At 73.0% G+C, this 229,205-nt stretch carries 202 protein-coding genes, 2 pseudogenes and 1 riboswitch (1 of these 205 cut by a window edge); of the genes and pseudogenes, 108 read left to right on the top strand and 96 right to left on the bottom strand.

Annotated features, from left to right (window positions below; genetic code table 11):
- Together DC008_RS28420 and DC008_RS28415 are read right to left on the bottom strand one after the other, a co-directional pair.
- Positions 1–158, bottom strand: partial view of an MFS transporter gene (locus tag DC008_RS28420; protein ID WP_108710905.1) — the start only. It extends 2,221 nt beyond the left edge of the window; the window shows 158 of its 2,379 coding nt (coding positions 1–158); it begins with the start codon at positions 156–158; its stop codon lies beyond the left edge, outside the window.
- 163 nt (positions 159–321) lie between these two features.
- Positions 322–765: an SRPBCC family protein gene (locus DC008_RS28415; protein ID WP_108709395.1), complete on the bottom strand. Its 444-nt coding sequence runs from the start codon at positions 763–765 to the stop codon at positions 322–324.
- Between the two features lie 191 nt (positions 766–956).
- Between DC008_RS28415 and DC008_RS28410 the strand changes: the two genes are divergently transcribed.
- The 4 genes from DC008_RS28410 to DC008_RS28395 all read left to right on the top strand — a co-directional run bounded on the left by DC008_RS28410 (position 957) and on the right by DC008_RS28395 (position 4,751).
- Positions 957–1,991, top strand: a complete 1,035-nt coding sequence (locus DC008_RS28410) for an Rv2578c family radical SAM protein (RefSeq protein WP_108709394.1) — start codon at positions 957–959, stop codon at positions 1,989–1,991.
- A 148-nt stretch (positions 1,992–2,139) separates the two neighbouring features.
- Positions 2,140–3,720 (top strand): alpha/beta hydrolase, encoded by a 1,581-nt coding sequence (locus tag DC008_RS28405; RefSeq protein WP_108709393.1) that lies wholly within the window; start codon positions 2,140–2,142, stop codon positions 3,718–3,720.
- Positions 3,721–3,774: 54 nt separating this feature from the next.
- Positions 3,775–4,173 (top strand): RidA family protein, encoded by a 399-nt coding sequence (locus DC008_RS28400; RefSeq protein WP_108710904.1) that lies wholly within the window; start codon positions 3,775–3,777, stop codon positions 4,171–4,173.
- 41 nt (positions 4,174–4,214) lie between these two features.
- The gene (locus DC008_RS28395; protein ID WP_108710903.1) at positions 4,215–4,751 is read left to right on the top strand and encodes a GNAT family N-acetyltransferase; all 537 of its coding nucleotides are present in this window, start codon (positions 4,215–4,217) and stop codon (positions 4,749–4,751) included.
- Positions 4,752–4,763: 12 nt separating this feature from the next.
- Here DC008_RS28395 and DC008_RS28390 read toward each other — a convergent pair whose 3' ends face one another.
- Entirely contained in the window at positions 4,764–5,339 is a 576-nt protein-coding gene (locus DC008_RS28390; protein WP_108709392.1) for an adenylosuccinate lyase, read from the bottom strand.
- Positions 5,340–5,693: 354 nt separating this feature from the next.
- Here DC008_RS28390 and DC008_RS28385 point away from each other — a divergent pair, with 354 nt between their 5' ends.
- The 9 genes from DC008_RS28385 to pssA all read left to right on the top strand — a co-directional run bounded on the left by DC008_RS28385 (position 5,694) and on the right by pssA (position 16,635).
- Positions 5,694–7,499, top strand: a complete 1,806-nt coding sequence (locus DC008_RS28385) for a 3-hydroxyacyl-CoA dehydrogenase family protein (protein ID WP_108709391.1) — start codon at positions 5,694–5,696, stop codon at positions 7,497–7,499.
- Between the two features lie 136 nt (positions 7,500–7,635).
- Positions 7,636–8,445, top strand: coding sequence for a TetR family transcriptional regulator (locus DC008_RS28380; protein ID WP_199835338.1), 810 nt, complete (start codon positions 7,636–7,638; stop codon positions 8,443–8,445).
- Positions 8,446–8,884: 439 nt separating this feature from the next.
- Positions 8,885–10,228: a crotonyl-CoA carboxylase/reductase gene (ccrA, locus tag DC008_RS28375; protein WP_108709390.1), complete on the top strand. Its 1,344-nt coding sequence runs from the start codon at positions 8,885–8,887 to the stop codon at positions 10,226–10,228.
- Positions 10,229–10,238: 10 nt separating this feature from the next.
- The gene (locus DC008_RS28370) at positions 10,239–12,281 is read left to right on the top strand and encodes a protein meaA (protein WP_108709389.1); all 2,043 of its coding nucleotides are present in this window, start codon (positions 10,239–10,241) and stop codon (positions 12,279–12,281) included.
- A complete protein-coding gene (locus DC008_RS28365; protein ID WP_108709388.1) occupies positions 12,278–13,237 on the top strand; it encodes an HpcH/HpaI aldolase/citrate lyase family protein in 960 nt (319 codons plus the stop codon). The genes DC008_RS28370 and DC008_RS28365 overlap by 4 nt, the downstream gene beginning before the upstream one ends.
- A gap of 5 nt (positions 13,238–13,242) precedes the next feature.
- Positions 13,243–13,755, top strand: coding sequence for a MaoC family dehydratase (locus tag DC008_RS28360; protein WP_108709387.1), 513 nt, complete (start codon positions 13,243–13,245; stop codon positions 13,753–13,755).
- A 3-nt stretch (positions 13,756–13,758) separates the two neighbouring features.
- The gene (locus DC008_RS28355; RefSeq protein ID WP_108709386.1) at positions 13,759–14,964 is read left to right on the top strand and encodes an acyl-CoA dehydrogenase family protein; all 1,206 of its coding nucleotides are present in this window, start codon (positions 13,759–13,761) and stop codon (positions 14,962–14,964) included.
- A gap of 170 nt (positions 14,965–15,134) precedes the next feature.
- Positions 15,135–15,791, top strand: coding sequence for a phosphatidylserine decarboxylase (locus tag DC008_RS28350; RefSeq protein WP_048579466.1), 657 nt, complete (start codon positions 15,135–15,137; stop codon positions 15,789–15,791).
- 22 nt (positions 15,792–15,813) lie between these two features.
- Positions 15,814–16,635 (top strand): CDP-diacylglycerol--serine O-phosphatidyltransferase, encoded by an 822-nt coding sequence (gene pssA, locus DC008_RS28345; protein WP_108709385.1) that lies wholly within the window; start codon positions 15,814–15,816, stop codon positions 16,633–16,635.
- 79 nt (positions 16,636–16,714) lie between these two features.
- Here the strand turns inward: pssA and DC008_RS28340 are convergent, their stop codons facing one another.
- Positions 16,715–17,833 (bottom strand): glycerate kinase, encoded by a 1,119-nt coding sequence (locus DC008_RS28340; protein WP_108709384.1) that lies wholly within the window; start codon positions 17,831–17,833, stop codon positions 16,715–16,717.
- A 182-nt stretch (positions 17,834–18,015) separates the two neighbouring features.
- On the opposite strand from DC008_RS28340, the gene DC008_RS28335 reads away from it, so the two are divergent.
- The gene (locus tag DC008_RS28335) at positions 18,016–19,137 is read left to right on the top strand and encodes an ADP-ribosylglycohydrolase family protein (RefSeq protein WP_108709383.1); all 1,122 of its coding nucleotides are present in this window, start codon (positions 18,016–18,018) and stop codon (positions 19,135–19,137) included.
- Positions 19,134–19,637: an NUDIX domain-containing protein gene (locus tag DC008_RS28330; RefSeq protein WP_108709382.1), complete on the top strand. Its 504-nt coding sequence runs from the start codon at positions 19,134–19,136 to the stop codon at positions 19,635–19,637. The genes DC008_RS28335 and DC008_RS28330 overlap by 4 nt, the downstream gene beginning before the upstream one ends.
- An 8-nt stretch (positions 19,638–19,645) precedes the next feature.
- Here DC008_RS28330 and DC008_RS28325 read toward each other — a convergent pair whose 3' ends face one another.
- Positions 19,646–19,846 (bottom strand): type II toxin-antitoxin system VapB family antitoxin, encoded by a 201-nt coding sequence (locus DC008_RS28325; protein ID WP_062667056.1) that lies wholly within the window; start codon positions 19,844–19,846, stop codon positions 19,646–19,648.
- 92 nt (positions 19,847–19,938) lie between these two features.
- Here DC008_RS28325 and DC008_RS28320 point away from each other — a divergent pair, with 92 nt between their 5' ends.
- Positions 19,939–20,670 carry an SIR2 family NAD-dependent protein deacylase gene (locus DC008_RS28320; protein ID WP_108709381.1) on the top strand — a complete coding sequence of 244 codons (732 nt, stop codon included), beginning with the start codon at positions 19,939–19,941 and terminating at the stop codon, positions 20,668–20,670.
- A 7-nt stretch (positions 20,671–20,677) separates the two neighbouring features.
- On the opposite strand, the gene DC008_RS28315 is transcribed toward DC008_RS28320, so the two are convergent.
- The 8 genes from DC008_RS28315 to DC008_RS28280 all read right to left on the bottom strand — a co-directional run bounded on the left by DC008_RS28315 (position 20,678) and on the right by DC008_RS28280 (position 28,724).
- Entirely contained in the window at positions 20,678–21,160 is a 483-nt protein-coding gene (locus DC008_RS28315) for a methylated-DNA--[protein]-cysteine S-methyltransferase (RefSeq protein ID WP_108709380.1), read from the bottom strand.
- 9 nt (positions 21,161–21,169) lie between these two features.
- A complete protein-coding gene (locus DC008_RS28310) occupies positions 21,170–22,639 on the bottom strand; it encodes a DNA-3-methyladenine glycosylase 2 (protein WP_108709379.1) in 1,470 nt (489 codons plus the stop codon).
- An 83-nt stretch (positions 22,640–22,722) separates the two neighbouring features.
- Positions 22,723–23,172 (bottom strand): hypothetical protein, encoded by a 450-nt coding sequence (locus DC008_RS28305; RefSeq protein ID WP_108710902.1) that lies wholly within the window; start codon positions 23,170–23,172, stop codon positions 22,723–22,725.
- 62 nt (positions 23,173–23,234) lie between these two features.
- The gene (locus tag DC008_RS28300; protein ID WP_108709378.1) at positions 23,235–23,747 is read right to left on the bottom strand and encodes an O-acetyl-ADP-ribose deacetylase; all 513 of its coding nucleotides are present in this window, start codon (positions 23,745–23,747) and stop codon (positions 23,235–23,237) included.
- Between the two features lie 118 nt (positions 23,748–23,865).
- Entirely contained in the window at positions 23,866–25,278 is a 1,413-nt protein-coding gene (locus DC008_RS28295) for a phytoene desaturase family protein (protein WP_108710901.1), read from the bottom strand.
- Between the two features lie 103 nt (positions 25,279–25,381).
- On the bottom strand, positions 25,382–26,239 hold the full coding sequence (locus tag DC008_RS28290) for an inositol monophosphatase family protein (protein ID WP_108709377.1): 858 nt from the start codon (positions 26,237–26,239) through the stop codon (positions 25,382–25,384).
- A gap of 99 nt (positions 26,240–26,338) precedes the next feature.
- A complete protein-coding gene (locus tag DC008_RS28285) occupies positions 26,339–28,162 on the bottom strand; it encodes a gamma-glutamyltransferase family protein (RefSeq protein WP_108710900.1) in 1,824 nt (607 codons plus the stop codon).
- 163 nt (positions 28,163–28,325) lie between these two features.
- A complete protein-coding gene (locus DC008_RS28280; RefSeq protein ID WP_208646019.1) occupies positions 28,326–28,724 on the bottom strand; it encodes a (2Fe-2S) ferredoxin domain-containing protein in 399 nt (132 codons plus the stop codon).
- A gap of 59 nt (positions 28,725–28,783) precedes the next feature.
- Positions 28,784–28,962, bottom strand: a riboswitch (cobalamin riboswitch).
- Positions 28,963–29,103: 141 nt separating this feature from the next.
- Here DC008_RS28280 and DC008_RS28275 point away from each other — a divergent pair.
- From DC008_RS28275 to meaB, 3 genes are read left to right on the top strand one after another with little or no spacing between them, the layout of a single operon-like run.
- A complete protein-coding gene (locus DC008_RS28275) occupies positions 29,104–30,906 on the top strand; it encodes a methylmalonyl-CoA mutase family protein (RefSeq protein WP_108709375.1) in 1,803 nt (600 codons plus the stop codon).
- Positions 30,906–33,080, top strand: coding sequence for a methylmalonyl-CoA mutase (scpA, locus tag DC008_RS28270; protein WP_108709374.1), 2,175 nt, complete (start codon positions 30,906–30,908; stop codon positions 33,078–33,080). Before DC008_RS28275 ends, scpA begins: the two co-directional genes overlap by 1 nt.
- Complete coding sequence (meaB, locus tag DC008_RS28265) at positions 33,077–34,099, top strand: methylmalonyl Co-A mutase-associated GTPase MeaB (protein WP_108709373.1); 1,023 nt, start codon at positions 33,077–33,079, stop codon at positions 34,097–34,099. Before scpA ends, meaB begins: the two co-directional genes overlap by 4 nt.
- On the opposite strand, the gene DC008_RS28260 is transcribed toward meaB, so the two are convergent.
- On the bottom strand, positions 34,060–34,767 hold the full coding sequence (locus DC008_RS28260; RefSeq protein ID WP_425276555.1) for a response regulator: 708 nt from the start codon (positions 34,765–34,767) through the stop codon (positions 34,060–34,062). The genes meaB and DC008_RS28260 overlap by 40 nt on opposite strands.
- Complete coding sequence (locus DC008_RS28255) at positions 34,764–35,867, bottom strand: sensor histidine kinase (RefSeq protein WP_108709372.1); 1,104 nt, start codon at positions 35,865–35,867, stop codon at positions 34,764–34,766. The genes DC008_RS28260 and DC008_RS28255 overlap by 4 nt, the downstream gene beginning before the upstream one ends.
- 168 nt (positions 35,868–36,035) lie before the next feature.
- Between DC008_RS28255 and DC008_RS28250 the strand changes: the two genes are divergently transcribed.
- Complete coding sequence (locus DC008_RS28250; protein ID WP_108710898.1) at positions 36,036–37,043, top strand: carboxymuconolactone decarboxylase family protein; 1,008 nt, start codon at positions 36,036–36,038, stop codon at positions 37,041–37,043.
- A 150-nt stretch (positions 37,044–37,193) separates the two neighbouring features.
- On the top strand, positions 37,194–37,862 hold the full coding sequence (locus DC008_RS28245; protein ID WP_055619390.1) for a hypothetical protein: 669 nt from the start codon (positions 37,194–37,196) through the stop codon (positions 37,860–37,862).
- Between the two features lie 22 nt (positions 37,863–37,884).
- Here the strand turns inward: DC008_RS28245 and DC008_RS28240 are convergent, their stop codons facing one another.
- From DC008_RS28240 to DC008_RS28200, 9 genes are all read right to left on the bottom strand, one after another.
- The gene (locus tag DC008_RS28240) at positions 37,885–39,432 is read right to left on the bottom strand and encodes an NCS1 family nucleobase:cation symporter-1 (RefSeq protein ID WP_108709371.1); all 1,548 of its coding nucleotides are present in this window, start codon (positions 39,430–39,432) and stop codon (positions 37,885–37,887) included.
- Positions 39,433–39,766: 334 nt separating this feature from the next.
- Positions 39,767–40,789, bottom strand: a complete 1,023-nt coding sequence (locus DC008_RS28235) for a TIGR03842 family LLM class F420-dependent oxidoreductase (protein WP_108709370.1) — start codon at positions 40,787–40,789, stop codon at positions 39,767–39,769.
- An 11-nt stretch (positions 40,790–40,800) separates the two neighbouring features.
- Positions 40,801–42,204: a dihydropyrimidinase gene (hydA, locus tag DC008_RS28230; protein ID WP_108709369.1), complete on the bottom strand. Its 1,404-nt coding sequence runs from the start codon at positions 42,202–42,204 to the stop codon at positions 40,801–40,803.
- A gap of 34 nt (positions 42,205–42,238) precedes the next feature.
- Entirely contained in the window at positions 42,239–43,081 is an 843-nt protein-coding gene (locus DC008_RS28225) for a nitrilase-related carbon-nitrogen hydrolase (RefSeq protein ID WP_062667024.1), read from the bottom strand.
- Positions 43,082–43,236: 155 nt separating this feature from the next.
- On the bottom strand, positions 43,237–44,811 hold the full coding sequence (locus tag DC008_RS28220; RefSeq protein WP_108709368.1) for a PucR family transcriptional regulator: 1,575 nt from the start codon (positions 44,809–44,811) through the stop codon (positions 43,237–43,239).
- Positions 44,812–44,849: 38 nt separating this feature from the next.
- Positions 44,850–46,133 carry an aspartate aminotransferase family protein gene (locus tag DC008_RS28215; RefSeq protein WP_108709367.1) on the bottom strand — a complete coding sequence of 428 codons (1,284 nt, stop codon included), beginning with the start codon at positions 46,131–46,133 and terminating at the stop codon, positions 44,850–44,852.
- On the bottom strand, positions 46,130–46,972 hold the full coding sequence (locus tag DC008_RS28210; protein WP_108709366.1) for a nitrilase-related carbon-nitrogen hydrolase: 843 nt from the start codon (positions 46,970–46,972) through the stop codon (positions 46,130–46,132). The genes DC008_RS28215 and DC008_RS28210 overlap by 4 nt, the downstream gene beginning before the upstream one ends.
- Before the next feature lie 192 nt (positions 46,973–47,164).
- Positions 47,165–48,481, bottom strand: coding sequence for a hypothetical protein (locus DC008_RS28205; protein ID WP_208646017.1), 1,317 nt, complete (start codon positions 48,479–48,481; stop codon positions 47,165–47,167).
- A gap of 127 nt (positions 48,482–48,608) precedes the next feature.
- Positions 48,609–48,881 carry a helix-turn-helix domain-containing protein gene (locus DC008_RS28200; protein ID WP_108710896.1) on the bottom strand — a complete coding sequence of 91 codons (273 nt, stop codon included), beginning with the start codon at positions 48,879–48,881 and terminating at the stop codon, positions 48,609–48,611.
- Between the two features lie 74 nt (positions 48,882–48,955).
- Here DC008_RS28200 and map point away from each other — a divergent pair, with 74 nt between their 5' ends.
- A complete protein-coding gene (gene map / locus DC008_RS28195; RefSeq protein WP_108709365.1) occupies positions 48,956–49,723 on the top strand; it encodes a type I methionyl aminopeptidase in 768 nt (255 codons plus the stop codon).
- Positions 49,724–49,899: 176 nt separating this feature from the next.
- The gene (locus DC008_RS28190; RefSeq protein ID WP_108709364.1) at positions 49,900–52,455 is read left to right on the top strand and encodes an ATP-dependent Clp protease ATP-binding subunit; all 2,556 of its coding nucleotides are present in this window, start codon (positions 49,900–49,902) and stop codon (positions 52,453–52,455) included.
- Between the two features lie 33 nt (positions 52,456–52,488).
- On the opposite strand, the gene ggt is transcribed toward DC008_RS28190, so the two are convergent.
- The gene (ggt, locus tag DC008_RS28185; RefSeq protein ID WP_108709363.1) at positions 52,489–54,291 is read right to left on the bottom strand and encodes a gamma-glutamyltransferase; all 1,803 of its coding nucleotides are present in this window, start codon (positions 54,289–54,291) and stop codon (positions 52,489–52,491) included.
- 142 nt (positions 54,292–54,433) lie between these two features.
- On the opposite strand from ggt, the gene DC008_RS28180 reads away from it, so the two are divergent.
- The gene (locus DC008_RS28180; RefSeq protein WP_181890263.1) at positions 54,434–55,192 is read left to right on the top strand and encodes a hypothetical protein; all 759 of its coding nucleotides are present in this window, start codon (positions 54,434–54,436) and stop codon (positions 55,190–55,192) included.
- 116 nt (positions 55,193–55,308) lie between these two features.
- Positions 55,309–56,877 (top strand): CocE/NonD family hydrolase, encoded by a 1,569-nt coding sequence (locus DC008_RS28175; protein WP_108709361.1) that lies wholly within the window; start codon positions 55,309–55,311, stop codon positions 56,875–56,877.
- Between the two features lie 423 nt (positions 56,878–57,300).
- On the opposite strand, the gene DC008_RS28170 is transcribed toward DC008_RS28175, so the two are convergent.
- Positions 57,301–57,708 (bottom strand): DUF6278 family protein, encoded by a 408-nt coding sequence (locus tag DC008_RS28170; RefSeq protein ID WP_055619402.1) that lies wholly within the window; start codon positions 57,706–57,708, stop codon positions 57,301–57,303.
- 234 nt (positions 57,709–57,942) lie between these two features.
- Between DC008_RS28170 and DC008_RS28165 the strand changes: the two genes are divergently transcribed.
- Positions 57,943–59,706, top strand: coding sequence for an SGNH/GDSL hydrolase family protein (locus tag DC008_RS28165; RefSeq protein ID WP_244221431.1), 1,764 nt, complete (start codon positions 57,943–57,945; stop codon positions 59,704–59,706).
- Between the two features lie 58 nt (positions 59,707–59,764).
- On the opposite strand, the gene DC008_RS28160 is transcribed toward DC008_RS28165, so the two are convergent.
- From DC008_RS28160 to pcaDC, 3 genes are all read right to left on the bottom strand, one after another.
- On the bottom strand, positions 59,765–60,544 hold the full coding sequence (locus DC008_RS28160) for an exodeoxyribonuclease III (RefSeq protein ID WP_108709360.1): 780 nt from the start codon (positions 60,542–60,544) through the stop codon (positions 59,765–59,767).
- A gap of 69 nt (positions 60,545–60,613) precedes the next feature.
- A complete protein-coding gene (locus DC008_RS28155; protein ID WP_108709359.1) occupies positions 60,614–61,249 on the bottom strand; it encodes an MBL fold metallo-hydrolase in 636 nt (211 codons plus the stop codon).
- A gap of 33 nt (positions 61,250–61,282) precedes the next feature.
- Complete coding sequence (pcaDC, locus tag DC008_RS28150; protein ID WP_108709358.1) at positions 61,283–62,587, bottom strand: bifunctional 3-oxoadipate enol-lactonase/4-carboxymuconolactone decarboxylase PcaDC; 1,305 nt, start codon at positions 62,585–62,587, stop codon at positions 61,283–61,285.
- Between the two features lie 135 nt (positions 62,588–62,722).
- Between pcaDC and DC008_RS28145 the strand changes: the two genes are divergently transcribed.
- The gene (locus tag DC008_RS28145; protein ID WP_108709357.1) at positions 62,723–64,408 is read left to right on the top strand and encodes a ribonuclease J; all 1,686 of its coding nucleotides are present in this window, start codon (positions 62,723–62,725) and stop codon (positions 64,406–64,408) included.
- Between the two features lie 57 nt (positions 64,409–64,465).
- On the opposite strand, the gene DC008_RS28140 is transcribed toward DC008_RS28145, so the two are convergent.
- The 6 genes from DC008_RS28140 to DC008_RS28120 all read right to left on the bottom strand — a co-directional run bounded on the left by DC008_RS28140 (position 64,466) and on the right by DC008_RS28120 (position 69,072).
- Positions 64,466–65,869, bottom strand: coding sequence for a DEAD/DEAH box helicase (locus tag DC008_RS28140; protein WP_108709356.1), 1,404 nt, complete (start codon positions 65,867–65,869; stop codon positions 64,466–64,468).
- 184 nt (positions 65,870–66,053) lie between these two features.
- Positions 66,054–66,542: a GNAT family N-acetyltransferase gene (locus tag DC008_RS28135; RefSeq protein ID WP_164492390.1), complete on the bottom strand. Its 489-nt coding sequence runs from the start codon at positions 66,540–66,542 to the stop codon at positions 66,054–66,056.
- Between the two features lie 423 nt (positions 66,543–66,965).
- Positions 66,966–67,544, bottom strand: a complete 579-nt coding sequence (locus DC008_RS28130; RefSeq protein ID WP_108709354.1) for a DUF1360 domain-containing protein — start codon at positions 67,542–67,544, stop codon at positions 66,966–66,968.
- Between the two features lie 37 nt (positions 67,545–67,581).
- Positions 67,582–67,749, bottom strand: a complete 168-nt coding sequence (locus DC008_RS35530; protein WP_164492389.1) for a hypothetical protein — start codon at positions 67,747–67,749, stop codon at positions 67,582–67,584.
- A gap of 109 nt (positions 67,750–67,858) precedes the next feature.
- Positions 67,859–67,996 carry a hypothetical protein gene (locus DC008_RS36495; protein WP_425276554.1) on the bottom strand — a complete coding sequence of 46 codons (138 nt, stop codon included), beginning with the start codon at positions 67,994–67,996 and terminating at the stop codon, positions 67,859–67,861.
- Positions 67,997–68,154: 158 nt separating this feature from the next.
- Positions 68,155–69,072, bottom strand: coding sequence for a universal stress protein (locus DC008_RS28120; RefSeq protein ID WP_108710894.1), 918 nt, complete (start codon positions 69,070–69,072; stop codon positions 68,155–68,157).
- A 275-nt stretch (positions 69,073–69,347) separates the two neighbouring features.
- Here DC008_RS28120 and ppdK point away from each other — a divergent pair, with 275 nt between their 5' ends.
- Together ppdK and DC008_RS28110 are read left to right on the top strand one after the other, a co-directional pair.
- Positions 69,348–72,047 (top strand): pyruvate, phosphate dikinase, encoded by a 2,700-nt coding sequence (ppdK, locus tag DC008_RS28115; RefSeq protein WP_108709353.1) that lies wholly within the window; start codon positions 69,348–69,350, stop codon positions 72,045–72,047.
- 217 nt (positions 72,048–72,264) lie between these two features.
- A complete protein-coding gene (locus DC008_RS28110) occupies positions 72,265–72,714 on the top strand; it encodes a CBS domain-containing protein (protein WP_341867303.1) in 450 nt (149 codons plus the stop codon).
- Here the strand turns inward: DC008_RS28110 and DC008_RS28105 are convergent.
- The 5 genes from DC008_RS28105 to DC008_RS28085 all read right to left on the bottom strand — a co-directional run bounded on the left by DC008_RS28105 (position 72,686) and on the right by DC008_RS28085 (position 80,355).
- The gene (locus DC008_RS28105; protein ID WP_108709352.1) at positions 72,686–74,797 is read right to left on the bottom strand and encodes an SWIM zinc finger family protein; all 2,112 of its coding nucleotides are present in this window, start codon (positions 74,795–74,797) and stop codon (positions 72,686–72,688) included. The genes DC008_RS28110 and DC008_RS28105 overlap by 29 nt on opposite strands.
- Positions 74,794–77,610: a DEAD/DEAH box helicase gene (locus tag DC008_RS28100; protein ID WP_108709351.1), complete on the bottom strand. Its 2,817-nt coding sequence runs from the start codon at positions 77,608–77,610 to the stop codon at positions 74,794–74,796. The genes DC008_RS28105 and DC008_RS28100 overlap by 4 nt, the downstream gene beginning before the upstream one ends.
- Positions 77,611–77,722: 112 nt before the next feature.
- The gene (locus tag DC008_RS28095) at positions 77,723–78,304 is read right to left on the bottom strand and encodes a sugar kinase (RefSeq protein ID WP_108709350.1); all 582 of its coding nucleotides are present in this window, start codon (positions 78,302–78,304) and stop codon (positions 77,723–77,725) included.
- On the bottom strand, positions 78,301–79,449 hold the full coding sequence (locus tag DC008_RS28090) for an ROK family glucokinase (RefSeq protein ID WP_055619448.1): 1,149 nt from the start codon (positions 79,447–79,449) through the stop codon (positions 78,301–78,303). Before DC008_RS28090 ends, DC008_RS28095 begins: the two co-directional genes overlap by 4 nt.
- A gap of 168 nt (positions 79,450–79,617) precedes the next feature.
- A complete protein-coding gene (locus tag DC008_RS28085) occupies positions 79,618–80,355 on the bottom strand; it encodes a GntR family transcriptional regulator (protein ID WP_208646133.1) in 738 nt (245 codons plus the stop codon).
- Positions 80,356–80,484: 129 nt separating this feature from the next.
- Here DC008_RS28085 and DC008_RS28080 point away from each other — a divergent pair, with 129 nt between their 5' ends.
- On the top strand, positions 80,485–81,507 hold the full coding sequence (locus tag DC008_RS28080) for a Gfo/Idh/MocA family protein (RefSeq protein WP_108709348.1): 1,023 nt from the start codon (positions 80,485–80,487) through the stop codon (positions 81,505–81,507).
- A gap of 9 nt (positions 81,508–81,516) precedes the next feature.
- Here DC008_RS28080 and DC008_RS28075 read toward each other — a convergent pair whose 3' ends face one another.
- Both DC008_RS28075 and DC008_RS28070 read right to left on the bottom strand, forming a co-directional pair.
- Positions 81,517–82,197, bottom strand: a complete 681-nt coding sequence (locus DC008_RS28075) for a response regulator transcription factor (RefSeq protein ID WP_108709347.1) — start codon at positions 82,195–82,197, stop codon at positions 81,517–81,519.
- Between the two features lie 70 nt (positions 82,198–82,267).
- Positions 82,268–83,521, bottom strand: a complete 1,254-nt coding sequence (locus DC008_RS28070) for a sensor histidine kinase (protein ID WP_374207387.1) — start codon at positions 83,519–83,521, stop codon at positions 82,268–82,270.
- 168 nt (positions 83,522–83,689) lie between these two features.
- On the opposite strand from DC008_RS28070, the gene DC008_RS28065 reads away from it, so the two are divergent.
- Entirely contained in the window at positions 83,690–83,890 is a 201-nt protein-coding gene (locus DC008_RS28065) for a hypothetical protein (RefSeq protein WP_108709345.1), read from the top strand.
- 107 nt (positions 83,891–83,997) lie between these two features.
- Complete coding sequence (locus DC008_RS28060) at positions 83,998–84,384, top strand: guanyl-specific ribonuclease (protein WP_108709344.1); 387 nt, start codon at positions 83,998–84,000, stop codon at positions 84,382–84,384.
- A 271-nt stretch (positions 84,385–84,655) separates the two neighbouring features.
- On the opposite strand, the gene alc is transcribed toward DC008_RS28060, so the two are convergent.
- Complete coding sequence (gene alc / locus DC008_RS28055; RefSeq protein WP_108709343.1) at positions 84,656–85,771, bottom strand: allantoicase; 1,116 nt, start codon at positions 85,769–85,771, stop codon at positions 84,656–84,658.
- 5 nt (positions 85,772–85,776) lie between these two features.
- Positions 85,777–87,144, bottom strand: coding sequence for an allantoinase AllB (gene allB / locus DC008_RS28050; RefSeq protein WP_108709342.1), 1,368 nt, complete (start codon positions 87,142–87,144; stop codon positions 85,777–85,779).
- A gap of 257 nt (positions 87,145–87,401) precedes the next feature.
- Here allB and DC008_RS28045 point away from each other — a divergent pair, with 257 nt between their 5' ends.
- The 4 genes from DC008_RS28045 (at position 87,402) to DC008_RS28030 (ending at position 91,238) form a co-directional block, all read left to right on the top strand.
- The gene (locus DC008_RS28045) at positions 87,402–88,193 is read left to right on the top strand and encodes an IclR family transcriptional regulator (RefSeq protein ID WP_108709341.1); all 792 of its coding nucleotides are present in this window, start codon (positions 87,402–87,404) and stop codon (positions 88,191–88,193) included.
- Positions 88,194–88,396: 203 nt separating this feature from the next.
- Entirely contained in the window at positions 88,397–89,239 is an 843-nt protein-coding gene (locus DC008_RS28040) for a CPBP family intramembrane glutamic endopeptidase (RefSeq protein ID WP_108709340.1), read from the top strand.
- Complete coding sequence (locus tag DC008_RS28035) at positions 89,236–90,561, top strand: sensor histidine kinase (RefSeq protein ID WP_108709339.1); 1,326 nt, start codon at positions 89,236–89,238, stop codon at positions 90,559–90,561. Before DC008_RS28040 ends, DC008_RS28035 begins: the two co-directional genes overlap by 4 nt.
- Complete coding sequence (locus tag DC008_RS28030) at positions 90,558–91,238, top strand: response regulator (RefSeq protein WP_108709338.1); 681 nt, start codon at positions 90,558–90,560, stop codon at positions 91,236–91,238. The genes DC008_RS28035 and DC008_RS28030 overlap by 4 nt, the downstream gene beginning before the upstream one ends.
- Positions 91,239–91,574: 336 nt before the next feature.
- Here DC008_RS28030 and DC008_RS28025 read toward each other — a convergent pair whose 3' ends face one another.
- Positions 91,575–91,895, bottom strand: coding sequence for a DUF5955 family protein (locus DC008_RS28025; protein WP_108709337.1), 321 nt, complete (start codon positions 91,893–91,895; stop codon positions 91,575–91,577).
- A gap of 176 nt (positions 91,896–92,071) precedes the next feature.
- Here DC008_RS28025 and DC008_RS28020 point away from each other — a divergent pair, with 176 nt between their 5' ends.
- Together DC008_RS28020 and aceB are read left to right on the top strand one after the other, a co-directional pair.
- On the top strand, positions 92,072–92,674 hold the full coding sequence (locus DC008_RS28020) for a nucleotidyltransferase family protein (protein ID WP_108709336.1): 603 nt from the start codon (positions 92,072–92,074) through the stop codon (positions 92,672–92,674).
- Between the two features lie 208 nt (positions 92,675–92,882).
- Positions 92,883–94,505: a malate synthase A gene (gene aceB, locus DC008_RS28015; RefSeq protein WP_108709335.1), complete on the top strand. Its 1,623-nt coding sequence runs from the start codon at positions 92,883–92,885 to the stop codon at positions 94,503–94,505.
- Here the strand turns inward: aceB and DC008_RS28010 are convergent.
- The 5 genes from DC008_RS28010 to DC008_RS27990 all read right to left on the bottom strand — a co-directional run bounded on the left by DC008_RS28010 (position 94,495) and on the right by DC008_RS27990 (position 99,099).
- Positions 94,495–94,788, bottom strand: a complete 294-nt coding sequence (locus DC008_RS28010; protein WP_108709334.1) for an Rdx family protein — start codon at positions 94,786–94,788, stop codon at positions 94,495–94,497. The two genes, aceB and DC008_RS28010, sit on opposite strands and share 11 nt — an antisense overlap.
- On the bottom strand, positions 94,785–95,699 hold the full coding sequence (locus DC008_RS28005) for a HipA family kinase (protein ID WP_108709333.1): 915 nt from the start codon (positions 95,697–95,699) through the stop codon (positions 94,785–94,787). Before DC008_RS28005 ends, DC008_RS28010 begins: the two co-directional genes overlap by 4 nt.
- Positions 95,700–95,745: 46 nt before the next feature.
- Positions 95,746–97,041, bottom strand: a complete 1,296-nt coding sequence (locus DC008_RS28000) for a cation:proton antiporter (RefSeq protein ID WP_108709332.1) — start codon at positions 97,039–97,041, stop codon at positions 95,746–95,748.
- A 72-nt stretch (positions 97,042–97,113) separates the two neighbouring features.
- A complete protein-coding gene (locus DC008_RS27995; RefSeq protein WP_208646013.1) occupies positions 97,114–97,458 on the bottom strand; it encodes a hypothetical protein in 345 nt (114 codons plus the stop codon).
- A 123-nt stretch (positions 97,459–97,581) separates the two neighbouring features.
- Entirely contained in the window at positions 97,582–99,099 is a 1,518-nt protein-coding gene (locus DC008_RS27990; RefSeq protein ID WP_108709331.1) for an IucA/IucC family protein, read from the bottom strand.
- A 93-nt stretch (positions 99,100–99,192) separates the two neighbouring features.
- On the opposite strand from DC008_RS27990, the gene DC008_RS27985 reads away from it, so the two are divergent.
- Genes DC008_RS27985 through DC008_RS27975 form a run of 3 tightly spaced genes read left to right on the top strand, consistent with a single transcriptional unit; the run spans position 99,193 to position 102,810 of the window.
- Positions 99,193–100,698, top strand: a complete 1,506-nt coding sequence (locus DC008_RS27985) for an IucA/IucC family protein (protein WP_108709330.1) — start codon at positions 99,193–99,195, stop codon at positions 100,696–100,698.
- 43 nt (positions 100,699–100,741) lie between these two features.
- Positions 100,742–102,010 (top strand): VWA domain-containing protein, encoded by a 1,269-nt coding sequence (locus tag DC008_RS27980; RefSeq protein WP_108709329.1) that lies wholly within the window; start codon positions 100,742–100,744, stop codon positions 102,008–102,010.
- Positions 102,010–102,810, top strand: coding sequence for a hypothetical protein (locus DC008_RS27975; protein ID WP_108709328.1), 801 nt, complete (start codon positions 102,010–102,012; stop codon positions 102,808–102,810). The genes DC008_RS27980 and DC008_RS27975 overlap by 1 nt, the downstream gene beginning before the upstream one ends.
- Before the next feature lie 60 nt (positions 102,811–102,870).
- Here the strand turns inward: DC008_RS27975 and DC008_RS27970 are convergent, their stop codons facing one another.
- The gene (locus tag DC008_RS27970) at positions 102,871–103,497 is read right to left on the bottom strand and encodes a winged helix-turn-helix transcriptional regulator (protein WP_108709327.1); all 627 of its coding nucleotides are present in this window, start codon (positions 103,495–103,497) and stop codon (positions 102,871–102,873) included.
- Between the two features lie 87 nt (positions 103,498–103,584).
- Between DC008_RS27970 and DC008_RS27965 the strand changes: the two genes are divergently transcribed.
- The 7 genes from DC008_RS27965 to DC008_RS27935 all read left to right on the top strand — a co-directional run bounded on the left by DC008_RS27965 (position 103,585) and on the right by DC008_RS27935 (position 110,068).
- Positions 103,585–104,793, top strand: coding sequence for a pyridoxal phosphate-dependent aminotransferase (locus tag DC008_RS27965; RefSeq protein ID WP_108709326.1), 1,209 nt, complete (start codon positions 103,585–103,587; stop codon positions 104,791–104,793).
- Between the two features lie 94 nt (positions 104,794–104,887).
- Positions 104,888–107,194, top strand: coding sequence for a hypothetical protein (locus DC008_RS27960; protein ID WP_108709325.1), 2,307 nt, complete (start codon positions 104,888–104,890; stop codon positions 107,192–107,194).
- A gap of 13 nt (positions 107,195–107,207) precedes the next feature.
- Positions 107,208–107,609 (top strand): DUF5955 family protein, encoded by a 402-nt coding sequence (locus tag DC008_RS27955; RefSeq protein ID WP_055619472.1) that lies wholly within the window; start codon positions 107,208–107,210, stop codon positions 107,607–107,609.
- Positions 107,610–107,715: 106 nt separating this feature from the next.
- Complete coding sequence (locus DC008_RS27950) at positions 107,716–108,315, top strand: histidine phosphatase family protein (protein ID WP_108709324.1); 600 nt, start codon at positions 107,716–107,718, stop codon at positions 108,313–108,315.
- Positions 108,316–108,386: 71 nt separating this feature from the next.
- Entirely contained in the window at positions 108,387–109,025 is a 639-nt protein-coding gene (locus DC008_RS27945; protein ID WP_108709323.1) for a hypothetical protein, read from the top strand.
- Positions 109,026–109,075: 50 nt separating this feature from the next.
- Positions 109,076–109,498 carry an acyl-CoA thioesterase gene (locus DC008_RS27940; RefSeq protein WP_108709322.1) on the top strand — a complete coding sequence of 141 codons (423 nt, stop codon included), beginning with the start codon at positions 109,076–109,078 and terminating at the stop codon, positions 109,496–109,498.
- 117 nt (positions 109,499–109,615) lie between these two features.
- Entirely contained in the window at positions 109,616–110,068 is a 453-nt protein-coding gene (locus tag DC008_RS27935) for a spore-associated protein (protein WP_108709321.1), read from the top strand.
- Between the two features lie 75 nt (positions 110,069–110,143).
- On the opposite strand, the gene DC008_RS27930 is transcribed toward DC008_RS27935, so the two are convergent.
- The 7 genes from DC008_RS27930 to DC008_RS27900 form a co-directional block, all read right to left on the bottom strand.
- Positions 110,144–111,523: a nucleobase:cation symporter-2 family protein gene (locus tag DC008_RS27930; protein ID WP_108709320.1), complete on the bottom strand. Its 1,380-nt coding sequence runs from the start codon at positions 111,521–111,523 to the stop codon at positions 110,144–110,146.
- A 248-nt stretch (positions 111,524–111,771) separates the two neighbouring features.
- Entirely contained in the window at positions 111,772–113,151 is a 1,380-nt protein-coding gene (locus DC008_RS27925) for an 8-oxoguanine deaminase (RefSeq protein ID WP_108709319.1), read from the bottom strand.
- A 124-nt stretch (positions 113,152–113,275) separates the two neighbouring features.
- Positions 113,276–114,217 (bottom strand): factor-independent urate hydroxylase, encoded by a 942-nt coding sequence (pucL, locus tag DC008_RS27920; protein ID WP_108709318.1) that lies wholly within the window; start codon positions 114,215–114,217, stop codon positions 113,276–113,278.
- Between the two features lie 4 nt (positions 114,218–114,221).
- The gene (uraH, locus tag DC008_RS27915) at positions 114,222–114,614 is read right to left on the bottom strand and encodes a hydroxyisourate hydrolase (RefSeq protein WP_108709317.1); all 393 of its coding nucleotides are present in this window, start codon (positions 114,612–114,614) and stop codon (positions 114,222–114,224) included.
- Between the two features lie 15 nt (positions 114,615–114,629).
- The gene (uraD, locus tag DC008_RS27910) at positions 114,630–115,139 is read right to left on the bottom strand and encodes a 2-oxo-4-hydroxy-4-carboxy-5-ureidoimidazoline decarboxylase (RefSeq protein ID WP_108709316.1); all 510 of its coding nucleotides are present in this window, start codon (positions 115,137–115,139) and stop codon (positions 114,630–114,632) included.
- A gap of 124 nt (positions 115,140–115,263) precedes the next feature.
- Positions 115,264–115,632: a helix-turn-helix domain-containing protein gene (locus DC008_RS27905; RefSeq protein ID WP_108709315.1), complete on the bottom strand. Its 369-nt coding sequence runs from the start codon at positions 115,630–115,632 to the stop codon at positions 115,264–115,266.
- Entirely contained in the window at positions 115,629–115,880 is a 252-nt protein-coding gene (locus DC008_RS27900) for a hypothetical protein (protein ID WP_108710893.1), read from the bottom strand. The genes DC008_RS27905 and DC008_RS27900 overlap by 4 nt, the downstream gene beginning before the upstream one ends.
- 146 nt (positions 115,881–116,026) lie before the next feature.
- On the opposite strand from DC008_RS27900, the gene DC008_RS27895 reads away from it, so the two are divergent.
- The 3 genes from DC008_RS27895 (at position 116,027) to DC008_RS27885 (ending at position 118,559) form a co-directional block, all read left to right on the top strand.
- Positions 116,027–116,866: a TIM barrel protein gene (locus tag DC008_RS27895; protein ID WP_108709314.1), complete on the top strand. Its 840-nt coding sequence runs from the start codon at positions 116,027–116,029 to the stop codon at positions 116,864–116,866.
- A gap of 25 nt (positions 116,867–116,891) precedes the next feature.
- Positions 116,892–117,809, top strand: a complete 918-nt coding sequence (locus DC008_RS27890) for a 2-hydroxy-3-oxopropionate reductase (protein WP_108709313.1) — start codon at positions 116,892–116,894, stop codon at positions 117,807–117,809.
- Positions 117,810–118,316: 507 nt separating this feature from the next.
- Positions 118,317–118,559 carry a hypothetical protein gene (locus DC008_RS27885; protein WP_108709312.1) on the top strand — a complete coding sequence of 81 codons (243 nt, stop codon included), beginning with the start codon at positions 118,317–118,319 and terminating at the stop codon, positions 118,557–118,559.
- 265 nt (positions 118,560–118,824) lie between these two features.
- Here DC008_RS27885 and gcl read toward each other — a convergent pair whose 3' ends face one another.
- Positions 118,825–120,609 carry a glyoxylate carboligase gene (gene gcl / locus DC008_RS27880; protein WP_108709311.1) on the bottom strand — a complete coding sequence of 595 codons (1,785 nt, stop codon included), beginning with the start codon at positions 120,607–120,609 and terminating at the stop codon, positions 118,825–118,827.
- Positions 120,610–120,838: 229 nt separating this feature from the next.
- Between gcl and DC008_RS27875 the strand changes: the two genes are divergently transcribed.
- Both DC008_RS27875 and DC008_RS27870 read left to right on the top strand, forming a co-directional pair.
- Complete coding sequence (locus tag DC008_RS27875) at positions 120,839–121,516, top strand: hypothetical protein (protein ID WP_108710892.1); 678 nt, start codon at positions 120,839–120,841, stop codon at positions 121,514–121,516.
- A gap of 43 nt (positions 121,517–121,559) precedes the next feature.
- Positions 121,560–122,069, top strand: a complete 510-nt coding sequence (locus DC008_RS27870) for a GNAT family N-acetyltransferase (protein WP_108709310.1) — start codon at positions 121,560–121,562, stop codon at positions 122,067–122,069.
- A gap of 160 nt (positions 122,070–122,229) precedes the next feature.
- Here DC008_RS27870 and DC008_RS27865 read toward each other — a convergent pair whose 3' ends face one another.
- Together DC008_RS27865 and DC008_RS27860 are read right to left on the bottom strand one after the other, a co-directional pair.
- Complete coding sequence (locus DC008_RS27865) at positions 122,230–123,813, bottom strand: AMP-binding protein (protein WP_108709309.1); 1,584 nt, start codon at positions 123,811–123,813, stop codon at positions 122,230–122,232.
- Complete coding sequence (locus tag DC008_RS27860) at positions 123,810–125,480, bottom strand: AMP-binding protein (protein WP_108709308.1); 1,671 nt, start codon at positions 125,478–125,480, stop codon at positions 123,810–123,812. Before DC008_RS27860 ends, DC008_RS27865 begins: the two co-directional genes overlap by 4 nt.
- Before the next feature lie 129 nt (positions 125,481–125,609).
- Here DC008_RS27860 and DC008_RS27855 point away from each other — a divergent pair, with 129 nt between their 5' ends.
- The 11 genes from DC008_RS27855 to DC008_RS27805 all read left to right on the top strand — a co-directional run bounded on the left by DC008_RS27855 (position 125,610) and on the right by DC008_RS27805 (position 138,457).
- Positions 125,610–126,434 (top strand): response regulator transcription factor, encoded by an 825-nt coding sequence (locus DC008_RS27855; protein ID WP_374207367.1) that lies wholly within the window; start codon positions 125,610–125,612, stop codon positions 126,432–126,434.
- Positions 126,435–126,669: 235 nt separating this feature from the next.
- The gene (locus DC008_RS27850) at positions 126,670–129,504 is read left to right on the top strand and encodes a helix-turn-helix transcriptional regulator (protein ID WP_108709306.1); all 2,835 of its coding nucleotides are present in this window, start codon (positions 126,670–126,672) and stop codon (positions 129,502–129,504) included.
- A 354-nt stretch (positions 129,505–129,858) separates the two neighbouring features.
- The gene (locus DC008_RS27845) at positions 129,859–130,644 is read left to right on the top strand and encodes a S1 family peptidase (RefSeq protein ID WP_108709305.1); all 786 of its coding nucleotides are present in this window, start codon (positions 129,859–129,861) and stop codon (positions 130,642–130,644) included.
- 164 nt (positions 130,645–130,808) lie between these two features.
- Entirely contained in the window at positions 130,809–131,456 is a 648-nt protein-coding gene (locus tag DC008_RS27840) for a LysE family translocator (RefSeq protein ID WP_108709304.1), read from the top strand.
- A 573-nt stretch (positions 131,457–132,029) separates the two neighbouring features.
- Positions 132,030–133,169 (top strand): ATP-binding protein, encoded by a 1,140-nt coding sequence (locus tag DC008_RS27835; protein WP_164492388.1) that lies wholly within the window; start codon positions 132,030–132,032, stop codon positions 133,167–133,169.
- Positions 133,166–134,014: a roadblock/LC7 domain-containing protein gene (locus DC008_RS27830; protein WP_208646009.1), complete on the top strand. Its 849-nt coding sequence runs from the start codon at positions 133,166–133,168 to the stop codon at positions 134,012–134,014. The genes DC008_RS27835 and DC008_RS27830 overlap by 4 nt, the downstream gene beginning before the upstream one ends.
- On the top strand, positions 134,007–134,393 hold the full coding sequence (locus tag DC008_RS27825) for a DUF742 domain-containing protein (protein WP_055619498.1): 387 nt from the start codon (positions 134,007–134,009) through the stop codon (positions 134,391–134,393). The genes DC008_RS27830 and DC008_RS27825 overlap by 8 nt, the downstream gene beginning before the upstream one ends.
- A gap of 3 nt (positions 134,394–134,396) precedes the next feature.
- Entirely contained in the window at positions 134,397–134,957 is a 561-nt protein-coding gene (locus DC008_RS27820) for a GTP-binding protein (RefSeq protein ID WP_055619499.1), read from the top strand.
- Between the two features lie 9 nt (positions 134,958–134,966).
- On the top strand, positions 134,967–136,334 hold the full coding sequence (locus DC008_RS27815) for a cytochrome P450 family protein (protein ID WP_108709303.1): 1,368 nt from the start codon (positions 134,967–134,969) through the stop codon (positions 136,332–136,334).
- A 93-nt stretch (positions 136,335–136,427) separates the two neighbouring features.
- Positions 136,428–137,678 (top strand): cytochrome P450, encoded by a 1,251-nt coding sequence (locus DC008_RS27810; protein ID WP_244221429.1) that lies wholly within the window; start codon positions 136,428–136,430, stop codon positions 137,676–137,678.
- Positions 137,675–138,457 (top strand): enoyl-CoA hydratase/isomerase family protein, encoded by a 783-nt coding sequence (locus tag DC008_RS27805; protein WP_108709301.1) that lies wholly within the window; start codon positions 137,675–137,677, stop codon positions 138,455–138,457. The genes DC008_RS27810 and DC008_RS27805 overlap by 4 nt, the downstream gene beginning before the upstream one ends.
- 123 nt (positions 138,458–138,580) lie before the next feature.
- Here DC008_RS27805 and DC008_RS27800 read toward each other — a convergent pair whose 3' ends face one another.
- Positions 138,581–139,720 (bottom strand): winged helix DNA-binding domain-containing protein, encoded by a 1,140-nt coding sequence (locus tag DC008_RS27800; protein ID WP_244221428.1) that lies wholly within the window; start codon positions 139,718–139,720, stop codon positions 138,581–138,583.
- A 213-nt stretch (positions 139,721–139,933) separates the two neighbouring features.
- On the opposite strand from DC008_RS27800, the gene DC008_RS36095 reads away from it, so the two are divergent.
- Together DC008_RS36095 and DC008_RS27780 are read left to right on the top strand one after the other, a co-directional pair.
- Positions 139,934–141,262 (top strand): hypothetical protein, encoded by a 1,329-nt coding sequence (locus DC008_RS36095; protein ID WP_244221427.1) that lies wholly within the window; start codon positions 139,934–139,936, stop codon positions 141,260–141,262.
- Between the two features lie 354 nt (positions 141,263–141,616).
- Positions 141,617–141,844 (top strand): hypothetical protein, encoded by a 228-nt coding sequence (locus tag DC008_RS27780; protein WP_108709300.1) that lies wholly within the window; start codon positions 141,617–141,619, stop codon positions 141,842–141,844.
- Here DC008_RS27780 and DC008_RS27775 read toward each other — a convergent pair.
- Positions 141,816–144,284, bottom strand: coding sequence for a SpoIIE family protein phosphatase (locus DC008_RS27775; RefSeq protein ID WP_108709299.1), 2,469 nt, complete (start codon positions 144,282–144,284; stop codon positions 141,816–141,818). The genes DC008_RS27780 and DC008_RS27775 overlap by 29 nt on opposite strands.
- A gap of 206 nt (positions 144,285–144,490) precedes the next feature.
- Between DC008_RS27775 and DC008_RS27770 the strand changes: the two genes are divergently transcribed.
- The 6 genes from DC008_RS27770 to DC008_RS27745 all read left to right on the top strand — a co-directional run bounded on the left by DC008_RS27770 (position 144,491) and on the right by DC008_RS27745 (position 151,387).
- Positions 144,491–146,557: a SpoIIE family protein phosphatase gene (locus DC008_RS27770; protein ID WP_108709298.1), complete on the top strand. Its 2,067-nt coding sequence runs from the start codon at positions 144,491–144,493 to the stop codon at positions 146,555–146,557.
- A gap of 49 nt (positions 146,558–146,606) precedes the next feature.
- Complete coding sequence (locus DC008_RS27765; protein WP_108709297.1) at positions 146,607–147,365, top strand: IclR family transcriptional regulator; 759 nt, start codon at positions 146,607–146,609, stop codon at positions 147,363–147,365.
- 110 nt (positions 147,366–147,475) lie between these two features.
- Entirely contained in the window at positions 147,476–148,618 is a 1,143-nt protein-coding gene (locus tag DC008_RS27760; protein ID WP_208646006.1) for a PP2C family protein-serine/threonine phosphatase, read from the top strand.
- Between the two features lie 126 nt (positions 148,619–148,744).
- On the top strand, positions 148,745–149,521 hold the full coding sequence (locus DC008_RS27755) for a polysaccharide deacetylase family protein (protein WP_108709296.1): 777 nt from the start codon (positions 148,745–148,747) through the stop codon (positions 149,519–149,521).
- Positions 149,522–149,572: 51 nt separating this feature from the next.
- Positions 149,573–150,013, top strand: a complete 441-nt coding sequence (locus DC008_RS27750) for an SRPBCC family protein (protein ID WP_108709295.1) — start codon at positions 149,573–149,575, stop codon at positions 150,011–150,013.
- 66 nt (positions 150,014–150,079) lie between these two features.
- The gene (locus DC008_RS27745; RefSeq protein ID WP_235072288.1) at positions 150,080–151,387 is read left to right on the top strand and encodes a lanthionine synthetase LanC family protein; all 1,308 of its coding nucleotides are present in this window, start codon (positions 150,080–150,082) and stop codon (positions 151,385–151,387) included.
- Here the strand turns inward: DC008_RS27745 and DC008_RS27740 are convergent.
- The 5 genes from DC008_RS27740 to DC008_RS27720 form a co-directional block, all read right to left on the bottom strand.
- On the bottom strand, positions 151,336–152,490 hold the full coding sequence (locus DC008_RS27740; RefSeq protein ID WP_108709293.1) for an XdhC family protein: 1,155 nt from the start codon (positions 152,488–152,490) through the stop codon (positions 151,336–151,338). The two genes, DC008_RS27745 and DC008_RS27740, sit on opposite strands and share 52 nt — an antisense overlap.
- A 44-nt stretch (positions 152,491–152,534) precedes the next feature.
- On the bottom strand, positions 152,535–153,992 hold the full coding sequence (locus DC008_RS27735; RefSeq protein WP_108709292.1) for an NCS2 family permease: 1,458 nt from the start codon (positions 153,990–153,992) through the stop codon (positions 152,535–152,537).
- A 250-nt stretch (positions 153,993–154,242) separates the two neighbouring features.
- Entirely contained in the window at positions 154,243–156,630 is a 2,388-nt protein-coding gene (locus DC008_RS27730) for a xanthine dehydrogenase family protein molybdopterin-binding subunit (RefSeq protein WP_108709291.1), read from the bottom strand.
- 2 nt (positions 156,631–156,632) lie between these two features.
- A complete protein-coding gene (locus tag DC008_RS27725) occupies positions 156,633–157,202 on the bottom strand; it encodes a (2Fe-2S)-binding protein (protein WP_108709290.1) in 570 nt (189 codons plus the stop codon).
- Entirely contained in the window at positions 157,202–158,092 is an 891-nt protein-coding gene (locus tag DC008_RS27720) for an FAD binding domain-containing protein (protein ID WP_108709289.1), read from the bottom strand. The genes DC008_RS27725 and DC008_RS27720 overlap by 1 nt, the downstream gene beginning before the upstream one ends.
- Before the next feature lie 374 nt (positions 158,093–158,466).
- On the opposite strand from DC008_RS27720, the gene DC008_RS27715 reads away from it, so the two are divergent.
- Together DC008_RS27715 and DC008_RS27710 are read left to right on the top strand one after the other, a co-directional pair.
- Positions 158,467–160,131: a PucR family transcriptional regulator gene (locus DC008_RS27715; RefSeq protein WP_108709288.1), complete on the top strand. Its 1,665-nt coding sequence runs from the start codon at positions 158,467–158,469 to the stop codon at positions 160,129–160,131.
- Between the two features lie 154 nt (positions 160,132–160,285).
- Positions 160,286–161,065 carry a hypothetical protein gene (locus DC008_RS27710; RefSeq protein WP_108710887.1) on the top strand — a complete coding sequence of 260 codons (780 nt, stop codon included), beginning with the start codon at positions 160,286–160,288 and terminating at the stop codon, positions 161,063–161,065.
- A 283-nt stretch (positions 161,066–161,348) separates the two neighbouring features.
- On the opposite strand, the gene DC008_RS27705 is transcribed toward DC008_RS27710, so the two are convergent.
- On the bottom strand, positions 161,349–162,146 hold the full coding sequence (locus DC008_RS27705) for a GntR family transcriptional regulator (RefSeq protein WP_108709287.1): 798 nt from the start codon (positions 162,144–162,146) through the stop codon (positions 161,349–161,351).
- A gap of 154 nt (positions 162,147–162,300) precedes the next feature.
- Here DC008_RS27705 and DC008_RS27700 point away from each other — a divergent pair, with 154 nt between their 5' ends.
- Complete coding sequence (locus tag DC008_RS27700; RefSeq protein WP_108709286.1) at positions 162,301–163,146, top strand: (2Fe-2S)-binding protein; 846 nt, start codon at positions 162,301–162,303, stop codon at positions 163,144–163,146.
- Between the two features lie 295 nt (positions 163,147–163,441).
- Positions 163,442–164,479 (top strand): DUF2637 domain-containing protein, encoded by a 1,038-nt coding sequence (locus DC008_RS27695; protein ID WP_108709285.1) that lies wholly within the window; start codon positions 163,442–163,444, stop codon positions 164,477–164,479.
- A 75-nt stretch (positions 164,480–164,554) separates the two neighbouring features.
- Here the strand turns inward: DC008_RS27695 and DC008_RS27690 are convergent, their stop codons facing one another.
- Both DC008_RS27690 and DC008_RS35735 read right to left on the bottom strand, forming a co-directional pair.
- Complete coding sequence (locus DC008_RS27690; RefSeq protein ID WP_108709284.1) at positions 164,555–165,034, bottom strand: ATP-binding protein; 480 nt, start codon at positions 165,032–165,034, stop codon at positions 164,555–164,557.
- Positions 165,035–165,592: 558 nt separating this feature from the next.
- Positions 165,593–166,219: a hypothetical protein gene (locus DC008_RS35735; RefSeq protein WP_208646004.1), complete on the bottom strand. Its 627-nt coding sequence runs from the start codon at positions 166,217–166,219 to the stop codon at positions 165,593–165,595.
- Between the two features lie 229 nt (positions 166,220–166,448).
- On the opposite strand from DC008_RS35735, the gene DC008_RS27680 reads away from it, so the two are divergent.
- Positions 166,449–167,810: a helix-turn-helix domain-containing protein gene (locus tag DC008_RS27680; protein WP_108709283.1), complete on the top strand. Its 1,362-nt coding sequence runs from the start codon at positions 166,449–166,451 to the stop codon at positions 167,808–167,810.
- Here the strand turns inward: DC008_RS27680 and DC008_RS27675 are convergent, their stop codons facing one another.
- Complete coding sequence (locus DC008_RS27675) at positions 167,811–169,139, bottom strand: protein phosphatase 2C domain-containing protein (protein ID WP_108709282.1); 1,329 nt, start codon at positions 169,137–169,139, stop codon at positions 167,811–167,813. It lies immediately after the preceding gene.
- Between the two features lie 187 nt (positions 169,140–169,326).
- Here DC008_RS27675 and DC008_RS27670 point away from each other — a divergent pair, with 187 nt between their 5' ends.
- Positions 169,327–169,809, top strand: coding sequence for a DUF456 domain-containing protein (locus DC008_RS27670; RefSeq protein ID WP_108709281.1), 483 nt, complete (start codon positions 169,327–169,329; stop codon positions 169,807–169,809).
- Position 169,810: 1 nt separating this feature from the next.
- Here DC008_RS27670 and DC008_RS27665 read toward each other — a convergent pair whose 3' ends face one another.
- From DC008_RS27665 to DC008_RS27640, 6 genes are all read right to left on the bottom strand, one after another.
- Positions 169,811–170,305 (bottom strand): methylated-DNA--[protein]-cysteine S-methyltransferase, encoded by a 495-nt coding sequence (locus DC008_RS27665; RefSeq protein ID WP_208646001.1) that lies wholly within the window; start codon positions 170,303–170,305, stop codon positions 169,811–169,813.
- A gap of 20 nt (positions 170,306–170,325) precedes the next feature.
- Positions 170,326–171,732 (bottom strand): DNA-3-methyladenine glycosylase 2 family protein, encoded by a 1,407-nt coding sequence (locus DC008_RS27660; RefSeq protein WP_108709279.1) that lies wholly within the window; start codon positions 171,730–171,732, stop codon positions 170,326–170,328.
- 70 nt (positions 171,733–171,802) lie between these two features.
- Positions 171,803–172,912 (bottom strand): ribosome small subunit-dependent GTPase A, encoded by a 1,110-nt coding sequence (gene rsgA / locus DC008_RS27655; RefSeq protein WP_108709278.1) that lies wholly within the window; start codon positions 172,910–172,912, stop codon positions 171,803–171,805.
- A gap of 227 nt (positions 172,913–173,139) precedes the next feature.
- Positions 173,140–174,618, bottom strand: a complete 1,479-nt coding sequence (locus DC008_RS27650) for a cellulose binding domain-containing protein (protein ID WP_108709277.1) — start codon at positions 174,616–174,618, stop codon at positions 173,140–173,142.
- A 201-nt stretch (positions 174,619–174,819) separates the two neighbouring features.
- Positions 174,820–176,139: a radical SAM protein gene (locus DC008_RS27645; RefSeq protein WP_108709276.1), complete on the bottom strand. Its 1,320-nt coding sequence runs from the start codon at positions 176,137–176,139 to the stop codon at positions 174,820–174,822.
- Positions 176,140–176,252: 113 nt separating this feature from the next.
- Positions 176,253–177,263: a hydroxyacid dehydrogenase gene (locus tag DC008_RS27640; RefSeq protein WP_108709275.1), complete on the bottom strand. Its 1,011-nt coding sequence runs from the start codon at positions 177,261–177,263 to the stop codon at positions 176,253–176,255.
- Between the two features lie 121 nt (positions 177,264–177,384).
- Here DC008_RS27640 and DC008_RS27635 point away from each other — a divergent pair, with 121 nt between their 5' ends.
- The 4 genes and pseudogenes from DC008_RS27635 to DC008_RS27620 all read left to right on the top strand — a co-directional run bounded on the left by DC008_RS27635 (position 177,385) and on the right by DC008_RS27620 (position 183,682).
- The gene (locus DC008_RS27635; RefSeq protein WP_108710886.1) at positions 177,385–178,638 is read left to right on the top strand and encodes an FAD-binding protein; all 1,254 of its coding nucleotides are present in this window, start codon (positions 177,385–177,387) and stop codon (positions 178,636–178,638) included.
- Between the two features lie 125 nt (positions 178,639–178,763).
- Positions 178,764–179,987 (top strand): ROK family transcriptional regulator, encoded by a 1,224-nt coding sequence (locus DC008_RS27630; RefSeq protein ID WP_108709274.1) that lies wholly within the window; start codon positions 178,764–178,766, stop codon positions 179,985–179,987.
- A gap of 222 nt (positions 179,988–180,209) precedes the next feature.
- Positions 180,210–180,790, top strand: a pseudogene (locus tag DC008_RS27625) (carbohydrate ABC transporter permease).
- A 12-nt stretch (positions 180,791–180,802) separates the two neighbouring features.
- Positions 180,803–183,682 carry a glycoside hydrolase family 2 TIM barrel-domain containing protein gene (locus DC008_RS27620; protein WP_108709273.1) on the top strand — a complete coding sequence of 960 codons (2,880 nt, stop codon included), beginning with the start codon at positions 180,803–180,805 and terminating at the stop codon, positions 183,680–183,682.
- A gap of 21 nt (positions 183,683–183,703) precedes the next feature.
- On the opposite strand, the gene DC008_RS27615 is transcribed toward DC008_RS27620, so the two are convergent.
- Both DC008_RS27615 and DC008_RS27610 read right to left on the bottom strand, forming a co-directional pair.
- On the bottom strand, positions 183,704–186,019 hold the full coding sequence (locus DC008_RS27615) for an ABC transporter permease (protein ID WP_108709272.1): 2,316 nt from the start codon (positions 186,017–186,019) through the stop codon (positions 183,704–183,706).
- Positions 186,016–186,723 (bottom strand): ABC transporter ATP-binding protein, encoded by a 708-nt coding sequence (locus tag DC008_RS27610; RefSeq protein WP_108710885.1) that lies wholly within the window; start codon positions 186,721–186,723, stop codon positions 186,016–186,018. Before DC008_RS27610 ends, DC008_RS27615 begins: the two co-directional genes overlap by 4 nt.
- Before the next feature lie 139 nt (positions 186,724–186,862).
- On the opposite strand from DC008_RS27610, the gene DC008_RS27605 reads away from it, so the two are divergent.
- From DC008_RS27605 to DC008_RS27585, 5 genes are all read left to right on the top strand, one after another.
- Positions 186,863–187,714 (top strand): sensor histidine kinase, encoded by an 852-nt coding sequence (locus tag DC008_RS27605; protein WP_108709271.1) that lies wholly within the window; start codon positions 186,863–186,865, stop codon positions 187,712–187,714.
- A complete protein-coding gene (locus DC008_RS27600; protein WP_108709270.1) occupies positions 187,711–188,406 on the top strand; it encodes a response regulator in 696 nt (231 codons plus the stop codon). Before DC008_RS27605 ends, DC008_RS27600 begins: the two co-directional genes overlap by 4 nt.
- A gap of 69 nt (positions 188,407–188,475) precedes the next feature.
- Complete coding sequence (locus DC008_RS27595) at positions 188,476–189,078, top strand: TetR/AcrR family transcriptional regulator (protein WP_055623988.1); 603 nt, start codon at positions 188,476–188,478, stop codon at positions 189,076–189,078.
- Between the two features lie 256 nt (positions 189,079–189,334).
- Positions 189,335–190,720, top strand: coding sequence for a hypothetical protein (locus tag DC008_RS27590; RefSeq protein ID WP_244221426.1), 1,386 nt, complete (start codon positions 189,335–189,337; stop codon positions 190,718–190,720).
- 27 nt (positions 190,721–190,747) lie between these two features.
- Positions 190,748–191,476 (top strand): cupin domain-containing protein, encoded by a 729-nt coding sequence (locus DC008_RS27585; RefSeq protein WP_108709268.1) that lies wholly within the window; start codon positions 190,748–190,750, stop codon positions 191,474–191,476.
- On the opposite strand, the gene DC008_RS27580 is transcribed toward DC008_RS27585, so the two are convergent.
- The 3 genes from DC008_RS27580 to DC008_RS27570 form a co-directional block, all read right to left on the bottom strand.
- Positions 191,463–191,888, bottom strand: a complete 426-nt coding sequence (locus tag DC008_RS27580; protein ID WP_108709267.1) for an NUDIX hydrolase — start codon at positions 191,886–191,888, stop codon at positions 191,463–191,465. The two genes, DC008_RS27585 and DC008_RS27580, sit on opposite strands and share 14 nt — an antisense overlap.
- Before the next feature lie 73 nt (positions 191,889–191,961).
- On the bottom strand, positions 191,962–192,750 hold the full coding sequence (locus tag DC008_RS27575) for an isocitrate lyase/PEP mutase family protein (protein WP_108709266.1): 789 nt from the start codon (positions 192,748–192,750) through the stop codon (positions 191,962–191,964).
- 10 nt (positions 192,751–192,760) lie between these two features.
- Positions 192,761–194,494: a DUF2264 domain-containing protein gene (locus DC008_RS27570; RefSeq protein WP_108709265.1), complete on the bottom strand. Its 1,734-nt coding sequence runs from the start codon at positions 194,492–194,494 to the stop codon at positions 192,761–192,763.
- 149 nt (positions 194,495–194,643) lie between these two features.
- Here DC008_RS27570 and mmuM point away from each other — a divergent pair, with 149 nt between their 5' ends.
- Positions 194,644–195,567, top strand: a complete 924-nt coding sequence (mmuM, locus tag DC008_RS27565; protein ID WP_108709264.1) for a homocysteine S-methyltransferase — start codon at positions 194,644–194,646, stop codon at positions 195,565–195,567.
- A 318-nt stretch (positions 195,568–195,885) separates the two neighbouring features.
- Here mmuM and DC008_RS27560 read toward each other — a convergent pair whose 3' ends face one another.
- Positions 195,886–197,460, bottom strand: coding sequence for a carboxylesterase/lipase family protein (locus tag DC008_RS27560; RefSeq protein WP_108709263.1), 1,575 nt, complete (start codon positions 197,458–197,460; stop codon positions 195,886–195,888).
- A 284-nt stretch (positions 197,461–197,744) separates the two neighbouring features.
- Here DC008_RS27560 and DC008_RS27555 point away from each other — a divergent pair, with 284 nt between their 5' ends.
- The gene (locus tag DC008_RS27555) at positions 197,745–198,893 is read left to right on the top strand and encodes a ferritin-like domain-containing protein (RefSeq protein WP_108709262.1); all 1,149 of its coding nucleotides are present in this window, start codon (positions 197,745–197,747) and stop codon (positions 198,891–198,893) included.
- Positions 198,894–198,908: 15 nt separating this feature from the next.
- Here DC008_RS27555 and DC008_RS27550 read toward each other — a convergent pair whose 3' ends face one another.
- Entirely contained in the window at positions 198,909–199,556 is a 648-nt protein-coding gene (locus DC008_RS27550; protein ID WP_108709261.1) for a ThuA domain-containing protein, read from the bottom strand.
- A 106-nt stretch (positions 199,557–199,662) separates the two neighbouring features.
- On the opposite strand from DC008_RS27550, the gene DC008_RS27545 reads away from it, so the two are divergent.
- Both DC008_RS27545 and DC008_RS27540 read left to right on the top strand, forming a co-directional pair.
- Complete coding sequence (locus DC008_RS27545; RefSeq protein WP_108709260.1) at positions 199,663–200,295, top strand: VOC family protein; 633 nt, start codon at positions 199,663–199,665, stop codon at positions 200,293–200,295.
- Positions 200,296–200,355: 60 nt separating this feature from the next.
- Positions 200,356–200,754, top strand: coding sequence for a VOC family protein (locus DC008_RS27540; RefSeq protein ID WP_108709259.1), 399 nt, complete (start codon positions 200,356–200,358; stop codon positions 200,752–200,754).
- Here the strand turns inward: DC008_RS27540 and DC008_RS27535 are convergent.
- Entirely contained in the window at positions 200,740–201,423 is a 684-nt protein-coding gene (locus DC008_RS27535) for a helix-turn-helix domain-containing protein (RefSeq protein ID WP_108709258.1), read from the bottom strand. The genes DC008_RS27540 and DC008_RS27535 overlap by 15 nt on opposite strands.
- Positions 201,416–202,375, bottom strand: a complete 960-nt coding sequence (locus tag DC008_RS27530; protein WP_108709257.1) for an AraC family transcriptional regulator — start codon at positions 202,373–202,375, stop codon at positions 201,416–201,418. Before DC008_RS27530 ends, DC008_RS27535 begins: the two co-directional genes overlap by 8 nt.
- A gap of 80 nt (positions 202,376–202,455) precedes the next feature.
- On the opposite strand from DC008_RS27530, the gene DC008_RS27525 reads away from it, so the two are divergent.
- Positions 202,456–203,313, top strand: a complete 858-nt coding sequence (locus tag DC008_RS27525) for a Rossmann-fold NAD(P)-binding domain-containing protein (protein ID WP_108709256.1) — start codon at positions 202,456–202,458, stop codon at positions 203,311–203,313.
- Positions 203,314–203,324: 11 nt separating this feature from the next.
- Here DC008_RS27525 and DC008_RS27520 read toward each other — a convergent pair whose 3' ends face one another.
- Positions 203,325–204,470: a YihY/virulence factor BrkB family protein gene (locus DC008_RS27520; protein ID WP_108709255.1), complete on the bottom strand. Its 1,146-nt coding sequence runs from the start codon at positions 204,468–204,470 to the stop codon at positions 203,325–203,327.
- 113 nt (positions 204,471–204,583) lie between these two features.
- On the opposite strand from DC008_RS27520, the gene DC008_RS27515 reads away from it, so the two are divergent.
- From DC008_RS27515 to DC008_RS27450, 15 genes are all read left to right on the top strand, one after another.
- Complete coding sequence (locus tag DC008_RS27515; protein ID WP_108709254.1) at positions 204,584–206,218, top strand: acyl-CoA dehydrogenase family protein; 1,635 nt, start codon at positions 204,584–204,586, stop codon at positions 206,216–206,218.
- Positions 206,219–206,480: 262 nt separating this feature from the next.
- Positions 206,481–207,773, top strand: a complete 1,293-nt coding sequence (locus DC008_RS27510; protein WP_108709253.1) for a GAF domain-containing protein — start codon at positions 206,481–206,483, stop codon at positions 207,771–207,773.
- Positions 207,774–207,922: 149 nt separating this feature from the next.
- Positions 207,923–209,203: a hypothetical protein gene (locus DC008_RS27505; RefSeq protein WP_108709252.1), complete on the top strand. Its 1,281-nt coding sequence runs from the start codon at positions 207,923–207,925 to the stop codon at positions 209,201–209,203.
- Between the two features lie 72 nt (positions 209,204–209,275).
- The gene (locus DC008_RS27500) at positions 209,276–209,848 is read left to right on the top strand and encodes a GNAT family N-acetyltransferase (protein ID WP_108709251.1); all 573 of its coding nucleotides are present in this window, start codon (positions 209,276–209,278) and stop codon (positions 209,846–209,848) included.
- Positions 209,849–209,974: 126 nt separating this feature from the next.
- Positions 209,975–210,058, top strand: a complete 84-nt coding sequence (locus DC008_RS36490; protein ID WP_351391960.1) for a putative leader peptide — start codon at positions 209,975–209,977, stop codon at positions 210,056–210,058.
- Between the two features lie 130 nt (positions 210,059–210,188).
- Positions 210,189–211,889: a nitrite/sulfite reductase gene (locus DC008_RS27495; protein ID WP_108709250.1), complete on the top strand. Its 1,701-nt coding sequence runs from the start codon at positions 210,189–210,191 to the stop codon at positions 211,887–211,889.
- Positions 211,886–212,065, top strand: coding sequence for a hypothetical protein (locus DC008_RS27490; protein WP_055624009.1), 180 nt, complete (start codon positions 211,886–211,888; stop codon positions 212,063–212,065). Before DC008_RS27495 ends, DC008_RS27490 begins: the two co-directional genes overlap by 4 nt.
- Positions 212,062–212,769 (top strand): phosphoadenylyl-sulfate reductase, encoded by a 708-nt coding sequence (locus DC008_RS27485; RefSeq protein ID WP_108709249.1) that lies wholly within the window; start codon positions 212,062–212,064, stop codon positions 212,767–212,769. Before DC008_RS27490 ends, DC008_RS27485 begins: the two co-directional genes overlap by 4 nt.
- A 26-nt stretch (positions 212,770–212,795) precedes the next feature.
- Positions 212,796–213,332 (top strand): adenylyl-sulfate kinase, encoded by a 537-nt coding sequence (cysC, locus tag DC008_RS27480; RefSeq protein ID WP_235072260.1) that lies wholly within the window; start codon positions 212,796–212,798, stop codon positions 213,330–213,332.
- Positions 213,329–214,267: a sulfate adenylyltransferase subunit CysD gene (gene cysD / locus DC008_RS27475; RefSeq protein ID WP_108709247.1), complete on the top strand. Its 939-nt coding sequence runs from the start codon at positions 213,329–213,331 to the stop codon at positions 214,265–214,267. Before cysC ends, cysD begins: the two co-directional genes overlap by 4 nt.
- A gap of 2 nt (positions 214,268–214,269) precedes the next feature.
- Positions 214,270–215,604 (top strand): sulfate adenylyltransferase subunit 1, encoded by a 1,335-nt coding sequence (locus DC008_RS27470; RefSeq protein WP_108709246.1) that lies wholly within the window; start codon positions 214,270–214,272, stop codon positions 215,602–215,604.
- Position 215,605: 1 nt separating this feature from the next.
- Positions 215,606–216,718, top strand: a complete 1,113-nt coding sequence (locus DC008_RS27465) for an aliphatic sulfonate ABC transporter substrate-binding protein (RefSeq protein ID WP_425276553.1) — start codon at positions 215,606–215,608, stop codon at positions 216,716–216,718.
- Between the two features lie 84 nt (positions 216,719–216,802).
- Entirely contained in the window at positions 216,803–217,591 is a 789-nt protein-coding gene (locus DC008_RS27460) for an ABC transporter ATP-binding protein (RefSeq protein ID WP_108709245.1), read from the top strand.
- Positions 217,578–218,471 (top strand): ABC transporter permease, encoded by an 894-nt coding sequence (locus DC008_RS27455; RefSeq protein WP_108709244.1) that lies wholly within the window; start codon positions 217,578–217,580, stop codon positions 218,469–218,471. The genes DC008_RS27460 and DC008_RS27455 overlap by 14 nt, the downstream gene beginning before the upstream one ends.
- 6 nt (positions 218,472–218,477) lie before the next feature.
- Complete coding sequence (locus tag DC008_RS27450) at positions 218,478–219,218, top strand: sirohydrochlorin chelatase (protein ID WP_108709243.1); 741 nt, start codon at positions 218,478–218,480, stop codon at positions 219,216–219,218.
- Positions 219,219–219,224: 6 nt separating this feature from the next.
- Here the strand turns inward: DC008_RS27450 and DC008_RS27445 are convergent, their stop codons facing one another.
- From DC008_RS27445 to DC008_RS27435, 3 genes are read right to left on the bottom strand one after another with little or no spacing between them, the layout of a single operon-like run.
- On the bottom strand, positions 219,225–220,241 hold the full coding sequence (locus DC008_RS27445) for a ketopantoate reductase family protein (RefSeq protein ID WP_108710883.1): 1,017 nt from the start codon (positions 220,239–220,241) through the stop codon (positions 219,225–219,227).
- A gap of 2 nt (positions 220,242–220,243) precedes the next feature.
- Positions 220,244–220,615, bottom strand: a complete 372-nt coding sequence (locus DC008_RS27440; protein WP_108709242.1) for a nuclear transport factor 2 family protein — start codon at positions 220,613–220,615, stop codon at positions 220,244–220,246.
- Positions 220,608–221,156 carry a DUF1697 domain-containing protein gene (locus DC008_RS27435; RefSeq protein WP_108709241.1) on the bottom strand — a complete coding sequence of 183 codons (549 nt, stop codon included), beginning with the start codon at positions 221,154–221,156 and terminating at the stop codon, positions 220,608–220,610. Before DC008_RS27435 ends, DC008_RS27440 begins: the two co-directional genes overlap by 8 nt.
- A 346-nt stretch (positions 221,157–221,502) precedes the next feature.
- Here DC008_RS27435 and DC008_RS27430 point away from each other — a divergent pair, with 346 nt between their 5' ends.
- Complete coding sequence (locus DC008_RS27430; protein WP_108709240.1) at positions 221,503–223,770, top strand: MMPL family transporter; 2,268 nt, start codon at positions 221,503–221,505, stop codon at positions 223,768–223,770.
- Positions 223,771–223,837: 67 nt separating this feature from the next.
- Here the strand turns inward: DC008_RS27430 and mgt are convergent.
- From mgt to DC008_RS27405, 5 genes and pseudogenes are all read right to left on the bottom strand, one after another.
- A pseudogene (gene mgt / locus DC008_RS27425) lies at positions 223,838–225,077 on the bottom strand (macrolide-inactivating glycosyltransferase).
- Positions 225,078–225,114: 37 nt separating this feature from the next.
- On the bottom strand, positions 225,115–225,894 hold the full coding sequence (gene erm(V), locus DC008_RS27420; protein WP_108709239.1) for a 23S rRNA (adenine(2058)-N(6))-methyltransferase Erm(V): 780 nt from the start codon (positions 225,892–225,894) through the stop codon (positions 225,115–225,117).
- 268 nt (positions 225,895–226,162) lie between these two features.
- A complete protein-coding gene (locus DC008_RS27415) occupies positions 226,163–227,437 on the bottom strand; it encodes an ABC transporter substrate-binding protein (protein ID WP_108709238.1) in 1,275 nt (424 codons plus the stop codon).
- Positions 227,437–228,270, bottom strand: a complete 834-nt coding sequence (locus DC008_RS27410; RefSeq protein WP_108709237.1) for a carbohydrate ABC transporter permease — start codon at positions 228,268–228,270, stop codon at positions 227,437–227,439. The genes DC008_RS27415 and DC008_RS27410 overlap by 1 nt, the downstream gene beginning before the upstream one ends.
- A complete protein-coding gene (locus DC008_RS27405; RefSeq protein ID WP_108709236.1) occupies positions 228,267–229,202 on the bottom strand; it encodes a carbohydrate ABC transporter permease in 936 nt (311 codons plus the stop codon). Before DC008_RS27405 ends, DC008_RS27410 begins: the two co-directional genes overlap by 4 nt.
- Positions 229,203–229,205 lie beyond the last annotated feature (3 nt).

The raw sequence follows: 229,205 nt of genomic DNA, 5'->3' as shown, positions 1-229,205 counted from the left end.
ATCTGCTCCAGCGCGGCGAGCAGCAGCGCGAGCATGAGGGCGAGGAAGACCAACCGCACCCGGCGGGGCCCGAGTTCACCCGTGGGCCCGGGGCCGGCGGGACGGACGTCCGGGGGTGCGGCGACCGGCTCGTCCTGTACCAGAGTGCTCCCGCCCACGTACCCGCTCCCCTCGTCGCGCTGCCGCACCTTGTCCGCGTAGGCGAACAACTACGGGCAAGCGCGACGAGTTACGGAAGCAGGTCGGTCGTGGAACAGAACCACTCGAAACGGTGAGGGCGACAACGACCGCCGGGCTCCGGCGGGTTGAAGCACTCCGGTGCTACTTCTCCACCTCGGCGGCGAGGTTGGCGAGCAGCACGTCGTAGATCCGGCCGAGGCCCTTGGGTGCGAAGGTCCGCTCGAAGAAGCCGCCGATGCCGCCGGCGCCCTGCCAGGTGCTGGTGACGACGACCCGGGACCCGCCCTCGCCGGCCGGGGTGACCCGCCAGGTGGTGACCATGGAGGAGTTGCGGTCCTTCTCGACGAGCTCGCCGTCGGTGGGCTCGGTGACGTCCAGCAGGCAGTCGCGTACGCGCTTGCTGGTGGCCTGGAGCTTCCAGTGGACGACGGTGCCCTCGCCGTCGCCGCCCTCGCGGACCTCGTACTCGCTGAAGTGCTCGGGCAGCAGCTTCTGCCGGGTGCCGGTGTAGTCGGCGAGGGCGTCGAACACCTTCTCCGCGTCCGCCGCGACGACCCGCTCCGTAGTGGCCTCGACCTGCGCCATCGACTTCCTCCAGGACCTGAGTTCTCGGGGTTGGGGCAAGCCAACCACCCCGGTGGCACCCCGCCCAAATCGGGGTGCCGAACGGCTCACGGAACCGGTCGCGAGGCGATCGGAAACGAAGGCGGGCCAGGGGTGGCACGATCAAGGGAACATGTGTTCTATTCTGAGGGCAGTGCTACCGAGGAGGCACCATGCGCTGGGAGAACCTCGCCCTGGAGACGGACCACAGCAGGGCCGACACCGGTCTGTTCGGTGCGGACGCCGTCGTGACCCGCACCTTCGACACGCCCGAGTTCGCCGGGATCACGTTCCACGAGGTCCGGGCCCGCTCGATCGTGAACCGGGTGCCGGGCGCCTCACGCATGCCCTTCGAGTGGACGGTGAACCCGTACCGGGGCTGCTCGCACGCATGTGTGTACTGCTTCGCCCGCAAGACCCACAGCTATCTCGACCTGGACACGGGACTGGGCTTCGACTCCCAGATCGTGGTGAAGGTGAACGCGCCGGAGCTGCTGCGCCGGCAGCTCGCCTCCCGCCGCTGGCAGGGCGACCACATAGCGATGGGCACCAACGTCGACTGCTACCAGCGGGCCGAGGGCCGCTACCGCCTGATGCCGGGCATCCTGGCGGCCCTGCGCGACCACGCCAACCCCTACTCGATCCTGACCAAGGGGACGCTGATCCTGCGCGACCTGGATCTGCTGAAGCAGTCCGCCGAGGTCACGGACGTGGGCGTGTCCGTCTCCGTGGGCTTCGTCGACCGCGAGCTGTGGCGCACCGTCGAGCCGGGCACCCCCGCCCCCGAGCGGCGCCTGGACGTCGTACGGACCCTGACCGAGCACGGGCTCGGGTGCGGGGTGCTGATGGCCCCGGTCATCCCGTTCCTCGGCGACCAGCCCGCGCAGCTGCGGGCCACCGTGCGGGCGATCGCCGCCGCCGGCGCCACGTCCGTCACGCCGCTGGTGCTGCATCTGCGGCCCGGGGCGCGCGAGTGGTTCATGGCGTGGCTCGGCCGTGAGCACCCGCATCTGGTGCGCCGCTACGAGCGGCTGTACGCGGACGGCGCCTACGCGCCGAAGTGGTACCAGCGCCGGATCACCCGTCAGGTGCACGAGCTGGCCGAGGAGTACGGCATCGGGCCCGCCCGGCCGGAGATGCCCCGCCGGATCCGCGAGCCTCTCCCCGCCGAGCCGGAGCCCGGCCCCACTCAGCTGACGCTGCTCTAGAGACATCGGCGGCATCGGGGCGCATCCCGCGACCCGATCGGGTCGAATCCAGGCGGAACCCGTTCCTCCGGGCGTCCGTTCCGGGACGAATGCGGCACGGGCCGTGGCACGCGCGGCCCGCGCCCCTCCGTCCTGGGAGGACCACCCCATGGGAAAACGCGCAACCGTTCTATGCGGCGCCGCACTCGTCGTGGCAGGAACCCTGTCCGCCGTCCCCGCCGAGGCGAGCGCCCCGCCCGCCGCGACCGCCGCCGCGCCGCTCACCTGGAAGAAGTGCGGCACCGCCAAGTACCCGACGCTCCAGTGCGCCTCGCTGAAGGTGCCGCTCGACCACTCCGCCCCGAAGGGCCGCGAAATCACGCTGGCCCTCTCCCGCGTCCCGCACACCGCGAAGAAGTACCAGGGACCGCTGCTCGTCAACCCCGGCGGCCCCGGCGGCAGCGGACTCGCCCTGGCCGGCTTCGTCGCCTCGGCCCTGCCCAAGAAGGTGGCGGCGCAGTACGACGTCGTCGGCTTCGACCCGCGCGGCGTCGGCCGCAGCCGCCCGGCGCTCGACTGCCGGCCCACGCACTTCGCACCGGTGCGTCCGGACTCGGTGCCGAGCACACCCTGGGTCGAGCGGGCCAACCTGCTGCGCGCGAAGGAGTTCGCCCGCGCGTGCGCCGAGAAGCACGCCGACGTGCTGCCGTACATCGACACGGTCAGCGCCGCACGCGACCTGGACCTGATCCGCGCCGCCCTCGGCGCCCCGCGCATCAACTACTTCGGCTACTCCTACGGCACCTACCTCGGCGCCGTCTACGCCAAGCTCTTCCCGCAGCGGGTGCGGCGGGCGGTGCTGGACTCCGTCGTGGACCCCACCGGCGTCTGGTACGACGACAACCTCGCCCAGGACCTCGCCTTCGACGACCGGCACCGCGCCTTCCTGGCCTGGGTGGCCCGGCACGACAGGACATACCGGCTCGGCACGGACCCGGCACGCGTCGAGGAGCGCTGGTACGCGCTGCGGACGGCACTGGCCCGGACCCCGGCCGGCGGCGTGGTCGGCCCCGCCGAACTGGAGGACACCTTCCTGCCCGGCGGCTACTTCGACGGCTACTGGCCGCAGCTCGCCGAGGCGTTCGCGGCGTATGTGAACGACCGGGAGGACGGCCCGCTCACCAAGGCGTACGAGCGGTTCGGCGCCGCGGACGAGGCCGCGGGGAACGGCTACAGCGTCTACGCCGCCGTGCAGTGCCGGGACGCCGCCTGGCCGCGCGACTGGCACCGCTGGCGCGCGGACAACTGGGCCGCGCACACGAAGGCGCCCTTCATGACCTGGAACAACGCCTGGTACAACGCGCCGTGCGCGTTCTGGCCGCACAAGCCGCTCGCCCCCGTCGACGTCACCAACGACAAGGTGCCGCCCGTGCTGCTCTTCCAGGCGACCGGCGACGCGGCCACCCCGTACCAGGGGGCCGTCACCGTCCACCGGCGGCTGGCCGGCTCCCGTCTGGTCGTCGAGCGGGGCGGTGGCAACCACGCCGTCACCCTCGGCGGCAACACCTGCCTGGACCGGCACCTGGCGGCGTACCTGACCGACGGCACCCTCCCGCGCGGCTCCGGCGAGGCCGACGCGACCTGCGCCGCCTCCCCCGAGCCGAAGCCGACGCCCGCGAAATCGACGAAGGCCACCAAGGCGACGACCCGCGGCACCGACCTCCACGAACTGGTCGGCTTCCGGCCCTGACCCCCTGACGACCCGTCGGGGGCGCCCCGGGAGCCGTGGTCCACCATGGACCGCATGAGTGAGCTGACCCGGATCCCCGCCCCCGAAGGGGTCGCCCCCGCCGCCCAGTACAGCCATGTGGTGCTCGGCACCGGCCGTCTCGTCGCCGTCTCCGGCCAGCTCGCGCTGGACGAGGACGGCGCGCTCGTGGGCGCGGGCGACCCGGCGGCCCAGGCCCGTCAGGTCTTCGAGAATCTGGGGCGCTGTCTGACCGCGGCCGGCGCCACCTTCGACGACGTCGTGAAGCTCACCTGCTTCGTCACGGACATGGCGTACATGCCCGCCGTCCGCGCGGCCCGGGCCGAGCATCTGCCCGACGACCGGCTGCCCCCCGCGTCGGCGGTGCAGGTGGCCGCGCTGGTCCGGCCGGAGTTCCTGATGGAGGTCGAGGCGTTCGCTGTGCTGCCCGTCTGATGGGAGGCCCGGCGGATGGAGCGGTGCCTAGAGTGCCGGTCATGGACGATCACCGCCTGGCCATCCGCCCCATGACCCCCGCCGACTGCGACCGGGTCGCCGAGATCCGGGTCGGGGGCTGGCGCGCCGCCTACCGGGGGATCGTGCCGCAGTCCTACCTCGACGCCCTGGACGTGGCCGAGGACGCCGAGCGGCGGCGCGCGCATCTCGCGGGCGGCGACGGCACGGTGGTGAACCTGGTGGCGGAGGACGGCGGCCGGGTCGTCGGCTGGGGCTGTCACGGCCCCTACCGTGAGGACGACGGCAGCCGTACCGAGGACGCCGAGCTGTACGCGCTGTACGTGGATCCGGCCCGGATCGGCACCGGGGCCGGCCGCGCCCTGCTGGCGGAGTCGGTGCGCCGGTGCTCGCTCGCCGGGCACCGGCGCATGCTGCTGTGGGTGCTGCGGGACAACGTCCGGGCCCGGCGCTTCTACGCGCGGGCGGGCTTCGGGCCGGACGGCGCCGAGGAGCCCTTCGAGGTGGACGGGGTGCCGGTGCCCGAGGTGCGGTACGCCCGGGAGCTGACGGCCGGCTGAAGGGCCGGCCGCTCAGCGCCGGCTCGGGATGCGGGCCAGGGCCTGGACCGCCGCCTCCGCCAGGGCCGGATGGGCCAGCGCCTCGTTGAGGACCCGCCGGGCCCGGTCGTCGCCGAGCGTGCCCAGCCCCTCGACGCAGGCGAGGGCGACCCGGCGGTAGGGGTCGTGCGGGCGCAGCCGCCGCTCCAGGGTGGTGATCAGGGCCGGCACCGCCTCGGGGGCGCGCAGTTCGACCAGGAGACGGACCGGGTGCAGCGCGTAGGCGACCCGCAGTTCGTTGGTGGCGAGGGCGGCGGCCGCGCGGGCGGTGCGCGGGTCGCCGAGTCGGGCGAGGGCGTGGGCGGCGGAGGCGCAGCGCTGCGGGTCCCGGTGGTTGAGCAGCAGGACGAGGGACTCGAACGCCCGCCGGTCGCCCGCGAGTCCCAGCCGGAAGGCGGCCAACTCCCTGGCCCACAGCGGCTGTCCGGGCGCGGTCAGCACCTCCGCCAGTTCGTCGGGGTCGCCGGTGGCCACGAGGCGGTCGTACGCGGGTGTCGCTCCGGACTCCTGCCGTAAGCGCTCCGTGAGTGATCGCAACTCTTCGCTCATGGGAAGAGATTAGGCGCGCGGCCGGGGGCGCGGGACCTACATCACAAACCCGGGGGGTGGCGCGCTCGTTACCCGGGAGTTAAGCTCAGACGAGCGAGTTACCCACTCGCACCCCCTCGCGGCGGCCTGGTGACGCAGCCCTCGCGAGAGCAGTCGGTTCGGTGCCCCAGGTACCGCAGTACGACACGGCCACGGGACAGGGCCGGTCGGTCATCACCGCTCCTCGGACGTGTGCACGTCCGCAGCGACGGCCCCGGGCGTGTGCGCTCGCAGCCCGGCAACACCCGCACCTTCTCCGCGTCCGGCGCGTCCGGACGCGTTCCCAGTCGTCACCCTCATTCCTGGAGTCCCGCGATGGCCACTCCCCTGTCCGACACCTCACTGTCCCCGCTGAAGACCGTCGCCGTGGTCGGCCTCGGCACCATGGGCACCGGCATCATCGAAGTCCTCGCCAAGGCAGGCCGCGAGGTCGTCGGCATCGACGTCAGCGAGGCCGCGGCCGCCCAGGCCGTCGCCGCCCTGGAGTCCTCCACCGCCCGTGCCGTGGCACGCGGCCGGCTGACCGAGCAGGAGCGCGCGGACGCCCTCGCCCGTGTCCGCACCTGCACCGATCTGGGGGCCGCGGCCGACGCGGACCTGGTCATCGAGGTCGCTCCGGAGTCGTACGAGATCAAGCACCAGATCTTCCGGGAGCTGGACGGCATCGTCCGTCCCGAGACGATCCTCGCGACCGGCACCAACGCCCTGTCGGTGACCCGGCTGGCGGCCGACTCGGCCCGTCCCGAGCGCGTGCTCGGTCTGCACTTCTTCAACCCGGCACCGGCCATGAAGCTCGTCGAGGTCGTCTCCTCGGTGCTGACCGCGCCGACGGCCGTCACCGCGGTCACCAACCTCGCCCTGGACCTCGGCAAGGAGCCCGTCGCCGTCGGCGACCGGCCCGGATTCGTCGCCGACGGCCTGCTGTTCGGCTATCTCAACCAGGCCGCCGCGATGTACGAGGCCAAGTACGCCTCCCGAGAGGACATCGACGCCGCGATGCGGCTGGGCTGCGGGCTGCCCATGGGGCCGCTCGCCCTGCTCGACCTGATCGGCATCGACACCGCCCGCACGGTCCTGGACGCCATGTACGCCGAGTCCCGCGACCGGCTGCACGCACCCGCCCCGATCCTCAAGCAGCTCAGCGAGGCGGGCCTGTCGGGCCGTAAGTCGGGCCGCGGCTTCTACACCTACGAGGCTCCCGGCAGCGCCACCGTCGTGCGGGACGCGCTGACGCCGCTGGACGGCCCCGCCCTGACGCCCGGCCGGACCGTCCGCTCCGTCGGCGTCGCCGGCTCCGGCACCATGGCGTCCGGTATCGCCGAGGTCTTCGCCAAGGCCGGGTACGAGGTCGTCCTCGCCGCCCGCAGCGAGGAGAAGGCGCAGACCGCGAAGGCCCGGATCGGCAAGTCGCTGTCGCGGTCCGTGGACAAGGGCCGGATGACCGCCGAGGCCGCCGCGCAGACCCTGGACCGGATCACCGCGGCCGGCAGCTACGACGCGTTCGCCGACGTCGACCTGGCCGTGGAGGCCGTCGCCGAGGACCTGGACGTCAAGCGGCAGCTGTTCGCGGCGCTGGACAAGGTCTGCAAGCCGGGCGCGGTGCTCGCCACCACGACGTCCTCGCTGCCCGTCGTCGCGTGCGCCCGCGCCACCTCGCGTCCGCAGGACGTGATCGGCATGCACTTCTTCAACCCGGCCCCGGCCATGAAGCTGGTCGAGGTCGTCCGTACCGTCCTGACCGCCGACGACGTGCACGCCACCGTCCGCGAGGTCTGCACGAAGATCAGGAAGCACGCCGTGGACTGCGGCGACCGGGCCGGGTTCATCGTGAACGCCCTGCTGTTCCCGTACCTCAACAACGCGATCAAGATGGTGCAGGAGCACTACGCGTCGCTCGACGACATCGACGCCGCGATGAAGCTGGGCGGCGGCTACCCGATGGGCCCGTTCGAGCTGCTGGACGTCGTCGGGCTGGACGTCTCGCTGGCGATCGAGAAGGTCCTGCACCGCGAGTTCCGCGACCCGGGCCTCGCTCCGGCGCCCCTGCTGGAGCACCTGGTGGCCGCGGGCTGCCTCGGCCGCAAGACGGGCCGCGGCTTCCGCGAATATGCCCGGCGCTGACGGCATCGGCGACTGGTTCCGGAGCGAGAGGGACTGGGGCGGACTGCTCGACCCGGCCGGAGGACCCCCGCCCGCCCAGGGCGGGGGAAACCCCGTACACGCGCATCGAGCTGCGGACATGCAGTACGTTCGGGTCATGTCCCAGCCCGCCAGGTCCTCACGTACACCAGCTTCGCCCGACGCGCCGGAGAGCACCGCCGGCGGCCGAGCCGCCGCCCAACGGCTCAAGATGCGCCGCGAACTGGCGGCCGCGGCCATGGAGCTGTTCGCGACCAAGGGGTACGAGGCGACCACGGTCGACGAGATCGCGGCCGCGGCCGGCGTCGCCCGCCGCACCTTCTTCCGTCACTTCCGCTCCAAGGAAGAGGCGATCTTCCCGGACCACGACGACACCCTGGTCCGCGCCGAGGCGGTGCTCAACGCCGCCCCGCCGCACGAGCACCCGCTCGACACGGTGTGCCGGGGCATCAAGGAGGTCATGCGGATGTACGCGGCCCGGCCGGAGATCTCGGTCGCCCGCTACAAGCTGACCCGCGAGGTGCCCACCCTGCGCGAGGCGGAGATCGCCTCGGTCGCCCGCTACGAGCGTCTGTTCACCCGCTATCTCCTCGGCCACTTCGACGAGCACGCGCACGACGACGACGCCAACGACGACCCGCTGCTCGCGGAGGTCGCGGCGTCGGCGGTGGTCACCGCCCACAACCACGTGCTGCGGCGCTGGCTGCGGGCCGGCGGGCAGGGCGACGTCGAGGCGCAACTCGACCACGCCTTCGCGATCGTGCGCCGCACGTTCGGGACCGGGATCGGCGCGGGCCGCGAGAGCGCCCCGCGCACCACGACGGCCTCGGTGGCCTCCGACGGCGAGGTCCTGGTGACGGTGGCGCGGACGGACGCCCCGCTGGACGAGGTCATGCGCACCATCGAGCAGGCCCTCAAGGAGCGCTGAGACGCCCGTACGGGAGTGGGTTCGGCCACTCCCCCGCTGTGACGACGGCCACCCGCCCGGGTGGCCGTTTTGGCATGTCAGGGGCCCTTTTCTGGCGGCTTCCGAAGGCCGTTCGATCGATCATCGCTCATTTGTTACGTAAAGATTTCATCTGAGGGCAACTTCTGGCACGCAGTGCCTTGCCGGATGACACGCCGTGCCATACGTTGAAGAGGTCCGGGCGGCCGGCGTGCAGAGACCATGCGTACGCCGGCTGTCCCCGCAAGCCCCTCCCGGGGCCTGCGCGCCCGGCGCCTGCGTCACAGGCAACCTCCCGCGCCACCACGCGCTGCCGAACAGCACCACCGGCCGAACCGACGGCACCCCCGAAAAACCCTCAGCAGCAACGACGTAACCCTCAGCGCCCCTCCCTCAGGGCGCACACCGCCGGAGGCAACACGTGACCACGAAGGACATCCTGGCCGCGATCCAGTCGCCCGACTCCACGTCGGAGGACTTCGCCGCCCTCCCGCTCCCCGAGTCGTACCGCGCGATCACCGTGCACAAGGACGAGACGGAGATGTTCGCGGGCCTGCCGACCCGCGACAAGGACCCGCGCAAGTCGATCCACCTCGACGACGTGCCCCTGCCCGAGCTCGGCCCGGGCGAGGCCCTGGTGGCCGTCATGGCCTCGTCGGTCAACTACAACTCGGTGTGGACGTCGATCTTCGAGCCGCTGTCCACCTTCGGCTTCCTGGAGCGCTACGGCCGCACCAGCGAGCTGGCCAAGCGCCACGACCTGCCGTACCACATCATCGGCTCCGACCTCGCGGGCGTCGTCCTGCGCACCGGCCCGGGCGTCAACTCCTGGAAGCCCGGCGACGAGGTCGTCGCGCACTGCCTCTCCGTCGAGCTGGAGTCCAGCGACGGGCACAACGACACGATGCTCGACCCCGAGCAGCGCATCTGGGGCTTCGAGACGAACTTCGGCGGCCTCGCCGAGATCGCCCTCGTCAAGTCCAACCAGCTGATGCCCAAGCCGGGCCACCTCAGCTGGGAGGAGGCCGCGGCCCCGGGCCTGGTGAACTCCACCGCCTACCGCCAGCTGGTCTCCCGCAACGGTGCCGGCATGAAGCAGGGCGACAACGTCCTGATCTGGGGCGCGAGCGGCGGACTCGGCTCGTACGCCACCCAGTTCGCCCTCGCCGGCGGCGCCAACCCGATCTGTGTCGTCTCCTCGCCGCAGAAGGCCGACATCTGCCGCTCGATGGGCGCCGAGGCGATCATCGACCGCAACGCCGAGGACTACAAGTTCTGGAAGGACGAGAACACCCAGGACCCCAGGGAGTGGAAGCGCTTCGGCAAGCGCATCCGCGAGCTCACCGGCGGCGAGGACATCGACATCGTCTTCGAGCACCCCGGCCGCGAGACCTTCGGCGCCTCGGTCTTCGTCACCCGCAAGGGCGGCACCATCACCACCTGCGCCTCCACCTCGGGCTACATGCACCAGTACGACAACCGCTACCTGTGGATGTCCCTGAAGCGCATCATCGGCTCGCACTTCGCCAACTACCGCGAGGCCTGGGAGGCCAACCGGCTCATCGCGAAGGGCAAGATCCACCCGACCCTGTCCAAGGTGTACTCCCTGGAGGACACCGGCCAGGCCGCCTACGACGTGCACCGCAACCTCCACCAGGGCAAGGTCGGCGTGCTGTGCCTCGCCCCCGAGGAGGGCCTGGGCGTGCGCGACCAGGAGCTGCGCGCCAAGCACCTCGACTCCATCAACCGCTTCCGGAACATCTGAGGGCCGGGGGATGACAGAGCGTCAGGAAGACGAGCGTCAGAAGGACCGTCCGTGGCTCATGCGGACGTACGCCGGTCACTCGACGGCCGAGGCGTCCAACGAGCTGTACCGGCGCAACCTCGCCAAGGGGCAGACCGGTCTGTCGGTGGCGTTCGACCTGCCCACCCAGACCGGGTACGACTCCGACCACATCCTCGCCCGCGGCGAGGTCGGCCGGGTCGGGGTGCCGATCGCGCACCTCGGTGACATGCGCCGGCTGTTCCAGGACATCCCCCTGGAGCAGATGAACACCTCGATGACGATCAACGCCACCGCCATGTGGCTGCTGGCGCTCTACCAGGTCGTCGCCGAGGAGCAGGGCGCCGACATCACCAGGCTCCAGGGCACGACCCAGAACGACATCGTCAAGGAGTACCTGTCCCGGGGGACGCACGTCTTCCCGCCGGGGCCTTCGCTCCGCCTGACGACGGACATGATCGCGTACACGGTCTCCCACATCCCGAAGTGGAACCCGATCAACATCTGCAGCTACCACCTGCAGGAGGCGGGCGCCACACCGGTCCAGGAGATCGCGTACGCGATGTCCACCGCCATCGCCGTCCTCGACGCCGTGCGCGACTCGGGGCAGGTCCCCGAGGAGAAGTTCGGCGACGTCGTGGCCCGTATCTCCTTCTTCGTGAACGCGGGCGTCCGCTTCATCGAGGAGATGTGCAAGATGCGGGCGTTCGGCCGCATCTGGGACCGCATCACCCGCGAGCGGTACGGCATCGAGAACCCCAAGCAGCGCCGCTTCCGCTACGGCGTCCAGGTCAACTCCCTCGGCCTGACCGAGGCGCAGCCGGAGAACAACGTCCAGCGGATCGTGCTGGAGATGCTGGCCGTGACGCTGTCGAAGGACGCCCGCGCGCGTGCCGTGCAGCTGCCGGCCTGGAACGAGGCCCTGGGCCTGCCCCGCCCCTGGGACCAGCAGTGGTCGCTGCGCATCCAGCAGGTCCTCGCGCACGAGAGCGATCTGCTGGAGTACGAGGACATCTTCGAGGGCTCGCACGTCATCGAGGCGAAGGTCGCGGCGCTGGTCGAGGAGTCCTTCGCCGAGATCGAGCGGATCCAGGAGATGGGCGGCGCGATGGCGGCCGTCGAGTCCGGCTACCTCAAGTCGCAGCTCGTCGCCTCGCACGCGGAGCGCCGGGGCCGGATCGAGTCCGGCCGGGAGAAGATCGTCGGCGTCAACATCTTCGAGACGACCGAGCCCAACCCGCTGACCGCGGACCTGGACACCGCGATCCAGACGGTGGACCCGGCCGTCGAGGCACGGGTCATCGCCTCGCTCCAGCACTGGCGCGACACGCGGTACCAGCCGCCGTTCAACCACCCGCGCCCCTGCAAGGCGCTGGAGCGGCTGAAGGAGGCCGCGAAGGGCACCGACAACCTCATGGAGGCCACCCTGGAGTGCGCCCGCGCCGGTGTCACCACCGGCGAGTGGGCCGGGGCGCTGCGCGAGGTGTTCGGCGAGTTCCGCGCCCCGACCGGGGTGTCCTCGGCGCCGGTCGCGATCCCGGCCGAGGAGGGCTCGGCCCTGTCCCAGGTGCGCCGCAAGGTGGAGCTGACGGCGAAGGACATGGGCGTCGGCAAGCTGCGCTTCCTGGTCGGCAAGCCCGGCCTGGACGGGCACTCCAACGGCGCCGAGCAGATCGCCGTACGGGCCCGCGACGCCGGCTTCGAGGTGGTGTACCAGGGCATCCGGCTGACGCCGGAGCAGATCGTGGACGCGGCCCTCGCCGAGGACGTGCACGCGGTGGGCCTGTCGATCCTGTCCGGGTCGCACGCGCAGCTCGTGCCTGACGTCCTGGAACGCCTCCGTGTGGCCGGTGCCACAGATATACCCGTGATCGCCGGTGGCATCATCCCGAATGGTGACGCCGAGCAGCTGAAGGAAGCCGGAGTGGCCGCCGTCTTCACCCCGAAGGACTTCGACATCACCGGGATCATCGGCCGCATCGTCGACGAGATCCGGAAAGCGAACAAGCTCGACCCCCTGGAGGTCCCCGCATGACCGTCAACCGTCTGCGTCCCCGCCGCTCCTGTCTCGCGGTGCCGGGAAGCAACCCGCGCTTCCTGGAGAAGGCGCAGGGCCTCCCGGCGGACCAGGTCTTCCTCGACCTGGAGGACGCGTGCGCGCCGCTCGCCAAGCCCGAGGCGCGGCACACCATCGTCAAGTTCCTCAACGAGGGCGACTGGACGGGCAAGACGCGCGTCGTCCGCGTCAACGACTGGACGACGGAGTGGACGTACCGGGACGTCGTCACGGTCGTCGAGGGCGCCGGCCAGAACCTCGACTGCATCATGCTGCCGAAGGTGCAGACGGCCCAGCAGGTCGTCGCGCTGGACCTGCTGCTGACCCAGATCGAGAAGACGATGGGCTTCGAGGTCGGCAAGATCGGCATCGAGGCGCAGATCGAGAACGCCCAGGGCCTGAACAACGTCAACGAGATCGCCCAGGCCTCGCAGCGCCTGGAGACCATCATCTTCGGCCCGGCCGACTTCATGGCGTCCATCAACATGAAGTCGCTGGTCGTGGGCGAGCAGCCGCCCGGCTACCCGGCGGACGCCTACCACTACATCCTGATGAAGATCCTGATGGCCGCCCGTGCCAACGACCTCCAGGCGATCGACGGCCCCTACCTGCAGATCCGCAACGTCGAGGGCTACCGCGAGGTCGCGCAGCGCGCCGCCGCGCTCGGCTTCGACGGCAAGTGGGTGCTGCACCCGGGCCAGGTCGAGGCGTCCAACGAGATCTTCTCGCCGTCGCAGGAGGACTACGACCACGCCGAGCTGATCCTGGACGCGTACGACTACTACACGTCCGAGGCGGGCGGCAAGAAGGGCTCGGCGATGCTCGGCGACGAGATGATCGACGAGGCCAGCCGCAAGATGGCCCTGGTCATCGCGGGCAAGGGGCGCGCCGCCGGCATGAAGCGCACGTCGAAGTTCGAGATCCCGGAGGCCTGACCGTCATGCAGTTCGGACGCACCTACGAGGAGTTCGAGGTCGGGGCGACGTACAAGCACTGGCCGGGCAAGACGGTCACGGAGTACGACGACCACCTGTTCTGCCTCCTCACCATGAACCACCACCCGCTCCACATGGACACGAACTATGCGGAGAAGACGACGGACTTCGGCAAGAACGTCGTCGTCGGGAACTACATCTACTCGCTGCTGCTCGGCATGTCCGTGCCGGACATCTCCGGCAAGGCGATCGCCAACCTGGAGATCGAGTCGCTCAGGCACGTGGCGCCGACCTTCCACGGCGACACGATCTACGGCCAGACGACCGTGCTCGACAAGTGGCCGTCGAAGTCGAAGAACGACCGCGGCATCGTCTACGTGGAGACCAAGGGCTACAAGCAGGACGGCACGCTGGTGTGCGTCTTCCGCCGCAAGGTGATGGTGCCCACCGAGACGTACATCAAGGAGCGCGGCGGCGAGCAGCCGGGCCGCCCCGAGCTGAGGGAACAGGGGAAGTAAGCGATGGCCCGTCTCGCCCAGACCGCCGGTCTGACCGACATCCAGCAGGAGATCCTCTCCACCGTCCGCGACTTCGTGGACAAGGAGATCATCCCGGTCGCCACCGAGCTGGAGCACCGCGACGAGTACCCGCAGCAGATCGTCGACGGTCTGAAGGAACTCGGCCTCTTCGGCCTGATGATCCCCGAGGAGTACGGGGGTCTGGGCGAGTCGCTCCTGACCTACGCGCTGTGCGTGGAGGAGATCGCCCGCGGCTGGATGTCGGTGTCCGGCATCATCAACACGCACTTCATCGTGGCGTACATGCTGAAGCAGCACGGCACGCAGGAGCAGAAGGACCACTTCCTGCCCCGGATGGCGGCCGGCGACATCCGCGGGGCCTTCTCGATGTCGGAGCCGGCCCTCGGCTCGGATGTGTCCGCGATCACGTCGAAGGCGGTGAAGGACGGCGAGGAGTACGTCCTCAACGGCCAGAAGATGTGGCTGACGAACGGCGGAACGTCGTCTCTGGTGGCCGTTCTGGTCCGAAGTGACGAAGGACACCCCGAGGGCACCGCGCCCCATAAGTCGATGACCACCTTCCTCGTGGAGAAGGAGCCGGGCTTCGGTGAGGTCCGTCCGGGCCTGACCATCCCCGGCAAGATCGACAAGATGGGCTACAAGGGCGTCGACACGACCGAGCTCATCATGGACGGCCTGCGCATTCCGGCCGATCGGGTGCTCGGCGGCGTCACCGGCCGAGGTTTTTACCAAATGATGGACGGCGTCGAAGTCGGCCGCGTCAACGTGGCGGCGCGTGGCTGCGGCGTCGCTCAGCGTGCCTTCGAACTGGGCGTCCGGTACGCCCAGCAGCGTCACACTTTCGGCAAGCCGATCGCCCAGCACCAGGCCATTCAGTTCAAGCTGGCCGAGATGGCTACCAAGGTGGAGGCCGCGCATGCCATGATGGTGAACGCGGCACGCAAAAAGGACTCCGGTGAGCGAAACGACCTCGAAGCAGGGATGGCGAAGTACCTCGCCTCCGAATACTGCAAGGAGGTCGTGGAGGATGCCTTCCGGATCCACGGCGGCTACGGCTTCTCCAAGGAGTACGAGATCGAGCGCCTCTACCGTGAGGCTCCGATGCTGCTCATCGGTGAAGGTACCGCCGAGATCCAGAAAATGATCATCGGTCGCAGGCTGCTCGAAGAGTATCGGTTCCAAGGCTGAATGTCCGAGTTCGGGGTGTTTTCTTCGAGAAGAAGATCACACCCCGTACATACGCTTCAGCCGCCGACTCGGCTTCCTGGCTTGCCCAGTTGTGGGCCGCGACCGGTACGATCCCCGGAAAGCCGCCGTCCCCCGTTGAAGCGCGGCATCATCCGCTACGAAGGTCATCCATGCCCCACAGCCAAACCTCTGCACCACGCGACAGCCGGGCCGGCGTACGCCTCGCGCGCGGAGCATCGCCGTGGCTTCTCCCGACCGTCGCCACCGCAGCCCTCAGCCTGGCCCGCGCACGCCGCTCCGGCGTCGCCAAGGCCGTGGCCGTACCCGCCACCGCTCTGGCGGCGGGCATGCTGTGGTTCTTCCGCGACCCCGAGCGCGAGATCGCCCAGGGCCGGGTCATCTCCCCGGCCGACGGTGTGGTGCAGAGCATCATGCCGTGGAAGGACGGCCGCACCCGCGTCGCGATCTTCATGAGCCCGCTCAACGTCCACGTCAACCGCGCGCCGCTCTCCGGCACGGTGACGTCCGTCGAGCACATCCCCGGCGGGTTCGTGCCGGCGTTCAACAAGGAGAGCGAGAACAACGAGCGCGTAGTCTGGCACTTCGACACCGAACTCGGCGACATCGAGATGATTCAGATCGCCGGCGCCGTCGCACGTCGCATCGTCCCCTACATCCCGCAGGGCACGAAGGTCGAGCAGGGCGACCGCATCGGTCTGATCCGCTTCGGCTCCCGTGTCGACATCTACCTGCCGGAGGGCGTGGAGGTCGCGGTCGAGGTCGGGCAGAAGACCGTGGCTGGGGTGACTCGCATTGACCGTGATTGATCCAGAGACACAGCCGGGCTGGGTGCCGGGCGCGGACGAGGTCGACGAAGAAGAGGAGGAGATGCCGCTCTCCCTCCGCCTGTCGATAGCGGACACCCTCACCCTCGGCAACGCCACGTGCGGCTTCATGGCGGTGTACTTCACCACCACCGGCATCCTGATCCCGCACCTCACGGGCAGCGAGGAGAGCGGCATGGCGCGCCACAGCGCCGCCACCGCCGTCATCCTGATGCTGTGCGCGGCCGTGTTCGACCTGTTCGACGGCCTGGTCGCCAGGAAGCTCCGCTCGTCCCCGATGGGCGCCGAGCTGGACAACCTGTCCGACCTGATCAGCTTCGGTCTGGCCCCGGCGTACTTCGTCCTCGTCTACGGCATGGTCGCGAACGACGCGCACCAGAGAGTGGCCGCGGTCGGAGCGATCGTGGTGCTGCTGGCGGTGGTGCTGCGGCTTGCGCGGTTCTCGTGCGTGTCCGTCCCCAACGGCATGTTCCAGGGGATGCCCTCGCCGTTCGGCGCGCTGACCGTGGTCTCGATCGTGCTGCTCGAGCTGCCCTTCGTGGCGACGCTCCTGGCGATCCTGGGCACGGCCTGGCTGATGGTGAGCCGGGTGGAGTACCCGAAGCCGCGTGGCCGTCTCGCGATCGCGATGCTGTCGTGGATCGTGGTGTCCATGGGTCTGCTCGCCGCCTGGGCGTTCGACGCCCCGAGCGGTCAGCTGCTCCTCCAGACGGGCTGCGCGCTCCAGCTGGTGATGGGCGCGGTGATCCCGCTGTTCGCCACGGCCCGCCGGGTGAACAACTTCCGCGGCAACCGGCGTGAGGCGCGGGCGGCCCAGCTGCCGTAGCGCTCCGCGTGCTGTGACGGGAAGGGCCCCGGACCGATTCGGTCCGGGGCCCTTTCGTGCTTCCGGGGCGCTGGGCGGCTCAGACCAGGAAGTCCCGGCCGATGCGTTCCGCGACCCGCTCCAGGATCGGTCCGGCGTCCGCGATGCACACCGTCACGTCCGGCTCCTCGTCCGTCAGCGGGTACGCCCGCCGGATGCCGGCCCGGCCCAGGGCCTCGGGCGCGAGGGCGAGACGGCCGCACACCGCGACGACCTCCTTGCCGGCCGCGCGGGCCGCCGCCGCGACACCGGCCGGGGCCTTGCCGTGCAGGGTCTGCTCGTCGAGGGAGCCCTCCCCGGTGATCACCAGGTAGGCGCGTTCCACGGCCGGCGCGAAGCCCAAGACGTCGAGCATGACCTCGATGCCGGCCCGGAAGCGGGCGCCGAGCAGCAGGGCGCCGTACCCGATGCCGCCGGCGGCTCCGGCACCGGGCGCCGAGGCGTGTTCGGCGGCCCGGGGGCCGACGGCGGCCTCCAGGACCTTGGCGTAGTGCGCGAGGGCCGCGTCCAGCGTGGCCACGTCGTCCGGGGACGCCCCCTTCTGCGGGCCGTACACCGCCGGTGCGCCCTTCGGGCCGGTCAGCGGATTGTCGACGTCGCTGGCGAGGATCAGGTCGACCTCGGCCAGCCGGGGGTCGAGCCCGGACAGGTCGGCCGTGGCCAGGTCGGCGAGGCCGCCTCCGCCCGGCGCCACCGGCTCCCCGTCGGCGTCGAGCAGACGTGCGCCGAGCGCGGTGAGCATCCCGGCGCCGCCATCCGTGGTGGCGCTGCCGCCGACGCCGAAGACGATGGTGCGGGCCCCGGCGTCGAGGGCCGCGCGCAGCAGCTCGCCGGAGCCGTGGGTGGACGCCGTGAGCGGGGCGAGGACGCCCGCGGGGAGCCGCTGGAGGCCGCTGGCCTCGGCCATCTCCACGACCGCGGTGTCGCCGCGCAGCGCGAACGCCGCCGTCACCTCGTCGCCGAGCGGTCCGGCGACCCGCGCCTCACGCCGCTCGAAACCGGCCGCGACCGCGGCGTCGACGGTGCCGTCACCGCCGTCGGCGACCGGCAGGGCCTCGACCTGGACCGTCGGGACGGCCCGGCGCAGACCGGCTGTGACCCGCTCCGCGACCTCCACGGCCGTGAGCGACCCCTTGAACTTGTCCGCGGCGATGAGCACGCGCTGTGTCACCTGTATCCCCTTGCTCTCCGGGCCCCGCACAGGTCGGGGCCAGTCGCGCCGCTGCGACCTTAACCGGCGACACCCCGGACCGCCATGCCCCGCCGGAGCGTGGGCCGGGCCGGGACGGCTCCGGCGTGCCGGGCGCGTGGGCGGTCGCCTGAATCGGGTAGACCGGTCCTATGACCGCTGTGGACACGGAACCGGAGCTCGCCGACCGCATCCTCGGCGGCTGGCTGGGCCGGATCGCCGGCAACATGCTCGGCAAACCGGTCGAGCAGGGCGAGGTGTGGACGCGCGACCGGATCGACCGCTATCTGCGCAGGGCCGCGGCCCTGCCGCTCACCGACTATCTGCCGGAGCCGGCCGACGAGGAGGACGGGCGCTCGATGCGGCCCGAGTGGCGGCAGTGCGTGCGCGGCCGTATCCACGGCAGCTGCCGCGACGACGACGTCGACTACGCGATCCTCGGCCTCGACCTGCTGGAGCGGCACGGCTTCGGCTTCAGCACCGAGCAGGTCGGGGACCTGTGGCTGCTGCGCCTGCCGTTCCTGCAGACCTTCACGGCGGAGCGGGCGGCGTACCGCAATCTCGCGAACGGCCTGAAGCCGCCGCTCACCGCCACCTACGACAATCCGCACCAGGAGTGGATCGGCGCCCTCATCCGCGCCGACGTCTACGGCTGGACCTCGCCCGGCGTCCCCGCCCGCGCCGCCTCCCTGGCCCGCCGGGACGCGGTGCTCTCGCACACCGGGAACGGGGTGTACGGCGCGATGTGGGCGGCTGCGCTGATCTCGGCGGCGTTCACCGCGGCCACGGTCCGGGAGGCCGTCGACCGGGCGCTCGCGGTGATCCCGGCGAGCAGCCGGCTCGCCCGTACCGTGCGCCGGGTGGCGACGCTGCACGAGGCGCGGATGTCCTGGGAGGACACGCTCGCCACGGTGGCCGAGGAGACGGCGGGCCTCGGCTGGATCCACACCGTCCCGAACGCGGCCGTCCTCACGGCGGGGCTGCTGTACGGCGACGGCGACTTCACCCGCACCATCACGCTCACCGTGCGCGGCGGCCTGGACACCGACTCCAACGGGGCGACGGCCGGGTCGGTGGCGGGCGTGCTGGGCGGCGCGTCGGCGATCCCGGCGCAGTGGACGGAGCCGCTGGAGGACACGGTGCGCAGCGCGGTCTTCGGCTTCGACGGAGTGCGGATCAGCGAGCTGGCGGAGCGGACGCTGCGGCTGGCGGAGCTGGGTGCGCAGGCGGGCGCGGGTTCCACGATCGCCCAGCCGGTCACCCTTCCCGAATGACCTCGACGCCCCCGGCACAGGACTGCGCCACGTACATCGCGGGGCTCCCCCGTGTCCTCGCCGACGCCGCCGCTCTCTTCCGGGACGAAGAGGGCCGGGTGCTGCTCGTGGAGCCGAACTACCGCGAGGGCTGGGCGCTGCCCGGCGGCACGATCGAGTCGGACGCCGGTGAGACGCCCCGGCAGGGCGCGCGCCGCGAGCCCCTGGAGGAGATCGGGCTGGACCGCGAGCCGGGTCGGCTGCCGGCGGTGGACTGGGTGCAGGGGGCGGGCCGGCCGCCGCTGGTGGCATACCTGTACGACGGCGGGGTGCTCACCGCGGACGACCTGAAGGCGATCCGCCTCCAGGAGCAGGAGCTGCTGTCCTGGCGCCTGGTGCCCCGCGAGGAACTCGCCGATCATCTGCCGGGCGCTCCGGGCCGCCGCGTCCTGGCCGCGCTGGACGCCCTGGCGGACGGCACGGGGCCGGTGGAACTGGAGAACGGTCGCAAGGTGGCCTGACCCGGACGTCAGCCCTCGACGTCCCGGGGCCGGACGTCCACGTCGCGCAGGGCGTCGTCGCGCTCGGCGACCCGTGCCTCGGTGCGGTGCCCGCGCTGGACGTAGTCGCGCAGGACGAGTTCGACGGCGTCCTGGGGGCTGCCGACACCCGCGAGGACCATGGCCTCCACGACGAGTTCGGCATCGAGCGACACGGTGACCTTGGCCATGCTGGCACGCTAGCACCGGCAGCCGGGGCGTACAGGCGCTCGCTCGAATATCCATTCGCCGCGCTCCGGCCGCCCGTCCTACTCTCGGCGACATGACCAAGCCCCTCGTGGCCCTGCTCAGCGGCGCCGGCATCTCGACCGACTCCGGCATCCCGGACTACCGCGGGCCGAACGGCCTGTGGCGGCGCGACCCCGAGGCCGAGAAGCTCGTGACGTACGAGTACTACATGGCCGACCCGGACATCCGGCGGCGGTCGTGGCTGATGCGGCGGGAGACCGGCGCGCTGAACCCCGAGCCCAACGCGGCGCACCGGGCGGTGGCCGAGCTGGAGCGCTCGGGGGTGCCGGTGCGGGTGATCACGCAGAACGTGGACGGCCTGCATCAGCTCGCCGGGCTCCCGGCCCGCAAGGTCCTGGAGCTGCACGGCACCGCACGGCAGGTGGTGTGCACCAAGTGCCACGCCCGCTCCCCCATGGAGGACGTCCTGGCCCGCGTCGACGCCGGCGAGGACGACCCGCCGTGCCTGGAGTGCGGGGGCGTCCTCAAGTCCGCGACGGTGATGTTCGGCGAACGCCTCGACCCGGAGGTCCTCGGCCAGGCGGTCGCGATCACCAAGGCCTGCCAGATCTTCATCGCGGCCGGCTCCAGCCTCCAGGTCCAGCCGGCGGCGGGCCTGGCCGGCATCGCCGCGGACCACGGCGCCCGCCTGATCATCGTGAACGCGGAACCGACACCGTACGACGACCTGGCCGACGAGGTCGTACGGGAACCGATCGGAACGGCGTTGCCTGAGCTGCTCCGGAGGATCGAGAAGGACGACTGAGTGGGCGTCAGAACAGCGCGGCGCCGCTCTCGAAGGCCAACAGGCGTTGTTTGCGGGGGAGGCCGCCGCCGTAGCCGGTGAGGGAGCCGGTCGCGCCGATGACTCGGTGGCAGGGGACGACGATGCCGATCGGGTTCTTGCCGTTGGCCAGGCCGACCGCGCGGGACGCGCCCTTTTTGCCCAGGGCTTCGGCCAGTTGACCGTAGGTGCGGGTCTCGCCGTAGGGGATCGCGCGCAGGTGGTTCCAGACGGTGAGCTGGAAGGGGGTGCCCTTCAGGTGGAGGGGGATCGTGAACTGCCTGAGCTCGCCTGCGAAGTAGGACTCCAGCTCTTCTTCCGTCTGGGCGAAGGGGGTTGCGTCTCGGGGGCCGAAGGTTTCCTCGGCCGGGCGGTGGCGTTGGGCTGTCATGTAGAGGCCGCACAGGACGCCGTCCTCGGCGACGAGGGTGAGGGCGCCGTACGGGCTGTCGATGACGGTGTGCTGTCGCACCGGTTCTCCTTACGCGGGGAGGAAGTTGATGGGGTGGCTGTCCGTCGCCCACAGGTACTGGACGGCGTAGGCGCGCCAGGGGCGCCAGGCGGCGGCGCGGGCGGTGAGGGCCGCGGGTGTGGACGGCAGACCCAGTTCACGGGCGGCGCGGCGGACGCCGAGGTCGGTGGGGAGGAAGGCGTCGGGGTCGCCGAGCGCGCGCATCGCGATGACGTCGACCGTCCAGGGGCCGAAGCCCGGCAGGGAGAGCAGGGCCGCCCGGGTCTCGGGCCAGTCGCTGTCCGGGCCGAGGCGGAGGTCGCCGTCGGCGAGGCGGCGGACCAGGGTCGTGAAGGTCGTGCGGCGGCTGCGGGGCATCGCCAGTGACTCGGGGTCGGCGGACGCCAGGGCGGCGGGCTCCGGGAAGAGGTGGGTGAGACCGCCCTCGGGGTCGGTCACCGGATCGCCGTGCGCGGTGACCAGGCGGCCCGCGTGGGTGCGGGCGGCCGCCGTGGAGACCTGCTGCCCGAGCACCGCCCGTACGGCGAACTCGGCCTCGTCGACCGTGCGCGGCACCCGGCGGCCGGGGGCCTTGTCGACCAGGGGCGCCAGCACCGGGTCGGTGCGCAACTGGTCGTCGACGGCGACCGGATCGGCGTCCAGGTCGAGCATCCGCCGGCACCGGCTGGTCGCGACGGTGAGGTCGCGCAGGTCGCTGAGGGTGAGGCGGCAGGCGATGTGGTCGGGCCGCGGGGTCAGCGCCACGATGCCGTGGCCGTACGGCAGCCGGAGCGTGCGCCGGTACGCGCCGTCCCGCCACTCCTCCACGCCGGGCACGGCGGTCGCCGCGAGGTGCCCGAAGAGGTTGTCGGGGTTGAGGGGGGCGCGGAACGGCAGGCGCAGGGTGAGGGCTCCGGCGGTGCCGCCCTGGGACGACCGGGGTGCGCGGGCGCGCAGGTCGGTCGGGGCCAGGGCGAAGACCTCGCGGACGGTGTCGTTGAAGGTGCGGACCGAGGCGAAGCCGGCCGCGAAGGCGATGTCCGCCATGGACAGGGGCGTCGTCTCGATGAGGAGCCGCGCGGTCCGGGCGCGCTGGGCGCGGGCCAGGGCGAGCGGGCCGGCGCCGAGTTCGGCGAGGAGCTGGCGTTCGATCTGGCGGGTGCTGTAGCCGAGGCGCGCGGCGAGGCCGGGGACGCCCTCGCGGTCCACGACGCCGTCGGCGATGAGCCGCATGGCGCGGGCCACGAGGTCGGCGCGCTGGTTCCACTCGGGTGAGCCGGGGCTGGTGTCCGGGCGGCACCGCTTGCAGGCGCGGAACCCGGCCTGCTGGCAGGCGGCGGCGCTCGGCAGGAACCGCATGTTCGCGGGCCTGGGCGGCACCGCCGGGCAGCTGGGCCTGCAGTAGATCCCGGTCGTGACGACCGCCGTGAAGAACCACCCGTCGAAGCGGGCGTCCTTCGACTGCACGGCGCGCACGCAGCGCTCGACGTCGGTGTGCATCCCCTGGTTCATGGGTCCAGGATCGGGGACGGGGTGGGGGGCTGCTGGCGAGAATCCGACACGTAGGTCGGGGGTCCCTCCGCTCAGGTGCTCGGGCCGATGCCTCTCAGTTGTTCCATGGTGCCGCCGATCCGGGGGCGCAGCCGTTCCAGTACGGCGGGCTTGCCGCTGACCACCCAGCGGGTGCCGACCAGGTACGTGCCGCCGTAGACGGAGGCCGAGTCCAGCCAGGTCCGTTTCAGCTTCTCCTCGGGGAACGTCGTGACGAGGTAGTCGCCCTGCTTCGTCCGGCAGACGCCCTCGCGCAGCTCGTTCGCCTCGGTCCTGATCTTCACCTTGCACCCGGTCAGGCCGGCTATCACCTCGATCTTCGCGGGTGCCACCACGCCGGCCTCGGTGGCGGAGACCTTCGGCGGGCCGCTCGACGCGGCTGCCGAGCCCGAGTCGCCGCCACCGCAGGCGGTGGCCAGGAGCAGCGGGGCGAGGCCGGCGGCGAGCGCGGCCCTGCGGGTTCCGGTTCCTCGGTTCGTCATGTCCGACTGGTGTGCCTGGTGCGTCTCCACGAGGAGGGGTACGGATCAGCCCCGGGCGGTGTTCACGCCTCCAGCCGCCTGGCGAACACGTCGTACGCGGCCGCGTCGAACAGCACGAACCGCGCCTCCTCGACCTGGGTCTCCGCCGCCCTCACGGTCTCCACGGCGATCCGGGCGCCGTCGTCCATGGGCCAGCCGTAGATACCGGTGGAGATGGCGGGGAAGGCGACCGTCCGCGCGCCGAGTTCGTCGGCGACGCGCAGGGACTCGCGGTAGCAGGAGGCCAGCAGGTCCGAGAGGTCCTCGTCCCGCGACCAGACCGGGCCCACCGTGTGGATCACCCATCGGGCCGGCAGGTCGCCGGCCGTGGTGGCGACCGCCTGTCCGGTGGGCAAACCCTTGCCGTACCGGGAGGCCCGCAGCGCGCGGCACTCGGCGAGGATCGCGGGGCCGCCACGCCGGTGGATGGCACCGTCCACGCCGCCTCCGCCGAGCAGGGAGGAGTTCGCGGCGTTGACGATCGCGTCGGCCGTCTGCCGTGTGATGTCGCCCCGGACGAGTTCGATGGTGGTCATGGGCCCTTCCTAGCAGGACGGGCCGGTCGACGCAGGCGCGGGGCCCGTGGCTCAGGACTCAGGGCCCTGGGCTCAGGGCTCCTGGGCTCCTGGGCTCCTGGGCTCAGGGCTCCTGGGCTCAGGGCTCCTGGCGCAGGCGGCGCCAGACCGCCTTGGCCGCGTTGTGCCCCGCCATGCCGTGCACGCCCGGGCCGGGCGGGGTCGCGGACGAGCAGAGGTAGATGGCGGGGTGCGGGGTGCTGTACGGGAACAGCGAGAGCTTGGGGCGCAGCAGCAGGCGCAGACCGGTGGCGGCACCGGAGCCGACGTCGCCGCCGACGTAGTTGGCGTTGCGGGCGGCGAGTTCGGCCGGGCCCGCGGTGGCACGGGCGAGCACCCGGTCACGGAACCCCGGTGCGAAGCGCTCGAGTTGGCGTTCCAGGGCGTCCGTGAGGTCGCCCGTCCAGCCGTTGGGGACATGGCCGTAGGCCCAGAACACGTGCTTGCCCTCGGGGGCCCGGGTGGGGTCGACGACGCTGGGCTGCACGGTGATCATGAACGGCCGGTCGGGTGCGCGTCCCTCGCGCGACGCGGCCCGCAGCGCCGCCCCGATCTCCGCGCTGTCCGCGCCGATCTGCACGGTGCCGGCCCGCCGGGCCTCGGGCGCGGTCCAGGGCACGGGGCCGTCCAGCGCGTAGTCGATCTTGAAGACGCCGGAGCCGTACCGGTAGTTCTCGTAGTACCGGCCGAAGCCGGCGATCCGGGCGAGCGCGGTGGGCGAGGTGTCGAAGACGTACGCCCGCGCGGGCGGCAGGTCGTCGAGTCGCTTCACCTCGTAGTCGGTGTGGACGGTGCCGCCGAGGTCCTTCAGATAGGCGGTGAGGGCGTCGGAGATGGACTGGGAGCCGCCCCGGGCGACGGGCCAGCCGCGGGCGTGCGCGGCGAGGGCGAAGACCAGGCCGATCGCACCGGTCGCGAAGCCGCTCAGCGGGGCCATCACATGGGCGACCAGGCCGGAGAAGAGGGCCCGCGCGCGTTCGTCGCGGAAGCGGCGCATCAGCCAGGTCGACGGCGGCAGCCCGGTCAGCCCGAAGCGGGCGAGGGTCACCGGGTCGCGGGGCAGCGCGGTGAGCGGCAGCGACATGAAGTCCCGTGCCAGGGTGTCCCACTTGGACAGGAACGGGGCGACCAGCCTGCGGTACGCGCCCGCGTCGCGCGGCCCGAAGGACGCGGCCGTCTCGGCGACGGACCGGGACAGCACGGCGGCGGTGCCGTCGGCGAAGGGGTGGGCCATGGGCAGCCCGGCGTGCAGCCACTCGAGCCCGTAGCGGTCGAGCGGCATCGCCCGGAACGCGGGCGAGTTGATGCCGAGGGGGTGGGCGGCCGAGCAGGGGTCGTGCCGGAAGCCGGGCAGCGTCAGCTCCTCGGTGCGGGCCCCGCCGCCGACGGTGTCCCGTGCCTCGAACACGGCCACGGAGAAGCCCCTGCGGGCCAGCTCCACGGCAGCGGTCAGGCCGTTCGGTCCCGCACCCACCACGACTGCGTCGAGCATCGACGGCACGTTCGGACCCCTTCGTCAGGCGGCGGCCTAGAGGAATCAGGATAGGCCGGGGCCTTGTCGCCCCACCTCCGCTCCCCCGCGGCCGACTCTATTCCTACGCCGCTCGCCGCGCTCCGCCGGACAGGAGTCCCGCCACCCGCCGGGCCGTGGCGGCGTCGCGGGCCGCCGTGAACGGCAGGGCGTTGCCCCCGGTGATACGGAACGGCTCCCCCGTGCGCGTCAGGTGGGCGCCGCCCGCCTCCTCCACGAGCAGCAGTCCGGCAGCGTGGTCCCATGCGGCCTCCCATCCGAAGGCGGTGGCCTCCAACTCGCCCCGCGCGATGGCCAGGTACTCCAGACCCGCCGAGCCGCACGGGCGCGGGGCGACGCCGTCGGTCCACAGGCCGAGCAGGGCCCGCTTCTGCTCGTCGGTGGTGAAGTCCGGGTGGGAGGTGGCGACGCGCAGGTCGCTGCCGGGGTCCGGGGCTCCGGCGTGCAGCCGCTCGCCGTCGAGGAAGGCGCCCCGGCCCCGTACGGCGGTGGCCAGCTGGTCGAGGGCGGGTGCGTAGGTCCAGGAGGCGAGCACGACGCCGTGCCGGGCGAGGGCGACCAGGGTGCAGAAGCCCGTGTCGCCGTGCACGAACTGGCGGGTGCCGTCGACGGGGTCGACGATCCACACCGGGGCGTCGCCGCGGATCGCGTCGTACACGGACGGATTCGCGTGGACCGCCTCCTCGCCGACGACGACCGAGCCGGGCAGGAGGGCGCCGAGGGCCTCCGTGAGATACCGCTCGGCGAGCCGGTCGGCGTCGGTCACCAGGTCGTGCGGTCCGCTCTTGCGGTCGACCTCGTGGTCGGCGAGCCGGCGGAAGCGGGGCATGATCTCGGCGGCCGCCGCCTTGCGGACGGCGTCCTCCACGTCGGTGGCGTGCTGGGCGAGAAACTCTTCGATGGTTTCGTTTTCTTCGATCACCCGTCCATGGAAACACGTGCCACTGACAACGCCCGCCCGCCGGGTGACCTGCGGACGGACTCCCGGTGAACTCGCGTGGTCGCTGCCCCTCGGGGCCCCTCAGCGTCCGACGGCGTAGCCCTGCATGCCGCGCGGGTTCGCCGCGGCGGACAGCACCCCCGTTCCGGGGTCCCGGGCGACCGCGCACAGGCGGCCCTCCGACCAGGCGTCGCCGACCGTGACGTCGTGACCGCGCCGCCGCAGCCCGTCGATCACCGCGGGGGCGGTGCGGCCCTCCACGGTGACGCTCCCGGGCCGTGTCCCGCGCGGGTAGAAGGAGCCGGGGAAGCTGTCGTTGTGCCAGTTCGGGGCGTCGATCGCGCCCTGCAGGTCGAGGCCGCCGCGGACCTGCCCGCGCAGCGCGACCGCGAGGAAGAAGTGCAGCTGCCACTGGTCCTGCTGGTCCCCGCCGGGGGTGCCGAAGGCGAGGACGGGCACGCCGTCGCGCAGCGCGATGCTGGGGGTGAGCGTGGTGCGCGGGCGCCGGCCCGGGGTCAGGGAGTTCGGCAGTCCCTCCTCCAGCCAGGTCATCTGCAGGCGGGTGCCGAGCGGGAAGCCGAGTTCGGGCACGACGGGGTTGGACTGGAGCCAGCCGCCGCTGGGGGTGGCCGCGACCATGTTGCCCCACCGGTCGACGATGTCGAGGTGGCAGGTGTCGCCGCGGGTGAGCCCGTCCGCGGCGACCTCGGGCTCGGCCGGCACCGGCGCCACGGGCGACTTGGCGACCGTCGGCTCCCCGGCGCCCGGCGCGACGGAACCGGGCGCGGCGGCCTCCCCGCGCGCGTGGGCGCCCAGCCGGGGCACGCGCCCGCCGGGGCTGCCGGGCCGCAGCTCGAAGGAGGCGGCCTCGCCCACCAGCCGGCGGCGATCGGCGTTGTAGGCGTCGGACAGCAGGTCGTCGAGCGGCACCTCGGCGGCGTCGCCGTACCAGGCCTCCCGGTCTGCCATGGCCAGCTTGCAGCCCTCGACGAGCAGGTGGACGTAGCCGGCGGACCCGTACGGCGGCAGCTCGTCGGGGAGCAGGGCGAGCTGCTGGAGGAGCACCGGGCCCTGGCTCCAGGGCCCGGCCTTGCACAGGGTCCAGCCGTTCCATTCGTACGTCGCGGGGGCCTCGTAGGTCGCGGACCAGCCGGCGAGGTCGGCGGCGGTGAGGGTGCCGGTGTGGCGCTCGCCGCTGGTGTCGAGGGTGGGCCGCTGCGCCTGCCGGACGAGCGCCTCGGCGATGAACCCGGTACGCCACACCGCGCGCGCGGCCTCGATCTGCGCGACGCGGTCGCCGGCGCCGGAGATCTCCTCGAGCAGGCGCTTCCAGGTGGCGGCGAGGGCCGGGTTCCGGAAGAGGGCGCCGGGGCGCGGCGGCTCGCCGTCGGGCAGATACACCTCGGCGGAGGAGGTCCACTCCGTCTCGAACAGCTCGCGCACGGTCTCCACGGTCTCGCCGACCCGCTCCACGGGCGCGTGCCCGTGTTCGGCGTAGTGGACGGCGTACGCGAGGACGTCGGCGGGTGCCAGGGTGCCGTGGTCGCGCAGCAGCACCATCCAGGCGTCGAAGGCGCCGGGCACGGCGGCGGCCAGCGGTCCGGTGCCGGGGACGAGGTCCAGGCCGAGGCCGCGGTAGTGGGCGACGGTGGCGTCCGCGGGGGCGACGCCCTGGCCGCACAGCACCCGCACCTCGCCGCCCGCCGGGGCGAGGAGGATGGGCACCTCGCCGGCCGGGCCGTTCAGATGCGGTTCGACGACGTGCAGCACGAACGCGCCCGCCACGGCGGCGTCGTAGGCGTTGCCGCCTCGCTCCAGCACCGCCATCGCGGACTGCGAGGCGAGCCAGTGCGTGGAGGACACCATGCCGAAGGTGCCCTGGAGGGTGGGACGGGTGGTGAACATGGCGGGCGTCACCTCGCGGTCGGGGCCGGACGGGTCCGTCCGATCTTGCGTGACCGCCTGTTCGATGTTCAACCGTCCATGGGGGCACGGAGCGAGGGTGGCGTGAAGGTGTGGCGGTCGGGCACCCGTGGCGGGCACGCAGGGCGGGGCCACGGGCGGCCGGTCAGCCCTTCCCCGAGGCCCGCGACGAGGGCGGGGAAATGGTGTGAAAGGCCAGGATCTCCGGGCAGGGAGCAACTCCGGGCCCACCGGCCCGTACCCAGGCGATGACGTCCTCGGTGGCGTCGGGGTCGTTGACGAGGCCGAGCCACACCGGCCGGGCGCCCGCCGCGCGCGCCGCGGCGGAGGGCTGGACGACGACCACGTTGGCGTGGTCGCAGACGTCCAGGCAGTCCGAGACACGGACCGGGACGCTCTCCTGCAGCCGGGCGGCCTGACCCGCGTGGTCGACACCGGTCACCTTGGGGCTGCCGCAGCAGCAGTCCCGGCAGAGCACGACCCGGCAGGGCGTGGACGGAATCTGCCGATCCGGGAGCGACGGCTGGGGCGGGGAGACGGACATACACGCCTTGAGGGTCGGGGCTCGTACGCGGAGCCGGCCTGCGGAGGGCCTCCCCGCCCGGGGGCGTGGAGGTGCCGGCAGGTCTTCGGACTCGGGTTCGTCCCGGCGGGGCGCCTTCCCGGTCTCCCAGTGGCGTGCCTGCCCCGCCCGTCCCCCTCACCGCTGCGCGTCAGTTCCGGATTCGCACCGGATTCCCTGGCCCCGGAGAAGGGGCGCGACCAGCCCCACGAGGCTATCAAGTCAGGGCCCGGAGCCACTCGTTCAGCGTGCCCGCGCGGGCACCGCCGGGGTCCCGAGACCCAGGTCACAATCTGGAAGAGGGCAAGGTCACAGCCATGCCCCCTGCTGCTCCTTTGACCATCTGACCTAGCATCCGAGCATGACGGTCCTGCCTGACGACGGGCTCTCGCTGGCCGCCGAGTTCCCTGACGCAACCCATGAGCAGTGGCGACACCTGGTGGAAGGTGTGCTGCGCAAGGCGGGCAAGGACGTGTCGGGGACGGCTGCCGAGGACGCCCTGTCCACCCCACTCGAGGACGGGATGCGCTCCCGCCCGCTGTACACCGCGCGTGACGCCGCGCCCGACCCCGGCCTGCCCGGCTTCGCCCCCTATGTGCGGGGTGGTCGCCCCGAGGGCAACACCGCCGGCGGCTGGGACGTACGGCAGCGGCACACCACGGCCGCGGACGGCGTGGTGCTGGCGGACCTGGAGAACGGCGTCACCTCGCTCTGGCTGGTCCTCGGCGAGGCGGGCATCCCGGTGTCCTCCCTCGGCAGCGCCCTCGACGGCGTGTACCTCGACCTCGCCCCGGTCGTCCTGGACGCGGGCGCCGAGTCGGAGGCCGCCGCACAGGCGCTGCTCGCCCTGTACGAGGAGCGCGGCGTCGCCAAGGACGCGGCACGCGGCAACCTCGGCTTCGACCCGCTCGGCCACGAGGCCCGCACCGGTACGTCCCTGCCGTTCGCCCCGGCCGCCGCGCCGGCCCGGCGGTGCGCCGAGGAGTACCCGGGGCTCAGGGCCCTGACCGTGGACGCGCTGCCGTACCACGAGGCCGGCGGCTCGGCCGCGCAGGAGCTCGGCGCCGCGCTGGCCACCGGTGTGGCGTATCTGCGGGAGCTGACCGAGGCCGGGCTGACGGTCGAACAGGCCGCCGGCCAGTTGGAGTTCCGCTACGCGGCCACCGCCGACCAGTTCCTGACCATCGCCAAGCTGCGGGCGGCGCGCCGCCTGTGGGCACGGGTGACCGAGGTGTCCGGGGCGCCGAGCGCCCAGGTACAGCACGCCGTGACCTCGCCGGTGATGATGACCCGCCGCGACCCGTGGGTGAACATGCTGCGCACCACGGTCGCCACGCTCGCGGCCGGTGTCGGCGGCGCCGACTCGGTGACCGTGCTGCCCTTCGACCACGCGCTGGGCCTGCCCGACGCGTTCGCGCGGCGCATCGCCCGCAACACCTCGACCATCCTCATCGAGGAGTCCCACCTCGCCCGGGTCATCGACCCGGCGGGCGGCTCCTGGTACGTGGAGCGGCTCACGGACGAACTGGCCCACGCGGGCTGGGAGTTCTTCCAGCGGATCGAGCGGGCGGGCGGCCAGGCCGCCGCGCTGCGTTCGGGACAGCTGCGCGACGACCTCGCCGCCACCTGGGAGGCCCGCACCGGCAAGCTGGCCAAGCGGCGCGAACCGGTCACCGGGGTCAGCGAGTTCCCGCACCTCGGCGAGCAGCCGGTGGTGCGTGAGCCCGCGCCCGAGCCGCCGTCCGGCGGTCTGCCGCGGGTCCGGCGCGACGAGGCGTACGAGGCGCTGCGCGCCCGCTCCGACGCGCATCTGGCCGCGACCGGCGCCCGGCCGCGGATCTACCTGGCCGCGCTCGGCCCGGCCGCCGCCCACACCGCGCGTCTGACCTTCGCCTCGAACCTCTTCCAGGCCGGCGGCATCGAGCCGGTCACCGAGGGCACCTTCGAGGAGAGCGGCGCCACCGAGGCGTGCCTGTGCTCCAGCGACACCGTGTACGAGGAGCAGGCGGCCGAGGTCGCCGGGCGGCTGAAGGCAGCCGGTGCCGCGCATGTGTTCCTCGCCGGGCGGCCCGGGGACCACCCCGGGGTCGACGGCCATGTCTTCGCGGGCTGTGACGCCGTCGCCGTCCTGTCCGCCACCCTCGACCGCATGGGAGTGTCCTGATGGGAATCCCCGACTTCACCGGGATCGAACTGGGGACCCCGGCCGCGGCGGGCGGCTCCGACGAGTGGCGTACGGCCGTCAAGCAGGCCACCGGCGGCGACGAGCCGCTGTGGGAGACGCCCGAGGGCATCGCGGTCAAGCCGCTGTACACCGGGCGTGACCTGGAGGGCCTGGACTTCCTGGGCACCTACCCGGGCATGGCGCCGTATCTGCGCGGCCCGTACCCGACGATGTACGTCAACCAGCCGTGGACGATCCGCCAGTACGCGGGTTTCTCCACCGCCGAGGAGTCCAACGCGTTCTACCGGCGCAATCTGGCGGCCGGTCAGAAGGGCCTGTCGGTCGCCTTCGACCTGCCCACGCACCGCGGCTACGACAGCGACCACCCGCGGGTGACGGGTGACGTCGGCATGGCGGGCGTGGCCATCGACTCGATCTACGACATGCGGCAGCTGTTCGACGGCATCCCGCTGGACAAGATGACGGTGTCGATGACGATGAACGGCGCGGTGCTGCCGGTCCTCGCGCTGTACATCGTCGCCGCCGAGGAGCAGGGTGTACCGCCCGAGAAGCTGGCCGGGACCATTCAGAACGACATTCTGAAGGAGTTCATGGTCCGCAACACCTACATCTATCCGCCGAAGCCATCGATGCGGATCATCTCCGACATCTTCGCCTTCACCTCGCAGCGGATGCCCCGCTACAACTCGATCTCCATCTCCGGCTACCACATCCAGGAGGCCGGTGCGACGGCCGATCTGGAGCTGGCGTACACGCTCGCGGACGGTGTGGAGTACATCCGCGCGGGCCGCGAAGCCGGCCTGGACGTCGACGCGTTCGCGCCCCGGCTGTCGTTCTTCTGGGCGATCGGCATGAACTTCTTCATGGAGGTCGCCAAGCTGCGCGCGGCGCGCCTGCTGTGGGCGAAGCTGGTCAGGCAGTTCGACCCGAAGAACTCCAAGTCGCTGTCGCTGCGCACCCATTCGCAGACGTCGGGATGGTCGCTGACCGCGCAGGACGTGTTCAACAACGTCACGCGCACCTGTGTCGAGGCGATGGCGGCGACGCAGGGCCACACCCAGTCCCTGCACACCAACGCGCTCGACGAGGCGCTGGCCCTGCCGACCGACTTCTCGGCGCGTATCGCCCGCAACACCCAGCTGCTGCTCCAGCAGGAGTCGGGCACCACCCGGGTCATCGACCCGTGGGGCGGCAGCGCCTACGTGGAGAAGCTGACGTACGACCTCGCGCGCCGTGCCTGGCAGCATATCCAGGAGGTCGAGGCGGCCGGCGGCATGGCCAAGGCGATCGACGCCGGCATCCCGAAGCTGCGTATCGAGGAGGCCGCGGCCCGCACCCAGGCGCGTATCGACTCCGGGCGCCAGCCGGTGATCGGCGTCAACAAGTACCGGGTGGACAGCGACGAGCAGATCGACGTGCTGAAGGTCGACAACTCCTCGGTGCGCGCCCAGCAGATCGCCAAGCTGCGGCGGCTGCGCGAGGAGCGCGACGAGACGGCGTGCCGGGCCGCGCTGGACGCGCTGACCCGGGCGGCCGGCGGCGAGGGCAACCTGCTGGAGCTGGCGGTGAACGCCGCCCGCGCGAAGGCGACCGTCGGTGAGATCTCCGACGCCCTGGAGAAGGTGTACGGGCGGCACGCGAGCCAGATCCGTACGATCACGGGCGTGTACCGCAACGAAGCCGGGGAGTCGCCCGCCGTGGACCGCACCCGCACCCTCGTGTCCGACTTCGAGGAGGCCGAGGGCCGCCGTCCGCGCATCCTGGTCGCCAAGATGGGCCAGGACGGCCACGACCGCGGCCAGAAGGTCATCGCGACCGCGTTCGCCGACCTCGGTTTCGACGTCGACGTCGGCCCGCTGTTCCAGACGCCCGCCGAGGTGGCCCGGCAGGCCGTCGAGGCCGACGTGCACATCGTCGGGGTGTCGTCGCTGGCGGCGGGCCATCTCACGCTCGTGCCGGCGCTGAAGGAGGCGCTGGCCGAGGAGGGGCGCGAGGACATCATGATCGTGGTCGGCGGGGTCATCCCGCCGCAGGACGTGGCGACGCTCCTGGAGATGGGCGCGGCGGCGGTCTTCCCGCCCGGCACGGTCATCCCGGACGCGGCGTACGACCTGGTGCGGCGGCTGGCGGACGGACTCGGGCACGAGCTGTGATCGATGTCGACGCGTATGTGAAGGGCGTGCTCGACGGGAAGCGGGCGATCGTCGCGCGCGCCATCACCCTCGTCGAGTCGACGCGGCCCCAGCACCGGGTGCTGGCGCAGCGGTTGCTGACCGAGCTGCTGCCGCACAGCGGGCGGGCGCGGCGGATCGGGGTCAGCGGAGTACCGGGCGTCGGCAAGTCCACGTTCATCGACGCCTTCGGGACGATGCTCACGGGTCTCGGGCACCGGGTGGCGGTGCTGGCGGTCGACCCGTCGTCCAGCCGTACGGGCGGGTCGATCCTGGGCGACAAGACGCGGATGGAGCGGCTGGCGGTCGACCCGGCGGCCTTCATCCGCCCCTCCCCCACGGCCGGGACGCTGGGCGGGGTCGCCAAGGCCACCCGGGAGTCCATCGTCGTGATGGAGGCCGCGGGCTACGACGTGGTGCTGGTGGAGACGGTCGGCGTGGGCCAGTCGGAGACGGCCGTGGCCAACATGGTCGACTCCTTCCTGCTGCTGACGCTGGCCCGCACCGGCGACCAGCTCCAGGGCATCAAGAAGGGCGTGCTGGAGCTGGCCGACGTCCTCGCCGTCAACAAGGCGGACGGCCCCCACGAGCGGGACGCGAAGGCGGCGGCGCGCGAACTCGCGGGCGCCCTGCGCCTGATGCACGGCAAGGACGCCGTCTGGACGCCGCCCGTCCTGCACTGCAGCGGCCGTGAGTCGATCGGTCTGGACGCCGTCTGGGACCGTCTGGAGCAGCACCGGGCCCTCCTGGACTCCACGGGCCGGCTGGCCGCCAAGCGGCGCGACCAGCAGGTCGACTGGACCTGGACCATGGTCCGCGACGAACTCCTGGGCCGTCTGCACGCGGCCCCGGCGGTCCGCTCCCTGGCGCCCACGCTGGAACAGCAGGTCAGAGACGGCGAGTTGACGGCCACGCTGGCGGCGGAACGCATCCTGGCGGCCTTCGAGGGCGGCACGGAGCCTCACGGGGCGCCGCGTGCCGCGACGAGCCCCGACTCGTAGGCGAACACGACGAGTTGGGCGCGGTCGCGCGCGCCCAGCTTGGTCATGGCCCGGCTGATGTGGGTCTTCGCGGTGTACGGGCTGATGACCATGTGCGCGGCGATCTCCTCGTTGGTCAGTCCGCGTGCCGCCAGCGCCGTCACCTCGCGCTCGCGGCGGGTCAGCGACTCCAGCCCCGGTGGGGTGGCCCGGTCGGGCGGCCGGGACACGAACTCGCCGATGAGCGTGCGCGTCACCGACGGCGACAGCAGCGCCTCGCCGCGCGCCACGACGTCGATCGCCTGGAGCAGGTCGGCCGGTTCGGTGTCCTTCAGCAGGAAGCCGCTGGCCCCCGCGCGCAGCGCGTCGAAGACGTACGCGTCATGGCCGTAGTTGGTGAGGATGACGACCCGGACGGCGGCCAGCGCGGGGTCCTCGGCGATCCGGCGGGTGGCCTCGATGCCCGTCATCACCGGCATCTGCACATCGATGAGCGCGATGTCGGGCACCTCGGCGCGGACCAGTTCCAGTCCCTGCGCGCCGTCCGCGGCCTCGCCGACCACCTCGATGCCGTCCTCGGCGTCCAGCAGGGCCCGGAAGCCCGCCAGCATCAGCGCCTGGTCGTCGACGAGCGCCACCCGGATCGCACCGTGGGTCATCGCGTCGTGGGTCATAGCGTCGTGGGTCATCGCGTCTCCCCCAGCGGCAGCCGCGCCCGCACCGCGAATCCGCCCTCCGCGCGCGGGGCCGCCTCCAGCGTGCCCCCAAGAGCGGTGACGCGCTCGCGCATCCCGGTCAGACCGGTCCCGGGGGCGGGCGGACACGACGGATCGGCGGCACCGTCGTCCTCCACACGGACCGTCAACTGCCCGTCGCCGTGCTCGAGATGGACATCGACCTTCGCGGGACCGGCATGCCGTGCCGCGTTGGTCAGGGCCTCCTGGACGATGCGGTACGCCGCCCGGTCGACCGGCGCCGGCAGGGGCCGCTCCTCACCGGTCACGGTCAGCTCGACGGCGAGCTCGGCGGCCCGGGCCCGCTCCACGAGCAGCGCGGGCGAACCGGCGGGCTCGTCGGTGCGCAGCACCTCCAGCGTGGCCCGCAGTTCGCGCATGGCCTCGCCGCTCGCCTCCTGGATGGCGAGCAGGGCGGGCGGCACCTCCTCGCCGCGCTTGCGCGCCAGGTGCACGGCGACGCCCGCCTGGAGCTTGACGATCGAGATGCTGTGCGTGAGGGAGTCGTGCAACTCCCGTGCGATCCGGAGGCGTTCCTCACCGGCCCTGCGCAGCGCGGCCTCCTCCCGGGTGCGCTCGGCCTCCAGGGCCCGCTGTTCGGTCTGGCGCAGATACGCCTGCCAGTTGCGATCGGCGAGGCCCGTGACGAGCGCGCACACGAACCAGCCTGCCAGCAGCAGGGTCTCGCGGACGGGCGTGGAGCCGCCGGCGCCCACGGCCGCGTAGGTGCCGAGGAAGCCGGCGGCGGCCACCGCGGCCGTGCCCCGGTACCCGGCCCGCGACGCGGTGTGGACGGCGCCGACGACGGGCAGGGCGAGGGTGGCGGCGGCCCCGGCGAGCGCGACGGCGGCGAGCAGGCAGCCGGTGGTGACGGCGAGGACCGCGCGCGGGGCGGAGCGGTGCGCGGCGATGGCGAGTGAACCGGCCACGATCAGCGCCAGATCCACCACGGACGCCCGGTCGTCCGCGACGGCGGCGAGCACGGTGATCGCGCCGGCCACGACCGCGCCGGCCGCGTCGGCGAGCCGCTCGCGTGTGAGGCGTTCCCCGTCCATGCCCCGCACCCTAGACCGCGCCACCGACACCGTCGTCAGCCCTGTGGACGGCTCGGCGACTACTTCCGTGGCAGTAGTGCCGCGCGTGGGCCCGCCCGGCCGGAGCAGCCCGGAGTGCGTCCGCCGGTACGACGCCCGGCACACCCCCCGCGGCGCACGCTCTTCCCCATGACCACCGTCTTCCGGCACACCGAGCCCCTGCCTCCCCGGTCCGCCACCGGCACCGTCGCGGAGGCCTACGCGCAGATCCGCCATGACTTCGGCATCGCCGACCCGTCGACCTTCGTGGTCCTGTCCTCCGCCCCCGAACTGCTCACGTCCTCCTGGGCGTTGATGCGCGAGTCGCTGATCGCCGGCCCGGGCGGCCGTACCGGCAAGGAGCTGGTGGCGCTCGGGGTGTCGCTCGCCAACCGGTGCCCGTTCTGCGTGGACGCGCACACGGTCCTGCTGCACGCCACCGGCGACCACGTGCTCGCCGAGCGGCTGGCGCGCGGGGAGACACCCACGGACGAGACGCACGCCCGGCTGGTGGAGTGGGGGCGGCGCACACGGGAGCCGGGCGCACCCCTGGAGCCGTACCCCTTCCCGAGCGAGGACCTTCCCGGGTACCTGGGGACGGCGCTCAGCTTCCACTTCATCAACCGGATCGCCTCGGCCCTGCTCACCGAGAATCTCCTCCCGGGCGGCGCCCAGCGCTTCCGGGCGGTGCGCAGCGTGGTGGGCCGGAGCCTCGCGCGGACCGTCCGCCGTACGGCCCGGCCGGGCGGGTCCCTGATGCTGCTCGACCCGGTCGACGCGGGCGAGTCCCCCGCGTGGGCGGGCGGCACCCCGGTCGGTGTCGCGTACGCGGCGCTGCTGCGGGCCGCCATGCGGGGTGCGGCCCTGCTGGGCGCCGACGAGCACGTGGTGGTGGAGGCGGCCCTGCAGGACTGGGACGGCTCGCATCCGCCGCTGAGCGGGGAGGGCTTCCCGGACCGGCGCGAGCACCCCGGGGCGCGGCTCGCGCTGCTGGCCGCGCTGGCGCCGTACCGGATCACCGAGGAGGACGTCGCGGCGTGGCGTACCCGGGAGCACACCGACCACTGTCTGGTGCATCTGGTCGCCTACGGGGCCTTCGTCGCCGTGGACCGCATCGAAAGCTCCCTTTCCACGCGAATCACCCTGGAGACGCCGTAACTCGCCCAGGACACCCCGGGTTCGGGCTCCTTCCGTAATGGCGTCGGCACGGAGCGAGTTGACCCTTCCGCCTCACGGAGAGTCGTGTGACACTGGCGTCCCGTCCGCTGTGCGGACCCCCTCCGCACCGTCCCCCACGAAAAGCGACCCGTGCGATCACTGCCCTTGCCGCTCGCCCTCACCGCGCGCCTGTCGCCCGTCGTCGTGCTCGCCACGGCGGGCTGGGCGCTGTCGTCCGGACCCGACGCGACGCCGGCCCCCGAGGACCGTACGGCGGCGCAGCGGACCGAGGAGGAGGCGCCGGACGCGCCCGCGACGGCCGCCGCGTCCAAGACGTACACCGCCGCCCCGTCGCCGTGCGGCAGCCTGTCCGAGAAGTCGGTCAAGGGTCTGGTGCCGGGGGCCAAGGCGGCCGGCAAGGAGATACCGTCGACCGACAAGACGCTGCGCCGCACCTGCTCGTGGAACGCCCTCAAGGGCTACGAGTACCGCTGGCTGGACGTGTCCTTCGAGATCACGGAGTCGGAGGAGGCCGCGGCGGAGTCCTACAAGGGGCGGCTCGCGGACCGCAGCGGCGGTGGTGAGGTCCCCGGCATCGGGGACGCCGGCTACTCCGTCGTGAACCTCACCACCGAGGACAAGCAGCAGACCCGCGAGGGTGTGGTGATCGTCCGCACATCCAACGCGCTGGTCTCGGTCACCTACAGCGGCAGCGACTTCGAGTCGAAGAAGGCGCCCGCCACCGACGAGATCAACAAGGGCGCCATCAAGGCCGCCCGGGAGGCCGTGGCCGCGCTGGAGGACGGCGCCAAGGGCTGACCGTCCTCCAGCGCGGCACTCGTCAGGACTCGGCGGGCTCCTTGCGGCCGCCCATCAGCACCACGTACAGCACGAGCGAGGTGGCCAGGCCCACCGCCCAGCCGTAGTCGGCGAGCGGCTTGAGGAACGGGATCAGTCCGTCGGCCGGGAACGGCCCGTTCCGGCTGCCGTCGGCACCGACCCCCGAGTACGAGCCGCCGACCGCGAGGACACCGCCCACCAGGAAGGCGGCGATGGCCCGCCAGTTCCAGCCGGACGAGTACCAGTAGCGTCCGCCGGGGGTGTACAGGTCCGCGAGGTGCAGGACCGTCCGCCGGACGATCCAGTAGTCGGCGATGAGGATGCCCGCGACGGTGCCGAGCAGACCGCCGACCACACCGAGCCAGGTGAAGATGTAGAACTCGGGCGTGGAGATCAGCTTCCACGGGAAGATCAGGATGCCGACGACACCCGTGATCAGCGCGCCCGTACGGAAGTTGATGAGTTTGGGCGCCAGGTTCGCCAGGTCGTACGCCGGGGAGACCACGTTGGCCGCGATGTTCACGGAGACGGTGGCGATCAGGACGACGATCAGAGCGAACAGCAGGCCGAAGGCGCTGTCGGTCTTGGCCGCGAGGGCGACCGGGTCCCAGATCGCCTCGCCGTAGACCGCCTCGGAGCCGGAGGTGACCAGGACGGCGAGGATCGCGAACAGCGTCATGGTGGTGGGCAATCCAAGTGATTGCCCCCAGGTCTGGGCGCGCTGGCTGGAGCCGAAGCGCGTGAAGTCGGGGATGTTCAGGGACAGCGTGGCCCAGAAGCCGATCATGCCCATCAGGGACGGGAAGAAGACGGGCCAGAAGTCGGCGCCCCAGCCGAGCTTGGACGGCTGGCCGAGCAGTGCGCCGAAGCCGTCCGCCTTGACGGCGATCCAGATCAGCAGCACGAACGCGCCGACGATGACGAAGGGCGCGGCCCAGTTCTCGAAGTGCCGCAGGAAGTCCATACCGCGGTAGATGATCGCGATCTGCACGGCCCAGAACAGCAGGAAGCACAGCCACAGCGGCCAGGGGTTGCCGGCGATCTTCCCGGCGTTCTCCCAGTGCCCGCCGGTGAGTTTGGAGCCGAGGGCGAAGATGCCGCTGCCGCCGATCCAGGTCTGGATGCCGAACCAGCCGCAGGCCACGGCGGCCCGGATCATCGCCGGGATGTTGGCGCCGCGCAGCCCGAAGGAGGCGCGCGCGAGGACGGGGAACGGGATGCCGTACTTCGGTCCCGCGTGCCCGGTGGCGAGCATCGGCAGCAGCACGATGACGTTGGCGAGCGCGATGGTGAAGACGGCCTGCTTCCAGTCCATGCCGAGGGCGACCAGACCGGAGGCCAGGGTCCAGCTGGGGATGCAGTGCGCCATGGAGATCCACAGCGCCGCGAAGTTGTACGTCGTCCACTTGCGCTCGGCGACCGGGACGGGGCGGAGGTCCTCGTTGGCGAAGGGGCTTTCGGAGGGGAAGGCCTCGGGGGCGAGTTCGACGCGGCCGCCGGGGAGGGCGGTCTGCGGTATGGACGACCCCGTGGGGACTGTGTCTGTCATGGGCAGGCCAATCAATCGGGCGGGACGGGAGAGGCCGTGCGGGCCCCAGGACCCTCCCCCGAGACGAGGGGGAGGGTGACGAGGGGTGGGGGGTCGGGTGCAGCCGTACTGCGAACGCGCCTGTGCGGGCTAGGTCGTGTCCGTAAAGTCGCGTCGTCCGCCCGTAGGGCGGGCCGAGCGGCGTCCGGTGCGTGCTCTGGGGGTACCCCCTGCTCGAAGAGCTGGGGGGAGCGCCGGACGGGCTCCCGCGTACTGGTTGTACGCGGGTGGCCGGCCGGTGCGGCGAGAGGGCGTGCCGGGCGTCGAACGGCAGGCGGGACTTTGCGGACACGGCCTAGGAGTTGACGGCGGGGATGACGGAACGCCCGTAGGCGTCGATCACGGCTTCCTGCGCGTCGTGCATGTCGTAGACGGCGAACTGGTCGACGCCGAGCTCACGCAGCGCGTTCAGCTTCTCGGTGTGCCGCTCGACCGGTCCGATCAGGCAGAACCGGTCGACGATCTCGTCGGGGACGAAGGCGGTGTCGGGGTTGTCGGCCCGCCCGTGGTGGGAGTAGTCGTACCCCTGGCGCGCCTTGATGTAGTCGGTGAGCTCCTCGGGGACGGCCGAGGAGTGCTCGCCGTACTTGGCGACCAGGTCGGCCACATGGTTGCCGACCATCCCGCCGAACCAGCGGCACTGCTCACGGGCGTGGGCGAGCGCCTCCGGCGAGTCGTCCTCGGTGACATAGGCGGGGGCGGCGACGCAGATCGTCACCTCGGACGGGTCGCGGCCCGCGGCGGCCGCCGCGTCCTTGACGGCCTTGACCATGTACTCGGTCAGATAGAGGTCGGCCAGCTGCAGGATGAACCCGTCGGCCTCCTCCCCGGTCATCTTCAGCGCCTTGGGGCCGTACGCCGCCATCCAGACGGGGAGTTCGGCGCCGGGCTTGATCCACGGGAACCGGACGACCGTGCCGCCGCCGAGGTCGGCCTCCCGGCCGCTGCCGAGCGCCCGGATGACCTTCATCGCGTCGCTGATCCGGGCCAGGGTGTTGGGCTTGCGCCCGGCCACGCGCATCGCCGAGTCGCCGCGCCCGATCCCGCACACCGTGCGGTTGCCGAACATGTCGTTCAGGGTGGCGAAGGTGGAGGCGGTCACCTCCCAGGTGCGGGTGCCCGGGTTCGTGACCATCGGGCCGACCTTCAGATGCTGCGTCTGGGCCAGGATCTGGCTGTAGATGACGAACGGCTCCTGCCACAGCACGGCCGAGTCGAAGGTCCAGCCGTGGGTGAACCCGTTGTCCTCGGCGCGCTTCATCAGCTCGACGACCCGTGAGGCCGGCGGGTCCGTCTGCAGGACGAGTCCGAAGTCCATGTGCTCCGCTCCTAGTTCAGGTACTGACAGGTGGAGCGGGGCGTGTAGACACCGTGCCCGGCGCGGCCGGTGTACTCCCGCTCGGTGATGACGGGCTCGCCGCGCGAGAGGACCGTCTCGACCCGGCCGGTGGTCCGCCGGCCCTCGTACGCCGAGTAGTCGACGTTCATGTGGTGGGTCTCGGCGGACATGACCTGCTCGGCGTGCGGGTCGTAGATCACGACGTCGGCGTCGGCGCCCGGCGCGAGGGTGCCCTTCTTCGGGTACATCCCGAACATCCGGGCCGGGGTGGCGCAGGCGATCTCGATCCAGCGGCGGCGCGAGATGTGCCCGTCGACGACGGCCTGGTGCAGCAGGTCCATCCGGTTCTCGACGCCCGGGAGGCCGTTGGGGATCTTCGAGAAGTCGCCGCGCCCCAGCTCCTTCTGGCCGACGAAGCAGAACGGGCAGTGGTCGGTGGACACGACCTGGAGGTCGTTGGTCCGCAGGCCCTTCCACAGCTGCGCCTGGTGCTCCTTGGGCCGCAGCGGCGTCGAGCACACGTACTTCGCGCCCTCGAAGTCCGGCTCGGCCAGGTTGTCGGTCGACAGGAACAGATACTGCGGGCAGGTCTCCCCGAAGACGTTCAGGCCGTCGTCGCGCGCCTTCGCCAGCTCCGCGACCGCCTCCGTCGCCGAGACGTGCACGACGTACAGGGGCGCGCCCGCGACCTGGGCGAGCTTGATGGCGCGGTGGGTGGCCTCGGCCTCCAGCAGAGCCTTGCGCACCTCGCCGTGGTAGCGCGGGTCGGTCTCGCCTCGGGCGAGCGCCTGCTCGACCAGGACGTCGATCGCGATGCCGTTCTCGGCGTGCATCATGATCAGCCCGCCGTTCTCGGCGGAGCGCTGCATGGCGCGCAGGATCTGACCGTCGTCGGAGTAGAAGACCCCCGGGTACGCCATGAACTGCTTGAAGGACGTGACGCCCTCCTCCACCAGCAGATCCATCTCCTTGAGCGTCTCCTCGTTCACATCGGAGACGATCATGTGGAAGCCGTAGTCGATGGCGCAGTTGCCCTCGGCCTTGGCGTGCCAGGCGTCGAGCCCTTCCCGCAGGGAGTGCCCGACACTTTGCACGGCGAAGTCCACGATGGTCGTGGTGCCGCCCCAGGCGGCGGCCCGGGTGCCGGTCTCGAAGGTGTCGGAGGCGAAGGTGCCGCCGAACGGCAGCTCCATATGGGTGTGGACGTCGACCCCGCCCGGGATGACGTACTTCCCGGTGGCGTCGATGGTCCGCTCGGCGGTCCAGGCCGCGGCGGCCGGGGTGCCGCTCGCGGCGAGGGCGGCGATCCGGCCGTCCTCGATCAGGACGTCGGCGTGCATCTCGTCGGACGCGGTGATGACGAGACCACCGCGGATGACGGTACGGCTGCTCATTCTCCCTCTCCTCCCGTGGTCGGCACTGGGGTGGTCACGGCGCCGTGATCGGGCCGTAGGCGTCGGGCCGGCGGTCCCGGAAGAACTGCCAGCGGTCGCGGACCTCGCGCAGCTTCGCCATGTCCAGGTCCCGCACGACGAGTTCGGTCTCCTTGTCGCTCGCCACCTCGCCCACGAACTGGGCCTCGGGGTCGACGAAGTACGTGGTGCCGTAGAAGTCGTTGTCGCCCAGGTCCTCGACGCCGACCCGGTTGATCGCGCCGACGAAGTACTCGTTGGCGACGGCCGCCGCGGGCTGCTCCAGCTGCCAGAGATAGCGGGACAGGCCGCGCGACGTCGCCGACGGGTTGAAGACGATCTCGGCGCCGGCCAGCCCCAGCGCCCGCCAGCCCTCCGGGAAGTGCCGGTCGTAGCAGATGTAGACGCCGATCCGGCCGACGGCCGTGTCGAAGACGGGCCAGCCCAGGTTGCCCGGGCGGAAGTAGAACTTCTCCCAGAAACCGGGGACTTGCGGGATGTGGTGCTTGCGGTACTTGCCGAGGTACGAGCCGTCCGCGTCGATCACGGCGGCCGTGTTGTAGAGGACGCCGGGCTGCTCCTCCTCGTACACGGGCAGGATCAGGACGATGCCCAGCTCGCGGGCGAGGTCCTGGAAGCGGCGGACGATCGGGCCCTCGGGCACCTGCTCGGCGTACTCGTAGAACGCCTTGTCCTGCACCTGGCAGAAGTACGGGCCGTAGAACAGCTCCTGGAAGCAGAGCACTTGGGCGCCCTGGGCGGCCGCGTCCCGGACCGCCTGTTCGTGCACCTGGATCATCGACTCCTTGTCGCCGGTCCAGGCGGTCTGGAAGAGGGCGGCGCGGATCACTGGGCTCATCGGGACCTCCGGTCGCTCGGTGTGCAGCGAGCGTAGGAAGCCCGGCGATCGGCTTTGAGTGGCACCGTGTCACGTCTGCGGGCGTGGGGCGTGCCACGGTGTCACCCTGTCGTGGACCCATGTTTCACCGCCGTTTTCGCAGGTCATTGCATGTTTCAACCGTGTTGCGCGTCATGCGCGAGGAGTGCGATGTGCACCGAGGCGGCCTGCTCGAAGTCGTCGAGGTCGACCCCGAGCCGGCTCTGTATCGCCTCCAGGCGGCGGTACAGGGCGGGCCGCGAGACATGGTGGAGCTGCGCGGTACGGGACTTGTTGCGGCCGGTGGCGAGATAGGTGCGCAGGACGGCGAGCAGGTCCTCGTCGGGGCCGCACAGCAGCCCGTCCAGCTCGCGCTCGGCGAACGACTGCACCTGCGGGTCGTCCCGGAGCAGCCGGATCAGCCCGCGCAGATGGACGTCCCGCAGCCGGACGACGGCGGGGAGGTCGAGGACGGCGGAGGAGTCGGCCACGGCGTCCGCCACGTGCTGGGCCTCGCGCAGCCCGGTGGGCACCTCGTCCCATACGGTCCGGGCGTCGGCGGCGGCCACGACGGTCCGGGCGTCCCCCGACTCGGAGCGCACCCGGGCGGCGAAGTTGGCCGCGAGCACCCCGGCGTCCTGGTCCCGGGCGAGGCTGAGCAGTACGGCGGTGGCCCCGTCGGCGAGTTCGGCGACGATCCCGGAGAGGCCCAGCAGCCGCAGGACCCGCTCCAGGCGGGCGGCCTCGGCGTCGCGCACGACGAGCGGGACGAACGTCCGCCGGTTGACGGGCAGTCCGGCGGCCCTCGCCCGGGGCAGCAGCTGCCGGGCCGGGACGACCCCGCTGACCAGGTCGGTCAGCAGGCTCTGCGCGGACTGCTCCTCCCAGCTGTGCGCGGCGGTGCCGCCGAGCATCCGGTGCAGGACGACCGCCTCGGCGGCGCGGTCGGCGAGGAGCCGCCCGGTCGCGGTGTCGCCGCGGTACCCGCACAGCACGAGCCGGCCCCAGCGCTCGCCGCGTCCGCCGAGTTCGGCGCGGATCCAGCCGTCGCCCTCGGTGCCTCCGGCCTGGCGTGCGATGCGCTCCCAGTCGCGCAGCACGTCGTCCACGGCGGACCGCTCCCCCGCGGTGGCGAGGACGCGGTGCGCGAGGTTGGTGACGACGACGGGGCAGGCGCTGTGGGAGGCGATCTCGTCGAGCAGGCTCTGCAGCGGGGCACCGCCGGTGATGAGCGCGGTCAGCGCGGTCCGCACCGACTCCGAGAGGCTGACGGCGGCGAACTTCCGCCGCACCAGCCGGGACTGGACCTCCTCGGTCAGCTCGGCGAACGGGAAGGGGCGGTGCAGGACGACCATGGGCAGCCCGCACCTCTCGGCGGCCCTGCGCATCACGTCGGGTGGGGCGGGGAAGGCGCGGCCGAGGCCCAGGACGAGGGCCGCGGCCTCCGCCCGGTGCAGCGAGCGGACGTACTCGGCCTGCTTCTCCTCGTCCCCGGCGAGCAGCACCCCGGTGGTCAGCACCATCTCGCCACCGCTGAGCATCACACCGACGTCCGGGGCCTCGGCGACGTGCACCCAGCGCACCGGGCGGTCGAGCTGGCCGGCCGCGGCCACCACCTCGGGCTCGCCGGCCAGCACCCGTTCCAGGGTGAGGACCTGACGGACCGACAGGGCGGGCTGGAGGGTCTCCCAGGGCTCCGGGGTGGTGGTCATGGCCGTGTTCCCTCGCTCATGGGTCCGGACGGGGCCCGTCACAGGCTCCGCAGGGCGCTCTCCAGGATCGCGGCGCCCTCCTCGGCCTCGGCCACGGTGAGCGTCAGCGGTGGGGCGACGCGCAGGGCGCTGGTGTCGTGGCCGCCGCCCTTGCCGATGAGCAGACCGCCGTCGCGGGCCGCCTCCAGCACGGCGGACGCGGCCGCCGGGTCGGCCTCGTCGGTGCCGGGCCGGGTGAGCTCGATGCCCAGCATCAGGCCGCGCCCGCGCACCTCCCGTACGTGGGGCACCTGGGCGGCGACGGACCGCAGCCGCTCCCGCAGCAGCCCGCCGACCCGCCGGGCGTTGCCCTGGAGGTCGTGCTCCAGCAGATACGCCAGGTTGGCGAGGCCGGCCGCCATGGTGATCTGGGTGCCGCCGAAGGTGGAGATGCTGTTGGCGTCCAGGCAGTTCATGACCTCGGCGCGGGCGACGACCCCGCCGATGGACATGCCGTTGCCGATGCCCTTGGCGAAGGTCAGGATGTCCGGCGGGCCGGAGCGGGCGTGCGCCTGCCAGCCCCAGAAGTGGTCGCCGGTGCGTCCCCAGCCGGTCTGCACCTCGTCCGCGATCCAGAGGATGCCGCGCTCGGCGAGCACCTCGCGGAAGGCGGCGTACAGGCCGTCGGGTCCGGAGGTGAAGCCGCCGACTCCCTGGACGGGTTCGGCGATCAGCGCGGCGGGCGGGCGGGTGTGCCCGAGGACGTCCTTGAGGTCGGCGACGCAGGCGGTGATGAACTCCTCGTCGTCGAGGTGCGCGAACGGACCGCGGGTGCGCACGCCGCCGTGCACGTAGAGCGTCTGCAGCGGGGAGAGCGAGGTGGGTGACCAGCCGCGGTTGCCGGTGATGCCGACGGCGCTGAAGGAGCGGCCGTGGTAGCTGTTGCGCATCGCCAGGACGGTGTTGCTGCGCCGGTAGGTGGTGGCGAGCAGCAGCGCGGTGTCGTTGGCCTCGGTGCCGGAGGTGGTGAAGAAGACGCGGGCGTCCGGGATGCCGCTCAACTCGGCGATGCGCTCGGCGAGTTCCACCATGGGCCGGTTGAGGTAGAGGGTGGAGGAGTGCAGGATGCGGCCGGCCTGCTCGCTGATCGCCTTGGTGACCTCGGGCAGGGCGTGCGCGGTCATCGTGGTGAGGATGCCGCCGAAGAAGTCGAGGTAGCGGTTGCCGTCGGCGTCCCAGACATGGCGGCCCTCGCCGTGGGTGATCTCCAGCGGCTCCTCGTAGTAGAGGGCGAGCCAGTCGGGCAGGACGGCGTGATGGCGTCCCAGCAGGTCCTTGGTCACGGCTGCACCAGCCCTTCGTAGGCGTCGGGGCGGCGGTCGCGGTAGAACGCCCACTGCTGCCGCACTTCCTCGATGAGATCGAAGTCGAGGTCGCGGACGAGGAGTTCCTCCCCCTTGTCGTCGGCGACCTCGCCGACGAACTGTCCGCGCGGGTCGACGAAGTAGGAGGTCCCGTAGAAGTCGTTGTCGCCGTACTCCTCGACGCCGACGCGGTTGATCGCGGCGACGAAGTACTCGTTGGCGACGGCCGCCGCGGGCTGCTCCAGACGCCAGAGGTAGGAGGAGAGGCCGCGGTGGGTGGCGGACGGGTTGTAGACCAGCTGGGCGCCGTTCAGGCCGAGTTGGCGCCAGCCCTCCGGGAAGTGCCGGTCGTAGCAGATGTAGACGCCGACCTTGCCGACGGCGGTGTCGAATACCGGCCAGCCGAGGTTGCCGGGCTTGAAGTAGTACTTCTCCCAGAAGCCCTTGACCTGGGGGATGTGGTGCTTGCGGTACTTGCCGAGGAAGGTGCCGTCGGCGTCGATCACGGCCGCGGTGTTGTAGTAGAAGCCGGACTGCTCGACCTCGAAGACGGGCACGACGATCACCATGCCGGTCTCGCGGGCGAGGTCCCGCATCCGCCGTACGGTCGGCCCGTCGGGGACCGGCTCGGCCCAGGAGTAGTGCTCCGGCTCCTGGACCTGGCAGAAGTACGGAGCGTTGAAGACCTCCTGGAAGCCGATGATCTTCGCGCCCTGGCGGGCCGCCTCCCGGGCGTGCTCCTCGTGTTTCGCCACCATGGACTCGGTGTCGCCGGTCCAGGTGGCCTGGACCAGAGCGGCACGAACGACGTTGGCCATGAGCTGCTCCTTCGACGGGACGTCAGAGCCTCTACGCCCGTAGAGCGGGCTGTAGAGGCTCGAAAGTAAGCCCCTGGAACAGCCTTGCCAAGACCATCGTCGTTAACCCGCTGACTCCATCTCGTTTCACACTCCTGAGGGTGATGGATGGGGCCGGTGGGAGGGATGTGACGGGCGGGGTCCCGCGCACGATCAGGCCGTGTAACCGGCGACCCTGAGGGCGTGCACCAGGTCCCAGTGCCGTTCGTCGGAGACGCCACGGGCGGCCTCCAGCAGCAGCGGCACGAGTGTGCCGGGGTCGGCGGCCGCGCTGCGGGCGGCCTCCTCCGGGGTGCGGACGCGGACGTACGCGTCGAGCAGGGCCCGCGCCTCCCGGTGCCGTCCCTCGCCGGCCAGGCCGGTCACGGCCCGCCCTATCTCCGGCGCGGGCCGCACCACGCCCTCCCGCAGGATGCGCTCCCCGTCCCCGGTGTGGCCGGCCGCCGCCAGCGCGTCGGCGGCGGCCACGAGGCGCTCGGCGGGCAGGGAGGCCGCCTCCCACAGCAGGGTCGCCCAGTCCGCGGCGAGCCCGGCCTGCCGCATCTCCTCGGCGAGCAGCGGGAAGCGGACGGCGGGCCAGTACGCGATCTCCACGAGCAGGGCGTGCGCCTCGCCGGTGCGCCCGGCGCCGCGCAGCCGCCGCAGTGCCTCGACCGTCGCGAGGACCTCCTCCCGGTCGGCGGCGTCCGGCCGCGCGGTGTCCGGCTGCCCAACTTCGGCCGGGTCGTCGGCGACCCCGGCGAACCGGGCCCCGCGCGGGGATGCCCGCCCGCTGACGACCGGGGCGGGCATCGGTTCCTCGACGACGGGCGGTACGGCGACGGGGCCGGTGTCCTCCTCGACGGCCCCGGCGAACCGGGCTCCGCCCCGGCGGCGTTTACGGGGCTTGGGGGCGGGGGTCTCGGAGGGGACGTCCAGGTGCCGGACCTCACCCGCCCGCCCCGACACCGGCGTTTCCGGTTCCCGGGGGTCCAGGGCCGCCATGCGCAGCCGCAGTTCCTCGCAGCGGGCGCTCGCGCGGGTGTGGTCGTCGCGGGCCCAGGCGAGGTCGAGGCGCAGGGCGTCGGCCTCGGCGCGGGTGGCCGCGCAGGCGAGGGCGTGTTCGAGGGCCGTCCGGCGGTCGGCGGCGTAGCGCTGCTCGCGGAGCATGACGTCGAGGCGGTCCCCGAGGGCGTCGCGTCCGCCGGGGCGGGCGTCGTGGGCGGCGACGGCGGCGGCGTGCAGTGCGCGGGCGTGCTCGGTGTAGGCGGCCGTGTCGACCGTGCCGTAGCGGGCGGCGAGGTCGCTCAGCAGGGACTCCACCACGTCCCAGGGCGGCACCTCGCGTCCGTCGAGGCAGGCGCGCATGCCCTCCGGGTCGCGTTCCCAGAACACCCCGCACCAGCCGCCGCCCTGGTCGAGGCGCGCCAGCAGGCCGTCCAAGTAGTTCGCGAACTCCCGTACCCGAGACGGGAGTTGTTCCACCGACATCGACCGACTCCCCGCCAGACCGGAACACTCCGGTCCGTCAGGCAACACCAGCCGTGTTACGAACGCGCTACGGGGAGTTTTCCGGCGGAACGCAGAGTGCGCTCTCCCTGCCGGAAGGTGACGATCGTCAGGCGGCGGCCTCGGCGCCGGCGCCGTCCTCCTGTGCGCACCGGCCGATCAGCTCGTCCATGGAGAGCCCGAGGGCGGACGCCAGCGCGGCCACGGTGAAGAAGGCGGGGGTGGGGGCGCGTCCCGTCTCGATCTTCCGCAGGGTCTCGGCCGAGACGCCGGCGCGCGCCGCGACCTCCGGCATGCTCCGGCCGCCGCGCGCCTCGCGCAGCAATCGGCCGAGCCGCTCGCCACGTTCGCGCTCTTCGGGGGTCAGGGGGGTGCGCACCATGGCGCCCATTCTAATACCGCTCCCCGCCACCCACTCCGGTCGGGGCCCATTCAAATACCGGTATAGTAATTGGCATGGTGGAACTGAAGACGGACACGTCGATCGAAGCGATGCGGGTGACGGGACAGGTGGTGGGCCGCGCCCTCACCGCGGTGCGCGAGGCCGCCGACGTGGGCGTGTCCCTGCTGGAACTGGACGAGGTGGCCCGCGGGGTGCTGCGCGAGGCGGGCGCGACCTCGCCCTTCCTGGGGTACCGCCCCTCCTTCGCCCCCGTGCCCTTCCCCGCGGTCGTCTGCGCCTCGGTCAACGACGCGATCGTGCACGGCATCCCGGACGGCTACCGGCTGCGCGACGGCGACCTGGTCTCCATCGACTGCGGCGCCCAGCTGGGCGGCTGGGCGGGCGACTCGGCCATCAGCTTCATCGTCGGCACCCCGCGCCCGGCCGACATCCGGCTGATCGAGACGGTGGAGCGGGCGCTGGCGGCGGGCATCGAGGCGGCCGTCGTCGGCAACCGCATCGGCGACATCGCGCACGCCATCGGCTCGGTCTGCCGCTCGGCCGGGTACGGCGTCCCGGACGGCTTCGGCGGGCACGGCATCGGCCGCCGGATGCACGAGGACCCGGGCGTGCCGAACGAGGGCCGGCCGGGCCGGGGCATGCGGCTGCGGCACGGACTGGTCCTCGCCATCGAGCCGATGGTCACCGCGAGCGGCCAGGACGGCTATCACGCGGCCCCCGACGGCTGGACCCTGCGCACGAACGACGGGTCCCGCGCCGCTCACGCGGAGCACACCGTCGCGATCACCGACGACGGCCCGCGCATCCTCACGGCACGCTGACCTCGGCCCCCACCGGCGGGGCACCTCGGGCGCTCCGCCTGAGGTGCCCCGGCCCATCGATCGTGCGAAGGTGTTCTACGAACGCGGCCAGGTGTAACCGGCGCCCGCCGGGGTTACCCGGCAGTCGATCAGCGAGGGCGACCCTGCCCGCGCAGGGACGCCGGATGGGAACGCCCATGACCAGTGGCTTCAGTGGTCCGGACGACTACGACCCCTTCGGAGAATTCCTCGCCCGCTTCTTCGGCGGACCGCGCCCAGGCCCCCGCCAGATCGACATCGGACGGCTGCTCAGCCAGCCGGCCAGGGAGCTGGTGAGGGGCGCCGCCCAGTACGCGGCCGAGCACGGCAGCCGGGACCTGGACACCCAGCACCTGCTGCGGGCCGCCCTGTCCGCCGAGCCGACCCGGAGTCTGCTCAGCCGGGCGGGCGCGGACCCCGACTCCCTCGCCACCGAGATCGACGAGCGCTCGGGCCCCGTCCAGCATCCGCCGGGCGAGACCCCGCCGCCCACGTCGCTCTCCCTCACCCCGGCCGCCAAGCGGGCGCTGCTGGACGCGCACGATCTGGCCCGCACCCGCGGCCACGGCTACATCGGCCCGGAGCACGTCCTCAGCGCGCTCGCCGCGAACCCCGACTCGGCCGCCGGGCACATCCTCAACGAGGCCCGTTTCGCGCCGTCCGGCCGGATGTCCCCCGACTCCCCGGAGGCGGCTCCGCCCCGGCCCGGGCCCGACCAGCGGCCGCGCGTCGACACCGGGACGCCCACCCTCGACAAGTACGGCCGTGATCTGACCGACCTCGCCCGGCAGGGCCGGATCGACCCGGTCATCGGCCGTGACGAGGAGATCGAGCAGACCGTGGAGGTGCTCTCGCGGCGCGGCAAGAACAACCCGGTGCTCATCGGCGACGCCGGTGTCGGCAAGACAGCGATCGTGGAGGGCCTGGCGCAGCGGATCACCGACGGGGACGTCCCGGACGTGCTCAACGGCCGCCGGGTCATCGCCCTGGACCTGACCGGTGTGGTGGCGGGCACCCGCTACCGGGGCGACTTCGAGGAGCGCCTCACCACCATCGTGGACGAGATCCGCGCCAACTCCGACCGGCTGATCGTGTTCATCGACGAGCTGCACACCGTCGTCGGCGCCGGGGGCGGCGGCGAGGGCGGCGCCATGGACGCGGGCAACATCCTCAAGCCCGCACTGGCCCGCGGCGAGCTGCACATCGTCGGCGCCACCACGCTGGAGGAGTACCGCAGGATCGAGAAGGACGCGGCGCTCTCCCGCCGCTTCCAGCCCATCCTCGTGCCCGAGCCCACCACGGCCGACGCCATCGAGATCCTGCGCGGCCTGCGCGACCGCTACGAGGCGCACCACCAGGTCCGCTACAGCGACGAGGCGCTCGTCGCCGCCGTGGAGCTGTCCGACCGGTATCTCACCGACCGCAGACTGCCCGACAAGGCGATCGACCTGATCGACCAGGCCGGCGCCCGGGTCCGGCTCCGCTCGCGGACCAAGGGCACGGACGTACGGGCCATGGAGCGCGAGGTCGAGCAGCTGACCTGGGACAAGGACCAGGCCGTCGCCGACGAGCAGTACGAGCAGGCGACCCATCTGCGGGACCGTATCGTCGAGGTGAAGCAGCGCATCGCGGACGCCGGCGGCGACGCCGAGGTCGACGAGGGCATGCATCTGACGGTCACCCCGGAGAACATCGCCGAGGTCGTGTCCCGGCAGACCGGCATCCCGGTGAGCAGTCTCACCGAGGAGGAGAAGGACCGGCTGCTCGGCCTGGAGGAGCATCTGCACCAGCGGGTGGTCGGCCAGGACGAGGCGGTGCGCGTGGTCTCCGACGCGGTGCTGCGCTCACGGGCCGGACTCGCCAGCCCCGACCGGCCGATCGGCAGCTTCCTGTTCCTCGGCCCGACGGGCGTCGGCAAGACCGAGCTGGCCCGGGCGCTCGCCGAGGCGCTGTTCGGCAGCGAGGACCGCATGGTCCGCCTCGACATGAGCGAGTACCAGGAGCGGCACACCGTCAGCCGGCTGATCGGCGCCCCGCCCGGATACGTCGGGCACGAGGAGGCCGGACAGCTCACCGAGGTGGTGCGGCGGCACCCGTACTCGCTGCTGCTGCTCGACGAGATCGAGAAGGCCCACCCGGACGTCTTCAACATCCTGCTCCAGGTGCTGGACGACGGCCGGCTCACCGACTCGCAGGGCCGCACGGTGGACTTCACCAACGCGGTCATCGTGATGACCAGCAACCTCGGCTCGGAGGCGATCAGCAGGGGCGGCACCGGCATCGGCTTCGGCTCGGGCGACGGGCAGGCCGACGAGGACGCCCGCACCGAGCGCATCCTGCGCCCGCTGCGCCAGCAGTTCCGGCCCGAGTTCCTCAACCGGATCGACGAGATCGTCGTCTTCCGCCAGCTCACCACCGAGCAGCTGAAGAGCATCACCAACCTGATGCTGGACAAGACCCGCCGGATGCTGAACGCCCAGGGCGTCGAGGTCGACTTCACCGACGCGGCCGTGGACTGGCTGTCCGAGCGCGGCTACCAGCCCGAGTACGGCGCCCGCCCGCTGCGCCGCACCATCCAGCGGGAGGTCGACAACCAGCTCTCCCGGCTGCTCCTGGACGGCCGGGTCGGCGAGGGCGGCCGGGTCACCGTGGACGTGGAGGACGGACGGCTCGCCTTCCGTACGGAAGAGCTGCCGCCCGCCCCCGAGTTGTGAGCGTCGCGCCCCGGTGGTGCGTCGCGCCCGGCGTCAGCGCGCCGGACGCACCACCATCGCGGAGCCCCCGCCGCGCCGGACCTTCTCGGCGGCGGCCAGCCACCGGCCGTCCGGCAGCCGCTGTACGCCGGTGGCGGCGCCGATCTCCGGGTTGAGCCGGAAGCCGTGCCCGATCGCCTCCAGACGCGCCCGCAACGGGCTGTCGTACAGGCCCGGTTCGAGTTCGGTGGTGGCCGCGTTGCGCTGGCTGGCGCGCGGCGCGGCGATCGCGTCGACGAGCGGCAGCCCCCGGTCAAGGAAGCCGGTGAGCGTCTGCAGCACGGTGGTGATGATGGTCGCGCCGCCGGGCGATCCGACCGCGACGACCGGCTTTCCGTGCCGGTCCAGGACGATCGTCGGGGACATGGACGACCGGGGCCGCTTGCCCGGGCCGGGCAGGTTCGGGTCGTGGACGGCGGGGCTGGCCGGGGTGAAGGAGAAGTCGGTCAGCTCGTTGTTGAGCAGGAAACCGCGTTTGGGCACCGTGATGCCGCTGCCGCCGGTCTGCTCGATGGTCAGCGTGTAGGAGACGACGTTGCCCCACTGGTCGGCCACGGTGAGATGGGTGGTGCTGTCGCCCTCGTAGGTGGTGGGGGCCGCCGTGCCGCGCGCGTCGCAGGCGGCCGGGTGGCGGGGGTCGCCGGGGGCGACGGGGCTGGTCAGCACCGCGTCGTCCTTGATGAGGCAGGCCCGCGAGTCGGCGTACCGCTGGGACAGCAGCTCCTTCGTCGGTACGTCCTCGAAGGCGGGGTCGCCGACCCAGCGCCCCCGGTCGGCGAAGGCGACCCGGCTGGCCTCGATGAACCGGTGCAGATAGCGGGTGTCGCTCGCCCGGGAGAGGTCGGTGTTCTCCAGGATGTTGAGGGCCTCGCCGACGGTCGTGCCGCCCGAGGAGGACGGCGCCATGGAGTAGACGCCGAGCCCGCGGTAGGTGGCCTTCGACGGCGCCTGCGCCCGGACGCGGTAGCGCGCGAGGTCCTTGGCGGTGAGGTCGCCGGGCCGGGCGTTCCAGCCGGAACGGGCGTCCACAGGCGGTGTGTTCACCGTCCGCACGATGTCCCGCGCGAGGTCGCCGCGGTACAGCTCGCCGACGCCCTTGCGGGCCAGCTCGGCGTAGGTGCGGGCGAGATCGGGGTTCTTGAAGGTGGAGCCGACGACGGGCAGCCGGCCGTTCGGCAGGAACAGCTTCGCGGTGTCCGGGAAGTAGCGGAACCGGGTCTCGTTGGCGGCGGTCTGCGAACGGAACGTCTCGTCGACGGTGAAGCCGTCGCGGGCCAGTCGCTCGGCCGGCTTCAGCACCGTGCCGAGCCGCTCGCTGCCCCAGGCGTCCAGCGCCTTCTGCCAGGTGGCGGCCGTGCCGGGGGTGCCGACACTCAGTCCGCTGCTGACGGCCTCGGCGAAGGGGATCGCGGAGCCGTTCTCCACGAACAGCCCCGAGTCGGCGCTGAGCGGCGCGGTCTCCCGGCCGTCCAGGGTGCGCACGGAACGGGACTTGGCGTCGTAGAGGACGAAGTAGCCGCCTCCGCCGATGCCGGCCGAGTACGGCTCGGTGACACCGAGCGCGGCGGCGGTGGCGACGGCCGCGTCGACCGCGTTGCCGCCCTTGCGCAGGATCTCGATACCGGCGGCGGTGGCGTCCGGGTCGACGCTGGACACCGCTCCCCCGTATCCGGCGGCCACGGGCACCTTCTCCACGGGCCGCGCGGCGCCGCCGCCGGGCGGAGCCGCGGCTCCCACCGACAGCACGGCGGCCGAGACCGCCAGGACCGACAGTTTCCGTGCGACAGGGCGACGCATCCGCACCTCCAGTCAGAACCGTCCGCGCAGCGTAACCGCATCCCCGGGGTCCCGACAGACCGCGTCCGGCACGCTTCACGCGAACGCCATGCGTCGAACACGGGTACGTACCAGGCGCGTCGGCCCGCTACCATGCGCGCCCATGAATGACGACGTGCGCAACATCGTCCTGGGTGTGGTCGCGGCCGGTATCAGCGCCGCGCTCGGCTGGCTGGCCCGCACCTATCTGTGGCGGCGCAAACTCCGCCGCAAGCAGGCGTTCTTCGGGCTGCCCGAGAACGCGGAGTCGCTCCTCGTGGTCAACCGCGGGGCGGGCGGGCCCGAACTGACGGTGATGCGCTACGACGTGTTCGCCCTGCTGGAGCTGGCCGCGCTCATCAAGGACTGCCACGCCCACGCGCAGATCATCCCGCACGACGCGGCACGCCAGGGCTTCGGCGAACGCACCGAGTTCTGCGTCGGTGGGCCCGCCTCCAACCGCCGTATGGCCGCGCATCTGGCCTCGCTGCTGCCGGGGGTGCGGGTGAACACGGACTCCGAACCCGGGCCGGAGCGCGGGTCGTTCCAGATCGGCTCCGAGCGCTACCAGGTGGAGGTCGGCAAGGAGGAGTACGCGCTGCTGGCCCGGCTCACCGTGGGTGAGAGCCAGGGGCCGCGGCCGGTCTTCCTCTTCTGCGGGCAGACCGCGATCACCAACCAGGCGGCCACCCGCTATCTCGCCCGCAATCACGAGCGGTTGTCCCGCAAGCACGGCACGGGCTCGTTCGTGCTGCTGCTGAAGATAGTCAACTCGCAGGCGTACGGCCCGGACGTGGTGGAGCTGGTCGCGGACGTCACCCGGGCCGCGCAGACCGCTCTGCCCGCGCCCGCGCCTGCGCGCGGTAGTCACCGCGCCTCCTGAGGTACGTCACATTCCATTAATCGTTACTGGCACGTAACTTACCGACGGGTTACTTACGGTAAACGGCCGCGGTTACCGTCGGGTCACTTTGCACTGGCACGAGTGAGGAGTGACCCGTGGGAACCCAACGCACCACCCCGCGCACGACCGCCGTGGGCATCGTCGCCGCGACCCTGGTCGCCGGTGGCGTCCTCGGGTCCGCCCCGGCGGCCCAGGCGGCCCCGCACGGCATCCGGTTCGTCGACATCGCCGGCGACGGCGGCGTCACGCTCAAGGCCAACGTCGTCACCCCGTCCGGCGCCCGCGCCGGAGACCGCCACCCGCTGCTCGTCCTGCCCACGAGCTGGGGCCTGCCCCAGGTCCAGTACGCCGCGCAGGCGCAGAAGCTCGCGGACTCGGGCTATGTCGTGGTCAGTTACAACGTGCGCGGCTTCTGGCAGTCCGGCGGCGAGATAGAAGTGGCCGGTCCACCGGACATAGCCGACGCCTCCAAGGTCATCGACTGGGCCCTGGCCAACACCCCGGCCGACCCTCGGCACATCGGCATGGCGGGCGTGTCCTACGGCGCCGGGATCAGCCTGCTCGCCGCCGCGCACGACAAGCGCGTCCGGGCGGTCGCCGCGCTCAGCGGCTGGGCCGATCTGATCGGCTCGATCTATTCGGGGCGCACCCAGCACGTCCAGGCGGGGGCGCTGCTGGACGGCGCGGGCCGGATCACCGGACGCCAGAGCGAGGAACTGAAGAGCATCTTCCGCGACTTCTACGCCTCCGATCTGTCGCGGGAGCAGGATCTGATCGACTGGGGGAAGAAACGTTCAGCCGGGACCTATGTGGACCGCCTGAACGACAGCGGCGCCGCCGTCATGCTGGCCAACGCCTGGGGCGACACCGTCTTCCCGCCCAACCAGTACGCGGACTTCTACGAGAAGCTGACCGGCCCCAAGCGCCTGGAGATGCGCCCCGGCGACCACGCCACCCCCGAGATCACCGGCCTGCTCGGCCTTCCCAACGACGTCTGGAAGGACACCGAGCGCTGGTTCGACCGGTATCTGCGGGGCGAGGACAACGGCATCGACCGCGAGCCGCCCGTCCAGCTCAAGCCCCGGTCGACCGGCGGCTACGAGAGCTACCCGGACTGGAAGTCCGTCGCCGCCACCGAACGCAAGCTCGCCCTCGGCGGCTCGACCACGATCCGGGCGAACGTCGACTCCGGCGCGGACGCCGGCGTCGTGTTCCTCTCCAGCATCCTCGACCAGGTGGCCCATGTGCCCCCGATGGCCTCGATCCCGCTCCTCCCCCGGCGCTGGACGGCCGTCTGGCAGTCCGGGAAGTACCCGGCCGCACAGCACATCCGGGGAACGGCGAAGCTGCACACGACCGTCACCCCGACCGAGGAGAGCGGCACCCTCGTCGCCTATCTGTACGACGTGGGCCCGCTCGGCATCGGCAAGCTGGTCACCAACGCGCCGTACACCTTCCACGGGCGCACGCCCGGGCAGCCGTTCGGACTGGACCTCGAGCTGTACTCCACGGCCTGGGACGTCCCGGCCGGGCACCGGCTGGCCCTCGTCGTCGACACGGTGGACCCGCTCTACATCGAGCACAACCCGTCCGGCGCGCGGCTGACCTTCTCCTCACCGGCGGACGACCCGTCGTACGTGTCGATCCCCCTGCGCGAGCAGTGATCTCCGGCCGGCGCCGGGCGGGTATGGCTCTGTGACTGCTGCCCCCTGCCGCCCCGTGGTCCCGGGGCCGTGGGGGGATCCCCACCCGGCAGCAGCGTCCCTGGTCGCGGACGGGGCCACCTCCATGGCCCTGGGGACGGACGAATCATCGTAGTCGAGGTCGTGGCGGGCGTGGATCGCGGTGGGGGAAAACGCCGTTGGCCACGCCCGCGCCGCCCTCCCGTGCGGGCGGGTCCCCTCCGTACGCGTCGACGTCACGCGGTTCGGTCATCGGATCGCCGGCCATGCCCAGCCCCAGTCCTCTTCAGCTGTGATGCGGTGGCCGCAAACTATCCAGGCCGGAGGGGACTCGACGTACGACACGCACTTTTCGGGCATAAGCCGTATTTACACCGTTCTTATCCGGAAGTGCAGGTCAAAGCCTCACGTCTCGGCCACTTCCCCGTACCACTGCGACAGTTCGGGCACCCCGTTGACCGCCCACTCATGGCCGGCGGCCACGACGTCGAACTCCCGTCCCGAGGCCAGCCGGACCAGTGGCTGGCCGTCCGCCCGGATCATCCAGGAGGCCCCCGGCACCGTCCGCACGAGGACCGTGCCGAGGTACAGTCCGGCGTCGTTGCCCAGCCACGGCAGGACCTCCGGATCGTCTCGCCAGCGGGGCAGCAACTGGTCGAGCGCCTCCAACGACTCGGCGCTGTCGTCGAGTCGCACCCCCGCCCGGAAGGCGAGGGACCGCAACAGCTCGCACTCGGCGAGGAGTTCCGCGATGCCCTCGGGGTCCACGGCTCCGCGTTTCTCCGGCCGGCCGCCCAGAAAAGGGATCTTCATACCTCCAGCGTGTCATTCGCACGGCCGAACGCACCACAGGCGCGCGGACCGTCGATTCCGGGCGAGTTCACGCCGAGTTCAGGCATGGCGCGTTGACGGGTCACTCCGCCCTCCCTACTTTCTCCGTGCGTCCTGAGTCCCAGCAGAACCGGCAGAACCACTCACGAACCACTCGTCCGAAGTCATGTGCGGTCGTCCACCGGCCTGAGCGGCCGGGAACGGGAGGATTCGAAGGTGCGCCTACGTACGTGGAGTTCCGCCGTCGTCCTCGCCCTGGTCACCGTGCTGGTGCCCGGGGTCGCCGCGCAGGCGGCGCCGGCGCGCGCTGCCGGACCTCAGCCGCTGGAACGGCTCTTCGACAACACGGCCGTCAGCGACGACGCGCGGCCCGCCGAGGCCGACTTCGACGGATCGGGCGCCTCGCTCTCCGCGCAGTCCCTGGCCGCCGCGGACTGGACGCCCGGCCGGGCGCTCACCGTGCGGGGGGCCCGGCTGACCTGGCCCGGACGCGGCGGCGCACCCGACAACGTACGGGCCGCCGGGCAGGAGGTGCGGCTGCGCGGGCGGGGCGACGCGCTCGCCTTCCTCGTGGCGGGCACGGCCGGCGCCGACGTCACCGGCACGGGCGCGGTCACCTACGCCGGCGGCACCCGGTCCTCCTTCGCCCTCACCGCCCCCGACTGGCGCACCGGCCCGCTCGGCCCGAAGGCCGTCGCCCTGTCGCACCTCAACACGCCCGGCGGCCCGCTCGCCGAACGGCCCCGGCTGTACGTCGTGACCGTGCCCCTCGCGCCCGGCCGCAAGGTCGTCTCGGTACGGCTGCCGCAGGCCCCGGCGATGCACGTGTTCGCGCTCGCCGTGCGCGCCCCCGCGGCCGGCTGGACGGGCAGCTGGTCGACCGCGACCGGCGGCTACCCGGCCGTCGGGCCCTGGACGGACCGGACGCTGCGGCTCGTGGTGCACACCTCGGCGGGCGGGCCCCGGGTGCGGCTGCGGTTCGACAACACCTTCGCGGGCGGCCCGGTACGGATCGGCGGCGCGACCGTGGCGGTGCAGCGGTCGGGCGCGGAACCGGCGGGCACACCGGTGCGGGTCTCGTTCGGCGGGGCGCGCGGCGTGCGGATCCCGGCGGGCGCCCAGGCGTACAGCGATCCACTGGGCTTCCGGGTGCCCGAGGACGCGAACCTGCTGGTGAGTTTCCATCTGCCCGAGGCCGTCCCGGCGGCGCCCGTGCACCGGCTCGCGCAGCAGCGGTCGTATGTGAGCGAACCCGGGGACCACACGGCGGACGTCTCGGCCGCGGCCTTCCCGACCGTGCTGACCAGCCGGCCGCTGCTGACGGGGGTCGACGTGGCGGGCGGGCCGGGGTCGGTGGTGCTGCTCGGGGACTCCATCACCGACGGCGACCGGTCGACGCCGGACGCCAACCGGCGGTGGCCGGACGTCCTGGCGGACCGGCTGCGGGCCCAGCGCGAGGTGCCGCGCTACGGCGTGCTCAACCAGGGGATCTCCGGGAACCGCGTGGTCACCGACCGGTACCCCGGGGACGGCGTCTCCACCGACACGGCCGGGGTGAGCGCGCTGCACCGCTTCGACCGGGACGTCCTGGCGCAGACGTCGGCGCGGACGGCCGTGGTGTTCGAGGGCATCAACGACGTGCGCTGGCAGGCCACCGCCGAGCAGGTCGTCGCCGGGCTGCGGGCGCTCGCCGACCGGGGACACGCGCACGGGCTGCGGATGCTCGCGGCGACGCTCCTGCCCTGCGAGGGCGAGGCACGCTGCACCCCGGCCGTCGACGCCGAGCGGACCGCGGTCAACGCCTGGATCCGCGAGTCCGGCGTCTTCGACGGGGTGCTCGACTTCGACGCCGTGGCACGCGACCCGGCGCACCCGTCGCGGATCCTCCCGGCCTACGACAGCGGCGACCATCTGCACCCGGGGGACGCGGGGCTCGCCGCGCTGGCGGGGTCGGTGGATCTGCGGTCGCTGGTGCCGTGACCCTCCTGCCGGAGCGCTGCCAGGGCCTTTCGTTTGGATCAGGCCGGGTCCGCGGGCCCTAGACGTCCAGGTCGACCACGACCGGGGCGTGGTCGGAGGCGCCCTTGCCCTTGCGCTCCTCGCGGTCCACGTAGGAGTCCTTGACGGCCTTGGCGAACGGTTCGTTGCCGTACACGAGGTCGATGCGCATACCGCGGTTCTTCGGGAAGCAGAGCTGGCGGTAGTCCCAGTACGTGAACGGGTGGTCGTACTTCAGGGGGCGCGGGACCACGTCGGTCAGGCCGGTCTCGCGCAGGGAGGCGAGGGCGGCGCGCTCGGCCGGGGTGACATGGGTGGAGCCCTCGAAGGCGGCCCGGTCGTAGACGTCGTCGTCGGTCGGCGCCACGTTGTAGTCGCCCATCACCGCGAAGGGGCGGCTGCCGCCCGCGTCCCCGGCGACGGCCGCCTTCAGCGCCTCGAACCACTGGAGCTTGTACGCGTAGTGCGGGTGCTCGACCTCGCGGCCGTTCGGCACGTAGACCGACCAGACGCGGACCGGGCCGCAGGTCGCGGAGATCGCGCGGGGCTCCGTGGAGCCGTCGTAGCCGGGGTCGCCGGGCAGGCCCTTGACGACGTCCTCGATGCCGACGCGGGACAGCACCGCCACGCCGTTCCACCGGCCGGTGGCGTGGACCGCCGCCTCGTAGCCGAGGTCGCGCAGCGCGTCGAAGGGGAACTGCTCCTCGGCGACCTTGGCCTCCTGCAGGCACAGCACATCGGTGCCGCTGCTCTCCAGCCAGGCGAGGAGCCTGGGCAGGCGGGCGGTGATCGAGTTCACGTTCCAGGTCGCGATACGCATGCCTCACAACCTACCGGGCGGGACTGACAGAGCCGTCCCGCCCGGGGTGGGGCTGCCCGGGGTACGGCCTCACACCTCGGCCGAGTCGCCCGCGCCGAGCCGCAGGTGCTCAGCTCCGCCCAGGGCGCCGATCTGCCGGTCGTAGATCGGCCGGGCCAGGTCGGTGAGCAGGGCGTCGTGGATGTCGTACGCGCGCTGCGGCTTCAGTTCGCGGACGTAGTCGATGACCTCGGAGATCTTGTTCCACGGGGCCATGACCGGAAGCATCAGCGTCTCCACCGGGCGGGAGGGGACGGTCAGCGCGTCCCCCGGGTGGAAGACCTTGCCGGCGTCGACGAGGTAGCCGACGTTGGTGATCCGCGGGATGTCCGGGTGGATGACGGCGTGCAGCTCGCCGTGGACCTCGACGTCGAAGCCGGCGGCGGTGAAGGTGTCGCCGTGGCCGACCGTGTGCACCCGGCCCGGGAAGGCCGACGAGAGCTGCTCGGCCACGGACCTCAGCGTCCAGACCTGGGTCGCCGGGTCGGCCTCCAGGGCCGCGCGCAGACGTCCCTCGTCGAAGTGGTCGGGGTGCTCGTGGGTGACGAGGATGGCCTCGGCGCCGGCCGTGGCGTCCGCCTCCGTGAACCCGCCGGGGTCGATGACGAGCGTCCGGCCGAACTTCTCCAGCCGGACGCACGAATGCGACTTCTTCGTGAGCTTCATGGGTCCATCCTGACGCGTGCGGATGGCGGGCGCTCACCCCTCCGGGGTGGTCTCCTCGCGGATGACCTGCTGGGCGACCTTGAAGGCGCTGTTCGCCGCCGGGACACCGCAGTAGACGGCCGTCTGGAGCAGCACCTCCTTGATCTCGGCGGGGGTGAGGCCGTTGCGCAGGGCCGCGCGGGTGTGGGCGGCCAGCTCGTCGAGGTGCCCGCCCGCGACGAGCGCGGTGAGGGTGACGGCGCTGCGGGTGCGCCGGTCGAGGCCGGACCGGTCCCAGACCTCGCCCCAGGCGTACCGGGTGACGAGCTCCTGGAAGTCGCCGGAGAAGTCGTCCGCCTGCGCGAGGGTCCGGTCGACGTGGGCGTCGCCGAGGACCTCGCGCCGGACCTTGATCCCGGCGTCGTACGGGTCGGGGCGGCCCGCTCCCTGCGGCGGGGCGACGGCGGCCGGGGCGATCTCGGCGATGGGCGCGGGCTGCGCGGGCGCCGCCACCGGGGCCGGCCGGACGGGGGCGGCGACCACGGCGAGGTGGCCGGTGGTGGAGTCGTAGGCGGGCTGCTGCCACGCGGTGGAGAAGTGCCGCACCAGCAGGTCGGTGACGGCGGCGGGCTGCTCGACCGGCACGAGGTGGGAGGCGCCGGGGACGACCGCGAGCCGGGCGTCGGGTATCCCGGCGACCAGGGTGCGGGCCTCGGCGGGGCCGGTGACCTGGTCGTCGGAGCCGACGAGGACGAGGGTCGGCACGGTGACGCCGCCGAGCTGGGGCCGTACGTCGAAGGAGGCGAGGGCCTCGCAGGCGGCGATGTAGCAGCCGGGGTCGGTGGTGCGGACCATCTGTACGGCCCACTCGGTGATGGCGGGCTGCGCGGCGGCGAATCCGGAGGTGAACCAGCGGTCCGGCGAGGTGCGGGCGATCGGGTCGAGGCCGTTGGACCGCACGATCACACCGCGCTGCCGGAACTCGTCGGCGGTGCCGAAGCGCGGGGAGGCGGCGATCAGGGCGAGCGACGCGACGCGCTCGGGGTGCCGCAGGGCCAGTTCGATGCCGACGGCGCCGCCGAGCGCGCACCCGGCGTAGCCGAAGCGCTGCACGCCCAGCCCGTCGAGAGTGGCGAGCAGCCGCTCGGTGAGATCGGTGACCGAACCGGCCGGGTGGGCGGGGGCGCCCCCGTGCCCGGGGAGGTCGAACCGGAAGACCCGCCACTGCTGGGTCAGCTCGGGAACCTGCCGGTCCCACATGTGCCAGGTGGTGCCCAGTGAGGGACCCAGGATGAGGACCGGGGCCTCTTCCGGCCCGTCGAAGCGGTATTGCAGGGTGTTCGGGGGTGTCTCACTCACGCCCCAGACCCTCTCACGTATAGGGGCTGCCCCTCTGACGGGGGTTGCGACTGCACAGGTCTCACGGGCACTTGCTCAGGGGAGATCGCACAGGCGGTGGATCACCGTGTCCCGCTCTGCGGGTACCGTCAGGGTATGAGTCATCCCCACCCTGAGCTGAAAGCCGCACCGCCTCTTCCCGAGGGAGGGCTGCGGGTCGTCGCCCTGGGCGGCCTGGGTGAGATCGGCCGCAACATGACCGTCTTCGAGCACGCGGGCAAGCTGCTCGTCGTCGACTGCGGCGTCCTGTTCCCCGAGGAGACCCAGCCCGGCGTGGACGTGATCCTGCCGGACTTCACCTCGATCCGGGACCGTCTGGACGACATCGTCGCCGTGGTCCTCACCCATGGTCACGAGGACCACATCGGCGGTGTGCCGTACCTGCTGCGCGAGCGGCGCGACATCCCCGTCGTCGGCTCGAAGCTGACGCTGGCGTTCCTGGAGGCCAAGCTCAAGGAGCACGGCATCCGGCCGCGCACGGTGCGGGTGCGGGAGGGCGACCGGCGCGGCTTCGGGCCCTTCGACTGCGAGTTCGTGGCGGTCAACCACTCCATCCCCGACAGCCTCGCGGTCGCGATCCGCACTCAGGCCGGGATGGTGCTGCACACGGGCGACTTCAAGATGGACCAGTTCCCTCTCGACGACCGCATCACCGATCTGCGTGCCTTCGCCCGCCTCGGCGAGGAGGGCGTGGACCTGTTCCTCACCGACTCCACCAACGCCGAAGTACCCGGCTTCACCACCTCCGAGCGTGAGCTGAACCCGGCGATCGAGCAGGTGATGCGCACCGCGCCGCGCCGGGTCATCGTCTCCAGCTTCGCCAGCCATGTGCACCGCATCCAGCAGGTCCTGGACGCGGCCCACCAGCACGGCCGCAAGGTGGCCTTCGTCGGCCGGTCCATGGTCCGGAACATGGGCATCGCCCGTGACCTGGGCTATCTGAAGGTTCCGTCCGGTCTGGTGGTGAGCACGAAGGAGCTGGAGAAGCTCCCGGACCACAAGGTCACGCTGGTGTGCACCGGCTCCCAGGGCGAACCGATGGCCGCGCTGTCGCGGATGGCCAACCGCGATCACATGATCCGCATCGGCAAGGGCGACACCGTCCTGCTCGCCAGCTCCCTCATCCCCGGCAACGAGAACGCCATCTACCGGGTGATCAACGGACTCACCCGGTGGGGCGCGCACGTGGTCCACAAGGGCAACGCCAAGGTGCACGTCTCCGCGCACGCCAGCGCCGGCGAACTCGTCTACTGCTACAACATCGTCAAGCCCCGCAACGTCATGCCGGTGCACGGCGAATGGCGCCACCTGCGGGCCAACGGCGACCTCGCCATCCGTACCGGTGTCGACCCCGAGCGGGTCGTCATCGCCGAGGACGGCGTCGTCGTCGACCTCGTCGACGGGCGCGCGTCCATCACCGGCAAGGTGCCCGCCGGCAACGTCTACGTGGACGGCATGGAGGTCGGCGGGGCCACCGAGGCGTCCCTCAAGGACCGCCTCACCCTCGCGGAGGAGGGCGTCGTGACGGTGGTGGCGATCGTCGATGCGGACACCGGCGCCCTCGCCGAGGCCCCCGACTTCCTGGCCCGCGGCTTCGTGCACGACGACAGCACCTTCGAGCCGGTCATCCCCGTCATCGAGAAGACCCTGGCCACCGCGGCCGAGGAAGGCGTCGGGGACGCGCGCCAGCTCGAACAGCTGATCGCCCGTGCCGTGGCGAACTGGGCGTTCCGCACCCACCGCCGCAAGCCGCTCATCATCCCCGTCATCATCGACGCCTGAGCCGCCCGAGCCGCGGCCGGGCGGCCCGGTGGGTGAGGTAGCACCAGGGAACGGCTCTCAGCCGTTGCGGCGCACGAGGGCGGCCCTGCGGGCTTCGGCGAGCTTGCGGGCCTCGTCCGTCTTCCGGGACTTGCCGCCGGCCCCGCGGGAGGCGCCCTTGCTGGTGCCGAGGCCGCGGAAGGGGGCGTTGGTGTTCTTGGGCCGGGGGGCGGCGGGCCCGCCGTCGAGCGGGATCCCGGAGGGAGCCTTGGCGCCGGTGATCCGGCTCAGCTCCGCCTCGCCCGAGCGCACCTTGGTGACGGTCGGCTCGATGCCGGCCTCGGCCATCATGCGGCTCGTCTCGCGGCGCTGACTCCCCAGCACGAGCGTGACCACGCTGCCGGACTCACCGGCGCGGGCGGTGCGGCCCGCCCGGTGCACATAGTCCTTGGCGTCGGTGGGCGGGTCGACATTGACCACGAGGTCGAGATCGTCGACGTGCAGGCCACGGGCCGCGACGTCGGTCGCCACCAGAACGGTGATCTGGCCGTTCTTGAACTGCGCCAGGGTCCGTGTGCGCTGCGGCTGGGACTTGCCGCTGTGCAGGGCCCCGGCGTGCACCCCGCCGGCCCGCAGATGCCGGGTGAGCTGGTCGACGGCGTGCTTGGTGTCGAGGAACAGCAGGACGCGGCCGTCGCGGGCGGCGATCTCCGTGGTGACGGCGTAGCGGTCGGGGCCGTGGACGACCAGGACGTGGTGCTCCATCGTCGTGACCGCGCCCGCGGCCGGGTCGACCGAGTGGACGACGGGGTCGTGGAGGTAGCGCTGGACCAGTTGATCGACGTCGCGGTCGAGGGTGGCCGAGAAGAGCATGTGCTGACCGTCGGGGTGCACCTGGTCGAGCGCGTCGGAAACCTGCGGCAGGAATCCCAGGTCGCACATCTGGTCGGCCTCGTCCAGCACGGTGATCTTCACTCGTCCCAGGCGGCAGGCTTTGCGCTCGATCAGGTCGTGCAGGCGTCCTGGGGTGGCGACGACCACCTCGGCCCCCTCGCGCAGCGCGGCGATCTGCCGCCCGATCGACATTCCGCCGACGACCGTGGCGACCCGCAGCCGCAGTGCCTCGGCGTACGGCGTCAGCGCCTGGGTGACCTGCTGGGCCAGCTCCCGGGTGGGCACGAGGATCAGAGCGAGGGGCTGCTTCGGTTCGGCGCGCCGCCCCGCCATGCGGGTCAGCAGCGGCAGGCCGAAGGCGAGCGTCTTGCCCGATCCGGTGCGCCCGCGTCCCAGGACGTCGCGCCCCCGCAGGGCGTCGGGCAGGGTGGCGGCCTGGATCGGGAAGGGTTCGCTCACCCCGAGTTCGCTGAGTGTCCGCAGCACCTGGGTCGGCAGTTCCAGGCCGGCAAAAGTGACGGCTGGGGTCGACGCCCCGGGCTGGGCGGGACTGCCGTGAGCGATGCCGGAGTCATGGGGGTGCTTCATGAACAGCCTTCCGTAGGGAACGTACCGAGGAAGGCCCGGCAGGTTTCAACAGCCCACGCGGAAGCTGAACGGAACGGGCGGAAACGCCCACCGCGACGACCACGCAAACCCCTGACACTAACACACGGCATGACCTGGCGCCGCTGACATCGATCGCCCGTGCCTCGCCGACCGGCACACCGCGTCATTCCGCAGGGATGCGGAACTCGAATTCGGGACGGTCCCACGGTACGGCGGGCGGGTTCGCGAACGCGGTCCCGGTCCGCACCGCGCCGACACGGTGGTAGAAGTGCTCGGCGGGACGATGCGACACGACCTTGACGCGGTCGAGCCCGGCCGCACGGGCCTCGGTCTGCATGTGCGCGACGAGCAGCCGTCCGATACCCCGTCCCTGCGCCTCGTCGGCGACGAACAGCAGGTCGAGCTCCGGTGGATCGAGGACGAGCGAGTAGAACCCGAGGACCCGCTCTCCCTGCTGGTCGGCGCCGACGGCCACAAAGGCGCGGTGGGCCTCGATGTAATCCGGACCGACGCGGTAGCCCGCGACCGCGGCCGCGTACTTGCCCTCGTAGGCCCCTGAGCCACGCACCAGCCGCGTGAGCCGTTTGGCATCCCGCGCGACGGCCCCCCGGATCATGACCGGCCGGCTGACCGGGGAATGGCGTGCGCTCATCGGGAAAGTATTTCGCACCGGAGCGTGCCGCCACGCGGCGGGCCCCGATGGGCCACGTCACGGTCGTTTGCCACCGCTGCCCGCGTCGGCAGGGAGTCGGCAGCCACGGCCTTGAACTGCCCGTCTCCGGGTCGGGCACCGGCGACGGCTTCTTCGGCCCCCTCCGGGAGCGGGTGGCAGGACGGGGACGGGCTCCGTGCCGGTTCGGTGCGCTCAACCACCCCGCCCGCGCTCACCGGCTGGTCGGGTGTGCCGGTGGTCGGGACTTCCGTGGCCGCGGCCCCCGCGACAGCGGTCACGGCGAAGGCCGCAACGAGCCAGCGGCGCGTCCGGCTCACCCGGGCGTTGTCGTCGGTCATGTCGGCGTCCCTCTGCTCGAAGTCGACACCGTACAAGCACGACGAAGGCGCGATGTCCGTGCGGTCAGTCGCCGGTCGTCCTGTCGATCAGGCGGCCGTACGCCAGTTGCAGGGCGTCCGCGCCGGCCAGGGCCGCCAGGGCGCCCATGGCCGTGCGGGTGGCGCGGGGCCAGAGGAGTTGGCCGGCGGTCAGGGAAGAGGCGACCCAGACGCTCATGCAGAACGGGCAGGTGGCCAGTTCGCCGGCGGTGTGGCGGCTGCCTTCCGGCTTGGCCTCCTCGTGCAGTTCGGCCGGGCCCTGCGGGGCGACGTACCGGGTGAAGGGGGCGCGAAGCGGGCTGGTGACCGATGCCTTGGTCAGCAGTCTGCTGAGCCGGAACGTGGCGATCGAGGTGAGGGCCACGTCCCACGGTTCGGGGCGGTCCGGCAGGGGCCGGCCGCGCAGGCGTACGGCGGTGGCCCAGGCGGCCGTGTAGCCGGCGAAGCCCGCCATGGCCGCGAGGTAGCCGCCGAGGGGGCGGTCGTGGCCCGCCGCGTACTCCCGCCGGGTGCGCCGCAGGAGTCCGTGCAGGCGTCCTGTCGGAGGGTCGTCGTCCGCCGGGACCGTCTTGTCCGCCGGGTCCGCCGTGTGTGCCGTGTTCATGGGCTCCTGTTTCCGTTGTTTCCGCAGTACCCCTCGGTCACTTCTCCTCGAAGTCCTCGGGGCTCACGCCCGCCTCCTCGAGGGCTTCCTTGACCGTGCGTCCGGTGGCGCCGGCGCCGGGGGTGCCGGCCTCCGGGGCGCTCTTCACGGTGAGGACCTCGTCGGTCGTGCCGGTCTTCGGGCGGTTCTCTTCGGGAGTGGTCATCACGGCCCCTTGTCGCTTCGCGGGTCTGGCCGGCCCGTCCTATGGCCGCCGTCTCCGGCGGCGGTCCGGACGGGCGGCGGGACAGACCGACTAACCTCAGCGGTGCCGGCTAAACACCTGCCCGCAGCATGCGCAGCACCGCCTGTTCGACCGGCCCGTGGGTGGCGGGCAGGCCGTCGGTGCCCTCGTCGCCCAGGTGGGGCAGCGCCTCGGCGACGGTCACGCCCTCCTCGTCGAGCTCGATCACCCTCGGGTTGATGTGGGAGGCGCGGCAGACCGCAGGGGTGTTGCCGAGATGGCCGACACCTCGCGGGCCGCGCGGGCGATGGCCTTGCTCGCTGCGCGCGACGGGGTGCGAGACGGCCAGGGCGACGGCGGCCACGCAGGTTCAGCAATGTGCCGACGTCACACGTCTCCGCGTACGACCACCACCGGGCAGTGCGCATGATGGAGCATCGCCTGGCTCACCGAGCCGAGCAGGAGGCCGGTGAAGCCGCCGCGGCCGCGCGCGCCGACCACGAGGAGCTGGGCTGAGCGGCTCGCCTCGATCAGGGTCTCCCGCGTCGGGCCCCGTACCGCCCTGGTGGTGACGGGCACGTCCGGGAAGCGCTCCCGGTGCCCGGCGATCGCCTCGGACACCAGCCGCTCCTCGTCCTGCGCCAGTGCGCCCGGCGCGGCGGCGTACGGACCCTCGTCCGGGGCGGGCAGCGGCGCGTTCCACGGGGTCCAGGCATGCAGCGCCAGCAGCGGGGCCTTGCGCAGGTCGGCCTCGGCGAACGCGAAGTCCGTCGCCGCCTCGGCGGAGGGCGAGCCGTCGACGCCGAGGACGACGGGACCGTCGGATCCGGGCTCCTCGCGGACGACCATGACCGGGCACCGGCCGTGCGCCGCGAGATGGACGGCCGTCGAGCCGACCAGCAGGCCCACGAAGCCGCCCAGCCCCCGTGATCCGACCACCACCAGCTCCGCGGAGCGCGACTGGACCTCCAGGGTGGCCAGCGGTTCGCCGCTCACGACGGAGGAGGTGACGTCGATCCCCGGAGCGATCGTCCGGGCCCGCTCGACGGCCTGGGCGACCATCGTCTCCACCTCGTTGCGCAGCCCGCCGTCGTCCGGGCCCAGTGGGGACGGGCCCAGCGGCACATGCAGGGCGGGCCAGACGAACGCGTGGACGACCTTCAGCGTGGCCTCGCGCAACCGCGCCTCGGCCGCCGCGGCCTCGACGGCGGCCAGACTCGACGCCGATCCGTCCACGCCCACGACCACCAGACCGCTGACACCGCTCGCACCGCTCACGATGACTCCCTCGCCGTCGTCGCCCATCTCCACCAGCGTCACCCGCCGGGCCGCCCCCGGCATCCGGCGGGGCGCGTCAGGGGCCCTTCCCCCGCGTGAGCGGGGCGGGGCGTTGCGCCATGGGGCCGATCGGCCTCACTCCGGGGACGTCCAGCGGCTGCCGTACCCCGGTCTCCCGGCCGACGCTGGAGGGGTACCGCACACCGGCCCGAGCCGCCGCGCGGCCCGCTCCGGGGCCCGGCACCGGTCGGGACCGTCCCGGGAGCGCCCGGGCGGGCGTGACCGGAAGGGAGAGCACCGCCATGGTCCGTTACGTGTACGCGTTCACCGAGGGCGGCCGGGACATGGCCGAGCTGCTCGGCGGGAAGGGCGCCAACCTCGCCGAGATGACCCGGATGGGGCTGCCGGTGCCGCCCGGGTTCACCGTGACCACCGAGGCCTGCCGGGTCTTCCTCGCCACCGGTGCCGAGCCGGACAGGCTGTCCCGGGAGATCTCCGATCATCTGACCGCGCTGGAGGAGGCCGCCGGGCGGCGGCTCGGCCAGCCCGACGACCCGCTGCTGCTGTCGGTCCGCTCCGGGGCGCGCTTCTCCATGCCCGGCATGATGGAGACGATCCTCGACGTCGGCCTCAACGACGCGTCCGTCCAAGGGCTCGCCAAGTCCTCCGGGAACGAGCGCTTCGCCTGGGACTCCTACCGCCGTCTCGTGCAGATGTTCGGCAGCACGGTCATGGGGGTCGACGGCGCGCTGTTCGAGGACGTCATGACCCGGCTCAAGCAGGACCGGGGCGCGGCGGACGACCTCGGCCTGGACGCGGGCGATCTCGCCGAGCTGGTCGAGGCGTACAAGGAGCTGATCCACCAGCACACCGGCGACCACTTCCCGCAGCTCCCCGCCGAGCAGCTGCGCCGGGCGGTCCTCGCGGTCTTCTCGTCCTGGAACGTCGAACGGGCCCGGCTCTACCGGCGCCGCGAGCACATCCCGGACGACCTGGGCACCGCGGTGAACGTGCAGACGATGGTCTTCGGCAATCTGGGCCCCGACTCCGGCAGCGGCGTCGCCTTCACCCGCGACCCGGCCAGCGGCCGGCCCGGTCTGTACGGCGACTACCTGCCGAACGCGCAGGGCGAGGACGTCGTGGCCGGCATCCGCAACACCGTCCCGCTGGCCGAGCTGGAACGCCTGGACCCGACGTCGTACGCACAACTGCGCGCGCATATGCGGGCGTTGGAGGAGCACTACCGGGATCTGTGCGACATCGAGTTCACCATCGAACGCGGGCGGCTGTGGATGCTGCAGACCCGGGTCGGCAAACGCACCGCCGAGGCCGCGTTCGCGATCGCCGCCGAACTCGTCGACGAGGGGCTGATCGACGCCGACGAGGGGCTGCGGCGCGTCGGCGGCGAGGGGCTGGCCCGGCTGATGTTTCCCCGGTTCGACACCTCGGGGGTCGACGAGCCGCTCGCGCGGGGCATCCCGGCCTCGCCGGGTGCAGCGGTCGGCGCCGCGGTGTTCGACTCCGCCGAGGCGGTCCGCCGTGCCGCCGACGGGGAGCGGGTCGTCCTGGTCCGGCAGGAGACGACACCCGACGACCTGCCGGGCATGGTGGCCGCGCAGGCCGTGCTGACCAGCCGGGGCGGCAAGACCAGCCATGCCGCCGTGGTCGCCCGGGGCATGGGCAAGGTGTGCGTGTGCGGGGCGGAGGGGATCGACGTCGACCCGCGCCGCCGTCGCTTCACCGTGGGCGGCACGGTCGTCGAGGAGGGCACGGTCCTGTCCGTGGACGGCTCCGCCGGAGCGGTGTACGCGGGCGCGGCCCCGCTGGTCGACTCCGCCGTCATGCGGTACTTCGAGACCGGTGACCGGTCGGGGCCCTCGTCCGGACTGGTCGACGCGGTGGCCCGCTTCATGGACCGGGCCGACGGTGTACGGCGACTGGGCGTGCGTGCCAACGCCGACACCCCCGAGGACGCGGCCCGTGCCCGCCGGTTCGGCGCCGAGGGCATCGGGCTGTGCCGCACCGAGCACATGTTCCTCGGCGAGCGGCGGCCCCTGGTCGAGGCAATGATCCTGGCCCGTACGGACGCCGAACGCGACCGCGCGCTCGCCCGGTTGCTGCCGCTGCAGCGCCAGGACTTCACCGGCATCCTGGAGGCGATGGACGGCCTGCCCGTCACGATCCGGCTCCTCGATCCGCCGCTGCACGAGTTCCTTCCCGACCGCACGGAACTCGCCGTCCGCCTCGCCGCCGCACAGGCCCGCGGCACCGAACCCAGCGCCCACGACCGGGAGTTGCTGGACGCCGTGAACCGTATGCATGAGGAGAACCCGATGCTCGGCCTGCGCGGGGTGCGTCTCGGTCTGGTCGCGCCCGGCCTGGTCGCCATGCAGGTGCGGGCGGTCGCCGAAGCGGTCGTGGAGCGCAGGCGCGCCGGTGGTGATCCGCGCGCGGAGATCATGGTGCCGCTGATCGACACGGTCGAGGAACTGCGGCTCGTCGGCGAGGAGGTACGGCGAGTGCTGGCGAAGGTGTCCGAGGAGTCCGGCGTCGTCGTGGAGTGCCCCGTCGGCACGATGATCGAGCTGCCCCGGGCCGCGCTGACGGCGGACCGGATCGCCGAGGAGGCGGAGTTCTTCTCGTTCGGCACGAACGATCTCACCCAGACGACCTGGGGGTTCTCCAGGGACGACGTCGAGGCGGCGTTCTTCTCGGCCTATCTGGACAAGGGCGTCTTCAAGGTGTCCCCGTTCGAGACGATCGACCGCGAGGGCGTCGGCCGGCTGGTCGGGATCGCGGTCGCGGAGGGCCGCGCCGCCCGGCCCGATCTCAAGATCGGGGTCTGTGGCGAGCACGGCGGGGACCCCGAGTCGGTGCACTTCTTCCACACGGCCGGCCTCGACTACGTCTCCTGCTCCCCGTTCCGCGTACCGGTGGCCCGGTTGGAGGCCGGACGGGCGGCCCTGGAGGGGACTCACGAACCGAACGGCCGTGCGCGGTGAGGGAGTCGGCATGATGACCCGCATCGTCGGTGAGGTGATGACCGGGGGAGGTCGTCGAGGCGCGCCGCGAGACGCCGGCCGGGGAACCGGCGCGTCTGCTGGAGCCGCATCGCATCGGCGGTCTGCCCGTGCCGGCCCACGACGAGAAGAAGGTCGTGGGTGTGGCGGCCCGGGCGGATCTGGCCGGACGTGAGTACGCTGCCCGGCCGCCGAGGTGATGTCGACGCCCGCGGTCACGGTGCATCCCGAGCAGCGCGTCGCGGCGGCGGCGCGGGGGATGGAGCGTCACCGTGTCGACCGGCTGCCCGTGGTGGACGAGGAGGACCGGCTGATCGGCGTCGCCACCCGCCGGGTCCTGCTGCGGGTCTTCCCGCGGAGGGACGACGAGATCCGCCGCGAGGTGACGGACGCCGTGCTGCCGCGCGTGCTGTCCCCTACGGGACCGTGCGCCGTGACCGTCGTGTCGGTCCGGGACGGCGTGGTCACGCTGGCGGGCCGGCTCGCGGACCGGGACGCCGTCGCCCTCGCCGTCCGGTCGGTGTGGCGCGTCGACGGCGTGGTGGGCGTGGTGAACCACCTGACCGGCCTGACCGGCCTGACCGACTTGACCGGCCTGACGACCGAGGCCGGGCCCGGCGTCAGTCCTGGGCGGCGCCGAGTCCCGTGAGGGCGCCGACCGGGTCCAGGTCGGGTGTCCCCCGGGGCCACCAGTCGTCCCGGCCCGGCTCGGACTCGTACGGGTACCAGACGCCGTCCCGGCCCAGGCGGAGCTGGACGTGTCCACGCGGGTGGGTGAGGCGGTTGCGCCAGGGCCGGAACGCGGGCAGGTCGGCGGCCAGGAGCAGTGGCCGGGCCCGGTCGAAGCGGCCCGCCGGCGGGTCCCAGGGTTCCTCGAGGACGGCCAGCCCCTCCAGGCCCCCCTGGCGCCAGGCGGCGACGGCCCGGGCGAGGTCCGCCGTCGTACGGCCGGCGGCCGAGGCGAGCGAGGCGTACAGCGCACGGCTGTTGGCGGTGAGGCCGGAACCGGGGCGGGCGGCGGCGAGCCGCACGGCGTCCTGCCAGAGCGTCAGCCCGCCGACCGGGTCCCGGCCGGACTGCAGCAGGGTGTGCGCCCGGGCCGCCGCGTCGGTGGCCAGCTGGTCCAGCGCGAACGGGTCCGGACCGCCCGGCGCCGCCGGATACACCGGAGGCTGCTCGGGGTGCGGCACGGCGGGCAAGGGCGGCGGCAACGGCGCGAGCCGGCGCTCCGGGGACAGCGCCTCGGTGGCGCGTACGCCCGCCAGGGGCGCCGGTTCCCGCTCCTGCGCAGCACGGGCCGCGCGCGCGGCGTTGCGCCGGGACAGGGCGTCGAGCAGCTCGCGCTCGCCCCGGCCGCGCAGCAGGAACAGCACGAACGGGTCGGCGTCCAGCAGACGTGCCGTCTGATAGCAGAGCGCCGCCGCGTGCTTGCAGGGGTGCCCCCGGTCGGGACAGCTGCACCGGGGGTCGAGGTCGCCCGGGCCCGGCAGCAGCGGCACGTCCCCCTCGGCGAGGGACTGCGGCATCTCCTTGTCGAGCAGCGCCGCGATATGCGCCGGGCGTTCGGTCACGGCGTCCAGGAACCGCGCCCAGTCGTCGTCGCCGAGCGTCCGCAGCCGCACCTGCACGCGGTACGGCCTCGGGCGGCTGCCGCGTACGTACGCCAGCACCAGCCCCGGTGTCACCGTGATGGCGTCGACATGTCCCTCCTGTGCGTAACCGCGGCCCCGGGCCAGGCGCTTGGCGTCCAGGGCGCCCTCCTCCAGAGCCGCCACCCAGGCGTTGCCCCACCATGTCTCGGCGAACCCGGCGTCGTCCGTCGGACGCGGCGCGAACGCCGGGAACGTACGCCGCAGTTCGCCGTCCCGGCCGGGGGCTGCCATGGAACGGGGCACTTGGGGGGTTGCGGCCGGGGCGAGGTCGGGGGCGGGCGTGGGGGTACGGGACGGCTCGGCCGGGGGCGCGTCGTCGGCAGCCCGGATCGTGAAGTCGGTGCGGGACGCCGGGGCCGGTGCGGACCCCAAGTCGTGGGCGTCGACGGGGCGGGCGGCACGGCCGGAACGGCCGACACGGTCGGCACCGTCGGCACGTCCAGCGCTGTCGGCACGGCCGGTGCGGCCGGTGTCGCCGGTGTCGTCCGTGTCGTCGGCACGGCCGGCACGGTCGGCGCGGTCCGGATCGTCGCGGCGCTCGGCGTCGTCCCCCTCGTCCCAGGACGGCATCCGAAAAGCGCCCGCCACCAGGCGTCTGACCTCGCGGGCACGCTGGGCTGCGGTGTCCTGGGCCTCTCCCCCGCCCGTCCGCTCCCCCGCCGCCCCACCGGGCGCCGCACGCCGGGGCCGACGTGCTGCGTCCCGACCCTCCCGAGCGGCCTCCTCCGCTGCCCGCCGCCGCTCCTCCAGGGCAGCGCGCAACGCCTCCCTGGCCCCCTCGGCGGCCCGCCGCGCCGGGCTGGGGCCGGCCGTCGCACCTTCACCGGCATCGGAACCGGACCCGGCGTCGGCACGGCGTTCCGGACCCGTATCCGCATCCGTACCCGACGCCGCCGCAGCCCGCCGAAGCGCCGCACGAGCCGCGTCCCCCGGCCGGACCTCGGCCCGCGCGGACCCTCCGCCGGACACCTCGCCGTCGGCACCCGCCTCCCGCTCCGCCTCACGCCTCTCCCGGGCGGCCCGCAGCGCCTCCCGGGCCGCGTCGGCGGGGCTCTGAGCGCGTTCGTCGCCCCCCGTCATGACTCCCTCCTCAGCGACACCAGGTCGGTCAGCTCACGGTCCGTCAGTTCCGTGAGGGCGGACTCGCCGGTGCCGAGGATCGCGTCGGCCAGGGCCCGCTTGGAGGCGAGCATGTCGGCGATGCGGTCCTCGATGGTGCCCTCGGTGATGAGGCGGTGGACCTGGACCGGCTGGGTCTGGCCGATGCGGTAGGCGCGGTCGGTGGCCTGCTCCTCGACCGCGGGGTTCCACCAGCGGTCGAAGTGGACGACGTGGCCCGCGCGGGTCAGGTTCAGCCCGGTGCCGGCCGCCTTGAGGGAGAGCACGAGGACCGGGGTCGCGCCGCTCTGGAAGCGGTCCACCATCCGTTCCCGCTCCGGGACCGGGGTGCCGCCGTGGAGCATCTCCACCGGGACGGCCCGGGAGGCGAGGTGGGAGGTGATCAGCCGGCCCATCCCTACGTACTGTGTGAAGACCAGCGCCGAGCCGTCCTCCGCGAGCAGGGTGTCGAGCAGCTCGTCCAGGAGTGCCAGCTTCCCGGAGCGGAAAGCGAGGCGCTCGCCCGACGGGTCCTCCTTCAGGTAGAGCGCGGGGTGGTCGCAGATCTGCTTCAGCGACGTCAGCAGCTTGAGCACCAGGCCCCGGCGGGCCATGCCCTCGGCGGTCTCGATGGCGATCAGCGACTCGCGCACCACCGCCTCGTACAGCGCGGCCTGTTCGCGGGTGAGCGGCACCGGGTGGTCCGTCTCCGTCTTGGGCGGCAGCTCGGGGACGATCCCGGGGTCGGACTTCCTGCGGCGCAGCAGGAACGGCCGGACCAGGCGGGCCAACCGCTCGACGGCCTCCTCGTCCTCGCCGTTCTCCACGGCGCGCGCGTGGCGGGCGCGGAAGGACTTCAGGGGGCCGAGCAGGCCCGGGGTCGTCCAGTCGAGCAGGGCCCACAGCTCGGAGAGGTTGTTCTCGACGGGGGTGCCGGTCAGGGCGACGCGTGCCGGTGTCGGGATGGTGCGCAGCGCCTTCGCGGTCGCCGAGTAGGGGTTCTTGACGTGCTGGGCCTCGTCGGCGACGACCATGCCCCAGTCGGCGGCGGCGAGTGTGGGCGCGGCCGAGCGCATGGTGCCGTAGGTGGTGAGGACGAAGCCGCCGTCGAGGTCGTCCAGGGTGCGGTCGGGGCCGTGGAAGCGGCGGACGGGGACGCCGGGGGCGAACCGGTTGATCTCCCGCTGCCAGTTGCCGAGCAGAGAGGCCGGGCACACGACCAGGGTGGGTGCGGGGCGGGCGCGCTTGAGGTGCAGGGCGATGACGGTGATCGTCTTGCCGAGGCCCATGTCGTCGGCGAGGCAGCCGCCGAGTCCGAGCGAGGTCATGAGGTCCAGCCAGGCCAGGCCGCGCAGTTGGTAGTCGCGCAGGGTGGCCCGTAGTCCGGGCGGGGGCTCGGCCGGGCGGATCCCGGCGGTGAGGCGGTCGCGCAGGGCCGCGAGGGCGCCGACCGGTACGGCCTCCACGGTCTCGCCGTCGACCTCGGCGGTGCCGGTGAGGGCGACGGACAGGGCGTCGACCGGGTCGAGGAGCCCGAGTTCGCGTTTGCGGGCCTTGCGGACGAGGGCCGGGTCGACGAGCACCCACTGGTCGCGGAGCCGGACGACCGGGCGGTGCGCCTCGGCGAGCGCGTCCATCTCGGCCTCGGTGAGCGGGTCGCCGCCGATGGCAAGCTGCCAGCGGAACTGGAGCAGTGCCTCGCTCTCGAAGAAGCCGGTGCCGTCGGTGGCGGAGCCGGGGGCGGGCCGTACGACGGCGGCGGCGCTGAGGTCCTGGGCGAGGTCGCGCGGCCAGTGCACTGCGACGCCGGCTGCGGCGAGGCGGGTCGCCGCGACGCCGAGGAGGTCGCCCAGCTCCTCGTCGGACAGGGCGAGGACGTCGGGCGCGTCCTGCTCGGCCAGGCGGTCGAGCGGCGGCCACACGCGGGCGGCGCGCCGGACGGCGAGCGCGGCGTCGACGCGGGCGCGGGGCCCGAAGGCGGTGTCCGCCTCGCCGGACCACAGGGCGGCGGCGTCGGCCACGAGGGTGGGGTCGGCGAGGCTGTGCACCTGGACGATCGCGGCGCCCGCGTTGCGTGAGCCGCCCCCGTCGTCGAAGAGGGTGTGCGCCGACAGGTCGAGGCGCAGCGAGATGCGCACGCCCGCGTCCATGCCGGCGGCGACCTCGGCCGCCCAGGCCTGCGCGGTGGGCAGGGGCTGGGCCTCGCGCGCGGCGAAGGGGCGGCCGGCGGCGTAGGGAGCGGCCGGGGTGCGGGGCAGGGTGTCGGCGACGGCGTCCAGGAAGGACCGCAGAAGCGCCTCGGGGTCGGGCAGCCGCAGCGGGCCCGGCCCAGGCAGCGGGACGGCGTGCCCTTCGGGGGGCAGGGCGGCGGCGATCGCCCGCAGGTGGGTGATGTCGTCGGGGTCGAGGGGACCGGCCCGCCAGGCGTCGTGGCCGGTGGGGGTCAGACCGGGGAGGAGGCGGCCGCGCGCGGTGAGCCGCAGGGCGTGCAGGGCGGCGGCGCCCCAGCAGGCGGTGGCGGGGTGGGCGGCCGGGTCGTGCCGGGCTCGGACGAGCAGGGGCAGCGCCTCGGTGAGGGGCAGGGTCAGCGACGGGGTGGTGCGGCGGCGGACCGTGGATCCGTGCGGCCGTACGACCGTGAGCTCGCCGTCCGGGGAGGGCAGGGGGCCGCCCCGCGGGTCCCAGAACGCGATCCGGCCCTCACGCGGGAGCGGCGCGGGCAGGAACACGGCGGCGAGCCTGACGGGCGGCACGCCCTCGTCCGTGCTCGCGGCCGTCGCGGGTGCGCTGCTCATACGTCCTGTCACCTCCCTCCCCGACGTCGGACCGACTGTCTCCGACTCTACGGGCGGGGTCTGACAATCGGCCCCGGCCCCGGGGCGGGCGCCTCCGGGCCGTGTCCGCGGGCTACGGGACGGTGCGGGCGACGACGAACACGAAGGGCTTCTGCGGATCGGCGAGGTTCACCACGATGTCGTGGGTGGGTGCCGGGTTCTTCCGCTTGTCGACGACGCCGTACCAGGGGCCTTCGCCGGTGAACTTCCAGCCGGTGATCTTCTGGTCGCGGGCGCTGATGGTGAAGTCGTCCCGCTGCAGGTCGCCCCGGTCGAGCCCCATCGTCTTCAGATACGAGTCGAGTCCGGCGGGGACGGTCTCGAACTGGACGTAGAGCCGGCTCGTCTTCCAGTTGTTGGTCTCGTAGTAGGCGACCTTGTACGACGGGACCGGGATGGTGACCTTGTAGATGTGGCGCTGGACACGGGCGGGCCAGCCCGCGGTGAGGCCGGTCGCCGAGTACTTGGCCTCCTTGTCCTTGCCGCTGTCCCGGCTCTGGTTGGCGGAGATGACCAGGTAGCCGGCGGGGACGCCGATGAGCAGCACGATGATGAGCAGCGTGAGCGCGCGGCGGCGGTTGCGGTGGCGGCGGTCCTCGGTGGGCTGCTTCGGCTCGTCCGGGGAGTCGGCCTGACGGGGTACGGACACGGTCACGCCGACCCCTGCGAGGTCCGGCGGGACTCCGTGAAGCGCGCGTACCGCTCGTAGCGCTCGACGCGGCGCCGGTTGGCGCGGCGGAAGCGCCGGGCGACCAGGCGGGCCAGGTCGGCGGCACCGACCATGCCGGCCTCGGGGCCGAGCTGGGCGCGGGCGATACGGGCCTCGGGGCGGTAGCCGCGGCCGGTGAGCTGGCGTTTGAAGGCGTCGCGCGCGGGGCCGATGAGCAGGTCGTCGGCGGCGGAGACACCGCCTCCGATGACGAAGCAGGAGGGGTCGAGGGCGGCGGCCAGGTTGGCGATGCCGACGCCGAGCCACTGGCCGATGTCCTGGAGCAGTTCGATGCACATGGCGTCGCCCTCGCGGGCGAGCTCGGTGATCATCGGGCCGGTGATGTCGGAGATCTGGCCCTTGACGTGCTCGATGATCCCGTACGCCACCGGGGAGTCGGCGGCGGCCAGCTCGCGGGCCTCGCGGACGAGCGCGTTGCCCGAGCTGTACTGCTCCCAGCAGCCGCGGTTGCCGCAGGGGCAGCGGTGGCCGCCGGGCACGACCTGCATATGGCCGAACTCTCCGGCGACGCCGTACTTGCCGCGCTTGACCTGCCCGTCCTCCAGGATCGCGCCGCCGATGCCGGTGCCGAGGGTGATCATGACGAGGTGGTCCTCGCCGCGTCCGGCGCCGAAGCGCCACTCGGCCCAGGCGGCGGAGTTGGCGTCGTTGTCGACCAGGACGGGCACGGCGAGGCGGCCCGCGAGACGGTCGCGCAGCGGTTCGTTGCGCCACGACAGATGGGGGGCGAACAGGACGCGGTTGCGGTCGGCGTCGACCCAGCCGGCCGCGCCGATGCCGACGGCGTGCACGTCGTGGCGGTCGGAGAGGTCCAGGACCAGCTCCACGATCGTGTCCTCGACGACCTTCGGGCTCTTGGACTTGTCCGGCGTCTCCGTGCGGAGCTTCTCCAGGATGTTGCCGTCCGCGTCCACGACGCCCGCCATCACCTTGGTGCCGCCGATGTCGATGCCCACGGTGGGCACGCGGGGAGCCGACAGATGCGAGCGGCGCTCTCTGGAGCCGACCGTTCGCAGAACGGGAGCCCGGCGGGAGCCGATCGGTGCGGTGAAGTCGCGGTAGGTGCTCATCAGGCCCGATTCTGCCGCACGCTCACTCGGGGTGCCGAGCGGGGGAACAATGGGACGGTTGCCGCGAGTGGCCGGGATCGGGCGGGAATGTGCAGCGGGAGGCGGGCGCCGGCGCACTCGAAGCGGCCGCCCATTTGTCCTGACATTGCTACGTACCGGCCGGTCCGGTCAGGACCGTACGAGGAGCTGGAACTCGAACGAGTAGCGGCTCGGCCGGTAGGTGTGGGTGCCGTACTCGATCGCGCGGCCGGTGTCGTCGAACGTCACCCGCTGCATCGTGAGGAGCGGGGCGCCCTCCTTCTCGGCAAGGCGGTCGGCCTCGGCGGCGGTGGCGGCGCGGGCCCCGATGGTCTGCCGGGCGCTGTGCAGGGTGATCCCGGCGGCGCGCATCAGCCGGTACAGGCCGGTGGCCTCCAGTTGCTCGGTGTCCAGGTCCAGCAGGCCGGGCGGCAGGAAGTTGCACAGGTGGGCCATCGGTTCGCCGTGCGCGAGGCGCAGCCGTTCGATCCGGTGCACATCGCCGCCCTCGGGGACCCCCAGGGCGGCGGCGACCTCGGCGGACGCGGGGACCATGGTGTTGACGAGGACGCTGGTCGCGGGACGCTGCCCCGCCGACTCCAGGTCGTCGTAGAGGCTGCTGAGCTCCAGCGGGCGCTTGACCTGACTGTGCACGACCTGGGTGCCGACGCCGCGGCGGCGCACCAGCAGCCCCTTGTCGACCAGGGACTGGATGGCCTGGCGGACGGTGGGACGGGACAGACCGAGGCGCGCGGCGAGTTCGATCTCGTTGCCGAGCAGGCTGCCGGGCGTGAGCGCTCCGTGCTCGATGGCGGCCTCGAGCTGCTGCGACAGCTGGAAGTACAGGGGCACCGGACTGCTCCGGTCCACGCTCAGCTCGAGTTCCACGGTCGGGTCCACTTCTGGTTTCGGCACGGCCCGACTGTAGCTCTACGGCCCATTGACGGGAAGTTGTGTAGTTCGATTGTCCGGACATTGTCATTGACAGCGTCCACACCGAACCCGCACTTTGTTTCCATGCGCATCGGGGTCATCGGGACGGGCCGCATCGGCACCATCCACGCGAACACGCTCAGTCGCCATCGTGACGTCGGGTCGCTGATCCTCACGGACGCGAATCCGTCACGCGCCCAGGAGCTGGCCCACCGGCTCGGCGAGACGGCGGCGCCGGGCATGGACGAGATCTTCCGGTGGGGTGTGGACGCGGTGGTGATCACCACGGCGACCTCCGCGCACGCCGAGCTGATCGGGCGAGCGGCCCGGTCGGGTCTGCCGGTGTTCTGCGAGAAGCCGATCGCGCTCGATCTGCCGGGGACGCTGCAGGCCATCGCCGAGGTGGAGACGGCCGGGACGATTCTGCAGATGGGGTTCCAGCGCCGGTTCGACGCCGGGTACGCCGGGGCGCGGGAGGCGGTGCGGTCCGGCCGGCTGGGGCGGCTGCACACCGTGCGGGCCCTCACCAGCGACCAGGCGCCGCCGCCCGCCGCGTGGCTGCCGCTGTCGGGCGGGCTCTACCGGGACACGCTGATCCACGACTTCGACATGCTGCGCTGGGTGACCGGGCGGGAGGTCGTGGACGTGTACGCGGCCGGTTCGGACGCCGGGCCCGCGATGTTCCGCGAGGCGGGCGACGTGGACACGGCGGCGGCGGTGCTGACGCTGGAGGACGGCACCCTGGCCACGGCCACGGCGACCCGGCTGAACGGCGCCGGGTACGACGTGCGCATGGAGCTGGCCGGCGAGCTGGACCAGGTCGTGGTCGGCCTGGACGACCGTACGCCGATCGCGTCCACCGAGCCGACCGGGCCGCCCGCCGCGGACAAGCCGTGGACCGGGTTCCTGGAGCGGTTCGGCCCGGCCTACGAGGCCGAGCTGAACGCCTTCGTCGAGGTCGTGCGCGGCGAGCGGGCCAACCCCTGCGACGGGCGGGAGGCGCTGCAGGCGCTGCGGATCTCCGAGGCGTGCGAGCTGTCCCGGCGCGACCGAAGACCGGTGGCCCTCGGCGAACTCCCGGGCGGAACGACGACCGCGGCCCTGTGAGACACCCCTCTAGTCGTTGACGCCGTCGACCTCCTCCAGGAGTCCCGCGTCGTACACCAGCAGCGCGATCTGCACCCGGTTGTTGAGGTCCAGCTTGGCCAGGACGCGGGACACGTGGGTCTTCACGGTCGCGACGCTCATGTACAGCTCCCCGGCGATCTCGGCGTTGGACAGGCCCCGGCCGACGGCGACGGCGACCTCGCGCTCACGGTCGTTGAGGGCGGTCAGCCGCTCGCGCGCGTGGGCGCGGCGGGTGTCGGCTGCCGTACCGGCGGCGTGGTCCATCAGCTGCCGGGTCACGGTGGGCGACAGGACGGGGTCACCGGCGGCCACCCTGCGCACCGCGTCGACGATCTCGGCGGGCGGGGTGTCCTTCAGCACGAACCCGGCGGCCCCGGCGCGCAGGGCGCGCAGCACCTGCTCGTCGGCGTGGAACGTGGTCAGCAGCACGACCTGCGGCGGGTCCTGCCGGGCGCGCAGCCGTTCCGTGGCGGTGAGGCCGTCGACGCCGGGCATACGGATGTCCATCAGGACGACGTCGGGCCGGGTGCGGTCGGCCAGCGGTCCGACGTCTGCGCCGTCGGCGGCCTCGCCGACGATCTCGATGTCGTCGGCGCCGCCCAGCATGAGGGACAGCCCGGCCCGGACCAGCGGGTCGTCGTCGACGAGAAGCAGTCTGATGGCAGTCATGGCCCTCACGTAATCACGGTCGTCCGGTGCGCGGGAGCGGGCCGGTCCCGGAGGTCCGGGACACCCGGGTTCACCCCCACGGCAGCCAGGCCCGGATGCCGAACCCCCCGTCGGCGGCGGGCCCGTGCTCGAGCCGCCCGCCCGCCAGCGTCGCACGCTCGCGCAGCCCGATGAGTCCCTGGCCGGAGCCGGGCACGGGCGGCACCTCCCCCTGGGGCGCCCCGTTGCGCACCGCCACCGTCAGGCCCTCGCCGGGCGCGCCGGTGACCGTCACCGTGACCTCGGTGCCCGGGGCGTGCTTGCGGGCGTTCGTCAGCCCCTCCTGGACGATGCGGTAGGCGGTGCGGCCCACGGAGGCCGGTACGGCGGCCCGGTCGGGCACGCGCTGGTCGAGGGTGACCTTCATACCGGCCTCGCGGCACTCGGCGACCAGGCCTTCCAACGCGGCGAGCGTCGGCTGGGGCCGCCCGGAGTCGTCGGACTCGCCGGCCCGCAGGACGCCGATGATCTCGCGCAGGTCCTGCAGTGCTTCGTGGGCGCTCTCCCGGATGACGCCGGCCGCCCGCTGGATCTCGTCGCGGGGTGCGTCCGGGCGGAACTCCAGCGCGCCCGCGTGCACGCTGAGCAGGGTCAGCCGGTGCGCGAGGACGTCGTGCATCTCGCGGGCGATGGCCTCGCGGGCCAGGCGCTGCGCCTGCTCGGCGCGCAGCCGGGCCTCCGTCTCGGCGCGCCGCGCACGGTCGCGCAGGCTCACCATGAGCTGCCGCTTGGACCGGACGAACATGCCCCAGCCGACGACGGCACCCGTGAGGACCACGACCAGGATGACGGCCGGGGCGAACGGCAGGTCGGGGTCGGGGCGCAGCCAGAAGTACAGCGGGCTCAGCGCCACCGACGCGCCGGCGACCCAGGCCACGTACCGGAAGGGCCGGTGCACGGCGAGGGTGAACAGGGCGACGATGCCGGCGCCGCCCGCGGTGTTCGACACGAAGCACACGGGGACCATCGCGATGGCGAGCCCGAGCGGCCAGCGGCGCCGGAGCCATACGGCGGCGCAGGCCAGGGCGCCGATCAGCTGGTCGGCGGCGGCGAGGCCGCTCGGGATGTCCTCCCGTGCCACGGTGTCCGCGGTGACCAGGCCGAGGAACACGGCCAGCAGGAAGCAGCCGAAGTCGACCACCCAGTCGCGGGCCGTGCGCCGGGGCCGGCCGGGGCGTTCGGGGTCGAGGTCGAACTCCTTCGCCAGGGCGGAGGGCAGCAGCCAGCGCCGCCCCACGAGGAGCTGCGGTGCGGGCTGTTGCGTATCGGGGTTCACGGTCGACAAATCTACGCAGCGCACGGTCCCGCCGGGCTTCGGCGAGGGCATCACCGACCAAAGTCGCGGCACCGCAGACTTTGGTGGCATCGGACCGCCCGGACCGTCGACTTCGGCCGTCCCGTCCGCGCCCGGTGGCCGATGGGCGCGGGCTGCCCGGGCGGCGAGAGTCGGGGCATGAAGCAGTTGCTGGAGTTCCTGGGGTTCATCTGTCTCGTCCAGGGCGTCATGGGTCTGGTCCACGAGTTCACCGACTGGCACTGGGGTCTGGTGCAGCGCGTCGGGTTCCTCGACGGTTACGAGATCTACGCGAGTGTGGCCCTGGTGGTGCTGGCGATCGCGCTGTTCGCGGTGGCGGAGGGCCGGGAGTCCGGCTGACCGCCTCGCGCGCCGATGGCAACGGCGTGAAAATTGAGGGGACATCCGGCGGAGAACCGCGAGGTTGACGTTGACATGCCATCTTCTACGCGCGTCATCATACGGCCATGAGATTCCCCCCACACCTCACACGCATCGGCTCCGCGGCGGCGCTGCTGTCCGCCCTCCTCGTGGGCGGCACGGTGTCCGCCACTCCCGCGGCGGCGGCGGTCGGGAGCATCTGCCAGAGCGCCCTGCCCTCGCAGGCCCACGACACCCTGGACCTCATCGAACAGGGTGGCCCCTTCCCCTTCGAACAGGACGGCACCGTCTTCCAGAACCGGGAAGGCATCCTGCCGAGCCAGTCGACCGGCTACTACCACGAGTACACGGTGATCACGCCGGGCTCCGACACCCGGGGCGCGCGGCGCATCGTCACCGGTGAGGAGCCGCAGGAGGACTACTACACGGCCGACCACTACGCGTCCTTCGACCTGATCGACCACGGCTGCTGACGCCTGACGGCAAGGCACCACCGATCGCTCGCCCCGCGGACCCCCCACAGCACCACGGCCGCGGGGCGAGACCGTTCCCTGGGCCGTGTCCGCAAAGTCCCGCCTGCCGTTCGACGGCCGGCACTCCCCCAAGCTCTTCGAGCAGGGGGGACCCCCACTCGCCGCACCGGCCGGCCACCCGCGTACAACCAGTACGCGGGAGCCCGTCCGGCGCGCCGAGAGCACGCACCGGACCCCGCTCCCTGATCCGGCCTGATCCAAACGAAAGACCCTAGCCGCCGAGTTCCTGGTGGCGGGCCCGCAGTTGCGCGGCGCCCTGCTCGGTCGGCGAGCCGTGCAGACGCAGCCGGGAGATGCCGCCGTCCGGGAAGATGTCCACGCGTGCGTGCGTGCCGACGGCCGGGGCCGGCAGGACGAAGCGGTGGTCGGTGTCGGGCTGGAGGCGGGTGCGCGGGACGATCTCGATCCACTCGCCGCTCTCGCCGTCCCGGACCGACACCGACGCCCAGCCCGCGCTGTTGCCCTTGAGATACGCGGTGTCGATCTCGACGGCCCGGATCTCGGCCTGGGCCGCCAGCCGGTAGCGGATCCAGTCGTGACCCCGGTCGCGGCGCCGGCGGGTCTCCCAGCCGTCGTCCATCTTGCGGGAGCGGCCCGGCCGGATGGTGTTGGTGGCGGGCGAGTAGAAGAGGTCCGAGGCGTCCTCGACCCGGCCGCCGTTCTCCAGGGCGACCACGTCGAAGGTGCCGAGGGCCGCCAGCCACGCGGGGTCGGGCACGACCTCGCCGTACACGCGCAGACGGGCTATGCCGCCGTCGGGGTGCTGGTTGACCCGGAGGTGGGTGAAGCGCTGCTCGACGGCGACGGCGAAGCCGTTCGCGGCGTGACCGCCGACCGGGGTGCGTGGCACCAGCGTCGTCCACTTCACGTCGTCGCCGAGCAGCTGCCCGGGCGACGGCGCCCCCGGCACGGAGGTGCCCTCGACGGACACCGCCTGCGGGTAGTTGCCGCGGAAGTGGGCCGTGTCGACGACGATGCCGCGGATCACGCCGGGCGCGCCGAGGCGTACCAGCGCCCAGTCGTGGTCCTCGGCCGTCGGCCAGGGGTGCTCGGCCGAGGCGCCGCGGCGCCGCCGGGTCTCCCAGCCGTCCATGATCTTGCCCTTGTGGCCGAAGTGCTCGGGGTCGAACTCGGCCCGCCCGGGCAGCAGAAGGTTCTCTCGTTGGGCGAAGAACTCGTCGTTGGCGGCGATCACGGCGGCGCCGAGCCGCCGGTCGGCGAGATCGGCGTGGCGGGTGAAGTCGAAGTCGGCGGTGCGGTAGTCCGCGTACGGGTCGCCGCCGCCGTAGGGGCGTGCGTCGCCGGTGAAGCTGGGGATCGCCGTCACGGTGATCAGGTCTGCCTTTCGTCGTCGGTGGGGAGCCGGCCGGCCCGGGTGAGGAGGCGTCCCTTCGGGTCGGTGAACTCGCCGTCGGAGTAGATGCGTTCGCCGCGCAGCCAGGTGGAGCGCACGACCCCGTGCAGGGTCCTGCCCGCGTACGCCGTCACACGGTTGCGGTGCTGGAGGCCGGCCGGGTCCACGGTGAAGGCCGCGTCGGGGGCGAGCACGGCGAAGTCGGCGTCGCGGCCGGCCTCGATGGCGCCCTTCTGGCCGAGGCCGACCAGGCCGGCGGTCCGGGTGGACATCCAGCGGACCACGTCCTCCAGGCCGTGGCCGCGTCGGCGTGCCTCCGTCCATACGGCGGCCAGGCTCAGCTGGAGACCGGAGATACCGCCCCAGGCGGTGGCGAAGTCGTCGGTCTTGAGGTCGGCCGTGGACGGCGAGTGGTCGGTCACCACGCAGTCGACGGTGCCGTCCGCGAGGGCCTGCCACAGCAGGTCCTGGTTGGCGGCCTCGCGGATGGGCGGGCAGCACTTGAACTCGCTGGCGCCGTCCGGGACTTCCTCGGCGGTCAGGGTGAGGTAGTGCGGGCAGGTCTCGACGGTGATCCGTACGCCGTCCCGCCGGGCCTCGGCGATCAGCGGGAGCGCGTCGGCGGAGGACAGGTGCAGCACGTGCACGCGCGCGTCGAGGCGTCTGGCCTGGTCGATCAATTGGGCGATCGCCGTGTCCTCGGCGTCCCGGGGTCGGGAGGCGAGGAAGTCGGCGTACCGGGGGCCGCCCCGCTGCGGGGCGGCGTCGAGGTGGTGCGGGTCCTCGGCGTGGACGATGAGCAGTCCGCCGAAGGAGGCGATCTCGGTCAGGGAACGGGCGAGTTGGTCCTGTTCGAGGTGCGGGAACTCGTCCACGCCCGACGGCGACAGGAACGCCTTGAAGCCGAACACCCCGGCCTCGTGCAGCGGGCGCAGGTCCCCGGTGTTGCCGGGCAGGGCGCCGCCCCAGAAGCCGACGTCGACATGGGCCTTGTCGGCGGCCGTCTTCCGCTTGACGCGCAGATGGTCGACGGTCGTGGTGGGCGGGAGGGAGTTGAGCGGCATGTCGACGAGGGTGGTGATGCCGCCGGCCGCCGCGGCGCGGGTGGCGGTCCAGAACCCCTCCCACTCGGTGCGCCCGGGGTCGTTGACGTGGACGTGCGTGTCGACGAGGCCGGGCAGCAGGACGTCGTCGCCGAGGTCCTCCAGCCGGGCGCCGGACGGGACGCCGGCGTCGTACGGGAGGACGGCCGTGATCTTTCCGGCGGCGACGGCGACCGAGGCGGGCCGTGTCCCCTCCGGGGTGATGACGCGCGTCGAGCGCAGCACCAGTTCGACGTCGGACACCCGGACCCCTCTCTGCCGCCTTGGTTCCCACGGCCACTCGGACCACGGGAATTCAACGTTCTGTTGAAGGAGTCTTCACTCCCGTCGCGGCGCCGTCAAGGGCACACTTCTCCACGATGCACCTCACCTCGCAGCTCTGGACAGTTCCGTAAAGCGGAATTACACTTCCGACACGCAGAACGTGCAGACGCCCTCACGGGGAGTCGACCGACCGGCGGGTAGGCTTCTGCCCTCTCCGGTCCCGAAAGGAACGCGCCGTGCCGACGTCCAGCGCCAGCACCACCGACTCCACCCGGTCCAGCGGCGGCGTCCAGTCCCTGGAGCGCGCCTTCGACCTGCTGGAGCGGATGGCGGACGCCGGAGGCGAGGTCGGCCTGAGCGAGCTGTCCGCCAGCAGCGGTCTGCCCCTGCCGACCATCCACCGTCTGATGCGCACCCTGGTGGCCTGCGGATACGTCCGCCAGCAGCCCAACCGCCGCTACGCGCTCGGCCCGCGGCTGATCCGGCTCGGTGAGTCCGCCTCCCGGCTGCTGGGCACCTGGGCCCGCCCCTACCTGGCCCGCCTGGTCGAGGAGACCGGCGAGACCGCCAACATGGCCCTGCTCGACGGCGACGAGATCGTCTACGTCGCCCAGGTGCCGTCCAAGCACTCGATGCGCATGTTCACCGAGGTGGGCCGGCGCGTCCTGCCGCACTCCACGGGCGTCGGCAAGGCCCTGCTCGCCGACTTCCCGGCCGACGAGGTGCGCGCGCTGCTGTCGCGCACCGGCATGCCGGCCGCCACGGAGCGGACCATCACCACGCCGGACGGCTTCCTCGCGGCGCTGGAGGACGTGCGCCGCACCGGCTACGCCGTCGACGACAACGAGCAGGAGATCGGGGTGCGCTGTCTCGCGGTGCCCGTGCCCGACTCCCCCACCCCGGCGGCCATCTCGATCTCGGGCCCGGCGGGCCGGGTCACCGAGGCGGCGACGGAGCGGATCGTGCCGGTGCTCCAGCAGATCGCCGGTGAACTGGCCGAGGCACTGGCCAGCCAGAACCAGTCCTGACGGACACGGCCGCGTCTCCAGCACGTAGGCCCCTTCCGGGGGACGTCCCGCCCCGCTGTCCCCCGCGCGAGCCACAAGCGAGTGTCCACTCCACGGTGACGACTCCCCCGACCCCGAATTCCTAGTGTTCGACTCACCGCGGAACGCCGGGCCGCGGGCCGGAGAAGGAACCGGAGTCGGAACCGGCAAGGGGAGTCCACGTCATGAAAGCCTGGAAGACAGTCCTGCAGGTCGTCGTCGTCTTCGCGGTCTACGCGCTGTGCGGCGGTCTCGCCGACGGGGTGAAGGACAACCCCTGGCTCTCCCTCCTGGTGGGCGCCCTCACCGTGGCCGTGATGACCTTCGTCTACCGGTGGGCCGTACGGCGTACCGAGAACCGCGAGGTGACCGAACTGCGGGGGGAGGGCGCGGTGGGCGCGGCCTTCTGGGGCCTGGTCATCGGCACGCTGATGTTCCTCTGCGTCATCGGCAACATCTACATCCTCGGTGACTACGAGGTCCACGGCATCGACTCGGTGAGCGGGGCCATCGGGTTGATCGGCTTCATGGCGGCCGCCGCCTCGACGGAGGAGATCATCTTCCGCGGGCTGCTGTTCCGGCTGCTGGAACGCGGCACGGGCACGTACATCGCCTTGATACTGTCCGGCCTCGTGTTCGGCGCCATGCACGTCCTCAACGAGGACGCCACCGTCGCCGGTGCCCTGGCCATCGCCATCGAGGCCGGCGCCATGCTCGCCGCCGCCTACGCCGCCTCCCGCACCCTGTGGCTGCCCATCGGCGTGCACTTCGCCTGGAACTTCATGGAGTCCGGCGTCTTCAGCACCCAGGTCTCGGGCAGCGGCGAAACCCACGGGCTGCTGGACTCCACCCTGTCGGGCAACCACCTGATCACGGGCGGCGAGTTCGGTCCCGAGGCGAGTGTCTACTCGGTGCTCTTCGGCGCGCTGCTGACGGTCGGCTTCCTGGTCGTGGCCCACCGCCGCGGCACCATCGTCCCCCGGCGCCGCGCCGAGCGCGTCGACACGCTCGCGGCGCTCGCCCGATGACGGAACAGCGATCCGCCGGTTCGCCGGAGCACCGGTCGGCCGGAGTCGGACACCGCGAGAGCGGTGCCGGGCTCCGGACGGCCGGGCTCCGGCTCCGGCCGTTGGTCAACGAGTCCCGCCCGGACCGCATCCGGCACCGCCTGGACAGTGCCCGGAAGCGTGTCGGTGGAGTCTGGTACCGGCTGGACGTCGTCGTCCGGGACCTTCCGTTCGGGCTGCTCCTCCTGATCGGTTCCTTCCTCCCGGCCCTCCGCAGCAACGGAACGGTCATCGGGGGTGTCCCCGACCGCCCGCACGACGCCCTGGCCGTCGTCGTGATCCTCCTGGAGTCCCTGCCCCTGGCGGTGCGACGGCGGTGGCCGGCCCTCTCGGCGGCCCTGGTCTCCGGCGGGTTCGCCGCCGACCAGCTTCTCGGCTACCACACGTTCGCGGCCTCCGCGCTGGGCATCGTGCTGGTGAGCACCGGCTCGCACCTGGAACGGCACCGCCGGAGCTTCGTGGCCGGCCTCACCGGGGCGTACGTGGCACTGGCGGTGGGCCTCTCCCACCTCGGCACGGGCGAGACCGCCGCCGAGTTCACGACCTTCTACATGGCGCTGTGCCTGGCCTGGGGCGCCGGAAGCTGGCTGCGCACCACCCGGCGGGCGGAGGCCGAACGCCGCGAGCGGGTCGCGGTGGAGACACGGAACGCCGAACGCACCCGGATCGCGCGGGAGTTGCACGACGTCGTGACCCACCATGTGACGGCGATGGTGGTGCAGGCGGAGGCCGCACGCTATCTGACCGCCGCGCCCGAGCGGCTGGAGCAGTCCCTGAGCGCCGTCTCCGACACCGGGCGCCGGGCGATCACCGACCTGCGGCACCTGCTGGACCTGCTCAACCCCGATCACGGCACCCGGAGTGGGGACGCCGCCGCGGCCGAGCCGAGGACACCGGCCGTCGGCGGCCTTCTGACCCTCGTGGAGCAGACCCGCCGGGCGGGCCAGCCGGTGGAGTTCACCGAGGAGGGCACCCCGCCGGAGTCCACCGGCAGTTCCGACCTCGTGGCCTACCGGGTGGTGCAGGAAGCACTCACCAACGCCCTCAAGTACGCTCACGGCAGCCGCACTTCGGTCGTCGTGCGGCACGGCGAGAGGGAGATCACCGTGGAGGTCAGCACGGACGGCACCGGCTCACGGGCCACCGCCGTCGGGGGCGGCGGACGGGGGCTGGCCGGTCTGCGCGAGCGGGTCGACGTGCTCGGCGGTGACTTCAGCGCGGGCGCCGTCGCGGGCGGCGGCTTCGTCGTCCGGGCGCGGATACCGGCCGGGGGCCGCGCGTGACATCACCCCCTCCCGCCGGGGCCGCCCCGACCCGGGTGCTCGTCTGCGACGACCAGGCGCTGATCCGCACGGGCCTGGTCACCATCATCGACGCCCAGCCCGACATGGAGGTGGTGGGCGAGTGCGGCGACGGCCGGAAAGGAGTCGACCTCGCCAGCAAACTCGACCCGGACGTCGTGGTCATGGACATCCGCATGCCGGTCCTCGACGGCCTGGAAGCCACCCGCCTGCTGGCGGGGGCCGGGGTCGCCCACCCGGTCAAGGTCCTCGTGGTCACCACGTTCAACCTCGACGAGTACGTCTACGAGGCGCTGCGTGCCGGAGCGAGCGGCTTCCTCCTCAAGGACGCCCCGCCCGACCGTCTGCTGCACGGCATCCGCACGGTCGCCATGGGCGCGGCGCTTCTCGACCCCGAGGTCACCCGGCAGCTCGTCGGCCGGTACGCGACCCGCATCCGCCCCGCCGAGGGCACCCCTGAAGACGTTCCGCTCACCCCGCGCGAGCTGGAGGTGCTGCGGCTGATCTCGGACGGCCTGTCCAACAGCGAGATCGCCGCCGCCCTCGTCATCAGCCAGGAGACGGTGAAGACGTTCGTCTCCCGCATCCTCACCAAGCTGAACCTGCGCGACCGCGTCCAGGCGGTCGTCTACGCGTTCCGTCACGGCCTCGCGAGCTGACAAGCGACCGTCCAGGGCCTTTCGTCGGGATCGGGCCGGATCAGGGAGCGGGGTCCGGTGCCGTGCATCGCAAGGCGGAGGAGGGCGCCACGGCGGAGCCATGGCGACCGACGACAACGCGGCGAGGTGCGGCACCAGGGCCCGCGAGCCCGGCATGATCCCAACGAAAGGCCCTGGGTCGTGTCCGTAAAGTCGCGTCGTCCGCCCGTAGGGCGGGCCGAGCGGCGTCCGGTGCGTGCTCTGGGGGTACCCCCTGCTCGAAGAGCTGGGGGGAGCGCCGGCCGGGCTGAGGGCGTGCCGGGCGTCGAACGGCAGGCGGGACTTTGCGGACACGGCCTAGCCCCGGCCGCTCGGCGGTGACCCGAACATCTCCACCGCGTCGCGCACCTGGGTGAGTCCGGGAGACAGCGCGCTCACCGAGCCGATGGCCCCGGCGATCAGCAGTAAGGACCGGCGCAGCCGCGGCGCCTCGGGCGCCCCGTCGGCCGTCATCGCGGCCAGCGCGGCCAGTTCCTCCTCGGCGATCCCCCGGTCGGGGAACTCGGCCGGATGCGCGGCGAGTTCGCGGCGCAGACGGGATACGGCCGTCCGCAGCTCCGCCACCCTCGGGTCCTCGCCCGTACCCGTCACCGACCTCTGCCCCAAGCTCCGCAACAAAGCTCTCCCCCTCGCACGCCGTTGTGCGCCACCAGCCGCGCGCCCTCGCCGAACGCCCCTCCGGGCGCCGGGGACGCCGGTCAGTAAACGCCACCCCGTACCGATCCGCCACAGCGCGGACGGAAATTCAGCCCTGCGGGTCGGCCCCTCGCGCAGGTGTCAGGTATGCAGGACGCATGACGGACTCACGAGCCCTCCCGGTGGCCGGTCTGCTTCTCGCGGCCGGCGGTGGACGACGACTGGGCGGACGGCCCAAGGCCCTGCTGCCACAGCGCGGCCGGCCCCTGGTCGAGCACGCCGCCGGGGTGCTGCGCGCGGGCGGCTGCGCGCGCGTGCACGTCGTCCTGGGGGCGCGCGCGGCGGACGTACGCGAGCGGGCGGCGCTCGACGAGTGCGTGCTGGTGGAGAACCCGGACTGGGCCGAGGGGATGGGGTCGTCGCTGCGGGCCGGTCTTGACTCGCTGGCCGGTACGGACGCGCGTGCGGCGCTCGTCCTCCTGGTCGACCAGCCGGGCATCGGACCGGAGGCGGTGGCGCGGGTCCTCGGGGCGTACCGGGACCCGTCGTCGCTCGCCTCCGCCGCCTACGACGGGGTCCGCGGCCATCCCGTGCTGTTCGGCGCGGACCACTGGGCCGGTGTCGCCGCGACCGCCACCGGGGACCGGGGGGCGCGCGCCTATCTGAAGGAGCACGCTGCGTCGGTGGCGCTCGTCGAGTGCGGGGACGTGGCACAGCCGTACGACATCGACACGGAGGCCGATCTGGCCCACCTGGAGTGACCGTGGTGGCACTCGGCGCCACCTCTCCTCGACCCGGAGAATCTCGACATCAACAAACCATTGAACTTCCACCATGAGGAAACTAGTATCCACTGATCAGAAGCGCCCCCGCCGTCCGGCGGGCGCTTCCCCCCGCATCCGGGAAGACTGGCACCCGGTGCCACGCTCGACCGCTCGTCCCCCAGCCCGCTGAAGGAAGTGACAGCTCATGTCCGCACCAGCGCCGTCCCCGCTGGCCATCGTCGACGCCGAGCCCCTGCCCCGGCAGGAGGAGGTCCTCACCGACGCGGCCCTCGCCTTCGTGGCCGAGCTGCACCGCCGCTTCACACCCCGCCGTGACGAGCTCCTCGCCCGCCGCGCCGAGCGCCGCGCCGAGATCGCCCGCACCTCCACGCTCGACTTCCTGCCGGAGACGGCCGCGATCCGCGCCGACGACTCCTGGAAGGTGGCCGAGTGCCCGCCCGCACTCCAGGACCGCCGGGTCGAGATCACCGGCCCGACCGACCGCAAGATGACGATCAACGCCCTGAACTCGGGCGCCCGGATCTGGCTCGCGGACTTCGAGGACGCGTCCGCGCCGACCTGGGAGAACGTCGTCCTCGGCCAGCTCAACCTGATCGACGCCTACACCCGGAACATCGACTTCACCGACGCCGGCTCGGGCAAGTCGGACGCCCTGCGCCCCGCCGACGAGCTCGCCACCGTCGTCATGCGCCCGCGCGGCTGGCATCTGAACGAGCGGCACCTCCAGCTGGACGGGCAGCCCGTGCCCGGCGCCCTCGTCGACTTCGGCCTGTACTTCTTCCACAACGCCCGGCGTCTGCTCGATCTCGGCAAGGGTCCGTACTTCTACCTGCCGAAGACCGAGTCGCACCTCGAGGCGCGCCTGTGGAACGACGTGTTCGTGTTCGCGCAGGACTACGCCGGCATCCCGCAGGGCACCGTCCGGGCCACCGTCCTGATCGAGACGATCACCGCCGCGTACGAGATGGAGGAGATCCTCCACGAGCTGCGCGACCACGCCTCCGGGCTGAACGCCGGCCGCTGGGACTACCTGTTCTCGATCGTCAAGAACTTCCGTGACGGCGGGCAGAAGTTCGTCCTGCCGGACCGCAACGCGGTCACGATGACGGCCCCGTTCATGCGGGCGTACACCGAACTCCTGGTCCGCACCTGCCACAAGCGCGGGGCGCACGCGATCGGCGGCATGGCGGCGTTCATCCCGTCCCGCCGGGACGCCGAGGTCAACAAGGTGGCGTTCGAGAAGGTCCGCGCCGACAAGGACCGGGAGGCCGCCGACGGCTTCGACGGTTCCTGGGTCGCCCACCCCGACCTCGTCCCGATCGCGATGGAGTCCTTCGACCAGGTCCTCGGCGACAAGCCGCACCAGAAGGACCGGCTGCGCGAGGACGTCCACGTCGAGGCGGCCGACCTCATCGCGATCGACTCCCTGGACGCCCGGCCGACGTACGCGGGTCTGGTCAACGCCGTCCAGGTCGGCATCCGGTACATCGAGGCCTGGCTGCGCGGCATGGGCGCGGTCGCCATCTTCAACCTGATGGAGGACGCGGCCACCGCGGAGATCTCCCGCTCGCAGATCTGGCAGTGGATCAACGCGGGCGTCGAGTTCGAGAACGGGGAGAAGGCGACGCCCGAGCTGGCCCGCCGGATCGCCGCCGAGGAACTGAGGAACATCGAGGCCGAGCTCGGCGCCGAGGCCTTCGCGGCCGGCCACTGGCAGCAGGCCCACGACCTGCTCCTGGAGGTGTCCCTGGACGCCGACTACGCCGACTTCCTGACCCTGCCGGCGTACGAGCGGCTCAGGGGCTGACGGCGTCCGGACCGGTCTTGTCCGAGTGGCCCAGGGGCTTCCCCGGGGCCACTCGGTCGCGTACGGCGCGTTTGACCGCCGTGGGCTCGGGGAAGCCCTGCTCGCGCCGGTCCCAGACGGGCTCGCCGTCGACCCGGACGACGAAGACTCCGCCCTTGCCCGGCCTCAGGGCCAGCTCGGACAGCTCCGCCTCGAAGGTGGTGAGCAGTTCCTGCGCCAGCCAGGCCGCGCGGGGCAGCCAGCCGCACTGGGTGCAGTACTCGATCTCGACGCGGCCGCTCATTTCAGGTGCACCGACCAATCCTGTTCCGGGGCGGGCTTGCCGTGCAGGTCGGGGACCCGCTTGAGCCAGTCCGGCCGGCCTCGCTGTGTCCTCGCCGCCCGCTCGCTCTCCTCGGCGGCCAGCTCCTCCCGGGTGGGGAAGCCGGTGGGCAGCCACGCGGCGGACGCCCGCACGCGCGCGTGCAGATGCGCGACATAGGCGTCGCGGGCCTCGCCGGGCGTGCCGAAGTCCGGTTCGGCGGCCAGCCAGGCGTCCGGGACCGCCTCCACGACCTTCCGCAGCAGTTCCTCGGTCACCTTCGGCGCCAGCTCCGCGTCGGCGGCGCGCACATCGGGGCCGTACTGGCCGAGCGCGTGGTGGCGCAGATCGTAGGACCGCTCGGGGTCGGAGGCGTCCCAGCGGTGGTGGAAGACCAGGGCCGCGCCGTGGTCGATCAGCCAGAGCCGGGCCGGGACGGTGCCCAGGGTCGGCCAGACCATCAGGTTCGAGCTGTGCACGGTCCGGTCGACGTTCGCGGTGAGCGCGTCCAGCCAGACGACGCGGCCCGCCTCCAGCGGGTCCACGGGGAACGTCTTCGCGACCTCGGGGGTGAAGTCCCGGGCGCCCGGCAGATAGTCCATGCCGAGGTTGACCCCGGCGCTGGCGGTGTGCAGGTCCCGCACCTCCTGGTGCGGCTCGCTGTCGGCGACGGCGGGGTCGAAGTGCACCAGGACCAGTTCGGGGAAACGCAGGCCGAGCGCGCGGGCCAGCTCGCCGACGATCACCTCGGCGACCAGCGCCTTGCGGCCCTGCGCGGAGCCGGTGAACTTCACGACATAGGTGCCGAGGTCGTCGGCCTCGACGACGCCGGGGACGGAGCCGCCGGACCTCAGGGGTTCGACGTAGTGGGTGGCTACGACCTCTCTCAACATCCGACCCCTGCTTCCGGCCTCCGGTACGCGTCGAGCATAGTCGGGGTCACGGTGTGCCGGAGCGGGCGGCGGCGGCCTCGGACGGCTCGGCCGGCTCGTCGTCGGGCGGTCCCGGCTCCCGGTCGTCGGGGGGCCGCCCCTCCCACGACGGCCGCTCCCGGCGCCGGGGCCGGACGGCCCCCGCGGCCTCCAGGACGCGCGCGAGCAGATGCGCGCGCCCGGCGAGGACGGGGCCGAGCACGGCGAGGACGAGGACGTAGCTGGCGATGAACGGGGCGAGCCGTCCGTCGAGTCCGGCGGTGGCGGCCATCGCGGCGAGGATCAGCGCGAACTCCCCCCGGCCCAGCAGGGTGGTGGCGATGTTGGCGGTGGGCCCGGGCCCGTGGCGGTACAGCCGGGCCGCGAAGAGTCCGGCGACCACGTTCATGGCGATCGTCAGGGCGACGGCAGCGGCGACCGGCCCGGCGACGGAGACCAGGTCCGCCGGGTTGATGGCCAGCCCGAAGGCCAGGAAGAAGATCGCCGCGAACGCGTCCCGCAGCGGGTGCACGAGCCGGCGGATCCGGGGCCCGGACGGGGTCCCGGCAAGGATGAGACCGACCATGAAGGCGCCGATGGCGTCCACCACGCCCAGCACCTCGGAGACGCCGGCGACGAGGATCGCGGCGCCGAGGAAGCTGATGACCAGCAGCTCGTTGTCCCGTACGGCGATCAGGCGGCCGATCAGCCGGGTCCCGTAGCGGGCCGCGATGGCCAGGACGAGCAGGAAGCCGAACGCCTTGGCGGCCTGCAGAATCGTTTCACCCATGCCCTCCGCGCCGCTGATCACGGGCTGGAGCGCCGCCAGGTACAGGGCGAGGAAGATGTCCTCCACCACGGTGACGCCCAGGATCAGCCGGGTCTCCGGGTGCGCGATGCGCCCGGAGTCGACGAGCACCTTGGTGACGATCGCCGACGACGAGATGCCGAGGACCCCGGCGAGGACCAGCGCCTCCCGCAGCCCCCAGCCCAGGGCGAATCCGAAGCCGAGGCCCGCGCCGACGTTCAGCAGCAGATAGACGCCGCCCGCCGCGAGCAGACGTCTGCCGCCGGCTCTGAGGTCGTCGAGCTGGAACTCCAGACCGAGGTAGAACAGCAGGAGCACGAGGCCGAGCGCGGAGAGCATCTCGAAGTCGTGCGCGTCCCGCACCAGGACCAGGCCGGGGGTGTGCGGGCCCAGCAGGATCCCGGCGAGCATGAAGAGCGGAATGGTCGGCAGGCCGATCCGGCGGCCGAGGCGTGCGAGGACGGCGGCGGCCACGAACGCACCGCCCATCGCGAGCAGGGTGTCGGCATGCCCCACGGGTCACCACCTTCCACAGCCGGGCGGACAAGGGCTACGGAAGCGGGCGCGGGATGCCGCGCCCGCTTCTCGTCAGGCGTCGTCGGGCGTGCGGTCGGTCGGGGCGTCGGGGCGGGCCGGCTCCCGGAGGCGGGGGCGCGGGGGCTCGGGCTTCTCGGGCGGGGTGAGCATCTGGACCGCCATTCCGGCCGCGACCAGGCCGGAGGCGAGGAGCAGGCCCTGCGGGAGCATGGCGCCGGCGGTCAGCATCACCACCGAGGCGGCCAGCAGCGCCCAGGCGCCACGCCGGCCGCGCGGGCCGCCCGGCGGTGGACGGCCGGTCTCGGGGCCCCGGGTGAAACGGGGGTCGCGGTGCCGTGGCCGTGCGTCGAGGGGGTGCGGGGATCGGGTCGGGCGTGGTCGGGTCGGGTGCGGCATACCTCCTCCTTCCGAAAACCGGGAGGCCGGGGGCTCACTCGTACCGTCACACGCGAGAGGTGGCCGGGACCATCGGTTCCAGTACCCATTTCCCGGCATATGCGGACCCGGGGGTCAGCCCGGTCATCCCCCGGCCAGCGGATTCGGCAACGGCAGATAGCGGGCGTCGGCGCCGTCCGCGCCCGTCCAGCGCAGCAGCAGGTTGGTCTTCCCGGGGAGGGTGGGGGACGACAGCAGGGCCGGGATCTCGGGGAGGGCGTGGCGGGCCAGTTCACAGCGGACGGCGGGCCAGGGGTCGAAGGCGCGGTGGCGGGCGACGAGGGCGCCGGCGATCTCGACGAGGTGGTTGACGACGAGGCAGTACACCAGCCGCTCCCAGCCGGCCGCCCGGGGCACGTCCCCGAGGAGCTTCACGCCCTCGGCGTCCCGGAACAGGGCCTGCGCGGGCAGACCGTCCGCGTCGAAGGCGACCAGTGAGTTCTGCAGATGTGCCTCCAGGACGACGCCGTGCGCCTGGAACGCCGTCAGGGCGGGCGGGACGACCTGCCGGAGATACGCCTCCCACCAGGTGGCCGCGTCCCGGGCCGTGTCCAGTGGGCTGCCCTCGAAGCCCTCGACGAGCGCGGCGGCCAGCAGCGGTGTCGTCCCCGGCCGCACCCGGTCGCGCAGCCCGTCGCGGACGAGCACCGCCAGTTCCTCGAAGGCGAAGGAGGCGGTGCGGTAGCCGCGGTCGCTCAGCCAGCCGGCGTCCTGCCCCGCGAAGGCCGCGGTGACCGCCGCGTCGGTGCGGCGCAGCCGCAGCAGGTCGTGCCGCCACAGCCGGCGGATGTCGTTGGTGATCCGGACGTCGAGGCTGAACTTGAGGAACAGGTCGTGCCCGGGCGTGTACACCGTGCGGATCGCGGCCGTCGGCCAGGCGTCGAAGGCGGTCGTGCCGAGCCGGATCAGCCGGCCGTCGGCGAAGGCGGGCGCGAGGTCGACGAGGCCGAGCTGCCAGGGGTGCGCGGGCAGCAGCCGGTAGCCCGGCGGTGCCTCGCCGAGGGCGTCCAGGGCGCCGGTGTCGCCCTCCTCGACGACCGTGTCCTCGCGCAGCCCGAGCAGGGTCAGCGGGAAGCGGGCGTACGCCTCGGGGGCGTACGGCAGCCAGGCCGCCACCGGGCCGCCACCGCGTGCCTTGGGCGCGGGATGGTGGGGGTGCCCGGTGAGGAGGGACTGCTCGGAGCGCAGATAGAGGTCGTCGGGCGGTACGGCACGCGCGCGTGCCGTGAGCAGGGCGGCCAGCGCGTCCCGGCTGTCGATCATCTCGGCGGGCAGTTCGTGGTTGGACTGCCCGGTGTGCCGGCGCAGCTCGTCCGCGACGAGTTTGACCAGCTCGGCGTGGCCGACGCGGTGCCAGGCGCCGCCGGTGTGCACCTCGGGTTCGGCGGGCCGCCGGTCTCCGAGGACGCGCAGGAGGCGGCCCGAGCCGCGCAGCCGGTGCACCCGCCGCTCGTCGTCCGGCACGTCCGGCCGCGCCGTCCCGTCCCGCTGTGGTTCGGCCACCTCGCGGAGCAGGCAGTTGAGCAGCGGGGCGATCGCCAGGGCGTCGGCGCGGGCCGCGGTGTCCGCGGAGTTCGGCGGGGTGAGGTGCACGCGATCCACTGGTTCCCTACGGTCCGTTCAGGCGGGAGACGATCAGTATGTCTGTCGTCGGCGGCCGTCCCGACGTCCTACTCGTACCCGAGGAGCCCACCCGTGCACCGTCGCCCCAGCGCCGAGGCCGAGATCGCCGCCGAACTGGCGGAAGTCCGCCGCGCGCTCCTCCCCGGGTACACGGCCGCGCTGCCGGGGGCCCGGGCCGCGGTGCTGACCCGGCTGTGGCGTGCGCTGGCGTACGAGCCGCTGACCTGGGTGACCGGCGGGGAGCGGGGCCCGGACGGGCTCACCCTGCGACTGGTGGACGGACGCCGGCTGCACGGCCCGCGGCCGGACCCGTACGCCACGGACGCCTACGTCACCTCCGTGCGGCTGGACGGTACGGAGTACGACGATCCGGTCCGGCTGCTGACGGACCTCGCCGTACCGCACAGTGCCGCCTTCACCACCGAACTCGGGCACAGTGTCGCCTCGTTGGCTCTCGCGCGGGCCGATCAGGAATCTCACCCGAAAGAGTGGCCGGAGCACGACTGGGAGTGGGAGCAGCGGGTCGTGGACGGACACCCGTTCCACCCCAACTGCCGTTCCCGGCCCGGCTTCTCGGTCGCGGAGCAGCTGGCGTACGGGCCGGAGCACCGACCGGTCGTGTCGCTGGCCCGGGTGCCGGTGCCGGCGGAGGGGTGCCTGGTGACGGGCGAGTGGCCGGAGGAACTGCGGGACGGGGGGCGGCTGTTGATCCCGGTCCATCCGTGGCAGGCCGAGCATGTGCTGAAGCGGCCGTACGAGGAGGGGTTCGCCGCGCATCCGCTGATGGCGCTGCGTACGCTCGCCGTGCCCGGCGGGCCGCACGTCAAGACGGCGCTCAGCGCACGGCTGACGTCGTCGGTGCGGGACATCTCGGTGTACTCGGTGGGGATGTCGGACACGCTGTCGCTGTTCGCGGGGGATCTCGGGGAACGGCTGGACGGGCTGACGCAGTTCACGCGGACGCTGGGCGCCGTGACGGCCGGTTCGGCGGAGCTGGCGGCGGTGCTGCGGGAGCCGCCCGGGGTGTACGCGGGGGCCGGGGAGCGGGTGGTGCCGGTGGCGGCGCTGCCCGGTACCGGACTTCCCGCCTCGGGCGCGTGGCTGGCGGCGTTCACGCGACTGGCGCTGACGGCGGGGCTGCGGCTGCTGGAGATGGGCGTGGCCCTGGAGGCGCACGGCCAGAACCTGCTGGTGGTGCTGGCGCCCGACGGGTCGCCGGTGCGGCTGGTGTACCGCGATCTCGCCGACATCCGGATCAGCCCGGCCCGGCTGGCGCGGCACGGTGTCCCGGTGCCGGAGCTGACCGGACGGATCGTCACGGACGACGTGACGGCCCTGCGCCGCAAGCTGTTCGGCTCCCTGGTGGCCGGGGCGCTGGCGGGCACCGCGGGCTCCGGGACGGCGCTGCGCGCGGCCCTCGCGGCGGCCGTGCCGGACCTGCCGGCGACCGCGGACCTGGCCGCCCTGCGCGAGGAGGAGCTGCCGACGAAGGCGCTCACCCTGATGCGGCTGTCGCCCGGCGTGTCCGGTGATCAGTGGACGCTGCTGCCCAACCCGTTGCGCGCGGACGCGTTCTGACCCCGTTTTGGAGCGGGCACCCCAGGGTCACTAGGATCCGCCGATGATCATACGAACACGGCTGGCGGCCGGGGCCTGCGCCCTGCTCGCCCTGCTCGCGGCCGGGGTGGCCTTCCCGGCCGGGGCGGTCGCCGACGAGGTGAGCGCGACGGCGCCCAAGGTCGATCTCGTCCTCGACGTGAGCGGCTCCATGCGGGCCCGGGACATCGACGGCCAGTCGCGGATGGCCGCGGCGAAACAGGCGTTCAACGAGGTGCTGGACGCGACGCCCGAGGAGGTGCGGCTCGGCATCCGCACCCTGGGCGCCGACTACCCGGGCGACGACCGCAGGACGGGCTGCAAGGACACCGCGCAGCTCTATCCGGTCGGCCCGCTGGACCGCACCGAGGCCAAGGCCGCGGTGGCCACGCTGACGCCGACCGGCTGGACCCCGATCGGCCCGGCGCTGCTGAAGGCCGCCGAGGATCTCGACGGCGGTGAGGGCTCCAAGCGCATCGTGCTCATCAGCGACGGCGAGGACACCTGCGCGCCGCTCGACCCGTGCGAGGTGGCCCGGGAGATCGCCGCGAAGGGCATCGGCCTGACCATCGACACGCTCGGCCTGGTGCCGAACACCAAGCTGCGGCAGCAGCTGAGCTGTATCGCGGAGGCGACCGGCGGCACCTTCACCTCGGTCGAGCACACCGAGGAACTCACCGACAAGGTGAACCAGTTGGTGGACCGGGCGGCCGATCCGGTGGTGACCCCGGTCGCGACCGACGGCGCGGACCGCTGCGAGAAGGCGCCGGCGCTGAAGTCCGGTCTCTACACGGACCGCGAGGAGTTCGGGCAGCAGCGCTGGTACCGGGTCGACGTGCGCCCCGGCCAGGAGCTGCGGGCGTCGGTGAGTGTGGCGGCCGACCGGGCGGTGAACCCGTCGTACGGCGTGCTGGTGCGGGCCGTGACCACCTCGGGCCGGGAGATAGTGCGCGGTGAGGCGGCCGGCACCGGCCGTACGGACGTCGTGTCGGCGGGTCTGCGCTATCCGAAGGCGGAGGCGGACGACGACGAGGAGAACGCCCCGGCGGAGGCCGTGTGCCTCCAGGTGACGCACTCCTTCTCGGCGGGCTCCGGTGTGAAGACCACGCCGGGGCTGCCGCTGGAGCTGACGGTCGACGTGGTGGACGGGCCGTCGCCGGCCCGTGACGTGGCCTCCTTCGGCCTCGGGCGCGGCTGGTGGCTGCTGGGCGCGCTGATCCTGGCCGGCTTCCTCGCCGGTCTCGTCTGGGGCTGGCTGTCACGCTGGCGCGTCGCGGTCTGGAGGAGCAACTGATGCGGATGACACGTGTGCTGGGCGCCGCCCTGCTGACCCTGGGACTGGCGGCGGGGCCCGCGGCGGCGGACTCCTCGCCGTCGCCGGGCGCCTCGGAGGACACGGACGCGCCGACGCGGGCGGGCACCTCGTTCCGTACGGCGACCGAGATCGAGCAGGGGCAGACGGCCACGGCGAACGCCTCCACGGGTGACTACCTGTACTGGTCGTTCCCTGCGGACACCGGACAGCGGCCGACCGTCGAGGCGACGGTGAAGCTGCCGGCCGAACACGCCGCCGAGACCTGGCAGATCGACGTGTACGACGGTCTGCGGCGCCGTCAGGCCTGCCGGTTCGGGGCGCAGACGCGTACCGCGGCGGCCGGTGCCGCGTCGGTCGAGCTGGCGTGCGCGCTGCGGACCGTGCGCGGCTGGGCGGAGCCGTGGTCCGGTGACCCGCTGCCGGGTACGTACTACGTGCGGCTGACGGCGGTGGACGTGCCGGCCTCCGTGCTGGGGCAGCCGGTGAGCGCCGAGGTGCGGGTCGGCTCGCAGGACGCGGGCGGGGCGGCGGCGGTGGACGGTTCGCTGGCGGAGCCGCTGGTGCCGGGCGCCGGGGTGAGCCGGGACGAGGAGGAGAAGTCCGGCGAGCAGGCACTCCTCGCCAGCCTGGAGCCCGACGACGGCTGGGCCTCGGGCTGGTGGTCCGACCGCTGGGTGTGGACCGGGCTCGGCGGTGTGCTGGCCGCGCTCGCGGGCATCGGCGGGTACGCGCTGACGCGCGGTGCGGGACGCCCGCCCCGGGTGCCGCCGACCGCCTGACGTCACGTCAGGACGACGCGTGGGCACCGCCGTACGGTCGCACGGCGGTGCCCTCGGCGTTCACCCCTCCAGCAGCGCCTTGGCCAGGGTGCCCTCGCCGGTCACGGTGGCCCGGCCGTCCCGGACGGCGTCCGCGAGGCTCATCTCGCCGCGGGCCAGCGCCTCGCAGGTCGCGGAGTCCAGGACCAGCCGTGCGTCGGGCTCGCGGGGGGCGGGTCCCTCGCCGTACACGGGCCCGTCCTCGGCGCCGGCGTACAGATGGAAGTCGCCCTCCTCCAGGTGCACTTCGAGCAGTCCCTCGCCCTCCAGCGACGACAGCAGCGGCAGGGCGAACCAGTGCGCGCGGACGGCGTCGGTGGGCCGGCGCTCGCCCAGTTCGGACCGGCCCCACTCCCCCAGCGCCAGCAGCACGGGCAGCAACCGGCGCCCGCGGTCGGTGAGTTCGTAGACGTAGGCCGCGCCGGGCGGGGGAAGCCGGCGGCGTGTGCTCAGGCCGTCGCGCTCCATGTCCTTCAGCCGGGAGGCCAGTACGTCCGTGCTGACGCCCGGCAGGTCGGCGTGCAGATCGGTGTAGCGCCGCGGACCGGCCAGCAGCTCCCGGACGATCAGCAGGGTCCAGCGGTCGCCGACGGCGTCGAGCGCGCGGGCGGCGGAACAGTACTGGTCGTAGCTTCGGCGAGGTGACATGCGACGCAGTCTAGACATGTTGTTGGACTTTCCAAGCTCCCACTTGGTAAAACCAAGCAACACACGAATCCGGAGGGGCGAGCGCGCATGGAGTTCCGGCAGTCGAGCAAGCTGAGCGAGGTCTGCTACGAGATCCGCGGCCCGGTGATCGAGCAGGCGAACGCGCTGGAGGAGGCGGGCCACAGCGTGCTGCGCCTCAACACCGGCAACCCCGCCCTCTTCGGGTTCGAGGCGCCCGAGGAGATCCTCCAGGACATGATCCGGATGCTCCCCCGGGCGCACGGCTACACCGACTCACGCGGCGTCCTCTCCGCCCGCCGCGCGGTGGCCCAGCGCTACCAGACGCTCGGACTGGAGGTCGACGTCGACGACGTCTTCCTCGGCAACGGCGTCTCCGAGCTGGTCTCCATGGCCGTACAGGCCCTGCTGGAGGACGGCGACGAAGTCCTCATCCCCGCCCCGGACTTCCCCCTGTGGACCGCGGTCACCAACCTCGCGGGCGGCAAGGCCGTGCACTACCTGTGCGACGAGCAGGCCGACTGGTACCCGGACCTCGACGACATGGCCGCGAAGATCACCGACCGCACCAAGGCCGTCGTCATCATCAACCCCAACAACCCCACGGGCGCGGTGTATCCGAAGGAGGTCGTCGAGGGCATCCTCGATCTGGCCCGCAGGCACGGCCTGATGGTGTTCGCCGACGAGATCTACGACCAGATCCTCTACGACGACGCCGTCCACCACTCGGCCGCCGCGCTCGCCCCCGACCTCGTCGTCCTCACCTTCTGCGGGCTGTCGAAGACCTACCGGGTGGCGGGCTTCCGCTCCGGCTGGCTGGTGGTCACCGGGCCGAAGCAGCACGCGAAGGACTATCTGGAGGGCCTGACCATGCTGGCCTCCATGCGGCTGTGCGCCAACGCCCCCGCCCAGTACGCCATCCAGGCCGCGCTCGGCGGCCGGCAGTCGATCCAGGACCTGACCCGGCCCGGCGGCAGGCTGCGCGAACAGCGCGACGTGGCCTGGGAGAAGCTCAACGAGATTCCCGGCGTCTCCTGTGTGAAGCCCAAGGGCGCCCTCTACGCCTTCCCGCGCCTGGACCCCAAGGTGCACCGCATCCACGACGACGAGAAGTTCGTCCTGGACCTGCTGCTGCGCGAGAAGATCCAGGTGGTCCAGGGCACCGGCTTCAACTGGCCCTCCCCCGACCACTTCCGCATCCTCACGCTCCCGTACGCCGACGACCTGGAGGCGGCGATCGGGCGGATCGGGCGGTTCCTGAGCGGCTATCGCCAGTAGGCGTGGATGTTCGCGGATTCGCGGTCGCGGAGAACGGGGATGCCATAGAGTGCCGCCACCGTTCGCAGCAGCCAGGGGATAGGGGGACCCCGGAATGAGACCGTCCCGCCGGCGTGCCGCGGGCACGCCGTCCGGCTTACGCGGCCGTCCTCTCCTGCTCGTCGCGGTCCTGCTGATCGTCGGCAGCGAGTGGGTGCAGCGGCCGCTGAGCGAGTACTACTGGGAGCTCTCTCTGGAGAGCGGTGAGCAGCCCTGGCTGCTCTCCGTGGCCTCGCTGCCCGCCTGGGGCCACGACCCCGACCACTACGCCGGCGGTTTCCGGTATCTGGTCAGCAACGACCTGCGCGCCCTGGCGCTGATCGCGGGCATCGTCCTGGTCCCCGCCCGGCTGCCGGCCCGGATCCCGGCCTGGCTGCGCCACATCGTCGGTGCCGTCCTGGTGGCGGTGGTCCTGCAGACGCTGCTGTGGGCGCTCCCCCAGCTGTTCCGGCCCGAGGAATACCGCTTCGACCAGTCCGCCCCGGTGCTCTGGCAGCTGCTGCGCCAGGGCCTCGTCTTCGGCGTCGCGGCCGGCGTGGTGCTCGCGCTGCTCGCGGCCGCGCCGTCCGTCACCGTCCCGTCCCCCGGTGCCCGGCCGGCGCCGGCCCGTCGCAGCAGAGAGGGAGGAACCGGCATGACGACCGGTCCGGTCCACATGCCCGTCGGAAGAGAGCCGGGCGACGTCACGCGCTATCTGTGCACGGCCGCCTACGTCGACGAGCAGTTCGCCGACCGGGTCGTGGAGGAGGTGCTCGCCGACGAGGCCGGCGCGGTGGCCCCCTCCCCCGAGGTCGACCTGGTGTCGGTCGTCCGGCACTGCCTGACCGCGCGGGACCTCCGCCAGCAGCGGGACCTGCGGCTCACCTGCGCGTTCGCCCTGGTCGCCGTCCTCGCCCCGCTGTGGCTGCTGTTCTCCATGGTGCTGCTGTCGACCGCCCGGCGCACCGGGGGCCGTCCGAGCCACGCCACCCGCGGCCACCACCAGCCCGAGAGCCGGGTGCTGATCGGCACCGGCCTCTCCGCCGTCGTCATGGTGTTCGTCGCCTTCTACTTCGGCTACGGCATCTCGGCGGCGCCCGTGTCCGGGTTCCCGGCCTGGCTGCTCGGCGCGTACGGGGGCGGTGTCCCCGCCGTCCTGGCGTCGATCGCCGCCGTCGCGTTCGCATGCGCGACGGTCGTACGGCACGATCTCGCCGTCGACGGGCTGCTGCGCACCACCATGACCCGCGAGGCGTTCCCGCACCGGCCGCGCCCGACCGTGCCGCGCCACAAGTGGATCGCGGACCGGCTGACGGCGATCCGGGAGGCGCAGAGCGGCAACGTCACGGTGTACAGCGGCTACACGCCGTTCGTCGGCTACGCCGGCACCGACTCCAAGTGGTCGATCGCCGTGCCGCTGCTCCCCGCGGACGACTCCGCCGGGGGGAAGGCCCGCCCCGCCGAGCCGGAGCCCTTCACCGTCACCGACCTCGTCGACCATGTGCGGCAGCGGCTGCGCACCGTCGCCGAGCGGGGTGCCGGGGACGGCGCGGAGGACGACGGCGCGGACGCCCTGCGGTCCCTGTTCGTCGAGGACCGCGTCTTCGCGAGCGGGACGGCCATCGGGGACGACGACCGGTTCACGAACGGCACCGCGCTCGCGCCGCTGGCCCGGCTGTCGCCGCCGGAGGTCGACCGGATCATCGAGCGCCCCTCCGGTGCCGTACGGCACTATCTGGCCGTCCATGTGCCGCTGTGGGGCGGGGACGTGGTGCCCAGTGTGTTCCTGCACTTCTCCACGGCGGGCCGCACCCTGCATCTGCACTGCGACAACCATGTGCTCGGGCCCGTCCGGGCCGACTACCACGTCGTGGACCGGCTGCGCGGCGAACTCCGCGACGACGCCCGGCGCGGGCTGCTGGTGACCTCGCTGGCCCGGACCGGCCCGGCGTTCCTCGCCGCCCCGTTCCGCGCCCTGCGGTACGCCCGCTTCGAGACCCGGCACCACCGGCGCACGATGGACGAGCTGAAGGCCATGGAGCAGGACCCGGTGTTCGACTTCGGTGCCCGGGTGAGCGTGCGCGAGATGGCCCTGAGCCCCGAGTACCACAACTACTTCCAGGTCGTGGACGCCGGCCGGATCACCGCCCTGGTGGAGCGTCACACCCTCGCGGCGCTGCGGGAGTTCCTCGACTCGCGCGGCTACGACATCACCGACTTCCGCGCCCAGCAGCAGACGATCCTCAACCAGGGCGTCATCCAGCAGGGCGGCATGAGCATCGTCGGCAACCAGGCGGTCGGCACGGGCGCGAGCGCCAACCAGACCGTCCCGCGGCAGACCGGCCCGGCCGCCGTCAGCGGCACCGGCGGTTCCGAGAAGTAGGAGGACGACGAATATGCGGCACGACGACGGACCCCAGGACCCTCCCGTCAACAACGGCATCGTGATCAGCGGCGGCAGCCACTACGTGGGCAACCAGGCCGTCGGGCACCGGGCGCAGGCGTTCTCCGGTTCGGTGTCGTTCCCGGCCCAGGACGCCGGGCAGGCGGCCCGTACGGCCGAACTGCTCGCCCAGGTCGAGCGGCTGCTCCAGGAGCACCGGGCCGCCCTGGCCGACCCCGACGCCACCGACCGGGAACTGAGACGGCTGCGCGAGGAGTTGGAGGAGGAGGAACCGCAGCCCTCGGTGCTGCGGCGCGCCCTGGACCGGCTCACCGCGTTCGTGCAGCCGGTGGCGCCGCTCGTCACCGCTGTCGGCCAGCTCGCGCAGTCGGTGCAGGCGCTGCCCGGGCCCTGAACGGGGCCACCGCGCCCCAGCGACGACGACCGTCCGGCCCAGTCCGCTGCGCGCCCCCGGCCCGCCGTGTGGCAGGGTGCTGGCAGGCGAGCGGGAAGGGTGCGCGGTGGGTGAGGTTTTTCTGGTCCGGCACGGCGAGACCGAGTGGTCGCGGTCCGGGCGGCACACCGGCTCGACGGACGTGCCGCTGACCGAGCACGGCCGTGAGGAGGCCCGGCGGCTGGTGCCGCTGGTCCGTTCGCACCGCATCGGTGCCGCGTTCGCCAGTCCCGCGCAGCGCGCCCGGGAGACGGCAGAGCTGATCGGGCTGCACGACGTGCGCGTCGACGTCGACCTGCGCGAGTGGGACTACGGCGGCTACGAGGGCGTCACGACCGTCGAGATCCAGCGGGAGCGGCCCGGCTGGTTCCTGTTCACGGACGGGGTCGCGCCCGGGCCGCCGGACCACCCCGGCGAGAGCCCGGAGGAGGTCGGGGAGCGCGCCGACCGGATGCTCGCCAAGGTCCACGCGGCGCTCGCCAACACGGAGGGCTGTGTGGTCCTCGTGGCGCACGGGCACTTCCTGCGGGTGCTCACCGCCCGCTATCTCGGCCTGCCGCCCGGCGACGGCGCGCTGTTCCAGCTGGCCACCGGGGCGCTGTGCCGGCTCGGCACCGAGCACGGCCGCCCGGTGATCACAGGCTGGAATGTCAGACCCGGGCCGTAGCCTTCCGGAGGAAGGGGTCGCCGCGTCCCCGCGCGGGCGGACGTCGTACGGACCCCGGGGAGGAGCGCGCCGTGACCCGAACGCCGACCGCCGCCCAGCGGCGTGTCATCGACGCCGCCGACCCCGTCACCGGGCGGCTGAAGGGCACCCCGGCCCAGCTCGCGGCACTGGTCGGACGGGGCCTGGCCTTCCGGCACCCGCGCCCGCCGCACGACCACTTCCTGACCCCGGCGGGGCACCGCCTGCGGGCGCCGGAGGAGCCGGCGGCCGAGGCCGAGGCAGAGCCCGCCGCACCGCCCGCGGGTGGCGGTGTCTTCGCCGCGCGGATCGGCGGCGAGGAGCAGCCGGCCGGTGGGGCGGCGCGGGCGCGTGAGGTGCACAGCGCCTGGCAGGGCCTGCTGGAGCTGCGCCGGATGACCAACACGGACGGGGCCGTGGACCGGCCGTGCGCCTGGGAGCGCGGGCATCTCGTGCAGGCCGCCGCGCTCGCCCTGGAGGCCGCCGGGCACCACCCGGCCGAGGGGGACGCCGAGGAGGGCTACCGGGTGCGGGCCACGCCCCAGCCGGACGCGGTCGCGGTGCGCGAGCCGGACGGCGCGCGGCTGCGGGCCTGCGCGGCCACACTGGAGGAGGCGGGCTGGCAGGTCGGGGAGCACACCGAGCCGCGCGGCCGGGCGCGCTATCTGCTGGCGTCCCCGCGCAGGGCGTGACCGGCGTGCCAAGATCGGTGCACCGGGCATCGACCATCGAAGGGGTACCAGTGAGCGAGCCGTTCTCCGTACGGATCACCGTCCGCGGATACGAGACCGACGTGCAGGGGCACGTCAACCAGAGCGTGTACATCAACTACGCGGAGCACGCCCGCTGGTCGCTGCTGCGGGCCGCCGGGATCACCCAGACCGGGCTCATATCCAAGGGGGTCGGTCCGGTCGCCCTGGAGACGACGATCCGCTACCGGCGCGAGCTGCTCGCCGGGGACGAGGTCGACGTGACGTGTGTCTTCGAGTGGACGGGCGGCAAGACGTTCCGTATCCGGCAGGACATGGTGAAGGCGGACGGCACGGTCGCGGCCGAACTCACCGCAGTCGGCGGTCTGCTGGACCTCAAGGAGCGCCGGATGGTGGCGAACCCGCAGGACTACTTCAAGGAACTCGCCACGGATCCGGGCCTGTTCGGGATCTGAGCGCACATCGCCGGGAAGATTGGTCGACACGGCATCAGATTCGAGCACAACCATTCGCATACCCCGCGGGTCACATCATGCAGGAGCAACCGACTCCAATGGACACCAGGGGGAAATATGCGATACGCGCGTTCTGTCCTGTCCACCGTGGCGCTCGCGGCGCTGACCGTCGGCGGTACGGCCGCCCTCGCGGCGCCCGCCTCCGCGGCACCCAACACCACCCCGCAGAAGGTCTGCGGCAGCGGCTACAAGACGGTGAACTCGGCCCCCGTGGGCTCGCTCGGCACCGTGTACCTCACGTACAACTCCGGCAACGGCAAGAACTGTGTTGCGACCATCCGCAACACCCCGGGCACCGCACAGGACATGTCGGCGTGGATCTACGTCTCGGACACCGACGAGTACGACGAGGACTACGGGCGCTACACCTCGTACGCCGGACCCACCTACGTCTACGGCAAGGCGCACTGCGTGGACTGGGGCGGTCACATCAAGAACGTGTACGTCCAGGTGACGGGCTCCAACTGCGGCTCCCTGATGAAGGAGAGCCGGGTGACCTACACCCGCTGATCCGGCACCCGCACGGCCGCGCGCCCCGGCAGGACTCCTGAGGTCCGGCCGGGGCGCGCGCTGTCGCAGCACGGCTCAGGGGCGCGCCGGCGCCCCCGTCAGCTCCTCCCCCGCCTCCATCGGATGGGTCACGTCCTGTGCGTCCCGGCCGCCGCGGCCCAGATGATTGAAGACCAGGTTGAGCAGCACCGCGGCCACACAGCCCGTGGAGATGCCGGAGTCGAGCACGATCCGCGCGGTCACCGGGAAGGCGTGGTAGAACTCCGGCGCCGTGATGGGGACGATGCCGACGGCCAGCGAGACGGCGACGATCAGGACGTTGTTGTCCTTGTCGAGCCCGGCCCGGACCAGCGTCTGGATGCCGCTCGCGGCGACCGACCCGAACAGGACGACACCGGCGCCGCCGAGCACCGGGCGGGGCACGACCGCGATCAGCGAGGCGGCCATCGGGCACAGCCCCATCAGCACCAGGAAGCCGCCGCCGGCCGCGACGACGTAACGGCTGCGGATCTTCGTCATGGCGACCAGGCCGATGTTCTGGGCGAAGGCGCTGCACATGAACCCGTTGAACAGCGGGCTCAGCGCGGAGCCCAGGGTGTCGGCGCGCAGCCCGGCCGCGATGGTCCGCTCGTCGGCCGGGCGGTCGACGATCTCGCCCAGCGCCAGCATGTCGGCGGTGGACTCGGTCATCGACACGACCATCACCACGCACATCGAGATGATCGCGGCGAGCTGGAACTGCGGGGCCCCGAAGTGGAACGGCGTCGGGAAGCCGACGACGGCCGCGTCCGCGACGGGCCCGAAGTCGGTGGCGCCGAACGGGATCGCGAGAAGTGTGCCGGCGACCAGGCCGAGCAGGACGGCGATCTGCTTGACGAAGCCGGTGGTGAACCGGCGCAGCAGCAGCACGATGAGCAGGGTGACGCCGGCGAGGCCCAGGTTGGTGGCCGAGCCGTAGTCGTGGGCGGCGGGGTCGGGTCCCTGGGCCCAGCCGAAGGCGACCGGCAGCAGCGATATCCCGATGAGGGTGATCACGGTGCCGGTGACGACCGGCGGGAAGAAGCGGATCGCCTTGCAGAAGACGCCGGCGGCGAGGAAGCCGAGGAGCCCGGCGACGATGACGGCGCCGAAGATGATCGGCAGGGCGTCGGACGGGTCCGCGGTGGAGGCGACGATCGCGGTCATCGGGGCGACACCGGCGAAGGTGACGCCGTTGACGAACGGCAGCCGGGCGCCGATCTTCCAGATGCCCAGCGTCTGCAGGAAGGTGGCGAGGCCCGCGGTGAACAGGCAGGCGCCGGTCAGAAAGGTCAGGTCGGAGGCGGAGAGGCCGATGGCCGCGCCGACGATCAGGGGTGGGGCGACGACACCCGCGTACATGGCGGCCACATGCTGCAGGCCGGTCGTCGCCATCTTGAGCGCGGGGAGTTTCTCGTCAACGGGGTGGTCGGCCACGGCGGCTGCCCTCCGGTCGGTTACACGGCAGCGCGGGGCCGCCGTGGGTGTCAGGGAGGTGGTGCGGGTGGGCGGGGGTGCCCTCCTGCTCGAGCGAAGCCGAGAGCTCGGGGAGGGACCGGTCGTACGGGGACGGTGGACCGGGCCGGGGCGCGCGTGTGCACGCCCCGGCGGCGGCCGCCCCGGGACCCGGGGGTCCGGGGCCCCGGCCGGGAGCCGTCCCTCCCGGCCGGAGTTCACGGGGGTGTTCAGTTCCGCGCGGCGATCTCGGCCAGCCGCTGTGCCTCGGCACGGGTGCTGCGGGCGATGGCGTCCTCGTCGGCGGTGAGCAGCCGGCCGTTCTCGACGATCTGACGGCCGTTGACGAAGGACGCGGTGACAGGGGCGGCCGCGCCGAACACGAGGGCGGTGACCGGGTCGGCGATGGAGGCGTGGGCGAGGGTGTCCATCCGCCACAGCACGAGGTCGGCGAGCTTGCCGGGTTCGAGGGAGCCGATCTCGGCCGCCCGGCCGAGCACCTGGGCTCCGCCGTACGTCCCGAGGCGCAGGGCCTGGCGGGCGTTGAGGGCGGACTCGCGGTGGGCGCCGAGGCGGTTGATGAGCAGGGCGTTGCGCAGTTCGGTGTGCAGTTCGCCGGACTCGTTGGAGGCGGTGCCGTCGACACCGAGGCCGACGGGGACGCCGGCGGCGAGCATGTCGGGGACGCGGGCGATCCCGGCGGCGAGGCGGGCGTTGGAGGACGGGCAGTGGGCGACGCCGGTCCTCGTCCGGGCGAAGGCGGCGATGTCGGAGTCGTTCATATGGACGCAGTGCGCCATCCACACGTCCTCGCCGAGCCAGCCGGTGGACTCGAAGTAGTCGGTCGGGCCCATGCCGAACAGCTCGTGGCAGAACTTCTCCTCCTCCACGGTCTCCGACCCGTGGGTGTGCATCCGTACGCCGAGCCGGCGGGCGAGTTCGGCGCCCTGGCGGAGCAGTTCGGTGGAGATGGAGAACGGGGAGCAGGGGGCGACGGCGACCTGGGTCATCGCGTCGAAGGAGGCGTCGTGGTGGCGCTTCACGGTCTCCTCGGTGGCGGCCAGCGCGCCCTCGAGGGTCTCGACGGCGAAGTCCGGGGGCAGTCCGCCGTCCTTCTCGCTGCGGTCCATGGAGCCGCGGGCGAGGGTGAAGCGCACGCCCATGTCGCGGGCGGCGCCGATGATCGCGCCGGACAGGTCGCCGGAGCCCTTCGGGTACACGTAGTGGTGGTCCATGGCGGTGGTGACACCGCCGCGGGCCATCATCGCGAGCGAGCCCTGCGCGGCGGCGCGGACCATCTGCTCGTCGATGCGCGCCCAGGTCGGGTAGAGGGCGACGAGCCAGTCGAAGAGGTTGTGGTCGGTGGCCAGGCCCCGGGTGATCCACTGGTAGAAGTGGTGGTGGGTGTTGACCAGGCCGGGGGTGACGAGGTGCCCGGTGGCGTCGATACGGCGGACGACGTTCTCCAGGCCCTCGGGGGCGCTGCCCGCGCCGAGGGACTCGATGCGCCGGTCCGCCAGGACGAGGTGCCCGGTGGCGTACTCGGTGTCGTTGGCGTCGACGGTCGCGATCGCACAGTTCTCGATGACGATGCGCTGGGCTGCTGCCATGGTCGGTCCTTTGCGCTTTCGTGGAGAGGGCACGGCAGGACCCCGGGGGTTTGAGTGCCGCGGCCGGCGGGCCCTTCAAAGAGCCCGGCCCGCCGCCCGCGGGTGCCGAAGTGGGTGCGTGGGTCTACAGGTTGGTGAGGTCCGCCGGGATGCGCGCCTCGCTGCCGTCGCGCAGGACGGTGGCCTCGATCAGGCCGTAGGGGCGGTCGGCGGCGAGGTACACGGCTCCGTCGGCGGTGTCGTTCTTCAGCCCGAACGGCTCCAGGTCCACCAGGAAGTGGTGCTTGTTCGGCAGGGAGAAGCGGACCTCGTCGATCTCGTCGCGGTTCTCGATGATGCGGGCGCCCATCTCGTACAGGGTCTGCTGCAGGGAGAGCGAGTACGTCTCGGCGAACGCCCGGAGCATGTGCCGCTTGGTCTGCTCGTAGGACTCGTTCCAGTCGGGCGCGGGCTGCTCGCCGTCGGTCCAGCCGAAGCGCCAGCGGGCGGAGACCTCGGTGGCCAGGATGCGGTCGTGGGTCTCCTTGAGCGTCGTGTACTTGTCCTTGACGTAGCCCCAGAATTCGGAGTTCGTCGAGTTCAGCACGACCAGGTCCTTCAGACCGGAGACGACCTCCCAGCGCTCCCCGTCGAAGGTGATCTGGGTGAGCCGGGTCTCCTGGCCCTGGCGGACGAAGGAGTGCTTGATCTCCTCGCCGTCGGCGCCGGTGCCCTCGACCCGCTCCCAGGCGTACTCCTCGATCCGGATGCGCGCCCGGTGGATCGGCTCCTGGCTGGTGACGAAGTGCCGGGCGAGATGGATGCCGAACTGCTCGGCGGACTCGATGCCGTGCTCCTGGGCGAATGCGTACACCGTGTTCTTGGTGGTGTCGGTCGGCAGGACGTTGGCGTTGGAGCCGGAGTAGTGGACGTCGTCCATGTCGCCGGACAGGGCGACCGAGACGTTGAGGTCCTTGATGTGGTGGGTGGTGCCGTCCCGCGTGATCCTGACGACTCGGTTCTCGGCCTTGCCGTACTGGTTCTGTCCCAGAAGCACAGGGCGGGCAGGGCTGGAATGGGCGGTCATGTAGCTAGCTCCCTCGGTATACGGAGTAGCCGAACGGGTTGAGCAGCAGCGGTACGTGATAGTGCTCCCCGGGCGTCACCGCGAAGGTGATCGCCACCTCGGGGAAGAACACGGCACCGCTGTCCCGATTCGCGGGGGCGTCCTGCTGCGCATCGGCTTGCTTCTTCTCGAAGTACGGCTCGACGGCGAAGTCGAGCCGGACGTGGGTGGTGCCCTCCGGCGGGGCCGGGAGGTCCTTGCACCGGCCGTCCGCGTCGGTCGCGGAGCCGCCGAGCTCGCGCCAGTCCGCGTCCCGGCCCGCGCGGGCGGAGAGGCGGACGGCGACGCCCCCGGCGGGCCGGCCGGCGCTGGTGTCCAGGATGTGCGTGGACACGGAGGCGGTGGTGCTGGTGCTCATGGTCGGCGTCCTTTGTCAGTCGTCGTCGACGAGGCGGGCGAGCCGGATACGGTTGATCTTTCCCAGCTCGGCGCGGACGATCTCACGCTCCTGCTCGGGCGTGTTGCCGATCCGCTCCTTGACCGCGTCGCGCATCTGTTCGCCGGTCCGGCCGGTGGCGCAGATCAGGAAGACATGGCCGAACGTCTCCTGGTAGGCCAGGTTGAGTTCGAGCATCTCCGCCTTGAGTTCCTCGGAGGCGCCGGCCATGCCGCGCTGTTCGCGGGCGGAGGCCGGGTCGCCCGGCCGGGGGCGGCCGATCGGCGGGTGGCCGGCCATGGCCTCGCCGAGGTCGTCGGCGTTCAGCCCGGCCATGGCCGCGTCGCTCGCCTCGTGGAGGGCGTCGACGGTGGCGTAGGGGCGGCCGGCGAGCAGTCGGTGCACCCAGGAGGTGGAGGCGCACACCTCGTGGAGGGCGGCCTGGGCCGCGTGCTCCTCCAGGGCGTTGAACCGGGCCAGGCCCGGGGGCGTGGAATTCGGCGTCACGGGAGCCTCCGTGGCCGCGAACGGCCTTCGTGCTGAACGGGCGTGCCGTTAGCTAACGCCCAACGGCGACAACACGTCAACACTTTGTTGAAAATTCCCGGTAACGAAACCGGGGAGTCTCGGATCAGGGGTTCTTGTCCCGGTTCAGGTAGTTGTAGACCGTGAAACGGCTGACCCCGAGCGCGCTCGCGACGGTCTCCACGCCGTGCCGTACGGAGAAGGCGCCCCGCGCCTCGAGGGTGCGGACGACCTCCTGCTTGGCCTTGCGGTCCAGGTCGGCCAGCGGCCTGCCCATCCGGCGCTCCATGGCGGCCAGGATGTGATCGAGGGAGTCGGCGAGCTGGGGCAGCCGTACGGCGACGACGTCGGCGCCCCGCCAGGCGAGCACGACGTCCTCGGGGCCGGCCTCGTCGGGCGCGAGGAGTTCTCCACCCATGGCGTCGACCAGCGGCTTCACGGCCGCGACGAAGCTGTCGTCCCCGTCGCCGGTCACGCCCCGCCCTCCTCGATCACATTGACCTGGAGCGTGATCCGGGTGGCGCCCGCGCCGAGGCTCTTGCGCAGCAGGGCGTCCACGGCCGCGAGCACCGCGTCGGAGCCGCCCTCGGCGGTGTTGCCGAACGGACCGACGTCCACCGCGTCCAGGTCGGCCGCCTCGATGACCTCGCGGGCCGCCACCGCGTGCGCGGGCGCCTCGTCGAGATCGAAGGGCTCGGTCGTGAACTCCACTCTCAATCGCACGCGCACAACCTAACGCGCGGTGAGGCCATCCGCCGAGCCCTCTTGACAACCCCGAGCACCCGACGGCACTCTTCCAATAAGCAGAAACCAACTTCCGCAATACGGAAACCACGGCAGCTGAGCCACGGAAGGGAGCGCCGGCCCCGATGCCAGGCTTTGGATGGGACGCAGCCGCAGAGCAGCGCTTCGACGTCAACCTGTCGATCCTCTTCACGGAGCTCCCGCTCCTGGAGCGCCCCGCGGCCGCCGCCGCGGCCGGCTTCACCGCGGTCGAGCTGTGGTGGCCCTGGATCGACTCCCCCACCCCCGAGCGGTCCGAGCTCGACGCCCTGAGAAAGGCGATCGAGGACGCGGGCGTACGGCTCACCGGGCTGAACTTCTACGCCGGACAACTCCCAGGCCCGGACCGCGGCGCCCTGTCGGTGCCCGGCGAGGAGTCGGAGCGGTTCCGCGCCAACGTCGAGGTCGCGGCGGAGTTCGCCGGCTCCCTGGGCTGCGGGGCCCTCAACGCCCTGTACGGCAACCGCGTCGACGGCGTGGACCCGGCCGAGCAGGACGCGCTCGCGCTGGAGAACCTGGTCCTCGCGGCCCGGGCCGCCGACCGGATCGGCGCGATCCTGCTGATCGAGGCGCTGAACAAGCCGGAGTCACCGCTGTACCCACTCGTCAGCGCGCCCGCCGCGGTGGGCGTCGTCGACAAGGTCAACGCGGCGACCGGCCTGGACAACGCCAGGTTCCTCATGGACCTCTACCACCTGTCCATGAACGGCGAGGACCTGCCGGCGGTGATCGAGCGGTACGCGGCGAAGACCGGCCACGTGCAGATCGCCGACAACCCGGGCCGAGGCGCGCCGGGCACCGGCTCGCTCCCCCTCGAGGACCTCCTCGACCAGCTGCGCAAGGCGGGCTACGACGGCTGGGTCGGCCTCGAGTACAAGCCGGGCGACCGCCCGAGCGCCGAGGCCTTCGACTGGCTGCTCCGCTGATCCCGTTACCGAAAGGCACCCCATCATGAGCAACGCCCTTGCAGATTCCTCCCACCCGACCCGCCCGGCGATCGCCTGGATCGGCCTCGGCATCATGGGCTCCCCCATGTCCGAGAACCTGATCAAGGCGGGATACCGGGTCACCGGCTACACGCTGGAGCAGGACAAGCTGGACCGGCTGGCCGCCGCGGGCGGCACCGCGGCCGGCTCGATCGCCGAGGCCGTGCGGGACGCCGACGTCGTGATCACCATGGTCCCGGCCTCCCCGCAGGTCGAGGCCATCGCATACGGCCCCGACGGCATCCTGGAGAACGCCCGCTCCGGCGCACTGCTGATCGACATGTCCTCGATCACCCCGCGGACCTCGGTGGACCTGGCGAAGGCCGCGCGGGACAAGGGCATCCGGGTGCTGGACGCGCCGGTGTCCGGCGGTGAGGCCGGCGCGATCGAGGCGGTGCTGTCGATCATGGTCGGTGGTGAGCAGGCCGACTTCGACGAGGCCGAACCGATCTTCGAGGCGCTCGGCAGGACCATCGTGCTGTGCGGTCCGCACGGCTCCGGGCAGACCGTGAAGGCCGCCAACCAGCTGATCGTCGCCGTGAACATCCAGGCGTGCGCCGAGGCCGTGGTCTTCCTGGAGAAGTCCGGCGTGGACCTGAAGGCCGCGCTCGACGTCCTGAACGGCGGTCTGGCGGGCTCGACCGTGCTGACGCGGAAGAAGGACAACTTCCTGAACCGCGACTTCAAGCCGGGGTTCCGGATCGACCTGCACCACAAGGACATGGGCATCGTCACGGACGCCGCCCGCAGTGTCGGCGCGGCCCTGCCGGTCGGCGCCGTGGTCGCCCAGCTCGTCGCGTCCCTGCGGGCGCAGGGCGACGGCGACCTGGACCACTCGGCGCTGCTGCGGGCCGTGGAGCGCCTGTCCGGCGCGTCCCACTGAGCCCCACTGAGACCTCCGGGTGGTGCCGGTGCCGACACCTGTCCTGTCGCGCCCAGGCACCGGCACCGCCCGGACACCCGTCCGCGCCCCGCGCGGACCGGGACCGTGTACGGCGTCCGGCTCCTGACGGGAGGTCATGAGCCGGACGCACCCGCCCGCGTCCCTCCGCCGGCCGGCCCGGATGAGGGGTGGCCGCCCACAGGGGGGCGCGGGCAGCGTGAGACCGCGGCGGCGAGCGAGCCAGTGCGGTGGTGAAGGTCCCGGCCGTCTCCTTCGACCTGAGGGGAGGCGGCGCGGGCTCCGTCGCTCCCGCCGCGGTCCCGGCCTGATCGACCAGGCACTCCCTGGACCCCGTCCGGCGGCGCGAATGTCCTGTCGCGCCCAGCCTCGCGCCGTCGGACGGCCACCACCGAAGAGCGCCACGGCGCCGGGTACGGAAAGGTCCGTACCCGGCGCCGTGGCGCTCTTCGGGGTGCGGAGCGGGGGTTTTCGCAGCAGCCTGGAGGCATGACGGCACGACCGACGGAGCATCCGCACGTCGTGGTGCACCCGCCCGGGCTGGACGGCTCCCGGCGGGTCCCGGCGGGCGACGAGACACTGGGCATCGCCACGCACGAGGACGACGTCGGCGAGATCCTGCGGCTCGCCGACCTGTATGTCACCGACGTGGCGGAGAGCGACTTCATCGAGTGGCAGGGCGGCGGCCCCGACGACTGGCCGGGACTGTCGGAGCACCACGAGGAGGGCTGAGCGCGCGCGTACGTCCGGCGGCGTAGGACGCCTACGTCATGCTCAAATCAACCTCTGAACTCCGTTCAACATGCTTCAACAGCCCTCCGGGCAGGGCAGATTGTCGTCACACGGGGCCCGCCGGCACGGGGGCAGCGGGTCCCGTGACGGGGGAAGCACGGGGGATGTACGGGGGAACAACGGGGGCACACAGAGAGGGCGGTCCGGCTGCAGGCCGGACCGCCCTTCGCGGTCGCTGGGGGGCGTAGAGCCCCGGCTGGTGGGGTCAGACCTTCAGCGGCCTGATCGACGTGGGCGCGTGCCCCGGCTCGGTCGCGATCTCCTCGAACTCGGTCACATCGCTGATGTCGTTGGTGGTCGACATCGAGATGTTGGTGACGCGCTCCAGGATCGCCTCCACGACCACCGGCACCTGGTGCTCCGCCGCCAGCTTCTTGGCCTGCTCGAAGGCCGCGCCCAGCTCGGCCGGGTCGGTCACCCGGATCGCCTTGCAGCCGAGGCCCTCGGCGACCTTGACGTGGTCGACGCCGTAGACGCCCAGCTCGGGGGCGTTGATGTTCTCGAACTCCAGGTTGACCTGGAAGTCGATGCCGAACGCCCGCTGCGCCTGGCGGATCAGGCCCAGGTAGGAGTTGTTCACCAGGACGTGGACGTACGGGATCCGGTGCTGCGCCCCGACCGCCAGTTCCTCGATCATGAACTGGAAGTCGTAGTCGCCGGACAGGGCGACGACCTGCGCGTCCGGGTCGGCCGTGGCGACGCCGAGCGCGGCCGGGATCGTCCAGCCCAGCGGGCCCGCCTGGCCGCAGTTGATCCAGTGCCGGGGCCGGTGGACGTGGAGCATCTGTGCGCCGGCGATCTGCGACAGGCCGATCGTGGAGACGTACCGGGTCTCCGGGCCGAACGCCCTGTTCATCTCCTCGTAGACGCGCTGCGGCTTGATCGGGATGTCGTCGAAGTGCGTACGGCGCTGGAGGGTCGCCCTGCGCTCCTGGGCGGAGGCGGCCCAGGCGGAGCGGTCGGGCAGCCGTCCCTCGTCCTTCAGCTCCTTCGCCACCTCCACGAACAGCTCCAGGGCGGCCCTGGCGTCGGAGGCGACGCCGTAGTCCGGGGCGAAGATCCGGCCGATCTGGGTGGGCTCGACGTCGACGTGCACGAAGGTGCGGCCCGCCGTGTAGACGTCCAGCTTGCCGGTGTGGCGGTTGGCCCAGCGGTTGCCGATGCCGAGGACGAAGTCGGACTCCAGGAAGGTCGCGTTGCCGTAGCGGTGCGAGGTCTGCAGGCCGACCATGCCGGCGTTCAGCTCGTGGTCGTCGGGGAGCACGCCCCAGCCCATGAGGGTCGGCACGACGGGCGTACCGGTCAACTCCGCGAATTCCACGAGCAGTTCGGCGGCATCGGCGTTGATGACACCGCCACCGGCGACGATCAGCGGCCGCTCGGACGCGTTCAGCAGCCCGAGGGCCTTCTCGATCTGCGCACGACTGGCGGCGGGCTTGTACACCGGCAGCGGCTCGTACGTCTCCGGGTCGAACTCGATCTCGGTGAGCTGGACGTCGATCGGCAGATCGATGAGAACGGGCCCGGGCCGTCCGGAGCGCATCAGATGGAACGCCTGCTGGAAGACGCCCGGAACCTGGGCCGCCTCCAGGACGGTGACGGCCATCTTGGTCACCGGCTTGGCGATCGAGGCGATGTCGACGGCCTGGAAGTCCTCCTTGTGGATCACGGCGGTCGGCGCCTGGCCGGTGATGCACAGGATCGGGATGGAGTCGCCGGTCGCGGAGTAGAGGCCGGTGATCATGTCGGTGCCGGCGGGTCCGGACGTGCCGATGCAGACGCCGATGTTGCCGGGGTGCGCGCGGGTGTAGCCCTCGGCCATGTGCGAGGCGCCCTCGACATGGCGGGCGAGGGTGTGGCGGACGCCGCCGGCCGCCTTGAGCGCCGCGTAGAAGGGGTTGATCGCCGCGCCGGGCACACCGAACGCGTCGCTGACGCCCTCGCGCTTGAGGATCTCGACTGCCGCGCGGGCAGCGGTCATACGAGCCATTGAGGTCTCCTGCTTCGGCCGTCGGATTCGCACTCCCGTCGCGCCCCGCGGTGAGCAATTCCGTGACAAGGTTCGATCCGTCCTACGCTTATTCCGCATGACGGAACTTACTTTCTACTATCTGGAAGCAATGTAAGTGGGCCCGTGGAGACCGTCAAGAGGGGGACAACCGGCCCCCGGCAGGAGGACGATGGGTCGCTGTCCGATGCGAACCGTCCTGGAGCGGGCCATGTCCGAGAGCGTGCCGGTGCGCTGCCCGGCCTGCCGGAGCGAGCACCACTACGAGGCACCCGTCTATCCGTGTGCCTGCGGGGCGCCCCTCGCGCCCCGGCTCGACCCGGACGGGACCGCCGTCCCCGTCACCCAGCGGGCCTGGGACGACGAGTGGGTCACCGTGAACTGCGCGGCGTGCGGCAGGGAGAGCGAGTGGCCCCGCCCGGAACTGGGCTGCCCCTGCGGCACGGTCCTGCGCGTCCCCCTGGCGTCCACGACCGCCCCGGAGCCCCAGCGGCCGCCCGCACCCCGCCGCGCCTTCCAGCCCGTGACGATCCGCACCGCCCGGGACGCGGTGACCGCGGCGGCGGTATATCTGCGCTGGCTCGGCTACCGGGACATCCGCCGAGCCGACCAGCGCCCGACGTCCGGCATAGGCCTCGCCGCCCACGGCCTCCTCGCCCAGGTCGACCCGACCGTCGACCCGGCGTCCCGCCGTGACGTGGAATGCCTCTGGCTGACGGCCATGACGGAGTCGACGCACTGCGCCTACTTCTCCCTGGCCGGCTACACCCCGGACGCCCGATCCCGAGCCGACGCGCTGGGCGTCCCGCTGTTCGTCCTAGACCTGACAGGCACCCCCCAACCGGTCAACAGCCAGGCAGACGAACTGGACGCGACGGGGGCGGGTTGAAATCCGTTGGCAGATCGGCCTCCCCCACCATGACACTCGCCCTATGCGTATCCGTTCCGTTCTGGCCAGTGAGCTCGGGGTTCTTCAGGAGATCGAGCGGGCCGCCGGTGTGCTCTTCCGCGAGGTCGGGATGGTGGAGGTCGCCGAGGACGAGCCGCTCTCCGTGGAGGTGTTGGAGGGGTATCGGCGGGCGGGGTGGGCGTGGGTCGGGTGTGACCCGGAGGATCGGCCCGTGGGGTATCTGGTGGCCGAACCCGTCGACGGGGCGCTGCATGTCGAGCAGGTGTCGGTGCACCCCGGTGCGGCTCGCCGGGGCGTGGGGCGGGCCCTGCTCGCGTACGCCGGGGAGCGGGCCCGCGAGGCGGGGCTGGGCGGGCTGACGTTGACCACCTTCGCGCGGGTGCCTTGGAACGCGCCGTACTACGAGCGGCTGGGCTTCCGTGTGCAGGCGGCGGGTGAGCTCACTCCCGGGCTGCGGGCTGTCCGCGCCCGGGAGGCGGAGCTCGGGCTCGATCGGTGGCCGCGGGTATGCATGCGGCGCGACATCGCCTAAGGGCTGTCCCGTCGTTCCCGGTGGATCGGCGCGCGGCGTCGGATGCGGTGCATCGCAAGGCGGAGGGCCGTCCGCATGCTGGATGTACGCGGACGACCCGACAACGCGGCGAGGTGCCGTAGCCGGCGTCGCGCGCCCGCCGGGAATCACGGGACAGCCCTCAGTCCGTCGCGTACCTGCGGCGCAGTTCCACCTTGCGGACCTTGCCCGACACCGTCATCGGGAAGGCGTCCAGGATCGTCAGGCGGCTCGGGATCTTGTAGTGCGCGAGCCGGCCGTCGCAGAAGGCGCGCAGTTCGTCCAGGGTGAGCGGGTCGGCCGCGTCGCGCGGGATGACGCAGGCCAGCACCTCCTCGCCGTACCGCTCATGCGGGACGCCGACGACCTGGACGTCCGCGATCTTGGGGTGGGCGTAGAGGAACTCCTCGATCTCGCGCGGGTAGATGTTCTCGCCGCCCCGGATGATCATGTCCTTGATGCGGCCGACGATCTCGACGTACCCGTCCTCGCGCATCACCGCCAGGTCGCCGGTGTGCATCCAGCGGCCCCGGTCGATCGCCTCGGCGGTCTTCTCCGGCTCGTCCCAGTAGCCGAGCATCACGCTGTAGCCGCGAGTGCAGAGTTCACCCGAGGTGCCGCGCGGCACGGTCACGCCCGTCGCCGGGTCGACGATCTTCACCTCGATGTGCGGCAGGACGCGGCCCACGGTGCCGGTGCGGTGCTCCAGGTCGTCGTCCATACGGGTCTGGAGGGACACCGGTGAGGTCTCCGTCATGCCGTAGCAGATGGAGACCTCCTCCATGTGCATCTCCGCGACCACCCGCTTCATCACCTCCACCGGGCACGGCGAGCCGGCCATGATGCCGGTGCGCAGGGTGGACAGGTCGTAGGCGGCGAAGTCGGGGAGGTTCAGCTCGGCGATGAACATCGTCGGTACGCCGTAGAGCGAGGTGCAGCTCTCCTGCTGGACCGCGCGCAGGGTGGCCGCCGGGTCGAAGGACGGGGCGGGGATGACGATGCAGGCGCCGTGCGAGGTGGCGGCCAGATTGCCCATCACCATGCCGAAGCAGTGGTAGAAGGGCACCGGGACGCACACCCGGTCCTGCTCGCTGTACGCGATCAACTCGCCCACGAAGTAGCCGTTGTTCAGGATGTTGTGGTGGGAGAGCGTGGCCCCCTTGGGGAAGCCGGTGGTGCCCGAGGTGTACTGGATGTTGATGGGGTCGTCGCAGGACAGCTCGGGGAACGGGGCCGGCGTGCCGCGGGCGATCAGCGCGTCCCAGCTCGGGTCGCCGATGTAGACGGTCTCGCGCAGCCCCGGACACCGGCCGCGCACCTCCTCCACCATCGCCCGGTAGTCGCTCGTCCTGTGCTGGAGCGAGGCGAACAGCAGCGAGACACCGGCCTGGTTGAGGACGTACTCCAACTCGTGCGTGCGGTAGGCCGGGTTGATGTTCACCATCACGGCACCGATGCGTGCCGTGGCGTACTGGACCAGCACCCACTCCGGGCAGTTGACCGCCCAGACGCCCACCCGGTCGCCCTTGGCGACACCGCTCGCCAGCAGTGCGTACGCCAACTCGTCGACGTCCGAGGCGAATCGCGCGTACGTCCAGCGCCGGCCCGACGGCACGTCGACCAGCGCCTCGCGGTCCGGCCAGGCGGCGACGGCACGGTCCAGGTTCGCCCCGATCGTGTCCCCCAGCAGGGACGTGTCCCCGGTTCCGTGGGTGTACGAGTTCACCGGAAGTCCTCCTCGCGGTACTCGGCGTCCGACCCCGCGGCGGTGGCCTCGCGCAGTTCGATCCGGCGGATCTTGCCGGAGACGGTCTTGGGCAGCGTCCCGAACTCCAGGCGCCGCACCCGCTTGTACGGCGCCAGGACCTGCCGCGCGTGCTCGAAGAGCACCTTGGCCGTGTCGGGCCCGGGCTCCCAGCCCTCGGCGAGCACGATGTACGCCTTGGGCACAGCGAGCCGCAGCTCGTCGGGCGCGGGCACGACGGCCGCCTCGGCGACGGCCTCGTGCTCCAGCAGGGCGCTCTCCAGCTCGAACGGACTGATCTTGTAGTCGCTGGCCTTGAAGACGTCGTCCGACCGGCCCACGTACGTGATGTAGCCGTCGGCGTCCCGGGAGCCGATGTCGCCGGTGCGGTAGTAGCCGCCCGCCATCGCCTCCGCCGTTCGCTCCGGGTCGCCGTGGTAGCCGGTCATCACCCCGACCGGCCGGGCGGAGAGGTCGAGCGCGATCTCCCCCTCGTCGGCGCCGGGTGCACCCGTGACCGGGTCGAGGAGTTCGACGCGGAAGCCGGGGCTGGGCCGGCCCATCGAGCCCGTCTTCAGGGGCTGGCCGGGGCTGTTGGATACCTGCACGGCCGTCTCGGTCTGGCCGAAGCCGTCCCGGATCGTCACCCCCCAGGCGCGCCGCACCTGTTCGATGACCTCCGGGTTGAGCGGTTCGCCGGCTGCGACGACCTCCCGGGGCGGGGTGCGCATCGCGCTCAGGTCGGCCTGGATGAGCATGCGCCACACCGTCGGCGGGGCGCAGAACGTGGTGACGCCGGCCCGGTCCATCTCGGCCATCAGCCGGGCCGCGTCGAAGCGCGTGTAGTTGTGGATGAACACGGTCGCCTCGGCGTTCCACGGGGCGAACAGGTTGGACCAGGCGTGCTTGGCCCAGCCGGGCGAGGAGATGTTGAGGTGCACGTCGCCCGGCTTGAGGCCGATCCAGTACATGGTGGCCAGATGCCCGATCGGGTACGAGGTGTGGGTGTGCTCGACCAGCTTGGGGCGGGCGGTGGTGCCGGAGGTGAAGTAGAGCATCAGCGGGTCGTCGGCGCCGGTCGGCCCGTCGGGCGTGAACGCGGCGGGGGCGTCGTACGCGTCCTCGTACGTCAGCCAGCCGGCAGGCGCCCCGCCGACCGCGATCCGCGTGTAGTCGCCGGGCACGTCGTCGAACTTGGCGGTGTCCTCGGAGCGCACCAGGACGTGCCGGACGTGTCCGCGGTCCACCCGGTCGCGCAGATCGGCCGGGCCGAGCAGCGGGGTCGCCGGGATGACGACGGCGCGCAGCTTCATCGCGGCGAGGGCGGTCTCCCACAGTTCGGCCTGGTTGCCGAGCATGACGAGGACGCGGTCCCCGGCGCCCACGCCCCGCTCGCGCAGCCGGTTCGCGACGCGGGCCGAGCGTTCGGCCATCTCGGCGAACGTCAGCCGGACCTCGGTGCCGTCCTCCTCGACGATGTGCAGGGCTACCCGGTCGTTTCCGGCCGCGACGGCGTCGAACCAGTCGAGCGCCCAGTTGAACCGATCCGGCCGGGGCCAGGTGAAACCCTCGTACGCCGTGGCGTAGTCCTCGCGGTGTTCGAGCAGGAAGTCCCGCGCCCCGCGGAACAGCTCCGTCCCCGTCATCATCTGTCCTCCTGGTTACCGGACCTTGCCGGGCGGCCCTCTGCCATCGTGTAATCCGTGACGTGGGTCTCACTACCCCCGAACGGGGGTGTGCGCTCGGCAGGCAGCGGGTGAAAGGGCGGACAGGTGGCAGTGGACGCGGCCGCGACGGTGGAGATCGGGCGTGCGCTGGTGCGTCTGCGCCGCTCGACCGGGCTCCCGGTCGCCTTCGGCGGGCTGGTCGAGCCCGGCCGCGCGCGCGTGCGCATCAGCGAGCTGAACGGCACCGCCACCGACTCCCTGCGCCGGCTCGCGGTCACCGCGGGCAACGGCCTCGGCGGCAAGGCCGTCGCCCTGGCCCGCCCCTGCGCGGTCACCGACTACTCCGCCTCCCGGCAGATCACCCACGAGTACGACGCCGCCGTCGCCGCAGAGGGCCTGTGCTCGGTGGTGGCGGTCCCGGTGGTCGTACGGCGCCGGGTGCGCGGAGTCCTGTACGGCGCCCTGCGCACCGCCCAGCCGCTGGGCGACCGCACGCTGACGGCCGCGGTGGACGCGGCACGGGACGTGGAGCAGGCCCTGGTGGTGCGGGACGAGGTGCAGGGGCTGCTGGAGGCGGCCGAGTCCCGGCCGGAGCCGGCCGAGGGGGGTGCCGCCTGGGAGCAGGTCCGGGAGGCGCACGCGGCGCTGCGGGCACTGGCCCCGCGCATCGGTGACCCGGCGCTGCGGGCCGAGCTGCTGGACGCGGCCGGTCTGCTGGCGGTGGGGTCCGGGCCGCGGGCCGTGCAGCTGGCGCCGCGCGAGGTGGACGTGCTGACGTGTGTCGCGGCGGGCGCCACCAACGCGGCGGCCGCCGGACGCCTGGGGCTGCGCGCCGAGACGGTCAAGGGCTATCTGCGGTCGGCCATGCGCAAGCTGGGCGCCCATACGCGCGGGGAGGCCGTGGTGGCGGCGCGCCGGGCGGGGTTGCTGCCGTAGCCGTGGACACGGACCGGTGGGTGCGGCGGGCGGCCCCGGACGGGGGCGGCCCGGGCCCCGCGCGGCGGGCTCCGGGGGCTCCGCACGGGCCGGTCCCGACGACCCACCATTCATTCATCCACGCTGTGAATTTCTCCATGCGGAGCGGCTGTTATTCGGCTCACCTCCCCGCAGCTCCGAAATTCAAAGAACTGTTGCCTAATATTGGCCCGAACACGACACACGGAGGGGAGCGGTGACCGTGCGACGGGACTTCAAGGAGCCTGCCGGCTGCCGCTCCGAGCAGGTCATCGGGCGCACAGAACTGTTCACGGCGGCCCGCGAGCAGCTCGGGCGCGGCGGCAGCGTGCTGCTGCACGGCCCGGCCGGAATTGGTAAGTCGACCGTCCTGCGGGCATTGGCCGCGGAATACGGCCAAGAGGCACGAACCGTCTTGCGCTGCTCCCCCACCGAGTCCGAATCCCACCTCCCCTTCCTGGCACTGGCCGACCTCCTCGGCCTCGTCCTCGACGAGGTGTCCGAGCGGCTCCCCGCCGCCCAGCGCACCGCCCTGGAGGCGGCCCTCACCGGACGCGGCGAGTCCACGCTCCAGCGCGACGGCCTGGCCCTGCGGCTCGCCGTCCTGTCCGCGCTGCGCGCCCTGGCCGACGCCGGACCCGTCCTCGTCGTCGCGGACGACGCCCAGTGGCTGGATCCGGCCAGCGCCGAGCTCCTCGGTTTCGCGGCCCGCCGGCTCGGCGAGACCCCCGTGCGGATGCTGTGGGCCGTGCGCACCGAGGGCGAGGAGTACGACCGGCATCTGCGCGCCTCCCCGCCGGACACCCTCGCGATACGGCTGGGCCCGCTGTCCCGGGCCCAGATGTCCGTCCTGCTCGACCGGCGCGGCTACACCGGGCTGCCCCGCTCCACCGTCCGGGACATCCACCGCACCAGCGGCGGTAACGCCCTGTTCGCGCTGGAACTCAGCCGGGCCCTCGCGGAGAACGCGACCGCGCCCCGCCCCGGCGAGCCGCTGCCGGTGCCCACCTCGCTGCGCGCCCTGGTGCTGAACCGGCTGGAGATGCTGTCGGAGGAGGCCCGCCGCACCCTTCTCGTCGCCAGCGCGGGCGCCCGCCCCACCCTCGCCCTCCTGCACGCCGCCGGACGCGCCAACGCCGAGGCCGAGACCGCGCAGGCCGCCGCGCTCGGCCTGCTCGCGACCGAGCCGGAGGGACCCGCCGTACGGTTCGCACACCCCATGATCTCGGCCGCGCTGTACGCGGAGGCGCCCGCGCAGGAGCGCCGAGCCGTCCACGGCGCCCTGTCCACGGCCGCCTCCGACCCGATCGAACGCGCCCGGCACCTCGCCCTCGCCACCAACGGCACCGACCCGGAGGTCGCCGCCCGGCTGGCCGAGGCCGCCGCGCTGGCCCGCGACCGGGGCGCCCCGTCGGTGGCCGCGCAGCTCTGCCTGCTCGCCGCCCGGCACACGCCGGTGGACGGCGACCCGAGCCCGGACGCCCTGCGGCTGCAGGCCACCGAGGACGCGATCACGGCGGGCGAGCTGGATCTCGCCCGGGACATCGCCCGCGAGGTGCTGTCCCGCACCTCGGTGCCCGCCGAGCGGGTGCGGGCCTGGATCGCGGTGATCGAGACCGCCGGCCACGCCATGTCGGAGGTCGACGCGATCTTCCCGCAGGCCCTGGCCGACGCGGGCGACGATCCGCGGCTGCTCGCGCTGGTCCACTACCAGCTGACCTGGCGGGCCGTGCTGGTCAAGGGCGACTTCGACGAGGCCCGCGAGGAGGCCGCGTACGCCGCCGAGCTCGCGGCCCGGGCCGGCGCCCGGTACACCGAGCTGATGGCGCTCGCCTTCCAGGCCCAGATCGAGACGCTCATGGGCCACCCGGACGCGCCCGCGACCATCAAGCGCGCCCTGGAGGAGCCGCAGGACCCGCGCGTGGCCTGCCACCACAACGGCGCCGGGTACTCCCGCTTCCGCTGGCTCATCATGAGCGACCAGCTGCCGGAGGCCCGGGCCGCCGTCACCGGGCTGCTGCGCGAGGTGCGCCGGCACGGGTGGGTGGAGAGCGAGGTGCACTTCCTGCGCGGCGTGGCCGAGACCGAGCTGCACTCCGGTCAGTGCGGACGCGCCCTCGACCTGGCCCGCGAGAGCCTGCGGCTGGCCCGGGACACCGGGATCGGCGAGGTGGCCTCGGCGGTCCTCACCTCGCTCGCGGAGGCGGCGGGCGGACAGGTGGACCGCGCGCTGACCCTGGCCCGGGAGGCCGTGGAGCACGCCGAGGAGGACGGCGACCAGATGTACGTCTCCCGCGCGCTGGCCGCGCTGGGGCACGCCGAGCTGGTGGCGGGCGATCTGCCGGCGGCGGTGCGGTCGCTGCGCCGGGTGCGGGAGGTGGAGCAGGGCCTCGGTATCACGGACCCGGCCCGCGGACGCTGGCACGCGGACCTCGCCGAGGCGCTGGTCGGCACCGGTGAACTGACCGAGGCCCAGGACCTGATCGACGTCACCCGGGAGCAGGCGCTGCGGCTGGATCGCGACAGCGTGCTGGCCGTGCTGGACCGGGCTGAGGCGCTGCTGCGCGCGGCGCGGGGCGACCGGGAGGCGGCGATCGCGCAGCTGACGGCGGCTCAGGACCGGCTCGGCGCCCTCGGATACGGCCTGGAGGAGGCCCGCGCCGCCTTCGTGCTGGCCCGGCTGCGCCCCGACGCGGGCCCGACGGCGTACGACGAGGCCGCCCGGCTGTTCCGCCGCTGCCGGGCGCTGCCGTGGCTGCGGCAGGTCGAGGCGGCCGCGGCGGAACGCACCGCGGCTGCCGTGCCCCCGCAGGCACCGGCGCCGGGCGGCCCGGCGGGCCCGGCGGGCCTGGACGGGCTGGACGGGCTGGCCTCGATGGAGCGTCAGGTCGCGGGCCTGGTCATGGAGGGCGCCACGAACCGGGAGATCGCCGCGCGCCTGTTCATCAGCGTCAAGACCGTGGAGGCGACGCTGACCCGGGTGTACCGCAAGCTGGGCATCCGCTCCCGCGTGGACATCGTCCGGCTGGCGGCGGGACGCCGGGCGCCCTGAGCCGACGGGCGTCCTGACCCGTTGGGTCCCCTGCCCCCGGCAGGGCGCCTGACCCGGCGGAGCGCCCCGGAACCCTCACTGGCCGGCCCCCCGGTGCGTCGTACGACTCGGCTTCGGCGGTATGTTCGGCCGGAGTTCACCCCATTGCGTCGGCGTGCCCTGGTTTACCCGGCACGACCGAGGGTTTTCCCTGCCCAACTCCCTTAGGGGGTTCCCTCATTGGGCAGGGGATCAGCCGGGACCTACCTTGTGGGTGTGCCGCTCGCCGGGCACGCGGGGTCGGTCCCACGGCCCCACCGAGACCTACCGCCCGCGCGACCCCCCACCGGCTCATCCCCCCACCGAGGAGTCTCCTTGTCCGGGCTCACCCGTGCCAGAAGGACCGCCGTCGTCACGGCGGCGGCGGCCGCCGCGGCGGCCGCACTGCTCAGCGCACCCACCGCTGAGGCCGATACCCGCATCGTCGGCGGGACCACGACCACCACGTCCGCGTACCCGTTCATGATGCAGATCACGGACGCCTCGCAGAACCAGTTCTGCGGGGGGACGCTGGTCTCCCCCACCAAGGTCGTCACCGCCGCCCACTGCATGGCCGGCGAAACCCCGTCCGGCATCCGGGTCGTCGGCGGACGCACCTACCTGAACGGCGGCGACGGAACGGTCGCCAAGGTCAGCGACATCTGGGTCCACCCCGACTACACCACCGCCACCCGCGGTGACGACGTGGCCGTGCTGACCCTGTCGACATCCATGCCGTACACCACCGCCTCCTACGTCGGCTCCTCGGACACGGGGGTGTACGCGGCCGGCGCCAGCGCACGCATCCTCGGCTGGGGCACCACGTCCTCGGGCGGCAGCTCCTCCAACCAGTTGCGTACGGCCACCGTGCCCACGGTGTCCGACTCGAGTTGCGCCGGTTCCTACGGCTCGGACTTCGTCGCCTCCGACATGGTCTGCGCCGGCAAGACGTCCGGCGGCGTCGACTCCTGCCAGGGCGACAGCGGCGGTCCCCTGCTCATCGGGGGCGTCCTGGCAGGGATAACGTCCTGGGGCGAGGGCTGCGCCCAGGCGGGGTACCCGGGGGTCTACACCCGGTTGACCACGTTCTCGGCCGAGGTGACCGACCAGGTCCGGTCCTAGCCGGGACCCGAAGACCAGGGGGCGTTGCGGGCCTCCACGAGCGGCCCGCAACGCCCCCTGTCCATTCCCCGGCCCCCCGGCCCGCCCCGGCCCGTCACGGGCCTGGTCCGTCGTCAGTGGCTCCTGTTTGAATGAGCCACTGACAGGGATGTGGGGGTGAGGTCATGGTGTCCACCGACCGGATGCTGGCGTTCGCGGCGATGTCGCTGCTGGTGATCGTGATTCCTGGACCCAGCGTCCTGTTCGTCATCGGCCGCGCCCTGGCGCACGGACGCCGTACGGCCGTGGCGACCGCGCTCGGCAATGTCGTCGGCTCGTATCTGCTGGTGGTCGCCGTCGCGGTCGGGATCGGCTCCCTCGTCGAGCGCTCCGTGACCGTCTACCTCACGGTGAAGCTGGCCGGTGCCGCCTATCTGGTCTGGCTCGGCGTACAGGCGTTCCGGCACCGCAAGGAGCTGAAGGCGTCCACGATCCACACCCGGTCGCAGGAGCCGGCGCGCGGCGATCTGCGCACCCTCCTGGACGGCGCGCTCGTCGGCGTCACCAACCCCAAAGGCGTGGTGTTCTTCGCCGCCGTGCTCCCCCAGTTCGTGGACCACTCGGCCGGTCATGTGCCGTTGCAGATGCTGCTGTTGGGTCTCGTCCCCATCACCATCGGCCTGGTCACCGACACCCTCTGGGGCGTGACCGCCTCGGCGGCCCGCACCTGGTTCGCCCGCTCCGACCGCCGCCTGTCCCTGATAGGCGGCGCGGGCGGCTGCACGATGATCGGCCTGGGCGTGACGGTAGCGGTGACGGGCCGCGCCGACTGACCGCCGGCAGACGGGTATTCGGCTCCGCCCGGCGGCTGTGCCCGGGCACACACACAGCGTGAAACCTGTTACGATCATCGTACTTTCGGCAGACTGACGTGGCGTCATGCCGCGCGCGGGGGGACAGTCGCCTCCAGACCCCATCGCGAAGGAGTCGCTGTGGACCCGTGCACCCGGCCGCCCGTAGGGCGGGCGAGCCGACGGCCCCGGAAGGAACCGCGCTGTCGGACCGTCACATCCCAGCCGGCCGGCGTACTCCACCACCGATGAACCCGCCTCGCTGAACAGCGGGCAACTTCCGTTCACAGAAGGCGTGTTGGCCTTGCGGAGGAACGGTGGCACGCTCTTCGAGGGCTGTCGCGCCGGTGATAGCATCCCCGCATCTGCGACCTTGATCCACTTACTTCAAGCGTTGACTTGAGGTCCGCACGCTCAGCAGCCACACAGCTCGGGTAGGCGGCATGGTTTGTCGTGGGTGCGTACTCGCGGGGGAGTTATCCGTCTACGTCCGCATTTCATGCGCCGGGAAAGGTTTCCATGTCTCGAGACGCGCTTGCGTGGTGCCTGGTTGCGATGACGGCGATAGCCGTCGCAGCGATCGTGGCACTCGTCGTCCGCAACAGAGCCCTGGGGAGGAGAAAGCAGCAGGCCGAGCAGGCGCTGAAGACCGAACTCGCCACCGCACAGGGCCACCTCACCTCGGTGCAGGCCGAACTGGCCCGGTACAAGCATCAGTTCGACACCACCATCCGGCAGGCCGAGGAGGCCGCCGAGGACAGCACGAAGGCGGTCCTCAAGGGTTCCGCCCGCTTCCTGCAGAGCCTCGCCGCCGAGCAGATGACCGTCCTGGAGGGCATCCAGGGCAAGTACGGCAACCACCCCGTGCTCGCCGAGCTTCTCGAAGTGACGCACGCCAACGCGCAGATGCAGCGCAAGGCGCAGGGCATCGCCGTGCTGTGCGGCGCGCCGGCCGGCCGCCGCAACCGGCCGGGCAGCGTGTACGACGTGGTGCGCAACGCGCAGGGGCAGATCCGCAACTTCCGCCGCGTCGAGATCATGCAGCAGACCGGTTTCGCGCTGAAGGCGTCGGCCGTCTCCCCGGTCGCGCTCGCGGTGGCGGAGCTGCTCGACAACGCTGCCAGCTTCTCCCAGCAGGACGCTCCCATCGAGGTGACGTTCCAGCGGATCCAGAAGAACCTGTGCATCGTCATCGACGACGCCGGTGTCGGCATGAACGACGAGGAGCGGCAGCGGGCCACCGCCCTGCTGTCCGGCGACTTCGTCCCGCGCCTCTCCCAGCTCGGCAACCAGCCGAAGTTCGGCTTCCCCCTGATCGGCCTGCTCGCCCGCCAGTACGGCTTCCGGGTCGACGTCACGGGCATCTCCCGGTACGGCGGCGTCCGCGCCGTGGTGCTGCTGCCCGAGGAGCTGTGGACGGAGGAGCAGCCGGCCCCCGTCGAGGAGGCTCCGGCGCCGGTGAGCATCGTGCGGGACGACCAGTCCGCGCCGAGCCGGCCGCGCACCGTGCACGGTCTGCCCAAGCGCGTGTCCCGGGCGGCCGCCCCCGAGGACCAGCGGCAGCCGTCCCGGACGGCCCAGGACACCGGACGCGTCTCCGGACGCAGCCGGGGCGCTCTGGGCGCCCTGCAACGAGGCACCATCTCGGGCCGCACGTTCGATTCCGCAGCCACTGAAGGGCCCCAAGACGCATGACCACCGACCTGTCGTGGATGCTCGAAGACATCGTGACCAATGTGCCCAAGGCACGGCACGCCGTCTTGCTCTCCGCGGACGGCATCTCGCGGGGGGCCACCCAGGGTCTCGTCGACGACGACCTCAGGACCATTTCGGCCGCCATGGCGGGCATGCAGGCACTGAGCCGTGCCGCGGCCCGTTTCATCGAGCCGGTGCAGGACCCGCAGTGGCACCAGACGATCATCGAGTTCTCGCACGGGTGGATCTTCCTCATCGGGGCCGGCCAGGGGGCCTATCTGGCCGCCGCAGCGGAGCTCGACGTCGACATCCAGCAGATCTCCTTCCGGATGCACCGGCTGGTCGCCCGGCTGGGCAACAATCTGACGACCCCGCCGCGGGTCGACGCCGAGGAACCGTCCCTGCACGGGGCGGGCGCCTCCAACGGGTCGGAGCAGGGCGGCCGGACCGGCACGGTCCTCGCCGACCTCGACGAGGTGATCTCCGGAGTGCACGGGGCCCGGCACGCGGTGCTGCTGGGCGCGGAGGGCCTGCCCCTGGGGGCGACCAGCGGGATCGACCGGGACCTGGTCGACACCATCTCCGCCGCCATGATGGGCATCCACGCCTACAGCCGGGTCACCTCCCAGTTCGCCGGCATCCAGGCCGGCGCGGAGTGGCGGCAGACCGTCATCGAGTTCCAGCACGGCTGGATCTTCCTGATCGCCGGTGACCACGGCCGGCTGCTGGCCGCCGCGGCCGAACACGACACCGACATCGAGGAGTTCACCACGCGCCTGAGCGAGGTGGTGCCCCGGCTGACCGAGGAGCGCATGCCGCGACAGGAGGCGCCGAGCGATGTCTGACGCACACGATTCCGACCCGGAAGTGGAACTGACCTCCGCGTTAGTGCCGTTCTTCGTGATCACCAACGGCCGCGCTCTGCCGCCGGACCAGCAGTACGAGCGCACCGCCCTGGTGACCGCCCACATGGACACCGCCGCCACGGCCCGCACCCTCGCACCGGAGGAGCAGGCGATCATGGATCTGGTCGCCAACCGCATGCTGGCCGTGGCCGAGATCGCCGGCCGCACGCACCTGCCGCTCGGCATCGTGCGCATCCTCCTGGCACAGCTGGAGGAGAGCGGTCTCGTCCTCGTCAGAAAGCCCGCCCCGCGGGCCGACAACAAAGACAGAGAACTGCTCAGTGCCGTCCTCGAAGGCCTGAAGAACATCGGAGCGTAACCCGTGTACCTGGACGCAGACGACGTGCGCTCGGTGAAAGTCCTCGTCGTAGGGCCCTTCGGAGTCGGAAAGACCACCTACATCGGCAACATCTCCGAGATCGAGCCCCTGCAGACCGAGGAGGAGATCACCGAGGCGAGTGTGGGCTACGACGACCTGTCGCGCACACCCGACAAGACGACCACCACGGTCGCCATGGACTTCGGCCGGCTCACGCTCAGCGACGAGCTGGTCCTCTACGTCTTCGGAACGCCCGGTCAGGAGCGTTTCAAGGAGATGTGGGAGGAGCTGTCCCGCGGAGCGCTCGGCGCGCTCCTCATCGTCGACCCGCAGCGACTGGACGAGTCCTTCCCGGTCCTGGACCTGGTCGAGCGCTTCGGCCTGACCTACGCCGTCGGCGTGAACCACTTCGAGGGGGCGACCACGTACCCCCTCGACGAAGTCCGCGAGGCGCTGAACCTGCACCCGGACACCCCGGTCGTGGCCTGCGACGTACGCGACCAGAAGTCCGCGCTCCAGGCCCTGATCGCCCTCGTGCAGCACCTCATGTCCCTGCTCGACTAGGAGCTCGCCATGCAACAACCCCACGCCTCACGGGGCATACCCGCCGGGTGCCCCGCGCACGGCAACGCGCAGCTGTACGGTCCCGAGTTCGCCGCCGACCCCGAGGCCACGTACGGCCATCTGCGCACCCTCGGCCCCAGCGCGCCGGTCGACATCGCGCCGGGCGTCGAGGTCGAGCTGGTCACCAGCTATGACGCCGCGCTGTACATCCTGCAGAACCCGGCGTCGTTCGTCCGTGACTCGCGGCGCTGGAACGCCCTGAACGAGGGGCGGGTGCCGGCGGACAGCCCGGCGCTGCCCATGATGGGCTACCGCCCGAACGCCCTGTTCAGCGACGGCGCCGCGCACGCGCGGCTGCGGCAGGCGGTCGTCGACAGCCTCGCCACCGTCAACGAGCTGCAACTGCGCCGCAAGGTGCAGCAGTCGGCGGACTATCTGATCAGCCAGTTCAGCGGGGACTCGTTCGGGCAGGCCGAGCTGATGTCCGCGTACGCGATGCCGCTGCCGCTGCTGGTCTTCAGCGAGCTGTTCGGCTGCCCGCCCGAGCTGGGCGACCGGGTCATCGCCGGCATCAGCGGCATCTTCCAGGGCACGCAGGGAGCCGACGAGGTCCTGGGGACGGCGCTCGCCGAGCTGATCGCCCTCAAGCACCGGAGGCCCGGCGAGGACCTGACGACCCAGCTGATGCAGCATCAGGCCCGTCTGACCGACGAGGAGGTCCTGCACCAGCTCGTCACGCTGCTGTCCGGCGGTACGGCCCCGCTGGCCGCCGCGATCGCCACCAGCACGGCCCTGTATCTGAGCGAGGACGCGCAGGCCGCGCTGCCCGTCGAGGACGCGGTCGCGCAGACGCTGTGGAACTTCGCGCCGATCGCCAACTACGCGGGCCACTACCCCACCCACGACGTCCAGTTGGGCGGCAGGATCCTCCGGGCGGGCGACCCCGTCCTGATCTCCTTCGCGGCCGCGAACACCGATCCGAAGCTGGCGCAGCACCGCGAGCAGCTCAGCGCCAAGGCCCATCTGGCGTTCGGCGCCGGTCCGCACGCGTGCCCCGCGAAGGACCCGGCGTTCATGATCGCGGTGAGCGCGGTGGAGTGTCTGCTGAACGGGCTGCCGGACTTGGAGACGCGCGTCCCGTTCAAGGACCTGCAGTGGGGTGAGGGGCCGTGGAGCCGTTCGCTGGCGTCCCTTCCCGTCCGGTTCACGCCGCGTCCGGCCGGTCCGGCCCCGGCCGAATCCGCTCGTCCGGCCGCGCCTCAGCCCACCGTTTCCGTCCCGCAGCACGCCGGGACCGCTCATTCCCGGCCAGCCGCCCAACACGCCCACCCGCGTGGCCTGTTCTCGCGTTTCCGTGCCTGGCTCGGTGGCGAGTGACGAAGGTAACCGTCACCTGACCTCCACAAGTGGATGCTTCAATCACCGCATGGGTACGTATGGCGGCTGATCTCCCAGGAAGGAGCCGCCATCGTGGTGGTGGACGCTCGCCCGTCGCACGACCGTCGTTCGGCCGTCAGCCTCTTCGCCCGTCTTCGGACGGCGGAGGGGCAGGCCGATCCTTTTCCCTACTACGCCCGGCTCAGGGCCATGGGCCCTGTCACACCCGCCCCTTGGGGCAATGTGCTCGTCACGGGTTTCGACCTGTGCGACCAGATCCTGCGCTCGCGTGACTGGCTCGAGCCGGACAAGCGCTGGCGGGACCAGCAGGGCGCGGGCACCCGCTGGAACGCTCCCTCCTCGCAGGAGATGAGCAACACGCTGCCCGCGCTCAACCCGCCCGAGCACACCCGAATACGCAGGGCAGCAGGAACGTTCGGCCGCAAGACCCTGGAGCGGATCGGACGCACGGTCGGCCAGACCACCGACCGCCTCCTGCTGTCCCTCACCGAGCAATTGCACGAGGGCACCGCCGACTTCGTCGCCACCGTGAGCGAGGAACTGCCCGTCGCCACGATCGGCGACTGGCTCGGCGTGCCCGCGGCCGACTGGCCCCGGCTGCGCGAACTCACCCACGAGCAGGTCTTCACGCAGGAACTCCTGCCCACGGCCAGCCAGTTGGCCCGCTCCGACGCGGCGACGGCCGAACTGCGCGCGTACTTCATGGACCTGGTCCGCCGGCGCCGCGAGCAGCCGGGCGACGACCCCGTGTCCCTGTGGATCCACACCTTCGACACCCTGGAACCCGACCGGGACCGGGCCGACGAGTCCGTGTACTTCCTCGCGCTCTTCGTGCTGCTGGCGGCGCTGGAGACCACGTCGACCTTACTGTCGACCATGGCCCTGCGGTTGCTGGAGCAACCGCTGCGCCGGGACCTGCTCGCCGCCGACCCCACCCTGGTGCCCGCCTTCGTCGAGGAGACGCTGCGCCACGACCCGCCCACCCATGTGATCAGTCGCGTCGCGGCCCACGACACCGTTGTCGGGGGCGTCGAGGTCGCGAAGGACGCCATGGTCCACCTCATGGTCGGCGCGGCGCACCGCGACCCGGCCCGCCACCCCGACCCGGACCGCTTCGACCCCGAGCGGGCCCGCTCCGACCACCTGGCCTTCAGCAACGGCGTCCACTACTGCCTCGGCGCCCCCCTGGCCCGGCTGGAGGCCCAGACCCTGCTCCACCACATGATCAGCCGTCTCCCCCGCCTCACGCTCGCCCGGCGCCCCACATGGGAGCCCCGGGTGGCCTTCAGGCGCCTGTCGAACCTGGACGTCGCCCTCGCATGACCGACACCCCCTCCCCCCTCACTCCCCGCGCGCTGAAGGCCGTGGCCGTCGACGAGGACGGCCCGGTCCTGCACGTACGCCTCAACCCCGAGCGGGGGGACGACACGCTCGGTGTCGCCGCCCTGGACGACCTCCTCGCCGTCCTCGACGGCCTGCACGAACGGCCCGACCTCCGCGTCCTCGTCCTGTCGTCCGACGGCACGGACTTCTGTCTGGGCGCCGACCGTACGGAGTACCAGGCGGCGCTGGCCGGCGATCCGAGCGGCGGTGAGCTGCGGCGCGTCGCGGACAAGGCCCACCGGCTCTGCCAGGCGCTGGAGACCACCCACGTCGTCACCGTCGCCCGGCTGCACGGCAAGGTCGTCGGCGCGGGACTCGCCCTCGCCTCCTACTGCGATCTGCGCGCCGCCGCCGACACCACCCGGTTCCGTATGCCCGAGGTGGGGCTGGGACTGCCGCCCGCCTGGGGCGGGGCCATGGGCCGTCTCGTCGCCGAGGCCGGGGCGGCCCGTATCCGTGAACTGATGCTCACCTGCGAGCTGTTCGACGCGGCCACCGCCGAGCGGCTCGGCCTCGTGCACCGGACCTCCCCCGCCGAATCGCTGGACCAGGTCGTCCGTTCCTGGGTGAACCCGCTCCTGCGCAGACAGCCGGAGGCGCTCGTCCTCACCAAGCGGATGCTGGCCGGCTACGCCCGCGCCGACCGCACCGCCGATGTGTCCCTGCTCGACTCGCACCTGCTCACGGCCAGGCTGACCGCCCCCGCCGCGCGCCCCTAGGTCGTTTGGATCATGCCGGGCCCGCGGGGTCCGGCCCGATCCAAACGAAAGACCCTAGCCGGAACCCGCGCCCCCGGTCCGGCCCCTCCGTCCCGGGGGCCGGACCGGGGGCGCGCGTGTGTGTCAGGCGATGACGGTCCCGAAGCGGACGTCGTACGACTCCTGCGCGTGCAGTACGCCGAGGACGCGCTCGGCCTCCTCGGTCACCTCGGTGCGCCGGGCCCGGCTCAGGTCGGTGAACGGCTCGATGACGAGGGCGTCGCCGATGACCCGCCACACCCCGGCGAGGAAGCCGTCGACCAGGAGCGGGCAGTAGAAGGTGTTCGCCTGCCAGGTGCGGCCGCGGTTCGCGGGCGGGATGAGCCGGGTGCGGTCGGCGTGGGAGAGCAGCAGGTTGTCGAACTCGGGCAGCAGGCGCGGCGGCGCCGGGGTGTCCGGGTCGGGGCGCGGGGCGTCGGGCAGGTCGAACAGCTCGACGCCGTTCTCGTCCCGGAAGGTGACCAGCCGGGGCCGCAGCCGCTCGAAGACGGGGCGCATCCGGGTGAGACCCGCCCAGGTCTGCAGGTCCTTCACGGACGCGGGCCCGAAGGCGGCCAGATAGCGCACGACGGTGTCGTCGGCGGAGGCGGCGGGCTCGGCCGGGCGCCCCAGCCAGTGCTCGATCGTCGTCAGGGACACCTGGGCGCTGCGGCCCCACTGGCCGCGCGGGGTGATCTGGACCAGCGGGAGCCGGCAGCGGGCGGCCACGGCCAGCGACTGCGGGTCGGCGTCCGGCCACTCGGCGCTCAGTGCCTCGCGCAGCTGTTTCATCGTGCGGGGCTCGTCCTCGACGAGGTCACGGGCGAGCGTGGCGAGCCGGTCCAGGTCGACGCCGACGAGGCCGTTGCGGAAGTAGCCGATCTCGCGCTCGCGGGCGGGCTGCACGAGCGGACGCAGCGTCAGGCCGTCGGCGGCGGTGTGCAGGTGGATCGTGGAGCGCATGGTGACCATGCGGACCAGCGACCGGTCGCCGAGCGGTGCGGACAGCGCCTCGGGGGTGAACCCGTCGAGGCGGGCGGCGAGCGCGTAGTACGGCGGTTTCACCTCCTGCCCCTGGAGGCCGACCAGATGCGTGACCGCCTCCGGGACGGACAGCGGCGAGCGGCGCAGCAGCAACTGCCGTGCCAGCGTGGCGCGGTTGAGGGCGCGGGTGCTCAGGACCGGGTCCGTGCCGCTCATCGTCGTCGCCGCCTTCGTCGTGGTGGAGGTCCGCCGCTTCGTCATGCTCCGCAGGGTACGGAGGATCGAGGACGGACTGTGTCCTAATGCGGGCTCGGGGCGGGCCGGGCCGAGTGGCGGTGCCGGGCTACGTCATTCGGTGGCCTTTGACCGCCTCGGCGTTATTCATATCAGCCGATTTCCTATTCATTCCACTATCCGGCTCTTGGTGCTGACCCGCCGTCACGAGGCCCTGAACACAGTCGAGGAGAGTGGAAGATGAGGACACCGCCGAGATGGCGATCCGTCCTGGCGCCCGCCGCCATGGCAGCCGCGCTCGCCGCAGCCGCCCTGGGCGGTACGGGTGCCGCCCATGCCGATGACCACGACGCGCCGTACGCCGCCACGCCGGCGCCGGCCCACGGGCCGCAGCCCGCGCACCCGGCGAAGCCGGATCACCCGGCGCAGCCGGGCCGGCCGCAGTACCCGGGCAAGCCGGACCAGCCGGTGCACCCCGCCAAGCCCGAGCAGCCGGGGCACCCAGCCAAGCCGGAACAGCCGGGGAAGCCGGAACAGCCGGTGCACCCGGCGAAGCCGGAGTACCCCGTTCACCCGGACAAGCCGCAGTACCCGGGCAAGCCCGAGCGCCCTGTCCATCCGGACAAGCCCGCACATCCGGCGAAGCCGGTCACGCCGGTCAAGCCCGAGTATCCGGCGCACCCCGCGAAGCCGGTTCACCCGGAGAAGCCCGCGCACCCGGTTACGCCGGAGAAGCCCGCGTATCCGGCCAAGCCGGTGAAGCCTGAGTACCCGGCCAAGCCTGCGCATCCGGCCACGCCCGAGAAGCCTGCCTACCCCGCGAAGCCTGCCAAGCCTGAGCAGCCGTCCAAGCCCGCGTACCCGGCCAAGCCTGCCAAGCCTGAGTACCCCGCCAAGCCTGCCTACCCGGCGAAGCCCGCGAAACCCGACCACCCGGCGAAGCCGGCGTACCCCGCCAAGCCCGCGAAGCCCGAGTACCCGAGCAAGCCCGCGAAGCCGGACTACCCGGCCAAGCCCGCCTATCCGGCGAAGCCCGCCAAGCCCGACCACCCCAGCAAGCCCGCGTACCCCGCGAAGCCCGCCAAGCCCGAGCTGCCCGCGAAGCCGGCGTACCCCGCCAAGCCCGCCAAGCCCGACCACCCGGCGAAGCCCGCCTACCCGAGCAAGCCGTCCAAGCCTGCCTACCCGGCAAAGCCGTCGAAGCCCGACCACCCCGCCAAGCCCGCATACCCGAGCAAGCCGGCCAAGCCCGCGTACCCCGCGAAGCCCGCCAAGCCGGAGCAGCCCTCCAAGCCTGCCTACCCGGCGAAGCCCGCCAAGCCCGCGCACCCGGCGAAGCCGTCGAAGCCGGAGCACCCCTCCAAGCCGGCCCACCCGAGCAAGCCCGCGAAGCCGGACCACCCCTCCAAGCCCGCCCACCCCAGCAAGCCCGTCAAGCCGGATCACCCCAGTAAGCCGGCGCACCCTTCCAAGCCCGATCACCCCTCCAAGCCCGCGAAGCCCAGCAAGGGCAAGCACTCCGGGCATGAGGACAAGGGGCACGGCGGGCACGAGGGTCACGGCGACTGATGTCCTGAGCTGTGGCTGACGGCGGCCGGGTCCGGAACTCCGGGCCCGGCCGTCCCGCGTCCGGCGCACCCCGCCCGGGGACCGGCGGATCGCGCATCTGCATCTGACGGCGACCTCACCGGACCGGCTGGCCGAGGTCACGGGACTGATGGGCCGGCACCTCGCTCAGGCGATGCGTGCCCTCACCGACGGCCAGCGGGACGCGCTCGGTTCGGCGCTCGGCGCCTTCGCCGCCCTCACCGAGCTCGCCGAGCGCCCCCAGCACTGAGCCTCCCCACCCCCGTCGCAAGGATCCGTACGCCGGCCGGGGCGCCCGCGGCGGCGGCCGAGGGCCTGGGCGGGGCGAAGGACGCGGTGGCCACGGGCGTCGCCCCGGTCACCGCCGACATGCCGGAACAGCTGCGGGCGGCCGTCGCCGAGGGCAGCCGTGCGGCGTTCATGAACGGCGTGCGCACGTCCGTGCCGGTCGCCGGGACGCTGTGTGCGGTCGGCGCGCTGGTCGCGGTGGCCGGGGTGCGCGGCACCCCGGTGGCGGACCGCCCCCGAGCACGGGTCAGGGCAGTTCCTGCTCGGCCCAGATGATCTTGCCCTCGGGTGTGTAGCGGGCGCCCCAGCGGTGCGCGAGCTGCGCCACCAGGAACAGGCCCCGGCCGCCCTCGTCCGTGCTGCGGGCGTGGCGCAGCCGGGGCGCGGTGCTGCTCGCGTCGGCGACCTCGCAGGTCAGCCGGGAGTCGTGCAGCAGCCGTAGCCGCAGGGGTGGTTCGGCGTAGCGGATGGCGTTGGTGACCAGTTCGCTGACGATGAGTTCGGTGGTCATGGCGAGGTCGTCGAGGTGCCAGGCGGCCATCTGCCGGGTGACGCGGGCCCGTACGTCGGCGACGGCGGCCGGGTCGACGGGCACGTCCCAGGAGACGACGTTCTCGGCGGCGAGGGCGTGGGTGCGGGCCAGCAGCAGGGCGATGTCGTCGGACTGCTGCCCGGGCACGAGGTCGCGCACGGCGGACGAGCACAGGGCGTCGAGGTCGAGGTCCGGCCGGGCGAGCAGGTCGCCCAGCCGGGCCATGCCGCTGTCGACGTCGACGGTCTCGCTCTCCACGAGGCCGTTGGTGTAGAGCCCGAGCAGGCTGTGCTCGGCGAGTTCGATCTCGGCGGACTCGAAGGCCAGCCCGCCGAGCCCGAGCGGCGGCCCGGCGGGCGGCTCGGGGTAGGAGACCTGTCCGTCGGGGGCCACGACGACGGGGGGCGGGTGCCCGGCGCGGGCCATCGTGCAGCGCCGGGTGACCGGGTCGTAGACGGCGTACAGGCAGGTCGCGCCGAGGAAGCCGGCCGAGCCCCGGTCGGCGGCGCCGGTCCCGTTCCCGGGCTGCTCCTCGCTGAGCCGCAGGACCAGGTCGTCGAGGTGCGCGAGGAGTTCGTCGGGCGGCAGCTCCATGTCGGCGAGGGTCTGTACGGCGGTGCGCAGCCGGCCCATGGCCGCCGCGGCGGCGATGCCGTGCCCGACGACGTCGCCGACGACGAGTCCGACGCGGGCGCCGGACAGCGGGATCACGTCGAACCAGTCGCCGCCGACGCCGTCCGTGGGGTCGGCCGGACGGTAGGCGGAGGCCACCTCGACGGCCGTGCCGCCGGTCAGGGCCTGTGGCAGCAGGCTGCGCTGGAGGGTGACGGCGGCCGTGTGCTCGCGGGTGTAGCGGCGGGCGTTGTCGACGCAGATCGCTGTGCGGTCCACCAGTTCCTGGGCGACGAGGACGTCGTCGGGCCGGAAGGAGGCGGTGTTGCGCGAGCGCAGGAACGTGACGAGGCCGAGCGCGGTGTCGCGGGCCCGCATGGGCACGCAGATCAGCGAGTGCAGCCCGTAGGCGCGCATGCTGGCCGCCCGGCGGGGCTGTTCGGCGGCCCACCGGGAGTCGAACGGGTCGAGGACCGGGATGAGGACGGGGGCGCCCTCGGTGAGGAGGTGCTCGTCGTGCGGCGGCGGGACGAAGTCGACCCGGTCGCCCACCTGCGCGGCGGCCTCCGGGCTGCCCTCGCGGACCGAGCGCAGTCCGGCCCGGCGCATCGCCGCCCCGACGAGGACCGGGCCGGCGTCGGTGAGCCAGGCACCGTGTCCCTCCGTGCTGAGCACCGGCTCCAGCAGGTCGACGGCGACGAAGTCGGCGAACGCGGGTACGGCGAAGTCGGCGAGTTCCTGTGCGGTGGAGAGCACGTCGAGGGTGGTGCCGATCCGGGTGCCGGCCTCGTTGACGAGGGTGAGCAGTCGGCGGGCGGTCCACCGCTCGGTGATGTCCAGGACCACGTAGCAGACGCCGCTGACGGTGTCGTCGGGGTCGACGAGCGGGAAGAACGACGTCGAGTAGGCCCGCTGGCGGTGCGGGTCGGCCCAGCTCCAGCCCACGTACTCGTAGTCGGTGACCGGGGACCCGGTCTCCAGGACCTTGCTCATCAGGCCCTCGATGGTCTCCGCCTCCAGGCCGGGCAGCAGGTCGCCGAGGCGGCGGCCGAGCCGCTGTCCGCGCGGGACCCCGCCGAGGCGCTCCAGGGTGTCGTTCAGCCAGACGTAGCGCAGCTGTGTGTCGAGGACGGCCATGCCGACGGGCGAGCGGGTCAGGAAGCCGTTCAGCACGGACTCGCCGACGACCCACTGCGGCGGCCGGTCGCGGGCCGAGACGAGATAGCACTCCTCGTGGCCGACGCGGAAGCCCGGGGAGACCCGTACGTCGACGTCCAGGGGGTGCCCGTCGCGGTGCCGTACCGGGAACCGGCCGCTCCAGCCCGAGCCGGACCGGCAGCGTTCGGCGACGGCGGCCGCCCGCGCCCGGTCGCCGGGTGTCGCCAGCAGGCGCAGCCCGGGGGTGCCGACGACCGCGTCCGCGGGGAGGCCGAGCAGTTCCTCGGCGGCCCGGGTCCAGGCGATGACCAGGCCGTCCCGGGAGACCACGGCGGCGGCGTCGCCGGCCGCGTCGATGGGCTCCCGCAGGGCCTCGGCCCGGGGGCTGTCCTGGTTGTCTCGCGGAGCGTCCATGGCTCCTCACGCGGTGTTCGTCGGTCCCGTCCTCATACGACCCATGTTCCTGCTTGCGTCTCCGTCGCGCACGGGAGGCCCGCCCGGTGCGCGAGACGCGCGGTGGAGGGAGCATGGAGGTGCCGGCCCGGCCGTCGCCGTGTGCGAGGGCGGCCGCGGCGGGTGAGCCCACCGGGGGTGTCACCGGGGGTGGAGGAGGCGCCGCGATGACAGCCGGATCCCTGGAGTCCGAACCGGGCGGCCACGGCGCGGAGCCGCCCCGGCCGACGGGGCTGCTGGACGTGCTCAGCGTGGCCGCGGTGGTGGTGGACGCCGAGGGGCGCATCGTCTTCTGGACCCCGCAGGCCGAGGAGCTGTTCGGCTACTCCGCCGAGGAGGCGCTCGGCACGCACGCGGCCCGGCTGTTCATCCACCCCGAGCATCTGCCGTCGGTGACGAAGCTGTTCGCGGAGGTGCTGCGGACCGGGCAGAGCTGGGCCGGCACGTTCCCGGTGCGGCACAAGGACGGCAGCACCCGGATGACGGAGTTCCGCAACATGCGGCTGCTGGACGACCTCGGGGACGTGTACGCGCTCGGCATCGCGGCGGACCACTCGCTGCTCCAGCGGGTCGAGACGGATCTGGCGCTGTGCGAGCGGCTGATCAACCAGTCCCCCATCGGGATCGCGCTCGTCGGCCCGGATCTGCGGTTCCTGCTGGTGAACCCGGCGCTGGAGCGGGTCGACAGCACCCCGGCCGGCGAGCATGTCGGCCGCCCGCTGCGGGAGACGCTGCCGCTGTCGGACATCGACACCATCGAGGCGTGTCTGCGGCAGGTGATCACCACCGGGACGCCGCTGCTGGACCAGTACCACGTGGGCCGTCCGCCGGACGAGCCCGATCAGGAGCGGGCCTGGTCGCTGTCGTTCTACCGGCTGGAGGACCCGGGCGGGCGGGTGCTGGGCGCGGCCATCTCGTTCGTCGACGTCACCGAGCGGCACCGGGCGGCCGCGGCGGCCGATCAGGCCCGGCGGCGCCTCGCGCTGATCGCGGAGGCGTCGACGCGCGTCGGCACCTCGCTCGAGGTGGAGCGGACCGCCGACGAGCTGGCGGACGTGGCCACGCCCGAGCTGGCCGACGTGGTCGCCGTGGACGTGCTGGACGCGGCGCTCGCGTGCCGCCGCAACCGCCGGCCGGAGAACGGCCCGGAGCTGTTCCGCGCCCTCGCGCTGAAGTCGGCGTATCCGAGCCCCGCGCTGCGGGCCGCCGACCCGCCGGGTGATCTCGCCGCGTACGAGGGCGACCGGCTGGTCACGCTGTGCGTGCACACGGCGCGGCCGGTGCTGGTGCGGCACGTGGGCGCGGCGGATCTGCCGCGGATCGGCCGGGACGCGCAGGCCACCGAGCTGTTGGCGCGGGCGGGGGTGCACTCGTACCTGGCGGTGCCGCTGATCGCGCACGGCGAGGTGCTGGGCGCGCTCGATCTGAAGCGGACCCGCAATCCGGTGCCGTTCGACGAGGACGACGTGGTCCTCGCCCTCGAGCTGGCCGGCCGGGCCGCCGTGGCCATCGACAACGCGCGCTGGTTCCAGAGCGTGCGCAACACGGCGCTCACCCTGCAGCGCAGCCTGCTGCCCGACCACGCGCCGCACCACACGGGTCTGGAGCTGGCCTCCCGCTACCAGCCGGCGCAGGCGACCAGCGAGGTCGGCGGCGACTGGTACGACGTGCTGCCGCTGGAGGACGACAAGACCGCCCTGGTCGTCGGGGACGTGATGGGCAACGGCATCGACGCGGCCGCCACCATGGGCCGGCTGCGCACCGCGACCTGCGCGTACGCGGACCTCGACCTCGATCCCGGCGCGGTGCTCCACCACCTGGACAAGATCACCTGCGATCTGGAGCACTACATCGTCACCTGTCTGTACGCGGTCTACGATCCGCGCACCCGGCAGTGCCAGGTCGCGAACGCCGGGCACATGCCGCCCGCGCTGTCCCGGCCCGGGGAGCCGCCGCGGCTGCTGCGGCTGCCGTCGGGCGCTCCGCTGGGGGTGGGGGGTGTGCCGTTCGAGACGACCACGGTCGAGCTGGTGCCGGGCGATCTGCTGGTCCTGTACACGGACGGGCTGGTGGAGACGCGGCACCACTCCATCGACGACCGGCTGGATGTGATGCTCGGCTTCCTGGACGAGCCGCGCCGGCCCCTGGAGGAGACCTGCGACCTGCTCCTGTACGGCCTGCGCCACCCGGACGATCACGACGACGTGGCGCTGCTGGTGGCCCGGATGGTGTGACCGCCGGGCCCGCCTTGCCCGGGGATGCGGCGGGGCGCACCCTTGTCGTATGGGTGCTCCGAGCGGTCCCACCCTCATCGGCTCCGTGCAGCGGGCCTTCCGGCTGCTGGAGGCCATGAGCGCGCACGACAACGGCGCGCCCGCCAAGCAGCTGGCGCGGGAGACCGATCTGCCGCTGGCGACCACCTACCACCTGCTGCGGACGCTGGTGCACGACGGGTATGTGCGCAAGCTCGACGACGGCGGGTTCGTGCTGGGCGACCGGCTGGGGACGCTGCGGTCGTCGGGCCGGGCGCAGACCCTGCTCAGCCGCGTGCGTCCGGCGCTCGCCGCGCTGCGGGACGAGCTGTCGAGCGCCGCCTACCTCACGTTCTACGAGGACGGGGAGATCCGGGTCGCCGAGATCGTGGACGGTCCGCGGGCGCCGCGGGTCGATCTGTGGGTCGGGTTCGAGGACGCCGGGCACGCGACGGCGCTCGGCAAGTCGGTGCTGCGGGAGCTGGACGAGGAGGCGCGCCGGGAGTACCTGTCGCGGCACCACCTGGCCGATCTGACGCCGAGGACGATCACCGACCCTCCCGAGCTGCTGCGCCGGCTGGACACCTCGCCGATCGCCCCGGCGGTCACGGACATGGAGGAGTACGCGCTCGGCACGGTCTGTGTCGCGGTGCCCGTCTACAGCGGCGGCACGCTCGGCTCGCTGGGGGTGTCGCTGCGGGCGGACGGCCGTGCGCGCCTGGAGGACGTCACCGCGCTGCTGCTGCCGACGGCGGAGCGGGTGACGCGGAGCCTGTCGCTCACTATCTGAAATCCCGTGGCTTGCCCGGATCCACCCCGGCCCGGTTTCCTAATAAATAGGACATATCAGGTTTCTGGGGTGCTTCGCCCTGGCGCACAGACGAGGACTGCGGACGGATAATGAGCCGGGCCCCTGAGAACGGACCTGACCACTGGTCGCGGCGTTGGATCGTCGCCGCGGCCGTACTGCTGATACTGATCGCCTCCGGGCTCGCGCTCGTGGACCTGCTGGGCGGTTCGAAGACGGCATGGGTGGCCCTGCTCGCCACGGTGCCGGCGCTCGCCGCCACCGTCGGCGGGCCCCGCACGGTCCTGTGCGGGGGGCTCTTCGCCGGCGTTCTCGGGGTGGCCCTCGGCCTCCATCACCATGTCCCGGGCCGTTTTCTCGGCATGACGCTGGCCGCCCTGGTGATCACCACCGCGGCGTGCGGGCTGACCAGCGCGCTGCGCGGACGCCGTGAGCGGGTTCTGGCGGCGGTGCGCTCCGTCGCGGAGGCCGCGCAGCACGCCCTGCTGCAGCCGGTGCCGTCGACGGTGGGCCCGTTCCAGGTGGCGGTGCGCTACAGCGCCGCGGCGGCGGAGGCCCGGATCGGCGGCGATCTCTACGCCCTGGTGTCCACGCCGCACGGCGTGCGGCTGATCGTCGGCGACGTCCGCGGCAAGGGGCTGCCGGCCGTGGGGACGGCGGCCCTGGTCGTCGGCGTGTTCCGGGAGGCCGCGCACGACGAGCCCGACCTGCTCGACGTGGTCGCCCGGATCGAGCGCAGCCTCGCGCGGAACCTGGGGCCGGACGACTTCGTGACCGCCGTGGTCGCCGGGTATCCGCGGACCGGGGAGCTGGAGGTGGTCAACTGCGGGCACGCGCCGCCGCTGCTGGTGCGGGACTCGGCCGTGGTCCCGGTCGAGCCGGACCGGCCGGCCCCGCCGCTCGGTCTGCGCGGCCTGTCCGGCGAGACGCCCGACCTGCATGTCCTGCCCTTCGCCGACGGCGACCAGCTGCTGCTGTACACCGACGGCGTCACCGAGGCCCGCAACCACGACCGCGAGTTCTACCCGCTGGCTGAGGGACTGGCCCGGCGCACCTGCGACGACCCGGCGGACACCGTCACCGCGCTCCACGGCGAGCTGCTGCACCACGTCGGCGGGCATCTGCACGACGACGCGGCCCTGCTCCTCCTGCGCAAGCCGGTCCCCGCCGAAGCGCCCGCGCCCGCACCCGCGGCCCCTCGGGAGGCCGGGCGCATGGGCACCTGCTTCTCCTGAGACCGAGCCCCCCTCGCCACCGCCCCGCTCCTGGCGGTGGCGACACGCATGCCCGGAGCCACGCGTGTCCGGACCGTCGACACCCCACTATGAACCGCATGTATACATGCTGTGTATAGTCCGGGCATGCCTTCACTGCCCAAGAAGATGAAGAAAACCTGGATGTGGTTGTCCGCCGCCGCCGTCGTGACGGCGGCGGCGTCGCTCGTGGCCTTCGACCAGTACGTCCGTCTGGACACCACGTCCCCCAGCACCGCGCGCGCCCAGAGCGGAGCCCACGCCCCCCTCGGCAGCGTCGACTGCCGCAAGGCCAAGTGCGTCGCGCTGACCTTCGACGCCGGGCCCAGCGAGCACTCCGCGAAGCTGCTCGACATCCTCGAGGAGGAGAAGGTCCCGGCGACCTTCTTCCTGCTCGGCAAACGGCACATCGAGAGATATCCCGAACTGGTCCGGCGGATGGCCGACGAGGGCCACGAGGTCGCCAACCACACCTGGGACCACAAGCCGCTCACCGAACTGGGAGCCGACGGGATACGCGAGGAGATAGAGCGGCCCAACAAGGAGATAGCGGCGCTCACCGGGCACCGCCCCACCCTGATGCGCCCGCCGCAGGGGCGGACGAACAACACCGTGCACGAGATCTGCCGCGAGCTCGGGATGTCCGAGGTCCTGTGGAGCGTGACGGCGAAGGACTACAGCACCGACGACTCCGCCCTCATCCGGCAGCGCGTCCTCGCGCAGACCGAGCGCGACGGGATCATCCTGCTGCACGACCTCTACGACGGCACCGTGCCGGCGGTGCCCGGGATCATCGACGGGCTGAAGAAGCGCGGCTATGTGTTCGTGACGGTCCCCCAGCTGCTCGCCCCGGGCAAGGCCGAGCCCGGCGAGGTGTACCGGTGAGCCGGGTGTGACCAGCGCCGATCGCGCGAGGGCGTTCCGTAGGATCTTCCCGTGGCCACCTTTCTCCTCCAGCGCACGGTCCCGCTCCCGCTCGACGAGGCCTGGCGCCGTCTGACGGAGTGGCCGCGCCACGGTGACGTCGTCCCGTTCACCCGCATCCGGGTCCTCACCCCCGGGCCCACCCGGGAGGGCACCCGCTTCGTCGCCCGCACCGGGCTCGGCCCGCTCGGCTTCGACGACCCGATGGACGTCACGCTGTGGGAGCCGCCCGGCGACACGGCGCCGGGGCGGTGCCGGCTGGAGAAGCGGGGCCGGGTGATGACCGGCTGGGCGGAGATCGAGGTGCGCCCGGGTCCCGGCGGCCGGACCCGGGCCGTGTGGCACGAGGAGGTGCGCGTCCGGTTCGTGCCGGGCGCGCTGGACGGTGTGGTGCGGCTGGCGGGCCGTCACTTGTTCGGACGGGCGATGAACCGGCTGCTGCGCACCCCCTGACTCGGGTCAACGTCCGTGCCGTTGCATATGGTTGGGGTCCGACCGAGGTGACGGGGGGACGATCGCATGAGCCACGCGGAAGCCGGGCCGATGGCGGCCGGCGAGGTCGAGGCGCTGGCCGTGGACGGGCTGCGCTGGCTGATCGGCACCGGGCGGGAGACGGAGGACGGCGGCCTGGGCTGGCCGGTCCGGCCGTCGGACGAGGCGATCGACCCGATGCTCTACAACGGCACGGCCGGGGTCGTCCCCGTACTCCTGGAGGCCTGGCGGCACTTCGGGGACGACGTCTACGCGGACACCGCCGTGCGGGCGGCCCGCGCCCTGGAGGGGTTCGCCGACTCATGGGAGGACGACTCCCTGTACTTCGGCCGCACCGGTATCGCGCTCGCCCTGCGGGCCGTCCACACGCAGCTGGGCGACGCCCGGGCCGGCGCCGCCGCCGCACGCGCTCTGGAGCGGGTGGCCGCGAACTTCGACGGGGAGCGCTGGGGCGAGCTGTACGAACTCATGGGCGGCAACGCGGGCATCGGCCTGGGCGCCCTCCTCGCCGGGGACGACGATCTGGCCGTACGGGCGGTCGAGCCGTACGCGCGCACGGCCGAGCCGACGGCGGCCGGGGTGCGGTGGCCCTTCCGGCCCGAGGTCGAGGGGCGGATGCACCACATCTCGCACGGCACGCTCGGCGTCGTGTACGGGCTGGCGGCGGTCGGCGGGGCGACCGGACGGTCCGATCTGCTCGAACTCGCCCTCGCCGGGGCCGCCGACGTGGTCGCGCGCGACGAGGACGGGCCCGACGGCTTTCTCGTCCCCCACTCCGACCCGCCGCACTTCCCCGACGTCACCCCGCGGTACAGCTACGGCTGGTGCCATGGCCCGGCCGGTGACGCCCAGGTGTTCCGGCTGCTGCGGGACGTGACCGGCGACCCGGTGTGGCCGGCGCTGGCCGACCGCTGCTGGGGCACCGTCACCCGCTCCGGGCTGCCGCGCCGGCTGCGCCCCGGCTTCTGGGACAACGACGGGCGCTGCTGCGGCACGGCGGGCGTCCTGGCCCTCGCCGGCGACCGGATCGCCGAGCGGGGGGACTCCCCCGCCTTCGCCCGTACGCTCGTGGCCACGCTCGGCGCGCACGCGGTACGGGACGCCGACGGCGCCCGCTGGTCCAACGTGGAGCACCGCGCCACCCCGAGCGACCTCGAACCGGAGTGCGGCTGGGCGTCGGGCAGCGCGGGCATCGTGCGTGAACTCCTGCGCCATGTAAGGATCGTGGGCGGCGGCGACCCGGCGTACGCCGTGGCCTGGCCCGACCAGCCGGTGGCCCGCGCTCAGGCCACGGACCCGATCCGGGCTGCCGCGGGCCGGGACGTGGCGTCGTGATGGATGGGCGTGTGCGCACCGGTCAGTGAGACCCCGCTGCCGCCGCGCCGGCTCGCGACGATCTCCGCCGCGATCGACAGGGCGGTCTCCTCAGGGGTGCGCGCGCCGAGGTCCAGGCCGATCGGCGAGCGCAGCCGGGCCAGTTCGAGCTCGGTGACGCCGGCCTCGCGGAGCCGTTCGTTGCGGTCCAGGTGCGTGCGGCGCGAGCCCATCGCACCGACGTAGGCGACGGGCAGGCGCAGGGCGAGGCGCAGCAGCGGTATGTCGAACTTGGCGTCGTGGGTGAGCACACACAGGACCGTGCGCGCGTCGACGTCGGTGCGCTCCAGGTACCGGTGCGGCCACTCCACGACGACCTCGTCGGCCTCCGGGAAGCGGGCCTTCGTCGCGAAGACCGGGCGGGCGTCGCACACCGTGACGCGGTAGCCGAGGAACGCCCCGACCCGGACCAGCGCGGAGGCGAAGTCGATGGCGCCGAAGACGATCATCCGGGGCGGCGGCACCGAGGACTCCACCAGCACGGTCAGCGGCTGCCCGCAGCGGGAGCCCTGTTCGCCGATCTCCAGGGTGCCGGTGCGCCCGGCGTCGAGGAAGGCGGCCGCCTCGGCCGCCACCGTGCGGTCCAGCTCGGGGTGTCCGCCGAAGCCGCCCTCGTGACCGCCGTCCGGGCGGACCAGGAGCGCGCGGCCGATCAGTTCGGCGGGCCCGGACACGATCCGGGCGACGGCCGCCGCCTCGCCGGCCGCGGCGGCGGCCAGTGCCGCCTCCACGACCGGGCGGACGACGTCCTGCGCGCGGACCGGTGTGACCAGAATGTCGATGACGCCGCCGCAGGTCAGGCCGACCGCGAAGGCGTCGTCGTCGCTGTAGCCGAAGCGCTCCAGGACGGACTCGCCGTCCCGCAGCGCCTGCCGGCACAGCTCGTACACCGCGCCCTCCACACAGCCGCCGGAGACCGAGCCGGTCGCCGTGCCCTCGGCGTCCACCGCGAGCGCGGCGCCGGGCTGACGGGGGGCGCTGCCACCGACGGCCACCACGGTGGCCACGGCGAAGTCGCGTCCCTGCCCGGCCCACCGGTGCAGTTCCTCGGCGATGTCCAGCATCTCTCGGTCTCCTTGAGACGGTCGTGTGCGGAGGGCTTGCCCGGCTAGTGGACGCCCATCCAGCTCTCGATGGGGTTCAGGGCGAAGTAGACGAGGAAGACGGCGGTCAGGCCCCACATGAAGGCGCCGATCTCGCGGGCCTTGCCCTGGGCGACGCGGATGGCCACGTACGAGATGACGCCGGCGGCGACACCGGCCGTGATGGAGTACGTGAACGGCATGATCACGACGGTGAGGAAGACGGGGATCGCGGTGGCCCGGTCGGACCAGTCGACGTGCCGGGCGTTCATCATCATCATGGCGCCGATCACGACCAGCGCGGCGGCCGCCACCTCGCCCGGCACGATCGCGGTGAGCGGGGTGAAGAACAGGCAGGCGGCGAAGAACAGGCCGGTGACCACGGAGGACAGGCCCGTGCGGGCGCCCTCCCCGACCCCGGTCGCCGACTCGACGAACACGGTCTGGCCGGAGGCGCCGGCCACCCCGCCGATCGCGCCGCCCGCGCCGTCGATGAACAGCGCCTTGGACAGGCCCGGCATCCGGCCCTTGTCGTCGGCGAGCTTGGCCTCGGTGCCGACGCCGATGATGGTGGCCATCGCGTCGAAGAACCCGGCGAGGACCAGCGTGAACACGATCATGCCGACGGTCATCGCGCCGACCTCGCCCCAGCCGCCGAACTCGACCTGGCCGAAGATCGAGAAGTCGGGCATGGACACCGCGCTGCCGTGCAGTTCGGGAGCGCCGCCCGCCCACTGCTCGGGGGCGATGACGTCGAGCGCGTTGAGGACGACGGCGAGGACGGTGCCGCCGACGATGCCGATCAGGATCGCGCCGGGGACGCCGCGGGCCTGGAGCATGAAGATGGCGAGCAAGGTGACGGCGAAGAGGAGGACGGGCCAGCCGGCCAGTTCACCGGCCGGGCCGAGGCTGAGCGGCGTCGCCTTGCCCTGGTGCACGAAGCCGGCCTTCACCAGGCCGATCAGGGCGATGAACAGGCCGATGCCCATGGTGATGGCGTGCTTGAGGGCGAGCGGGATCGCGTTCATGATCATCTCGCGGAGGCCGGTGACGACCAGCAGCATGATGACGACGCCGTACATCACGCACATGCCCATGGCCTGCGGCCAGGTCATCTGCGGGACGACCTGCGAGGCGAGCACGCCCGAGACGGAGAGGCCGGCGGCGAGGGCGAGCGGCACCTTGCCGAAGAAGCCCATCAGCAGCGTGGTGAAGGCCGCCGCGAACGCGGTCGCGGTGATGAGGGCCTTCTGCGCGAGGGTGTCCCCCGCCGCGTCCTTTCCGGACAGGATGAGCGGGTTGAGCAGGAGGATGTACGCCATCGCCATGAAGGTGGTGACGCCACCGCGCACCTCGCGCGCGACCGTGGATCCTCGGTGGGATATGTGGAAGTACCGGTCGAGCCAGGACCGGCCGGCCGGGACGCGGGTTCCTTCACCCGCGTCGTCGGCGGTGACCGTGGGCTCGAGTGACTGCTGGGTCATGTGGGCCTGCTCCCAAGGTTCATAGGGGCACCCGTGGGCCGCCGTCGGCGGTGGAGCACGGGATTTGGGGAGGTGCACGACCCGGGGGACGGCCCGAGACGAACGCGGAACTTGCTTGGCCGGCGCCGGGGGTGAGCCGTGGAGTGTGCTGTGCCCGGCGCCGGGGTGCCGTTGCGCCCACCCGTGCCGCTGGGCCCCCCAGGCCCTTGAGGCACCGGGGGAGGCACGACTGCCCGCAACTGCGCGGACGTTACGCGGTGCCCGTCAAGTGTTCGGGGCGTACCGGGGTCCGGTTCAGCTCCAGCCCCGTCGCGGCCCGGATCGCCGCGAGGACGGCCGGGGTGGACGACAGGGTGGGGGCCTCGCCGACGCCGCGCAGCCCGTACGGCGCGTGGTCGTCGGCGAGTTCGAGCACGTCGACGGGGATGGTCGGCGTGTCGAGGATCGTGGGGATCAGGTAGTCCGTGAAGGAGGGGTTCCGTACCTTCGCCGTCTTCGGGTCGACGATGATCTCCTCCATCACGGCCACGCCCAGGCCCTGGGTGGTGCCGCCCTGGATCTGGCCGACGACGGACAGCGGGTTGAGCGCCTTGCCGACGTCCTGGGCGCAGGCCAGCTCGATCACCTTCACCAGGCCGAGTTCGGTGTCGACCTCGACGACGGCCCGGTGCGCGGCGAACGAGTACTGGACGTGCCCGTTGCCCTGGCCGGTGCGCAGATCGAAGGGCTCGGTGGGGCGGTGCCGCCACTCGGCCTCGACCTCGACGCTCTCGTCCTCCAGGACGTCGACGAGGTCGGCGAGGACCTCACCGCCGTCGGTGACGACCTTGCCGCCCTCCAGGAGGAGTTCGGCGGTGGCCCAGGCCGGGTGGTACGAGCCGAACTTGCGCCGCCCGATCTCCAGCACCTTCTCGCGGACCAGCTCGCAGGAGTTCTTCACGGCGCCGCCGGTGACGTACGTCTGCCGGGAGGCGGAGGTCGAGCCGGCGGAGCCGACCTGGGTGTCGGCCGGGTGGATGGTCACCTGGGCGACGCCGAGCTCGGAGCGGGCGATCTGCGCGTGGACGGTGACGCCGCCCTGGCCGACCTCGGCCATCGCGGTGTGCACGGTGGCCACCGGCTCGCCGCCGACGACCTCCATACGGACCTTGGCCGTCGAGTAGTCGTCGAAGCCCTCGGAGAAGCCGACGTTCTTGATGCCGACCGCGTAGCCGACGCCCCGGACGACGCCCTCGCCGTGGGTGGTGTTGGACAGGCCGCCGGGCAGCTGCCGTACGTCGGCGCCCTCGCTGGACTCCCACTGGCGCTCCGGCGGCAGGGGCATCGCCTTGACGCGGCGCAGGAGTTCGGCGACCGGGGCCGGCGAGTCGACGGGCTGGCCCGTCGGCATGATCGTGCCCTGCTCCATGGCGTTGCGCTGCCGGAACTCCACCGGGTCCAGGCCGAGTTCCTTCGCCAGCTTGTCCATCTGCGCCTCGTAGGCGAAGCAGGCCTGGACCGCGCCGAAGCCCCGCATCGCGCCGCAGGGCGGGTTGTTGGTGTAGAGGGCGATGGCCTCGATGTCGACGTCGTCGACCACGTACGGGCCGATGGACAGCGAGGAGGCGTTGCCGACGACGGCCGGGGAGGCGGAGGCGTAGGCGCCGCCGTCGAGCACGATCCGGCACTTGACGTGGGTCAGCCTGCCGTCGCGGGTGGCGCCGTGCTCGTAGTACAGCTTGGCGGGGTGGCGGTGGACGTGCCCGAAGAAGGACTCGAACCGGTTGTAGACGATCTTGACGGGCTTGCCGGTGCGCAGCGCGAGCAGACAGGCATGGATCTGCATCGACAGGTCCTCGCGGCCGCCGAAGGCACCACCCACGCCGGACAGCGTCATCCGGACCTTGCTCTCGGGCAGGCCGAGGACGGGGGCCATCTGGCGGAGGTCGCTGTGCAGCCACTGGGTGGCGATGTACAGATGGACGCCGCCGTCCTCGTCGGGCACGGCGAGGCCGGACTCGGGGCCGAGGAACGCCTGGTCCTGCATGCCGAAGGTGTACTCGCCGGTGACGATCACGTCGGCGCGTCCGGCGGCGCGGGCGGCGTCGCCGCGGACGATCGGCTGCCGGTGCACGATGTTGGGGTGCGGGACGTGTCCGGCGTGGTGGTCGTCGCGGTCCTCGTGGACGAGGATCGCGTCGGGGGCGGTCGCGGACGCCTCGTCGGTGACGACCGGAAGTTCGCGGTACTCGACCTTGATCTTGGCGGCGGCGCGGCGCGCGGTCTCCGGGTGGTCGGCGGCGACGAGGGCGACCGGTTCGCCGTGGTGGCGGACCTTGCCGTGCGCGAGGACCGGGGTGTCCTGGATCTCCAGTCCGTAGTGGCGGACCTCGGTCGGCAGGTCGTCGTAGGTCATGACGGCGTACACACCGGGCAGTGCGAGGGCCTCGGAGGTGTCGATGGACACGATCTCGGCGTGCGCGACGGTGGAGCGCAGGATCTGGCCCCAGAGCATGTCCTCGTGCCACATGTCGGACGAGTAGGCGAACTCGCCGGTGACCTTGAGGGTGCCGTCGGGGCGGAGCGTGGACTCGCCGATGCCGCCCTTGGTCGGGGCGCCCTGGGTGATCTTCGTGGGGGTTCCGCTGGGGGACGCCATCGTCAGACCGCCTCTCCCTGCCGTGCGGCCGCCAGCCGGACCGCGTCCATGATCTTCTCGTAGCCGGTGCAGCGGCACAGGTTGCCCGACAGTGCCTCGCGGATGTCCGCGTCGGTCGGGTTGGGGTTGCGCTCCAGCATCTCGTCGGCGGCGACCAGCAGACCGGGGGTGCAGAATCCGCACTGGACGGCGCCGGCGTCGATGAACGCCTGCTGGATCGGGGCGAGTTCGGTGCCCTCGCCGGTCTGTGAGTCGGTGCCCTTGGCCTGCCACGTCTTGGCCTCGTCGAGCGAGGTGCCGTGGGTGTCGCCGCAGGACCGCTGCCGGGCGTGGTCCGCGAGGCCCTCGACGGTGACGACGTCGCGGCCCTCGACCTGGCCGGCGGCGACCAGGCACGAGCACACCGGCACGCCGTCCAGACGGACCGTGCAGGAGCCGCACTCGCCCTGTTCGCAGGCGTTCTTGGAGCCCGGCAGGCCGAGCCGCTCGCGCAGGACGTACAGCAGGGACTCGCCCTCCCACACGTCGTCGGCCTCCTGCGGACGTCCGTTGACAGTGAAGTTGACACGCATCAGGCGACTCCCTCCGTGGTGGCGGCGGTGCCGCGGTACGACTCCCAGGTCCAGGTCAGCGTGCGGCGGGCCATCACGCCGACCGCGTGGGGCCGGTAGCTCGCGGTGCCCCGGACGTCGTCGATCGGGTTGCAGGCGGCGGCACACAGGTCCGCGAACCGCTTGGCGACCGACGGGGTGATGATCTTGCCGTTGTCCCAGAAGCCGCCCTCCTCGAGCGCCGCGTTCAGGAACTCCTCGGCGGTCGTGGCGCGGATCGGGGTGGGCGCGGCCGAGCCGATGCCGGTCCGGACGGTCCGCGTCTCGGGGTGCAGGGCGAGACCGAAGGCGCACACGGCGATGACCATGGCGTTGCGGGTGCCGACCTTGGAGTACTGCTGGGGTCCATCGGCCTTCTTGATGTGGACGGCGCGGATCAGCTCGTCGGGCGCCAGCGCGTTGCGCTTCACGCCGGTGTAGAACGCGTCGATGGGGATACGGCGGCTGCCACGCACCGACTCGGCCTCGACCTCGGCGCCGGCGGCGAGGAGGGCCGGGTGGGCGTCACCGGCCGGGGAGGCGGTGCCGAGGTTGCCGCCGACTCCGCCGCGGTTGCGGATCTGCGGGGAGGCCACCGTGTGCGAGGCGAGGGCGAGGCCCGGCAGCTCGGCCCGCAGGTGCTCCATGATCCGCGTGTAGGGCACGGAGGCGCCAAGCCGCACGCTGTCCTCGCCGACCTCCCATTCGTAGAGGTCTCCGATCCGGTTGAGGTCGAGGAGGTACTCGGGCCGGCGGTGGTCGAAGTTGATCTCGACCATCACATCGGTGCCGCCCGCAATCGGCACAGCGGTGGGGTGCTCGGCCTTCGCGGCGAGCGCCTCCTCCCAGCTGGCGGGGCGAAGGAAGTCCATGACCGGCTCTCTTCTTCGTCTCGTGGGTCGTACGGATCGAGCCAGATCGGGTGCGGCGGGCCCGGCTCGTTCATGTGCTGTTCACGCTGATGGACGTCAGTACACAGGCCTGTGCTCCACCGGGGTCAGTCACGGAAACCATGAAGGAGTTGGCTGGCCACGATGGGCATCTTGTAGATTCGTATGAACGGAGGGCACCCGTAACCTCCCTGCTTCCCCGGGGAAACATCCGGCACGGCTCTGTGACCTGGGACACCGTCCGAAAGACGACGAGCGCGCCGCCCGTGGGGGCCGCTCGCGGCCCGTGCGCGGGCCTGCCCGGACCCCTCAAGATCCATCGTAGTTTTCGAGACAGAAGAACGGCGGCGACGAGAATGCGGCTGCGCGCACTGCTGGACACCGATGCGCTGGGCCTGAAGCTGCTCGGCGGCGAGGACGAGCTCGACCGCACCGTGCGCGGGGTCATGACCACGGATCTGAGGGACCCCAGCCGCTATCTGTCGGGCGGGGAGCTGGTGCTCACCGGGCTGGCGTGGCGGCGGGACGCCGCGGACTCCGACCCTTTCGTCCGCATCCTCGTGCAGGCCGGTGTGGCGGCCCTGGCGGCCGGCACGGCCGAGCTCGGCGACGTCCCGGAGGATCTGGTGGCGGCCTGCGCCCGGCACCGGCTGCCGCTGTTCGCGGTGCACGAGTCGGTGGCGTTCGCGACGGTCACCGAGCATGTCGTCCGGCAGGTCAGCGGGGAGCGGGCCGGGGATCTGGCGGCCGTCGTGGACCGGCACCGCCGGCTGATGACGTCGGGCCCGGCGGGCGGCGGCCCGGACGTGGTCCTCGATCTGCTCGGCTCCGACCTGGACCTGCGCGCCTGGGTGCTGTCCCCGGTGGGACGGCTGATCGCGGGCTCGAAGTCGGCCGGCCCGGCGCTGCCGCCCGACCTGTGCGCGCGGCTCGCGGCCGGGCATCTCGCGGCCGCCCGCTCGGGCCGCCGCGGCCCGCACCGGGTCACGCTCGGGAACACCGTGTACTCGCTCTTCCCGATCCGCAGCGGCGGCCGGCCGGCCGGGGACCCCCGCGAGACGGTGCTGTCCGAGTGGCTGCTGGCCGTGGAGGCGGACGCCGGGGACTGGCCCGCCGAGCGGCTGGACCTCCTCCAGGGCGTCACCCAGCTGATCGCCGTCGAGCGGGACCGCCGGGACGCCGCCCGCACGGTACGGCGCCGGCTCGCGCAGGAGGTCCTGGAGCTGGTCCAGACGGGCGCTGCGCCCGCCGAGATCGCCGCCCGGCTGCGGGTGGCGGCCCCGGTGCTGCTGCCCGGCCTCGGGGCGGCCCCGCACTGGCAGGTCGTGGTGGCCAGGGTCGAGTGGGCGGACGGCGGTATCGAGCCGGGTCCGGCCGCGCAGGCCCTGCTGGAGGAGGTCCTGGTCGATCCCCGCGCCACCGGCCCGGAGCCCTCCGACCGGATCGCGGTGGCGCACACCGGCGAGGAGGCGATCGCTCTGGTGCCGCTCCCCGCGGTCTCCGCCGAGCACGACGGCTCGGAGGCCGGGGTGCTGGCCGACGCGCTGCTGGACGCCGTGGCCGAGCCGCTCTCCGCGGGGCTGGACGACGACGGCCGGATCACGCTCGGGGTGAGCGCGGCCGTGCACTCCGCGGAGGGGCTGCGCGGCGCCCTGGAGGAGGCGCGGCACGCGCGCCGGGTCGCCGCGGCCCGGATGGGCCGGGTGTGCGCGGCCGGCCATCAGGAGCTCGCCTCGCACGTCCTGCTGCTGCCGTTCGTGCCCGACGACGTCCGGCGGGCGTTCACCGCGCGGCTGCTGGACCCGCTGCGCGACTACGACCGGCGGCACCGCGCCGAGCTGATCCCCACCCTGGAGGCGTTCCTCGACTGCGACGGCTCCTGGACCCGGTGCGCCACCCGGCTGCACCTGCACGTCAACACACTGCGCTACCGGGTCGGCCGGATCGAGCAGTTGACGGGCCGGGACCTGTCCCGGCTGGAGGACAAGCTGGACTTCTTCCTGGCATTGCGGATGAGCTGAACCGGCGCAGGGGGCGCGCGGAGATGGCACCAAGTGCCGTCCGTGTCCCACGACTTTGTGAAATCCTTCACCCACCCTCTTGGCCGGGCGCTCGTATTCGTGCTGAGATGCCGCCACCACTCAACAGCTCGATGGCGTGCTCGGGGAGGGCGAGGTGGCGTATACCGCCATGTCTGGTAACGGAACGACCGGCGGCGACGATCCACTCCAGACCGCGGTATGGCGGCTGCGCTCACGCGCGTGCTGGGCGGACGCGGCGGCCCTGCTCCAGCCGGTCACCGCACAGGCCGCGCTCCAGCGCGCGGCCCTGCTGGTGGAGCGGTGCCTGTACACCGAGCGGGGCTGGGCGGAGGCCGAGGACGCGCTCCGTACGGCCGAGGCGCTGGCCCACACCGACGACGAACGCGGCGCGGCCGCTTGTGAACGGGGGCAACTTGCGTACGCGGCGACGCTGCACTCCGTGCGCGACCGGGCCGACGAGGCGCGGGCGGCGCTGGGCCGGGCGGCGGCGCTGATCGCGCCGGGCGCGCCGGGCCGGGCCCTGCTGGACTTCCGCCGCGGTCTGCTCGCGGAGAACCTGGCGCGCTCGCCGCAGGCGGCCCGCGCCGCCTACCGCCGCGCCCACGCGGGCGCCACGGCGCACGCCGACCCGCTGCTGCTGTCGTTCACCTGGCGGCATCTGGCCGGGCTGGCGCTGCGCGACGGGGAGCTGGCCGAGGCGCGGCACGGCTTCGCCGAATCCCTGCGCATCCGCGAGGAGTTGGGCTATCTGGTGGGCACGGCCCCGGCGCTGGCGTCGCTGGCCGACACGGAGTCCGAACCGGAGGCGACCCGGCTCCGCGACGAGGCCCGCCGCCTGTTCCGCCTCCTCGGCGGCGTCCCCACCTGGCTGTCCGACCACCTGGACCCGGCACCACCGGCGGCGACGGCCTGAGGGGCCGAGGAGGGACGCGGGCAAGCCGAACCGGCACCCCGGTCGACACGGACTGCCCGGCGTGCGGCGGCTGTTCGGTGTCTGGGCGGGGGCCCTCGCGGGCGGAGCATCCGGCCCCGTGCCGTCGGCGGTGACGGCTCGGGCGGCGAAGCGGACGCGGCGGGGCGGCGCGCAGGCCGAGACCGCCCGTGCGGCGGCTCTTGCGGCTGGGCGGGCCCCTCGCGGGCGGAGCGTCCGACCCCGGCACCACCGGCGGCGGCCTGAAGGCCGCAAGGAGCAAGCCCTAATGCGCGCCGGCGAAGTGCTCGTCGACCAGCGCCCGTACGACCTCCAGGTCGCGGGCGATGAGGGCGTCCAGGAGGGCCGTGTGCTCGGACGCGTCGGCCAGCAGGTCGGCGTGACCCCGGCCGGGCGTGCGGGCCGGGCCGGTGAGCGGCCACTGGGCACGGCGGTGCAGGTCGTCGGCGATCCGCACGAGCTGGGCGTTGCCGGCCAGGGAGAGCACGGCGCGGTGGAAGGTGCGGTCGGACTCGGCGTAGGTGGCCCGGCATCCGGTGGCCGCAGCGCGCACGGTCGCCTCGGCCAGCGGGCGCATCTCGGCCCAGCGTTCGGCGGGCACCGCGTGGGCGAGCCGGAGCATGACGGGGACCTCGATGAGCGCCCGGACCTCGGCGAGTTCGGCCAGGTCCCGGGCGCCGCGCTCGACGACGCGGAACCCCCGGTTGGGGACCACCTCGACGGCGCCCTCCAGGGCGAGCTGCTGCATGGCCTCGCGGACCGGGGTCGCGGAGACGCCGAAGCGGTCGCCGAGGGCGGGTGCCGAGTAGACGGCGCCGGGCGCCAGCTCGCCGGTGACGAGCGCGGTGCGCAGGGCGTCGAGGATCTGCCCGCGCACCGAGGCGCGCTGCACGACCGGACGCGGCCCGGGGATCGGCGTCTCGCTGTGAGTGTGCTCGCCGCGCGCGGCGGGCGGTGTGCCCTGCGGGGGGACCCGGGGTTCCGGGGCGGCCGCCGCGGCCTCCTGGACGTGCGGTGTCCGCGGTGTCCCCGTCGTCGCGGAGCTTCGCGCGCCCTGCTTCACGGGTCCTCCTCCGGGACGGTCGGTACGTGGGGTATTACGGCGGCTTGTTACTCACCCGTCAAGCACCTTAGGCGCAGAACGCGACAGTTCAAACCTCGCCGATCTAGGGGTAAGGTAAGGCTTACCTTCAGTACCTCGCGGATTGGCGGCCCCGATGCCCGTGCCCTCCTCAGCTCTCGAGCACGCCTACGCCCGTCTCGCCGAGGTCCTCCCGGGGCTCGACATCACCCAGCCGGCCACCTCCGCGGCGCTGCCCCGGCACGGCGGCTGGGTCACCGCGGACGCGCTGGCGGAGGGCGGCACCGGGCTCGACGCGTTCCTCGCCTGGGACGACGCCCAGGTGCTCCGGGACTACGGGCAATCCGCGCGCCCGGACGTCGTCGCCAGCTTCGGACTGCACCGCTACGCCTGGCCGGCGTGCCTGCTGATCACCGTGCCGTGGTTCCTGCTCCGCCGCGTCCCGCGCTTCCCCGTGACACATGTCTCGTACGACCGTACGGACCCGCGCGCGCCCCTGGGCCGTCTCGCCGCGCGTCCCGTCTCCTTCGCCTGCCTGCCCGGCGATCCTGCGGCCGGGCTGCCCGGCGCGCGGGTGGTCCCCGACGAGGAGGCCCTGCGGGCCGAGGTGCGCGCGGCCGTCGCCGAGCACCTGGAGCCGGTCCTCGGCGGCTTCGGCCCCCGGATGCGGCGGCGCGGGCGCGCCCTGTGGGGCATGGCGACGGACGAGGTCGTCGAGGGCCTGTGGTACGTGGCGCATCTGTTCGGGGACGGCGAGCAGGAGCGGGCCCGGCACGAGCTGGAGCTGCTGCTGCCGGGCGCGACGAAGCCGTACGTGGGCTCGGCCGCCTTCCGTGAGCTGACCGGTCCGGACGGCGAGTCGCTGCCGACCCGTGACCGGGCGAGCTGCTGCATGTTCTACACGGTGCGCCCCGAGGACACCTGCGCGACCTGTCCGCGCACCTGCGACGCCGACCGGCTGGCCAAGCTCCTCGCGGCCTGAAACGACCGGCAGCGGCCGGGCGCCGACCGCCAACGGCCGCCTCTCGTACGGCCGTTCGAACGCGCTCGTTTCACAGGTTCCACACTTTCCGCAGGAACTTTCCACGGAACCACCCGCACGGGTAGTGTTGTTCGAACTCAACTCCCGCCCCTCAAGCGGCAGTTCGAGCAGAACGCCGCCCTGGGCATCCCCTTGCACCTCCTTGGCGGCCTCTTGCCCCGAAACCCCCTGAGGGCCGCAGGGATTGGGCCACTATGGCGGGCGTTACGCCCTATCCCAATGCAAGGGACCCCAGATGAGATTGACCGACATATCGCTGAACTGGCTGCTTCCGGGCGCCGTACTGCTCCTGGGCATGCTGGCGGCGGTGGCGGTGCTCGCTCGTGGGAAACGGTCCGGGGAGCACCTGACCGAGGACTCCTGGGAGCGCAACGAGGAGCGCCGCAGGCGCAAGGAGGCCATCTACGGCACGGCGTCCTATGTGCTGCTCTTCTGCTGTGCGGCCGTCGCCGCCGCGCTCTCCTTCAAGGGCCTGGTCGGCTTCGGTGAGCAGAACCTGGGCCTCAGCGACGGCTGGCAGTACCTGGTGCCGTTCGGTCTCGACGGTGCGGCGATGTTCTGTTCCGTGCTCGCGGTGCGCGAGGCCAGCCACGGCGACGCGGCGCTCGGCTCCCGGATACTCGTGTGGACGTTCGCGGGCGCCGCGGCCTGGTTCAACTGGGTGCACGCGCCCCGCGGCCTGAGCCACGCCGGCGCCCCGCACTTCTTCGCCGGCATGTCCCTGTCGGCGGCCGTCCTGTTCGACCGTGCCCTCAAGCAGACCCGCCGGGCCGCGCTGCGCGAGCAGGGCCTGGTGCCGCGCCCGCTGCCCCAGATCCGCATAGTGCGCTGGCTGCGGGCGCCCCGCGAGACCTACAAGGCGTGGTCGCTCATGCTGCTGGAGAACGTCCGCAGCCTGGACGAGGCGGTCGACGAGGTCCGCGAGGACAAGCGGCAGAAGGAGGCGGCCCGCCTGCGCCGCCGGGACAAGGAGCGCATGGAGCGCGCCCAGCTCAAGGCCATCAGCCGCGGTCACCGCGGGTTCATCGGCCGCGGCGGCGGCCGGCAGGGCGAGCCGCAGGCCCTGGAGCCCGCCTCGTCCCAGGTCACCGCGGAGCCTGCCATATCCTCGCCGGAACCGCTGCCCGTGCGTACTCGCCCTTCTCTTGAGCCCGTACGCACCGGTTCGGAACCGGTGACCGTCGATCTGACCGCGGAGGACGACACGATGGCGCTGCCGCGGCTGGACTCCCTGGAGCGCAAGCTCAAGGACCTGGAGCAGCAGTTCGGCTGAGCCCGTCCCAGCCACGCATCCACGGGAAGGGGCGCGACCCACGGCACGGGTCGCGCCCCTTCCCGTCGTCCGGCGTCACACGTCGACGCCGAGCTCGAACCAGACGGCCTTGCCCACGCCGTGCACGCACACGCCCCAGGCGTCCGCCAGGGACTGCACGAGCAGCAGGCCCCGGCCGCTCGTACCGGTGTCGGCGTCCGGTACGCGCATCCTGGGCCGCCGGGACGTGAAGTCCCGTACCTCCACGCGCAGTCCGTCCGGTCCCACGGTGGCGGTCAGCACCGCGTCCCGGTCGGTGTGCACGAGTGCGTTGGTGACGAGTTCGCTGGTGAGCAGTTCGGCGGTGTCGGAGCCGCCGCCCCTGCCGCACTGCCGCAGCAGTTCGCGCAGCGCCCTGCGCGCCTCCGGTACCGCCCGCAGATCGGCCCGGCCGAGTCTGCGCCTGAGCTGGGAGGTCCGTATGTGGTCCCCGGCGTCCCCGGTCCCGTCCTCCGCCGTCTTCGCCGAGGAGGCCCCGACCGCCGTGGTACCGCCTCCCCGTGCCTGCCTCTTCATGACCCCCGCCTGCGTGCCGATGTCGGTTCCCCTCCTGGCTCGAACACGTTCACGGGAACCATTCCCCGGTCGCGGTGGCGAACAGTCATGTCCCGTCGTCGACGACCAGGTGTTCGGCCATCGGCGGCCGGTCCGTACGGGTGGGTGAAAGCCGGGACACCGTGTTTCGGGCGTCCGGAGCGGCCGGTGGGCGGGGTCCGTCACCTGCCCGGCCGGGAGGACGGGGCAGGACGGGGTTTGCGACGGCATGAGGCGGGGCCGTCCTCCGGTGCGGCCAGGAGAGGGCCGTGCGGCGCCCCGGCACACGGCCCTCGCGCCGACCCGCGTACGGGCGTGCGGACCGTACGGGATCACGCGGAACGCCGACCCGGTCCTGCCGAAGTCGGCGTACCCGGTGCGGACACCCGGGTGGACGGAGGAGTCGGCGGCCCGGACCCCTCGGCGCCGACGCCCCCGTCCTCGGAAAGTGGCTGAAACGGGACGCTGTCACTCCCCCGTGGGGCCGCCCTGCCCGACCCCCGTGCGGGAGGGCGGCCCCGTGACGCGCCGGCCGTGTGGTCAGTACAGCTTGTCGACCGCGGTGGTGGTCGTCTTCTTGAACGCCTTCACCGGGGCGTCCGAGAAGTCCCCCATCTGCCCCCAGCGCACGAGGGTGACCGTGCCGCCGTCCCGGCCGACCGAGGTCAGGTTGATGTCCATCGCGCCCCACGCCGCCCGGGTGTGCACCGCGTGCACGCGGGCCCCCTCCTCCACCGGCAGGGTCCCGTACGTGCGGTACTCGGCCTCGATCTCGGGGTCGGCGCCGGCCCGCAGCGCACAGCGCCGGACCTCCCGGTCGAGGCGCCGGGCGAGCGCCTCCGCCTTGGCACTGTCACCGACCACGACGACGATCTGCTGGGCGTTGGTCTCCAGTTCGGTGCGGAAGTCGCGGTGACGGATGTCGTAGGCGAGCAGCGCCTCCCCGAAGCAGTACTCCAGCTCCACGGGCACCCCGTCGCTGACCGGGCCCGCGGTCCAGCCGGTCGGGTGCGGCGGCAGCTGGGACGCCGTCAGGAACCTGGGCGCCGCCTTCGGCGCGGCGCCGGCCGGTGCGGCGCCGGCCGGTGCGGCGGTGAGCGCGGCTCCGGCGGTCAGCCCGGCCACGGCGAGCGCGGCGAGCACACCGGTGCGGATGGTCGTGGACATGGGCGGCCCCCCGTGGATGAGTCGGTGCGTGTGACGACCGTGGTGGAAGGCCGTCACCGACGCCGTTCGGTCGTCGCGGCTCCAGGTCGGTGCGGCCCCAGAAGCATCAGCCGCCCCAGTGGGCCGCCGCAAGCGCCGGGCGCCGATCGGCGACGGTGGAACCATCCCAGCCCCGTTGACGTGCAGATAAGGGGAGTGCCTGGGATGCCGTCCCGGGACGGACTGGACCATGGGGGAACGGGTGTCGGAAGTGCGGGACGACGTCCAGGAGTTCGCGGCGCTGCTCAGACGGCTCAAGGAGCGCACCGACCGCAGCTACGGGCAGCTGGCCCGCCGCCTCGCGATGAACACCTCCACACTGCACCGCTACTGCGCCGGGGAGGCCGTACCGCTCGAGTTCGCGCCCGTGGAGCGGTTCGCGGCGCTGTGCGCGGCGACCCCGCAGGAGCGGCTGGAGCTGCACCGGCTGTGGCTCGCCGCGGTGGCGGCCCGTCAACGGCCCCGCGGCCGGCAGAGCACGAAGCCGGAGACCCCGGCGCCGGATACGCCCGACGAAGCGGAGACGACCACCGAGGCGCCGACGGAGACCGGTGAAACCCCCTCTGCGGACGCCCCCGGCACGGACGAGGCGGCCACCGACGTCACCCCGACACCCGCCCCCGCACGCAAGCACCATCCCCGCCCCCGGCGCCGGCGTCTCCTCGTGCTCACCGCCGCCGCCACCGCGCTCCTCGCCGGGGTGGGGGCCCTCGCCGCGCTGCCGGACGACCGGTCGCGCCGGCCCGACCAGGTGCGGGCGGTCGACCCGACCCGTACGACGGCCCCGGCCACGGCCCGCCCGTCGCCGCCCCGGTCCCCCTCCCCCACCGCCACGACGGCGTCCCCCTCCCCCGGCGTCTCGACGAAGTCCGCGCCGGGGAAGAAGGGCGGCGCCGAGCCGTCGGGGAAGGCCACGGGTCCGCGGCCCCCGGCGGGCGTGCCCCTGGCCTGGAGTGTGGACTCGCACGTCTGGCAGGCGGGCTGCGGCCACGACTACGTGCTCACCCGGCCCCCGGAGCAGGTGCCCCCGCCGCCCCCGGGGCAGGACGCCCGCGCGTGGGCGACCTCCCTGGGGGCCGTGCACGGGCGGCAGACCATGGTGAAGGTGACGGTGCAGGGCCGCAGTTCGACCGCCGTCGTGCTGGAGGCGCTGCGGGTCCGGATGGTGAGCCGTGCGGCGCCGATGAAGGGCACCGCGTACGCGATGGGCCACGGCTGCGGCGGGGCGCTGACGCCGCGTTACTTCGACGTCGACCTGGACAAGGACCGGCCGATCGCACGCCCCCGGAGGGGCAACGACTCCGGCACCCCGATCCCGGCGATGCGGCTGCCGTACCGGGTGTCCGCGACGGACCCGGAGGTACTGCTGATCACCGCGCAGACCGCGGACTGCGACTGCTCCTGGTACCTGGAGCTCGACTGGTCCTCGCAGGGCCGCACCGGCACCGTCCGCATCGACGACCAAGGCCGTCCGTTCCGTACGACCGGCATCGGCTCGCTGCCGCGCTATGTGTACGAGACGTCGGAGCGGGCGTGGGTGCCGTACACCTGATCAGGCCTCCCACACGGCGGCGGCCGTACGGTCGTCGGCGTACCCCTTGACCCGGACCCGGGTGTCGGCGAGGAAGTCGGCGAGGCCGGGCGGCGGGGAGCCGGACCAGCGCCGCCGGAGGTGGGCGGCGAGTTCGGGTTCGCCGCGCAGCGGGTCGGCGAGACCGCCCGTGCACAGCAGCAGGGTGTCGCCGGGGCGGGCGACGGAGGCGCGGAAGCGGAAGGGTTCGCGGGGCGGCTCGGGCGCCGGTTCGTAGGGGCTCGGGGGCGTCGGGACGCCGAGGTCCATGGTGAGCCGGTCGCCCTCGGGGGTCTCGGCGGGTGCCGAGCCGAAGCCGACGACGGGTTCGCCGGCCGCGTCGGTGACGCGCGGCTCGATGTCCTGCCATTCGCCGTCCCGCAGCCGGAACAGCCCTCCGTCGCCGGCGCCGAAGAAGACCCGGGTCCGGCACTCGGGGTCGGCGGGCAGCAGCAGACAGCGCAGGGTGGCCGCGTACTCCTCCGGGTCGACGCCCTGTTCGACGGCGCTGGCGCGGAGCCGGCCGAGGCTGCGGCCGGTGAGCCGGTGCAGCCCGGACTTCAGGTCGCCGCGCCGGCCGGCCCGCATGTCCCGGGCGAGGCGTTCATGGCTGGTGCCGACGGCCCGGCCGATCCAGTGGCACGCCTCGGCGGCGGCCCGGTGGGCCCGTGGGGTGGCGCGGGCGCCGGTGGCCATCGCGACCAGGAGCAGGGCGTGTTCACCGGTGCCGAAGCGGGCGGTGAGGAGGGAGTCGCGGCGGGGTTCGCCCCGGTAGCGGGCGGAGTCGCCGCGCAGGGACACGGCCCGCAGGGTGGCGGTGCCGTAGCGGGCGCCGTCGAGGACGGTGTCGGGGACCAGGTCGTCGAGGTCGTCCGGGTCCGCCGGTGGCAGGGCGGTCGGTTCCGGGTCGTAGGTGGGCGGGCCGGCGCCCACGTAGTCGAGGGAGCGGACGGTCCGGTCAGGGGCGGGCGGCGGCGGGGGCGGCTCCTCGTCGGCCGGTGCCCGCGGGTCCTCCACGGTGAAGCCGGGCGGGCGGGGCAGCCCTGCCGGGAACGCCGACGGCGCCCGCTCGGGGGCGTCCGCGCCGGTGCGCTGCGCCGGGACGTCCGGGCGCCGGCTCCCGTCCGGGCGCTCGCTCCCGTCCGGGCGCGGGTTCGCCTCCGGGCGCTGGTTCACGGTCCCCGCGGCCGAGGCGTACCGGTCGTCGAGCGAGTCGGGCGCCGCGGACGGGCCCGCGTCGTCGGCGTCGCCGTACAGCTGGCCCCACCAGTCGTCCTCGTGACCGGTGGGCTTGCCCCCCTGCTGGTTCATGCCCCCGATTGTCCCCCGCGGGGCCCGGATGGGAACGGGGCATCGGCAAATCCGGCCGCGCAGAGCGCCGAGAGGGACACGTCGGGTGACATGACGAACGGGCGTACGACACGCCCGGTGCCGTTGGTGGTGCCCGGGCGGCAGTGCCTGATCTGCGCGTCCTCGCGGGCTCCTGCACTCTGGTCAGATGGGAGTCTGGGACCTCGTGCTGGTGGGCCTGGTCCTCCTGCTCGGCCTGTGCGGGGTGATGGTGCCCGGGGTGCCGGGGTCCTGGCTCGTGTGGGCGGCCGTCCTGTGGTGGGCGCTCGCGGACGTCGAGCCGGTGACGTGGTGGGTGCTCGTCGGGGCGACCGTCGCGCTGTTCGTCTCCCAGGTGGTGCGCTGGGCACTGCCGCCCCGGCGCCTGCGCCCCGGCTGGGCCGACCGCCGGACGGCGGTGTACGCGGCGGCGGGCTCGTTCCTGGGGTTCCTCCTCGTCCCGGTGGTCGGTTCGGTGCCCGGGTTCCTGGGCGGCGCCTATCTGGAGGCCCGGCGCCGCCTCGGCCGGCACGGCGAGGCTCGGGCCGCGGTGCGCACCGCGATGCGCTCGGGCGGCTGGAGCGTGCTGACGGAGCTGTTCACCTGCCAGCTGATCGCGGGGGCCTGGCTGGGCGCGGTCGTCTGGGGCTGACCTACGGCAGGGTGCCCTCCAGGGTGAGCAGCCGGATCTTGCGGTCGAGTCCGCCCGCGTACCCCGTGAGGGAGCCGTCGGCGCCGATCACCCGGTGGCAGGGGCGCACGACGAGCAGCGGGTTGGCGCCGATCGCGCCGCCGACGGCCCGGACGGCGGGCCGCGACGCGCCGATGCGCGCGGCGATCTCGCCGTAGGTCGTGGTCGCCCCGTACGGGACGTCGTCGAGGGCGGCCCAGACCCGCTCGCGGAACTCGCTGCCCGGCGCGCTCAGCTCCAGGTCGAACTCCTTCAGCTCCCCGGCGAAGTAGGCGGCGAGCTGCTCCTGGGCGGCGCGGAAGGGCCCGGGGTCGTGCCGCCACTCCGCGAGGACCGTACGGCCGCCCTTCTGGCCGGGCACGGACACGGAGGTCAGGGCGCCGGTGGCGGGGTCGGCGGTGAGCAGGAGGGGACCGAGGGGGCTGTCGACCTCGGTCCAGGAGATACGGGGGGCCATGGCGGTCCTCTCGTTCGCGGTCATCGGGGGTCGGGCTCGCCCGCGGCGCGCAGATGGCGCAGCGCGTAGGAGCGCCAGGGCCGCCAGGCGTCGGGGAGTTCGGTGCCGGGCGGCGCCACGTCCGGATCCGCCAGGGCGCGGGTGCGGATCACGGCGGCGGTACGGGCGTCCAGGCCGGGCAGGTCCCGCAGGGCACGGTACGCCTCGTCCCGGTCGGCGCCCGCGTCCAGGCGCAGGACGCCGTCGGCGAGGGCGGTGGTGAGCGCGCCGAGCGCGCCGCCGGGTTCGGCGCCGGCGAGCACGGCGGGCTCGGGGAACAGATGGGTGAGGCCGCCGCTGGGCGCGTCGAGCGTCTTGCCGTACCGGCGCACCAGCTCGGCGGCCCGCCGGGGCCCGGCGAGGGCCCGTACGGCCAGTTCGCCGGGGTCGGCGGCGCCGGGCGAGCGCAGTCCGGGCCGGGCCGCCACCAGGGGTGCGAGCCGGGGGTCGGCGCCGAGCCGCGCATCGACGGCGTACGGGTCGGCGTCCAGGTCGAACAGACGGCGCAGCCGCTGTACGGCGGTGGTGAGATCGCGGAGGTCGGTGAGGTGGAGCCGTGCGTCGAGCCAGCCGCCGGGGTGGGTTGCCCCGCCCCGGCCGCTCGCCGGTGCCCGCTCGGCGACGGCGGCGACGGCACTGCCGTGGGGCAGCCGCAGGGTGCGGCGGTGGAGGCGGTCGCCGGGCGGGCCGGTGACCTCCTCGACGCCGGGCACGGCCTCCTCGGCGAGCAGGTCGAAGACCGTCGCGGCGTGGTACGGGCCCCGGTGCGCGAGCCGCAGCGGGATGCCCGCGGACGGGGCGGCCGTACGCCCGGCGGGGCGGCCGGCACGGGGTGCGTCGGCGCGCAGCTCGGTCGGGGTGCGGGCGTAGACGGCCCGGATCGTGTCGTTGAACTGGCGGACGCTGGCGAACCCGGCGGCGAACGCGACCTGCGTGATCGGCAGGCCGGTCGTCTGGAGCAGCACCCGCGCGGTGTGGGCCCGCTGGGCGCGGGCCAGCGCGACGGGCCCGGCGCCGAGCTCGGCGATGAGCTGCCGCTGCACCTGCCGGGCGCTGTAGCCGAGTCGTGCGGCGAGCCCGGCGACGCCCTCCCGGTCGACGATCCCGTCGCCGATGAGCCGCATCGCCCGCCCGGCCACGTCCGCCCGTACGTCCCAGGCGGCGGAGCCGGGCACGGCGTCCGGACGGCACCGCCGGCAGGCCCGGAAGCCCGAGCCCTGCGCGGCGGCGGCCGTCGCGAAGAACCGCACGTTCTGCCGCTTCGGCGTGACCGCCGGGCAGCTGGGGCGGCAGTAGACGCCGGTCGTCTCGACGGCGAAGAAGAACTCGCCGTCGAACCGTGCGTCGCGGCTGCGCACCGCCTCGTACCTGCTGTCCTCGTCCTTCACGCTGTCCAGTGTCCGCCCCGCCGCAGGCCGGCGCTGGCGGGAATCGGACACCGAGCAGGACGGGCCCGCGTCACCGCAGCCGGCCGCGCTTGGCCTCCATCGCGGCCCGGCCCTGCGCGCCCTTGCGCTTCCACTCCCGGCGCATCTCGGCGCGCAGCCGTGCGTCGGTCTTGGCGACGATGTACTGGTTCTCCCGCTTGAGCTTGCGGTAGCTCTCCAGCCGGCGGACGGGCAGCTCACCGGAGTCGATCGCGGCGAGGACGGCGCAGCCGGGCTCCGCCTCGTGGGCGCAGTCGTGGAATCGGCACCCCTCGGCGAGGGCCTCGATCTCGGAGAAGACCTGGCCGACGCCGGTCTCCGCGTCGTAGAGGCCGACACCGCGCAGGCCCGGGGTGTCGATGAGGACCCCGCCGCCGGGCAGCGCGAGGAGGTTGCGGGTGGTGGTCGTGTGCCGGCCCTTGCCGTCCACGTCCCGGGTGGCCCGCACCTCCATGACGTCCTCGCCGAGCAGCGCGTTGGCGAGGGTGGACTTGCCGGCGCCGGACTGCCCGAGCAGGACGCTCGTGCCGCCGCCGACGAGGGCGACGAGCACGTCGAGGCCGTCGCCGTCCACGCTGCTGACCGGGAGCACGGGCACGCCGGGTGCCGTGGTCTCCACGTCCTGCACGAGGTACGAGAGCGTCACGGCGTCCGGCACCAGGTCGGCCTTGGTGAGGACGACGACCGGCTGGGCGCCCGACTCCCAGGCCAGCGCGAGGCACCGCTCGATCCGGCCCAGGTCGAGTTCGGCGGCGAGCGACACGGCGACGATGGCGTGGTCGACGTTGGCGGCGAGGATCTGCCCCTCGGACCGCTTGGAGGAGGTGGACCGCACGAAGGCGGTGCGGCGCGGGAGATACGCCTGCACATAGCGCGGGTGGGCGCCTTCGGGGTCGACGGCCACCCAGTCGCCGGTGCACACGACCTTCATGGGGTCGTGCGGGGTGACGAAGGCGGTGTCGGCGCGGACGACGCCGTCGGCGGTGACGACGTCGCACTGGCCCCGGTCGACGCGGACGACGCGACCGGGGAGAAGTCCTTCGGCCGCGTGCGGCGCGAAGGCGTCCGCCCAGGCCTCGTCCCAGCCGTAGGGGGCGAGAGCGGTGCGGACGGAGGAGGAAGCGGCAAAGCTGGAAGTCAACGGGTGACCCTTCACAAGGGCGGCCCCGGCCGTCGCGCGTGAGAGGCGCGAGGAAGGTGGATGTCAGCCGGCGGCCACGGAGGTGGACGGGATGGTTCGCATGCGGGCAGCGCTCATCGCAATGACAGCCATCGGTCGACACCTCCTCGTCACTTCCGCCGGATGACGGCGGCCCTGGGCCGCCGCTGTGGGAACGCCGTCACTCTGCCGGGCCGCGCGCCCGCCCGTCAACCGGTTTTCAGGGCGCAGGTCCGGCCGTCGAGGGTGAGGTCGTACGCCGGGGAGTTGGCGCCCCGCCAGGAGCCGAGGAAGCCGAAGGTCAGCTTGCCGCCGGCCGCGACGGACTTGTTGTAGTCGGCCGCGGTGGCGGTGACCCGGGGGCCGTTCTGGGCGTACTCGGCGTCCCACATCTGGCCGACCCGCTGCCCGTCCCGGAACGACCAGGCGACGCGCCAGTCGTCCAGGGCGCGGTCGGTGGTGACGGTGACGATGGCCTGGAAGCCGTCGGTCCACTCGTTGACGAGGTCGTAGACCGCGGTGCAGGAGGGGGGTTCGGCCGTGGACGGCCGCGGTGTCCCGGGTCGGGCCGTCGTGGACGGGGTGCCCTGCGGTTCGGGATCGGGGTCACGGGTCGCCCGGTCCGCGCGGGGCGAAGGGCTCGCGGACGGCTTCGGCGTCTTGGAGGCCGGGCGGGTGGCGGCGGTGACCGGCAGGGAGAAGCCGGGGTCGGTGACGGGCCGGCGTGCGGAGAGGTCGCCGTCGGCCGCGCCCGTGCCGGCGGACGAGCCGCCCTGGGTCATCGACACGGCGAGGGCGAGCGCGGAGACCAGGACGGCGGTGACGAGCAGGGCGCCGCGCACCATCCGCGCCTTGTGGGCCCCGGGGCGGGCCGGGGCGTCCGGGTCCGCGCCGGGGTGGGCGGCGAGACGGGCCTCGGCGGCCCGGCGGCGGCGCTCCAGATAGGCGAGTCCGCCCCAGCCGAGGACGCCCCCGGCGAGGGCGGCGGGCAGCCCTCCGCCGTGCGGCCGCAGACAGGCGGCGGCCTCGGCGCACGGCACACAGGTCGCGAGGTGGCGGGAGAGGTCGCCGGGGATGTCGGCGGCGGGCGAGCGGTGCACGGCGTCGAGGAGGCGGGCGTAGCTGCGGCACCGCGCGTCCATCGGGGTGTCGAGATGGTTGCGCCGGCAGCGGTCCCGGAACAGGCCGCGCACCTGGGCGACCTCGTCGGAGACGGTGGCCGGGTCGAGGCCCAGGGTGCGGGCGACGACGTGCGGCGGCAGCGCCTCGACCTCGGTGAGCCACAGCAGGGCCGCGTCCGGTTCCTGCATGTCGCGCAGTCCGCGCAGCGCGACCGGCCGTCCGAGCGGGGGCCCGGTGTGGCGGGCGGCGTGCTCGGAGTTGAGCCACAGCCGGAGGTCGGGGTCGAGGCCGTCGCCCCGGCCGCTCTCCTCCCAGGCGGCCGCCGTGGTGCGCACGGCGACCAGCAGCAGGGGGATGCGGGGCAGCCGGGCGGGGCGGCGGGCGGTGCCCGGTCCCGTCCCGGCCTCGCGGGCCTCGCGCAGTCCGGCCGCGAAGGCCTCCGAGGCCAGATGGCCCGCCGACTCGGGGCCGACCGTGCACAGGTCGGCGTACGACAGCACGGCGTCCCAGCACTCGGCGAACAGGGCGGCCTCGGTGGCGTCCTGAGGGGTCGGCAGGTCGGGCATGAGTCTCCTGCATCCACATCCGAGGTCAACTCACCCCAGGGAAAGGGGAGTTGAGAGGACCCTCGCGGCAGGGCAGGAGCTTTGCACGTCTCCGTCACAACTGACAAGCGCTGTGTTCAGAGCTCATGACGGACCGTGGCGCCCCGCCCCCGCGGCCTCTTGTACGGATGCGGACCCCGTCCGGCTCACCCGTCACCCCACCTATACCGTGCTGGACTCCTCCGCGGGAAGGCTGTCCATGAAGGAACTCACGGAGAACACCGCGCGGCCGGGGCCGGGCTCGCCGTAGCCGGGGGGCGACGACAGGCCGAACTCCTCCATGGTCTGCCGGTACGCCTGGAGCAGCCGGATGTGGTACTCCAGCGGCGCGCCCTGCGGGTTGGCCTTGCCGAGCGGGGTGGTCGGCTCGGGGCACCAGGTGGTGAAGCGGGGCGTGATGCCCTTCGACATGAAGAAGCGCAGGCCCTCCGTGGTGGACGCGATCGCCTCGTCGACGGTCTTGAAGCCGAACGGCTCCGCCATCTCCACACCGGCCACGAAGTTGGGGATGACGTTGCGTGCGCCGAAGATCTCCGCGGAGTCGAGGATGCGGCGGTGCCACTCGTCCCGGCCGACGTACCGCTCCTTGCCCGGGCAGTACATCTTGAACAGGTACTCGTCCCACACCTCGTAGTTGGGGTGGTAGATCTGCACGCCGTAGTCCTTGAAGCGCTGCACGTCGTCCTTGGGCAGCGCCTGGGCGACGACCTTGCCGATCCAGCGGCCGGGGAAGCGCTCCTCGATGGCCTTGGCGTAGTGGCCGTAGAAGTCGGCCTCGTCACGGCCGGAGACGGTCTTGGTGATCGCGCCGCCGGTGAGGGTGTAGGCGGTGGACGCCTTCGCCGTGTCGTACCGGTCGATGATCTCCAGCGCCTCGAGGACCTCCTCGACGTCCTTCACCCCGGTGTAGGGCCGCCCCGCCGCCTTGTGCTGGCGCCAGTTGTGGTTGATGTCACAGTACTGGCACTCCTCCTTGGCGCCGAAGTACTGGCAGACCCGGAAGACCGTCAGGTAGATCAGGTAGCCCCACTGGATGGTGGGGGCGACCTCCATCACGGACTTCCCGTTGGACAGCTTGTGCCGGTAGTACTCCGGCATCGGCGGCACGCCCACGTCGGAGATGCGCCTGCCGTCCAGGTAGAGGCCGAGCATGCCGTGCTCGTCGGCGGCGACCCGGTAGGGGGACGCCGGGTTCACCCGGACCGACACGACGGTGCGGCGCAGGTCGTAAGGGCCGCCGGTGAGGATGATCTCCTCGGGCGGGCGCCGCAGGGCGGCCTCGCCGAGCTCGGGCAGGGTGCCGTGGTCGAACGAGAAGATGAAGTACGACTTCGGTTTGACCTCACCGCCCTCGTTGTCGCTCAGGGCGGACGGGTCGAAGGCGACCCCGCCCCGGAGCAGATCCTCCTTGAAGACGGCTTCCCGCGGAACGTGCGGGAATCGCTCCATCAGATCCTCGACCAGTGCGGTGCGGCTGCCCATCCGTAATCTCCTCCCGGCACAGGCTCTCTGCGTACGACTCCTCACGGTATGCCCCTGCCCTCGGGCGGGCCGCGCCGGGGCCCCTTCCAGCAGGTCGTGGCGTGTGCCGGGGGTCACGCCTCGCGTGCCAGCGCGGCCGGATCGACGGCGTGGGCGAGGGGTGAACGGGCGGCGAGGCGGGCGGCCTCCTCGGCGACGACGAGGCCCAGCCGGGCCGTCTCGTTGCCCTGGGAGCCCGCCCGGTGCGGAGTGAGCACCGCGTTCGGCAGGTCGTACAGCGGTGACCCGGCGGGCAGCGGCTCGGGGTCGGTGACGTCGAGGATCGCGGAGAGCCGGCCGGTGCGCAGCTCGGCGACGAGGGCGTCGTGGTCGAGGAGCGAGCCGCGCGCGGTGTTGATCAGGACGGCCCCGTCCGGCATCAGGGCGAGCTCGCGGGCGCCGATCAGATGCCGGGTCTCGGGGGTGGCGGGGGCGTGCAGGGTCACGACGTCCGAGGTGCGCAGCAGCTCGTCCAACGGCAGCAGACGGACACCGAGGGCGGCGGCCGTCTCCTCGTCGGCGTACGGGTCGGTCAGGGCCGGCACCAGGTCGAAGGGGCGCAGCAGCTCGATGACCCGGCGGCCGATGCGTGAGGCGCCGATCACCCCGACCCGGCGGCCGAGATTGCCGACGCCGGGGAGCAGCCCCCAGCCGCCGAAGGCGTCCCGCTCGGCGCGCAGCCGGTCGCGGACGGCGAAGAGGTCCTTGCCGGAGAGCAGGATCATGGCGAGCGTGTACTCGGCGACGGGCAGCGCGTTGGCGGCCGCCGCCGAGCTCACCGCGATCCCCCGGCGCCACACCTCGGGGGTGACGATCCCCTTGACGGACCCGGCCGCGTGCAGCACGGCCCGGAGCCGCGGGACGGCGTCCAGGGCGGCCGCGTCCAGCAGGGGGCCGCCCCAGCCGGTGACGAGGATCTCGGCTCGGGCCAGGGCGTCCTTCACCCGGGGGTCCGCGAAGTCCTCGGCGACGAGGGCCGCGTCGATGTCCACCGTCTCGCGCAGCCGGGCCAGCACCGGTGGCGGGAAGACCAGGGGGACGTTCTCCGCGGACAGGGCGAAAACGGCGTGCGGCCGCTGGGTCAACGCATGGCCTCCGGCTCGGTGGAATGGGCCCGGGACGTCGGTCGTGGAAAACGGTCTCTACCGTAGGCATCCGCGGATGAGAGGGTCAACGCGACAGACACGCACCGTGAAGGGCGACAGGATGACCGGGACGATCACCAACTGGGCGGGCAACATCACCTACGGCGCCGGGGAGCTGCACCGCCCGGCCTCGGTCGACGAGGTGGCCGCCCTGGTCGCCGCGAGCACCCGGGTGCGGGTGCTGGGCAGCGGGCACTCCTTCAACGAGATCGCCGAGCCCGGTCCGGACGGGGTCCTGCTGTCCATCGCGGCCCTGCCCCCGCTGGTCGACGTGGACGGCGCCGCGCGCACGGTCCGGGTCTCGGGCGGCACCCGGTACGCCGAGCTGGCGCGCGCCGTGCACGCGCACGGCCTGGCACTGCCCAACATGGCGTCGCTGCCGCACATCTCGGTGGCCGGTTCCGTCGCCACCGGCACCCATGGCTCGGGTGTCGGCAACGGCTCGCTGGGGTCGGCCGTGCGCGAGGTGGAGCTGGTCACCGCCGACGGCTCGGTGGTGCGGATCGGCCGGGACGATCCGCGGTTCGGCGGTGCCGTCACCTCGCTGGGCGCGCTCGGCGTGGTCACCGCGCTCACCCTGGACCTGGAGCCCGCCTTCGAGGTCGAGCAGCACGTCTTCACCGAGCTGCCGCTGGCCGGACTGGACACGGCGGCGTTCGAGGCGGTCATGTCGGCGGCGTACAGCGTCAGCCTGTTCACCGACTGGCGTGCCCCGGGCTTCCGGCAGGTGTGGCTCAAGCGGCGCACCGACCAGCCGCTGCCGGAGATCACGGGGGCCGCGCCCGCCACCGAGAAGCTGCACCCGGTGCCGGGGATGCCCGCGGTCAACTGCACCGAGCAGTTCGGGGTGCCGGGTCCGTGGCACGAGCGGCTGCCGCACTTCCGGGCCGAGTTCACGCCGAGCAGCGGCGCCGAGCTCCAGTCGGAGTATCTGCTGCCCCGCGACCGCGCGCTGGAGGCGCTGCACGCGGTCGACGCGATCCGGGACACGGTCGCCCCGGTCCTGCAGACCTGCGAGGTGCGCACGGTCGCCGCCGACGAACAGTGGCTCAGCCCGTCCTACGGGCGGGACACGGTGGCCCTCCACTTCACGTGGATCGAGGACACGGCGGCGGTGCTTCCGGTGGTGCGGCGGCTGGAGGCGGCGTTGGACGCCTTCGCGCCGCGGCCGCACTGGGGGAAGGTGTTCACGACGCCCGCCGGGGTGCTGCGCGACCGGTATCCGCGCCTGGACGACTTCCGGGCGCTGGCGCGTGAGCTGGACCCGAAGGGCACGTTCGCCAACGCGTTCGTGCGGGACGTCCTGGGCGGGTGAAGGGGCCGCGCGGGACTTCGTACAGCCCCTTTCCTAAGCCCTTGTCGAACGGTGGGCGCACGCCATAGCCTGACGCCGCGCCGGCGCCCGTCCGCCCGGCCCGGACGAAGGGACGGGGGCACCCCGTGAAGTGCACGTCACGCGACATCCGTACCGCGAACCGCTACGAGGTGCTGCGCCAGATCATCGCCGCGTCGCCGACCTCGCGGCAGGAGCTGGCGGCGGCCACCGGGCTGAGCCTGGCCACGGTGGCCACCCTCGTCGGCGAGCTGCTCGACCTGGGGATGATCACGGAGGTCGGCTTCGAGGACTCGGCGGGCGGCCGTCCACGGGGCCTCGTCGCCGTGCACGCGTCGGGCGGCACCCTGATCGGCGTCGACATCGCGGAGACGTACGTACGGGTGGAGCTCTTCGATCTCGCACTGAAGGTGCTGGCCCGCGCGGACGAGGAGATGCGTCCCGGGGAGAGCCGGCCCGAGCAGGTCGTCGGCCATGTCGCGGCCGCCGTCGGCTCGGTGGTCGCGCAGGCCGGGGCGGAGGCCGCGCGGGTGCTGGGCGTCGGGGTGAGCGTGCCGGGGCAGGTGGACCGGGCGACCGGTGTGTGCGAGTACGCGCCCAACTGGGACTGGCACCACGTGCCGTTGCTCGATCTGCTCGCCGAGCACATCGCCTATCCGCTGTACCTGGACAACCCGTTGCGCGCCTGCGCGGTGGCCGAGCTGTGGTTCGGGGCCGCGCGGGGCAGCGGGGACGCCGTGGTGGTCAACCTCGGCACCGGCGTGGGCGCGGGCCTGGTGCTCGGCGGCGGACTGCACCGAGGCGTGAGCAACAGCGCGGGCGAGTGGGGCCATACGACGCTCGTCCTGGACGGCCGCCCGTGCCACTGCGGCGACCACGGCTGTGTGGAGACGTATGTGGGGGCGCCCGGCATCATGCGGAACCTGCGGGAGGTGGACCCCGCGAGCCCGCTGCTGCACGACGGCGACCAGACGGCCACGATCGACGCGCTCGCCCGCGCGGTGGCCGCCGACGACCCCGTGGCCCTCGAGACGGTCCGGCGCACCGCCCGTTATCTCGGCGCCGGCATCGCCGACCTGGTGAACCTGCTCAACCCGCAGGTCGTGGTGCTCAGCAGCTGGGTGGCGGCGGCGTTCGGCGAGCCGCTGCTGCGCGCGGTGCGCGAGGCGGTGGCCCGGCACGCGCTGCGCCGGCCGCTGACCGGCACCCGGATCGTGCTGTCCCCCATCCCGACCGACCCGGTCTGTCTGGGCGCGGCCACGTTCGCCCTGGAGGGCGCCCTGCAGTCCGTGGGGCAGCGGGTCAGGAGCCGTACGGCATCGACTTCCTGACGACCCCTCAGAGGCAGTCGCGTCCGGCATCCCGAACGGCGCACAACGCTTCGCACGGACTTCGTCCAACCCCTTGCCGAAGTATTGGCCGAAGGTTAATGTCCGGCACCGCACCTTCCTCGGACCGCCTGACGCCGGGCCCCCACCGGCCACGGGCGGCGCGGAGCCGCACTCGAGACAAGGACGTCAGCATGTCGGCATCGAGCAAGGAGCAGCACCGGTCTGTACGTGGCGACCGGGGTCGCGGCGCTGCTGTTCCTCGTGCCGTTCTACGTCCTGGTCCGCAACGCGCTGTCCACGGACGCCCAGATCACCGGCGAGGACTGGACGCCGTTCCCGACCGACATCCAGTGGGGCAACGTCACCGCGCCGTTCGACGACTCGCAGGTGCCGTTCGCCGGCTCGCTGTGGAACTCCACCGTGGTCGCCGTGCTGCACACGGCGGGCGTCCTGCTGGTGTGCTCGCCGGCGGGCTACAGCCTGACGCGCATCCCGTACCGGCACGCCGACAAGGTGTTCTACGCCGTCCTGGGCACCCTCATGGCGCCGACGGCGGTGACGTTCGTCCCCAGCTTCGTGCTGGTGTCCTCGCCGGGCTGGGTGGACAGCTACCGGGGGCTCATCGTCCCGGGCCTGTTCAGCGGCTTCACCTGCTTTTGTCCTCGTACACGACCGGGCAGACGGTCGTGTTCCACCAGATCTTCATGGCGACGGCGATATCCATCCTGCCCCTGCTGTTCGTGTTCCTCTTCCTCCAGCGCTGGCTGGTGCAGGGGATCGCGCAGACCGGCATCAAGGGCTGAGCAAGGAGACTCATGTCAGTGCGCACTTCCCCCGCCCCCGGCTACGTCGAGGACGTGTCGCCCGGTACCGGAGCGCTGCCTCCGCGTGCCTGGTACGCGGACTCCGACGCGCGCTCCCTGTCCCTGAACGGCCGGTGGCGGTTGCGGGTCTCGGCGACCGCGGACGCCGAGGACGAGGCGTTCGCCGCACCGGGGTTCGACGCCGGGGACTGGGCCGAGGTCACGGTCCCCGGGCACTGGGTGCTGCAGGGCGACGGGGCGTTCGGCGCGCCGATCTACACCAACCACCTGTACCCGTTCCCGGTGGATCCCCCGCACGTCCCGACGGAGAACCCGACCGGCGACCATCTGCGGGTCTTCGACCTGCCCGGCGACTGGCCTGCGGACGGGGAGGCACTGCTGCGCTTCGACGGTGTGGAGTCCTGCGCCCGGGTCTGGCTGAACGGCACGGAGCTCGGGGAGTTCAAGGGGTCGCGGCTGCCGCACGAGTTCGCGGTCGGGGCGCTGCTGCGGCCGGCCGGGAACGTCCTCGCGGTCCGGGTCCACCAGTGGTCGGCCGGGTCGTATCTGGAGGACCAGGACCAGTGGTGGCTGCCCGGCATCTTCCGTGACGTGACTCTGCTGCACCGCCCGCCGGGCGGCGTGGGCGACTTCTTCGTGCACGCCTCCTACGACCACGTCACCGGCACGGGCACCCTGCGCGTCGACTCCGACACCGAAGGGCGCGTGTTCGTCGAGGAGTTGGGCGTCGACGTGGCGGCCGGGGAGCCGGTGACGCTCCCGGTCGAGCCGTGGACGGCGGAGACGCCCCGGCTGTACGACGGCGTCCTGGTCACGGCGGGCGAGCGCGTCCCGGTGCGCATCGGCTTCCGTACGATCGCCGTCGAGGACGGCCTGATCAAGGTGAACGGGACTCCCCTGCTGTTCAAGGGTGTCAACCGGCACGAGTGGCATCCGCGTACGGGCCGCGCCCTGGACCTCGGCACGATGCGCGAGGACGTGCTGCTGATGAAGCGGCACAACATCAACGCGGTGCGCACCTCCCACTACCCGCCGCACCCGGCCTTCCTCGACCTGTGCGACGAGTACGGGCTGTGGGTGATCGACGAGTGCGACCTGGAGACCCACGGCTTCGTCGAACAGGAGTGGCGGGACAACCCCGTCGACGACGAGCGCTGGACCCCCGCCCTGCTCGACCGCGCCGCCCGCATGGTGGAGCGGGACAAGAACCACCCGTCGGTGGTGATGTGGTCGCTCGGCAACGAGGCGGGCACCGGACGCGGACTGACCGCGATGGCCGACTGGATCCACGACCGGGACCCGTCCCGCCCGGTGCACTACGAGGGTGACATCGGCTGCCGCGACACGGACGTGTACTCGCGGATGTACCCGTCGCACGAGGAGGTGGAGCGGATCGCGCGGGGCCTGGACGGCGGCACCCGCCGCAGGCGCGAACTGCCCCTGATCCTCTGCGAGTACGCGCACGCCATGGGCAACGGCCCCGGTGGGCTGACCGAGTACCAGGAGCTGTTCGAGCGGTACGAGCGGCTCCAGGGCGGCTTCGTCTGGGAGTGGATCGACCACGGCGTCGAGCACCCGGAGCTGGGCTACGCGTACGGCGGTGACTTCGGCGAGGAGCTGCACGACGGCAACTTCGTCTGCGACGGGCTGCTCCTCCCGGACCGCACGCCGTCACCGGGCCTGATCGAGTACAAGAAGGTGATCGAGCCGGTCCGCATCGAGGCGGGCGACGCGGACGGCACCGTACGGGTGATCAACCGGTACGACTTCGCGGACGTGACCCATCTGGAGTTCTCGTTCTCCTACCAGGTGGACGGCATGCCGACGGGGGCGCACCCGCTCGCCGTGCCGCCGCTCGCCCCCGGGGAGTCGGCGGAGCTGAAGCTGCCCGAGGCCCCGGACGGCGGGGGCGAGGAGGTGCGGTGGACGGTGGAGGCGCGGCTCGCCGAGGACACGCCCTGGGCCGGACGGAACCACGAGGTGGCCTGGGCGCAGGGGACGGTGGCCCGCCGCGCCCCGGCGCCCGCGGTGACCGGTGTGCGCCCCGCCGTCGACGGCGACCGGATCGCACTGGGCCCTGCTGTCTTCGACGCCCGCACCGGCGTGCCGCGCACCCTCCTCGGTGTGCCGGTGAGCGGTCTGCGGCTGGACGTGTGGCGGGCGACGACCGACAACGACGACGGGGCGGCCTGGCAGACGGGCACCCGGTACGGACCGCTCTGGCGCGAGCTGGGCCTGCACCGGATGCGGCACCGGCTGGAGGCCGTCGAGACGGACGGTGACGCCCTGACCGTACGGACCCGGGTGGCGCCCGCCGCCCGGGAGGTGGGCCTGCGCACGGTGTACCGCTGGACCTCCGACGGCACACGGGTACGGCTGACCGTGTCGGTCGTACCGGACGGCGAGTGGCGGGTGCCGCTGCCCCGGCTCGGCGTCCGCTTCGGCCTCCCCGGGGCCACCCCCGAGGACGCCGTCTTCTGGTTCGGCGGCGGGAACGAGTCCTACCCGGACACCCGGGCGGCGTCGAAGGACCTGCTGTGGGACGCGAGCGTCCGGGAACTTCACACGCCCTACGTCCGCCCGCAGGAGAACGGCGCCCGCGCCGATGTGCGGTGGGCGGAGATCGGCGGTCTGCGGGTCGACGGCGAACCGGAGTTCTGGTTCACGGCCAGGCCCTGGACCACCGAGCAGCTGGACGCCGCCCGGCACCGCACCGACCTCGTGCCCGGGGACACGGTCTGGGTCCACCTGGACCACCGGCTGCACGGCATCGGCTCCCAGTCCTGCGGTCCGGGCCCGCTCCCCCGGTACCGGCTGTGGCCCGGGCCCGCCGAGTTCTCCTTCGTGTTCTCGGCGGCCGAGGCCGGGTGAGGCCCCGGCCCGCCGCCCCGGTCACTCGCCGCGCAGCACCTCCGCGATGGTGAGCCGGCCGGCACGGCGGGCCGGCACCAGGGCGCCGAGCACGGCGATGGCCACCCCGGCGAGGGCGAGCGCGGTGAGGGCCGGGGCCCGCCACACGTCGGTCATGTACGCGGGGAGGGTGATGTCCACGGCGTCCGCCATGCGCGGGACGACCACTTGGTAGCCCGCCACGCCCAGCGGGATGCCGAGCAGGGAGCCGACGACGCCGAGGACCGCCATCGACGTCACCGTCATCAGGGTGACCTGCGCCGGGGTCATGCCCATCGACTTCAGCGTGCCCAGATCGCGGCGCCGGTCACGGGTGTTGAGGACGACGGTGTGGAACACGCCGAGCGCGGCGACCAGCGCGAGCATCACGGTGAGGGCGGTGGCGGAGCCCACGATGGTGCGGGTGACGGTGTCCGGGCCCCGGGGCGCCGGGGTCACTCCGCTGTCGGCGTCCCGGGCGGCGCGGGCGTAGGCGTCCGGGTCGGCACCGGCGCCGAGCCTGACGTGGTACGCGATGGGCTTCTCGTCGGGTGCGAGCGCGGTGACGGCCGGCCAGCCGGAGACGACGACCCGGGCGTTGTTGCCCATGAACTCCCCGACGACCCGCACCCGCAGATCCCGGCCGCCCTTCTCCAGGGTGATCCGGTCGCCGATCCGTACGCCGTTCTGCCGCAGGAAGGCCGAGCCGGCCACGACCTCGTGGTCGCCGCGCATCCACCGGCCGCCGGTGAGCACGTCACCGAGCGGGAGGCGGTCCCCGCGGCGTCCCTCGAGGAGCACCGGGTGCGCGGAGCCCACCAGCCGTACGTCCACGGCGGAGCGGGCGGTGACCTCCGTGGCGCCCGGCAGACCGGCGAGCAGGGCGTGCAGTTCGAGGTCCGGGTGCCGGGGCGGGATCTCCCGGCCGTCGTGGTACCGGGAGGCGTACACGGTGACCTGGAAGGCGTCCCGCCCGGCGGTGCCGAACCGTTCCATCGTCGTCGCGAGGCCCGCCGCGAACGTCACCGTGGTGACCCCGAGGACCACCGCCGCCAGCGTCAGGGCGCTGCGTCCGGGCCGGGCGAACGGCAGGCCCACGCCCAGGCTGACCGGGCGCGGCAGCGCGCTGCCGGCGAGCCGCCGCTGGAGGCGCAGGGCCCGTCCGGCGCGTGGCGCGCTGCCGGCGCTGATCGCCCGTGCCGCGGGCATCCGGTGCACGCGCAACGCGGGTGCCAGCGCGGCGAGCAGACAGACCACGGGCAGGCCGAGCAGGGTGACCGCGTCGACCCGGCCCGAGACGGAGACGCTGTCGTGCAGCACACCCGCGTCGGGCCCGGTGAACACGGCCCCGAAGAAGGGCTCGGCGAGCAGGTTGCCGAGGGCCGTGCCGAGCGCGCAGCCGGCGACCGCCGGCACCGAGACCATCGTGAGGTGGACGGCGACCACCTGGCCCGGGGTGAAGCCGAGCGCCCTGAGCACGCCGATCTGCCGGAAGCCGGAGATCACCGCGCCGCTCACCACGTTGGCGACGATGAGCACGGCCACCGCCACCCCGAGGACGCCGAAGGCCGTCAGATACGGGGTGTAGGCGCGGGCCGAGCTGCTCACCTGGTGCTTGAGGGCGAGATACGACCGGGACGCGGTGAGCGCGCCGTCCGGCAATGTCTCGGTGGCGTCGGCGAGCTGGGCGCGCAGCCGGGACTCGGAGGACGCGTCCGGGAAGCGGAGCAGCAGCTGGGTGGCGGTCGGGCGCAGGGCGCCGATCTGGCCGGGCGTCACCCAGGCGTCGGCGGTCCGGCTGAGGTCGAAGGCGAACCCGACGACGGTGAGCGCGGGGCCGCCCGGCCGCACCGGGATCCGTTCGCCGAGGTCGTCCGGGGTCCAGTCGGACTGCCGGTTGAGGACGATCTCGCCGGGCCGGGTGGCCCAGCGGCCCGCCCACAGGTCCAGCCGGCCCACGGGCCCGCCCGGATCGGCTCGGCCGACGACGGTGATCTCGGTGCCGAGACCGAACTCCATGGCGTCCCGGGGCAGTTCGACGGTGGCCTGCCGGAAGGGGCCGGCCATCGCCTCGACGCCGGGGTGGCCGCCGACCCGTGCGAGCCGCTCGTCGGTGACCTTCTCCGGGTCGAGGACGGCGACCATGTGCGGGCCGCGCTGTGCGCCGAACGCCTTGTCGAAGGGGGCGGAGGCGGCGTCGAGCAGGCCGAGGGCGAACACCAGGGCCGTACTGGACGTGAGGGTGACCAGGGCGATGACGAGGGTCTGGAGCCTGCGGCGCCGTACCGCCGCGCGCGCGGCCCGCCATACGGCCCTCACGCGGACACCTCCAGGGCCTGTTCGCCGGTCACCCGGCCGTCGGCGAGTTCGATGAGGCGGCCGGCGCAGCGCCGGGCGAGCCGGGCGTCGTGGGTCACCAGGATCAGGGTCTGCCCGATCTGGTTGAGGTCGAGCAGCAGGTCCATCACCTGTTCCCCGGCCCGGCTGTCGAGGGCGCCGGTCGGCTCGTCCGCCAGCAGCAGCGCCGGGCGGTTCATCAACGCCCGGGCGACGGCGACGCGTTGGCGTTCGCCGCCGCTGAGCACGGCCGGGTAGGCGTTGCGCCGGTCGGCGACGCCGAGTTCGTCGAGGAGTTCCAGGGCGCGGCGCCGGGCCTGCCGGGCGGGGGTGCCGGTCAGCTGGGCGGCCAGCGCCACGTTGTCGAGGGCGGACAGGTCGTCGATCAGGTTGAAGAACTGGAAGATCATGCCGATCCGGTGCCGTCGGTACAGGGCGAGCTCCTTCTCGCTGGCCTCCCCCACGTTCTCCCCGTGGACGACGACGCTGCCGCCGGTGGGCCGGTCCAGACCGGCGATCATGTTGAGCAGGGTGGTCTTCCCGCACCCCGAGGGCCCCATCACGGCGACCGCCTCACCGGCCCCGATCTCCAGGGACACCCCGGCCAGCGCCGTCGTCTCCCCGTACTCCTTGTGTACGCCGTCGAGCCGTACGACGGTGTCGTGTGCGCTGTCATCGGTGACCATGGACACGACGCTACGAGCCGGGCGCCGCCGCGGACATCCCTCCCCGGATGGCATCCCGGCGTCCTCTCATCCCCGGGATGCAGGCACTGCATCGCCCGGCCGATGCGCGCGGCCCCGGCGGTCTGCCAGGGTTGTCCTCATGGGGGACTGGAACGCGGGCTGGGCCGCCGCCTCGGTGGCGTGGGCGGCCGTCGTGGTGCTGGCCGCCGCGCTGGTGCGGACGCGGCGGCGGTGGCGGGCGGCCGTCGGGGAGCGCGGCTGGCTGCTCGAACGGGAGCGGGAGAGCGCGGCACGCGCGGCCGTCGCGGCCGAACGGGACCGGATCGCACGGGAGTTGCACGACATCGTCAGTCACACGGTGAGCCTCATGGTCGTCCAGGCGGGCGCGGCCCGCGAGGTGCTCGGCACGATGCCGGACGAGGCCGCGGCGGCGCTGCGTGCCGTGGAGGACGCGGGGCGGGGCGCGATGACGGATCTGCGGCATCTGCTGGGGGTGCTCGCCCCGCCGGCGGACGGCCGGGACGAGACGGACGGGGACCCGGAGACGGGCGGGGCGTCCGTGCCGGCTCCGCAGCCCGGCCTCGACCGGCTCGGGCAGCTGGTGGACCGGGTGTCGTTCGCGGGGCTGCCCGTGGAGGTGCGCATCTCCGGCGAGCCGCGCCCGCTGCCGCCGGGCATCGACGTGACGGCGTACCGCATCGTCCAGGAGGCTCTGACGAACGCCCTCCGGCACGGCGACGGCGGCCGGGCGGAGGTCAGCGTCCGCTACGCCGACCACGCGCTGCGCGTCGAGGTGCTGAACACCGGCCCGAGCGTGCTGACCGGCGGCCCGGCCGCACGCCCGGCGGTGCCCCGCCCCCGCGAGGGCACCGGCCGCGGCCTGCTGGGTCTGCGCGAGCGGGTCGCGGTGTACGGCGGTGACCTGGACGCCCGCCGGCGTCTCGGCGGCGGCTACCGGGTCCGCGCCCGCATCCCCCTGGACCGGCCGTGACGGCGCCGGCGGACGGGCCCGGGCCCCGGGTGCTGATCGTCGACGACCAGACCCTGATCCGCACCGGTTTCCGGCTGATCCTGACGGTGCGCGGCATCGACGTCGTCGGCGAGGCCGCGGACGGCGTGGAGGCGGTGACGCTGGCCCGTGAACTCGCCCCGGACGTCGTCCTGATGGACATCCGCATGCCCACCATGGACGGCCTGGAGGCGACCCGCCGCATCCTCCGGGAGGCGCCGCACTGCCGGGTGCTCATGCTCACCACCTTCGACCTGGACCGGTACGTGTACGCGGCCCTGTCGATGGGGGCGAGCGGCTTCCTGCTGAAGGACGTGACGCCCGAGCATCTGGCGGCGGCCGTCCGGCTGGTCGGCACGGGCGACGCGCTGCTCGCGCCCGCCATCACCCGCCGTCTGGTGGAGCGCTTCGCCGCCGGGGACACCGCCGGGCCGCCGGCCGTCCCCGCCGATCTGGCCGCGCTGACCCCGCGCGAGCTGGAGGTGCTGACGCTGCTCGGCCGGGGTCTGTCCAACGCGGAGCTCGCCGCGCACCTCACGCTCAGCGAGGCGACGGTGAAGTCCCATGTGGCCCGGATCTTCGCCAAGCTGGACCTGCGGGACCGCGCCCAGGCGGTCGTCCTCGCGTACGAGACCGGCCTGGTCCGGCCGGGTGGCCCCGACGGACGGGCGTGAGGCCCCCGCCCGCACCCGGGGACTAGCATCTCCGCTTGTCGCACCGCCTCTCACCACCGAAGGACCTCCATGGCCCGCGCAGGACTGACCGCCGACCGCCTCGCCGCGGCGGCGGCCGAGCTCGCCGACGAGGTGGGGTTCGAGAACGTCAGCCTGTCGGCGCTGGCCCGCCGTTTCGGTGTGAAGGACGCGAGCCTCTACTCGCACGTCCGCAACCTCCAGGACCTGCGGACCCGGGTGGCGCTGCTGGCCGGCGGCGAGATGATCGACCGGATCGCGGCGGCCGTGGCGGGCCGCGCCGGCAAGGACGCCCTGGTCGCCTTCGCGGCGGCTTACCGGGCGTACGCGCTGGAGCACCCCGGACGGTACGCGGCGACCCAGATGGCGATCGACCAGGAGCTGATCGCCGACTCCCCCGCCCTGCGCCGCACCGCCGAGATCACCTACGGCATGCTGCGCGCCTACGGCCTCGAGGAGCCCGACCTCACGGACGCCGTCCGGCTGCTGCGGAGCACCTTCCACGGCTACTGCTCCCTGGAGTCCACCGGGGCGTTCGGCGCCCCCCGGGACGTCGAGGAGTCCTGGGACCGGGCCGTCGACGCCCTGCACGTGGCCCTCTCGCACTGGCCGCGGGGCGGGCCCGGCGGGCGGCCGCCCCAGGCGCCCCGCTGACCACTTAGAGTTCCGAACAAAAGTGGAGCCCGGCTCGCGGCGTCTGGCCCGCACGCTCGCCGCGTTGCCGGAAGCCCCTGGTAGCCCCACTACCAGGGGCTTCCGGCGCCTTGCGATCGCACGCACCAGACGCCGCGAGCTGATCGGACTCCACTTTTGTTCGGAACTCTTAGACTGGAAGCTTCGCGGAAGCCACACGCGGCCGCCACGGGGGAGGGAGCGCGTCTTGTCCCAACAGCAGTTAGGACGCGGCCCGTTGAGATCCCGTCGCCCCGGTCCCGCCCCTCCCCCCGCCGACGGTGAGGACCCGGCCGGCTCGCCGCCGGCCCGTTTCGTCGGCTGGCTCGGCGGACTCGGCGCGGCGGCCGCCGGATACGCCGTCTTCCAGGCCCTGTTCGGGGTGCTGCCGGACTCGCTGGACGGCTCCGCGGCCCGCTATCTGATCTCCGGTGTCAGTGGGCTCGGCACCTTCGTCGCCGTCTGGCTGGCGGCCGGCCTGCTGCGCGCCCGGGCCGCGGCGGGCAACCGGGGCGGCGGCGGTGACCGTCCGGGCACGGGCGCGTCCGGCCCGCTCCCGCAGGTGTTCGCCTCCGCGTACGACGCCCTCGTCGAGCAGGTGTGCGTCGTGGAGGACCCGCGGCGCGGGCGCCTCACCGGCTGGCCGCACTCCCTCGGCGAGAGCACCCCGTCCTGGCCTACGTCCGTGGGCACCGCGTACGGCCTGCACATGATGCTCGACCTGGGGATGCCCGACGGGCGGCTGAGCACCGGCGAGCTGGTGGACACGCTGTGGCGGCTGCGGCTGCCCGAGGGCGGCTGGTCGGCGCGCTCCCAGGGCTCCCAGGCACGTCCCGAGGTCACCGCGCTGGTGCTGGGCGCGCTGGCCCGCGCGGGCGTGCCGGCCGACCGGCTGGGCGCCGAGGTGGACCTCTGCACGGCCGGTTTCACCCGGGAGCTGGACCGCGCCGGCTGGGAGTCCACGCATGTGGTGACGACCGTGCTGCGCGGGCTGCTGCGGGCCGCGCCCGGCTCCCCGCTGCTCTCCCTGTTGCGCGAGGCCCTCGCGGACGGCGCGATCAGCGACGGGCGCCGGGACCATCTGCGCTGCTGGGGCTACCGGCTGCAGCCGCCGTACGGAAGGCCGTCGCCGCTGCACACCGCGCAGGCCGTGGTCGCCCTGGACCGGGCGGCACGGGTGCTGGGCGAGGACGCCGACGCCCGCGGCGAGCGGGCGCGGACCGCGCGCGAGGACGGCATCCGCTGGCTGCTGGCCTGCCCGGACGCGCCGCACGACACCTGCCCCGACCTGGAGAACCTGCACGAGGAGGTGCGCCGCCCGCGTACCGACGACCCGTCCCGGCACGAGGTGCTGGGCGTGCGGCACTTCACCGCGTCCTGGCTGGTGCGCGCGCTGCTGACGCCGGGTGCCGTGGCCGTCGCGCGGGCCGAGGGCCTGGAGGACGAGTGGCGGGTCCGGCTGGACGGGGCGCTGGCCGCGGTGTGGGCCGGGCAGCGGGGCGGGGTCTGGGTGTGGGGGCGCGGCGGCGACGGCACCGAGCTGCGCCGGCCCATGTGGATGACGTATCAGGGCCTTTCGGCGCTGCGTGCCCATGCCGTATGGATGTATCAGCCACGCGGATGAGCCGCTGCGGTACGGGAGGACGGGTGCATGGGTGGTCGGCGGGTGCGGGCGGCACGGCGGTTGCTGGCGGAGGCGCTGGACGGCGAGCTGCCCGAGCACGAACAGGCGGCGGCCGCCCGCCGGGTCGTCGGCGAACTCGGCGCGGACGGGGCCCTGTCGGCGCTCGTCGCCGAACTGGCGTCCGGCGCGGGCGATCCGGAGGGCACGGCCCGGCTCTCGTACCGGCATGTGCTGGGCTTCGACAAGCTGCTGCTGATCGACGCGGGGCCGCGGCACATGCTGCGCGCGCATGTGTGGCATCCGGACGCGGGGACGATCGGCAAGGAGGACATCCACAACCACCGTTCGCCGCTGGCCTCCTATGTGGTGCGGGGCCGGCTGGCGATGGAGCTGTACGAGGTGTCCGGCGACGGTGACGGTCTCACGGCGGCCCGCTACGAGGAGTCGCTGGCGCACGGCTCGGCGGACTGGACGCTGGCGGCGGCGGGCGAGGCGAGGCTGCGGCTGACGCACACCGGCCAGTACGCGGCGGGCAGTTCGTACGCGCTGCCCGCGCACACCCTGCACCGGGCCTGGTGCGACACGGACGAGCCGACGGTGACGCTCTTCCTGGAGACGGGGGCCGGACGGCGGCGGCACACCGACGTGTTCACGGCGGCGGGCCCGCATCCGGGCGCGGTGGCGAAGGTGCCGCTGGCGGTGCCGGAGTATCTGGCGGCGCTGGGCGAGCTGGCGGACCGCCTCAGGCCGCGCTGAAGGCCTGCCGGACGACGTCGAGGTTGTACGCGTCGACGTCGACCGTCGTCAGCTCGGCGCGGCTCAGCCAGACGGAGTCCTGGTCGGGCTCGGGCAGGGTGATCGCCGAAGTCAGCGGGCGGACCAGGAAGTTGTCCTGCCAGTTCTTGATCTCGTGGCCTCGGTAGTCGCTGAGGAAGGACGACTCGCCGACCTTGCGGACGACCTCGCCGAGCAGGCCGGTCTCCTCCTTGAGCTCCCGCAGCGCGCCGTCCTCGGGGCGCTCGCCGGGCTCCAGCTTTCCGCAGGGGACGCCCCAGACCCGGGGCAGGAACCGCTCCTTGACGCTGCGGCGGACCAGGAGGACCCGCCGGTCCTCGTCCATCACGACGGCGGCCGCCAGTCGCCTGTCGCCGGGGATGTCCATGGTCATGGTTCCTCGGTCCCTCGCCGGTGATGAGTCCAAAGGGTCTGATACCCGGGAAGGCTTCAAGGCTAACAGGGGCTCACCGCCCGCCGCCGTGTCCCGCGTCACCGCGCCGTCCCAGCTTCTCGACATCCCGGTACGAGGGGACGGTCCCGGCCGGCGGCCGTCCGGCCGCGATCGCGCCGACCGCGTCGAGCGCGGCACCCAGCGCCACCCGGTAGAGGAGGGAGCCGAGGCTGACGCGACGGACACCGAGCTCGGCGAGCCGGGGGACAGTGGGTCCGGCCGGGCTGTGCAGGACGTTCAGGGGGACGTCGAGATCCTTCACCAGGGCGGCGATCTCCCGGGCGTCGGTCAGCCCGGGCACGAACACCCCGTCGGCTCCCGCCTCCCGGTAGGCGTCGAGCCGGCGCCTCGGGTCCTCGCTCCCCTCTCCCAGCCAGTGGGTGTCGGTCCGGGCGTTGACGAAGAGCCCGGGGACGGCGGCCTTGACCGCGGCGATCTTCGCCGCGTGCCGGACGGGGTCGCCCAGCCGGTCCTCCAGGTTGACGCCGACGGCTCCGACGGCCGCGAGCTGCCGGGCGAACGCGGCCACCTCCTCGGGTTCGTCGCTGTAGCCGTCCTCCGCGTCGACGGAGAGCAGGAACGGCCCGGAGCCGAGCACGAGGGCGAGGCGCAGGGTCTCGTCACGGGTGGCGGAGGAGCCGTCGGGCAGCCCGGCGGCAGCGGCGGCCCCCAGACTCGTCGTACCGACCGCCGGGAAGCCCCGGGCGGCCAGGGCGGCGGCGGAGGCGTGGTCCCAGGCGTTGGGCAGCAGCAGGGGCGCGTCACCGTGGTGGAGCGCGGCGAACGGGGTCGTCGACGTCATACGGGGAACGCTAGGGGCGGATCCGTTCGGCCCCGGCCGAAGTGTCGACCACCGGGCAGTCCCGCGTCGGCCGGACCCGCAGCCGGCGGCCGCTGCTCCACCGGACGTCCACATCGCCGTTCCCGGACGGCCGCACGGACACCAGGTCCGCGAGCGGGACGGGGTCGGTCTCCGCCGTGAGACGGGCCAGGACGGCGAAGAGGGTGGGTCCGGCGGCCGTCACCCCGGTCGACTCGTCCTCCCCCGACAGGCCATGGACCGGCACGAGTTCGGACCGCGATCCGCCGGACGCGGCCCACCCGGTCACCCGTACCTCCGTCCCGACCGGCGCGCCCGTGACCTCGTGGATCCGCACCTCGGCCGCACCCTCCGCCAGCACCACACTGGTGACACGGACCCCGTCGCCGACCGAGTGCCGGGACGCCGCCCAGCCGTCGCCCACCCCGAGCGGCACGATGTCCGTACGGCGTGGATCGCCGCCGACGACGACGGAGTTGTCGTACGACGGTGAGGGCGCCGTGGCCGTGGAGTAGGCGAGCCGCGTGTAGTACGGGTCGTAGCGGACGTCCTCGCTGCCGTGGTTGTGCAGCCGGACCAGCCCGTCCGAACGCGTGCCCTGCAGCAGCCAGTTGGGGGCGGCGAGGGCGGTGACGGCGTCCTCGCGCTCGACGGGCGCGGGTTCCTCCACCGCCGTCCACACCGGGTGGCCGGCCGGGAGCAGCAGGCCGAGGAAGCCCTTGCTCGCCCAGTACGGGGACGCGGGCCCCGAATAGCCCTGCAGGACCGAGGGGTCGGGGCCGTGCCAGCCGAGCGTCAGCAGACCGTGTTCGTCCACCGCGCCGCGCTCCAGGAAGTACGTCAGCGCGCCGGACGCCAGCCGCCGGGTGACACCTGGCGCGAGGGGCGTGTGCCCGGTGAGCGCGCCCAGCCACAGGGGGGCCGCCGTGGCGAACCGGTAGGTCAAGGAGCGGCCCTGGCGCATCGGGGCACCGTCGCCGCCGAACAGCCGGGCGTGGTCGGCGAGATGGCGGGACAGCCGGCTGCCGTACAAGTCGAGGAGGTGGGTGTCACCGGCCAGCCAGGCGTGCAGCACCGGGTAGAGGTGCATGGCCCAGCCGTTGTAGTAGTCGAACTTGCGGCCGTCCCCGTCCGTGTACCAGCCGTCGCCGACGTACCAGTCCTCGATGCGGGCCAGGCCCCGGTCGATCGCCGTGCGGGAGGCCTCGGGCGCGTGCCCGATCTCCTGGAGGAAGCCGCCGACGGTCACCGGGAACAACTCCCAGTTGCAGGGCCAGGGTTCGGCGGTGAGCGCGTCGCCGAGCCAGGCGGCCGCGCGCTGCCGCACCGCGTCCGGCAGCCGGTCCCACAGCAGGGGCCGGGTGAGCCTCAGCGCGAGCGCGATCGACGCCGCCTCGACGAGCGGCTGCCCCCGGTCCTCGATGCGGGGCCACACCCCGGACACCCCGGCCGCGAGTCCGTCGGCGTAGCGCTCCAGAACGGTCTCGTCCCGGCGGAAGGCCGCGAGGAGCAGGGTGCGGGCGTAGCCCTCCAGGCCGTCGGAGAGGCGGCCGGACCAGCTCGGGCGGTCACCGGGCAGGTGGTAGAGGGCGCGGTCGCCGGTGGCGTACGGCTCGACGGCGGCGAGCAGGGAGTCGGCCGTCGCCTCCCAGTGGGCGCGGGTGCGGCCGGTGTAGGGGCTGAGGGCGGAGTCCCCGTCCTGCGGGACGTCGAACGACAGCGGCATGGCACTCCCGGCTCGTGGGCTGGTCGACGGTCGTACGCCGGGGGCGCTCCTTCCGACGGCGGTGAAGCACTCCCACTCCCCATCCCACCCGCACCCGCCCCTGCAGCGCCAGACCCCCTCCCGTCCCGCGTTCGACTACCGTCACGTGCATGAACGGCACGCCGACCCTCGCCGAGGCCCTCGCCACGGGCACCGTCGTACTCGACGGAGGTCTGTCCAACCAGCTCGAGGCCCAGGGCCACGATCTGAGCGACGAGCTGTGGTCGGCGCGGCTGCTCGCGGAGGAGCCCGAGGCGATCGTCGCAGCCCACCTCGCCTACTTCGAGGCGGGCGCGGACGTGGCGATCACCGCCGGCTACCAGGCGACCTTCGAGGGTTTCGCGCGGCGCGGGGTGGACCGGGAGCGGGCCGCCGGGCTGATCGCGTCGAGTGTGGAGCTGGCGCGCGAGGCGGCCCGGCGGGCGCGGGTGCGCGGGATCGGCCGGCCGCTGTGGGTGGCGGCGTCCGCCGGGCCGTACGGGGCGATGCTCGCGGACGGCTCCGAGTACCGGGGGCGGTACGGGCTGAGCGTGGCGGAGCTGGAGCGGTTCCACCGGCCCCGGCTGGAGGTCCTCGCCGGGGCCCGGCCGGACGTGCTCGCGCTGGAGACGGTCCCGGACACCGACGAGGCCGTGGCGCTGCTGCGGGCGGTGCGCGGGCTGGGCGTCCCGGCCTGGCTGTCGTACACGGTCAGCGGCGGCCGCACGCGCGCCGGGCAGCCGCTGGAGGAGGCGTTCGGGCTCGTCGCCGGCGCCGACGAGGTGATCGCGGTCGGGGTGAACTGCTGCGCCCCGGAGGACGTCGAGGGCGCGGTCGCCGTCGCGGCCCGGGTGACGGGCCTGCCGGTGGTCGCCTACCCGAACAGCGGCGAGTCCTGGAACGCGACGACCCGGGCCTGGGACGGCCGGCCCACCCTCTCCCCCGCCCTGGCCAGGCACTGGCGTGTGTCGGGCGCCCACCTGATCGGCGGCTGCTGCCGCGTGGGCCCCCCGACGATCACGGCCCTCTCCCGAACGCTGACGCCTGGGGCGTGACGTCCCGCCGCCCGCCCACGGGCCCGCGGGTGGCCGGCGACCCGCAGGCCGGCCCCTGCCGAGTCCGAGCGCACCCGGGCGGAACCCGCCCATGCCCGTGCGGGGCTGCCGGGTGCTGCGGCGAGCGGGCCCCACCCGTCGGCGCCGTCCGCCCCGGGCGGTCCTGCGACCGGCGCGCCGGTCCCCGCCCGGACGGGCGGCACGGCAACTCCACCCCTCCGGAGTCGAAGCCCCGCGAGCGTTCAGCGCGCGCATCAGCCGAAGGCACGTACCGGGCCGCCTGCACACCGCAGGCAACGTCCCCGGGCGCCGCAGCCCTCAATGCCGCCGGACCGCCCCCGGCAGGCGCAGTCGGCGGACGACCGCCCGCATCTCCGTCCCGCGCGCCGCGGTGCCGTCGGCCGGGGCGGGGGCGGGGTCCGGGGGGTGGGGTGCTGGGGTCCAGAGGGACAGTTCGGCGTCTCGAGGACCGAGGTCCGTGCGGGGGACGCCGTCGCCGAAGACGCGGACCGGGTGGGTCGGGTCCCAGGGCTGCCAGCCGGGGTCGCCGTCCGTCGCGAACCGGACCCACGCCCCGTGCATCTCGTCGGCGAGCGCCTGCGGGGCGCCCTCGCCGGCGAGTTTGCGGGACTCGGGGGCCTCCCCGGTGTCGAAGACGAAGCCCAGTTCCAGCGCGTGGCAGGAGCCCAGGTCGGGGAGGTTGGAGGGCCAGGCGAACTCGTACATGTACGACGATCCGGGGCGGGCGTCGGCCAGGCGGTGCAGGGGGCGGCGCAGCAGGTGGTCGGTGACCATCTGGCCGACCGTCTCGGCGGTGCCGGCCTCCGGGTGCAGTGCGCGGTAGCCGCGCGGGACGTCGGAGCCGACGTGGCAGCGGGCCATGGCTCCGGCGAGGGCGACCGCGCCGAGCCGGTCGACGCGCTCCAGCAGCCCGCCGGGCACCAGCCACAGCCGGTACTCGTCCCTGGTCCAGCCCATCATCAGCTCGACGCCCGCCGCGGCGCCGCCGTCGGTCAGCGCCTCCAGCGGCTCGCGGGGCACGAGGTCGCCGTCGACGACGATCCCGAAGGCCGGGCCGCCGAGCACGGGCGAGCTGAGCCGGCCCACCTCTCCCTGGGTGCGCAGCAGCAGCTCACGGTCGACGTCGGCGAACGCGGCGGCGGTCGCCGGGATCTTCAGCCGGGTCGCCATCCGGCGCACCATGCGGCGCACCTTGTCCCGTTCGCCGGCCTCGGGCGGCCCGCTCTGCAGGATGGCCCGCCGGACCAGGCCCTGGGCCGGCGGGGCGGCGAGCAGCGCGCCGATGCTGATGGCGCCGGCGGACTGGCCGAACAGTGTGATCCGGTCGGGGTCGCCGCCGAACGCGGCTATGGACGCGTGCACCCACTCCAGCGCGGCCAGCTGGTCGCGCAGTCCCGGGTTGGCGGGGGCGTCCGGGAAGTAGCCGTACCCCTCGACACCGAGCCGGTAGTTCACGGAGACCATGACGACCCCGTCACGGGCGAAGGCCCGCCCGTCGTAGACCGGCACCGCGGAGGAGCCTCGGGTGAGAGCGCCGCCGTGCAGCCACACCATGACGGGCAGCCGGGCGCCGGGGGCCGGGTCGGGCGTCCAGACATTGAGGTTGAGGCAGTCGTCGCCGGGCACGGTCGGGTCGGACAGGTAGTGGGCGAACGCCTCGGAGTACGGCGGCTTCGGAGCGGTCGGGCCGAAGGCGAGCGCGTCCCGCACGCCGTCCCACGGCTCGGGCGGCTCCGGCGGCCGGAACCGGCGGGGGCCGAAGGGCGGTGCCGCGTACGGGATGCCCCTGAACACGGCGACGCCGTCCTCGTATCTGCCCCGTACCGCGCCGTGGGGCGTGCTCACCACAGGGTCCGTCCGGAGTGCCGTCATCCGTCCTCCAGCCTCCTCCACCGCGCTCGTGCACCGTGAAGATCAGAGCACCTCATTGTGGCCGGATATTCCATCGGACGGGGGGGCGGAAGGGGCCGTTCGGCGTAGGTGGCGGGGTGGGGGCGTCGCGTTGGACCGGCCGGGTGGTCGCGGCGGCGCTCGGCACGTGTGCCCTGGTGGCGGGGGTGATCGCTGCTAGCTTCGCGAGCTGTCGAGGGGCCCGTGTGCCGCCGTGCCGAGCCGGGCCGGGGCCCGCCCCATGAGCTGAGGCGAGGGAGACGGGTATGAGCGAAGAGCCGGACGAGCCGGCGGTGGCCCCGTTCAGGCGCAGGAGTTTCCTGGCGTCGGCAGCGCTGGCGGCCGGAGCGCCGGCCGCGGTCGCCGGGACAGCGCAGACCGCGCAGGCGGCGCCCCGGGAGACGGCCGCCGCGACGGCCCGGCTCGGGTCGGTGGCCCGGCTGATGGCCGTCCCGGCGGACGGCCGCGACATCGACTGGCTGCGGTCCGCGCTGCAGGTCGCCATCGCCCTGGAGCTGGCCACGATCCCGCCCTATCTGTGCGGCTGGTGGTCGGTGCGGAACCAGCGCCACGAGGTCGCGCGGATGATCCGGCGCATCGTCGGCGACGAGATGTACCACCTGGGCATCGTGTGCAACCTGCTGGTCGCGATCGGCGGCCGGCCGCAGGTCAAGGCCGCCGCGCCGGTCTTCCCGGGGCCGCTGCCCGGCGGGGTGCGGGCGGGCGTGACCGTCTATCTGTCGGGGCTCAGCAAGGACTACGTCCGGGACGTGATGATGGCCATCGAGGCGCCCGAGGAGCCGCTGGTCCGCAGCGCGCCGGCGTCCCCCACGGTCGGCGAGTTCTACGAGGGCCTGCTGGGCGCGTTCCGGTCGGTGCGGCCGGAGCTGTCGACGCGGGGGCAGGTGTCCCAGCGCATCGACTCCGACGAGCTGCGGCCCGTGCGGACGCTGGACGACGTCGAGCACGACATCGAGGTGATCAGGGAGCAGGGCGAGGGCACGGCCGCCTCGCCGAACGACTCGTTCTCGCAGGACGCCCCCGCGCACTACTACGCGTTCGGGGAGATCTACCACGGCCGGGAGCTGCGGGAGACCGCCGAGGGCTGGCGGTACGTCGGCCCCGCGGTGCCGTTCCCTGACGTGCGTCCCATGGCGCCGGTCCCGGCAGGCGGCTGGCCCCGTGCGTCGGTGCACGTCGGAGGCACGCTGTTCCGCTTCGACGCCATGTACAGCACGGTGCTGGACTCCCTCGACGACGCCTGGGCGGGCGGTGGGCACCGCAGCCTGGGCGCCGGCATCCGCACCATGCGCGGTCTGGAGCAGCCGGCGGTGGAGCTGATGGAGACCCCACTCCCGGACGGCCGCGGCAACTACGGCCCCCAGTTCCACGCCCTCCCCCGGCCCGGCCGCTAGGGTCTTTCGTTCGGATCAGGGCGGGCCCGCCGCCCAGCCGATCCCGCCCCGCAGATGGGCGCGGAAGGCGGGGTCGTCGTACAGCTCGGCCGCGTGGCCGAGGGCCGTGTAGAAGACCCTCCCGGCACCGGGCTCACGGCACCAGGCGAGCGGATGGTCGTCGCCCATGCCGCCTCCGTCGTACGACGACTCGTCGGCGGAGGCCAGGACCCGGACGGCGCCCCGGGGGCTGCGGCGGAAGTCGTACCACTCGTCGGTGAGTTCCCACACGGGTGGCAGATGCCGGGTGGCGGGGTGGTCGTGGTCCTCGACGACCACCTTGCCGGGCTGGTACGCGGGGTGCCGGTCGAAGCGGGCGCCGAGCAGGTCGCCGTAGGCGGGCCAGCCGTACTCGGTGCAGGCGGCCGCGTGGATGCCGGCGAAGCCGCCGCCGGAGCCGATGTGGGCGAGGAGCCGTTCGCGTCCGGCGGGGGTGAGCACGTCGCCGCTGGTGGAGAGGAAGACGACGGCCGCGTAACCGTCGAGGGGGCGCTCGAGAGCCGCCGGGTCCTCGGTGTGGTCCACCGTGAAGCCGCCGAGCGTGCGCAGCGCCTCCACCCCGGCCGGGATGGACGCGTGCCGGTAGTCGGTGGTGCGGGTGAAGACGAGGAGTCGTACGGCCATGCGGTCCAGCGTAGGTGGCGGGTCCGCCCGGACCGGCTCGCTGTGAACTCCCGCCCCGCGTGGGGGTGTTCCCCCGGAACGGGGGCACTGCGTAGCCTCGGCCGGGATGAATGCCATTCCCCCGTTCCTGGATCATCTCGTGCTGGCGACGCCCGATCTCGCCGCCGCCCTCGCCGAGTTCACCCGTCGCACGGGGGTGGAGCCGGCCCCCGGCGGGGTACATGTCGGACGCGGCACCCGCAACCATCTGGTGGCGCTGGGCGGTTCGAGCTATCTGGAGATCATCGGCCCGGACCCGGAGCAGGCCGCTCCGGGGCGTCCGCGGCCCTTCGCGTCCCTGGGGCTCACCACCGCCCGCACCCTCACCTGGGCGATCGCCCCGCCCGACCTGGACGCGGCGATCGCGGCCGCGCGGGCCCAGGGGTACGACCCGGGCCCGGCGAAGCCGATGAGCAGGCGCCGGCCAGACGGCACGCTGCTGCGATGGCGGCTCACTGACGGCGAGGACGCCGACGCGTCCGGTCTGGTGCCCTTCCTGATCGACTGGGGCGACTCGCCCCATCCCACGGCCGCCGGGCTGCCCGTCACTCCGCTGCTGTCGATGTCGGGGAGCGGGCCCGCCCCGGAGGCGGTCCGGCCGCTGGTGCGCTCGCTCGGCACCGATCTCGCCCTGACGGTGGGCCCGGTCGGGCTCTCCTTCACGCTGGACACACCCAAGGGGCCGGTCACCTTCCACTGACCGCATCCGGTGTCCGTTTTCTTCAAGACGGGCCCCTCTCCCGGTTCCTACGGTGACCGCATGACTCCACGATTCGATGCCGTCGGCCTGATCGTCTCCGACATGGCCGCTTCCGTCGCCTTCTACCGGCGTCTGGGCTTCCCCTTCCCCGAGGGCGCCGAGCACGAGCCGCACGCCGAGGCCGCGCCGCCCGGCGGGGTACGGCTGCTGCTCGACACCGAGGACACGGTCCGGTCCTTCCATCCGGAGTGGCGGCCGCCGACCGGGGACGGCCGGGCCGGGCTGGCGCTGCGGTGCGACGGTCCGGCCGAGGTGGACGCGGTGTACGAGGACCTGGTGGGCGCGGGGTACGACGGCGCGCTCAAGCCGTGGGACGCCTTCTGGGGGCAGCGCTACGCCGTGGTCCGGGACCCGGACGGCAACGGCGTGGACCTGTTCGCGCCGCTACCCGCCGAGTAGTCCACCGAGGGTGAGTCCCGTCAGCTCCCTGACGTCACGGGCGAGATGGGCCTGGTCGGCATAGCCCGCGCGGGCCGCGGTGTCCGCGTAGGGCACGCCGGAGCGGGCCAGCCGCAGGGCGCGCCGGAGCCGCAGGATCCGGGCCAGGGTCTTGGGGCCGTACCCGAAGGCGGCCAGTGAGCGGCGGTGCAACCGGCGGGCTCCGAGCCCCAGTTCGTCGGCGACGGCGGCGACGGGGCGGCCCGCGCCGAGGGCGGTGACGAGGGGGCGCAGCAGCGGGTCGGACGGTCCCGCGTCGGCGGCCAGGTCCAGGGCGGCGTCCTCCAGGGCGGTCGCCGGGTCGGCCGCCGCTCCGACGCGGGCGCCGAGCCGGCGGGCCCGGGACGCGGGCCACAGGTCGGCGAGGTCGACCCGCCGGTCGCGCAGTTCGTGGGCGGGGACGCCGAGGAGGGCGGGCGCGGTCCCCGGGAAGAACCGGACTCCGCTCCAGGCACCGGCCGTGCCCTCGGTGAGCTGGGCGTGGGTGTCGGGCCCGGCGACCAGTAGCCGTCCGTCGTGCCACAGCAGGTCCATGCAGCCGTCGGGCAGGACCCGCCCGGTGTCGGACGCGTCCGGGGTGTTCGTCCAGACGACGGCCCCCGGCAGCCGGGACGCCCGCTCCTCATACACGGGTGCCGACCCGGGCCGGGGCGGGACGCCGCCGGTGCTCCTGCGGGCTCACCCCGTACACCCGTTTGAAGGCGCCGGACAGCGCGAACGGGCTGCCGTAGCCGACGCGCCGCGCGATCGCCTCCAGGGTGTCGTCGGTGTCGCGCAGCGCGTCCGCGGCGAGCGCCAGCCGCCATCCGGTGAGGTACGTCATCGGCGCCTCCCCCACCAGTTCGGTGAACCGCCGGGACAGCGCGGCCCGGGACACCCCCGTCTTCGCGGCGAGCGAGGCGACCGTCCAGGGGTGGGCGGGGTCGTCCTGGAGGAGCCGCAGCGCCCGTCCGACGACCGGGTCGGCCTGCGCCCGGTACCAGCCCGGGGCCTCGGCCTCCGGGCGGGCGAACCACGCCCGGAGCGCGGCGATGACGAGCAGGTCGAGCAGCCGGTCCAGGACGACCTCCTGGCCTGGGGCGTCACGGGCGATCTCGGTCATCAGATAGGGGGTGAGGGGGCACTCCCACACATCGGCGGTGAGGGACAGCAGGGGGGGCAGGCAGTTGAGCAGCCGTCCGCCGACCTCGCCCTCCCACGGGTAGGTGCCGATGAGCAGGACGGCCGAGCCGTCGGGCCGGTCGCCCCAGGTGCGCACGCCGAGGTCCATCGCGCCGTTGAGGGGGCGTCCGTCGGGGTACCGGCACTCGGCGCCCGGCAGGATCAGGGCCTGGGGCGGGGTGCCGGGGTCGTCGGCGCAGGTGTAGGGGTCGGGGCCGCGGGCGATCGCGAGGTCGCCGGCGCGCAGCCGGACCGGCTCGCCCGCGTCGGGCGTCACCCACGCCTCGCCGCGGACCATGACCATGACGGTGAGCGGGGCGCGGTCCTCGACGCGGACCGACCACGGCGGTTCGAAGCACGCGCGGATCATGAACGCGCCGCGCGCGCGGGGGCCGTCGAGCAGACCGGCAAGGGCGTCCATGCCGTCAGGGTAGACGCCCGCGTATGGGAGTGAGCCGTTCGGCGATGGGCGCCCGGGACACGCGGCCGTTGACTGGAGGCATGACACGCAACGAGGAGAACGCGGCTGTGACGGCCGGTGGGAACGGGACCGTGGTGGTGACCGGGGCGTCGGGGCGTACGGGAAGCAGGGTGGCCCGCGCGGCGGGTGCGGCGGGGTTCACTGTCCGGGCGGCGTCCCGGGCGCGGGGCTTCGACTGGGGTGACCGGTCGACGTGGGAGCGGACCCTTCGGGGCGCGGACGCGGCCTATCTGATGTACCCGACCGACATCGGCGACCCGGCGGCGGCCGAGGGCATCGGGGCGCTGGCGCGGGAGGCGGCCGGGCTCGGGGTGCGGCGGCTGGTGCTGCTGTCGGCGCGCGGTGAGGACCAGGCGCTGCCCGCGGAGGAGGCGCTGAAGGGGTCCGGCGCGGACTGGACGGTCGTACGGGCCTCGTGGTTCGCGCAGAACTTCAGCGAGGGGCCGCTGGTGGAGGGGCTCGCGCACGGGGAGCTGGTGTTCCCGGCCGGTGAGGTGTGTGAGCCGTTCGTCGACGTCCGGGACATCGCGGACGTGGTGACGGCGGTGCTGGCGGACGGCGACCGGTACACGGGGCGGACACTGGGGCTGACCGGGCCGCGGCTGCTGACCTGGCGGGAGGCGGTCGCGGAGATCGCGGCGGCGACGGGGCGCGCGATCACGTACACGCCGGTGCCCGCCCCGGCCTACGGGGAGGCGCTGACCGGGTTCGGGGTGCCGGCCGGGGAGGCGGCGCTGCTGGTGGAGGTCTTCGAGACCCTCCTGGACGGACGCAACGCGCACCTCACCGACGATGTGCGCGAGGTGCTCGGCCGGGGCCCGCGCGACTTCTCGGCCTTCGTGCGGGAGGCCGCGGCGGCGGGGGCCTGGCGCATCTGACCGATGGCCTTCTAGGAGCTGCCGTTCTTCTTGTGCGGCGTGTGGTGGTGCGGGTTCTTCACATGGGTGCGCAGCCGGGACGTGACGTCCTCCGGGGGGAGGAAACGGGACCAGCGTTCGGGGAACTCGGACGGCATGTCCGGGTCGTCGGGGTCCGGTTCCAGACCGGCGGCCGCGCGTGCCACGTACTCGGCGACCTGGGCCTCGCGCGCCCGCTCGTTGGCCTCGCGGGCCGCGGCGGTGGCGGCGGCCGGCCAGACCCGGTCGATCGCGGCGTTGACCGCGGCCCCGACGAGCACGGCGAACGCGGACACACCGATCCACAGCAGGACGGCGACGGCCGCGGCGAGGGAGCCGTAGATGGTGGCGCCCTCGATGGTGCTGGTGAGGTAGATGCGCAGCAGGAAGCTGCCGAGCACCCACATGGCGAGGGCGACGAGGGCGCCGGGCACGTCCTCGATCCACGGCGAGCGCACCGGCACGGACACGTGGTACAGCGTCGTCAGGAACGCGACCGACAGGACGATGACGACGGGCCAGTACAGGACCTGCACCACGGTCTCCGACCAGGGCAGGATCCGCACCACGGCGTCCGGCCCCGCCACCATCAGCGGCAGCGCCACCGAGCCGATCAGCAGCGCGGCGAGGAACAGCAGGAACGCCACCAGCCGGGTCTTGACGATGCCGCGCACCCCGTCGAGGCCGTACATGACGGTGATCGTGTCTATGAAGACGTTCACCGCGCGCGACCCCGACCACAGGGCGAACAGGAAGCCGACCGAGATGACGTCGGGGCGGCCGCCCTTCATCACGTCGTCGAGGATCGGCTGGGCGATCTGGCGCACGCCCTTGTCGGACAGGACGGTGCGGGAGGCCTCCAGGAGGTTGGTCTCCAGACTGGTGATGGTGTCGGTGCCGGTCCAGTCGTCGACGTAGCCGAGCAGGCCGATGAGGCTGAGCAGCAGCGGCGGGACGGACAGCAGCGTGAAGAACGCGGCCTCCGCCGCGAGCCCCAGGATGCGGTACTCGATGCACGAGTTGACCGTGTCCTTCAGCAGCAGCCAGGCGGTCCTGCGCTTCGAGACGTTCCGGTAGAGGGCACGCGCCCGGTGGAGACGGCCGGAGGGCTGCTCGGGGGATTCACTTGCTGGCTGCACGAACCAAAGGTATCCGCCGCACGCGGGCGCTCTCATCGGGGAGCCCGGCCCGGGCGGCGGCGGGCCGTGTCAGGGTGGGGAGTAGGGCGCCGCGGAGGGATAGGTTCACCGGCATGGCAGGCAGCACTCACAGCGTGACCAACCAGCCCCCGCCCCTGACCGGGTACGACGCCTACACGGCGGACCGGGCCCTGGTGGAGGCCGTCGAACGGCATCTGCCGCCCGCGCTGCGCGACGAGGCCGGCGGGGAGCTGTCGGCGCTGGGACGGACGTGCGGGTCGGCGCAGGTGCAGGAGTGGGGGGTGCTGGCGAACGAGAACCCGCCGCGGCTGCGCACCCACGACCGCTACGGCCACCGGATCGACGAGGTCGACTTCCATCCGTCCTGGCACCGGCTGCTGGGCAAGGGTGTCTCGGCGGGCCTGACCGCCGCGTGGACCCGGCCGGGCGGGCAGGTGCGGCGGGCGGCGGCGTTCGTCCTGTGGACGCAGGTGGACGCCGGGAACTGCTGTCCGCTGTCCATGACCCACGCGGCCGTCCCCGCGCTGCGCACCGATCCCGAGCTGGCCGCCGAGTGGGAACCGCTGCTGACGTCCATGGTCTACGACCGTGAGCTGCGGCCCGCGGCCGGCAAGGCCGGCGCGCTGTTCGGGATGGGGATGACGGAGAAGCAGGGCGGCAGCGACGTCCGCGCCAACACGACCCGGGCCGTCCCGCTCGCCGAGTCCGGCACGTACGCGCTGACCGGGCACAAGTGGTTCTGCTCGGCGCCGATGTCGGACGCGTTCCTGGTGCTGGCGCAGGCGCCCGGCGGGCTGACGTGTTTCCTGGTGCCGCGGGTGCTGCCGGACGGCGGCCGCAACGTGTTCCCGCTCCAGCGGCTCAAGGACAAGCTGGGCAACCGGTCCAACGCGTCCGCGGAGGTCGAGTTCGACGGGACGTGGGCGCGCCGGGTCGGCGAGGAGGGGCGCGGGGTGCGGACCATCATCGGGATGGTCGCGGCGACCCGGCTGGACTGTGTGCTGGGCTCGGCCGGGCTGATGCGGCAGGCGGTGGCGCAGGCCGTCCACCACTGCGCCCACCGGGAGGCGTTCGGCGCGAGGCTCGTCGACCAGCCGCTCATGCGCAACGTCCTGGCCGACCTGGCCGTCGAGTCGGAGGCGGCGACCACCCTCGCCCTGCGGCTCGCGGCGGCCTGCGACGACGACGGCGAGCAGGAGCGGGCGCTGCTGCGGATCGCGGTGCCGGCCGCCAAGTACTGGGTGACCAAGCGGTGCGCGCCGGTCGCCGTGGAGGCGGCGGAGTGCCTGGGCGGCAACGGGTACGTCGAGGAGTCCCAGCTGCCGCGGCTGGTGCGGGAGTCGCCGCTGAACTCGATCTGGGAGGGCGCGGGCAATGTGCAGGCGCTGGACGTCCTGCGGGTGCTGCGGCGCGAGCCGGCGGCGCTGGACGCGTATCTGCGGGAGGTCGGGCTTGCCCGGGGCGCCGATCACCGGCTGGACGCCGCGATCAGGTCGCTGTTGACGGAACTGGCCGATCTCGAGGGCATCGAGGCGCGTGCCCGGCGCGTGACCGAGCGGCTCGCGCTGGTGCTCCAGGGGTCGCTGCTGGTGCGTTTCGCGCCATCGGACGTCGCCGACGCGTTCTGCGCGACGCGGCTCGGCGGCGACGCGGGCGCGGCGTTCGGGACGCTGCCGCACAGCCTGGCCCGGGAGTCGCTCGTGGAGCGAGCGCGGCCGACGCCCTGACCTGTGCGGACGCGAGGCGGGGGTGGTGCTGCGCCGACACGGCACCACCCCCGCTGCCGACCCGTTCGAGGCGGCGGACGCCGCTCGGGACGGCGTCGCTCAAGTCTCGATCAGGCCAGAGCCGTCCACCAGGGTTGCAAGGGGTTGCAACTTGTTGGCGTCTGTGTGCGGACCGTGTCCTTCCATGTGCAGTGGGCGGCAGTATGAGACACACACAATGAGACGCACAGTCAGGTTGAGACCTCTTCTGCCGGGAGGACCCTTGGCGCTCTCGCCGACGGACGTGACGCAGCTGGCCGCCGTGGACTCGGCACGCGCCGCGCGCGTGCTCAGCGACGTCCGCGCCGCCACGCTCTCCGGGCGGCGCGCGCCCGTGGCGCCGCGCCCGGTGATCGAGCAGTCCTGGGAGCGGATGCTGCGCAGCGGCGTCGACCCGGACCACGACGTCCGCGCGGGCCTGCTGTCCCGCGAGGAGGTGCAGCGGCGCCGGGAGGAGACCGCGCTGCGCCATGTGCTGCCGGTGCTGCGCGAGGGCCTGCTGTCGGTGGCGGACGTCGCCCACCACATCATGGTCGTCGCCGACCACGAGGGCCGGGTGCTGTGGCGGGAGGGCAACCCCTCGGTGCTGCGCAAGGCCGACGGGCTCGGCTTCGAACTCGGCGCGGACTGGCGGGAGAGCGTCGTCGGCACCAACGGCGTCGGCACCCCGGCGGTGGTGCGCCGGCCCGTGCAGGTCTTCGCCGCCGAGCACTTCCAGCGTTCGCAGACCTCGTGGACGTGCACGGGCGCGCCCATCACCGATCCGCGGGACGGCCGGCTGATCGGCGTGGTGGACGTCAGCGGGCCGCTGGAGACGATGCACCCGGCGACGCTCGCCTGGGTCGACTCGGTGGCCAAGCTCGCCGAGGCCCGACTGCGGGAGCTGCACACCGCGTCGCTGGAGCGGCTGCGGGCGGTGGCGGCACCGGCGCTGGCCCGGCTGACCGGCCGGGCCCTGGTCGTGGACCGGGACGGCTGGACCGCGGCGGTGACCGGGATGCCGTACACGCACCGGATCGCGCTGCCCAAGTCCCCGGCGCCGGGCCGTGGATGGCTGCCGCCGCTCGGGCCGTGCACGATGGAGCCGCTGGCCGGGGGCTGGCTGCTGCGGGCCTGCGACGACCCCGGTGTGCCGGGCGCCACCCGGATCACGCTGGATCTGAGCGAGCCGCGTCGCTGGACGGTGACGGTGTCCGGCGGCGCCGGGACCTGGACGCACGAACTGAGCCCCCGGCACGCCGAGTTGCTCTGCCTGCTGGCGATGGACCGGGGCGGGCGCAGCGCGGCGGGGCTGGCCGAGGACATGTTCGGGGACGCCCGGCGCACGGTGACGGTGCGGGCCGAGATGTCGCGGGTGCGGCGCTATCTGGGGGCGCATCTGGAGCACCGGCCGTACCGATTCCGGGAGGACGCCGAGGTGGAGGTGCTGCTGCCGGGCGATCCGGGTGCGCTGCTGCCGCACTCCACGGCGCCCGGGATCGCCCGCGCGCGGGGCGCGGGGCACCGGCCGGGATGACCCGTCCATAACCTTCTTGCGCATATTTGCAGGGTCTTCGTCCGCCCGCGTGCCTTCCTGCCGTAGCATCCCTGGTACGGGCCGCCCCACCTGCTCCGTTGGTCAACGCATTGACCGATGGCCGCAGTTGGCTCGCCTCGGGAGGTTTGATGAAGCACCGCGGCAGACACCGTCGACGCAAGCAGGGCCGTGCGCTGCGGGCGTTCCTCGCCGGAACGGCCCTGGCGCTCACCGCCGCCGCCACGATGATCAGCGCCTCGCAGGCCACGGTGGGGGACGATCCCGGGGCGCTGAAGCCGCTCTCGGGGGCCGCCGGGACGGACGCGCTGCGACTGCGCGAGCAGTTGGTTCCCGAGGCCACCTTGGACACGCTCTCCTCCTCGATGGGCAAGCCGGTCGGCGTGAGCGCCGTCCTGGAGGGCGCCGAGCACGCGCTGCGCACCGCGGACGGCTGTACGGCCGGGGAGCGCACGGCACTGCCGGTCGCGCCGGCCGCCACCCGCGCGTACTGCTGGGACGCCGAGGACACCCGGTCCTGGCGGGCCGGTGCCGTGACCACCTCGGGCGACGCCGACGACGACGGCTGGTGGAACGACCACCGGGTGATCCTGTCCGGCTGGAGCCAGGACGCCGGCCGGCTGGCGCGGGTGTCGTTCGTGGACGCCACCGACATGGACCAGATGCTGTACGCCTCGGCGCTGCTCGTCGTCCCGGTGGACGGCGGACGGGACTACCGCGCGCTGACGTCCGGCCTCACCGGCATGGTCTGGTACCAGGACAAGCTGCTGGTCACCGCGGGCGACGGGCTGTACGTGTACGACCTGGACCGCGTCCAGCGCACCACGCTCGACGGCGCCGCCGTGGGCCGGGTCGGCTCGGGCTGGTCGGCGCACGGCCACCGCTTCGTGCTGCCGGCGGTCGGCTCGTACCGGCTGACCGGGCGGGACGCGCCCCTGCTCGGGTCGGTGTCGCTGGACCGCAGTACGGCCCCGGACAGCCTGGTCGCGAGCGAGCGGACGGCGGCGGACAGCGACGGGCACGCCCGACTGTGGCGGTACTCGCTCAGCAAGGACCCGGCCCGCACCGGTCTGCTGGCCACGGACGCCACCGGGACGGCCCGGGCGGTCGAGGCGTACGAGACGGAGGCGTCCGGCGTCCAGGGCGTGCTGTCCCGCCGGGCGTCCGGCGCGGACGGCGCCGGCTGGTACGTGGGCCGCGCTCCGGCCCGGACGGACCGGCACGGCAGCCTGTGGCGCCAGGACAGCGACGGCGCCGAGGCGACACGGTGCGGCGAGGAGGGCACCCCGAGGTGCTGGGGCGTGGGCGCGGGTTCCCTGTCGTACTGGGAGGCGACCGGCGAGGTCTGGTCCCAGTCGGGCCGGATCCTGTTCGCGGTGCCGCTGCGGTCGATCGACGCGGCCCTGGACTGAGAGCGACCGCCCGGCCCTGGCACAGACGGGGGCCGATCGACAGATCCGCCGTCGGGATGATTGCCTGACCGCATGCCCACCATCGCCGTGACCACCTGGTCCCTGGAACAGACCGCCCCCACCGACCTCCTCCCGGCCGCCGCGCCGGAGGGGGAAGTGCGGGTCGTCCGCGCCGAGGTCCCCTCGCCCGAGTTCAGCCGCTTCCTGTACGCGTCCGTCGGCGGCGACATCCGCTGGGTGGACCGGCTCGGCTGGAGCTACGCACGGTGGCAGGAGCAGCTGGAGCGTCCGGGTGTCGAGACCTGGGTGGCGTACGACCGCGGGACGCCGGCGGGCTATGTCGAGCTGGAGGCGCAGGACGGCGGGGTCGTGGAGATCGTCTACTTCGGCCTGATCCCGGCCTTCCGCGGGCGGCGGATCGGCGGCCATCTGCTGTCGTACGCCACCGCCCGCGCCTGGGACCTGGCCGAGCGGTGGCCGGACCTCCCGCCGACGAAGCGGGTGTGGCTGCACACGTGCAGCAAGGACGGGGAGCACGCGATGGCCAACTACCAGCGCCGGGGCTTCACGCTGTTCGACACGAAGGTCGAGGAGGAGGCCGAGGTGGCGACGCCCGGGCCGTGGCCCGGCGCGTACCCTGGCTGACCTGGCCGGAAACGGCCTGATCGGGCCATGTGACCGACGACACCCTTGTCTCACTCTACGGGACAAGGGTGTCCGCATCTCGGACGAAGCTGGACTGGTCTCAGATCGCCGTGACACGCTTCCGTCATGCCTGGAACTGGAATTGCCTTGGTGAGTCGGCGGCACGTCGACCTGGGCCGCATGTCCAGCGCCATCTGTCCGGTGCGCTGACCGCCCCTGAGCGCCCGACACCTCTCTTTTTTCACGCTTCCGTCCCGCGCGATGCCGCGCACCTCTGCCCGTGCGCCCGTATGCGCAGGTCAAAGCCGCATTCCCGCCTGTCCCGAAGGACGTATCAACCATGGCCGCCACCCCGCAGAAGCCTGCCGCCGCGACTCCGCGCCGCAAGGTGAGCCGTCACCGCGGTGAGGGTCAGTGGGCCGTGGGCCACCACACCCCGCTGAACGGCAACGAGCAGTTCAAGAAGGATGACGACGGTCTCAATGTGCGGACACGCATTGAGACGATCTACTCCAAGCGCGGCTTCGACTCCATCGACCCGAACGATCTGCGCGGCCGGATGCGCTGGTGGGGGCTGTACACCCAGCGCAAGCCCGGGATCGACGGCGGCAAGACGGCCGTCCTGGAGCCGGAGGAGCTGGACGACTCCTACTTCATGCTGCGCGTCCGCATCGACGGCGGCGCGCTGACCACGCGGCAGCTGCGGGTCATCGGCGAGGTCTCGCAGGAGTACGCGCGCGGGACCGCGGACATCACCGACCGGCAGAACGTCCAGTACCACTGGATCCGCATCGAGGACGTCCCCGCGATCTGGGAGCGGCTGGAGGGCGTGGGCCTGTCCACGGTCACGGCCTGCGGCGACACCCCGCGTGTGATGATCGGCTCGCCGGTCGCCGGCATCGCCGAGGACGAGATCATCGACGCCACCCCCGCACTGGAGGAGATGAAGCGCCGAGTCCTCAACAACCCGGCCTACTCCAACCTTCCCCGCAAGTTCAAGACGGCCATCTCGGGATCGCCGCTGCTTGACGTGGTGCACGAGATCAACGACGTCGCGTTCGTCGGCGTGGTGCACCCCGAGCACGGCCCCGGCTTCGACATCTGGGTCGGCGGAGGTCTGTCCACCAACCCCAAACTGGGTGTGCGGCTGGGCGCCTGGGTGCCGATCGACGAGGTGCCGGACGTCTACGAAGGCGTCATCTCGATCTTCCGCGACTACGGCTACCGGCGGCTGCGCACCCGCGCCCGCCTGAAGTTCCTCGTCGCCGACTGGGGCGCGGAGAAGTTCCGCCAGGTCCTGGAGGACGAGTACCTCGGCGGGCGCAAGCTGGTCGACGGGCCCGCCCCCGAGCAGCCCGTGCAGCAGTGGCGCGACCACATCGGCGTCCACCGCCAGAAGGACGGCCGCTACTACGTCGGGTTCGCCCCGCGCGTCGGACGTGTCGACGGCGCCACGCTCACCAAGATCGCCGACCTGGCCGAGGCCCATGGCTCGGGCCGGGTGCGCACCACCGTCGAGCAGAAGATGATCGTGCTCGACGTCGAGCAGGACCAGGTCGACTCGCTGGTCGAGGGCCTGGAGGCGCTCGACCTGACCGCGCGGCCGTCCACCTTCCGGCGCGGCACGATGGCCTGCACCGGCATCGAGTTCTGCAAGCTGGCCATCGTCGAGACCAAGCAGCGCGGCTCGCAGCTGATCGACGAACTGGAGCGCCGCCTGCCGGAGTTCGAGGAGCCGCTCACCATCAACCTCAACGGCTGCCCGAACGCCTGCGCCCGTATCCAGGTGGCGGACATCGGTCTCAAGGGGCAGCTGGTCCTGAATGACCGGGGCGAGCAGGTCGAGGGCTACCAGGTGCACCTCGGCGGCGCGCTCGGCCTGGAGGCCGGGTTCGGCCGCAAGGTCCGCGGGCTCAAGGTCACCTCGGAGGAGCTGCCCGACTACATCGAGCGGGTCCTCAAGCGGTTCCAGGCGGAGCGCGAGGAGGGCGAGCGGTTCGCCGCCTGGGCCGCGCGCGCCTCGGAGGAGGCCCTGTCATGAGCGAGCGGGCCGCGCCCTTCTACTGCCCCTACTGCGGCGACGAGGACCTGCGCCCGAGCGAGGAGGGCCACGGCGCCTGGGAGTGCGCCGCGTGCAACCGCGCCTTCCGGCTGAAGTTCCTCGGACTGCTCGCCCGGGGCCTTCGGCACGACGACACCGGGGGAGACGAGATATGACGGCGACTCACGAGCGCACGACGGACGAACTGCGGGCGCTCGCCGAGCAGGCGGGCCGCGACCTGGAGGACGCCTCCGCGCTGGAGATCCTCCAGTGGGCGGCCGACACGTTCGGTGAGCGGTTCTGCGTGACCTCCTCGATGGAGGACGCGGTGGTCGCCCACCTCGCCTCCCGTGCGATGCCCGGCGTGGACGTGGTGTTCCTGGACACCGGCTACCACTTCGAGGAGACCATCGGCACCCGCGACGCCGTCGAGGCCGTGATGGACGTCAACGTCATCACCCTCACCCCCCGGCAGACGGTCGCCGAGCAGGACGCCGAGTACGGCCCGAAGCTGCACGACCGCGACCCCGACCTGTGCTGCAAGCTGCGCAAGGTCGAGCCGCTGGAGCGCGGCCTCGCCGGCTACGCGGCGTGGGCGACCGGCCTGCGCCGCGACGAGTCCCCGACCCGGGCCAACACCCCGGTCGTCGGCTGGGACGAGAAGCGGCGGAAGGTCAAGGTCTCCCCCATCGCCCGCTGGACCCAGGACGACGTGGACGCCTACGTCGCCGAGCACGGCGTGCTGACCAACCCGCTGCTCATGGACGGCTACGCCTCCGTCGGCTGCGCCCCGTGCACCCGCCGGGTCCTCGCGGGCGAGGACGCGCGCGCCGGCCGCTGGGCGGGCCGCGCCAAGACCGAGTGCGGACTGCACGGATGACGACCCCCACGACTCAGGAGAACCACGTGACGACCGGAGCCACCGTCTGGCTCACGGGTCTGCCGAGCGCCGGCAAGACCACCATCGCCCATGAACTGGCCGGCCGGCTGCGGGCCGAGGGCCACCGGGTCGAGGTCCTCGACGGCGACGAGATCCGCGAGTTCATCTCGGCGGGCCTCGGCTTCAGCCGCGAGGACCGGCACACCAACGTGCAGCGCATCGGGTTCGTCGCCGAACTGCTCGCCCGCAACGGCGTCAAGACGCTCGTCCCGGTGATCGCGCCCTACGCCGACAGCCGTGAGGCGGTCCGCAAGCGCCACCAGGAGAGCGGGGCGCCGTACCTGGAGGTGCACGTGGCCACGCCGGTCGACGTGTGCTCCGTCCGCGATGTGAAGGGGCTGTACGCCAAGCAGGCCGCCGGCGAGCTGACCGGGCTCACCGGGGTCGACGACCCGTACGAGGAGCCCGAGTCGCCGGATCTGCGGATCGAGTCGCAGCACCAGACCGTGCAGGAGTCCGCGGCGTCCGTGTACGCCCTGCTCACCGAAAGGGGACTGGCATGACGACGACCGTCGCCACGCCGCAGGAGGGTACGGACAGCCCGTACGCCCTGTCGCACCTGGACGCCCTGGAGTCGGAGGCCGTCCACATCTTCCGTGAGGTCGCGGGTGAGTTCGAGCGGCCGGTGATCCTGTTCTCCGGCGGCAAGGACTCCATCGTCATGCTGCACCTGGCGCTGAAGGCGTTCGCGCCGGCGCCGGTGCCGTTCTCCCTGCTGCACGTCGACACGGGCCACAACTTCCCCGAGGTCATCGAGTACCGGGACCGCACGGTGGAGAAGCACCAGCTGCGGCTGCATGTCGCCTCGGTGCAGGACTACATCGACCGGGGGGTGCTCAAGGAGCGCCCGGACGGCACCCGCAACCCGCTGCAGACGCTGCCGCTGACGGAGAAGATCCAGGCGGAGCGGTTCGACGCGGTGTTCGGCGGCGGGCGCCGCGACGAGGAGAAGGCCCGCGCCAAGGAGCGGGTGTTCAGCCTCCGCGACGAGTTCTCCCAGTGGGACCCGCGCCGCCAGCGCCCCGAGCTGTGGAACCTGTACAACGGCCGCCACGCGCCCGGCGAGCACGTCCGCGTCTTCCCGCTGTCCAACTGGACCGAGCTGGACGTCTGGCAGTACATCGCCCGCGAGGGCATCGAGCTGCCGCAGATCTACTTCGCCCACGAGCGCGAGGTGTTCAAGCGCTCCGGGATGTGGCTGACGGCCGGCGAGTGGGGCGGCCCGAAGGACGGCGAGACCGTCGAGAAGCGGCTCGTGCGCTACCGCACCGTCGGCGACATGTCCTGCACCGGTGCCGTCGACTCCGACGCGGTCAGCCTGGAGCAGGTCATCACCGAGATCGCCGCGTCCCGGCTCACCGAGCGGGGCGCCACCCGCGCCGACGACAAGCTCTCCGAGGCCGCGATGGAAGACCGTAAGCGCGAGGGGTACTTCTAAGCATGAGCACCACGACGACCGAGGAACTCTCGGCCACCACCCTGCTGCGGTTCGCCACCGCGGGCTCCGTCGACGACGGCAAGTCCACCCTGGTCGGGCGGCTGCTGCACGACTCCAAGTCGGTGCTCGCCGACCAGCTGGAGGCCGTGGAGCGCGCCTCTCTGAGCCGTGGCCAGGACGCGCCCGACCTCGCGCTGCTCACCGACGGCCTGCGGGCCGAGCGGGAGCAGGGCATCACGATCGACGTGGCGTACCGTTACTTCGCCACGCCCCGGCGCCGGTTCATCCTGGCCGACACCCCGGGCCATGTGCAGTACACCCGCAACATGGTGACCGGCGCGTCCACCGCCGAGCTGACCGTGATCCTCGTCGACGCCCGCAACGGCGTGGTCGAGCAGACCCGCCGGCACGCGGCCATCGCCGCCCTGCTGCGCGTCCCGCACGTGGTGCTCGCCGTGAACAAGATGGACCTGGTCGACTACCAGGAGTCCGTGTTCGCAGCGATCGCCGAGGAGTTCACGGCGTACGCGCTGGAGCTGGGCGTCCCGGAGATCACCGCCATCCCGATCTCGGCGCTGGCCGGCGACAACGTGGTGGACCCGTCCGCGCACATGGACTGGTACGGCGGCCCGACCTTCCTGGAGCACCTGGAGACGGTCCCGGTCAGCCACGACCTGAGCCACTGTCACGCGCGGCTGCCCGTGCAGTACGTGATCCGGCCGCAGAGCGCGGAGCACCCCGACTACCGGGGCTACGCGGGCCAGATCGCCGCCGGTTCGTTCCGGGTCGGCGAGTCCGTGACCGTGCTGCCGTCGGGCCGTACGTCCACGATCTCCGGGATCGACCTGCTGGGCGAGCCCGTCGACGTCGCCTGGACCACCCAGTCGGTGACCGTCCTCCTTCAGGACGACATCGACGTCTCGCGCGGCGACCTGATCGTGCCGACCAAGGACGCGCCCCCGACCACGCAGGACATCGAGGCCACCGTCTGCCATGTCGCCGACGCCCCGCTGACCGTCGGCCACCGGGTGCTGCTCAAGCACGGCACCCGGACGGTCAAGGCGATCGTGAAGGACATCCCGTCCCGGCTCACGCTCTCCGACCTGTCCCTGCACCCGCACCCCGGGCAGCTCGTCGCCAACGACATCGGCCGCGTCAAGGTGCGCACCGCCGAGCCGCTGCCGGTCGACTCCTACGCCGACTCCCGCCGCACGGGCTCGTTCATCCTGATCGACCCGAGCGACGGCACCACGCTGACCGCGGGCATGGTCGGCGAGTCCTTCGCGGCCCCGGAGCCGGTCAAGGAGGAGCCCGAGGACGACGGGTGGGATTTCTGACGTGACACGTTCCGTGTCCGCCCGCCGCGCCCCGCGCCGGACGCTCGCCGTCCTGGCCGCGCTGCCGCTGCTCGCCCTCGGGGCGTGCGGCTACGGCTCGCAGGCCAAGGAGTCCACCGAGCAGGCCGTCGCGGGCGCGCCCAAGGTGGACGGCCTGGACTCGGTGCGGATCGGCTACTTCGGGAACCTGACCCACGCGACGGCCCTGGTCGGCCGGCACGAGCGCCTGTTCCAGCAGGAGCTGGGCGGCACACGGGCGGAGTACGCCACGTTCAACGCCGGTCCGTCGGAGATCGAGGCGCTGAACTCCGGTTCCGTCGACATCGGCTGGATCGGCCCCTCCCCCGCGGTCAACGGCTACATCAAGGCGCAGGGGAAGAATCTGCGGATCGTCTCCGGGTCGGCCTCGGGCGGTGTGAAGCTCGTCGTGGACCCGAAGAAGGTCAAGTCGTTGAAGGACGTCAAGGGCAGGCGGATCGCGACTCCGCAGCTCGGCAACACCCAGGACGTGGCATTCCTCAACTGGGCCTCCGAGCAGGGCTGGAAGGTCGACGCGGAGAGCGGCAAGGGCGATGTGTCCGTCGTCCGCACCGACAACAAGATCACCCCGGACGCCTACAGGTCCGGGTCGATCGACGGCGCGTGGGTGCCCGAGCCGACCGCCTCGAAGCTGGTCGCCGAGGGCGGCAAGGTGCTGCTGGACGAGTCGGACCTGTGGCCCGGCGAGAAGTTCGTGATCACGAACGTCGTCGTGTCGCAGCGCTTCCTGAAGGAGCACCCGAAGGCCGTGGAGGCCGTCCTGCGCGCCTCCGTGAAGACGAACCGGTGGATCACCGCCCACCAGGACCGGGCGAAGGCCGCGGCGAACGCGCAGCTGGAGGCCGACACCGGCAAGCCGCTGCCCGCGAACGTCCTCGACCCGGCGTGGAAGTCCCTCGCGGTCACCGACGACCCGCTGGCGTCCACGCTGCGCACCCAGGCCGGTCACGCGGTCCGGGCGGGCCTGCTCCAGCGCCCCGACCTGACCGGCATCTACGACCTGGGCCCGCTGAACAAGGTCCTCAAGGCCGAGGGCGCAGCCGCGGTCGACGACGCCGGTCTGGGCGCCGGGTAACCCCGTCCGCCGAGCAAGCCCATCTGCCGAACAGCCCCATCCGCCGAGTCAGCCCATCCATCGAGTTCCCAGGAGGTGACGACCATGGCCACCGCCCTCGCCACGGCCGCCGGCACGGACGCGTCCGTCGAGCACGCCGCGCGGATCGCGCATGTCTCGAAGTCCTTCGCCGGCCCGGCCGGGCAGCAGCTCGTCCTCGACGACATCACCCTCGACGTCGCCCCCGGCGAGTTCGTCACCCTTCTCGGAGCCTCCGGCTGCGGCAAGTCCACCCTGCTCAACCTGGTCGCCGGCCTCGACCGGCCCAGCGCGGGCACCATCAGCACCGACGGCCGCCCCGCCCTGATGTTCCAGGAACACGCCCTGTTCCCCTGGCTGACGGCGGGCAGGAACATCGAACTCGCCCTCAAGCTGCGGGGCGTGGCGAAGGCCGAGCGGCGCGAGCGCGCCGAGGAGCTGCTCGAACTGGTCCGGCTGAAGGGCGCGTACGGCAAGCGGGTGCACGAACTGTCGGGCGGTATGCGCCAGCGCGTCGCCATGGCCCGTGCCCTCGCCCAGGACAGCCGGCTGCTCCTCATGGACGAGCCGTTCGCCGCGCTGGACGCCATCACCCGGGACGTCCTGCACGACGAACTCACCCGCATCTGGCGGGAGACCGGCGTGTCCGTCCTGTTCGTGACGCACAACGTCCGCGAGGCCGTCCGGCTCGCCCAGCGGGTCGTCCTGCTGTCGTCGCGGCCCGGCCGCGTCGCCCGGGAGTGGACCGTGGGCATCCCGCAGCCCCGCCGGATCGAGGACGCCGAGGTCGCCGAACTGTCCCGGGAGATCACCGAAGAACTGCGTGGGGAGATCCGCCGCCATGGCCAGCACTGAGACGACCGCCGCCAAGGACGGCGCCGATCTCGCCGGACTCGAGGCGGGCCTGGACGCCCTGGAGACGGTGGACAGCGGCCGTACGCCGTTCCGGAAGACCCTCACCCAGAAGGTCCTGCCGCCGGTCGTCGCCGTCCTGCTGGTGCTCGCGCTCTGGCAGTTCCTGGTGTCGTCCGGGATCGCCGACGACCCGACCAAGCTGCCGCCGCCGTCCGCGGTCTGGGACGAGCTGCGCGAGGCGTGGCTGGAGGGCACCCTCCACCAGTACATCTGGACGTCGGTCTCGCGCGGTCTGCTCGGCTTCCTGCTGGCGCTCGCGATCGGCACCCCGCTCGGGCTGATCGTCGCCCGGGTGCGGTTCGTACGGGCCGCGATCGGGCCGATCCTGTCCGGGCTGCAGTCCCTGCCGTCGGTGGCCTGGGTGCCGCCGGCCGTGATCTGGCTGGGCCTGAACGACCGGATGATGTTCGCGGTGATCCTGCTGGGCGCGGTGCCGTCGATCGCCAACGGACTCGTGTCGGGGGTCGACCAGGTGCCGCCGCTGTTCCTTCGGGCCGGCCGAACCCTGGGCGCGACGGGCCTGAAGGGCACCTGGCACGTCGTGATGCCCGCCGCGCTGCCCGGCTATCTCGCCGGACTGAAGCAGGGCTGGGCGTTCTCCTGGCGCTCGCTGATGGCCGCCGAGATCATCGCCTCCTCCCCCGACCTGGGCGTGGGCCTCGGCCAGCTCCTCGAGAACGGCCGCAACACCAGCTCCATGCCCATGGTCTTCTTCGCCATCCTGCTCATCCTGGTCGTCGGCATCGCCATCGACCTGCTGATCTTCAGCCCGCTGGAGCGCCGGGTGCTGCGCGGCCGCGGTCTGCTGGCAAGGAGCTGAACTCCCGTGAACACCCAGCCGGTCCTCCTCGTCATCGCCCACGGCAGCCGTGACCCACGGCATGCCGCGACCGTGCACGCCCTCGTCCGGCAGGTGCGCGCGATACGCCCGGGGCTGCGGGTGGAGACCGGCTTCCTGGACTTCAACGTCCCGTCCGTGCAGGGCGTCCTGGAGTCGCTGGCCGCCGAGGGCGTCCGGGACGTCGTGGCGCTGCCGCTGCTGCTGACCCGCGCCTTCCATGCGAAGGCCGACATCCCGGCGGTGCTGCGGGAGGCGCCGGCCAGGCTGCGGATCCGGCAGGCGGACGTGCTCGGCCCGTCGCCGCTGCTGATCGCGGCCCTGGAGCGGCGCCTGTACGAGGCGGGCCTGACGCCCGCCGACAAGTCCTCGACCGGGGTCGTGCTGGCCTCGGCGGGGTCCACCGACCCGGAGGCGATCGCAGTGATCGCAGAAATCGCGCGGGAGTGGCGGCACACCGGTTGGTGCGCCGTGCGGCCTGCGTTCGCCTCCGCTGCCCTTCCCCGCACCGAGGACGCCGTCCGTGAGCTGCGGGACCTCGGCTGCGCCAGGGTGGCCGTGGCGCCGTACGTGCTGGCGCCGGGCCGGCTTCCGGACCGGATCGCGCGGGGCGCGGCCGGGGCGGACGTCCTCGCGGACGTGCTCGGCGCCGCGCCCGAGGTGGCGCGGCTCCTGCTGGCCCGGTACGAGGCGGCCCGCCGGCCGGTACTGACGGCGCTCGGCGCCTGAGCCCGGTCAGTCCGTGCGGGTGGCCGCCTCGTCCGCGCGTCGCACCAGCTCCGCCACGGGCATCGATCCCGGTTCCCGGCGCTCGCGCGCGAAGGTGCCGGCGAGGTGCTGGAGGAGTTCGTTCAGCGGGGTCGGGACGCCGTGCAGCCGGCCCAGGAGGGCGATCTCCCCGTTGAGGTAGTCGGACTCGATGGTGCCGGTGCCCCGGGCGAGGGACTGCCAGGAGGAGCCGCCGCCGCGCGGGACGCCGTCCAGCGGGACGAGGGTGACCTTGTCGCCGCGGACCGCCCGCTGTTCCTCGGGGGTGGCGTACGCGATCCCGGCGGCCCGCAGGACGGCCGCGCCCTCCTCCTGCACCCGCCCCAGCAGGGCGACGGCCTCCTCGCCGGCGACGGGCCCGGTGAGCGCCTCCACCGCGTTGCCGAGGTTGGCCAGCAGCTTGGCGTACTGCCAGCGGGCCACGTCGGGCACGACCGGCGCCTCGAAACGGGACTTCTCCAGGTCGGCGGCGATGAGCCGGGCGGTCTCGTCGGTGCCGTGCGGATGGCGGCCGAGATGCAGGATGCCGGTGAGGGGGGTGCCCGCCGCGGAGACGACGCCCGGTTCGACGTAGGTGCAGGGCAGCCAGACGCAGACGCCGTACACGCGCCGGAACACCCGCAGGGCGAGGCGCTGGCTCTCGACGCCGTTCTGCGCGCAGACCAGCGGCAGCCGTTCGGCGGCCGTCCCGCCGCCGGCGACCGGCGCGGGGCCCCAGGCGCGCACCGCCGCCTCGGTGTCCTGGGTCTTCACGGCGAGGACGAGGACGTCGTCGGGGCGCAGCGCGCCGAGCGCGTCCGGGCCGTCGACGACCGGTATCCGCAGGGTCGGTTCGCCCTCGGGGACCCTGAGCCGCAGTCCGCGGTCCCGTAGGGCGTCGTGGTGGGCGCCGCGCGCCACGAGGACGACGTCGTGTCCGGCCTCGGCGAGCCGTCCGCCGACCACTCCTCCGACGGCTCCGGCCCCGATGATGACGTAGCGCACGCTCATGCCTCTTCTCCGCCGTACGGCGTCCCTTGGTGGAAGTACATCTGCCAGCCCGCGTCCGTCCGCCGCCACAGGGAGCTGCGGTGGGCGCGCACGCCCTCGCGTTCGGTGTCGAAGACGAGGTGGACGACGTCGGGCGCGAGCCGGACGCCGTGGATCGGGGAGGTGACGACGTACCGGTGCGGGTCGGTGTCCAGGGGGAGGCGGGCCAGGGTCGAGGCCCGGTCCCAGCGGCTGCCGGAGGAGCCGAACTCGTGGAACTCCGGGTGCAGCAGGGCGCCGAGGAGTTCCGGGGAGCGGCGGACCTCGGGGTCCAGCAGACGCAGTTCGCCCTCGATGGCCGCCTGGACGGCGGGGTCGTGCTCAGGCACCGGTCATCTCCACGAGTTTCACGACGGTGTTCCAGTTCCGGCTGGTGGCGATCAGGCCCTTGGTGAGCCGGGGCCGCGACAGGGCCTCGGCGAGCTTGGAGCGGCCGAGTCCGTCCGGGGCGTACAGGTACACCGCCCGGTCGCCGAGCCGGAACTCCTCCGGCAGGTACGCGGCCGGGTCGACCCCGGCGTAGCGCGCGGGGTCCGCGGGCGCGGAGAGGTAGGTGACGTGGAGCTGCCTGCCCTCGAGCGTGTCCGCGGGGAACGGGCAGCCGTCGACGACGGCCTTGAGGTAGGCGTGGTCGCGGACGATGACGTCCACCGGGAAGCCGAAGTGCGCCTCGATCGCCGCCGTGATCTCCGCGGCGAGGGAGTCCTCGTCGCCGTGCCCGGCGGCGAACACGGCCTGGCCGCTCTGGAGATGGGTGCGCACACCGTCGAGTCCGAGGCCGCTCAGGAGGGTGCGCAGCTCGGCCATGGGCACCTTCCGGCTGCCGCCCACGTTGATCCCGCGCAGCAGCGCCGCGTACATCGTCGTCATCCGGACAGCCTAGGCGGACGGAGCGCGGCCGTCGTGCCCCGTGGGGGTGGGCACGACGACCGCAACCGTAAGTTACTTACCGGTCAGCACGAAGCACAAGCTCCGGTGTCCCGGTCGCCCCACTCGTCCCGGAAGCTGATCCCCGATCGGTGTCCCCGACCACCCGGGATAGATGTAAGGGGCCGCCGTCCTCCTCGGTGCGGAGGCTTCGGAGTACGAGGGGATGAGTTCCGCCCGCCGCACTTCACCGGGCAGCACGACGAGACCGTTCCGCCCGGCTCATACCGTCGAGAGACGAAAGGTGACGGCGTGGGGCCGTCGCCGCGACCACAGGGGGCAGGCCCTCATGGGGAACAGGGAGACGCGAGTGCGGGGGCTCGCCGCTCGCGCCGGCGGCTGGAGCGCCCGCCATCGATGGACCGCCGTCGGGATCTGGGTGCTGTTCGTCGTCCTGGCGATGGGCCTCGGTTCGGCGGCGGGCCGGGTCGACGTCACGGACAGCGACCAGCTGAAGGGGGAGACGCACACCGCCGCCCGGATCATCGAGGACGCCGGCATCGAGGAGCCGGCCGGTGAGACCGTCCTCATCCAGGCGAAGGGCGGTTCGCTGAAGGCCACCGACCCGGCGTTCCGCGACGCGGTCGACGCGGTCGTGAAGGCCGTGGAGGGCACCGGCGAGGTCCGGGACGTGACGTCGCCGTACGACACGAAGACCATCTCCGAGGACGGCCGCAGCGCCCTGGTGCAGTTCGACATGCGTGGGGACTCCGACACCGCCGGGGAGCGGGTCGAGCCCGTGCTGAAGGCCGTGGAGGAGGTCCAGAAGGACCACGGCTCGCTGCGGATCGAGGAGATCGGCGGCGCCAGCATGATGAAGACGTTCGACGACGCGTTCGGGGACGACTTCCAGAAGGCCGAGTACTCCGCGGTGCCGGTGGCCCTCGGCATTCTGCTCATCGCCTTCGGCGCGCTGGTGGCGGCGCTGCTGCCGGTGCTCCTCGCCATCACCGCGATCATGGCGACGATGGGCCTGATGGGCCTCGTCAGCCATGTCATGCCGATGTCCGACACCGCGAACTCCGTGATGCTGCTGGTCGGTCTGGCCGTCGGCGTGGACTACTGCCTGTTCTATCTGCGCCGTGAGCGCGAGGAGCGCGAGGCCGGCCGGGACGCGCAGACGGCCCTGCGGGTCGCCGCCGCCACCAGCGGCCGCGCGATCATCGTCTCCGGTGTCACGGTGTGCGTGGCGATGGCGGGCATGCTGTTCACCGGTCTCGCCGAGTTCGAGGCGATGGGCCTGGCCTCGCTGATGGTCGTGGCGGTCGCCATGGTCGGCTCGGTGACCGTGCTGCCGGCGCTGCTGTCGCTGCTGGGCGAGCGGGTCGAGAAGGGCAAGATCCCGTTCCTGCACCCGGAGAGCCGGCTGCGCCGCAACCGGGGCGGGGTGAAGCGGGAGAGCCGCTTCTGGACGGCCGTGCTCAAGGCCGTACTCGCCCGTCCGGCCGTCTCGGTCGTGGTGGCCGCCGGCGCGCTGCTCGCCGTCGCGGCCCCGGCGGTGGGCATGAAGACCCAGAACCTCACGCTGGACCAGGAGTTCGGCGACTCGCTGCCGATCGTGCAGACGTACAACCGGGTCAACGAGGCCTTCCCGGGCGGATCCGAGCCGGCCGAGGTCGTCGTCAAGGCGGACGACATCAACGCCCCCGAGGTGAAGTCCGCGCTCGCCGCCTTCCGTGAGCGGGCCGTCAGTTCGGGCGCCTCACGCGGCCCGGTCGACATCAAGCTGCACGACGCGCAGAACGTCGCCTTCGTCTACGTCCCACTCGTCGGCGGCTCCGACCTGGACAAGGCGGGCGAGAGCCTGGACAGGCTGCGCGACGAGGTCCGCCCGGCCACGCTCGGCGAGGTCGACGGCCTGGAGGCGCCGATCACGGGTCAGGTCGCGGGGTCGAAGGACTTCAACGACCAGCTGGCCGGAGCGGTCGTCCCGGTCTTCGCGTTCGTCGTGGTCTTCGCCTTCGGACTGATGCTGCTGTCCTTCCGGTCCCTGACGATCGCTGCCACTTCCATCGTGCTCAACCTGCTGTCGGTGGGCGCGGCGTACGGCATCCTGGTCGCCGTCTTCCAGCACGGCTGGGGCGCGTCCCTGGTGGGCGCGGAGGGCGTGGGCGCCATCATCACCTGGCTGCCGCTGTTCCTCTTCGTGATCCTGTTCGGCCTGTCGATGGACTACCACGTGTTCGTGGTCTCGAGGATCCGCGAGGCCCGGCTGCGCGGCCTGACCACGAAGGACGCGATCCAGCACGGCGTGGTCACCACGGCCGGGGTCGTCACCAGCGCCGCGGTCATCATGGTCGCCGTCTTCGCGATCTTCGGCACCCTGTCGATGCAGTCCATGAAGCAGATGGGCGTGGGCCTCGCCGCGGCGGTGCTGATCGACGCGACGATCATCCGGGGCGTCCTGCTCCCGGCGGTGATGGCACTGCTGGGCGAACGCAACTGGTACCTGCCCAAGTGGCTGCACCGCCTGCCGGACCTGACCCACGACGAGTCACCGGAGGCCGTGACGCGGACGGCGGCCCGAGACGACGAGGGCGAGCGCGTACCCGTCTGACCCGCCCGGCCATATCTCGGCACACAGGGGCCCGCCGGCTCGAAAAGAGCCGGCGGGCCCCGCCGTGTCAGGCTCGGGCGGCGGGCAGTTCGGCTTCGATCAGGTCGGCGGCGCGTCGGGTGCCGCCCTCCCGGGACATCTCGGCCTGGATCTCCTTCAGGCGGCGGGCGACCTCGGGGTCGCCCGTGAGCGCGAGGGCGGCCTCGCGCAGGGCCTCCGCGGTGGCCTCCTCGGTCGGGAGGTGCCGGGCGACACCGAGCGCCTGGAGCATGTCGGCGTTGCCGAACTGGTCCACGGCCTGCGGTACGGCGATCATCGGGGTGGCCGTGGCCAGGCCCTCCTGGCTGCCGCCCGCGCCGGCGTGCGTGACGAACAGGTCGGCCTGCCTCAGGATCGTCAACTGCGGCACCCAGTCGTGCACTTCGACGTTCGCGGGGATCTCCCCGAGCTCGGCGGGGTCGATGTGCCGGCCGATCTGGAGCACCAGGTGCCAGTCGGGCAGTCCGGCGAAGGCCCTCACGCACTCCCGGTAGAACGCCGGCTGCTTGGTGAACGCCGAGCCGAGGGAGACGAGCGCGACCTTCTCGGCGCCGGCCGGCCGCCGCCAGTCACCCTCGGCGGTGCGGTCGCCCTGGCAGGCGCCGACGAAGGAGTACACCCGCTCGTCGACCCGGTCGGCGTTGGGCTGGAGGGCACGCGGGATGAGGACGAGCGAGCGGTCGGGGCGGCCGACGAACGGGTCGGGGTGCAGACCGACGCCGTTCTCCGTCAGCCAGTTCTCGAAGCGCTGGTAGTAGGCCTGCCCGCGCTCCGTCTTCTTCGGCTCGGCCCACATCGGCTCGGCGATCTCCTCCTCGTAGCCCTCCCAGGCGACGAGGTTCGGCGACAGCGAGACGGCGGGCACGCCCCAGCGGTGGGCGAGGACGCGGGCCGGGTAGGAGGTGATGTCGTGCAGGACGAGGTCGGGCTCGTCGCCCTCGTACGCCTCGATCAGCTGCGGGAGGGCCTGGATCGCGTCGGCCAGGAACGGCTCGACGTTGTCCAGCAGGGTGCTCCCCCACGCCTCCGGGTCGGCGTCGGGGCCGGGCAGCGTGGAGTTCCAGAGCTTCGGCTCGGCACCGGTCGCGGCGACCTTCCCGGCGAAGACCGGCGGGATGGCGTAGGTGACGCGGTGCCCGCGCGCCACGAGCTCGCGGATCACCTCGAGGCTGGGGTTCACATGCCCGTGGGCGGCGATGGAGAACATGGCGATGTGTGCGGGAGCGGTCATGGGCTCGACCATAAACGAGACGATACGTCTCGTGCAACCTGAATGCATGACGCCGGCGGCTCTGTGATCCGCATTCACGAGCCCAGCACCTCGTGCAGCCTCAGCCACGTCCACGGCGGCACCTCCCCCACCAGGACGTCCCGGTCGAGCCCCGCCGCGCGGAACGCCGCGTCCACCCGCCGTCTCGGGCGGGCCCGCCGCAGCGAGGCGTGCAGGGAGCCGCCGGCCCCGGAGAAGCCGAGCTCGACCAGCTCCCGCCAGCCGGCGTCGGCGCCGGGCGCGAGCAGCGGGGTGCGGCGCCGCTCGATACGGACGATCCCGGCGTCCACCCGGGGCACGGGACGGAAGCTGCGGCGCCCGACCCGTCCGGCGAGCCGCCACTCGTGGCGGGGCCAGGTCAGCACGGTCAGCCGGGTCCAGCCGCCGTAGTCGCCGGTGCGTTTGCGGGCGTACTCCAGCTGGGTGAGCAGGGTGGCGTCGGTGAGATGCGGGGCCCGCAGACACCACGCGACGACGACGGCGGTACGCGAGAAGGGGACGTTCCCGGCGACGGAGAACGGGGTGCGCGGCGCCCTCGCGTGCAGGAAGTCCTCGCCGAGGACACGGACGTGCGGGGCGTCCGCGAAGCGCGAGCGCAGGACGGGGACGAGCCGTGGGTCGACCTCGTAGGCGAGGAGACTGCGGCAGCGCGGGGCGAGCAGCTCGGTCAACGCGCCTTTGCCCGCGCCTACTTCGAGCAGCAGCGGGACGGGGTGGCCGTGGGGCGCGGCGAGCCGGGCGAGCTGTCCGGCGGCGGCGCGATCGGCGAGGAAGTTCTGCGAGAGCGCGCGGGATACGCGACTGGGGCGGGCCATGGCCTGCGGTCCTTGTCTTCCGTGGAGAGGGAGGAGGGCAGCCGAAGGCCCTGACCGGAAGACAGGAGAGAGAAAAGGGAGGAGACAGCGGGTCCGCGCGCGATCAGCGGGCGGTGCGGCTCCCCCGGCCGGTCAGGGCTCCGGGGCCACGGCGCATCCGTACGGAGTGCGCACAGCCCCGGCCGAGACCGGTGTTCGTGATCGCGTTGTTCGCTGCCATGGACGGCACGCTAGGCAGGTGCCCCCGTCGCGCGCAAAGGGATTTACGTCAGCGCTGGTAGCGGGCGAGCACCAGGTTGCCGTCCCGTTCCAGGCGGGTCCGCAGCTCGGACAGACCGATGGCGCCGCTGTAGTACTCCTGGAAGGCCGGGGTGGCGACCTTGTCCTTGAACTCGGGGTAGCCGCGCACGGATTGCGCGGGTGCCGGGCGGAGCCGGCCGGCGAGGGCGGTGCCGGTGGCCCAGTCGTGCTCGTCGGTGTGCAGGGCCGGGTCCTTCAGGGCCTCGGTGCCGGTGGGCAGCATCCAGTCGCCGAGCGCGAGGCGCACCATGTTCTTCGGCCGCAGCACAAAGTCGATGAACTGGGCGGCCTCCCGCTGATGGGGGCTGTCCTGGGCGATGGACAGGGTCTGCGGGCTGACGCCCTGGGTGAGGCCGTCGGCGCCGGCCGGGGCGGGCAGCACCCGCCAGTCGAAGCCCTCGGGCGCCTGCTGCACGATCTGCTGCCGGTAGGAGAAGCCCAGCGGGACCATCGCGTAGCGGCCGCCGAAGAAGCCGGGCAGGGTGTCGGAGCCGCCGCTGCCCAGGGTGGACGGGGCGGCGCTGCGGTCGGTGGCGATCTGGTCGTGGACGGTGCGCGGCATCACCGCGTCGCCCTCCTCGAACCGCACGGTCACCTTGCCGTCGGCGCCCCGGTGGAAGAGCTGCCCGCCGGCCGACAGCGACAGGTTGAGGCTGACGGAGACGGGTTCCTTGAGCGGCCAGGCGACCCCGTACCGGCCGTCGCCGCTCAGCCGGTCGGTGATCTCGCGGAACTCCCGCCAGGTCCACGGGTGTTCGGGGGTGGGGATGCGCACGCCCGACTTGTCGAGCCAGGTGGCGTTGGCGATGAGCACGCGCGGTTCCTGGAGGAACGGCACGCCGTAGACGCCGTCCCCGAAGGTCGTCGTCTCCCAGCTGTGCCGCGGGATGTCCCGGGTGAGCCGTTCGGGCAGCAGGCCGGTCAGGTCGGCGAGGTAACCGCCGTAGGCGAAGTCGGCCAGGTCGTCGGAGGCGTCGTGGATGACGTCCGGTGCCTCACCGCCCTCGAAGGAGGTGAGGAGCTGGTCGTGGACGCTGTCCCAACTGCCCTGGACGTACTCGACCTTGACATCGGAGTGGGTGGCGTTCCACTCGGCCACCAGCTCCTTGTTGACCCGGACCGACTCCTCCTGCCAGGCCAGTGACTGGAAGCGCAGGGTGACGGGGCCGCCCGGGTCGGTGTCGCCGCCGCAGCCGGCGGCCAGCAGGACCAGGACGAGCACCCACAGCAGACGTCCACGCATCAGCTCTTCACCGCCCCGGTGAGCATGCCGCCCGTGATCCGGCGCTGGATGAGCGCGAACACCACCAGGGACGGCAGCGTCGCGAGGAACGCGGCGGCGGCCAGCGGTCCGAGGTCCACGACGCCCTCGGCGCCGATGAAGTGGGTGAGGACGACGGGGAGCGTCTGCTTCTCCGGGGTCTTCAGCAGCACCAGGGCGAAGAAGAACTCGTTCCACGCGGTGACGAACGCGAACAGGGCCGTCGCCACCAGACCGGGCGCGAGCAGCGGCGCGGTCACCGAGACGAGGGTGCGCAGTCGTCCGGCCCCGTCGACGGCCGCGGCCTCCTCCAGCTCGCGCGGCACCGCGCGGACGTACCCCACGAGCATCCACAGCGCGAACGGCAACGCCCACACCACATAGACCATGACCAGCCCCGTCATCGAGTCGATCAGCCGCAGGTTCTTCAGCACCAGGAACAGCGGGATGATCACCAGGACCAGCGGGAACGCCTGGCTGACGACCACCCAGCCGGTCGCGGCCCGCGCCAGCCGGGTCCGCCGGCGGGCCATGACGTACGCCATCGGGGTGGCGAGGAGCACGGCGACCACGGCGGTGCCGAGCGCGGCGGCCAGGGAGTTCAGGGCGGCGTCCAGGAGGGGCTGCTCGTCGAAGGCCTGACGGAAGTTGGCGAGCGTGGGGTCCTCGGGGATCCAGGTGGGGTGCAGACTGGCCAGTTCGCGCGGGGGCTTGAAGGCGGTGGAGACCAGCCACAGGAACGGGAAGGCCAGGAAGACGAGATAGGCGAGCAGGGCTGCGTACTGACCGGCGCGGCCGGTCCGGCTGGTCCTCATGCCGTGTCACCGCCCCGCAGCCGGCCGGCCAGGAACACCGCGAGCAGGACCGAGATCGCCGCGACCATCACACATCCCATCGCCGCCGCGTAGCCGAACTGCCCGTAGCGGAACGCCTCTTCGTAGGCGAAGAGCATCGGCAGCCGGGTGCGGCCGCCCGGGCCGCCGCTGGTCAGCACGTAGACCAGGGCGAAGGAGTTGAAGTTCCAGATCAGGTTGAGCGCGGTGATGGACAGGGCCACGGGTCTCAGCGCGGGCCAGGTGACCGTGCGGAAGCGGCGCCAGGCGCCGGCGCCGTCCACGGCGGCGGCCTCGTGCAGTTCGCGCGGGGTGTTCTGCAGTCCGGCGAGCAGGGCGACCGTGGTGGTGGGCATCCCGGCCCAGACGCCGACCACGATCACGGCGGGCAGGGCCGTGCCGAGGCCGCTCAGCCAGTCACGGCCGTCGCCGAGGCCGAGATCGCGCAGGGTCTCGTTGAGGACACCGGCGTCGGGGGCATAGACCAGCCGCCACATGACGCCGACGACGACCTCGGGCATGGCCCACGGGACGATCGCGAGGGCACGGGCCAGCCAGCGCAGCCGCAGGTCCTGGTTGAGCAGCAGGGCGAGGCCGAGGGCCAGCAGGAACTGCGGCACGGTGACGCCGACCGCCCAGACCAGGCCGATGCGGAACGACTCCCAGAACAGCGTGTCGTGCAGCAGGTCCTGGAAGTTGAGCCCGCCGATCCACCGGGCGGCCGCGGTGCGTCCGGACTGGGCGTCGGTGAAGGACAGCAGGATGCCGTAGAGCAGCGGGCCGACGCTGAGGATCAGGATGGGCAGCAGCGCGGGCAGCACCAGGAACCAGGCCCCGCGGTCCGTGACGCGCCGGTCCCGGCCGGGGCGGGGCACACGGGCGGCCGGCCTCTCGGCTTGGGTCACCGAGGTCACGGC

It is taken from the genome of Streptomyces nigra, assembly GCF_003074055.1.
Classification (GTDB): Bacteria; Actinomycetota; Actinomycetes; order Streptomycetales; family Streptomycetaceae; genus Streptomyces; species Streptomyces nigra.
Note: the sequence above shows the minus strand (reverse complement) of the source record. Positions and strands in the feature narration are given on the sequence as shown.

Excerpts from the sequence above, each read along its gene's own strand:
- DC008_RS28415 (WP_108709395.1), bottom strand. The coding sequence starts at position 765 with ATGGCGCAGGTCGAGGCCACTACGGAGCGGGTCGTCGCGGCGGACGCG.
- DC008_RS28410 (WP_108709394.1), top strand. The coding sequence starts at position 957 with ATGCGCTGGGAGAACCTCGCCCTGGAGACGGACCACAGCAGGGCCGAC.
- DC008_RS28405 (WP_108709393.1), top strand. The coding sequence starts at position 2,140 with ATGGGAAAACGCGCAACCGTTCTATGCGGCGCCGCACTCGTCGTGGCA.
- DC008_RS28400 (WP_108710904.1), top strand. The coding sequence starts at position 3,775 with ATGAGTGAGCTGACCCGGATCCCCGCCCCCGAAGGGGTCGCCCCCGCC.
- DC008_RS28395 (WP_108710903.1), top strand. The coding sequence starts at position 4,215 with ATGGACGATCACCGCCTGGCCATCCGCCCCATGACCCCCGCCGACTGC.
- DC008_RS28390 (WP_108709392.1), bottom strand. The coding sequence starts at position 5,339 with ATGAGCGAAGAGTTGCGATCACTCACGGAGCGCTTACGGCAGGAGTCC.
- DC008_RS28385 (WP_108709391.1), top strand. The coding sequence starts at position 5,694 with ATGGCCACTCCCCTGTCCGACACCTCACTGTCCCCGCTGAAGACCGTC.
- DC008_RS28380 (WP_199835338.1), top strand. The coding sequence starts at position 7,636 with ATGTCCCAGCCCGCCAGGTCCTCACGTACACCAGCTTCGCCCGACGCG.
- DC008_RS28370 (WP_108709389.1), top strand. The coding sequence starts at position 10,239 with ATGACAGAGCGTCAGGAAGACGAGCGTCAGAAGGACCGTCCGTGGCTC.
- DC008_RS28365 (WP_108709388.1), top strand. The coding sequence starts at position 12,278 with ATGACCGTCAACCGTCTGCGTCCCCGCCGCTCCTGTCTCGCGGTGCCG.
- DC008_RS28360 (WP_108709387.1), top strand. The coding sequence starts at position 13,243 with ATGCAGTTCGGACGCACCTACGAGGAGTTCGAGGTCGGGGCGACGTAC.
- DC008_RS28355 (WP_108709386.1), top strand. The coding sequence starts at position 13,759 with ATGGCCCGTCTCGCCCAGACCGCCGGTCTGACCGACATCCAGCAGGAG.
- DC008_RS28350 (WP_048579466.1), top strand. The coding sequence starts at position 15,135 with ATGCCCCACAGCCAAACCTCTGCACCACGCGACAGCCGGGCCGGCGTA.
- DC008_RS28335 (WP_108709383.1), top strand. The coding sequence starts at position 18,016 with ATGACCGCTGTGGACACGGAACCGGAGCTCGCCGACCGCATCCTCGGC.
- DC008_RS28330 (WP_108709382.1), top strand. The coding sequence starts at position 19,134 with ATGACCTCGACGCCCCCGGCACAGGACTGCGCCACGTACATCGCGGGG.
- DC008_RS28325 (WP_062667056.1), bottom strand. The coding sequence starts at position 19,846 with ATGGCCAAGGTCACCGTGTCGCTCGATGCCGAACTCGTCGTGGAGGCC.
- DC008_RS28320 (WP_108709381.1), top strand. The coding sequence starts at position 19,939 with ATGACCAAGCCCCTCGTGGCCCTGCTCAGCGGCGCCGGCATCTCGACC.
- DC008_RS28310 (WP_108709379.1), bottom strand. The coding sequence starts at position 22,639 with ATGCACACCGACGTCGAGCGCTGCGTGCGCGCCGTGCAGTCGAAGGAC.
- DC008_RS28305 (WP_108710902.1), bottom strand. The coding sequence starts at position 23,172 with ATGACGAACCGAGGAACCGGAACCCGCAGGGCCGCGCTCGCCGCCGGC.
- DC008_RS28300 (WP_108709378.1), bottom strand. The coding sequence starts at position 23,747 with ATGACCACCATCGAACTCGTCCGGGGCGACATCACACGGCAGACGGCC.
- DC008_RS28295 (WP_108710901.1), bottom strand. The coding sequence starts at position 25,278 with ATGCTCGACGCAGTCGTGGTGGGTGCGGGACCGAACGGCCTGACCGCT.
- DC008_RS28285 (WP_108710900.1), bottom strand. The coding sequence starts at position 28,162 with ATGTTCACCACCCGTCCCACCCTCCAGGGCACCTTCGGCATGGTGTCC.
- DC008_RS28280 (WP_208646019.1), bottom strand. The coding sequence starts at position 28,724 with ATGTCCGTCTCCCCGCCCCAGCCGTCGCTCCCGGATCGGCAGATTCCG.
- DC008_RS28275 (WP_108709375.1), top strand. The coding sequence starts at position 29,104 with ATGACGGTCCTGCCTGACGACGGGCTCTCGCTGGCCGCCGAGTTCCCT.
- scpA (WP_108709374.1), top strand. The coding sequence starts at position 30,906 with ATGGGAATCCCCGACTTCACCGGGATCGAACTGGGGACCCCGGCCGCG.
- DC008_RS28260 (WP_425276555.1), bottom strand. The coding sequence starts at position 34,767 with ATGACCCACGACGCTATGACCCACGACGCGATGACCCACGGTGCGATC.
- DC008_RS28255 (WP_108709372.1), bottom strand. The coding sequence starts at position 35,867 with ATGGACGGGGAACGCCTCACACGCGAGCGGCTCGCCGACGCGGCCGGC.
- DC008_RS28250 (WP_108710898.1), top strand. The coding sequence starts at position 36,036 with ATGACCACCGTCTTCCGGCACACCGAGCCCCTGCCTCCCCGGTCCGCC.
- DC008_RS28240 (WP_108709371.1), bottom strand. The coding sequence starts at position 39,432 with ATGACAGACACAGTCCCCACGGGGTCGTCCATACCGCAGACCGCCCTC.
- DC008_RS28235 (WP_108709370.1), bottom strand. The coding sequence starts at position 40,789 with ATGGACTTCGGACTCGTCCTGCAGACGGACCCGCCGGCCTCACGGGTC.
- hydA (WP_108709369.1), bottom strand. The coding sequence starts at position 42,204 with ATGAGCAGCCGTACCGTCATCCGCGGTGGTCTCGTCATCACCGCGTCC.
- DC008_RS28225 (WP_062667024.1), bottom strand. The coding sequence starts at position 43,081 with ATGAGCCCAGTGATCCGCGCCGCCCTCTTCCAGACCGCCTGGACCGGC.
- DC008_RS28220 (WP_108709368.1), bottom strand. The coding sequence starts at position 44,811 with ATGACCACCACCCCGGAGCCCTGGGAGACCCTCCAGCCCGCCCTGTCG.
- DC008_RS28210 (WP_108709366.1), bottom strand. The coding sequence starts at position 46,972 with ATGGCCAACGTCGTTCGTGCCGCTCTGGTCCAGGCCACCTGGACCGGC.
- DC008_RS28205 (WP_208646017.1), bottom strand. The coding sequence starts at position 48,481 with ATGTCGGTGGAACAACTCCCGTCTCGGGTACGGGAGTTCGCGAACTAC.
- DC008_RS28200 (WP_108710896.1), bottom strand. The coding sequence starts at position 48,881 with ATGGTGCGCACCCCCCTGACCCCCGAAGAGCGCGAACGTGGCGAGCGG.
- map (WP_108709365.1), top strand. The coding sequence starts at position 48,956 with ATGGTGGAACTGAAGACGGACACGTCGATCGAAGCGATGCGGGTGACG.
- DC008_RS28190 (WP_108709364.1), top strand. The coding sequence starts at position 49,900 with ATGACCAGTGGCTTCAGTGGTCCGGACGACTACGACCCCTTCGGAGAA.
- ggt (WP_108709363.1), bottom strand. The coding sequence starts at position 54,291 with ATGCGTCGCCCTGTCGCACGGAAACTGTCGGTCCTGGCGGTCTCGGCC.
- DC008_RS28180 (WP_181890263.1), top strand. The coding sequence starts at position 54,434 with ATGAATGACGACGTGCGCAACATCGTCCTGGGTGTGGTCGCGGCCGGT.
- DC008_RS28170 (WP_055619402.1), bottom strand. The coding sequence starts at position 57,708 with ATGAAGATCCCTTTTCTGGGCGGCCGGCCGGAGAAACGCGGAGCCGTG.
- DC008_RS28160 (WP_108709360.1), bottom strand. The coding sequence starts at position 60,544 with ATGCGTATCGCGACCTGGAACGTGAACTCGATCACCGCCCGCCTGCCC.
- DC008_RS28155 (WP_108709359.1), bottom strand. The coding sequence starts at position 61,249 with ATGAAGCTCACGAAGAAGTCGCATTCGTGCGTCCGGCTGGAGAAGTTC.
- DC008_RS28145 (WP_108709357.1), top strand. The coding sequence starts at position 62,723 with ATGAGTCATCCCCACCCTGAGCTGAAAGCCGCACCGCCTCTTCCCGAG.
- DC008_RS28140 (WP_108709356.1), bottom strand. The coding sequence starts at position 65,869 with ATGAAGCACCCCCATGACTCCGGCATCGCTCACGGCAGTCCCGCCCAG.
- DC008_RS28135 (WP_164492390.1), bottom strand. The coding sequence starts at position 66,542 with ATGAGCGCACGCCATTCCCCGGTCAGCCGGCCGGTCATGATCCGGGGG.
- DC008_RS28130 (WP_108709354.1), bottom strand. The coding sequence starts at position 67,544 with ATGAACACGGCACACACGGCGGACCCGGCGGACAAGACGGTCCCGGCG.
- DC008_RS35530 (WP_164492389.1), bottom strand. The coding sequence starts at position 67,749 with ATGACCACTCCCGAAGAGAACCGCCCGAAGACCGGCACGACCGACGAG.
- DC008_RS28120 (WP_108710894.1), bottom strand. The coding sequence starts at position 69,072 with ATGGGCGACGACGGCGAGGGAGTCATCGTGAGCGGTGCGAGCGGTGTC.
- ppdK (WP_108709353.1), top strand. The coding sequence starts at position 69,348 with ATGGTCCGTTACGTGTACGCGTTCACCGAGGGCGGCCGGGACATGGCC.
- DC008_RS28110 (WP_341867303.1), top strand. The coding sequence starts at position 72,265 with ATGTCGACGCCCGCGGTCACGGTGCATCCCGAGCAGCGCGTCGCGGCG.
- DC008_RS28105 (WP_108709352.1), bottom strand. The coding sequence starts at position 74,797 with ATGACGGGGGGCGACGAACGCGCTCAGAGCCCCGCCGACGCGGCCCGG.
- DC008_RS28100 (WP_108709351.1), bottom strand. The coding sequence starts at position 77,610 with ATGAGCAGCGCACCCGCGACGGCCGCGAGCACGGACGAGGGCGTGCCG.
- DC008_RS28090 (WP_055619448.1), bottom strand. The coding sequence starts at position 79,449 with ATGAGCACCTACCGCGACTTCACCGCACCGATCGGCTCCCGCCGGGCT.
- DC008_RS28080 (WP_108709348.1), top strand. The coding sequence starts at position 80,485 with ATGCGCATCGGGGTCATCGGGACGGGCCGCATCGGCACCATCCACGCG.
- DC008_RS28075 (WP_108709347.1), bottom strand. The coding sequence starts at position 82,197 with ATGACTGCCATCAGACTGCTTCTCGTCGACGACGACCCGCTGGTCCGG.
- DC008_RS28065 (WP_108709345.1), top strand. The coding sequence starts at position 83,690 with ATGAAGCAGTTGCTGGAGTTCCTGGGGTTCATCTGTCTCGTCCAGGGC.
- DC008_RS28060 (WP_108709344.1), top strand. The coding sequence starts at position 83,998 with ATGAGATTCCCCCCACACCTCACACGCATCGGCTCCGCGGCGGCGCTG.
- DC008_RS28040 (WP_108709340.1), top strand. The coding sequence starts at position 88,397 with ATGAAAGCCTGGAAGACAGTCCTGCAGGTCGTCGTCGTCTTCGCGGTC.
- DC008_RS28035 (WP_108709339.1), top strand. The coding sequence starts at position 89,236 with ATGACGGAACAGCGATCCGCCGGTTCGCCGGAGCACCGGTCGGCCGGA.
- DC008_RS28020 (WP_108709336.1), top strand. The coding sequence starts at position 92,072 with ATGACGGACTCACGAGCCCTCCCGGTGGCCGGTCTGCTTCTCGCGGCC.
- aceB (WP_108709335.1), top strand. The coding sequence starts at position 92,883 with ATGTCCGCACCAGCGCCGTCCCCGCTGGCCATCGTCGACGCCGAGCCC.
- DC008_RS28010 (WP_108709334.1), bottom strand. The coding sequence starts at position 94,788 with ATGAGCGGCCGCGTCGAGATCGAGTACTGCACCCAGTGCGGCTGGCTG.
- DC008_RS28005 (WP_108709333.1), bottom strand. The coding sequence starts at position 95,699 with ATGTTGAGAGAGGTCGTAGCCACCCACTACGTCGAACCCCTGAGGTCC.
- DC008_RS27995 (WP_208646013.1), bottom strand. The coding sequence starts at position 97,458 with ATGCCGCACCCGACCCGACCACGCCCGACCCGATCCCCGCACCCCCTC.
- DC008_RS27980 (WP_108709329.1), top strand. The coding sequence starts at position 100,742 with ATGATCATACGAACACGGCTGGCGGCCGGGGCCTGCGCCCTGCTCGCC.
- DC008_RS27975 (WP_108709328.1), top strand. The coding sequence starts at position 102,010 with ATGCGGATGACACGTGTGCTGGGCGCCGCCCTGCTGACCCTGGGACTG.
- DC008_RS27970 (WP_108709327.1), bottom strand. The coding sequence starts at position 103,497 with ATGTCACCTCGCCGAAGCTACGACCAGTACTGTTCCGCCGCCCGCGCG.
- DC008_RS27965 (WP_108709326.1), top strand. The coding sequence starts at position 103,585 with ATGGAGTTCCGGCAGTCGAGCAAGCTGAGCGAGGTCTGCTACGAGATC.
- DC008_RS27960 (WP_108709325.1), top strand. The coding sequence starts at position 104,888 with ATGAGACCGTCCCGCCGGCGTGCCGCGGGCACGCCGTCCGGCTTACGC.
- DC008_RS27955 (WP_055619472.1), top strand. The coding sequence starts at position 107,208 with ATGCGGCACGACGACGGACCCCAGGACCCTCCCGTCAACAACGGCATC.
- DC008_RS27935 (WP_108709321.1), top strand. The coding sequence starts at position 109,616 with ATGCGATACGCGCGTTCTGTCCTGTCCACCGTGGCGCTCGCGGCGCTG.
- DC008_RS27925 (WP_108709319.1), bottom strand. The coding sequence starts at position 113,151 with ATGGCAGCAGCCCAGCGCATCGTCATCGAGAACTGTGCGATCGCGACC.
- pucL (WP_108709318.1), bottom strand. The coding sequence starts at position 114,217 with ATGACCGCCCATTCCAGCCCTGCCCGCCCTGTGCTTCTGGGACAGAAC.
- uraH (WP_108709317.1), bottom strand. The coding sequence starts at position 114,614 with ATGAGCACCAGCACCACCGCCTCCGTGTCCACGCACATCCTGGACACC.
- DC008_RS27895 (WP_108709314.1), top strand. The coding sequence starts at position 116,027 with ATGCCAGGCTTTGGATGGGACGCAGCCGCAGAGCAGCGCTTCGACGTC.
- DC008_RS27890 (WP_108709313.1), top strand. The coding sequence starts at position 116,892 with ATGAGCAACGCCCTTGCAGATTCCTCCCACCCGACCCGCCCGGCGATC.
- DC008_RS27885 (WP_108709312.1), top strand. The coding sequence starts at position 118,317 with ATGACGGCACGACCGACGGAGCATCCGCACGTCGTGGTGCACCCGCCC.
- gcl (WP_108709311.1), bottom strand. The coding sequence starts at position 120,609 with ATGGCTCGTATGACCGCTGCCCGCGCGGCAGTCGAGATCCTCAAGCGC.
- DC008_RS27875 (WP_108710892.1), top strand. The coding sequence starts at position 120,839 with ATGTCCGAGAGCGTGCCGGTGCGCTGCCCGGCCTGCCGGAGCGAGCAC.
- DC008_RS27870 (WP_108709310.1), top strand. The coding sequence starts at position 121,560 with ATGCGTATCCGTTCCGTTCTGGCCAGTGAGCTCGGGGTTCTTCAGGAG.
- DC008_RS27860 (WP_108709308.1), bottom strand. The coding sequence starts at position 125,480 with ATGATGACGGGGACGGAGCTGTTCCGCGGGGCGCGGGACTTCCTGCTC.
- DC008_RS27840 (WP_108709304.1), top strand. The coding sequence starts at position 130,809 with ATGGTGTCCACCGACCGGATGCTGGCGTTCGCGGCGATGTCGCTGCTG.
- DC008_RS27835 (WP_164492388.1), top strand. The coding sequence starts at position 132,030 with ATGACGGCGATAGCCGTCGCAGCGATCGTGGCACTCGTCGTCCGCAAC.
- DC008_RS27830 (WP_208646009.1), top strand. The coding sequence starts at position 133,166 with ATGACCACCGACCTGTCGTGGATGCTCGAAGACATCGTGACCAATGTG.
- DC008_RS27825 (WP_055619498.1), top strand. The coding sequence starts at position 134,007 with ATGTCTGACGCACACGATTCCGACCCGGAAGTGGAACTGACCTCCGCG.
- DC008_RS27815 (WP_108709303.1), top strand. The coding sequence starts at position 134,967 with ATGCAACAACCCCACGCCTCACGGGGCATACCCGCCGGGTGCCCCGCG.
- DC008_RS27805 (WP_108709301.1), top strand. The coding sequence starts at position 137,675 with ATGACCGACACCCCCTCCCCCCTCACTCCCCGCGCGCTGAAGGCCGTG.
- DC008_RS27800 (WP_244221428.1), bottom strand. The coding sequence starts at position 139,720 with ATGACGAAGCGGCGGACCTCCACCACGACGAAGGCGGCGACGACGATG.
- DC008_RS36095 (WP_244221427.1), top strand. The coding sequence starts at position 139,934 with ATGAGGACACCGCCGAGATGGCGATCCGTCCTGGCGCCCGCCGCCATG.
- DC008_RS27775 (WP_108709299.1), bottom strand. The coding sequence starts at position 144,284 with ATGGACGCTCCGCGAGACAACCAGGACAGCCCCCGGGCCGAGGCCCTG.
- DC008_RS27770 (WP_108709298.1), top strand. The coding sequence starts at position 144,491 with ATGACAGCCGGATCCCTGGAGTCCGAACCGGGCGGCCACGGCGCGGAG.
- DC008_RS27765 (WP_108709297.1), top strand. The coding sequence starts at position 146,607 with ATGGGTGCTCCGAGCGGTCCCACCCTCATCGGCTCCGTGCAGCGGGCC.
- DC008_RS27760 (WP_208646006.1), top strand. The coding sequence starts at position 147,476 with ATGAGCCGGGCCCCTGAGAACGGACCTGACCACTGGTCGCGGCGTTGG.
- DC008_RS27755 (WP_108709296.1), top strand. The coding sequence starts at position 148,745 with ATGCCTTCACTGCCCAAGAAGATGAAGAAAACCTGGATGTGGTTGTCC.
- DC008_RS27745 (WP_235072288.1), top strand. The coding sequence starts at position 150,080 with ATGAGCCACGCGGAAGCCGGGCCGATGGCGGCCGGCGAGGTCGAGGCG.
- DC008_RS27740 (WP_108709293.1), bottom strand. The coding sequence starts at position 152,490 with ATGCTGGACATCGCCGAGGAACTGCACCGGTGGGCCGGGCAGGGACGC.
- DC008_RS27735 (WP_108709292.1), bottom strand. The coding sequence starts at position 153,992 with ATGACCCAGCAGTCACTCGAGCCCACGGTCACCGCCGACGACGCGGGT.
- DC008_RS27730 (WP_108709291.1), bottom strand. The coding sequence starts at position 156,630 with ATGGCGTCCCCCAGCGGAACCCCCACGAAGATCACCCAGGGCGCCCCG.
- DC008_RS27725 (WP_108709290.1), bottom strand. The coding sequence starts at position 157,202 with ATGCGTGTCAACTTCACTGTCAACGGACGTCCGCAGGAGGCCGACGAC.
- DC008_RS27720 (WP_108709289.1), bottom strand. The coding sequence starts at position 158,092 with ATGGACTTCCTTCGCCCCGCCAGCTGGGAGGAGGCGCTCGCCGCGAAG.
- DC008_RS27715 (WP_108709288.1), top strand. The coding sequence starts at position 158,467 with ATGCGGCTGCGCGCACTGCTGGACACCGATGCGCTGGGCCTGAAGCTG.
- DC008_RS27700 (WP_108709286.1), top strand. The coding sequence starts at position 162,301 with ATGCCCGTGCCCTCCTCAGCTCTCGAGCACGCCTACGCCCGTCTCGCC.
- DC008_RS27695 (WP_108709285.1), top strand. The coding sequence starts at position 163,442 with ATGAGATTGACCGACATATCGCTGAACTGGCTGCTTCCGGGCGCCGTA.
- DC008_RS27690 (WP_108709284.1), bottom strand. The coding sequence starts at position 165,034 with ATGAAGAGGCAGGCACGGGGAGGCGGTACCACGGCGGTCGGGGCCTCC.
- DC008_RS35735 (WP_208646004.1), bottom strand. The coding sequence starts at position 166,219 with ATGTCCACGACCATCCGCACCGGTGTGCTCGCCGCGCTCGCCGTGGCC.
- DC008_RS27680 (WP_108709283.1), top strand. The coding sequence starts at position 166,449 with ATGGGGGAACGGGTGTCGGAAGTGCGGGACGACGTCCAGGAGTTCGCG.
- DC008_RS27675 (WP_108709282.1), bottom strand. The coding sequence starts at position 169,139 with ATGAACCAGCAGGGGGGCAAGCCCACCGGTCACGAGGACGACTGGTGG.
- DC008_RS27670 (WP_108709281.1), top strand. The coding sequence starts at position 169,327 with ATGGGAGTCTGGGACCTCGTGCTGGTGGGCCTGGTCCTCCTGCTCGGC.
- DC008_RS27665 (WP_208646001.1), bottom strand. The coding sequence starts at position 170,305 with ATGGCCCCCCGTATCTCCTGGACCGAGGTCGACAGCCCCCTCGGTCCC.
- DC008_RS27650 (WP_108709277.1), bottom strand. The coding sequence starts at position 174,618 with ATGCCCGACCTGCCGACCCCTCAGGACGCCACCGAGGCCGCCCTGTTC.
- DC008_RS27645 (WP_108709276.1), bottom strand. The coding sequence starts at position 176,139 with ATGGGCAGCCGCACCGCACTGGTCGAGGATCTGATGGAGCGATTCCCG.
- DC008_RS27635 (WP_108710886.1), top strand. The coding sequence starts at position 177,385 with ATGACCGGGACGATCACCAACTGGGCGGGCAACATCACCTACGGCGCC.
- DC008_RS27620 (WP_108709273.1), top strand. The coding sequence starts at position 180,803 with ATGTCAGTGCGCACTTCCCCCGCCCCCGGCTACGTCGAGGACGTGTCG.
- DC008_RS27610 (WP_108710885.1), bottom strand. The coding sequence starts at position 186,723 with ATGGTCACCGATGACAGCGCACACGACACCGTCGTACGGCTCGACGGC.
- DC008_RS27605 (WP_108709271.1), top strand. The coding sequence starts at position 186,863 with ATGGGGGACTGGAACGCGGGCTGGGCCGCCGCCTCGGTGGCGTGGGCG.
- DC008_RS27595 (WP_055623988.1), top strand. The coding sequence starts at position 188,476 with ATGGCCCGCGCAGGACTGACCGCCGACCGCCTCGCCGCGGCGGCGGCC.
- DC008_RS27585 (WP_108709268.1), top strand. The coding sequence starts at position 190,748 with ATGGGTGGTCGGCGGGTGCGGGCGGCACGGCGGTTGCTGGCGGAGGCG.
- DC008_RS27580 (WP_108709267.1), bottom strand. The coding sequence starts at position 191,888 with ATGACCATGGACATCCCCGGCGACAGGCGACTGGCGGCCGCCGTCGTG.
- DC008_RS27575 (WP_108709266.1), bottom strand. The coding sequence starts at position 192,750 with ATGACGTCGACGACCCCGTTCGCCGCGCTCCACCACGGTGACGCGCCC.
- DC008_RS27570 (WP_108709265.1), bottom strand. The coding sequence starts at position 194,494 with ATGCCGCTGTCGTTCGACGTCCCGCAGGACGGGGACTCCGCCCTCAGC.
- mmuM (WP_108709264.1), top strand. The coding sequence starts at position 194,644 with ATGAACGGCACGCCGACCCTCGCCGAGGCCCTCGCCACGGGCACCGTC.
- DC008_RS27560 (WP_108709263.1), bottom strand. The coding sequence starts at position 197,460 with ATGACGGCACTCCGGACGGACCCTGTGGTGAGCACGCCCCACGGCGCG.
- DC008_RS27555 (WP_108709262.1), top strand. The coding sequence starts at position 197,745 with ATGAGCGAAGAGCCGGACGAGCCGGCGGTGGCCCCGTTCAGGCGCAGG.
- DC008_RS27550 (WP_108709261.1), bottom strand. The coding sequence starts at position 199,556 with ATGGCCGTACGACTCCTCGTCTTCACCCGCACCACCGACTACCGGCAC.
- DC008_RS27545 (WP_108709260.1), top strand. The coding sequence starts at position 199,663 with ATGAATGCCATTCCCCCGTTCCTGGATCATCTCGTGCTGGCGACGCCC.
- DC008_RS27540 (WP_108709259.1), top strand. The coding sequence starts at position 200,356 with ATGACTCCACGATTCGATGCCGTCGGCCTGATCGTCTCCGACATGGCC.
- DC008_RS27530 (WP_108709257.1), bottom strand. The coding sequence starts at position 202,375 with ATGGACGCCCTTGCCGGTCTGCTCGACGGCCCCCGCGCGCGCGGCGCG.
- DC008_RS27525 (WP_108709256.1), top strand. The coding sequence starts at position 202,456 with ATGACACGCAACGAGGAGAACGCGGCTGTGACGGCCGGTGGGAACGGG.
- DC008_RS27515 (WP_108709254.1), top strand. The coding sequence starts at position 204,584 with ATGGCAGGCAGCACTCACAGCGTGACCAACCAGCCCCCGCCCCTGACC.
- DC008_RS27505 (WP_108709252.1), top strand. The coding sequence starts at position 207,923 with ATGAAGCACCGCGGCAGACACCGTCGACGCAAGCAGGGCCGTGCGCTG.
- DC008_RS27500 (WP_108709251.1), top strand. The coding sequence starts at position 209,276 with ATGCCCACCATCGCCGTGACCACCTGGTCCCTGGAACAGACCGCCCCC.
- DC008_RS36490 (WP_351391960.1), top strand. The coding sequence starts at position 209,975 with ATGCCTGGAACTGGAATTGCCTTGGTGAGTCGGCGGCACGTCGACCTG.
- DC008_RS27495 (WP_108709250.1), top strand. The coding sequence starts at position 210,189 with ATGGCCGCCACCCCGCAGAAGCCTGCCGCCGCGACTCCGCGCCGCAAG.
- DC008_RS27490 (WP_055624009.1), top strand. The coding sequence starts at position 211,886 with ATGAGCGAGCGGGCCGCGCCCTTCTACTGCCCCTACTGCGGCGACGAG.
- DC008_RS27485 (WP_108709249.1), top strand. The coding sequence starts at position 212,062 with ATGACGGCGACTCACGAGCGCACGACGGACGAACTGCGGGCGCTCGCC.
- cysD (WP_108709247.1), top strand. The coding sequence starts at position 213,329 with ATGACGACGACCGTCGCCACGCCGCAGGAGGGTACGGACAGCCCGTAC.
- DC008_RS27470 (WP_108709246.1), top strand. The coding sequence starts at position 214,270 with ATGAGCACCACGACGACCGAGGAACTCTCGGCCACCACCCTGCTGCGG.
- DC008_RS27460 (WP_108709245.1), top strand. The coding sequence starts at position 216,803 with ATGGCCACCGCCCTCGCCACGGCCGCCGGCACGGACGCGTCCGTCGAG.
- DC008_RS27455 (WP_108709244.1), top strand. The coding sequence starts at position 217,578 with ATGGCCAGCACTGAGACGACCGCCGCCAAGGACGGCGCCGATCTCGCC.
- DC008_RS27435 (WP_108709241.1), bottom strand. The coding sequence starts at position 221,156 with ATGACGACGATGTACGCGGCGCTGCTGCGCGGGATCAACGTGGGCGGC.
- DC008_RS27430 (WP_108709240.1), top strand. The coding sequence starts at position 221,503 with ATGGGGAACAGGGAGACGCGAGTGCGGGGGCTCGCCGCTCGCGCCGGC.
- DC008_RS27415 (WP_108709238.1), bottom strand. The coding sequence starts at position 227,437 with ATGCGTGGACGTCTGCTGTGGGTGCTCGTCCTGGTCCTGCTGGCCGCC.
- DC008_RS27410 (WP_108709237.1), bottom strand. The coding sequence starts at position 228,270 with ATGAGGACCAGCCGGACCGGCCGCGCCGGTCAGTACGCAGCCCTGCTC.